The 230,686-nt window shown below is 47.1% G+C and carries 222 protein-coding genes and 1 tRNA gene (2 of these 223 running past the window's edge); 102 read left to right on the top strand and 121 right to left on the bottom strand.

The window, feature by feature from the left end:
• The 10 genes from ACZ5NB_RS06190 to ACZ5NB_RS06145 form a co-directional block, all read left to right on the top strand.
• Nucleotides 1–1,065, top strand: partial view of a hypothetical protein gene (locus tag ACZ5NB_RS06190; RefSeq protein WP_460236455.1) — the 3' portion only. Its footprint begins 216 nt before the window's first position; only the last 1,065 of its 1,281 coding nucleotides appear in the window; the start codon falls outside the window, past its left edge; the stop codon is at nt 1,063–1,065.
• Between the two features lie 181 nt (nt 1,066–1,246).
• Nucleotides 1,247–4,009: a valine--tRNA ligase gene (locus ACZ5NB_RS06185; protein ID WP_460232160.1), complete on the top strand. Its 2,763-nt coding sequence runs from the start codon at nt 1,247–1,249 to the stop codon at nt 4,007–4,009.
• Nucleotides 4,010–4,675: 666 nt separating this feature from the next.
• Entirely contained in the window at nt 4,676–5,080 is a 405-nt protein-coding gene (locus ACZ5NB_RS06180; protein WP_460232159.1) for a GFA family protein, read from the top strand.
• A 140-nt stretch (nt 5,081–5,220) separates the two neighbouring features.
• A complete protein-coding gene (locus ACZ5NB_RS06175) occupies nt 5,221–5,679 on the top strand; it encodes a Tse2 family ADP-ribosyltransferase toxin (protein ID WP_460232158.1) in 459 nt (152 codons plus the stop codon).
• On the top strand, nt 5,680–5,913 hold the full coding sequence (locus tag ACZ5NB_RS06170; protein ID WP_460232157.1) for a hypothetical protein: 234 nt from the start codon (nt 5,680–5,682) through the stop codon (nt 5,911–5,913).
• Nucleotides 5,914–6,001: 88 nt separating this feature from the next.
• The gene (locus ACZ5NB_RS06165) at nt 6,002–6,331 is read left to right on the top strand and encodes a hypothetical protein (protein ID WP_460232156.1); all 330 of its coding nucleotides are present in this window, start codon (nt 6,002–6,004) and stop codon (nt 6,329–6,331) included.
• 247 nt (nt 6,332–6,578) lie between these two features.
• Nucleotides 6,579–6,938, top strand: a complete 360-nt coding sequence (locus ACZ5NB_RS06160; RefSeq protein WP_460232155.1) for a hypothetical protein — start codon at nt 6,579–6,581, stop codon at nt 6,936–6,938.
• Nucleotides 6,939–7,017: 79 nt separating this feature from the next.
• A complete protein-coding gene (locus ACZ5NB_RS06155; RefSeq protein ID WP_460232154.1) occupies nt 7,018–7,494 on the top strand; it encodes an NUDIX hydrolase in 477 nt (158 codons plus the stop codon).
• A gap of 104 nt (nt 7,495–7,598) precedes the next feature.
• On the top strand, nt 7,599–7,793 hold the full coding sequence (locus tag ACZ5NB_RS06150) for a hypothetical protein (protein ID WP_460232153.1): 195 nt from the start codon (nt 7,599–7,601) through the stop codon (nt 7,791–7,793).
• Between the two features lie 164 nt (nt 7,794–7,957).
• Nucleotides 7,958–9,286: an MFS transporter gene (locus tag ACZ5NB_RS06145; protein WP_460232152.1), complete on the top strand. Its 1,329-nt coding sequence runs from the start codon at nt 7,958–7,960 to the stop codon at nt 9,284–9,286.
• 55 nt (nt 9,287–9,341) lie between these two features.
• Here the strand turns inward: ACZ5NB_RS06145 and ACZ5NB_RS06140 are convergent, their stop codons facing one another.
• The 17 genes from ACZ5NB_RS06140 to rpsB form a co-directional block, all read right to left on the bottom strand.
• On the bottom strand, nt 9,342–10,391 hold the full coding sequence (locus tag ACZ5NB_RS06140) for a hypothetical protein (protein WP_460232151.1): 1,050 nt from the start codon (nt 10,389–10,391) through the stop codon (nt 9,342–9,344).
• 291 nt (nt 10,392–10,682) lie between these two features.
• Nucleotides 10,683–11,834: a hypothetical protein gene (locus tag ACZ5NB_RS06135; protein WP_464107883.1), complete on the bottom strand. Its 1,152-nt coding sequence runs from the start codon at nt 11,832–11,834 to the stop codon at nt 10,683–10,685.
• Nucleotides 11,835–12,075: 241 nt separating this feature from the next.
• Nucleotides 12,076–12,702, bottom strand: coding sequence for a ribonuclease HII (gene rnhB, locus ACZ5NB_RS06130; protein WP_460236441.1), 627 nt, complete (start codon nt 12,700–12,702; stop codon nt 12,076–12,078).
• Nucleotides 12,689–13,846, bottom strand: a complete 1,158-nt coding sequence (lpxB, locus tag ACZ5NB_RS06125) for a lipid-A-disaccharide synthase (RefSeq protein WP_464107882.1) — start codon at nt 13,844–13,846, stop codon at nt 12,689–12,691. Before lpxB ends, rnhB begins: the two co-directional genes overlap by 14 nt.
• A 6-nt stretch (nt 13,847–13,852) precedes the next feature.
• Nucleotides 13,853–14,623, bottom strand: a complete 771-nt coding sequence (lpxA, locus tag ACZ5NB_RS06120) for an acyl-ACP--UDP-N-acetylglucosamine O-acyltransferase (protein ID WP_460236439.1) — start codon at nt 14,621–14,623, stop codon at nt 13,853–13,855.
• Nucleotides 14,624–14,733: 110 nt separating this feature from the next.
• Nucleotides 14,734–15,189, bottom strand: a complete 456-nt coding sequence (gene fabZ, locus ACZ5NB_RS06115; protein ID WP_460232146.1) for a 3-hydroxyacyl-ACP dehydratase FabZ — start codon at nt 15,187–15,189, stop codon at nt 14,734–14,736.
• A 144-nt stretch (nt 15,190–15,333) separates the two neighbouring features.
• The gene (gene lpxD, locus ACZ5NB_RS06110; protein WP_460236438.1) at nt 15,334–16,368 is read right to left on the bottom strand and encodes a UDP-3-O-(3-hydroxymyristoyl)glucosamine N-acyltransferase; all 1,035 of its coding nucleotides are present in this window, start codon (nt 16,366–16,368) and stop codon (nt 15,334–15,336) included.
• 53 nt (nt 16,369–16,421) lie between these two features.
• The gene (locus ACZ5NB_RS06105; RefSeq protein WP_460232144.1) at nt 16,422–16,931 is read right to left on the bottom strand and encodes an OmpH/Skp family outer membrane protein; all 510 of its coding nucleotides are present in this window, start codon (nt 16,929–16,931) and stop codon (nt 16,422–16,424) included.
• 54 nt (nt 16,932–16,985) lie between these two features.
• Nucleotides 16,986–19,577 (bottom strand): outer membrane protein assembly factor BamA, encoded by a 2,592-nt coding sequence (gene bamA, locus ACZ5NB_RS06100; protein WP_460236437.1) that lies wholly within the window; start codon nt 19,575–19,577, stop codon nt 16,986–16,988.
• A 210-nt stretch (nt 19,578–19,787) separates the two neighbouring features.
• The gene (rseP, locus tag ACZ5NB_RS06095) at nt 19,788–21,122 is read right to left on the bottom strand and encodes an RIP metalloprotease RseP (RefSeq protein ID WP_460236436.1); all 1,335 of its coding nucleotides are present in this window, start codon (nt 21,120–21,122) and stop codon (nt 19,788–19,790) included.
• 23 nt (nt 21,123–21,145) lie between these two features.
• Nucleotides 21,146–22,333, bottom strand: a complete 1,188-nt coding sequence (ispC, locus tag ACZ5NB_RS06090; RefSeq protein ID WP_460236435.1) for a 1-deoxy-D-xylulose-5-phosphate reductoisomerase — start codon at nt 22,331–22,333, stop codon at nt 21,146–21,148.
• Between the two features lie 3 nt (nt 22,334–22,336).
• Nucleotides 22,337–23,182, bottom strand: a complete 846-nt coding sequence (locus tag ACZ5NB_RS06085) for a phosphatidate cytidylyltransferase (RefSeq protein ID WP_460236434.1) — start codon at nt 23,180–23,182, stop codon at nt 22,337–22,339.
• A 34-nt stretch (nt 23,183–23,216) separates the two neighbouring features.
• A complete protein-coding gene (gene uppS, locus ACZ5NB_RS06080; RefSeq protein ID WP_460236433.1) occupies nt 23,217–23,951 on the bottom strand; it encodes a polyprenyl diphosphate synthase in 735 nt (244 codons plus the stop codon).
• Between the two features lie 69 nt (nt 23,952–24,020).
• Complete coding sequence (gene frr, locus ACZ5NB_RS06075; protein WP_460236432.1) at nt 24,021–24,578, bottom strand: ribosome recycling factor; 558 nt, start codon at nt 24,576–24,578, stop codon at nt 24,021–24,023.
• Nucleotides 24,571–25,311, bottom strand: coding sequence for a UMP kinase (gene pyrH, locus ACZ5NB_RS06070; RefSeq protein ID WP_460232137.1), 741 nt, complete (start codon nt 25,309–25,311; stop codon nt 24,571–24,573). The genes frr and pyrH overlap by 8 nt, the downstream gene beginning before the upstream one ends.
• 94 nt (nt 25,312–25,405) lie before the next feature.
• Nucleotides 25,406–26,278, bottom strand: a complete 873-nt coding sequence (gene tsf / locus ACZ5NB_RS06065) for a translation elongation factor Ts (RefSeq protein WP_460236431.1) — start codon at nt 26,276–26,278, stop codon at nt 25,406–25,408.
• An 89-nt stretch (nt 26,279–26,367) separates the two neighbouring features.
• The gene (gene rpsB / locus ACZ5NB_RS06060) at nt 26,368–27,123 is read right to left on the bottom strand and encodes a 30S ribosomal protein S2 (protein WP_460232135.1); all 756 of its coding nucleotides are present in this window, start codon (nt 27,121–27,123) and stop codon (nt 26,368–26,370) included.
• Between the two features lie 370 nt (nt 27,124–27,493).
• On the opposite strand from rpsB, the gene map reads away from it, so the two are divergent.
• Genes map through nth form a run of 4 tightly spaced genes read left to right on the top strand, consistent with a single transcriptional unit; the run spans nt 27,494 to nt 32,888 of the window.
• The gene (gene map / locus ACZ5NB_RS06055; RefSeq protein WP_460232134.1) at nt 27,494–28,270 is read left to right on the top strand and encodes a type I methionyl aminopeptidase; all 777 of its coding nucleotides are present in this window, start codon (nt 27,494–27,496) and stop codon (nt 28,268–28,270) included.
• A gap of 27 nt (nt 28,271–28,297) precedes the next feature.
• A complete protein-coding gene (locus ACZ5NB_RS06050) occupies nt 28,298–30,979 on the top strand; it encodes a [protein-PII] uridylyltransferase (protein ID WP_460236430.1) in 2,682 nt (893 codons plus the stop codon).
• 11 nt (nt 30,980–30,990) lie between these two features.
• The gene (dapC, locus tag ACZ5NB_RS06045; protein ID WP_464107881.1) at nt 30,991–32,199 is read left to right on the top strand and encodes a succinyldiaminopimelate transaminase; all 1,209 of its coding nucleotides are present in this window, start codon (nt 30,991–30,993) and stop codon (nt 32,197–32,199) included.
• A 2-nt stretch (nt 32,200–32,201) separates the two neighbouring features.
• Nucleotides 32,202–32,888 (top strand): endonuclease III, encoded by a 687-nt coding sequence (gene nth / locus ACZ5NB_RS06040; protein ID WP_460232131.1) that lies wholly within the window; start codon nt 32,202–32,204, stop codon nt 32,886–32,888.
• Nucleotides 32,889–32,960: 72 nt separating this feature from the next.
• On the opposite strand, the gene ACZ5NB_RS06035 is transcribed toward nth, so the two are convergent.
• A complete protein-coding gene (locus tag ACZ5NB_RS06035) occupies nt 32,961–33,338 on the bottom strand; it encodes a hypothetical protein (RefSeq protein WP_460232130.1) in 378 nt (125 codons plus the stop codon).
• A gap of 560 nt (nt 33,339–33,898) precedes the next feature.
• Between ACZ5NB_RS06035 and ACZ5NB_RS06030 the strand changes: the two genes are divergently transcribed.
• From ACZ5NB_RS06030 to moaE, 6 genes are all read left to right on the top strand, one after another.
• Nucleotides 33,899–34,252 (top strand): ArsC family reductase, encoded by a 354-nt coding sequence (locus ACZ5NB_RS06030; protein ID WP_464107880.1) that lies wholly within the window; start codon nt 33,899–33,901, stop codon nt 34,250–34,252.
• 71 nt (nt 34,253–34,323) lie between these two features.
• The gene (gene dapD, locus ACZ5NB_RS06025; protein WP_460236426.1) at nt 34,324–35,367 is read left to right on the top strand and encodes a 2,3,4,5-tetrahydropyridine-2,6-dicarboxylate N-succinyltransferase; all 1,044 of its coding nucleotides are present in this window, start codon (nt 34,324–34,326) and stop codon (nt 35,365–35,367) included.
• Between the two features lie 9 nt (nt 35,368–35,376).
• Entirely contained in the window at nt 35,377–36,522 is a 1,146-nt protein-coding gene (gene dapE / locus ACZ5NB_RS06020; RefSeq protein WP_460236425.1) for a succinyl-diaminopimelate desuccinylase, read from the top strand.
• A gap of 5 nt (nt 36,523–36,527) precedes the next feature.
• Entirely contained in the window at nt 36,528–37,022 is a 495-nt protein-coding gene (moaC, locus tag ACZ5NB_RS06015; RefSeq protein WP_460232126.1) for a cyclic pyranopterin monophosphate synthase MoaC, read from the top strand.
• A 33-nt stretch (nt 37,023–37,055) separates the two neighbouring features.
• Nucleotides 37,056–37,310, top strand: a complete 255-nt coding sequence (moaD, locus tag ACZ5NB_RS06010; RefSeq protein WP_460232125.1) for a molybdopterin converting factor subunit 1 — start codon at nt 37,056–37,058, stop codon at nt 37,308–37,310.
• Nucleotide 37,311: 1 nt separating this feature from the next.
• A complete protein-coding gene (gene moaE, locus ACZ5NB_RS06005; RefSeq protein WP_460232124.1) occupies nt 37,312–37,770 on the top strand; it encodes a molybdopterin synthase catalytic subunit MoaE in 459 nt (152 codons plus the stop codon).
• Nucleotides 37,771–37,834: 64 nt separating this feature from the next.
• On the opposite strand, the gene ACZ5NB_RS06000 is transcribed toward moaE, so the two are convergent.
• A complete protein-coding gene (locus tag ACZ5NB_RS06000; protein WP_460232123.1) occupies nt 37,835–38,446 on the bottom strand; it encodes a hemerythrin domain-containing protein in 612 nt (203 codons plus the stop codon).
• A 527-nt stretch (nt 38,447–38,973) separates the two neighbouring features.
• A complete protein-coding gene (locus ACZ5NB_RS05995; protein ID WP_460232122.1) occupies nt 38,974–39,771 on the bottom strand; it encodes a class I SAM-dependent methyltransferase in 798 nt (265 codons plus the stop codon).
• Between the two features lie 278 nt (nt 39,772–40,049).
• Between ACZ5NB_RS05995 and ACZ5NB_RS05990 the strand changes: the two genes are divergently transcribed.
• Nucleotides 40,050–40,706: a TetR/AcrR family transcriptional regulator gene (locus ACZ5NB_RS05990; protein WP_460232121.1), complete on the top strand. Its 657-nt coding sequence runs from the start codon at nt 40,050–40,052 to the stop codon at nt 40,704–40,706.
• A 32-nt stretch (nt 40,707–40,738) separates the two neighbouring features.
• Here ACZ5NB_RS05990 and ACZ5NB_RS05985 read toward each other — a convergent pair whose 3' ends face one another.
• Nucleotides 40,739–41,206, bottom strand: coding sequence for a hypothetical protein (locus tag ACZ5NB_RS05985; RefSeq protein WP_460232120.1), 468 nt, complete (start codon nt 41,204–41,206; stop codon nt 40,739–40,741).
• Nucleotides 41,207–41,355: 149 nt separating this feature from the next.
• On the opposite strand from ACZ5NB_RS05985, the gene ACZ5NB_RS05980 reads away from it, so the two are divergent.
• Entirely contained in the window at nt 41,356–41,826 is a 471-nt protein-coding gene (locus tag ACZ5NB_RS05980; protein ID WP_460232119.1) for a leucine-rich repeat domain-containing protein, read from the top strand.
• Nucleotides 41,827–41,859: 33 nt separating this feature from the next.
• On the opposite strand, the gene ACZ5NB_RS05975 is transcribed toward ACZ5NB_RS05980, so the two are convergent.
• The 6 genes from ACZ5NB_RS05975 to fabV form a co-directional block, all read right to left on the bottom strand.
• Complete coding sequence (locus tag ACZ5NB_RS05975) at nt 41,860–42,141, bottom strand: PilZ domain-containing protein (RefSeq protein ID WP_460232118.1); 282 nt, start codon at nt 42,139–42,141, stop codon at nt 41,860–41,862.
• A 207-nt stretch (nt 42,142–42,348) separates the two neighbouring features.
• On the bottom strand, nt 42,349–43,503 hold the full coding sequence (gene bamC / locus ACZ5NB_RS05970; RefSeq protein WP_460232117.1) for an outer membrane protein assembly factor BamC: 1,155 nt from the start codon (nt 43,501–43,503) through the stop codon (nt 42,349–42,351).
• Between the two features lie 101 nt (nt 43,504–43,604).
• A complete protein-coding gene (gene dapA / locus ACZ5NB_RS05965; RefSeq protein WP_460232116.1) occupies nt 43,605–44,480 on the bottom strand; it encodes a 4-hydroxy-tetrahydrodipicolinate synthase in 876 nt (291 codons plus the stop codon).
• A 155-nt stretch (nt 44,481–44,635) separates the two neighbouring features.
• The gene (gene lpxL, locus ACZ5NB_RS05960; RefSeq protein WP_460232115.1) at nt 44,636–45,580 is read right to left on the bottom strand and encodes an LpxL/LpxP family Kdo(2)-lipid IV(A) lauroyl/palmitoleoyl acyltransferase; all 945 of its coding nucleotides are present in this window, start codon (nt 45,578–45,580) and stop codon (nt 44,636–44,638) included.
• Between the two features lie 33 nt (nt 45,581–45,613).
• A complete protein-coding gene (locus ACZ5NB_RS05955) occupies nt 45,614–46,501 on the bottom strand; it encodes an MBL fold metallo-hydrolase (RefSeq protein ID WP_460232114.1) in 888 nt (295 codons plus the stop codon).
• A 22-nt stretch (nt 46,502–46,523) separates the two neighbouring features.
• Nucleotides 46,524–47,708 carry an enoyl-ACP reductase FabV gene (gene fabV, locus ACZ5NB_RS05950; RefSeq protein ID WP_460232113.1) on the bottom strand — a complete coding sequence of 395 codons (1,185 nt, stop codon included), beginning with the start codon at nt 47,706–47,708 and terminating at the stop codon, nt 46,524–46,526.
• A gap of 351 nt (nt 47,709–48,059) precedes the next feature.
• On the opposite strand from fabV, the gene ACZ5NB_RS05945 reads away from it, so the two are divergent.
• A complete protein-coding gene (locus ACZ5NB_RS05945; protein WP_460232112.1) occupies nt 48,060–48,512 on the top strand; it encodes a tellurite resistance TerB family protein in 453 nt (150 codons plus the stop codon).
• A 108-nt stretch (nt 48,513–48,620) separates the two neighbouring features.
• Here the strand turns inward: ACZ5NB_RS05945 and ACZ5NB_RS05940 are convergent, their stop codons facing one another.
• The 3 genes from ACZ5NB_RS05940 to ACZ5NB_RS05930 all read right to left on the bottom strand — a co-directional run bounded on the left by ACZ5NB_RS05940 (nt 48,621) and on the right by ACZ5NB_RS05930 (nt 49,958).
• Nucleotides 48,621–49,232: a hypothetical protein gene (locus ACZ5NB_RS05940; RefSeq protein WP_460232111.1), complete on the bottom strand. Its 612-nt coding sequence runs from the start codon at nt 49,230–49,232 to the stop codon at nt 48,621–48,623.
• Entirely contained in the window at nt 49,232–49,597 is a 366-nt protein-coding gene (locus ACZ5NB_RS05935; protein WP_460232110.1) for a response regulator, read from the bottom strand. Before ACZ5NB_RS05935 ends, ACZ5NB_RS05940 begins: the two co-directional genes overlap by 1 nt.
• Before the next feature lie 79 nt (nt 49,598–49,676).
• Nucleotides 49,677–49,958 carry an acylphosphatase gene (locus tag ACZ5NB_RS05930; protein ID WP_460232109.1) on the bottom strand — a complete coding sequence of 94 codons (282 nt, stop codon included), beginning with the start codon at nt 49,956–49,958 and terminating at the stop codon, nt 49,677–49,679.
• Between the two features lie 89 nt (nt 49,959–50,047).
• Here ACZ5NB_RS05930 and arsC point away from each other — a divergent pair, with 89 nt between their 5' ends.
• From arsC to sppA, 4 genes are read left to right on the top strand one after another with little or no spacing between them, the layout of a single operon-like run.
• Nucleotides 50,048–50,392 (top strand): arsenate reductase (glutaredoxin), encoded by a 345-nt coding sequence (arsC, locus tag ACZ5NB_RS05925; protein WP_460232108.1) that lies wholly within the window; start codon nt 50,048–50,050, stop codon nt 50,390–50,392.
• Between the two features lie 13 nt (nt 50,393–50,405).
• The gene (gene wrbA, locus ACZ5NB_RS05920) at nt 50,406–51,011 is read left to right on the top strand and encodes an NAD(P)H:quinone oxidoreductase (protein ID WP_460232107.1); all 606 of its coding nucleotides are present in this window, start codon (nt 50,406–50,408) and stop codon (nt 51,009–51,011) included.
• Nucleotides 51,011–51,448, top strand: a complete 438-nt coding sequence (locus ACZ5NB_RS05915) for a DUF2069 domain-containing protein (protein ID WP_460232106.1) — start codon at nt 51,011–51,013, stop codon at nt 51,446–51,448. The genes wrbA and ACZ5NB_RS05915 overlap by 1 nt, the downstream gene beginning before the upstream one ends.
• On the top strand, nt 51,441–53,309 hold the full coding sequence (sppA, locus tag ACZ5NB_RS05910) for a signal peptide peptidase SppA (RefSeq protein ID WP_460232105.1): 1,869 nt from the start codon (nt 51,441–51,443) through the stop codon (nt 53,307–53,309). Before ACZ5NB_RS05915 ends, sppA begins: the two co-directional genes overlap by 8 nt.
• A gap of 86 nt (nt 53,310–53,395) precedes the next feature.
• Here sppA and hda read toward each other — a convergent pair whose 3' ends face one another.
• Nucleotides 53,396–54,112, bottom strand: coding sequence for a DnaA regulatory inactivator Hda (gene hda / locus ACZ5NB_RS05905; RefSeq protein ID WP_460232104.1), 717 nt, complete (start codon nt 54,110–54,112; stop codon nt 53,396–53,398).
• A gap of 39 nt (nt 54,113–54,151) precedes the next feature.
• Nucleotides 54,152–55,243, bottom strand: coding sequence for a DUF2066 domain-containing protein (locus ACZ5NB_RS05900; RefSeq protein WP_460232103.1), 1,092 nt, complete (start codon nt 55,241–55,243; stop codon nt 54,152–54,154).
• A gap of 277 nt (nt 55,244–55,520) precedes the next feature.
• Here ACZ5NB_RS05900 and purM point away from each other — a divergent pair, with 277 nt between their 5' ends.
• The 9 genes from purM (at nt 55,521) to ACZ5NB_RS05855 (ending at nt 61,648) form a co-directional block, all read left to right on the top strand.
• On the top strand, nt 55,521–56,576 hold the full coding sequence (gene purM / locus ACZ5NB_RS05895) for a phosphoribosylformylglycinamidine cyclo-ligase (protein WP_460232102.1): 1,056 nt from the start codon (nt 55,521–55,523) through the stop codon (nt 56,574–56,576).
• Nucleotides 56,577–56,581: 5 nt separating this feature from the next.
• Nucleotides 56,582–57,259, top strand: a complete 678-nt coding sequence (purN, locus tag ACZ5NB_RS05890; protein WP_460232101.1) for a phosphoribosylglycinamide formyltransferase — start codon at nt 56,582–56,584, stop codon at nt 57,257–57,259.
• Nucleotides 57,260–57,306: 47 nt separating this feature from the next.
• A complete protein-coding gene (locus ACZ5NB_RS05885; RefSeq protein WP_460232100.1) occupies nt 57,307–58,020 on the top strand; it encodes a DUF3108 domain-containing protein in 714 nt (237 codons plus the stop codon).
• Between the two features lie 592 nt (nt 58,021–58,612).
• Nucleotides 58,613–58,897 (top strand): hypothetical protein, encoded by a 285-nt coding sequence (locus tag ACZ5NB_RS05880; protein ID WP_460232099.1) that lies wholly within the window; start codon nt 58,613–58,615, stop codon nt 58,895–58,897.
• 91 nt (nt 58,898–58,988) lie between these two features.
• On the top strand, nt 58,989–59,435 hold the full coding sequence (locus ACZ5NB_RS05875; protein ID WP_460232098.1) for a hypothetical protein: 447 nt from the start codon (nt 58,989–58,991) through the stop codon (nt 59,433–59,435).
• A gap of 98 nt (nt 59,436–59,533) precedes the next feature.
• The gene (locus tag ACZ5NB_RS05870; RefSeq protein WP_460232097.1) at nt 59,534–60,022 is read left to right on the top strand and encodes a hypothetical protein; all 489 of its coding nucleotides are present in this window, start codon (nt 59,534–59,536) and stop codon (nt 60,020–60,022) included.
• An 85-nt stretch (nt 60,023–60,107) separates the two neighbouring features.
• On the top strand, nt 60,108–60,563 hold the full coding sequence (locus ACZ5NB_RS05865) for a hypothetical protein (protein WP_460232096.1): 456 nt from the start codon (nt 60,108–60,110) through the stop codon (nt 60,561–60,563).
• A gap of 108 nt (nt 60,564–60,671) precedes the next feature.
• Complete coding sequence (locus tag ACZ5NB_RS05860; RefSeq protein WP_460232095.1) at nt 60,672–61,049, top strand: hypothetical protein; 378 nt, start codon at nt 60,672–60,674, stop codon at nt 61,047–61,049.
• 107 nt (nt 61,050–61,156) lie between these two features.
• Entirely contained in the window at nt 61,157–61,648 is a 492-nt protein-coding gene (locus ACZ5NB_RS05855) for a DUF6438 domain-containing protein (RefSeq protein ID WP_460232094.1), read from the top strand.
• A 424-nt stretch (nt 61,649–62,072) separates the two neighbouring features.
• Here ACZ5NB_RS05855 and ACZ5NB_RS05850 read toward each other — a convergent pair whose 3' ends face one another.
• Both ACZ5NB_RS05850 and ACZ5NB_RS05845 read right to left on the bottom strand, forming a co-directional pair.
• Entirely contained in the window at nt 62,073–63,227 is a 1,155-nt protein-coding gene (locus ACZ5NB_RS05850; protein WP_464107552.1) for an IS110 family RNA-guided transposase, read from the bottom strand.
• Between the two features lie 1,335 nt (nt 63,228–64,562).
• Nucleotides 64,563–65,717 (bottom strand): IS110 family RNA-guided transposase, encoded by a 1,155-nt coding sequence (locus ACZ5NB_RS05845; RefSeq protein ID WP_464107763.1) that lies wholly within the window; start codon nt 65,715–65,717, stop codon nt 64,563–64,565.
• Between the two features lie 124 nt (nt 65,718–65,841).
• On the opposite strand from ACZ5NB_RS05845, the gene ACZ5NB_RS05840 reads away from it, so the two are divergent.
• The 6 genes from ACZ5NB_RS05840 to ACZ5NB_RS05815 all read left to right on the top strand — a co-directional run bounded on the left by ACZ5NB_RS05840 (nt 65,842) and on the right by ACZ5NB_RS05815 (nt 68,713).
• Nucleotides 65,842–66,171, top strand: coding sequence for an EF-Tu C-terminal domain-related protein (locus ACZ5NB_RS05840; RefSeq protein ID WP_460235012.1), 330 nt, complete (start codon nt 65,842–65,844; stop codon nt 66,169–66,171).
• 94 nt (nt 66,172–66,265) lie between these two features.
• Nucleotides 66,266–66,670 carry a DUF4259 domain-containing protein gene (locus tag ACZ5NB_RS05835; RefSeq protein WP_460235007.1) on the top strand — a complete coding sequence of 135 codons (405 nt, stop codon included), beginning with the start codon at nt 66,266–66,268 and terminating at the stop codon, nt 66,668–66,670.
• Nucleotides 66,671–66,753: 83 nt separating this feature from the next.
• Complete coding sequence (locus tag ACZ5NB_RS05830; RefSeq protein ID WP_464107879.1) at nt 66,754–67,035, top strand: hypothetical protein; 282 nt, start codon at nt 66,754–66,756, stop codon at nt 67,033–67,035.
• A gap of 141 nt (nt 67,036–67,176) precedes the next feature.
• The gene (locus ACZ5NB_RS05825; protein ID WP_460235004.1) at nt 67,177–67,566 is read left to right on the top strand and encodes a hypothetical protein; all 390 of its coding nucleotides are present in this window, start codon (nt 67,177–67,179) and stop codon (nt 67,564–67,566) included.
• Nucleotides 67,567–67,675: 109 nt separating this feature from the next.
• The gene (locus ACZ5NB_RS05820) at nt 67,676–68,080 is read left to right on the top strand and encodes a DUF4259 domain-containing protein (protein WP_460235007.1); all 405 of its coding nucleotides are present in this window, start codon (nt 67,676–67,678) and stop codon (nt 68,078–68,080) included.
• A 72-nt stretch (nt 68,081–68,152) separates the two neighbouring features.
• The gene (locus ACZ5NB_RS05815) at nt 68,153–68,713 is read left to right on the top strand and encodes a WG repeat-containing protein (protein WP_464107878.1); all 561 of its coding nucleotides are present in this window, start codon (nt 68,153–68,155) and stop codon (nt 68,711–68,713) included.
• A 412-nt stretch (nt 68,714–69,125) separates the two neighbouring features.
• Here ACZ5NB_RS05815 and ACZ5NB_RS05810 read toward each other — a convergent pair whose 3' ends face one another.
• The gene (locus ACZ5NB_RS05810; protein ID WP_464107877.1) at nt 69,126–70,280 is read right to left on the bottom strand and encodes an IS110 family RNA-guided transposase; all 1,155 of its coding nucleotides are present in this window, start codon (nt 70,278–70,280) and stop codon (nt 69,126–69,128) included.
• A gap of 151 nt (nt 70,281–70,431) precedes the next feature.
• Between ACZ5NB_RS05810 and ACZ5NB_RS05805 the strand changes: the two genes are divergently transcribed.
• The 4 genes from ACZ5NB_RS05805 to yidD all read left to right on the top strand — a co-directional run bounded on the left by ACZ5NB_RS05805 (nt 70,432) and on the right by yidD (nt 72,438).
• Complete coding sequence (locus tag ACZ5NB_RS05805; RefSeq protein ID WP_460232093.1) at nt 70,432–70,629, top strand: hypothetical protein; 198 nt, start codon at nt 70,432–70,434, stop codon at nt 70,627–70,629.
• A 127-nt stretch (nt 70,630–70,756) separates the two neighbouring features.
• Nucleotides 70,757–71,128, top strand: a complete 372-nt coding sequence (locus tag ACZ5NB_RS05800) for a hypothetical protein (RefSeq protein ID WP_460232047.1) — start codon at nt 70,757–70,759, stop codon at nt 71,126–71,128.
• Nucleotides 71,129–71,599: 471 nt separating this feature from the next.
• Nucleotides 71,600–72,016, top strand: a complete 417-nt coding sequence (locus ACZ5NB_RS05795) for a hypothetical protein (protein WP_460232046.1) — start codon at nt 71,600–71,602, stop codon at nt 72,014–72,016.
• Between the two features lie 104 nt (nt 72,017–72,120).
• A complete protein-coding gene (yidD, locus tag ACZ5NB_RS05790) occupies nt 72,121–72,438 on the top strand; it encodes a membrane protein insertion efficiency factor YidD (RefSeq protein ID WP_460232045.1) in 318 nt (105 codons plus the stop codon).
• Between the two features lie 62 nt (nt 72,439–72,500).
• Here yidD and ACZ5NB_RS05785 read toward each other — a convergent pair whose 3' ends face one another.
• Nucleotides 72,501–73,427, bottom strand: coding sequence for a LysR substrate-binding domain-containing protein (locus tag ACZ5NB_RS05785; protein WP_460232044.1), 927 nt, complete (start codon nt 73,425–73,427; stop codon nt 72,501–72,503).
• A gap of 152 nt (nt 73,428–73,579) precedes the next feature.
• On the opposite strand from ACZ5NB_RS05785, the gene ACZ5NB_RS05780 reads away from it, so the two are divergent.
• On the top strand, nt 73,580–74,458 hold the full coding sequence (locus tag ACZ5NB_RS05780) for a pirin family protein (RefSeq protein ID WP_460232043.1): 879 nt from the start codon (nt 73,580–73,582) through the stop codon (nt 74,456–74,458).
• Nucleotides 74,459–74,519: 61 nt separating this feature from the next.
• On the top strand, nt 74,520–75,071 hold the full coding sequence (locus tag ACZ5NB_RS05775; protein ID WP_460232042.1) for an NADPH-dependent FMN reductase: 552 nt from the start codon (nt 74,520–74,522) through the stop codon (nt 75,069–75,071).
• Nucleotides 75,072–75,206: 135 nt separating this feature from the next.
• On the opposite strand, the gene ACZ5NB_RS05770 is transcribed toward ACZ5NB_RS05775, so the two are convergent.
• The 7 genes from ACZ5NB_RS05770 to apbC all read right to left on the bottom strand — a co-directional run bounded on the left by ACZ5NB_RS05770 (nt 75,207) and on the right by apbC (nt 84,870).
• Nucleotides 75,207–78,209, bottom strand: coding sequence for a porin family protein (locus ACZ5NB_RS05770; protein ID WP_460232041.1), 3,003 nt, complete (start codon nt 78,207–78,209; stop codon nt 75,207–75,209).
• An 849-nt stretch (nt 78,210–79,058) separates the two neighbouring features.
• Nucleotides 79,059–80,009: an alpha/beta hydrolase gene (locus ACZ5NB_RS05765; protein WP_460232040.1), complete on the bottom strand. Its 951-nt coding sequence runs from the start codon at nt 80,007–80,009 to the stop codon at nt 79,059–79,061.
• Between the two features lie 240 nt (nt 80,010–80,249).
• Nucleotides 80,250–81,428, bottom strand: coding sequence for a DUF3089 domain-containing protein (locus tag ACZ5NB_RS05760; RefSeq protein WP_460232039.1), 1,179 nt, complete (start codon nt 81,426–81,428; stop codon nt 80,250–80,252).
• A 220-nt stretch (nt 81,429–81,648) separates the two neighbouring features.
• Nucleotides 81,649–81,834: a hypothetical protein gene (locus ACZ5NB_RS05755; RefSeq protein WP_460232038.1), complete on the bottom strand. Its 186-nt coding sequence runs from the start codon at nt 81,832–81,834 to the stop codon at nt 81,649–81,651.
• 91 nt (nt 81,835–81,925) lie between these two features.
• Entirely contained in the window at nt 81,926–82,792 is an 867-nt protein-coding gene (locus tag ACZ5NB_RS05750; protein ID WP_460232037.1) for a M15 family metallopeptidase, read from the bottom strand.
• Between the two features lie 286 nt (nt 82,793–83,078).
• Nucleotides 83,079–83,648 carry a dCTP deaminase gene (gene dcd, locus ACZ5NB_RS05745; RefSeq protein WP_460232036.1) on the bottom strand — a complete coding sequence of 190 codons (570 nt, stop codon included), beginning with the start codon at nt 83,646–83,648 and terminating at the stop codon, nt 83,079–83,081.
• A gap of 115 nt (nt 83,649–83,763) precedes the next feature.
• On the bottom strand, nt 83,764–84,870 hold the full coding sequence (gene apbC / locus ACZ5NB_RS05740; protein ID WP_460232035.1) for an iron-sulfur cluster carrier protein ApbC: 1,107 nt from the start codon (nt 84,868–84,870) through the stop codon (nt 83,764–83,766).
• Nucleotides 84,871–85,169: 299 nt separating this feature from the next.
• Between apbC and metG the strand changes: the two genes are divergently transcribed.
• The 7 genes from metG to ACZ5NB_RS05705 are packed head-to-tail and all read left to right on the top strand — an operon-like array spanning nt 85,170 to nt 93,225.
• Nucleotides 85,170–87,191: a methionine--tRNA ligase gene (metG, locus tag ACZ5NB_RS05735; protein ID WP_460232034.1), complete on the top strand. Its 2,022-nt coding sequence runs from the start codon at nt 85,170–85,172 to the stop codon at nt 87,189–87,191.
• 16 nt (nt 87,192–87,207) lie between these two features.
• On the top strand, nt 87,208–87,783 hold the full coding sequence (gene rsxA / locus ACZ5NB_RS05730; protein WP_460232033.1) for an electron transport complex subunit RsxA: 576 nt from the start codon (nt 87,208–87,210) through the stop codon (nt 87,781–87,783).
• A gap of 3 nt (nt 87,784–87,786) precedes the next feature.
• On the top strand, nt 87,787–88,422 hold the full coding sequence (gene rsxB / locus ACZ5NB_RS05725; RefSeq protein WP_460232032.1) for an electron transport complex subunit RsxB: 636 nt from the start codon (nt 87,787–87,789) through the stop codon (nt 88,420–88,422).
• On the top strand, nt 88,419–90,758 hold the full coding sequence (gene rsxC / locus ACZ5NB_RS05720) for an electron transport complex subunit RsxC (protein WP_460232031.1): 2,340 nt from the start codon (nt 88,419–88,421) through the stop codon (nt 90,756–90,758). Before rsxB ends, rsxC begins: the two co-directional genes overlap by 4 nt.
• Before the next feature lie 14 nt (nt 90,759–90,772).
• Complete coding sequence (rsxD, locus tag ACZ5NB_RS05715; RefSeq protein ID WP_460232030.1) at nt 90,773–91,831, top strand: electron transport complex subunit RsxD; 1,059 nt, start codon at nt 90,773–90,775, stop codon at nt 91,829–91,831.
• 6 nt (nt 91,832–91,837) lie between these two features.
• A complete protein-coding gene (gene rsxG / locus ACZ5NB_RS05710; RefSeq protein WP_460232029.1) occupies nt 91,838–92,497 on the top strand; it encodes an electron transport complex subunit RsxG in 660 nt (219 codons plus the stop codon).
• Nucleotides 92,494–93,225: an electron transport complex subunit E gene (locus tag ACZ5NB_RS05705; protein ID WP_460232028.1), complete on the top strand. Its 732-nt coding sequence runs from the start codon at nt 92,494–92,496 to the stop codon at nt 93,223–93,225. The genes rsxG and ACZ5NB_RS05705 overlap by 4 nt, the downstream gene beginning before the upstream one ends.
• A 61-nt stretch (nt 93,226–93,286) precedes the next feature.
• Here ACZ5NB_RS05705 and der read toward each other — a convergent pair whose 3' ends face one another.
• The 18 genes from der to iscR all read right to left on the bottom strand — a co-directional run bounded on the left by der (nt 93,287) and on the right by iscR (nt 110,673).
• The gene (gene der, locus ACZ5NB_RS05700; protein WP_460232027.1) at nt 93,287–94,699 is read right to left on the bottom strand and encodes a ribosome biogenesis GTPase Der; all 1,413 of its coding nucleotides are present in this window, start codon (nt 94,697–94,699) and stop codon (nt 93,287–93,289) included.
• A 116-nt stretch (nt 94,700–94,815) separates the two neighbouring features.
• Nucleotides 94,816–95,955 carry an outer membrane protein assembly factor BamB gene (gene bamB, locus ACZ5NB_RS05695; RefSeq protein ID WP_460232026.1) on the bottom strand — a complete coding sequence of 380 codons (1,140 nt, stop codon included), beginning with the start codon at nt 95,953–95,955 and terminating at the stop codon, nt 94,816–94,818.
• Nucleotides 95,955–96,641: a YfgM family protein gene (locus ACZ5NB_RS05690; RefSeq protein WP_460232025.1), complete on the bottom strand. Its 687-nt coding sequence runs from the start codon at nt 96,639–96,641 to the stop codon at nt 95,955–95,957. Before ACZ5NB_RS05690 ends, bamB begins: the two co-directional genes overlap by 1 nt.
• Before the next feature lie 9 nt (nt 96,642–96,650).
• A complete protein-coding gene (gene hisS, locus ACZ5NB_RS05685; protein ID WP_460232024.1) occupies nt 96,651–97,919 on the bottom strand; it encodes a histidine--tRNA ligase in 1,269 nt (422 codons plus the stop codon).
• A gap of 47 nt (nt 97,920–97,966) precedes the next feature.
• Complete coding sequence (gene ispG / locus ACZ5NB_RS05680; protein WP_460232023.1) at nt 97,967–99,088, bottom strand: flavodoxin-dependent (E)-4-hydroxy-3-methylbut-2-enyl-diphosphate synthase; 1,122 nt, start codon at nt 99,086–99,088, stop codon at nt 97,967–97,969.
• 28 nt (nt 99,089–99,116) lie between these two features.
• Nucleotides 99,117–100,088 (bottom strand): RodZ domain-containing protein, encoded by a 972-nt coding sequence (locus tag ACZ5NB_RS05675; protein WP_460232022.1) that lies wholly within the window; start codon nt 100,086–100,088, stop codon nt 99,117–99,119.
• Complete coding sequence (gene pilW / locus ACZ5NB_RS05670; RefSeq protein ID WP_460232021.1) at nt 100,088–100,864, bottom strand: type IV pilus biogenesis/stability protein PilW; 777 nt, start codon at nt 100,862–100,864, stop codon at nt 100,088–100,090. The genes ACZ5NB_RS05675 and pilW overlap by 1 nt, the downstream gene beginning before the upstream one ends.
• Nucleotides 100,865–100,893: 29 nt before the next feature.
• Complete coding sequence (rlmN, locus tag ACZ5NB_RS05665; RefSeq protein ID WP_460232020.1) at nt 100,894–102,075, bottom strand: dual-specificity RNA methyltransferase RlmN; 1,182 nt, start codon at nt 102,073–102,075, stop codon at nt 100,894–100,896.
• A gap of 32 nt (nt 102,076–102,107) precedes the next feature.
• Nucleotides 102,108–102,533 (bottom strand): nucleoside-diphosphate kinase, encoded by a 426-nt coding sequence (gene ndk / locus ACZ5NB_RS05660; protein WP_460232019.1) that lies wholly within the window; start codon nt 102,531–102,533, stop codon nt 102,108–102,110.
• 270 nt (nt 102,534–102,803) lie between these two features.
• Nucleotides 102,804–103,214 carry a SufE family protein gene (locus ACZ5NB_RS05655; protein WP_460232018.1) on the bottom strand — a complete coding sequence of 137 codons (411 nt, stop codon included), beginning with the start codon at nt 103,212–103,214 and terminating at the stop codon, nt 102,804–102,806.
• A gap of 54 nt (nt 103,215–103,268) precedes the next feature.
• Nucleotides 103,269–103,802, bottom strand: coding sequence for a putative Fe-S cluster assembly protein SufT (gene sufT / locus ACZ5NB_RS05650; RefSeq protein WP_460232017.1), 534 nt, complete (start codon nt 103,800–103,802; stop codon nt 103,269–103,271).
• 17 nt (nt 103,803–103,819) lie between these two features.
• Nucleotides 103,820–104,182, bottom strand: coding sequence for a HesB/IscA family protein (locus tag ACZ5NB_RS05645; RefSeq protein ID WP_460232016.1), 363 nt, complete (start codon nt 104,180–104,182; stop codon nt 103,820–103,822).
• Between the two features lie 34 nt (nt 104,183–104,216).
• Complete coding sequence (locus ACZ5NB_RS05640) at nt 104,217–105,434, bottom strand: aminotransferase class V-fold PLP-dependent enzyme (RefSeq protein WP_460232015.1); 1,218 nt, start codon at nt 105,432–105,434, stop codon at nt 104,217–104,219.
• A gap of 9 nt (nt 105,435–105,443) precedes the next feature.
• Nucleotides 105,444–106,694: a Fe-S cluster assembly protein SufD gene (gene sufD / locus ACZ5NB_RS05635; RefSeq protein ID WP_460232014.1), complete on the bottom strand. Its 1,251-nt coding sequence runs from the start codon at nt 106,692–106,694 to the stop codon at nt 105,444–105,446.
• Nucleotides 106,694–107,467, bottom strand: coding sequence for a Fe-S cluster assembly ATPase SufC (gene sufC / locus ACZ5NB_RS05630; protein ID WP_460232091.1), 774 nt, complete (start codon nt 107,465–107,467; stop codon nt 106,694–106,696). The genes sufD and sufC overlap by 1 nt, the downstream gene beginning before the upstream one ends.
• 30 nt (nt 107,468–107,497) lie before the next feature.
• Nucleotides 107,498–108,934 carry a Fe-S cluster assembly protein SufB gene (gene sufB, locus ACZ5NB_RS05625; protein WP_460232013.1) on the bottom strand — a complete coding sequence of 479 codons (1,437 nt, stop codon included), beginning with the start codon at nt 108,932–108,934 and terminating at the stop codon, nt 107,498–107,500.
• 124 nt (nt 108,935–109,058) lie between these two features.
• On the bottom strand, nt 109,059–110,207 hold the full coding sequence (locus ACZ5NB_RS05620; protein ID WP_460232012.1) for an aminotransferase class V-fold PLP-dependent enzyme: 1,149 nt from the start codon (nt 110,205–110,207) through the stop codon (nt 109,059–109,061).
• A gap of 10 nt (nt 110,208–110,217) precedes the next feature.
• Nucleotides 110,218–110,673 (bottom strand): Fe-S cluster assembly transcriptional regulator IscR, encoded by a 456-nt coding sequence (gene iscR / locus ACZ5NB_RS05615; protein WP_460232011.1) that lies wholly within the window; start codon nt 110,671–110,673, stop codon nt 110,218–110,220.
• A 246-nt stretch (nt 110,674–110,919) separates the two neighbouring features.
• Here iscR and ACZ5NB_RS05610 point away from each other — a divergent pair, with 246 nt between their 5' ends.
• Complete coding sequence (locus tag ACZ5NB_RS05610) at nt 110,920–111,558, top strand: thioredoxin family protein (protein WP_460232010.1); 639 nt, start codon at nt 110,920–110,922, stop codon at nt 111,556–111,558.
• Nucleotides 111,545–112,075 carry a TlpA disulfide reductase family protein gene (locus ACZ5NB_RS05605; protein WP_460232009.1) on the top strand — a complete coding sequence of 177 codons (531 nt, stop codon included), beginning with the start codon at nt 111,545–111,547 and terminating at the stop codon, nt 112,073–112,075. The genes ACZ5NB_RS05610 and ACZ5NB_RS05605 overlap by 14 nt, the downstream gene beginning before the upstream one ends.
• A 2-nt stretch (nt 112,076–112,077) precedes the next feature.
• Here the strand turns inward: ACZ5NB_RS05605 and trmJ are convergent, their stop codons facing one another.
• Nucleotides 112,078–112,875, bottom strand: a complete 798-nt coding sequence (gene trmJ / locus ACZ5NB_RS05600; protein WP_460232008.1) for a tRNA (cytosine(32)/uridine(32)-2'-O)-methyltransferase TrmJ — start codon at nt 112,873–112,875, stop codon at nt 112,078–112,080.
• A 325-nt stretch (nt 112,876–113,200) separates the two neighbouring features.
• Between trmJ and ACZ5NB_RS05595 the strand changes: the two genes are divergently transcribed.
• Entirely contained in the window at nt 113,201–114,001 is an 801-nt protein-coding gene (locus ACZ5NB_RS05595; protein WP_460232007.1) for an inositol monophosphatase family protein, read from the top strand.
• Nucleotides 114,002–114,055: 54 nt separating this feature from the next.
• Here the strand turns inward: ACZ5NB_RS05595 and ACZ5NB_RS05590 are convergent, their stop codons facing one another.
• Nucleotides 114,056–116,095 carry a PAS domain-containing hybrid sensor histidine kinase/response regulator gene (locus tag ACZ5NB_RS05590; protein ID WP_460232006.1) on the bottom strand — a complete coding sequence of 680 codons (2,040 nt, stop codon included), beginning with the start codon at nt 116,093–116,095 and terminating at the stop codon, nt 114,056–114,058.
• Between the two features lie 205 nt (nt 116,096–116,300).
• Here ACZ5NB_RS05590 and ACZ5NB_RS05585 point away from each other — a divergent pair, with 205 nt between their 5' ends.
• The 3 genes from ACZ5NB_RS05585 (at nt 116,301) to ACZ5NB_RS05575 (ending at nt 122,202) form a co-directional block, all read left to right on the top strand.
• Nucleotides 116,301–116,495 (top strand): hypothetical protein, encoded by a 195-nt coding sequence (locus ACZ5NB_RS05585; protein ID WP_460232005.1) that lies wholly within the window; start codon nt 116,301–116,303, stop codon nt 116,493–116,495.
• A 332-nt stretch (nt 116,496–116,827) separates the two neighbouring features.
• Complete coding sequence (locus tag ACZ5NB_RS05580) at nt 116,828–117,703, top strand: ABC transporter substrate-binding protein (protein WP_460232004.1); 876 nt, start codon at nt 116,828–116,830, stop codon at nt 117,701–117,703.
• 8 nt (nt 117,704–117,711) lie between these two features.
• The gene (locus ACZ5NB_RS05575) at nt 117,712–122,202 is read left to right on the top strand and encodes an EAL domain-containing protein (protein ID WP_460232003.1); all 4,491 of its coding nucleotides are present in this window, start codon (nt 117,712–117,714) and stop codon (nt 122,200–122,202) included.
• A 21-nt stretch (nt 122,203–122,223) separates the two neighbouring features.
• On the opposite strand, the gene secF is transcribed toward ACZ5NB_RS05575, so the two are convergent.
• The 4 genes from secF to queA all read right to left on the bottom strand — a co-directional run bounded on the left by secF (nt 122,224) and on the right by queA (nt 127,713).
• Complete coding sequence (secF, locus tag ACZ5NB_RS05570; RefSeq protein WP_460232002.1) at nt 122,224–123,372, bottom strand: protein translocase subunit SecF; 1,149 nt, start codon at nt 123,370–123,372, stop codon at nt 122,224–122,226.
• Between the two features lie 50 nt (nt 123,373–123,422).
• A complete protein-coding gene (secD, locus tag ACZ5NB_RS05565; protein WP_460232001.1) occupies nt 123,423–125,273 on the bottom strand; it encodes a protein translocase subunit SecD in 1,851 nt (616 codons plus the stop codon).
• Nucleotides 125,274–125,511: 238 nt separating this feature from the next.
• The gene (gene tgt / locus ACZ5NB_RS05560) at nt 125,512–126,621 is read right to left on the bottom strand and encodes a tRNA guanosine(34) transglycosylase Tgt (protein ID WP_460232000.1); all 1,110 of its coding nucleotides are present in this window, start codon (nt 126,619–126,621) and stop codon (nt 125,512–125,514) included.
• Between the two features lie 36 nt (nt 126,622–126,657).
• A complete protein-coding gene (gene queA / locus ACZ5NB_RS05555; RefSeq protein WP_460231999.1) occupies nt 126,658–127,713 on the bottom strand; it encodes a tRNA preQ1(34) S-adenosylmethionine ribosyltransferase-isomerase QueA in 1,056 nt (351 codons plus the stop codon).
• A gap of 439 nt (nt 127,714–128,152) precedes the next feature.
• On the opposite strand from queA, the gene ACZ5NB_RS05550 reads away from it, so the two are divergent.
• On the top strand, nt 128,153–129,394 hold the full coding sequence (locus tag ACZ5NB_RS05550) for a tyrosine-type recombinase/integrase (RefSeq protein WP_464107876.1): 1,242 nt from the start codon (nt 128,153–128,155) through the stop codon (nt 129,392–129,394).
• A gap of 33 nt (nt 129,395–129,427) precedes the next feature.
• Here ACZ5NB_RS05550 and ACZ5NB_RS05545 read toward each other — a convergent pair whose 3' ends face one another.
• The 6 genes from ACZ5NB_RS05545 to ACZ5NB_RS05520 form a co-directional block, all read right to left on the bottom strand.
• Nucleotides 129,428–129,868 (bottom strand): hypothetical protein, encoded by a 441-nt coding sequence (locus tag ACZ5NB_RS05545; RefSeq protein WP_464107875.1) that lies wholly within the window; start codon nt 129,866–129,868, stop codon nt 129,428–129,430.
• The gene (locus tag ACZ5NB_RS05540; protein WP_464107874.1) at nt 129,861–130,253 is read right to left on the bottom strand and encodes a hypothetical protein; all 393 of its coding nucleotides are present in this window, start codon (nt 130,251–130,253) and stop codon (nt 129,861–129,863) included. Before ACZ5NB_RS05540 ends, ACZ5NB_RS05545 begins: the two co-directional genes overlap by 8 nt.
• On the bottom strand, nt 130,250–130,483 hold the full coding sequence (locus ACZ5NB_RS05535) for a hypothetical protein (protein ID WP_464107873.1): 234 nt from the start codon (nt 130,481–130,483) through the stop codon (nt 130,250–130,252). Before ACZ5NB_RS05535 ends, ACZ5NB_RS05540 begins: the two co-directional genes overlap by 4 nt.
• 204 nt (nt 130,484–130,687) lie before the next feature.
• Nucleotides 130,688–131,134 carry a hypothetical protein gene (locus ACZ5NB_RS05530; RefSeq protein ID WP_464107872.1) on the bottom strand — a complete coding sequence of 149 codons (447 nt, stop codon included), beginning with the start codon at nt 131,132–131,134 and terminating at the stop codon, nt 130,688–130,690.
• Between the two features lie 512 nt (nt 131,135–131,646).
• Nucleotides 131,647–131,907: a hypothetical protein gene (locus ACZ5NB_RS05525; protein WP_464107871.1), complete on the bottom strand. Its 261-nt coding sequence runs from the start codon at nt 131,905–131,907 to the stop codon at nt 131,647–131,649.
• 71 nt (nt 131,908–131,978) lie between these two features.
• On the bottom strand, nt 131,979–132,641 hold the full coding sequence (locus ACZ5NB_RS05520; RefSeq protein ID WP_464107870.1) for a tyrosine-type recombinase/integrase: 663 nt from the start codon (nt 132,639–132,641) through the stop codon (nt 131,979–131,981).
• 474 nt (nt 132,642–133,115) lie between these two features.
• On the opposite strand from ACZ5NB_RS05520, the gene ACZ5NB_RS05515 reads away from it, so the two are divergent.
• From ACZ5NB_RS05515 to ACZ5NB_RS05500, 4 genes are all read left to right on the top strand, one after another.
• Nucleotides 133,116–133,319: a hypothetical protein gene (locus ACZ5NB_RS05515; RefSeq protein WP_464107869.1), complete on the top strand. Its 204-nt coding sequence runs from the start codon at nt 133,116–133,118 to the stop codon at nt 133,317–133,319.
• Between the two features lie 426 nt (nt 133,320–133,745).
• Entirely contained in the window at nt 133,746–136,547 is a 2,802-nt protein-coding gene (locus tag ACZ5NB_RS05510; RefSeq protein ID WP_464107868.1) for a BT4734/BF3469 family protein, read from the top strand.
• A gap of 253 nt (nt 136,548–136,800) precedes the next feature.
• Nucleotides 136,801–137,076 (top strand): hypothetical protein, encoded by a 276-nt coding sequence (locus tag ACZ5NB_RS05505; protein ID WP_464107867.1) that lies wholly within the window; start codon nt 136,801–136,803, stop codon nt 137,074–137,076.
• Nucleotides 137,073–137,402: a hypothetical protein gene (locus tag ACZ5NB_RS05500; RefSeq protein WP_464107866.1), complete on the top strand. Its 330-nt coding sequence runs from the start codon at nt 137,073–137,075 to the stop codon at nt 137,400–137,402. The genes ACZ5NB_RS05505 and ACZ5NB_RS05500 overlap by 4 nt, the downstream gene beginning before the upstream one ends.
• Nucleotides 137,403–137,424: 22 nt before the next feature.
• Here ACZ5NB_RS05500 and ACZ5NB_RS05495 read toward each other — a convergent pair whose 3' ends face one another.
• From ACZ5NB_RS05495 to ACZ5NB_RS05485, 3 genes are read right to left on the bottom strand one after another with little or no spacing between them, the layout of a single operon-like run.
• Nucleotides 137,425–137,862, bottom strand: coding sequence for a hypothetical protein (locus tag ACZ5NB_RS05495; protein WP_464107865.1), 438 nt, complete (start codon nt 137,860–137,862; stop codon nt 137,425–137,427).
• Nucleotides 137,862–138,515, bottom strand: a complete 654-nt coding sequence (locus ACZ5NB_RS05490) for a hypothetical protein (RefSeq protein ID WP_464107864.1) — start codon at nt 138,513–138,515, stop codon at nt 137,862–137,864. The genes ACZ5NB_RS05495 and ACZ5NB_RS05490 overlap by 1 nt, the downstream gene beginning before the upstream one ends.
• A gap of 20 nt (nt 138,516–138,535) precedes the next feature.
• Nucleotides 138,536–138,970 (bottom strand): hypothetical protein, encoded by a 435-nt coding sequence (locus ACZ5NB_RS05485; RefSeq protein WP_464107863.1) that lies wholly within the window; start codon nt 138,968–138,970, stop codon nt 138,536–138,538.
• A 93-nt stretch (nt 138,971–139,063) separates the two neighbouring features.
• On the opposite strand from ACZ5NB_RS05485, the gene ACZ5NB_RS05480 reads away from it, so the two are divergent.
• Complete coding sequence (locus ACZ5NB_RS05480; protein ID WP_464107862.1) at nt 139,064–139,387, top strand: helix-turn-helix domain-containing protein; 324 nt, start codon at nt 139,064–139,066, stop codon at nt 139,385–139,387.
• A gap of 107 nt (nt 139,388–139,494) precedes the next feature.
• Nucleotides 139,495–139,815 carry a hypothetical protein gene (locus ACZ5NB_RS05475; RefSeq protein ID WP_464107861.1) on the top strand — a complete coding sequence of 107 codons (321 nt, stop codon included), beginning with the start codon at nt 139,495–139,497 and terminating at the stop codon, nt 139,813–139,815.
• Nucleotides 139,816–139,909: 94 nt separating this feature from the next.
• On the opposite strand, the gene ACZ5NB_RS05470 is transcribed toward ACZ5NB_RS05475, so the two are convergent.
• Complete coding sequence (locus ACZ5NB_RS05470) at nt 139,910–140,179, bottom strand: hypothetical protein (protein WP_464107860.1); 270 nt, start codon at nt 140,177–140,179, stop codon at nt 139,910–139,912.
• 9 nt (nt 140,180–140,188) lie between these two features.
• The gene (locus ACZ5NB_RS05465) at nt 140,189–140,557 is read right to left on the bottom strand and encodes a Tse2 family ADP-ribosyltransferase toxin (RefSeq protein WP_464107859.1); all 369 of its coding nucleotides are present in this window, start codon (nt 140,555–140,557) and stop codon (nt 140,189–140,191) included.
• 276 nt (nt 140,558–140,833) lie between these two features.
• Between ACZ5NB_RS05465 and ACZ5NB_RS05460 the strand changes: the two genes are divergently transcribed.
• Nucleotides 140,834–140,918: transfer RNA gene (locus ACZ5NB_RS05460), tRNA-Leu, on the top strand.
• Between the two features lie 556 nt (nt 140,919–141,474).
• Here ACZ5NB_RS05460 and ACZ5NB_RS05455 read toward each other — a convergent pair.
• The 3 genes from ACZ5NB_RS05455 to ACZ5NB_RS05445 all read right to left on the bottom strand — a co-directional run bounded on the left by ACZ5NB_RS05455 (nt 141,475) and on the right by ACZ5NB_RS05445 (nt 146,811).
• On the bottom strand, nt 141,475–144,636 hold the full coding sequence (locus ACZ5NB_RS05455) for an efflux RND transporter permease subunit (protein ID WP_460231998.1): 3,162 nt from the start codon (nt 144,634–144,636) through the stop codon (nt 141,475–141,477).
• Between the two features lie 29 nt (nt 144,637–144,665).
• Nucleotides 144,666–145,751 (bottom strand): efflux RND transporter periplasmic adaptor subunit, encoded by a 1,086-nt coding sequence (locus ACZ5NB_RS05450; protein ID WP_460237940.1) that lies wholly within the window; start codon nt 145,749–145,751, stop codon nt 144,666–144,668.
• A gap of 268 nt (nt 145,752–146,019) precedes the next feature.
• Nucleotides 146,020–146,811: an enoyl-CoA hydratase gene (locus ACZ5NB_RS05445; RefSeq protein ID WP_460237941.1), complete on the bottom strand. Its 792-nt coding sequence runs from the start codon at nt 146,809–146,811 to the stop codon at nt 146,020–146,022.
• A 188-nt stretch (nt 146,812–146,999) separates the two neighbouring features.
• On the opposite strand from ACZ5NB_RS05445, the gene argS reads away from it, so the two are divergent.
• Complete coding sequence (gene argS / locus ACZ5NB_RS05440) at nt 147,000–148,739, top strand: arginine--tRNA ligase (RefSeq protein ID WP_460231995.1); 1,740 nt, start codon at nt 147,000–147,002, stop codon at nt 148,737–148,739.
• Nucleotides 148,740–148,812: 73 nt separating this feature from the next.
• Here argS and ACZ5NB_RS05435 read toward each other — a convergent pair whose 3' ends face one another.
• From ACZ5NB_RS05435 to ACZ5NB_RS05425, 3 genes are all read right to left on the bottom strand, one after another.
• The gene (locus ACZ5NB_RS05435; RefSeq protein WP_460231994.1) at nt 148,813–149,214 is read right to left on the bottom strand and encodes a YchJ family protein; all 402 of its coding nucleotides are present in this window, start codon (nt 149,212–149,214) and stop codon (nt 148,813–148,815) included.
• 99 nt (nt 149,215–149,313) lie between these two features.
• Complete coding sequence (locus ACZ5NB_RS05430; RefSeq protein ID WP_460237942.1) at nt 149,314–150,789, bottom strand: diguanylate cyclase domain-containing protein; 1,476 nt, start codon at nt 150,787–150,789, stop codon at nt 149,314–149,316.
• Between the two features lie 143 nt (nt 150,790–150,932).
• On the bottom strand, nt 150,933–151,124 hold the full coding sequence (locus ACZ5NB_RS05425; RefSeq protein ID WP_460237944.1) for a PA1571 family protein: 192 nt from the start codon (nt 151,122–151,124) through the stop codon (nt 150,933–150,935).
• Nucleotides 151,125–151,353: 229 nt separating this feature from the next.
• Here ACZ5NB_RS05425 and ACZ5NB_RS05420 point away from each other — a divergent pair, with 229 nt between their 5' ends.
• The gene (locus tag ACZ5NB_RS05420; protein ID WP_460237946.1) at nt 151,354–151,701 is read left to right on the top strand and encodes a hypothetical protein; all 348 of its coding nucleotides are present in this window, start codon (nt 151,354–151,356) and stop codon (nt 151,699–151,701) included.
• A 107-nt stretch (nt 151,702–151,808) separates the two neighbouring features.
• Here ACZ5NB_RS05420 and ACZ5NB_RS05415 read toward each other — a convergent pair whose 3' ends face one another.
• Together ACZ5NB_RS05415 and ACZ5NB_RS05410 are read right to left on the bottom strand one after the other, a co-directional pair.
• Nucleotides 151,809–152,156: a HopJ type III effector protein gene (locus ACZ5NB_RS05415; protein ID WP_460237948.1), complete on the bottom strand. Its 348-nt coding sequence runs from the start codon at nt 152,154–152,156 to the stop codon at nt 151,809–151,811.
• Nucleotides 152,157–152,202: 46 nt separating this feature from the next.
• Nucleotides 152,203–153,324, bottom strand: coding sequence for a zinc-binding dehydrogenase (locus ACZ5NB_RS05410; protein ID WP_460231989.1), 1,122 nt, complete (start codon nt 153,322–153,324; stop codon nt 152,203–152,205).
• Between the two features lie 864 nt (nt 153,325–154,188).
• Here ACZ5NB_RS05410 and ACZ5NB_RS05405 point away from each other — a divergent pair.
• Nucleotides 154,189–155,331 (top strand): GGDEF domain-containing response regulator, encoded by a 1,143-nt coding sequence (locus tag ACZ5NB_RS05405; protein ID WP_460237949.1) that lies wholly within the window; start codon nt 154,189–154,191, stop codon nt 155,329–155,331.
• Between the two features lie 43 nt (nt 155,332–155,374).
• Here ACZ5NB_RS05405 and ACZ5NB_RS05400 read toward each other — a convergent pair whose 3' ends face one another.
• The 3 genes from ACZ5NB_RS05400 to ACZ5NB_RS05390 form a co-directional block, all read right to left on the bottom strand.
• Nucleotides 155,375–156,241: a crotonase/enoyl-CoA hydratase family protein gene (locus ACZ5NB_RS05400; RefSeq protein WP_464107858.1), complete on the bottom strand. Its 867-nt coding sequence runs from the start codon at nt 156,239–156,241 to the stop codon at nt 155,375–155,377.
• A 348-nt stretch (nt 156,242–156,589) separates the two neighbouring features.
• Nucleotides 156,590–157,210, bottom strand: a complete 621-nt coding sequence (locus tag ACZ5NB_RS05395) for a glutathione S-transferase family protein (protein ID WP_460231986.1) — start codon at nt 157,208–157,210, stop codon at nt 156,590–156,592.
• 153 nt (nt 157,211–157,363) lie between these two features.
• Nucleotides 157,364–159,127 carry an autotransporter outer membrane beta-barrel domain-containing protein gene (locus ACZ5NB_RS05390; protein WP_460231985.1) on the bottom strand — a complete coding sequence of 588 codons (1,764 nt, stop codon included), beginning with the start codon at nt 159,125–159,127 and terminating at the stop codon, nt 157,364–157,366.
• Between the two features lie 131 nt (nt 159,128–159,258).
• On the opposite strand from ACZ5NB_RS05390, the gene truC reads away from it, so the two are divergent.
• The gene (truC, locus tag ACZ5NB_RS05385; protein WP_460231984.1) at nt 159,259–160,077 is read left to right on the top strand and encodes a tRNA pseudouridine(65) synthase TruC; all 819 of its coding nucleotides are present in this window, start codon (nt 159,259–159,261) and stop codon (nt 160,075–160,077) included.
• 102 nt (nt 160,078–160,179) lie between these two features.
• Here the strand turns inward: truC and ACZ5NB_RS05380 are convergent, their stop codons facing one another.
• The 3 genes from ACZ5NB_RS05380 to ACZ5NB_RS05370 are packed head-to-tail and all read right to left on the bottom strand — an operon-like array spanning nt 160,180 to nt 161,609.
• Nucleotides 160,180–160,710: a YaeQ family protein gene (locus tag ACZ5NB_RS05380; RefSeq protein ID WP_460231983.1), complete on the bottom strand. Its 531-nt coding sequence runs from the start codon at nt 160,708–160,710 to the stop codon at nt 160,180–160,182.
• A 4-nt stretch (nt 160,711–160,714) separates the two neighbouring features.
• The gene (locus tag ACZ5NB_RS05375) at nt 160,715–161,125 is read right to left on the bottom strand and encodes a hypothetical protein (RefSeq protein ID WP_460231982.1); all 411 of its coding nucleotides are present in this window, start codon (nt 161,123–161,125) and stop codon (nt 160,715–160,717) included.
• 43 nt (nt 161,126–161,168) lie between these two features.
• A complete protein-coding gene (locus tag ACZ5NB_RS05370) occupies nt 161,169–161,609 on the bottom strand; it encodes a DUF6524 family protein (RefSeq protein ID WP_460231981.1) in 441 nt (146 codons plus the stop codon).
• A 98-nt stretch (nt 161,610–161,707) separates the two neighbouring features.
• Between ACZ5NB_RS05370 and ACZ5NB_RS05365 the strand changes: the two genes are divergently transcribed.
• Nucleotides 161,708–162,040, top strand: coding sequence for a DUF3301 domain-containing protein (locus tag ACZ5NB_RS05365; protein WP_460231980.1), 333 nt, complete (start codon nt 161,708–161,710; stop codon nt 162,038–162,040).
• Between the two features lie 27 nt (nt 162,041–162,067).
• Here the strand turns inward: ACZ5NB_RS05365 and ACZ5NB_RS05360 are convergent, their stop codons facing one another.
• Both ACZ5NB_RS05360 and ACZ5NB_RS05355 read right to left on the bottom strand, forming a co-directional pair.
• Complete coding sequence (locus tag ACZ5NB_RS05360; protein ID WP_460231979.1) at nt 162,068–163,597, bottom strand: class I adenylate-forming enzyme family protein; 1,530 nt, start codon at nt 163,595–163,597, stop codon at nt 162,068–162,070.
• A 250-nt stretch (nt 163,598–163,847) separates the two neighbouring features.
• Nucleotides 163,848–164,570, bottom strand: coding sequence for a YebC/PmpR family DNA-binding transcriptional regulator (locus ACZ5NB_RS05355; RefSeq protein ID WP_460231978.1), 723 nt, complete (start codon nt 164,568–164,570; stop codon nt 163,848–163,850).
• Between the two features lie 292 nt (nt 164,571–164,862).
• Between ACZ5NB_RS05355 and ACZ5NB_RS05350 the strand changes: the two genes are divergently transcribed.
• Together ACZ5NB_RS05350 and ACZ5NB_RS05345 are read left to right on the top strand one after the other, a co-directional pair.
• Nucleotides 164,863–165,357 (top strand): 3'-5' exonuclease, encoded by a 495-nt coding sequence (locus ACZ5NB_RS05350; protein WP_460231977.1) that lies wholly within the window; start codon nt 164,863–164,865, stop codon nt 165,355–165,357.
• Between the two features lie 24 nt (nt 165,358–165,381).
• On the top strand, nt 165,382–166,089 hold the full coding sequence (locus tag ACZ5NB_RS05345; RefSeq protein WP_460231976.1) for a phospholipase D-like domain-containing protein: 708 nt from the start codon (nt 165,382–165,384) through the stop codon (nt 166,087–166,089).
• A gap of 3 nt (nt 166,090–166,092) precedes the next feature.
• Here the strand turns inward: ACZ5NB_RS05345 and dinG are convergent, their stop codons facing one another.
• Together dinG and ACZ5NB_RS05335 are read right to left on the bottom strand one after the other, a co-directional pair.
• Nucleotides 166,093–168,213, bottom strand: coding sequence for an ATP-dependent DNA helicase DinG (gene dinG / locus ACZ5NB_RS05340; RefSeq protein WP_460231975.1), 2,121 nt, complete (start codon nt 168,211–168,213; stop codon nt 166,093–166,095).
• A gap of 53 nt (nt 168,214–168,266) precedes the next feature.
• Nucleotides 168,267–169,436 (bottom strand): 1-acyl-sn-glycerol-3-phosphate acyltransferase, encoded by a 1,170-nt coding sequence (locus ACZ5NB_RS05335; protein ID WP_460231974.1) that lies wholly within the window; start codon nt 169,434–169,436, stop codon nt 168,267–168,269.
• A gap of 255 nt (nt 169,437–169,691) precedes the next feature.
• On the opposite strand from ACZ5NB_RS05335, the gene ACZ5NB_RS05330 reads away from it, so the two are divergent.
• Nucleotides 169,692–170,972, top strand: a complete 1,281-nt coding sequence (locus ACZ5NB_RS05330; RefSeq protein ID WP_460231973.1) for a response regulator — start codon at nt 169,692–169,694, stop codon at nt 170,970–170,972.
• A gap of 39 nt (nt 170,973–171,011) precedes the next feature.
• On the opposite strand, the gene ACZ5NB_RS05325 is transcribed toward ACZ5NB_RS05330, so the two are convergent.
• Nucleotides 171,012–172,034, bottom strand: a complete 1,023-nt coding sequence (locus ACZ5NB_RS05325; protein ID WP_460231972.1) for an aspartate carbamoyltransferase — start codon at nt 172,032–172,034, stop codon at nt 171,012–171,014.
• A 285-nt stretch (nt 172,035–172,319) separates the two neighbouring features.
• Between ACZ5NB_RS05325 and ACZ5NB_RS05320 the strand changes: the two genes are divergently transcribed.
• Nucleotides 172,320–173,231 carry a hypothetical protein gene (locus ACZ5NB_RS05320; protein WP_460231971.1) on the top strand — a complete coding sequence of 304 codons (912 nt, stop codon included), beginning with the start codon at nt 172,320–172,322 and terminating at the stop codon, nt 173,229–173,231.
• A gap of 42 nt (nt 173,232–173,273) precedes the next feature.
• Here the strand turns inward: ACZ5NB_RS05320 and ACZ5NB_RS05315 are convergent, their stop codons facing one another.
• A complete protein-coding gene (locus ACZ5NB_RS05315; protein ID WP_460231970.1) occupies nt 173,274–174,260 on the bottom strand; it encodes a GlxA family transcriptional regulator in 987 nt (328 codons plus the stop codon).
• A 111-nt stretch (nt 174,261–174,371) separates the two neighbouring features.
• Between ACZ5NB_RS05315 and ACZ5NB_RS05310 the strand changes: the two genes are divergently transcribed.
• On the top strand, nt 174,372–175,124 hold the full coding sequence (locus ACZ5NB_RS05310) for a DJ-1/PfpI family protein (RefSeq protein WP_460231969.1): 753 nt from the start codon (nt 174,372–174,374) through the stop codon (nt 175,122–175,124).
• A gap of 32 nt (nt 175,125–175,156) precedes the next feature.
• Complete coding sequence (locus ACZ5NB_RS05305) at nt 175,157–175,465, top strand: DUF1272 domain-containing protein (protein WP_460231968.1); 309 nt, start codon at nt 175,157–175,159, stop codon at nt 175,463–175,465.
• Nucleotides 175,466–175,733: 268 nt separating this feature from the next.
• Here ACZ5NB_RS05305 and ACZ5NB_RS05300 read toward each other — a convergent pair whose 3' ends face one another.
• The 6 genes from ACZ5NB_RS05300 to ACZ5NB_RS05275 all read right to left on the bottom strand — a co-directional run bounded on the left by ACZ5NB_RS05300 (nt 175,734) and on the right by ACZ5NB_RS05275 (nt 184,467).
• Nucleotides 175,734–176,516: an FKBP-type peptidyl-prolyl cis-trans isomerase gene (locus ACZ5NB_RS05300; protein WP_460237953.1), complete on the bottom strand. Its 783-nt coding sequence runs from the start codon at nt 176,514–176,516 to the stop codon at nt 175,734–175,736.
• A gap of 210 nt (nt 176,517–176,726) precedes the next feature.
• A complete protein-coding gene (locus ACZ5NB_RS05295) occupies nt 176,727–177,428 on the bottom strand; it encodes a hypothetical protein (protein ID WP_460231966.1) in 702 nt (233 codons plus the stop codon).
• A 692-nt stretch (nt 177,429–178,120) separates the two neighbouring features.
• Nucleotides 178,121–178,966: a helix-turn-helix domain-containing protein gene (locus ACZ5NB_RS05290; protein WP_464107857.1), complete on the bottom strand. Its 846-nt coding sequence runs from the start codon at nt 178,964–178,966 to the stop codon at nt 178,121–178,123.
• 154 nt (nt 178,967–179,120) lie between these two features.
• Nucleotides 179,121–180,989: a sensor domain-containing diguanylate cyclase gene (locus ACZ5NB_RS05285; RefSeq protein ID WP_460231964.1), complete on the bottom strand. Its 1,869-nt coding sequence runs from the start codon at nt 180,987–180,989 to the stop codon at nt 179,121–179,123.
• 170 nt (nt 180,990–181,159) lie between these two features.
• Nucleotides 181,160–182,632: a glycerol kinase GlpK gene (gene glpK, locus ACZ5NB_RS05280; RefSeq protein WP_460231963.1), complete on the bottom strand. Its 1,473-nt coding sequence runs from the start codon at nt 182,630–182,632 to the stop codon at nt 181,160–181,162.
• Between the two features lie 152 nt (nt 182,633–182,784).
• Nucleotides 182,785–184,467 carry an FAD-dependent oxidoreductase gene (locus ACZ5NB_RS05275; RefSeq protein ID WP_460231962.1) on the bottom strand — a complete coding sequence of 561 codons (1,683 nt, stop codon included), beginning with the start codon at nt 184,465–184,467 and terminating at the stop codon, nt 182,785–182,787.
• A 469-nt stretch (nt 184,468–184,936) separates the two neighbouring features.
• Between ACZ5NB_RS05275 and ACZ5NB_RS05270 the strand changes: the two genes are divergently transcribed.
• Both ACZ5NB_RS05270 and ACZ5NB_RS05265 read left to right on the top strand, forming a co-directional pair.
• Nucleotides 184,937–187,108, top strand: coding sequence for a TonB-dependent receptor (locus tag ACZ5NB_RS05270; protein ID WP_460237957.1), 2,172 nt, complete (start codon nt 184,937–184,939; stop codon nt 187,106–187,108).
• 33 nt (nt 187,109–187,141) lie between these two features.
• The gene (locus tag ACZ5NB_RS05265; protein WP_460237959.1) at nt 187,142–188,887 is read left to right on the top strand and encodes an alpha/beta hydrolase family protein; all 1,746 of its coding nucleotides are present in this window, start codon (nt 187,142–187,144) and stop codon (nt 188,885–188,887) included.
• Nucleotides 188,888–188,955: 68 nt separating this feature from the next.
• On the opposite strand, the gene sbcB is transcribed toward ACZ5NB_RS05265, so the two are convergent.
• Nucleotides 188,956–190,404: an exodeoxyribonuclease I gene (gene sbcB, locus ACZ5NB_RS05260; RefSeq protein WP_464107856.1), complete on the bottom strand. Its 1,449-nt coding sequence runs from the start codon at nt 190,402–190,404 to the stop codon at nt 188,956–188,958.
• A gap of 99 nt (nt 190,405–190,503) precedes the next feature.
• Entirely contained in the window at nt 190,504–192,024 is a 1,521-nt protein-coding gene (locus ACZ5NB_RS05255) for a fumarate hydratase (protein WP_460231958.1), read from the bottom strand.
• 514 nt (nt 192,025–192,538) lie between these two features.
• Between ACZ5NB_RS05255 and ACZ5NB_RS05250 the strand changes: the two genes are divergently transcribed.
• Complete coding sequence (locus tag ACZ5NB_RS05250; RefSeq protein ID WP_460237965.1) at nt 192,539–192,853, top strand: Lar family restriction alleviation protein; 315 nt, start codon at nt 192,539–192,541, stop codon at nt 192,851–192,853.
• A 66-nt stretch (nt 192,854–192,919) separates the two neighbouring features.
• On the opposite strand, the gene ACZ5NB_RS05245 is transcribed toward ACZ5NB_RS05250, so the two are convergent.
• The 5 genes from ACZ5NB_RS05245 to ACZ5NB_RS05225 all read right to left on the bottom strand — a co-directional run bounded on the left by ACZ5NB_RS05245 (nt 192,920) and on the right by ACZ5NB_RS05225 (nt 197,455).
• On the bottom strand, nt 192,920–193,765 hold the full coding sequence (locus ACZ5NB_RS05245; protein WP_460237967.1) for a hypothetical protein: 846 nt from the start codon (nt 193,763–193,765) through the stop codon (nt 192,920–192,922).
• Between the two features lie 101 nt (nt 193,766–193,866).
• Nucleotides 193,867–194,448, bottom strand: coding sequence for a superoxide dismutase [Fe] (sodB, locus tag ACZ5NB_RS05240; RefSeq protein WP_460231955.1), 582 nt, complete (start codon nt 194,446–194,448; stop codon nt 193,867–193,869).
• 225 nt (nt 194,449–194,673) lie between these two features.
• Nucleotides 194,674–196,311, bottom strand: a complete 1,638-nt coding sequence (groL, locus tag ACZ5NB_RS05235) for a chaperonin GroEL (protein ID WP_460237969.1) — start codon at nt 196,309–196,311, stop codon at nt 194,674–194,676.
• 66 nt (nt 196,312–196,377) lie between these two features.
• Nucleotides 196,378–196,668, bottom strand: a complete 291-nt coding sequence (locus tag ACZ5NB_RS05230; RefSeq protein WP_460237971.1) for a co-chaperone GroES — start codon at nt 196,666–196,668, stop codon at nt 196,378–196,380.
• A gap of 331 nt (nt 196,669–196,999) precedes the next feature.
• Nucleotides 197,000–197,455 carry an FxsA family protein gene (locus ACZ5NB_RS05225; protein ID WP_460237972.1) on the bottom strand — a complete coding sequence of 152 codons (456 nt, stop codon included), beginning with the start codon at nt 197,453–197,455 and terminating at the stop codon, nt 197,000–197,002.
• Between the two features lie 84 nt (nt 197,456–197,539).
• Here ACZ5NB_RS05225 and ACZ5NB_RS05220 point away from each other — a divergent pair, with 84 nt between their 5' ends.
• From ACZ5NB_RS05220 to ACZ5NB_RS05190, 7 genes are read left to right on the top strand one after another with little or no spacing between them, the layout of a single operon-like run.
• Nucleotides 197,540–197,860 carry an MGMT family protein gene (locus tag ACZ5NB_RS05220; protein ID WP_460231951.1) on the top strand — a complete coding sequence of 107 codons (321 nt, stop codon included), beginning with the start codon at nt 197,540–197,542 and terminating at the stop codon, nt 197,858–197,860.
• 52 nt (nt 197,861–197,912) lie between these two features.
• Complete coding sequence (locus tag ACZ5NB_RS05215; RefSeq protein WP_460231950.1) at nt 197,913–199,172, top strand: AmpG family muropeptide MFS transporter; 1,260 nt, start codon at nt 197,913–197,915, stop codon at nt 199,170–199,172.
• 12 nt (nt 199,173–199,184) lie between these two features.
• The gene (locus ACZ5NB_RS05210) at nt 199,185–199,820 is read left to right on the top strand and encodes an arylesterase (RefSeq protein ID WP_464107855.1); all 636 of its coding nucleotides are present in this window, start codon (nt 199,185–199,187) and stop codon (nt 199,818–199,820) included.
• An 11-nt stretch (nt 199,821–199,831) separates the two neighbouring features.
• Nucleotides 199,832–201,475 (top strand): mucoidy inhibitor MuiA family protein, encoded by a 1,644-nt coding sequence (locus tag ACZ5NB_RS05205; RefSeq protein ID WP_460237976.1) that lies wholly within the window; start codon nt 199,832–199,834, stop codon nt 201,473–201,475.
• Nucleotides 201,450–202,268, top strand: a complete 819-nt coding sequence (locus ACZ5NB_RS05200; RefSeq protein ID WP_460237977.1) for a (Fe-S)-binding protein — start codon at nt 201,450–201,452, stop codon at nt 202,266–202,268. Before ACZ5NB_RS05205 ends, ACZ5NB_RS05200 begins: the two co-directional genes overlap by 26 nt.
• On the top strand, nt 202,265–203,668 hold the full coding sequence (locus ACZ5NB_RS05195; RefSeq protein ID WP_460237978.1) for a LutB/LldF family L-lactate oxidation iron-sulfur protein: 1,404 nt from the start codon (nt 202,265–202,267) through the stop codon (nt 203,666–203,668). The genes ACZ5NB_RS05200 and ACZ5NB_RS05195 overlap by 4 nt, the downstream gene beginning before the upstream one ends.
• An 18-nt stretch (nt 203,669–203,686) precedes the next feature.
• Nucleotides 203,687–204,316, top strand: a complete 630-nt coding sequence (locus tag ACZ5NB_RS05190) for a LutC/YkgG family protein (RefSeq protein ID WP_460237979.1) — start codon at nt 203,687–203,689, stop codon at nt 204,314–204,316.
• Between the two features lie 21 nt (nt 204,317–204,337).
• On the opposite strand, the gene ACZ5NB_RS05185 is transcribed toward ACZ5NB_RS05190, so the two are convergent.
• From ACZ5NB_RS05185 to ACZ5NB_RS05175, 3 genes are all read right to left on the bottom strand, one after another.
• Nucleotides 204,338–204,829, bottom strand: a complete 492-nt coding sequence (locus ACZ5NB_RS05185; RefSeq protein ID WP_460237980.1) for a DMT family transporter — start codon at nt 204,827–204,829, stop codon at nt 204,338–204,340.
• Entirely contained in the window at nt 204,804–205,007 is a 204-nt protein-coding gene (locus ACZ5NB_RS05180; RefSeq protein WP_460237981.1) for a 2-hydroxymuconate tautomerase family protein, read from the bottom strand. The genes ACZ5NB_RS05185 and ACZ5NB_RS05180 overlap by 26 nt, the downstream gene beginning before the upstream one ends.
• Before the next feature lie 129 nt (nt 205,008–205,136).
• The gene (locus ACZ5NB_RS05175) at nt 205,137–206,000 is read right to left on the bottom strand and encodes a phosphate/phosphite/phosphonate ABC transporter substrate-binding protein (RefSeq protein WP_460237982.1); all 864 of its coding nucleotides are present in this window, start codon (nt 205,998–206,000) and stop codon (nt 205,137–205,139) included.
• A gap of 330 nt (nt 206,001–206,330) precedes the next feature.
• On the opposite strand from ACZ5NB_RS05175, the gene ACZ5NB_RS05170 reads away from it, so the two are divergent.
• Nucleotides 206,331–207,728, top strand: a complete 1,398-nt coding sequence (locus ACZ5NB_RS05170; protein WP_460237983.1) for a response regulator — start codon at nt 206,331–206,333, stop codon at nt 207,726–207,728.
• A gap of 271 nt (nt 207,729–207,999) precedes the next feature.
• Nucleotides 208,000–210,759, top strand: a complete 2,760-nt coding sequence (locus tag ACZ5NB_RS05165) for a TonB-dependent receptor (RefSeq protein WP_460237984.1) — start codon at nt 208,000–208,002, stop codon at nt 210,757–210,759.
• Between the two features lie 90 nt (nt 210,760–210,849).
• Here ACZ5NB_RS05165 and ACZ5NB_RS05160 read toward each other — a convergent pair whose 3' ends face one another.
• From ACZ5NB_RS05160 to ACZ5NB_RS05150, 3 genes are all read right to left on the bottom strand, one after another.
• Nucleotides 210,850–211,848, bottom strand: a complete 999-nt coding sequence (locus ACZ5NB_RS05160; protein WP_460237985.1) for a metal-dependent hydrolase — start codon at nt 211,846–211,848, stop codon at nt 210,850–210,852.
• Between the two features lie 9 nt (nt 211,849–211,857).
• Complete coding sequence (locus ACZ5NB_RS05155) at nt 211,858–212,559, bottom strand: alpha/beta fold hydrolase (protein WP_460237986.1); 702 nt, start codon at nt 212,557–212,559, stop codon at nt 211,858–211,860.
• Between the two features lie 113 nt (nt 212,560–212,672).
• Nucleotides 212,673–213,458, bottom strand: a complete 786-nt coding sequence (locus tag ACZ5NB_RS05150; RefSeq protein WP_464107854.1) for a short-chain dehydrogenase/reductase — start codon at nt 213,456–213,458, stop codon at nt 212,673–212,675.
• Nucleotides 213,459–213,644: 186 nt separating this feature from the next.
• On the opposite strand from ACZ5NB_RS05150, the gene ACZ5NB_RS05145 reads away from it, so the two are divergent.
• Complete coding sequence (locus tag ACZ5NB_RS05145) at nt 213,645–215,081, top strand: sensor histidine kinase (RefSeq protein ID WP_460231936.1); 1,437 nt, start codon at nt 213,645–213,647, stop codon at nt 215,079–215,081.
• Here the strand turns inward: ACZ5NB_RS05145 and ACZ5NB_RS05140 are convergent.
• Entirely contained in the window at nt 215,056–215,586 is a 531-nt protein-coding gene (locus ACZ5NB_RS05140; protein ID WP_460231935.1) for an acyl-CoA thioesterase, read from the bottom strand. The two genes, ACZ5NB_RS05145 and ACZ5NB_RS05140, sit on opposite strands and share 26 nt — an antisense overlap.
• 409 nt (nt 215,587–215,995) lie before the next feature.
• Here ACZ5NB_RS05140 and ACZ5NB_RS05135 point away from each other — a divergent pair, with 409 nt between their 5' ends.
• From ACZ5NB_RS05135 to ACZ5NB_RS05120, 4 genes are all read left to right on the top strand, one after another.
• Complete coding sequence (locus ACZ5NB_RS05135) at nt 215,996–216,871, top strand: response regulator transcription factor (RefSeq protein ID WP_460231934.1); 876 nt, start codon at nt 215,996–215,998, stop codon at nt 216,869–216,871.
• Between the two features lie 328 nt (nt 216,872–217,199).
• On the top strand, nt 217,200–218,330 hold the full coding sequence (locus ACZ5NB_RS05130; protein ID WP_460231933.1) for a 6-bladed beta-propeller: 1,131 nt from the start codon (nt 217,200–217,202) through the stop codon (nt 218,328–218,330).
• A 230-nt stretch (nt 218,331–218,560) separates the two neighbouring features.
• The gene (locus ACZ5NB_RS05125; RefSeq protein ID WP_460231932.1) at nt 218,561–219,532 is read left to right on the top strand and encodes an NAD(P)H-dependent flavin oxidoreductase; all 972 of its coding nucleotides are present in this window, start codon (nt 218,561–218,563) and stop codon (nt 219,530–219,532) included.
• A 14-nt stretch (nt 219,533–219,546) separates the two neighbouring features.
• A complete protein-coding gene (locus tag ACZ5NB_RS05120) occupies nt 219,547–220,494 on the top strand; it encodes a hypothetical protein (protein WP_460231931.1) in 948 nt (315 codons plus the stop codon).
• 131 nt (nt 220,495–220,625) lie between these two features.
• On the opposite strand, the gene ACZ5NB_RS05115 is transcribed toward ACZ5NB_RS05120, so the two are convergent.
• Complete coding sequence (locus tag ACZ5NB_RS05115; RefSeq protein ID WP_460231930.1) at nt 220,626–221,666, bottom strand: AraC family transcriptional regulator; 1,041 nt, start codon at nt 221,664–221,666, stop codon at nt 220,626–220,628.
• A gap of 118 nt (nt 221,667–221,784) precedes the next feature.
• Here ACZ5NB_RS05115 and ACZ5NB_RS05110 point away from each other — a divergent pair, with 118 nt between their 5' ends.
• Genes ACZ5NB_RS05110 through ACZ5NB_RS05100 form a run of 3 tightly spaced genes read left to right on the top strand, consistent with a single transcriptional unit; the run spans nt 221,785 to nt 227,843 of the window.
• Nucleotides 221,785–225,687 (top strand): molybdopterin-dependent oxidoreductase, encoded by a 3,903-nt coding sequence (locus ACZ5NB_RS05110; protein WP_460231929.1) that lies wholly within the window; start codon nt 221,785–221,787, stop codon nt 225,685–225,687.
• A gap of 5 nt (nt 225,688–225,692) precedes the next feature.
• On the top strand, nt 225,693–226,673 hold the full coding sequence (locus ACZ5NB_RS05105) for an alpha/beta fold hydrolase (protein WP_460231928.1): 981 nt from the start codon (nt 225,693–225,695) through the stop codon (nt 226,671–226,673).
• 57 nt (nt 226,674–226,730) lie between these two features.
• Nucleotides 226,731–227,843 (top strand): glutathione S-transferase family protein, encoded by a 1,113-nt coding sequence (locus ACZ5NB_RS05100; RefSeq protein WP_460231927.1) that lies wholly within the window; start codon nt 226,731–226,733, stop codon nt 227,841–227,843.
• A gap of 71 nt (nt 227,844–227,914) precedes the next feature.
• Here ACZ5NB_RS05100 and ACZ5NB_RS05095 read toward each other — a convergent pair whose 3' ends face one another.
• The gene (locus ACZ5NB_RS05095; protein ID WP_460231926.1) at nt 227,915–228,733 is read right to left on the bottom strand and encodes an enoyl-CoA hydratase/isomerase family protein; all 819 of its coding nucleotides are present in this window, start codon (nt 228,731–228,733) and stop codon (nt 227,915–227,917) included.
• Between the two features lie 259 nt (nt 228,734–228,992).
• A complete protein-coding gene (locus ACZ5NB_RS05090; RefSeq protein WP_464107853.1) occupies nt 228,993–229,211 on the bottom strand; it encodes a hypothetical protein in 219 nt (72 codons plus the stop codon).
• A 251-nt stretch (nt 229,212–229,462) separates the two neighbouring features.
• Between ACZ5NB_RS05090 and ACZ5NB_RS05085 the strand changes: the two genes are divergently transcribed.
• On the top strand, nt 229,463–230,329 hold the full coding sequence (locus tag ACZ5NB_RS05085; RefSeq protein WP_460231924.1) for an acyl-CoA thioesterase: 867 nt from the start codon (nt 229,463–229,465) through the stop codon (nt 230,327–230,329).
• 47 nt (nt 230,330–230,376) lie between these two features.
• Nucleotides 230,377–230,686, top strand: the 5' portion of a protein-coding gene (locus ACZ5NB_RS05080; protein WP_460231923.1) for an ankyrin repeat domain-containing protein. The gene runs 74 nt beyond the window's last position; the window shows 310 of its 384 coding nt (coding positions 1–310); it begins with the start codon at nt 230,377–230,379; the stop codon falls past the right edge of the window.

Raw genomic sequence — 230,686 nt, 5'->3', positions numbered from 1 at the left:
AACACGCAACAAGACACGACTGGAGGTCTCAGCTCAGACTTTGATGATCTCGACATTCCAGTTTTATCACCGCTCGAAAGTGAAGATCATGCAGAAGATGACGCCACCGATATCCCTGTGCTTGAACCACTGACCGACGAATCACTGATCGACGACAACTCCCAGTTTCAGGATCTCGACCTCGACGACCTTAGCGAAGACATCCCCACACTCGGCCAAGCCGCGGCGGAGCAAACCGTCGAAGATAATGATGACCTCGTTGCTAGAGCATTAAAAAACCGAACGCAGAACGCTTCGACTCCGGCACCGACACCGACATCATCATCAACATCAAGCAATTCCTCCTCAAAAACAGAGACAACGGAAATCGCTAGCGACGAAGAGAGTGAAACGGTTAGCGACGTCGACATTATTCTCGAAGCGGATGATATCGATCAGCCGCTAGCAAACAACAACGGCGATCAAATCGCTGAATCCGCCATTGAGGAAGAGGTATTCGACCTCGAAGCACTAGGTAGTGATGAGATAAATGACTTGCTACCGCAGTTTGACGAGCTTACTCCTCACCAGCCCCCTCAAGAAACAACGCCAAGCCAGGATTCAGCAAAGCCCGCCGAACACCAACCCAGCTTATTTGATGCGCCTAAACCTGGGGCAGACAAAGCCAAGACCGATGAAAATAAAGCAAGTGCGACTACCAAAGCTCACGCACCACTGTCGGCGCGCCCAGTAAAAACGGACAACCCGTTCTTGCCCAAACACATTCGCGACCGCCTACATACCAACCGCACACTACAACAAGAAATTGAATCGACTCACTCAACGGCAGCGAACGCGCCCTCTTCCGGCGCGCTCTCTTCCAATCCGTCCTCGTCCAACCCGTCTTCTTCGAACCACAGCACTGGCAACCCAAGCGCTCCTGCCGCGTCAACGGCTATGGGAGCCGCCGATGACAAGCTGGTTGACGAAGTCATCAAATCCTTGATGCCAAAATTCGAGCAGACGTTGAGAGCCAAGGTCCGAGAACTCATCGCCGCTGAACGCAACAAAACCGACGACCAGTAAGCAAACTGCCAGCACCGCCTATTCGGGCTCCGGACTAGGAGCCCCGCCTCTGCCAAGGTATAATCCGCGGCTTATTTTTGATCGACCAAACGTCACCACATTCATTAGCGACGCCAGACCTGATTCCAGTGTTTCGGCCGTCCTAGCAACCAGATACATAGCAACCAGATAAGTTTTTCGCATGGATAAAACCTACACGCCCCAAAATATCGAAACCAAGTGGTACCAGACCTGGGAAGACAACGGCTACTTCGCGCCCTCCGGCGAAGGCGAGTCCTACTGCATCATGATCCCCCCGCCCAATGTCACCGGCAGTTTGCACATGGGGCACGGCTTCCAAGACTCGATCATGGATGCTCTGATTCGCTATCAACGCATGCAGGGAAAAAATACCTTGTGGCAAGTGGGTACCGACCACGCCGGTATCGCCACGCAAATGGTGGTCGAACGCCAACTCGATGCGCAAGGCGTATCCCGCCACGATTTGGGCCGCGAAAAATTCATCGAAAAAGTATGGGAATGGAAACAAGAATCCGGCGGTAACATCACTCGCCAATTACGTCGCCTGGGTGCGTCCACCGACTGGAGCCGTGAACGCTTCACCATGGACGACGGCTTCTACAAAGCAGTGCAAGAAGTCTTTATTCGCCTCTACGAAGACGACTTGATTTACCGCGGCGAACGCCTAGTGAACTGGGACCCGAAACTCCACACGGCCATATCCGATTTGGAAGTAGTGTCCGAAGAAGAACAAGGCAACATGTGGCACTTCCGCTACCCACTGGCTGATGGCAGCGGTCACTTGGTTGTTGCTACCACCCGCCCCGAAACCATGCTCGGCGATACGGCGGTAGCAGTTCACCCCGAAGACGAGCGCTACAAGGCACTGATCGGCAAATTCATTAAATTGCCATTAACCGAACGCGAAATTCCCATTATTGCCGACGACTATGTTGACAAAGATTTCGGTACCGGCTGCGTAAAAATCACCCCCGCCCACGACTTTAACGATTACGAGATGGGCCAGCGCCATAACTTGGCGATGATTAACATCTTCGATGCCGATGCCAACATCAACAACAATGCACCAGAAAAATACCGCGGCATGGAACGCTTTGCCGCGCGTAAGCAAATCGTTGAAGATCTGGATGCACTGGGTTTACTCGACAAAATCGAACCCCACACCTTAAAAATTCCACGCGGTGATCGCAGTGGCGTGGTGGTTGAACCTTACCTAACCCACCAATGGTATGTTAAAACCCAACCACTGGCCGAAGAAGCCATTAAAGCGGTGGAAGACGAACGCATTCAGTTCGTACCGAAAAATTACGAGAACATGTACTTCTCGTGGATGCGCGACATTCAAGACTGGTGTATCTCTCGTCAGCTTTGGTGGGGCCATCGCATTCCCGCGTGGTACGACAAAGCGGGCAACATTTATGTTGGTCGCAGTGAAGAAGACGTGCGCGAGAAACACAACCTCGGCGCAGACGTCGAACTCAATCAAGACGAAGACGTTTTAGATACGTGGTTCTCCTCTGGCTTGTGGACCTTCGGTACCTTGGGCTGGCCAGAAGAAACCGACGCACTGAAAACCTTCCACCCCAGTGATGTATTGGTGACAGGTTTCGATATCATTTTCTTCTGGGTCGCGCGCATGATTATGCTGACCCTGCACTTCCGCAAAGAAATTCCATTCCACACGGTTTACTGCACCGGCATGGTTCGCGACAGTCAAGGTCGCAAAATGTCGAAGTCGCAAGGTAACGTGCTCGACCCCATCGACATGATCGACGGTATCGATTTGGAATCGCTAGTATCGAAACGCACCGCCGGTATGCAAGTACCGCGCATGAAAGAAAAAATCGAAAAGCAAACCCGCAAAGAATTTGCCGACGGTATCGCCGCCTACGGTACCGATGCGCTTCGCTATACATTTTATTCGTTAGCGTCGCGCAGCCGAGATATTAATTTCGATGTCGGCCGTATCGAAGGCTTCCGCAACTTCTGTAACAAGATGTGGAATGCATCGTTGTTCACTTTAAGCAATTGCGAAGGCTACGACGCCAACGATAATTCCCCTGTTGAATTATCATTAGCAGACCGCTGGATTCATAGTGAATTACAACAAGCGATAAAAGCCGTGCGCGAAGGTATCGACACCTACCGCTTCGATATCGCCAGCCAAGCGCTGTACGATTTTGTCTGGAATGAATTCTGTAGCTGGTATTTGGAATTATCTAAACCGGTACTGAACAGTGAAGACAGCACGCCTGCACAAATTCGCGGCACCCAGCAAACGTTGATTAACACGCTGGAAACTATTATGCGTTTGGCGCACCCATTAATGCCATTCATTACCGAAGAGCTGTGGCAACGCATTAAGCCAGTAGCGGGTGTTGAAGGCGAGACAGTCATGAAAGCCGCTTACCCGTTATGTGATGAAAGCGCTGTGGATCAACAAGCCATTGCCGATATCCAATGGGTCAAAGAGTTTGTTACCGGCATTCGTAATATTCGCGGTGAAATGCAATTGTCGCCTGGCAAGTTGCTAACAGTGTTGTGTAAAGGCGCAAGTGAAGCCGATCAAGCGCGCGTGAATGGTAACCGTCAGTTTTTGAGTACGTTGGCGAATTTGGAGTCGATTGATTTCTTGGGTGCGGATGGTGAAGAGCCATTAGCAGCAACGGCGCTAGTCGGTGAGATGGAGCTGTTGGTGCCCATGGCTGGGTTAATCGATGTGGCGGCTGAGAGTGCGCGCCTGCAAAAGGAAATCGATAAGATTCAGAAGGAGCTGCACCGTATTGAAGGGAAGTTATCGAATAGTAAGTTTGTGGATAATGCGCCTGCGGAGGTTGTGGAGAAGGAGAAGGCTAAGGCACAGGACTATCGTAATTCGATGGAAAAGCTGTCGGCTCAATTAGAGAAGATGAAGGATCTTTAGTTTTTTTGAGGTTTGGGTTTATAGAAGAAGGTCAGCAATCGCTGGCCTTTTTTGTGTTTGCTTGTTTTTTTGGGTTTGGGCTCAGTGGGTGCTGAAAGATTGGTGTTCTTAATCCGTTGGGCGTACCGGTGGGCATTTCAAAAACGCAGTAAGCCATCCATTGGCAGATTTTTGTTCCCGAGGAAATCTGCACTTCCACCATCTTTGGCGGTCGCGCTCCCGAGAAACATTATTACCAGGACGGTATGTATGCAGGTATTGCAGGAGCAAATACCTGCCCTGTTTCGAGGGTTTCGACAAGCCCCACCGGTACGTCCACCTCACTCCCTGCCACGCTTTTTGGGGTGGGAGGTGGTGAGCGTTGCAGCGTATTAACTCTGTTAAACGCTGAACGCGATGAAGCACACCAAAGACGAGTTAGGTGCCAACCAATACGTTAATCGCAGTTAAGGCAAGACCAAACCGCCTTTTTGAGTGAGAAAAGCTTATAAATCAGATAAATTGGAAACCCTGTAACGATAAATCGTTTATCGTTACAGGGTTTAAATAACACACAACAGTGTGTAAGCTGTTGAAATTAAAGAATTAACGCGCGGGACTGCTGTAGATATCTCGTATATCCGTAACCCGCGCAACATAAATTGTTGTTAAGCATCAGGAGAGAACGTGACAATAACGGGTGAATGTTTTTGTGGAAGTATAAAGTACGAAATAGATGGCACTTTAAAAGATGCTCGGTCATGTCACTGTTCACGTTGCCGTAAAGCTTTTAGTTCTCAAGCGTCAGCGTATGCGGTTGTTGAGCCAGGCGAATTTAAATGGGTTAAGGGTGAAGAGCTGCTTACAAGCTATGAAACACAGCCTGGTTTCGGGTTAAGGTTTTGTAGTAAATGTGGGTCAACTTTGTGCGGTACCTATGAAGGGGCAGTTCATGGGGTTACTTTAGGCTGCGTAAATAGTGATCCCAAAGTTGAAATTGGGTATCACATTTATGTTGGTTCAAAAGCGGCATGGGAAGTAATTCCCGAGGGCGTAAAAACGTTTGAAGCCGGTTTGGTGGAGAATGCTTAACAATTGCATGCACAGGAAGCCAACTACGCGCCGCCAATTGTGGTGCGCTACGCGCACTTTACCACAATTGGCTCTGCTCCGTTGTCTCCTGTGATGCAGGCGTTACGGTAATCGCATTAAATTAACTAAGGAGAGAAATTATGTTAGAAGTTCTTAAGGATGTACTAATTAAAGCGGGAGATATTGACAGGTACTTTGAAGATGCACCCGTGAACCTTTGGCGAGCCAAAAAGAAGAGTGATTTAGGTTCACTCTTTGGTATGGTGGAATCGGATACGATTATGTCAAATGGCAAGCTGAGACCCGCAGATATAACCATCGAGGATCGTCAGGGCGTAAAATGGGTGAGTTGCAAACCGAGTCCACGCGGTTTAAGCACATTCGATGCGCCCAATACATTTAAGGGATCATCGTGGGAATATTACAAAATACCTAAAGGTACAAAACTCCCAGTGGGTCTTGCAATCGTGCGCGATAGGTTCAACCCCAGGGTTGGAGCTACACATTACACGATTGCACCTGCTTACGATATGCCCCTCGAAAACTTCAAACGATTGCTTAATCAGCTAGCAATTTTGGTCATAAAGGAAACCGCATAAATGTTAGATATATCTAAACCGCATTTATCCTTATTGGTGTCTGCTGTCAACGATGCGATTAAATACAATGAAAGGCTCCTCGAAAGCGAGACGATTCAAGATGTAAGCGATTACGAAGATCATCTGCTTTCTTTAGAAAACTTTCAAGGGTGGCTCGAAGACGAGTACAAAAAATTAGAATCTGCGAACCCAGATTTAATCCCTTACGATCGCATAGTAAGAAAAAAACCGTAACAAAGGCAGGCAGGCGACGCTAAAAAGCGTCGCGCCTGCTACCGGCGTTATGTGGGGCACACCAACGTGAAAAACCGAGGAGCAATAAATGAAGTTTGCAGTAACGATGTTGTTGGCAGTAAGTCTATTTGGTTGTGCTAGTGCAAAAATGGAAGCAGTTTTAAGAACTGATGTTATAGAACCCGGAAAAGCATTAGTAAATTTTATTAGGCCATCTGTATTTATCGGTGACGGGGTTACTTTCGAAATGTGGGATGGTGATATTTTTGTTGGTTTACTAAAGCCTGGAACAATGATTCAGCATCAAGTAAAACCCGGTAAGCATACTTTTATGGTTGATCTTAAAAATCAGCCATGGAGTCACGTAAAAGCAAACCTCCAAGCCGGTGAGTCGTATATTACATTAAGGCGAATATAGCTCCTTTTGCTGGGGTTTACCTTGGGGTCGCAGAGAAAAGTGATCCTCGCATATCTGAATGGAAAAGCAGTCTAAAGCCAGTAGCTGTGGCGGTTGATAGCAAACCACTTTCAGAAGCAGATTATGCTGAAGCTCGCGAAAAGCTGTCATCTTTTGGCGGTGTAGTTGGCGAGTAATCGTATAACAAGTCAAAGCACGTCAACACAGCAGAGCTGTGCTGGTGTTTGAAGCGTGATGCAATTTAACCATGAAATTACCTAATAGAAATCGAAATTGGCTGAAGGAAATTAAAGCCGCTTACGCGAAAGCCGAACGAGATGTCATTCGTGATGGCAAAGATCTCAATGATCTATACATTTATGCCGTAAAATACGTGGCTAAAAATCGTGGGATTAACAACAAAGATACTATTCGTGAAATCATACAGCATTCGTTTGATGCTATAAAAATAGACATCAAGAATGACCCGGAGTCAGCAAATCATCACGTTTTCCATTTTGTCTCTACCTACATATACAGCCATTGCTTTGCAGACCTTAAGGACGAGCTTGAATGCGATAAGATTATGGATTACGTCAACAATGAGTGGGATCTCTTTGAAAACTGATAACAGCCGAAGGTATATCGACAAATATTTTAATTCGTTTCGACCATACCCTCTCTGGAGATCACGTTAAACAAACCACATGATAAGTTTTGATACCAATGAAGGCCGCTTTAATTTAAGAAGTGCGGCAGTGGTCATCCACGATGAGTATGTTTTACTGCATCAAGCGGTTGGTGATGATTTTTGGGTGCTGCCGGGTGCTCGGGTAGAGTTTCTTGAAACGTCTAGAGAAACGGTTATTAGGGAACTTCGTGAGGAGCTTGGGCTTAGTTGTCGGGTCGTACGGCAGCTCTGGCATACTGAAAGCTTTTTTGAATATAACTCAGTCAAAGTCCATGAACTGGCCAATTACTTCTTAGTATCGCTGACTGACGTGCCTAAGATTGATTCCGAAGTGGATTTCAATGGTATTGAGGAATCGGTGGAGCTTGTGTTTCGTTGGCTTCCGCTAGATAACATTGGTGATTACAACCTTCTTCCCAGGTTTTTACTTGAAGGTCTTAACAACCTTCCGGACACACTGAAAACCATCGAGATAAACGATATATCGGCATAACTAAATAGTTTCCCGTTTAGCATTAACATTGACCCGATTACATTTCAATTTTATCTTTAACAGTCATTTATCTAATAATACGGCAACAAGCAAGGAGCGCAGGAATGAACAAGTTAAAAGCTTTATACACCGTTGGATTGGTTTTTCTTCTAAACGCGGTTGTTTTTATTATGCTTGATATCTCTATGGATCATGTTCACTTCCAAGGGATTTGGGCATCTCTTTTATCCGCAGGGCTGGCTTTGATTGTTGTAGCGAAAGTCAGTGCTAAAGGCAATGAAGACAACCATCTGAAGTAAGGATTGCTTTCACTATTCAGGTAGTGGATTTTTCGCTACGCGTTGCCGATAAACAGGTTTGTATTTGCAAACCACGTGAAATATTGCCAAAAACCTGATCCATATGTTTGGTCTATTCGTATTTACAGTCCTAGCGTTACTAAGAAGTAAAAAACACTCGACATATGGCTAGCCGAAACCGCACCTCCTTTATAGAAACCCTCTATGACTATGTCACCGGCGACGAGGATTCCCGTGTTTGCAAAGACATACCCGATGGGGCGTGCAATGATCAACCACGCAACTTTTTCAGTTATCTTGCTGCTAATTTGCTTGGCAAAGTTGCCGATGAAATTACGAGTGCGAAACTGACAATTCCTTGGTTGTTTGGTCTACTAGATGTACCTGCTATCTTCACTGGCTTTCTTGTTCCCATTCGAGAAGGCGGTGTGTTGTTGCCGCAATTGGTTGTTGCGGCAGTGATTCGACGTGTGTCGATTCGAAAAACAGTGTGGCTGGTCGGCTCAGCACTGGCAGCACTAAGCCTATTCGGTATGGCTTATATAGTTCTCAGTTTCGATGGCGCTGAAGCTGGCAGCGCGATTATTGCTATGCTTGTTTTGTTTAGCTTATCGCGCGGCATTTGCTCCGTTTCAGCCAAAGATGTATTGGGTAAAACCATTTCCAAAAGCCGGCGCGGCGCTCTAATGGGTTGGAGTGCCAGCCTATCAGGAGTCGTGATTTTAGCCATAGGGTTGTTGTTAGTTAAGGTTGATTTTTCTGAATACGGCGTACGCGTCTTCGCCGGGTTACTTGCCATAGGCGGCGTGTTATGGATTCTCGCTAGTGTTATTTTTGCCAGTATTCAGGAGCAGCCAGGTGAAACTGAAGGCGGCGGGAATGCATTTACGGTTGCCGTTCAGCACTTTCAAACCATTAAAACGGATATATGTTTCAGGTCATTTGTTATCGCACGAGGGCTACTACTCTCTGTTGGGCTCGCCCCGCCCTTTTATGCACTGATTGCCCAAGCGCATTCGGATAGTGGCTTGCTTGGGCTAAGCGCCTTGTTAATTGCCAATGGCATCGCAGGCGGTTTGTCGGCGCCGGTGTGGGGGTACATGGGAGATCAATCAAGCAAACGGGTGATGATGGTCGCGGCAACAGGTGCCGGTTTGCTAGGTATATTCACATTTTTCGCAGTCTCTAACGACATAAGCTGGGCAATTAGTGAGATTGGGTTAGCGTCGATGTTTTTGGTGTTAAACGTTATGCATGGCGGTGTTCGCCTGGGCAGAAAGGTCTATCTTGTGGATATGGCAACCGCCGATAATCGCGCCGCATACGTCGCTTTATCTAATACAATTATTGGCGTACTCATGTTGTTAGGTGGCTTGACTGGGTTAATTAGTGACTTGCTGGGCTCTCATGTCACGGTCGGCCTGCTTGGTTTGGTATCTCTAGCGGCCGTCTTTTACATTAAGTTTTTACCCAATGTTAGCGAACCGACTTAGTCAATGATCTATAGGCTACCGATATATCCAGTTAGTCTTAGCGAGATATCGCGCTCTAATTCCACTCTGCCACTTCGTTCCGCAACGCAATACATTCCTTCAAAAAGGAAGAATTCCACCTCTTTGAAATTCCGGTATCCAGTGCATCAAGAAGCTGGTGCGACTCTAGAATATCAGCGTCAACAAGTTGTTTAATATATCGTGTACGCGAAACCATATCGTGACTTACAATCCAACGATAAGCCTCCTTCTTTCCTAAAGCCTCGATGAACTCGTGCTTTAGATGAGGATATCGCTCAATAGCTCGCTCAGCTTGTTGGGCTAGAGCATGCCTCTCTGCTTCACTGTCTATTGGCTCGCAAGAGGCCAATATATACTCTGCCACGGTTTCTGCGTAATGCTTACCTTGATGAATCGTAATATAACCTAGTCGCTGCCACTCCAATGCAATAAAAAAATCTTGGGGGGTATTGGCTTTGCTGCCCCGCCATTTTTCGACGATTTTTGTAGTTTCCTTTTCACCCCGCGATGAAAAGGCCTCCCATAATCTATCGGGGATTTGTTGTTCGATAGGAAATTTGTTATCTAAATGCTCTGTCGCGAAGTTAGCGAACTCCTTAATCATTTTTACACTATTGAGCGCATAATCTCTGATGATACCTATCTGATGTAGCGTAAGCTGAGTAGCCAAATCGTCATCCTTTAGACGCAAGCCTCTTTTCATCTGAGCATCCAACACTCGCTGATAAGTTGCCTCTCGCTCGTTCGCTGGGATGCTCACGACCCAGTCCACAAATTCATCCGCACTGTCGAGTGGTATGTCGATGGTAGCTTCATTTGGTGATTCGAACGTTTCCAAGCCGCCGCCAAGATTGACTATTGTCATCAAAAACCCACTAGCTTCATTGTGGTCGTCGGTTTCTAATGCTATTTCCGCCAATTCCTTATTCAAAGTAACAATATCATTATGTTGCGCTTGGCGAAGCATTTCGCAAAACGTCTCACAAGACGCCAAGCTTTCACGAGAGTATTCGGCAAAGCTCGCATTCGCCAAGACTGATTCAAAGGCCTCGTCCAAATCTGGGGTGTCTTCAAAGTCAAACATGATATTTTCTCGGTTAAGAGGTTGCTAACATGGGAATAACCCTTTAGGCAGATACTAAATTCCACTTACTCTCATTTCAACTCACCTCGAGATCACCAGCATGATGAATATATGTTGTCAGGTCTCAATTGCGCGATAAGCAGCAAGACTGTAAACCTACTACCCAACAAGCCAGTGCGATACGCGTTGGAGATTACCCCGTTGAACCACACAGTAGAAGCACTAGACCCAGAAACAAACAAGCCAGCTAATAAGCTGGCTTGTTCACACGCTAACAATATGTCAATAAGTCTACAACTGAAATCCTGCCGAATGCCGATGAATGGAGTCCCTACGCCATACAAAGCTTTCAATGTAGTAATGAAACAAGCCGACAATAAACATAACTTGCATCCATATTTTCATATTGTACGGCAAACCGTTGGTTGCAGGCGGCGCATAAAATTCTCGAATAAAACACTCCGAATTAAAGGGCGCTGAAAATCCAAGTGCTGCATCCAGCATATAGACTCCACACTCCACCCCGTTTGCCAATACAATCGCTAACGGAAAACATAAAAACATCGGCGCAATGGGCAGAAACTTGAGAAAGCGATAAATACTATTGCGGTACTCATCTCGGTTGCGATTATCGTCATGCACACTGTAGATCATAAATGCGGTGACATCGTGAACAAACCTGGGGACCATGATGACAAACATCGGATAGTCGAGCACTAAAAAGGCATAGGTTGCAACAAACATTGCAACGTTGCTTGCGAGGTACATCGTGCCTAACTTCGTCTGGGAACGGCTTAGCAACCATAGCCCAGCGGCTACCGTTAGGGCCGTTAATACAGATACGGCGATTAATGCTAGACCATAACCGCTGTAGCCAAAACCACTCACTTCGGAGAGGACTCTCTCTCCAAAAATCATAATGTACATAAGCGACGCAGATAACACGGATAGCCAACGGAATGACTGAAAGATTCGGTCTCGTGCTGCCCTCATCATCATCCAACCGATACCGTACTGTTGTGACAATACATGGTACATGGTGTATACGGTATAAAAAATGAAGAAACCTTGGAACATGAGGTCAGATTGCCGTGGCGACAACAGCATGGGTGCAGCGACATTCACCAACACTACACCACCAACAATAACGAGAAGCCCTTTAACGAGTTTTTTCCCGTAGAAGTTTAAATACTCTTGATCCGCCAATGTCACAACACTGGAAACAATATGAGGAAAGTTGAAAATGACCGCCCATATTAATAGATCGGTTGGAGTGGTCGGCAACCACAGGTCGCGTAACTGATTATCGAAAATCACATAGTCAAACAGTACGACAAACAATAAAACCGGAATAATTGAATAAAGTAGTAGCAGCGAATTCCCTTTCACCATCTTAGGCGCAGCTGTGTCTCCTTCAGCCGCAGCATAGGTGATAGCACTCATTATTTAACCAGCCTTTAAAACAATCTTATTATATTTTTTTGTGCTTCATCGTTATGAAAGCGCTGGCACAATACAAAACAATGGCAGCTATATGCAAGGCTCATTATTGGTTGCACTAGCGTTTTTGTGACCAAAGCATAAATTAGGCGACACCTATTTGCGACCTCGCAGTCACCTCATCAAATAAGTTTGTGCTTTTTAGGAATTGAAGCCAGAAGGAACCAGGGACAGTAATCGCAGTTTAGGTTTTGTCGTTCACATCACGATCAAGTATTTTTCTAACGGGAGCGTAGCTTTTACGGTGCATCGGCAATACACCATAGTTATTGAGCGCCTCTAGATGCTGTTTTGATGGGTACCCCTTATGTTGGGCAAAGCCATAGTTGGGGTGAAGCGCATCTAGAGCAACCATTTCTCGATCCCGAACGACTTTAGCAAGAATAGACGCCGCACTTATCGCGGGAACTCGGCTATCCCCTTTAACGACAGCTTCTGCGGAATAATTCCATTTTGGAAGCTTATTACCATCAACTAATACATGCGCCGGCTGCACACGTAAACCTTCTACGGCTCTCTGCATAGCCAACAAACTGGCATGTAAAATATTTAGCTCATCAATTTCTTCGACTGAGGCTCGAGCAACACAGAAACTCAATGCGTATTCTTGAATAATAGGGAAAAGCTTTTCACGCTTTTTTTCAGATAGCTTTTTCGAGTCGTTTAGCTCGTCTATCGGCTTTCGCGGGTCGAGAATCACGGCGGCGGCGACGACATCACCGGCGAGAGGCCCTCGACCGACTTCATCTACTCCGGCAACCAGTTCACCGGTATAACAACTTACGAAAGGCTCCAACTCAATGACTGGCATTAATCAAACCTATGATAGCTGCCGCGGCCTTTTCATCAGCGTTTTGTTTTAAGGTTTTATGCATGGTTAGGAATTCACCTTGCAATGCCGCTACTCGAGCGCTGTCCGTAAAGTAAGCCAGTACTTCCTTCGCTAACCCATCTGCTGTCACAGCATCCTGCAATAGCTCGGGCACCAATTCTTTACCAGCGAGTATATTGGGCAACGATATATAAGGTATTTTGAGCAGGCGAGAGAGAATGGCGTAGCTCAATACCGGAAACCGATAAGCAACAACCATAGGTTTTTTAAGCAACATAGCTTCAAGCGTCGTTGTACCCGATGCCATCACGACAACATCTGCAGCGCACATGACATCGTGAGACTGCCCTTGTAGGAGAGTGACAGGTAACTCTGGATAGCTTTCTAGAGCTTGCTCTATTTGCTGGTAGCGCGCCGTCGTAGCAGCGGGAATAATAAAATGTACGTCAGGTAGTGTCACCGCGATTTGCTCCGCAGCGGAAAGAAAGTCTGCCGCTAATAATTTTACTTCACTACCTCGGCTACCGGGTAGGAGAGCAACCACCTTTTGCGCGGATGTCACTTGTGCCAACCCAAGTCGGTCACGGGCCGCTAGCGTGTCTGGATCCAAATCCATCGTGTCTGCAAGTGTGTGCCCCACAAAGCTCACGGGGACGTCGTGCTCGCGATAAAATTCGGCTTCGAAAGGAAAGAGCGTCAACATCAAATCCACGCATCGAGCAATTTTTTTTACTCGCCCCTGCCGCCATGCCCAGACCTGCGGGCTAACATAATGCACGGTTTTGATTCCCGCTTTACGAAGGTTTTTCTCTAAGCCTAAGTTAAATCCGGGTGAATCAATACCGATAAATGCAGCCGGTGGGTTATCAAGAAAATGATCTCTTACTTTTTTACGGATACCTAACAACTCAGGCAAGCGCTTTAGCGGCTCGACATAGCCCATCACCGCTAAGCGTTCTTGGTCAGCGAGACTTAGCATGCCTTCCGCCACCATTTGCGGGCCACCAATACCTTCAAACTGAACATCAGGAACGAGCTGCTTGATCGCCCGCATTAGACCCACACCAAGGTTGTCTCCGGAGAGTTCACCCACTACCAGGCCAATGCGAACGGGAGAAGACATAAGCAACTAGCGAACAATGCCGCGCGTTGAACTGCGCAATGAATCAATCAGTGCGTTAATTTCTGGGACGTCTGTTGCCATGTCTTGTAGCTGAAGGATTGCTTCTTCGAGGGTTAACCCTCGGCGGTACAATATTTTATAGGCTTTATTAATGGCAGTAATGGACTCTTTGCTAAAGCCGCGTCGACGTAGGCCTTCACTGTTAATGCTTTTTGCTTCAGCAGGATTGCCAGTAACAACAACATAAGCAGGAATATCTTTCCCGACTGCGGTACCCATTCCGGTAAAACTGTGAGCACCGATTTTGCAAAACTGGTGGACCAAGGTATAGCCACTTAACACCGCCCAATCACTCACAATGATATGACCCGCCAGCGCCGTATTATTAACCAAGACACAGTGATTACCCACCACACTGTCGTGACCAATGTGGACATAGGCCATAATCAGGTTATCGTTACCGATGGTCGTTTCCGAGCGATCTTGCACAGTACCACGATGCAACGTTACACCTTCACGAATAATGTTGTTGTCACCAATGACTAAGCGGGTGTCTTCACCTTGGTATTTTTTGTCTGCGGGGTCTTCGCCGATACTGGAAAATTGAAAGATGTGATTGCCGCTACCAATGTGTGTAGGGCCTTTGATAATGACATGGGATTCGATGCGCGTGCCGGAGCCAATCTCAACATTGGGTCCTATAGTTGTCCAAGGGCCAACTTCGACATCATCTGCAAGTTTGGCCTTTGGATCTATGATAGCGGTTGGGTGAATCAAAATGTTTCTCTCTACACGTCGTGGCTATCTTTTATTAAATAAATAACGCAGTAGTCATTCAGCGGATTTTGCCGTGTGATTTTTTACACTGCGCTAATCGCTGAAAATAATTATTTTGTGACCTTGCGATCGGCACACAGGATAGTCCCTTTAGCCGCTAACTGGCCGTCGACAGAGGCTGTACATTCAAACTTCCAGATGCCACGCTTTTCCGATACGACTTTAGCTTCCAACATTAATTGATCGCCCGGCACCACTTGTCGCTTAAAACGAACATCATCGGCACCCGCTAATACATACACCGAGCCATCTTCTGGAGTTTTGTCCAACGTTTTAAAACCCAAAATACCAGACGCCTGAGCCATTGCTTCAACAATTAACACTCCCGGAAAGATAGGTGCCTGAGGGAAATGGCCGTTAAATACCTCTTCGTTCACAGAGATATTTTTATAACAAACAATCGACTCACCTTTAACAAGGCTAACCACTCGGTCGACGAGTAAGAAGGGGTAACGATGAGGAAGATACTTGCGAATTTCCGTAACATCCATTTGCGAGTCTGACATAGTAATCTCTTTACTTTGAACTAATAGGCAACGATATTAAAAAGTGTATATGGGGCAAGCTGTGATCTTGCCAAGCTTTAGCTGCAGCGGTGCTGGCATGTTAGCGGCCGGTATTGTCCCACACAAATTGTGGATTGCACAGGCTCACTTTTTACTTTCTAACGCCCTAAGCCGTTGATAGATCTCATCTAATTGGCCAAATCGAACCGCGCTACGACGCCACTGCTGAGACTCCGTTAGAGGCGTACCTGATGAGTAACTACCTGCAGACTTAATTGATTTGGTCACTAAACTCATCGCCGTTACAGTCACACCATTGGCAATGGTGATATGGCCGACAATGCCGACGCCACCGGCAATCATGCAACGCTCGCCAATTTCAGCACTGCCAGCAATAGCCGTGCACCCGGCAATTACGGTCTGCGCGCCAATTTTAACCCCATGCGCTATCTGCACCATGTTGTCAGTTTTGACTCCATGCTCGATGACCGTATCAGACAGTGCACCTCTATCGACGCAGGTATTTGCCCCCAGCTCAACGTCATCACCAATCATCACACCAGCCAGGTGATGAATTTTCACCCAGCCACTGTCAGTTGGGGCAAAACCAAAGCCGTCAGCGCCAATCACGACGCCTGAGTGGAAAACACACCGCCGACCAATATTGATGCCACCATAAACCGTCACATTGGCGTAGAGGTGACTACTATCTCCTATCTTCGTACCCTCACCGACAAAACAGCCAGCGCCAATACTAACGCCATCACCAAGCTGCGCGCCCGACTCAATGACCGCGTTTGCGCCAATCACGACGCCCTGCCCGATCTCTGCTGAATCGGCGACAACCGCACTAGGGTGAACACATGATGCCCCTAGTTTCGCTTCTGTTTCGACAACGCCTGCAAATAAAGCCGTTAGCTTGGCATAGGCCGCATAAGGATTAGGCACTGATAAACAGTTACCTGAGAAGTGTTGCACTTCGCGCGGATCAAGAATGACAGCACCAGCCTGCGTAGAACTAAGGTACTTGCGATATTGAGGGTTGGCTAAAAAGCTAAGCTGGCTCGAGGTCGCCTCTTGCAGCGTAGAGATGCCAGAGATATGGAGGGTCCCATCACCGATAAGCTTTGCGCCGCTATATTCGGCCAGTTCGGTTAGGGTAAAGGTTCGATTATTCATGCTGTAAACACCGCCAGGTGTACGTGGGCTGGGAAAACCCAGCCCTAGCATAATTACATTTTGTTAAGACGTTCAGTCAATTTTGCGGTGATATCAAATGATGTGTCCGCATGAATAACAGCTTGCGGGCTCAACACAAGACCAATACCTTCTAATTTGATCAACTCTTTTAGGGCAGTATTTGGCTTCTCACCCAATTCACGCATGATGGTTTGTTGCACAGCGACTTGCTCAGCCTGGAAGCGCTCAGCCAAGTGCTTACGCTCTGCAAGTTGAGTTTCTTGACGCTTAGCCATCTCTGCTTTTTTAGCATCGTCCCAAGTCAGGCCGTCTTTTTCGGCTTCCTCTGCAATTTTTTTCAGTTCGCTTTGTACACGCTCTAACTTAGCTCGCATCTCGACAATTTCTGCTGATTCGTTTAGCTCTTTGAATTTATTGAGAGCAAACTCAGTACGCATAATTGCACCTTGAGCGTCTAGTACGGCGATGCGACCTTCTGCAAAGCTCAGAGCGCTAACCATACAGCAGCTCGCTGCGACCAATCCGATAAGTAACTTTTTCACGACAATCAACTCCAGTTTATTTGTTATCAGTTTAATTTGGTTTATTCGGCTCACTTAGAACGATGTGCCCAAAGTGAACTGGAAGAACTCAGTTTCATCATATAGCTGCTCCTGAATAGGTCGCGCTACGCTGAAACGCAATGGCCCAAACCCGGATATCCAGGTTAGCCCAACCCCATAGGAGGCACTCATGTTATCCCACGAGATACTCTCGAAACAGTTGAGCTGGTTTTCACCACACTCAGTATCAAACACATTGCCGACATCAATAAAGAATGCCGATTGTACACTGCGCTGATCCTTGATAAAGGGCAGAGGGAAAATAACTTCGGCACCGGCTTCGATCAGCAGGTTGCCTCCAATCGAGCGATCAAAGCGGCCTGTGACTTGCGCGCTAAGCTTATCATTCTGGTTAAAGCAGGTTCCACCGGTCTGATCACACAATACATAGTTCACATCGGCGATGCCATCACCATTAATATCAGCGCCTTGAACCAGATCGTAAGTCACAGAAGGCACGCCTTTGGGGCCTAGTGAATTGCGCTCAAAGCCGCGCACAGAGTCGAAACCGCCCGCATAAAAGTGCTCAAAAAATGGGACATCAGTGGTGTCGCCATAGGCCCCGGCATAACCAAGCTCAGTACGCAGTCGTAGCGTTAAGTTCTTAGTTAAAGGACGAAAGTATTGGCCCTCATAGCGCAACTTATAGTATTCAAGGTCACCACCCGGTAAAGCGAGCTGGAACGACAACTGTTGGCGATAACCTCGCGTCGCCAAGACACCGCGGTTCAAGGCGCTCTGCAACCACGCGAGATTTACACTGAATGTGTCGAATTCGTCGCCGTTCTTATCGATAAAGCCCTGTGGTATGGGTAAGACCATAGGATCGGTACTTGCGAATGGGAATGCGGCCAAGCCCCCACCCGAATTCAAATCACTCTGTCGAACGTAGTACTGCTCAATCAACGGAAATAACTCGGGACTCCCCTTAACTTCCTGATTTGAGAATTGACCAGGATCGATGACCAAATTTTCAACATTGAAGCCCATGGAAATACTGGAGATTTCGGAAAGCGGATAGCCGAATGTAAGGTTTGCACCTAAGCGGTCAATATTAAACGCCGAGATGTTGTACTCTTCGTAATCGGATTCGGAGTAGTAGACACCAAACCCCCGACTCACACCATCAACCGTAAAATAAGGATCGGTGTAATTAAAATTCACTGACGACTGATAACGGTTGTGGTTAATGCTGAACCCAACAGACTTCCCGGTCCCCATCCAGTTCGAGTTGCTAATGTTCGCCCCTACGACAGCACCATAGCCGTCGGAGTAACCCACTTGAAAACCAATTGACCCAGAAGGTTGCTCTTCAACATCAAAGTTCACGTCGATTTGATCCGATGAACCGGGCACTTCCACCGTATCGACGTTCACCTCTCTGAAGTATCCCAATCGTTCTAGACGCACTTTCGACTGCTCAATTTTTGCAGTCGACGCCGACGCGCCCTCCATTTGACGCATTTCACGTCGTAAGACTTCATCCGAAGTGCGCGAGTTACCGCGGAAGTTAATGCGTCGAACGTAGGCTCGCTGACCTGGATCGACGAAGAACGTAATATCAACCGTTTTCTTTTCAGTATCTGGCTGGGGAATGCCTTTAGTTTCGGCGAATGTGTAACCTTCGTTGCCGAGGCGCTGGGTAATGAAATCCGAGCTGGTTGTCATTAATAACTGTGAGAAGGTTTGCCCCGACTGGATGACAATATAATTGCGAATCTCTTCTTCCGACAAAATGGGGTCGCCGGCAAGCTTTACTTCATTAACGGAATAGACTTCGCCTTCCGACAAATTAATAGTGACGTAAATCGCTTCTTTATCTGGGCTAATTGAAACCGGGGCGGAGTCAATGGAGAAGTCGAGATATCCCCTATCAAGGTAAAAGGACTCAAGCCGCTCAATATCACCGGTCAACTTTTCTCGTGAGTATTTATCATTCCCGGACAACCAAGACCAAAAGCCTGTGGATTTAATTTCAAACAAATCCTTTAGGGTGTCTTCGGGAAAATCTCTGTTACCAACAATATTAATATGTTTGATGCGAGCCTCTTTGCCCTCATCAACCTCGATTTTAACCTTTACCTGATTGCGCGGTAATGGAATAACCTCGGTCACCACTGAGGCGCTATAGCGGCCTTGATTGACGTATTCGCGCTCTAAGCTTTGCGCCAACCCTTCGAGTGTTGCACGCTTAAAAATCTGCCCTTCAGACAATCCATTTTCAGATAGGCTTTTTAGTAGGTCTTCGGATTTAATCGCCTTGTTACCATCTAGCTCAATTTCACTAACGGCTGGTAACTCCTTCACACGAATAATTAACACATCCCCTTCACGTGCTATTTCCACATCGTCAAAATAGCCGGTGGTAAACAACTCGCGTACAGCGCTTTTAATCATTCTCTGACTGACAACATCGCCCACACGAATAGGGAAGGACGAGAAAATAACACCGCGTGAGACACGCTGGTGGCCGTCAATCAAGATATCGGATACACGGAAAGGTTGTGTAGGTTGTAGATCTTGCGCAAGAGCCGGCAGTGTTACCAGTAGCAAGGCAAAAAGAAATGTACGGCCAACTTGTTTCATAAATTACTTCTAATGGAACCCCTGCACGGATCGTGTCGATCGTGAAGCGGTTTTAATCCTGACTGAAAGTTCAATGTCTTAACGTTCGAGCGTTCGTTTAATTGATATTGTCTGTTGAATGACACACGCGCGAGGTAGTTCAGCTACCCGTTATTATCAAAAACCCCAATTTATTCTTTCTCGCTATCTCAACCAGTCGCTATGTCTACCTTAAAGGCGCAGAACATCGTTGTAGATCGCAAGCACCATTAAGCTAACAACCAGGAAAAGCCCCAGCTGATACCCAATAACCTGTACCTTCTCAGAAACTGGGCTGCCTTTGATAGCCTCCACCAAGTAGTACATTAAATGACCACCATCTAATACCGGTATTGGTAGCAGATTAAATACACCGAGGCTAACGCTCAGTAATGCCAAAAAGCCAAGAAAGCTCATCCAACCACTGGCGGCTGAAGAGCCCGCCACTTTAGCAATGGTGAGGGGTCCGCTCAAGTTTTTATGGGAGATCTCACCAAGAATTAGCTTCTTGACCGAAACAAAAACGAAGCTAACTGTGCGCATCGTTTCTTCAACTCCGGCGACGAATGCTTCGCCAACAGAATATTCGTAACGACGCACGTAAGACTGGTCGTACATCCCACCCAGGCGAACTCGGCCAACGGTTTTGCCTTCAACAACTTCCTCGACGGGCATAACCGTTAGATTGACAAGATCACCTGCACGCTTGACGACAACATCAATCGATTGCCCAGGCCGCGCACTAACGTATTCAGCCCAACCAGACCAGTCACTTAGGTTAACGCCATCGGCAGAGAGCACCCGATCACCCTCTTTGAAACCAGCTTCTTTACCTGGGCCATCCTCAATGAGGCCGACCACCACAGGGGGCTTTTCGAAGGTAATGCCGAGTTCAGCAATGGGGTTCGGATCCATTGAGTCTTTGAGCCATGCATCAAGCATCGCATCAGATGTATAGATTCTGTCCGAATCAGGGTACTTAACCGAGAAACTTAAGGGGCCCGACTCACCCATGTGGTTTATTAGTTCGCTTAACACATCCCGCTGTGTTGGGGTAAAAACACCATCTACCGCAACAATTTCTTGACCCACCTCAAGGCGTGCGCGCTCGGCAATTGAACCAGGTTGAATTTCTCCAATGATGGGCGCTAAGTCCGCGCGCCCCGGCAAGAATAGAATCCAAAAGAAAATGACCGCCAACAGAAGGTTAGCCGCTGGGCCAGCTGCCACTACAGCGATACGCTGCCAAACATTTTTTCGGTTGAAAGCATAAGGCAGGTCTTCGGCACTCACCTCCCCTTCCCGCTCATCCACCATTTTGACGTAGCCGCCGAGAGGAATTGCGGCGACCGCAAATTCAGTTCCTTTTTTATCGGTCCAGGACCACAAAGGATTACCGAAGCCCACAGAAAAGCGCAGCACTTTCACGCCACAAAGGCGAGCCACATAGAAATGACCCCACTCGTGAAACGTCACCAGGACGACAATCGCCACCAAAAACCATAGTAGAGTCTGCAACATTTCCATGAGTATTCTCGAGAAAGCCTGGGTTAGCGCTGAATAAAGTTCGGCAGCATTTCGGAGGCTAATCTACGCGCCTCTTGGTCCGCACCTATGACAGCATCGATTGAGCTCGGTTCAATCAGAGCCGACTTCTGCAGGGTACTATCGATCAATTCTGCGATCTGTAGAAAGCCTAGCTGGCCGGACAAAAAGGCGTCAACTGCAATCTCGTTGGCGGCATTAAGGACAACCTGGGCTGTTTTACCGGCCGAGACAGCATCCATCGCTAATTTCAAACAGGGGAAGCGCTTAAGGTCCGGCGCGAAGAAGTCCAAGCGGCCCTGCTGCACAAAATCCAAAGGAGACACCCCCGATTCAATACGCTCTGGCCATGCCAGCCCATGGGCAATGGGGGTTCGCATATCGGGATTACCCAATTGCGCCAATACTGAGCCATCGAGATATTCCACCATGGAGTGGATAACCTGTTGCGGGTGAACTACAACCTCAATCTTTTCAGGAGCAGCATCAAACAACCAACAGGCCTCGATAAACTCTAACCCCTTGTTCATCATAGTGGCAGAGTCTACAGATATCTTTCTCCCCATTGAGAAATTAGGGTGTTTGCACGCCTGTTCCGGAGTGATTGATCGCAGCTCTACGAGATCAGTATGTAAGAACGGACCACCGGAGCCCGTCAGCAGGATTCTCTTTAACCCGGCCGTTTCGAAATCTTGATAATCAATCGGCAGGCATTGGAAAATTGCGTTGTGCTCACTATCAATCGGCAGCAGTATTGTGCCACTGCGAGTGACCGCCTCCATAAAGAGTGCGCCGGCCATTACCAGGGACTCTTTGTTTGCAAGTAACATTCTCTTTCCGGCTGTCACAGCAGCCAACGTAGGCGCTAGGCCAGCAGCGCCTACAATCGCTGCCATGACCATATCAACAGCAGGGTCGGTGACTGCAGTATTCATACCTGCCTCACCTGACAAAACTTCGATTCCCGAACCCTCTTCCGCCAACCTAGTACGCAGGAGAGAAGCCGATACTTCGTCACGCATGACTGCCAATTGCGGTTGGCAGGCAAGACACTGTGCCAACATCTTGTCGACGCTGGTGTTTGCCACCAACGCAAATACTGCATAACGGTCTGGATGCTGGGCGATAACATCTAGCGTGCTTTCGCCAATCGACCCTGTGGAGCCGAGAATTGTTACCGTTTGAACTGCCATGAATTACCAACCCCAACCCGACAATAAATATCCGAGCGTAAAAATAGGTGCTGCAGCACTAATACTGTCCATACGATCTAATACACCGCCATGACCAGGAAGAATGCGCCCACTGTCTTTTATTCCGCGGGCACGCTTGAGCATGCTTTCTAATAAATCGCCTAATACAGACGCTAAGCTCGCAGGAACAATGACCAGCAACAAGCGCCAATCCAAGGGCTTCGCACCGAATTCCGACAAAGCAAACATCAGGATCAGCGCAAACAGAGCGCTACAGGCAAAACCACCGTAGAAGCCCTCCATCGACTTTCCAGGGCTAACAGCGGGTGCCAATTTCCGCTTACCAAATTTACGACCCACGAAGTAAGCGCCAATATCGGCGCAAGCGACGCACACCACCATTATGACAATTAGCCACGCGCCGTTCGGTTCGGAACGCAATAACACCATCGCGGCTAGCGTTGGGAAAATCACCAAAATGCCAATGACTGTTTGCAGAACGGGATTATTCCAAAGCGAGGATAATGCGGGATAGTTTTTTACCAAGACAGCGGCAATGACCCACCAAACGGCGGCAATAGAAACAACAATTTGAACGTTGCTTGAATCAATGCGGCCACTTAATAAGCCTAGCCAATGCAGCATCGCCGCCATACCCGCTGACATCACTAGCGTGTAGAGTGAACGCGTAAAGACGCTATCGCAATGGGCCAGTCTCGACCACTCCCAAGCAGCCGCCACAAAAAATACCGACATCACGGCGGTAAACCATTGCAGCTCCAGACCAAACACGGATCCCAGTAAAATGGCTGCAAGAATTATTGCGGTGATAACACGCTGCTTGAGCATAAATTGTCCTTACTGCCGATCTATTTTCAACGACCTAGGCTTTTGATGAGCTAGCGATTTGATCGCCAGTCAGCCCAAAACGTCGCTGCCGTCGGTTAAATTCGGCGATCGCCGCCGTTAAATCTGCCGAGGTAAAATCTGGCCAAAGCTGGTCAGAAAAATACAGCTCAGCGTAAGCGGCCTGCCACATTAAGAAGTTGCTGATGCGCTCTTCTCCACCGGTACGGATCAATAAGTCCAACGGCGGCAGTTCGGCGGTAGACATATAACTGTCCATCAACTCTTCTGAAACATCATCGGCTGACAAGCGACCGGCGGCCACTTCAATTGCAATTTTTTTCGCAGCGCTTGTGATGTCCCATTTACCACCATAGTCAGCAGCAATCACGAGGTCTGTCGTCCCCTCGCGTGTAATATCTTCTGCTTTTTCAATTGCCGCTAAAACTTTGCTACTAAACCGGTCTCGACCACCGATGACACGCAAGCGCACACCTTCGTCGCGCAACTGGGGGGATTCGTTGGTGAGGTAGTTGTGAAACAGACGCATCAGCGCGTCCACTTCTCGCTTGGGGCGATTCCAGTTTTCGCTGCTAAAGGCAAATAGAGTTAATGCTTGAACGTCATTATCGCGACACGTATTTAACATGTCGCGAATGCGTTCGACGCCGGCCTTGTGGCCGTTGATGTTCAGCAACCCACGTTTTTTGGCCCAGCGATTATTGCCGTCCATGATAATCGCGATATGCCGTAAACAATTTCCTGTGGACACTAAACCAACCTTGAAAATAATAAGTGGCGGATTTAAATAATGAACAATGGAAAATAGCCAATCCGGCTATTAGATTTCCATCAAGTCCGCTTCTTTCAACTTTAAGCTTTCGTCCACTTTGGCGATATACTTGTCAGTGATTTTTTGCACTTCGTCCTGTGCGCGACGCTCGTCGTCTTCACTGATTTCTTTTTCTTTTTGTAAATCTTTCAATTGAGCAATCGCGTCACGGCGCACGTTGCGCACAGACACGCGCGCACTTTCTGCTTCGGAGCGAGCTTGTTTGATAAACCCTTTACGGGTTTCTTCTGTTAACGCAGGCATTGGCACGCGGATCACTTCACCCGCAGTCGCCGGGTTTAAGCCCAAGTCTGATTTCATGATGGCCTTTTCAATATCAGGCACCAATTGCTTTTCCCAAGGCGTAATACTCAGGGTGCGTGCGTCTTCAACGTTAACGTTAGCCACTTGCGACAACGGGGTATCACTGCCGTAGTAAGACACCATAATGCCGTCAAGAATGCTAGGGTGTGCGCGACCTGTACGAATTTTATTGAAGTGAGTCGCTAACGCGTCTAGCGCTTTCTGCATTCTTGTTTCAGCTTCTTGTTTAATGTCATTAATCATTGCACGCACCTTCTTCTATCAAAGTACCTTCATCGGCACCCACGACTATATTCAATAACGCGCCCGCTTTGTCCATCTTGAACACACGAACGGGCATATTGTGTTCACTCACTAAGCAAATTGCAGTTAAGTCCATTACACCTAGCTTTTTCTCTAATACTTCGTCGTAACTTAAACGATCATATTTTATAGCCGAACTATCTTTCATTGGGTCAGCAGAATAAACCCCATCGACTTTGGTCGCTTTTAAAACGATATCAGCTTCGACTTCGATGCCACGCAAACAGGCAGCAGAGTCTGTAGTAAAGAATGGGTTACCAGTCCCTGCAGAAAAGATAACAACTTCACCACTACTTAAGCAGCGAATTGCTTGACGACGATCGTAGTGCTCAACGACACCACTCATTGGAATAGCCGACATAACTCGTGAGGAAATATTAGAACGTTCTAACGCATCGCGCATCGCGAGAGCATTCATCACGGTCGCAAGCATGCCCATGTGATCGCCAGTTACGCGATCAAGGCCTGCAGCATTAAGCGCAGCGCCGCGGAATAAATTACCACCACCGATCACCAAACCAACTTGGACACCAATACCCACAAGCTGGCCGATTTCTAATGCCATTTTATCGAGGACTTTGGGGTCAATACCAAAGCCTTCGGAGCCCATTAACTCCTCGCCACTCAACTTCAACAAAATTCGTTTATATTTTTTATCGCGAGTGTTCGGCATCGACTGGTCTCCAAAGAATTGAAAAGCGTTTTATTGCGCGTCCGTGCGCCTATTCTCATTCCATAAACCCGGCATACAATGCCGGGGTCAGCAATTACTTGCTTGCTTCGACTTGCGCAGCAACTTCCGCGGCGAAATCAACTTCTTCTTTCTCGATACCTTCACCCACTCCGTAGCGAACGAAAGCAACGATTTCCGCACCTGCATCTTTTGCTAATTTACCAACGCTAACATCTGGGTTTTTAACAAAAGGCTGCTCGGTCAAGCTGTTTTCTTTCAAGTACTTGGCGATACGACCTTGCATCATTTTCTCAACGATATTTTCAGGCTTGCCCGCCATGTCTGGTTGCGCTTTGATGATGTCTTCTTCGCGCTTAACATCAGCTTCTGGCATATCACTTGGGTTCACAACCGCTGGGTTCACAGCAGCAACGTGCATAGCAATGTCTTTGGCCAAATCAGCGTCGCCGCCTTTCAATTGAACCAACACCGCGATACGGTTGTTTGAGTGAACATAACCACCAACAACACCGCCTTCGGCAGTTTGTGAAGCGATGCGACGTACGCCGATGTTTTCACCAATTTTTTGAACCAACTTTTCGCGTTGATCTTCAAGATCGCCAGCCATCAAAGCAGCAACGTCTTCTTGCTTATCAGCGAACGCTTTGTCAACCACAGTATTAACAAAGCCAAGGAAGTTTTCATCGCGTGCAACGAAATCAGTTTCACTGTTGACTTCAACCAATATACCGTAGCTAGCATCGTCAGCTAATTTAATAGCAACAACGCCGTCAGCCGCTGTCCGGTCAGCTTTTTTAGCTGCTTTCAAACCACTGGCTTTACGGAGGTTGTCGATTGCTACCTCGATATCACCATCAGCTTCTACTAGTGCGCCTTTGCACTCCATCATTCCGAGCCCAGTACGCTCGCGTAATTCTTTTACCATCGAAGCAGAAATTGCTGCCATGATCGTATCCTCACTATTCGGTTTAAATCTTGGTTAAATTGAAAAAAGGGGGCCGCTGCCCCCTTTTCAAAATGGACTAGCTTTCGCTATTAGCCTGCGTTGCTTTCCGCCGCATCACCAGCGTCATCCACCTCAACAAACTCACTCTTTGCTGGAGCTGCCTGAGAAGAAGCACCTTCTAAACATGCGTCTGCCATAGCCGTCATGTACAATTTGATTGCACGGATAGAGTCGTCGTTACCAGGGATTACGTAGTCAACGCCTTCAGGATCACTGTTAGTATCAACGATACCAATAACAGGAATGCCGAGTTTGTTTGCTTCTTTGATCGCGATACGCTCGTGTTCAACATCAATCACGAACAATGCATCTGGCAAACCGCCAATGTCTTTAATACCACCGATAGAACGCTCAAGCTTTTCCATCATGCGAGTACGCATCAACGCTTCTTTTTTAGTTAGAAGGTCAAAAGTACCGTCTTGGCTCTGAGTTTCTAGTTCGCGGAAACGTCGAACAGAAGCGCGGATCGTTTTGTAGTTGGTCAACATACCACCCAACCAGCGGTGGCTCACGAATGGCTGACCAGCGCGCTCAGCTTGCTCTTTGGTGATTTTTTGAGCCGCTCGCTTGGTACCAACGAACAACACTTTTTTCTTTTGAGACGCTAACTTGCGCACGAATTCCAAAGCGTCGTTGAACGCTGGGACTGTGTGCTCGAGGTTAACGATGTGGATTTTGTTGCGAGCGCCAAAGATGAATTTGCCCATCTTTGGGTTCCAGTAACGAGTCTGGTGCCCAAAGTGAACGCCAGCTTGCAACATGTCGCGCATGCTTACTGATGCCATGATATTTTCCTTTCGGGTTAGGCCTCCATACACCCCATGTATCAACCCTGAAATCGCCCTATAAAGCGCATTTTTCAAGGCACCCAGACACATGTGCCGGTATATGTGTGACTTTGATTAAGTTAATAGTTTGCCTACTTTGATTTCGGCGCGCGCTTTATACCACAAAGCCAACCCACAATAAAGGCTAAAATCGATCTGACCAACACCTCCCGCTAGGAGACATTTCACACAAAACCCCTTGTAAATCAAGGGGTTCTATAAAAAATTCTCTCCTCAAACGCACCAATTGCATCTTTCTGAACCATACTGGTTTACAATAGCGCCGATTTCCAACCCTCAATTCATCACAATCGCGAACCAAGGTGTAATGTCAGTTTCAATCAAGACCCCAGAAGATATCGAGAAAATGCGCGTTGCCGGCCGAATGGCAGCCAAAGTGCTAGAGCAAATTGGGGAGCATGTTCAGCCCGGCGTATCAACTGCCAGGATAGACGAACTGTGCAATGAAATGATCCTCGCGCAAGGGGCGGTATCCGCCTGCATTGGCTATCGCGGCTTCCCTAAGGCGGTATGCACATCGGTCAATCAGGTTGTCTGCCATGGGATTCCATCAGAAAAGAAAATTCTTAAGAACGGCGATATCATCAATATTGATGTTACCGTCATATACGACGGGTTCCATGGAGATACCAGTGCAATGTTTTGCGTTGGCAAAGTTGCACCTCACGCCGAGCGACTCATTCAGATTACCCAAGAATGCTTATATAAAGGTATTGAGACGGTTAAACCCGGAGCTACGCTCGGTGATATAGGCCATGTCATCCAACAACACGCCGAAGGCAACTACTACTCTGTGGTTCGTGACTATTGCGGCCACGGTATAGGTCGAGTCTTCCATGAAGACCCTCAAGTAATGCATTACGGCAAGCCTGGTCAAGGGATGGTTTTAAAAGAAGGGATGACCTTCACCATCGAGCCAATGATCAACGCTGGAAAGCATCAAACTAAACTCAAACCAGATGGCTGGACAGTTGAAACCCGTGATGGACGACTATCTGCCCAATGGGAACACACCATGGCAGTGACTAAAGATGGTGTTGAGATCTTAACTGCGCGCGTGGGCGAGCCCTTCTACAAACCTTAAGCATCCACAAAGGTTACCAACCACTGTATGTCCCTACCTTATTTCGAGAAACCACTCGTATTCTTCGAGCAAGGCCGGTTCCGCAGCAGCCTCGAGAGCGGGAATAAGATCGCTACGTTTAAAGATGCGATCGCGGCAGCGGACCTACAATTCAACAATCGCTTTATCGAAGGTGAAGATATTCGCAAGCTCGTTCGCGAGCGAGCACTCTTTATCGATTGCATTTTGCACTACGCATGGCATCAATTTGAGTGGCCATCAGATTCAAAACAGTCGGTGTGCCTCGCCGCCGTGGGGGGGTATGGTCGAGGAGAACTGCACCCTCACTCCGATATCGACCTTTTACTGCTATTGCGAGATGACGAAGTCGATGGGGTGAAACAAAGCATCGAAGGCTTCATCACGCTACTGTGGGATATAGGGCTCGAAATTGGCCAAAGTGTCCGCACAGTGTCCCAATGTCTGTCGATCGCGAAAAACGACATCAGCGTCGCCACCAATCTTATGGAATGCCGCACATTGCTGGGTGACGACAGCCTTCGCGCTGAACTCGCGCAAAAAACCGCGCCTCAATTTATGTGGCCCGCCGACGACTTCTTCCGCGCAAAGTGGGATGAACAAATCAAGCGACACGAAAAACATAACAACACAGAATATAATTTAGAGCCCAATGTTAAAAATGCACCCGGTGGATTGCGTGATATCCAGATTATCAGTTGGGTTGCAAAACGATTTTTTGGTGTTGAATCACTACACGAACTTGAAGGCCGCGACTTTTTGACCGAGGAAGAGTTTGCCATTCTGCGCTCTGGAGAAGAATTTTTATGGAAGGTTCGTTATGGCCTTCACATGATTGCAGGCAGACCTGAAGAGCGACTACTGTTCGAATACCAACGAGAGTTGGCCAAACTATTCGGCTATCAGGACACAGAACAGCGCCTCGCTGTCGAGCAATTTATGCATTGGTACTACCGCATAGTATTAACGCTCGGCGAATTGAACGATGTGCTGCTCCAGTTTTTGGATGAAGCGATTCTTCAGAAAGGCAAGAACACAGCCATCACACCGGTCAATGAACGCTTTCAATTGCTGGATGGATATATCGAAGCAACGCATGCAGAGGTCTTCGAACAAACACCAAGCGCACTGTTAGAAATATTCGTGCTCATGGGGAATGACCCCGATATTCGAGGCGTCCGCGCTAGCACCATTCGCCTCATTCGTGCAAGCCGAGAACTAATAGACGAAGACTTTCGAGCACAAGAAGAAAACCGTAAGCTATTTATGGCACTTCTGGGCTGTCAGCATGGTTTGTTTACGCAACTAAAGCGAATGAAACGCTATGGCGTACTCGGACGCTACCTCCCAGAATTCGGACGCGTTACCGGACAAATGCAGCACGACCTGTTCCACATCTATACGGTTGATGCCCACACGCTTTTGGTCGTAAAAAATATGCGTCAATTTAATCGGCCAGATGCATCGGAAGAGTTTCCCGTTGCGGCGCATGCCATGAAGCGTCTACCCAAAAAGGAATTACTTTATATCGCCGGTTTGTATCATGATATCGCCAAGGGCCGGGGCGGTGATCACTCGACGTTAGGTGCAGAAGATGCCACTCGTTTTTGCCAGGATCATGGACTCACACCGCGCGAAACCCGACTTGTTTGTTGGCTAGTAGAAAAGCACCTACTGATGTCTTCTGTGTCACAAAAACAAGACATCATGGACCCAGATGTCATTCATAATTTTGCATTGGAAATCGGCGACCAATTACACCTTGATTACCTCTATTGCTTGACCGTCGCCGATATGAACGCGACCAACCCAGACATTTGGAATAGTTGGCGCGCCAGCTTAATGCGACAGCTATACCTAGAAACCAAGCGCGCTTTGCGACGCGGCTTAGAAAATACCATTGACCAACAAGAGGTTATTGAAGAAACCCAAGCTGCCGCATTGCATAAGCTAACCCGAAAGGGGTTTTCGGAAACACAAATTCGCGAACTCTGGGCAGACATGGGCGAGGATTACTTTCTACGCGAAACCTATCTCGACATTGTTTGGCACATGCAAGCCATCGCGAAAGCCCCAGATGCAGCAACACTTATCTTGATTGATAAGACAACAACGGTCATGCATGAGGGCGCGACGCAAATTTTTATTCGTGCCAAAGATCAACTCAATGTATTTGCGGCTGCAGCAACCTGTCTCGACCAACTCAATTTGAGCATTCAAGATGCGCGCATATACCACACCAAATCCGGCTACACGGTCGATACCTTTTACGTGCTAGACCAATTTGGTGAGCCTATCAGCGAAGATAAAGATCGCGTAGCTCGCATCAAGAAAGCGCTCAGCGAAGAACTCAGCCTTACCGCCGATTACAAAAGCGTTATCAGCCGCCACACTCCGCGGCAGCTCAAACAGTTTGCTATGCCGACTCGAACCAGTATTAACACCGACATCAATAGTGGCCATACGGTTCTCGAAGTCATCAGCCCAGATCGCCCTGGCCTACTGGCAAGAATTGGTCGCATTTTTATCGAGTTTAATATTCAATTACAAAATGCAAAAATTTCGACACTAGGCGAACGTGTCGAAGACATATTTTTTATCACCGACAACAATGGGCAACCGCTTAGCGACCCCAGTTTATGCCAGCGCTTGCAAAAGGAAATTTGTCAGCAACTGGACCAGCATGTATAAGACAGCAAACCATGAATCCCGATTTAGCAAAACTACAGGCTTACCCCTTCGAAAAACTTGCTGCATTAAAAGCAGCAACAAGCGAGCCCTCCTCGGCTAGTAACCACATCGCATTTTCAATTGGGGAACCTAAACACCAACCACCATCCTTAGTGATGGACACACTTCGCCAATCACTCAACAAAATTTCAGCTTACCCAGCCACGAAAGGGATTCCGGAGTTGCGCCAAGCAATTTCTCGCTGGCTGGAAATGCGCTTTAAGATCCCAACCAATAGCGTCGATTCAGAAACTCAGGTATTGCCCGTCAATGGAACACGCGAGGCGCTATTCGCCTTTGCCCAGGCAGTAATTGATCGTTCCAAACCTGATGCCTTAGTGGTTTCGCCAAATCCGTTTTATCAAATCTATGAAGGCGCCACCTATTTATCTGGCGCTGATATTTTTTATCTCAATTGCACGGCAGATAATAATTACCTCCCTGATTTTGATGATGTCGATGCGTCTGTTTGGCAACGTTGTCAGCTGATCTATCTTTGCAGCCCTGGCAACCCTTCGGGTGCGGTAATCGGCCAGCAACAAATGCAAAAACTCATTGAGCTTGCAGACCAGTACGACTTTATTATCGCGAGCGATGAGTGTTATTCAGAATTATACTTCGATGAAGACGCACCTCCGACTGGCCTGCTTGAAGTATGTTCGTCTATGGGACGAAGCGACTTCTCACGATGCGTTGTGTTTCATAGCTTATCTAAGCGCTCCAACTTACCTGGCCTACGATCAGGGTTTATTGCGGGTGACGCCGATATACTACGCCAGTTTCTTCTTTATCGAACGTATCACGGTTGCGCGATGAGCCTACCGTTCCAGCTCGCAAGCGCTACTGCCTGGCAAGATGAGCAACACGTTATTGAGAATCGCAAACTCTATAAGCAAAAGTTCAACGATGTCATTGATATCTTATCGCCTGTTATCGACGTTAAATGGCCGCAAGCCAGTTTTTATCTGTGGCTTGCAACGCCGATGGACGATCAACTATTCGCGCAACAACTCTATAGCCAGGAGAATGTAACTGTTCTTCCTGGAAGTTACATCGCACGGGACACCGCAACAGGGAACCCAGGGAAAAACCATGTACGCATTGCGCTCGTAGCGACACGTGAGGAGTGTATCGAAGGTGCGCAACGTATTCGCCATTTCCTTGAAGGTCTAAAAAATTAAGCATGGCGTCCACCAGTATTGAGTTGAAACCAAACCCAACGAAACTGCAGCGCGCGGATATCGTGCTGAAACGTTTGCAAACACTCTATCCAAAGCCACCTATTCCACTCGACCACAAAGACCCTTACACACTGCTTGTTGCTGTATTGCTATCAGCGCAATGTACGGACGAGCGAGTCAATCAAGTGACGCCAGCTTTGTTCGCTCTTGCAGATCACCCGAAGGATATGGCGAAACAACCGGTGGAGAAAATTCAAGCGATTATTCGCCCTTGCGGTTTGTCACCTCAAAAGTCGAAAGCCATCGCAAAATTGTCACAAATACTCATAGATGAACACGGCGGTGAAGTCCCCAATGATATGGATGCTCTGGAAAAGCTACCGGGTGTCGGGCATAAAACAGCGGGCGTTGTAATGGCTCAAGCGTTCGACGTACCGAGCTTTCCCGTCGATACTCACATCCACCGCCTTGCTCAGCGCTGGGGATTGACCAATGGTAAAAATGTTGCGCAAACAGAAAAAGACCTAAAACGACTGTTCCCCCAAAACTATTGGAACAAATTGCATCTGCAAATTATTTATTATGGCCGTGAATACTGTTCGGCTAGAGGGTGTGATGGCACGATCTGTGAGCTTTGTAGAACTTGCTACCCTAACCGCAAACGTGCAAAAAAAACCAAAAAAGCCTAGCTCTTCGGCAGTGGACAGACATAAAAAAACCGGCTGCTTGCCGGTTTTTTTATGTGGAACGCCTAACGACAATTAATCTTCGTTTTTTGGCGCAAGCGATAAGGTACTCATATCGACGTCGTTTTCAAGAAAGCTGACGGTATGACGAGTCATTACTTCATCATTGCCGAAATAATTTTTCATCTCGCTTTCCATTCGGCATACCGCCCCTACATCTTGGATGGCTTTGATATATCGGTGCGCCTCGGCAAGCGGCAAACTATGCTTGAGCGTGATGACCTTTCCGGAGAATAAACGCTCTAGTTGACGACGGCTGTTGATTTTAAAACGGCTCGCAAAGTTACGTACGACCAAATCACGATCATAGCCGCGCGCGGTTTCCCCCCAAAAAACTACCCGATAGGTAGCTTGGGCGTTAATACTACTATTTTCTGATACTAATGCTGACACAAGTCGACTCCGATCCTTTAGTCTTCATAGGGCTTTCCCCCGCAGCAACGGCTGCAGCGCCCCCAATTACATCCGAATATAAGCTGCACAAAACGAATTATCTGCGCATTCAAGAAAGGTACTTCCTAGAGATCTTACCTTGAGACACCATCACGCCTGTCTCATAGCGTTGATAGACGAAGCATTATGTTAAGTGGAACGACTTTAACTGACTTTCTTAAAAGACTAATGCTTAAGGGGTCAATACTTAATAAGTGATTCTGCTTAGCGCCCGCCCATCAAGGCTAACTTTTTAATTCTAATCCTTGCGTCACTTTGATGTCTAGGCCATTTTCAAGTTCCAAAGCACGATAATGGCTGATGATGTGACCTTATAGCCATTTATTTTAATAGTGATTTGCTGTTATTGCCGAACCTGTAGGTCGCTGCACTTCATAAAGCACTCTCCCACCAATCAAGACGCCATTCGGGTTCGAACATCCCACCTGGAATCTGGTATCCTTACCGCCCTTTTCGAACTGGCAACAACCGCCAAGGTCTCAATCAGCAACGAAGGCACTATGAGCAAACCAACGATTTTCGGCATCCCCAACTGCGATACAGTTAAAAAGGCCCGTAAGTGGCTTGAGAGTCAGGGAGTTGACTATGAATTCCATGATTTTCGCAAAGATGGTCTATCTAAAAGCCAAGTCGCAGACTGGCTCAAAACCATCGATGCCGGTAAGTTGGTAAACAAACGCAGCACCACTTGGAAGCAGCTGCCCGAGAAACAAAAGGAAAACCTCGACGCTAAGATTATTCCATCTTTGCTGGTTGAAAACCCAACTTTGATTAAAAGACCTCTTCTCGAAATTGATGGCCAAGCGATATCGGTTGGCTTCAGTGAGAAGGACTACCAACAACTACTCAAATAAACACGCGCTTTGGCAGCAGCCAATGGGCCGCTGCGCCTCTTTCAATTATTTAATAGTATAGGAATCACACCATGTCTCAGTTGTATAGCTTCGGCCTCGGCATCGGCACTCACAACAGCAAGCAAGAATGGCTCGAAGTATTTTATGCACAGCCACTGCTAAACCCTAGCGAATCTCTCACCACCGCCATTGGCAGCGCAATTGGCTACAACGGTGGCAATCAAGCAATCGACCTCGACAACGCAAAACTACAAGCAATCGTAGCTGCTTGCAGCGCACAAGGTTCCGATGAAGGGAAAGCGATTGCCGAACTCGCCGGCAAAATGCAAGACAGCAAAGCGCCTTGTGTTGCCACTTTGCTTGAAACCGACAGCGCACCAAGCTCTGTTCCCGAAGGCTACCTTAAACTACAGTTGATTTCTCACCGGTTGGTTAAACCACACGGGACCGACCTCACCGGCATTTTTGGTGCACTGCCCAATGTCGCTTGGACAAACCAGGGGGCCATTGATATCGCAGAGCTACCAGAACGCCAGCTTCAAGCTCGCTTAAAAGGCGAAGTACTGGAAGTTGCTTGCGTCGATAAATTCCCGAAAATGACTAATTATGTTGTACCTGGAGGTGTTCGCATCGCACATACTGCACGCGTGCGTCTCGGCGCCCACTTAGGTGAAGGAACAACTATCATGCACGAAGGCTTCGTGAACTTTAACGCGGGCACGGAAGGACCAGGGATGATCGAGGGGCGTATTTCAGCAGGCGTAATGATCGGATCAGGCTCTGACCTAGGCGGTAGCAGTTCGACTATGGGCACACTGTCTGGAGGCGGCAAGCTAGTCAACGGCGTTGGCAAAGAATGTTTGATTGGCGCCAATGCGGGGATTGGTATTCCTCTGGGAGACCGCTGCATTGTTGAGGCCGGCTTGTATGTCACGGCAGGTACAAAAGTCGCAATGCTCGACCAAGAAGGTAAAGTATCGTCTTATGCGAAGGCCCATGAGCTGGCTGGAAAAAGCGATCTACTATTCTGGCGCAACTCGCAAACAGGCGCAGTGGAATGCAAAACCAATAAAACCGCTTTCGAGCTTAACGAAGAGCTTCACAAAAACAACTGAGGCAACTTCATGAGCCATTCACCTACCGTTGACTTGGCGTGCGAATTAATTCGCCGCCAATCGGTTACGCCCGAAGATGCTGAGTGCTTAACACTCATTGGCGACCGCCTGAGTGCTATTGGCTTTACGCTCACGCCCCTGCCCTTTGATGAAGTCAGTAATCTCTGGGCAGTACGCGGAGATTCTGGGCCTTTGCTGGTTTTTGCGGGGCATACCGATGTCGTACCGACCGGCCCCTTAGAGCAGTGGGACACACCACCCTTTGAGCCGACGATTAAAAACGACTTAATATATGGTCGCGGCGCGGCCGATATGAAAGGCAGCATTGCCGCCATGATCACAGCCTGTGAGCGGTTCGTGGAAACCAATCCTCATCACGCAGGACGCATTGGGTTTCTATTAACCAGCGATGAGGAAGGCCCAGCAATCAACGGCACCGTGAAAGTTGTCGACTGGCTACAAAGCAACAATGAGCAGATTGATTGGTGCATCATTGGAGAACCCACAAGCAGCAACAAGCTAGGCGACATTATCAAGAATGGTCGACGTGGTTCACTCAACTTCAATTTGACCATCAACGGCCAACAAGGTCACATCGCCTACCCGCAGTTAGCAGAAAACCCTATCCATCGACTAGCGCCAGCGCTAGATGCCCTGGTAAATGAAGTGTGGGATGAAGGTAATGAATACTTTCCTGCAACAAGCTTTCAGATCTCAAACATTAATGCCGGTACCGGCGCGACAAACGTTATCCCAGGTAGCGTCAACCTGTTAGGAAACTTTCGTTTTTCTACCGAGGTGACTGATCAAGCATTGCGTCATCGTACCGAGACAATATTGAACGCTCACAAACTTAACTACGACATAGAATGGAATCTCAGCGGGCAACCCTTTATAACCCCTGTTGGCACACTCGTTACTGCCGTGCAATCCGCCATTTCAAAAGTCACTGGCTATGACACAAAGCTTTCTACCAGCGGCGGCACATCAGATGGACGATTCATTGCACCAACTGGCGCACAAGTTATTGAGTTGGGCCCTCTCAATGACACCATTCACAAGGTGAATGAATGCGTAAGCGCAACGGATCTCGACACACTATCGTCGGTGTATTATGAATGCCTGCAAAACATCTTGACCAATACAAGCGTATAACCAGCATGTCGAAACTTACCCACTTAGATAGTCAAGGCCACGCCCATATGGTGGACGTCGGACAAAAAGACGTAACCGAGCGAAGCGCGACCGCACAGGCGATCGTCAGTATGAAATCGGAAACACTGACGATGATTACTGATGGTGGTCACAAGAAAGGCGACGTTCTGGCTGTTGCTCGGATTGCCGGCATCCAAGCGGCAAAAAAAACTCACGACTTAATTCCACTTTGCCACCCATTGCTTTTGACCTCAATAAAAGTCGAGCTTACACCCAACTCAATCGACAATTGCATTGAAATTAAAGCCACCTGCAAACTCGCAGGAAAAACCGGTGTCGAAATGGAAGCGCTAACCGCAGCGTCTGTCGCCGCTTTAACCATATACGACATGTGCAAAGCGGTCGACCGAGGTATCGTCATATCCAATATCCTCCTGGTCGAGAAAAAAGGTGGCAAGTCAGGTCACTGGCAGAGCAAACCAGAAGATACAAACGCTTAACACATACTATTGTCAGTTCGAGGCGAGTAAACAATGCAGGTAAAGATTTTGTTTTTTGCGCATTTCCGCGAGACGCTAGATTGTGACGAAATCACGATAGACCTCAGCGATCATTCGCCGACTGTAGATGATGTAATCAATGAGCTAACTCTTAAAGGTGATAACTGGGCTGATATTTTAGGACAAGAGCAGCTCCTTATAGCGGTCAATCACGCCGTCAGCACACGTGCACAAATTCTTTCAGATGGGGACGAAGTCGCATTCTTCCCCCCCGTCACTGGCGGCTAACATGATTAGTATTCAACACGCAGACTTCGATGTGAGTAGCGAATACCGCTGGCTCCGAGAACAATCGAATTCACCGGGAGCTATTGTCACTTTTAGCGGCTTAGTCCGTGAGATATATCAGGACCAAGACATCGTCGCGTTAGAGCTTGAGCACTACCCTGGTATGACCGAAAAAACGCTGCAACAAATCATTGATACGGCCAACCAACGTTGGCCAATTGATTGCGTCAAAGTTATTCATCGAGTGGGCCGCATTGAAGCAAATGAACAGATAGTATTCGTCGGTGTCAGTAGCGCTCACCGCCATGCAGCGTTTTCGGCGTGCGAGTTCATAATGGACTTTTTAAAAAACGACGCCCCGTTTTGGAAAAAAGAAATTACACCAACCCAAACCTACTGGGTCGAAAAAAAAGCTAGTGACGAAAGCGCAGCTGCGAAATGGCAACCTGCCAAGCCCTAAGTTAATAGTTCTTATATCTATCTGCACAATTCAACAGCAGGCAAAACCGGTCGCACAGCGGCCTTTATTGAGACACTCGCTCCAACCGCGAAAATCCTCTAGCATGGACACTTCTCCCCTCGGCTTGCCCCGTTTGGATGATTGAACGATACAACGATGCAAACTCGCCTTTCACTGCAGCGGAAAACACTGGATCGCTAGCACCCTCTATTCTTGAAGTCATATTGTCCCAGTCCTTGTCCATAACGAACCTTTCGAATAATGGATAGACCTCCATGTTTTCAAAGTGGATATGCTCAATCTGTCGCTCAGTATACTCTCGCCCAGCAGTCACCAGATCATCAATACTAACAACGGTATCATTCGCAACGGCATTGAATACATTTTCAGCTCGCTGAGACAATTTTTCGAGCTGGTGATGCTCAGCTCTCATTCGCCAGAGCTTCTCTGACTGAGGAAGGTTTTTTTTGAGAAGAGATTCAATCGCGAGATCCTCAAGAGGGTGATGATACCCCTCAGGATAAACACGAAAGCACTCGATAATATCAAGAATCAACGGCAAGCGCGCGTGCTCGGAGTGAGCCTCCTCGTAACGAGTTACCTCAGCGTCGAGACATTGCAGCAACCGAATGAAGTTAAAGTGGTCAGCATAAAGTTGCGAAAGGGCTGGATGCATAAATCACCTCGCAAAGGGTTGTGAAGGCACGTCGAGCTGTCGCCATTAGCTTTCCTAGACTAACCAATGGTCTCGCCATCAAAAATAAACGCTATCACAAGTTAATTACAAATCTCTTGATTTGCTTCAACCGAGTTCACAGTTTTGTTATTCGCGCCGCTCTTACCACTATTGAGAATATAAATATAAATTTTTAAGCACGATAGCAACTAACAAAGCACGCTATAGACAGCTAAACTATAGAGCAGTCACCCAACGAGATCTTTTGAACGCATGGCATCTTCAGGCCCACTGTCTTCGCGACCGAGCATTCAGGCACAACGGTCGCGAGAAAATAGAATCTTCCGCAATTTCAGGCTAGGGCTTTCAACGTTCTTTACGAGCATGGCTATTCTCTACCTAATCAAAACTCAATTAGAGCCATCGCTTTATCAAGAAGTTTGTGTGGCAATATGTGTACTAATAATGACTTTCGGTTTTTTTCTAGCGATAGCGGCGGAGTTGCAATTTATCTGGTCTCGCCTGAGCTATTTTGTACGATCTAAATGAGTCGGCATCTTTGCTTTGACATAGACATCAAAGCGAATGGTTTTCCCCTTTATCGAAAAGCTTGGCGCTTTCCCAGCGAGCACAGGCGCCGTCAAGGGTCGCTTCACCACAACTCGATAACGAGCATTATCGATTGCAGGTAATAAAAGCATATCAGCATCGACATCATTACCCACTAAGTGATGAAAAATTTGCATGCCCTTTTTAACTTTTGCACTTTTTTTACGCGCAGGGAACATAGGGTCTAAATAAATAACATCAGGAATTTCTTCAACATCACTACACGAATGCTCAGAAAGAATCATTTTCTCCACGAGGCATTTAAGTGAATCATCTTTTTCACCAACGTCACTCGCCCTCTTCAAACCATCGTTTAACAATGCTTTGACAACACCGTGCCTCTCAAACATTCGCACCTTACCCGCATACTGAGCAATAACAAAAGCATCCTGGCCAAGCCCTGCGGTTTGATCCCACACCAGCGGTTTTATACCACCTTGAATCCCGAGCGCTTTAATAATGTCGGGCTTAGCTTCTTGTTGCCGTCTCCGAAACCCCAGCTTGCCTTCCACAAAATCGACTCGTAGTGCACCACCAATTTTGCCGCCTACCTCTACCAGCATTAATCCAAGCTCAGTAAACGATAAATAGTAGCCCTCCGTAATCGCTCCCGGTAACTCTGACAAAACGGACAAAGATAATTCAGTCGCGCTCTCGGTAATATGACGCGGCAAGTCGGCTATCACGACACGGGTTACTAAATAGGGTACAAACATTAAATTTTTTCTCGATGTAAAATTTATTTAACCGTGTTCACATTTTACAACATACTTGGATAAATTTATGACGACACAATCTGATATAAAGGACGATACGTGATAGCTTTATGTTATACGTTTAGTTAACGTATGCTGTTGGCTTCAAGTGGTGCGACATTGGTCATACAAAAACATTTACGCGGAGCCAATACACCAGATGTACTTATTGCCACCCATAAAACGCACAGCTGAGCATAATAAGCGTGAAGGCGTGGAAAGAATACAAGGCTGTTCACATGTCAGAAATAAGCGATGTAGCTGAAATCACTCGCCCTTACCATCACGGCGACCTAAAACAAACCTTAATTGATGCCGCCTGCAGACATATCGCCAGCGGCGGTACAGAGAAGTTGAGTTTGCGAGCGCTTGCGCGCGAGGCTGGCGTTTCACCAACGGCCCCTTATCGCCATTTCTCAACCAAAAATAGCTTGCTCGCCTCTATTGCATACGAGGGTTTTTCAGAGTTACAGAAATGCCTAGATACCATTAGCGAGCAAAAAATCTCTGATCCCTATGAACGCTTAGTCAAACTAGGTGTGGCTTACGTTAACTACGCTGTTGAAAACCCGGTTAAATACCATTTAATGTTCGGCGACGTGTTAGCCGACTTTACTGCATACGAGAATCTGCAAAAATCCGTCGAAACCGTTTTCGCACTGGTCGCTAGAGAATTAAACCAAGCCAAAGAAGAAGGGTTTGTCTCTGAAGCGCCCTTTGAAGAATTAGCCGCGTATGTTTGGTCTTGCCTGCATGGCTTAGCAAATTTAATCGTTAACAAACGACGACGCTTAGAGTTTCCCGATAAAACCCTAGGTATTTCCGTCATTCATTACCTAACCCAAAACGTCGAGAAGATCATGAAGCGCGTTATTCAAGGTCTGTCGATGGCGTAAGGACGGGTCGGCTGCCTCGCGCGGCCCTCGGTTTATCTAGAAGATATTTTAGGCAACACTTTAACGTCCATCCCTAGTCGATTGATCACCTTCTGTAGAGCCTCACCAGCCACCATATCTTCACACGAAAGCACTCGGTGTCGGCCTTCATAGTCCAGCACGCCAAACGCAATTAACTGCTGATCAAGCCCAAGACGGCGATGGCACTGTGACAACGCGACATCAAAGATAACCTGATCGCCGAGCGCACCCTTCCATTGATGCATCACATTCGCGGTGTAGCGATAGCCATCAATGACAACTCGTTCATTCCCTTTGCTCATAGAGGCATTGACTAAACTCCGCGATGAAGCGACCTGTATCCATCCAACCCACTGCGCTCGCTGAACACGGTTCTGCCAATCCGAATGGGAATCGGCGACTACGCTTTCGTCAGCGGAAGAGACCGGTGGCAAACAAACCACGGTAGTCAGTAGAATTGTCAGAAATCGATATCTCATGGAGCGTTGCATTACCGCGTCAGGCCCACCAGGGCACCATTGAACCTGCCAGTTAATCCTATCTATCTCAAGCCCTGGCTAACGAGTCGGCGCCTAGCATACACTTACGCTTTGACAGGTTCCACCTTAGCCACTTTCAAGGGCCTCCCATGATAAGCTCGAATTTCCGCCTACTGTCCATTGCCGCCTTCACTGCACTAGTCAGCGGCTGCAGTCGCTATAGCTTTACCCTGAACGATCAACCGATCTCGTCAGTCAAACCAATTTCAACTGTCGAAAATATTCCCGATAAGCACTTATACGCGTGTGTAAACCAACACCTGCATGACAACCGCTTCCAACACCCAGAGGAGTTAACCACCCTCAACTGCAGCTTTAATCGTATAAGTTCTCTCGAAGGGATCCAGCAGCTGACAAACATCCGCCAACTATCTTTGAAAGATAACCAGTTGATCGCTATAGCGATCCTTTCTCAGCTGCCTCAACTGTCTTGGCTGGATGTCTCCCTCAATCCCGAGTTGGACTGTAGGCATCTCGATCTCATAGCGAAAACCCTCGGCGAGGGACTTGAAGTGATTGCACCCGCGCACTGCGAGCACAACAATAAAAAAAGGATTTAAATAAACTAGCGATAAATGACGCGGGCTTGCTATCTAAGGTGAGGGTAAGTGAGGGGTAAACATTAAGCCAACGACGTTACGATGCTGGTGCATCACTTTCATCACGACGGGCTCTTCATTGATGGTGCCCACCATTTTTCGAAAAACGACTTTTACTACGGTTCCGACCGGAGGGTTTGGCTGGTTTTCAATCTTAACAGAAGCCCCTCCATCAGAGATATCCTGAGTAAAACCCACAATTGTGCCAAACGCGGGGTGAGTAATCTCGACCCGAATCGTGGTGGACATCCGTTCAAAACGCCGGCGCTCGTCCAATGCTCAGTCTCCTAAAGATAAATATCATGGTTGTGTCGAGAGCACTTGCCTATAAAGAAGCTTGCAACGCCATCGACCTATATAACTAATAGTTCAAAAATAGCACTTTGTCCCATCCAAACGCAAAGCTCTATCCGTAAAACGCGACCAATTGCCAAATGTCAGTTCCAGAGGGTGCACTCACAGCGCACCAACTAAGATCGTTGATTAGATTAAGTTGCGCTTAATGATACCGAGAAGCTCTCGCGCATCGCGCGCAACCAAAGGCCTACCGTAGGCATCCCTTACATAAACCTCTATCGAATCACTATGCTCAACAACCAATAAAAGATAACCGGGTAAATCAGCTAATGACTTGGCATCTGTAAATGCTGCGGGTGGAAATAATGTCCTATTCTGCGGTGTATCCTGAATATTTAAGTGCTCGATTATCTCAGTTAAGGAATACTCGACCTCGTCTTCTTCATCGCTAAACCAGCCGCTAAAAAAGCCTTCACTTTCATCAGGACTGGTGTAAGTGACGTAAACGATATTAGATTTTCGATCCAACTCTATTAAGCGCAAACCCTCTTGCTTGACGGCATAAGTCAAAGTCGCCCAAGCACGTTCAGGCACGAGCTCAAGTCGCAATATTGGCTCTTTGTTTTTGGTATCAAAAAATACTTTCTCATCACCACCGATCGTTTGCGCCAATAGCGATGCCGATGCGGAGTTCACCTCACTAGCCAAGGTCGCAGCCAGTTCGTCGACTAACCATGCCTCGCGTTCAGGGCTACTTGAGACATCCGGCCATAGAATGTCCGCAGGTAACTCATCTGCACGAGGAAGTTGTATGTGTAATACATGAATCTCCGAGCTTTCGGGCTGCACACCTTGCTCTACACGTATTTGGTAGCGATCTCGGTGATCCGGATCATCTTTAAAACTCAGCCAGGATGTTTCAATTAAACCAACTTCTGGGTTAGTTCGAGACACCTGAAGATTGTTGTTTGCAAGAAAACTACGCACGCGCGGCCATAGCTCTGCGGGTGGTGTATTGATAGCAATCCAACGCTTGTTTGATAAGCTTTGGATTTTCACCTTCTCAGAAAAAACGTTGGCCGACAGCGGTTGTGGCCGAGGCACTCTGAAAGAGTCAGGATATTCCCAATCAGCGTTATTCAGAGCGGGCACTTCGTATAACTGAGTAAATCGCTCTTGATCAGCGTCTTCAGGCAACTTCATTGGCGGAATAGACTCCGCATCCAAATAGTCATCACTCTTATCTGGAAACAAACCGTCATCGCCAAATAACACACCACACCCCGACAAGCTCAATACTAACCAGGTTACTCCGACGGTCTTCGGTACAAGATACTTCATTATTATGTCTTCACTTCGCTTTGAGATCACTTTCAGTATGTTGGGCTGCTGATCAACCTATAGGACATCAACCCCGCTGAAAGGATCCTTAGCGTCTTATTTTAGAGCAGTCCAGCGTGCTGCAAGCTTGCGCGCACCTGGTCGTGATATTGTTCTGCCAATGGCGTTAAAGGCAAGCGAATACCGCTATCAATTTTGTTCATTTGCTGTAGCGCCCACTTCACAGGAATTGGATTCGCCTCTAAAAACAACGCGCTGTTCAGCGGCGCCAAGCGCGCATCGATCTCTTCTGCAGCCGCTCTATTTCCCGCAATGGCGTGAGCACACAATTGAGAGACTTGATCCGGCGCAACATTCGCAGTAACGCTGATGTTGCCTTTACCACCCATCAACATCAACTCCATTGCCGTCGCGTCATCTCCTGAAAAAACAGTGAAATCACTCGGCACAGCGTCTATTAGCTTTTTAGCTCTCTCGAGATCACCTGTCGCTTCTTTAATGGCGACAATGTTGTCCACTTCGCTTAAAGCTATCACTGTATCGTGAAGCAAATCGACTGCCGTTCGACCAGGGACGTTATAGAGAATCTGAGGAATGTCTACGGCTTCTGCTATGGCTCGATAATGCTGGAACAAGCCATTCTGAGATGGCTTGTTGTAGTATGGTGTCACTAAGAGACAGGCGTCCACGCCGATATCTTTGGCCAACTGCGTTAACTCAATTGCCTCCTCCGTCGAGTTCGCGCCAGTACCAGCAATGACCGGAATCCGACCCTGAGCTTTATCCACCACCGCTTTGACTACCTTCATGTGATCGGGCACGGTTAACGTAGGCGATTCGCCGGTCGTACCCATCGCAACAATGGCATTGGTGCCTTGCTCGATATGCCATTCCACTAGACGGTCTAGAGCGGGCCAATCAAGCTGATTATCGGCAGTCATTGGGGTTACCAAGGCAACCATACTACCCTGCAACATGGTGATCTCCATAAGGTAAAACAATTGGTGGTCGGCAAAGCGCTATCGCTCTTGCCTAAAAAAGGGGGCCAATCTTACTGCCCTTGGACTGCCTCGGCAACATAGAGGCAGCGGCGCATTCTAACGCGGATTGAGTTTGCCTGTCTCGAAAGACTTTATCGGTCGGTTTTACGATACAGATCGCCCTCTCCCTCGGGGCGGGTTTTAAAGCGGCGGTGTACCCACAGATACTGATCAGGTTGCATTCGCACGCACTTTTCCACATGGGCATTTAAATACGTGGCATTCTCGACATCGTCAGCAGAGGGATAGTTTTCCCACGCTGGCATGACCCACGCTTTATAGCCTTCGATACCAGGCTTTCGAGCACACATGACCGGAATGACAGGCACCTTCGCCATTTTTGCCATACGCGCCATCGCCGTCACTGTGGCAGCCTGCACGCCAAAAAAGGGGGCAAATACGCTATGATTTTTGCCGTAATCTTGATCGGGGAAGTACGCCACAAAGCGGCCCTGTTTCAACTTTTTCACCATCGACCGCACATCCCCTGCCGCGACAACATCTGAGCTGTCGGCGCGCCCGCGCGCACGATGCTGCAAGTAATCGTAGACTTTGTTGCGATGGGGACGATAGGTCATATCTAACTTGTCGACGTTACTGGAAAATGTAGCCCCCCAGATTTCTAATGTCGTGAAGTGCAAACTCAATATAATCGCACCCTGCCCAGTAGCCTGGTGCTCGCGCAAAATTTCCAGCCCCTCCACCTGCACCAAACCTTGAATACGTGCACGCGGCCAAAACCATGCCATACCCGATTCAAACACAGCCATAGCCGTTGAATAAAAATTCGCTTTTAAGAGCTGTTCCCGCTCAAACTCACTGAGCTCTGGAAAACACAGCTCAAGGTTTCTCTCGGCAACCCTGCGTCGCGAGGGGGCGACATAATAAAATACTACCGACAACACTGCAGCCAGCACCCTATGGACAGCATAGGGCAACTGAGAGATGGCAAACCACAGCAAGAATAAGAGCCAGGTAACCCAATAACGAGGATGAAACAACGCGAGAGAAAAGCGTGGTTGTGATTTTGTATCCAATTGATAAGGTCGCTATATAAAGAGGTTTATTCGCTAGTCGCCAGTGTAGAGCCACAACTCATCGTCATACAACCAATGCTGTTCAGCATGTTTACGCGCGCGACCTTCTTTTTCTAGTTTTAGCAGGTGAGCCCATAAGGAAAGCTTGGCAATGCGGTATAGCCGTTCATCAACATCGGCATACACCTCGCGCATTAAGGTATCGAGGGATGAGTCTGGGGATCGTTTTAATCCCGTAATGACTTTGACTTCACGCGACAGGCGATGATCAATAATCTGCTGTACGACCTCGTGGGCAGAAGCCATCAAATGGCCATGCGCGGGAGCCAACAGCTCGATATCGTACTCGAGTAGAAGTTTGAGGGACGCAATATAATCAGCCATATCGCCGCTGGGCGGAATGATTACGACGGTAGCTCCTTGCATAATATGATCGCCCGTAAACACCATACGATCATCAGCCAGGTAGAAACAAAAATGATTGCCGACATGCCCAGGCGTATGCAAAGCACTTAGCTGATATTCATCGCTAGGAATTTGTTGCAGATGCGTCAACGTTACATCGGGAACAAAACTCTTGTCTTGGTGCGCATCATCGGCCAGAAGAGAGCCAAACAATTGCGCACCTGTTTTTTCTTTCAAAAGCTTTGCCGCGGGAGAGTGATCGGCGTGAGTATGAGTGACGACAATTTTATTCAGCTTTCCGTCGCACGCCTCAATAATTGCATCGATATGAGAGTCGATCGCAGGCCCTGGATCCAATACCGTTACGTCGTCATCTCCGATCAAAAAGGTATTGGTTCCGGGCCCCGTCATAGGCCCCGCGTTCGGTGCAGTGATACGCCTGACCTTAGGGCTTACCTGAATGGCACTCCCCACGGTAATCGTTTTTTCAACCACACTGGTATGCAAATCTGCCATTATGATTAGATCTCAGGAGTGATTAAAACTCCGCTGGCACCTCGGTACTAACATCAGCGTCGTAATCAACACCATCAACACCAAAGCCAAATAGCTTCAAGAACTCATCGCGATATCCCTGAAAATCGGTAAGATCACGTAAGTTCTCTGTCGTCACTTGTTCCCATATTTCATTCACCTTGCCTTGCACAGCAGGATCGAGCTCTTTCTCATCAACACGGAAACGATTCGCGTCGTCCAGGCGGGGAGAGTCGGAGTACAAACACTCAGTATACAAACGATACAATTGCTCGATAGGCCCTTCATGGGATCCGTTTTCTTTCATGACTTTAAATAGAATCGACATGTACAGCGGCATGATAGGAATAGCAGCACTCGCCTGACTCATAATAGCTTTAAGAACCGCAACGTTGGCTTGTCCGCTCACGGCCGATAGTGTGCTATTCACTTCGACAACAGCGCGATCCAAATCTTCTTTCGCTTTACCAATTGCCGCCTTACCGTAGATCGGCCAAGTAATCGAGTCGCCGATGTAACTCAAGGCAATTGTTTTACATCCATCTGCTAATAGACCGTTTTTATTGAGAACATCCATCCAGATTTCCCAGTCTTCACCACCCATCACCTTAATAGTGCCAGCAATTTCTTCATCGGTGGCTTTTTCAATCGTTACGTCACTGATTTCTTCTTTGTCAGTATTCAAACTTTTACAGGTTACGTCGCTACCAATGGGCTTAAGAAAGCTGCTGTAGACTTCGCCGGAATCAGGATCCGTGCGCCGTGGAGAAGCGAGACTATAAACCACTAAATCAACTGGCCCCATGCCCGACTTTAATAAATCAACTACCTGTTGTTTAACTTCATGACTAAATGCATCACCATTAATGCTGGCAGAATAACGTCCCGCTTCTTTCGCGGCTGTCTCAAACGCCGCCGAGTTGTAAAACCCAGCAGAACCCGTTTTGCGATCAGTTGCTGGCTTTTCGAAAAACACCCCCACGGTATCGGCCTCACAACCAAACGCTGCGGTAATTCTCGCGGCCAAACCGAAGCCCGTCGATGACCCGATGACTAGAACCTTTTTAGGACCACCGCTAATAGGCCCTTGAGCTTTGATGTAGTCAATTTGCTCTTGTACATGAGCTGCACAGCCAACTGGATGAGCATTGGTACAAATAAAGCCACGGTATTTTGGTTTGATAATCATTCAATCACCTTTTCAATAGGTTCTACGTTTTACAACCAACGACCAGTAAGGTTTTGCATCAGCTTGGCAAACCTGGCCATTCGCTTTAGGCTACCCAGAACCCAATGGGTCTGAGATGAAAGCGGCCATTATAGACTGAGACTCGTGCTAATGGCACATATCCAGGCGCCGCAAAAAAGATTTGTTGGTGAGATATTGAACGATAAACGGTTAAAGTTATCTCACTTTTAAGATGCCAGCGATGCGCTTGTTGAACAGACAGCTATGGCCGATTAAATATCAACCAGCCTTACCACTCCACATTGAGCCGACATCGCCGTAAATACATAGTAAGCAATACGGATAATCAGAATGTTATCACTTGTTCAAAAGTTGATCCGCGACGTCTCCGATCAACAACAACCTACCAGCCAACCCAAACACCACCGGCAGCTCGCCTGCGCCGCTTTACTCATTGAGGTTGCTTACGCCGACAACGACTGCAGTGACACAGAGCAACGCGCTCTACATGACATGCTTGCCAGTAAATTCGAGCTGTCGACAGCAGAACTTGATGAACTTATTCGTAGTGCACAGCAAAGCCAGCAAAGTGCCACGTCACTTTACGAATTCACACAACAAATTAACAACCACTACAACAGCGAAGAGAAATTCCAGCTAGTCGAGAGTATGTGGTCGATGGCTTTTGCGGATGGCGTCATCGACAAATACGAAGAACATTTGATAAGGCGAGTTGCTGAACTTATTTATGTCTCTCACTCAGATTTTATTCGCGCGAAGCTTAGTGCCAAACCGGAGCGCTAGCCCGGCCGATTAGTCGGGTCAAGAGCAAACATTAACGCGGTTTTATCGGCGGAGGGCAGGAACAGTTAGTCAACCGAGAGATTTCGACAGGCTGGAGTTGCAGCAGTGTTAGTCATTCAGCAAAGATTCTAGCGCTTCAACTAGCGCCTCAACGACTTCATCAGGCAAGAGCAACAGCAAATCGCAATTGAATGGGTGATCCTCGAGATGGTAATTGATTTCTACGGAGACGACATGATCCCAAGAGGCGATATCGGTAAACGCCAGCTGTTCTAGGGGAACATGAAGAGACAACAAGTCCGGCTCGCACACTTCGATGCTGGACTCCATCAGTTCCGCTAGCTGGGGCAAACAGGTGTTGTTAATGCACAAGGTCAAATCCAGAAGCAGTTGCTTTCGAGCCTCATCATTGACCAACTCCCGCCCTGTCGTTGAGGCTAAATCTTCGAAGCTTGGGTCGGTAATGACGACCATGGAATAACCGCCATGCTCACCCATGCTAAAAAATTGCGCCGCACTCGATACGCGATCAACGCCATGCAGACTCGATAATGCCTCTGATATTTGCGATGGTTGAATATAGCGGATCTTAGGAATAGACAGGTTAACAAATACTTTCGCGAAATCGGCAAGAGACTCTCCTGCCGCGCCCATGGCCACGTTACAAAGCTCTTGCAAGCAGTCGCGGTGCTCTTCACTAAACGGTAGCGCCCCACTCATTACATCAACCCGTAGGTTTGCAGAACAGCAGATAGCTTATCTTTACTGATGGGCTTCTTAATAAAGTCCAGTGCTCCCAAGCCCAACACACGCTCTCGCGCCTCGGGCTGAATATCACCAGAGATGACAATCACCATGCTCTTAAGTTGTTCATCTTTAATGGCTTTAAGCACCTCATAACCGTCCATTTCCGGCATGGTGAGATCCAAAAACACCATCTCACCCTTGCCGCTGCGGATGGCCTCAATACCTTCGGCGCCATTAGAAGCGTATTCGATATCCACATCCCACCCTTCCGGTAAGGAGCGGAACACTTGCTTGCGAGCCATACTTGAGTCGTCGCAGATTAGTACGGGAATACCCATGGAGAGCCAACTTTCCTTTGCTGTTTCCTATCAGTATAGACAGCATATTCGACCTTGCAGCCGCTAAATAACCATCAAATTAACCCGTTTTAAATCCATCCAATGGCCCACACTCGACAACCTGCCACTCAAGGTGCTCAACAAAACTGCCTGGCGGGCCTGAACTTAATCGTGACTTGAGCTTTTGTAGCGCATCGCTGGGTCCTTGCATTAATACTTCCACACCGCCATCGCTCAGGTTTTTCGCATAGCCGGAAACCCCTAGCTCAATAGCGTGGTTGCGAACAAAGTTGCGAAAGCCAACGCCCTGCACACGCCCTTCTACCAGCGCTTTTGCACTTACGCATTTTTGATCCTGCATATATCCCTCCTGTTTCTGCCCAGCCCGACTACCATTAGGGTACAATAGCGCGCTTTGCCGACTGATTTTTGACTGATAGGCCAACAACCATGACTACCATTTACCATAACCCTCGCTGCTCAAAATCGCGCCAGACTCTGGCCCTTTTGGAAGAACAAGGTATCAAGCCCACCATTGTCGAATATTTGGAAACACCACCGAACGAAAGTGAGATCAAAACCCTCGTCAGCCAGTTGGGCATCACCCCGCGAGAACTATTACGCAAAGGCGAAGACGCCTACAAGGATAACAATTTAAAAAATCCTGATCTGAGCGACGATGACATTATTGCCTTCATGGCCAAGTACCCAAAACTTATCGAGCGTCCCATTGTGGTCAAAGGCAAAAAAGCAGCGCTTGGGCGACCACCTGAAAACGTATTAACCATCCTTTAATGGCAACAGCAACATGAGTTCTCCTTATATTTTAGTGCTCTATTACAGCCGCAGCGGTAGCACTCGAGAAATGGCAATGCAGATTGCCCGCGGCGTCTCGCAAGTCAGTGGCATGGAAGCGCTGCTGCGCACCGTACCTGCGGTATCCGCAACCAGTGAAGCCGTAGAGCCCTCCGTTCCTGACGAAGGTGCTGTCTATTGCACCGAGGAAGAATTAAAAAATTGCGCAGGACTCATCGTCGGCAGCCCAACACGATTTGGCAACATGGCCTCGGCGATGAAATATTTTTGGGACAACACTAGCAGTAGCTGGCTGAGCGGTAATTTAATCGGCAAACCTGCGGCGGTATTTACCTCATCCGCCAGCTTGCATGGCGGACAGGAATCCACGCTACTATCCATGCTACTGCCGCTACTACACCAGGGCATGTTGATCACCGGTATTCCCTACAGCGAACAAGCCCTCAATGACACCGAAGCAGGCGGCACACCTTATGGGGCCAGTCATTGGGCAGGCGCCGATGGTAAGCGCCCCTTTACCGACGACGAAAAAACCTTGTGCCAAGCGCTTGGCAAACGGGTTGCACAGATCGCCACATCATTAAGAACGAGTCACTAATGTCCCAACAAATTTTTCGGCGCAACCTTATCATCGCCCTTTTCATTAACGCTGCGGCGTTCATCACGACTATCGCGGTGATTAGCTACGCCAACCTAACCCAAGACACCGGTTCATGGATTCGATGGACGGTTCAGTGCTTTGCACTTTTGTTGGTTTTGCCAGGCATGCTGCGATTAAAATTCCGCGCCTACAGCTGGCAAGGGTTTATTGCGATGCTGTATTTTATTCCGGCGGTACTCAAGTTTATGTCGCCGCAAGGCGATACTGGCGACACTATATTACTTATTGCCACGCCCTCCTTGGCAATTTCCGCTGGCTATTGCAGCCGCTGGTTACAACGCCTAACCGCAGATTCTGAATCTGACGTTGCTGAGCCAACCTATTCTAAAACAGACAACACCAACACATTGAGCGAGAGAGACAACAATGAGTGATGCCCGCCCCGGTCTGGTGAAACAAATTTTTTCGGGTATTGGAAAAACTATTTCGTGGACGCGTGTTATCGTCATTAACTCAGTGTTCCTGATTCTTCTTATCGTCATTGCGTCAAGCCTATTCGGCCCAGGGCTGAAACCGCTACCCGAAAGAGCACCACTGAGAATTAATATCAGTGGGTTTTTAGTGGATCAAAAAAGTTACATCGACCCAATAACGCAATTGATGGGGCAAGGACAAGGCCCAGCCGAAACACTCGTACGTGATGTCACACGAAGTATTCACGCCGCGACCAATGATCCCCGTGTTAGCAAATTAATTATCGATCTCCAATATTTTGCTGGCGGCGGAATAAGTAAGCTCGAGGAAATTGGTCAAGCGCTCGACAAGTTCAAAACATCTGGGAAGGAAGTTATTGCGGTTAGTGATTTCTACACCCAAAACCATTACTACCTCGCCAGTTATGCCGACCAAGTCTACCTTCACCCAATGGGTTCGGTGATGCTAACCGGTTACGGTAGTTATCGAAATTACTATAAAGACGCACTCGATAAGCTTAGCGTTAACATGCATGTGTTCCGGGTTGGCGAATACAAAGACGCGGTTGAACCGTTCCTACGCAGCGACATGTCAGAAGAGTCTCGCGAACATAATAGCCAGTGGATCAATCAACTCTGGTCTGTATACACCAGTCGCGTTGAGTCATTGCGTCAGCTACCTGCGGGGGCAATTAACGATTACATCAATAATTTTACCGAACACCTAAAAAGTGTCGACGGGGACGCTGCACAACTTGCTCTAAACACGCGCTTAGTAGACCAACTCGCCAGCCGCGCGGAGCTTCGCCGTAAATTTATTCAAGAGTTTGGCGAAGGCGACGATGATGATTACCTCGCCATCGACTTTCAACACTACGTTGCTCACTTAAACAGAGAAACCATTAAAGCACCAGACCGTGTGGGTTTGATAGTTGCCAGCGGCACAATTTACGACGGCCAACAACCTCCCGGAAGCATTGGCGGCGATTCACTCGCTGATTTATTCCGTCAAGCACGCGATGACGACAGCATTAAAGCCGTCGTGTTGCGTATTGATAGCGGCGGCGGTAGCGCCTTTGCATCGGAAGTTATTCGCAATGAAATTGTCGCCACCCAGGCCGCAGGAAAGCCCATTGTGGTCTCAATGGGTAGCGTCGCCGCTTCAGGCGGTTATTGGATTGCTGCAAACGCCGATGAAATATGGGCAACACCTACAACAATCACTGGCTCCATCGGTGTGTTCGCTATCTTTCCTACGCTGGAAACCAGCTTAGAAAAAATTGGCGTCACCACAGACGGCATTGGCACCACTGAGTTATCCGGGGCAATGCGTATCGACATGCCCGTCTCACCGGCCGCTGCTGGCGTACTGCAGGCCCAAGTGGACAACATTTATCGCCGCTTTATCAATTTAGTGGCCGAAGGCCGCAACACCCACCCAGACTTAATCCATCCTATCGCGCAAGGGCGAGTATGGAGCGGTAGCAGCGCGCAGGATTTTGGATTGGTCGATCAACTTGGCTACCTAGATGATGCCATCGCATCCGCCGCGAAGCGTGCCAACCTCGATTCATTCACTATCGAATTAATCGACGTTAAGCTCTCGCCATTTGAACAACTGATTCAAGACATGTCTGCCAATACGTCAGCCATTATGTCCAAAGTAGGTGTCGGGTACCGAGACAGAAGTGGCGCACAGCTGCTTCGCACTGTGGCCGAAAATCAATACAAGGCCGTGACAGATTTTTCCAATCTAATCACGACGATGCGTAATCCGCACGATGCGCTTGCGCACTGCACGCACTGTTTGGTCCCCCAGTAAATAGACGATAATACTTAAAAACAAAAACGCCGGCGCTTTCTGCTCCGGCGTTTTTATGAGGAGAGTACTTTTAATCGAAAGTACTTTTAGAGCTTTAAAACCTGTTTGATAAATGGAATTGTCAGCTTACGCTGCTCTTGCAGGGACGCCTCGTCAAGCTGATCGAGCAAATAAAATAAGTCGTTCATATCCCGTGGCGCGCGGTTAAGAATAAACTGACCAACTTCTTCGCTCATCACCATGCCGCGCCCTTTCGCACGCGAACGCAATGCCGCGACCTTCTCGACGTCATCCAGAGGCACAACTTGATAGGTCTCCCCCCAGGTCAAGCGTGAACGCAAGTCTGCTAATGACACACTAATCTGCGAGGGAGGATAAATCGACGCAAACAGCATTTTTTTATTCAGATCGCGAAGCTGATTAAAGCAATTAAATAACGCCTCATCCCACTGAGGATTTCCGGCAACAGATTCTATGCTGTCAAAACACACTAGATCAAAATGCGCCATCCCTTCCAATAACGCCGCCGGGTCAAAGCCAGCTAATTCACCCAAAGGCAAATACTGGGCACTGATGTTCTGACGCTCAGCTTCGTGGCAACTCGCTTGCAACAAGTGTGTCAAGCCCGCACCGGACGCTCCCCAAAGGTAAACGACACTGGCATCTGAAGTTTCTAACTGTTTAAGCAGTGCAGAAACAACCTGAGCATTTCCCGAGTCGGGAGGAATGAAAAAATTATCAAATGTAGCGGTATCGTGAAGCGATACACCTAACGACATTTGTTGTGGAAAGTCACTCACCATGTTTGTTTCTAACCATTAATTATTACGATGGACCCACATTTAATTTTGCCATACGTACTTCAATGGGTTTTCCGGCTGCCCCGGTGGAACAGTCGCAACCGCTTGAACCGGTTCTGGCAACATACGGCTATCCAGTGCAATGGCATCCTGTAACAGTTTTACATCAGCTTCAGTCTCAACACTCAATAGCAAGTAGTTGCCAAGCGCGACAGACACATCAACACCGCGAACGATCGCCAAGCCGCGCAAGTAATTTAAGAGTGATACATAATCTTGAAAATGACGAACATCCGCTACCTGCATAATAACCCGCTCGCTTGCATTCCCTGAGGGTTGATAGCCGTATAATGAGAAAAAATAATCTGCGGTTTGGTTAACTCCGGCACCAATAATCTCTAGGATATCCTCGCTATTGATGTCGAACACATCAAATCCGTCACGATGCTTCAGTTGCCACGCTGAACGCCAATCGCCCCGTGACGTTTGTGTCAGGCGCCCCACTAAAATGCTGTCTGCCTGGTAGCGCTCAGACGCTCGAGCAATGGCGTCTTCATCAAGCTGCCAAGCACTTTGCGCGGACAGTGCCACCTGATCTTCCAAATCCATGAGCGGCAGCACGATAGGTACACCACGCTGCACCGCAGATTCAGTGATGACATCAAATAAGGCTGGCTGAGAAGCCGAGCTGGCAATCAACGGCCCACGACCGTCGTCCATCACCAACCACACCAACACACTTGGGCGGTTAGCCGGCCAGATTGAGAGCTGACGATCACGCAACAGCTTGGTAACAGACTCTTGTGAAAACTTAAGTATCAAGCGCCAAGCAGGCGTAGGCTTACCATCAACATCCAGAGTCTCATCGGTAGCTTCATAGCGAAACTCCAGTAAGTAACGGGATGGGCTGCTCAATGCCCCAAGAATGGAGGGGTCCTGTAACACCGCTAGTTGACCGGAAGCACGCAAAATAACCTCGGCCAAACCGTCGCGTGTAGCTTGGTTACGCTCGCTACGGTCTTGGGTAACGACTAATGTCTGATAATCATACAGGTTGACTATTTCAGCTGACGTATGCGATGCAAATTGAACCACCAGTAAAACCAGTAACCCAATAACGAATAGTTTTTTCAATCGTGTGACCCTCAACCCTGTTCCTGTAACACAGTCGCTCTAGACCCTGCTGGCCGGCTATTGTAACAGCGCGCCGCCAGACAAAAAGCCTAGGAGACCTCTATTTTCACGTAGCGCTTTCTCAATTCCACTATTTGTTCATAGAGAACACATTCTGTTCTACATCAACGTCGATTAGCTGTTAAAATGGCGCCCCATTTTGACCAGCCGCCTAATTTTCCAGCGCCGCTATCAGTGACCAGCAACCAACGACGCACAGAGCGAATACATACCGATTATGAGCGATTCATCTACCCCAAGCGACACTCAATCCCTTAGCTACAAGGATGCCGGCGTTGATATCGATGCCGGCAATGCACTCGTCGACAATATTAAGTCTGTTGCCAAGCGCACCCATCGCCCTGGCGTATTAGGCGGCCTTGGCGGGTTTGGTGGACTGTTCGAAATGCCTGCAGGCTATAAACAGCCGGTGCTGGTGTCTGGTACAGATGGCGTAGGAACAAAATTGCGATTGGCTATCGACGCCAACTTCCACAGCACCATCGGGATCGACTTGGTCGCCATGTGCGTCAACGACATTATCGTTACAGGCGCTGAACCACTATTCTTCCTCGATTACTACGCTACAGGCAAGCTAGACGTCGAGGTCGCCACCGACGTAGTCAAAAGCATTGGTGCTGGCTGTGAGCTTACCGGCTGTGCCCTAGTCGGTGGTGAAACCGCAGAAATGCCCGGTATGTACGAAGCAGGTGATTATGACCTCGCAGGCTTCGCCGTCGGCGTTGTTGAAAAGTCAGAGATTATAGACGGCAGCCAAGTCAAAGCTGGGGATGTACTGTTAGGCCTTTCATCAAGCGGCCCACACTCTAACGGCTATTCCCTAGTGCGCAAAATTTTGGAGCGCAGCGGCCAGTCTCTAGACGACCAACTTGACGGTAAAACCCTAAAAGAATGGCTGCTTGCGCCGACACGTATTTACGTCAAACAACTGCTCGATTTAATGAAGACAGTGCCGGTTCACGCACTCTCTCACATAACCGGTGGCGGCCTGCTCGAAAATATTCCACGCGTTCTCCCAGCCAACACCAAAGCAGTAATCGACAGCAAAAGCTGGCAACCTTCCGCCATATTTAACTGGTTACAAGAACACGGGAATGTTGAAGCCAAGGAAATGTACCGCACCTTCAATTGCGGCATTGGTATGGTCGTCGTGGTTGCAAAGGAAAATGCTGACGCAGCGGTGAAGCACCTAACCGACGCAGGCGAAACTGTCGCCATTATCGGTGAAATTGCTCAGGATCAAAATGACGAGCCATTTGTAGAGATCAATTAAACCGTATGAAAACCCTCAATGTCGTCGTACTGATTTCTGGCAGCGGCACCAACCTTCAAGCGTTAATCGACGGTCAACAAGACGGATCGCTGCCCATTAACATAAAAGCGGTAGTCAGCAACCGACCAGACGTTAAAGGTTTGGAGCGGGCACGCCAGGCTGGAATTGATGCTATCACCCTCGATCATAAACGTTTTGAAAGCCGTGAAGCGTTTGATCAAGCACTGATCAAAGCAATAGACAATTACCGGCCAGAGCTCATTGTCCTCGCTGGTTTCATGCGAATTCTTACGCCCGAATTCACCCATCATTATCTAGGGCGGATGATGAACATCCACCCCTCCCTTCTACCTAAATACCCTGGCCTACACACGCATCAGCGCGCGCTAGAGGCTGGCGATAGCTGCCACGGAGTCACAGTGCATTTTGTGACTGAAGAGTTAGATGGTGGGCCACCGATTGTACAAGCCAAAGTCCCCATCATTGAAGGTGACGATGCAGACAGCCTTGCCAAACGCGTGCAAGCGCAAGAACACGTCATTTACCCATTGGCCGTCGATTGGTTTGCGACCGGGCGGTTGCAACTGCACAATGGTAAAAGTATGTTAGATGAGAAACTTTTGCCGGCATCCGGCCATCTAATCGATACAACAGCAGACACAGTGCACAATTCAACACACTAGCGGTCGTCAGGCGCGATCGCTTCCGGACATATAAAGCGGACGCGAGCATGCGCCAAACAGTTTCACAGATCGTCGTATTCTTTGCCCTTCTCACTATTGGGGTATCCACGAGTGCCACCCCTCTTGCAGACTTCGAAGCTACTTATAAAGCAAAATTTCGTGGCTTTGGTATCACCGCGATCCGCAAATTAGAAACTCATCCCGACGGCACGCAAACCCTATCGTTCATCGCCGACAGCCTATTAGCCTCCATGAGCGAAACCAGCCGTTTTCGCTGGAATAACGAACAACATATTGTGCCCCTCAACTATACCTACAAACGCGGCGGCTTAGGCCGCAACCGCACAGCGCACCTAGAGTTTTTGTGGGATCAGCACAAGGTGATAAACAACGTACAAGACAAACCCTGGAAGATGACCATTCCCGACAATGTATTGGATAAATTAAATTATCAATTACAAATCCGCGCTGACATGCTCTCCAAAGGCACACCAGGCGATTACGAAATTGCTGATGGCGGGCGACTCAAAGAGTATAAATTTGAAATACTCGGGGACGAGCTAGTAGACACACCCGCAGGAAAATTTAATGCTACTAAAGTTAAACGCGTTCGTGAAAATGAAGAGCGCCACACTATATTTTGGTTAGCAAAAGACTGGGACTACCTGGTGGTGCGACTACAGCAAAGAGATGACGACAAAAGCTATGAAATTGATTTACATAACGCCATGTTAGACGGCAAGCCAGTGACAGGTTTGTAGTTTTTCTATCAGCGCATATAGCGGCATTACGTTTCCATACTCTTTTACATCCAGCCTCACCTCCCAAGACACACATTACGCAATCCATGCAGCTCTCTTCGCGTTGTTTCACTGACGGTCTGTGTTCAGGTAAAGCATGAGCAATTACCTCGGAAAGACTTAGGAAATCGCGCGACTTGGAGAGACTCGCAACATCGCAATCCCTTGCTGGTAGCGCGCCCCAAGTGTTGCAGCATACCGACATGCTGAACGCTAAACACGGTCATAACACCACACCATCAATGCCCCCCACCCCGTAATTCCCTTTATCCATCGCAACCCCTCCAAACTCTGCAGACTTGGCTGCGAAACACGGATGATATTTTTTAACCAGCTGTTTTCATTGAATTTTTTGTTCTTCTTTTCCCGGCTGCGAAACCAGATATCGACAGACAAGTCTGCTTTTTATCTTGGCGCGATTATCCACATTATCTATAAGTGTTTGTTTTTACGAGAAATTAAGGTTTAAATAGCCACTTTAAAAAATAAATTCGCAGAACCGAGATATGAAGAATAGGTCTGCAGAATAAAACTGTTAAGCATTCAAACCAATATGCCTAGAGAAAAAAGTAAATCTGAAAAATTAGCTGGGAAGTTGATTTCCACAATACAAAAAGTATGGGGAGAGCAAACTGGCGAGCCTGAAGCTGACGAGTCAGAAAAAGTTATGGGGCTAGGTCACGAACTCTTGCAAGCTCGCAGTGTGGACTCCATGAAAGCAATACTTAACGGTCGCTCGGTAGCACAATATATTGGAGACATTTGGCTGCAAAAGAACCCCAGTGTAAAGCCTGTTGTCATCGAGCTAAATAATGAAATATATGGCAACAATGCTTAACAAGGCGTGGTTGGCGCCTTCGGCTGGGACTGCTTCGCTTACGCTCCGCAGCCCCAACACTTGGCGTTATGATTTTTAGCGAGCAGAACTTATGAAGGATCAATTAACCAAAGGCCTGTTATGGGGAGTTGGGTTTTGTAGTGCGGTATTTGGATTCGTACTAGCACTTATAATTATTAACTGGGTGTATCAAGAATTTACAACTCGAAACAATGAACTCCCTGATCCAGTTAAGGTCGCAGATTTTTCAATAGTGAAGTCTAGCTATCGTTTTGTACCAAGTTCTGACGAATTTAGAGGTGGTCTAGTTCTGTCAGGTCAATTAAGTCTGCCTAGCAGGAATAAGTACGGACGCGTAAAAGTTAAAGCCAATGTTTTTAACAACGATGGTGTGTACATCGATACCTGCTATGAGTGGGAAATTTTGGAAACTCGACAGCCTGATGTTTACTTTTTTAAAATTAGTTGCCCACAAGTAACGGATCAATCCCAGTATTCGGATTATGAGTTCGAGGTCTTTGCCTATGAGTTGGAATAATCATAACAAACACGCGCAGCGTGCCGCAAAAAGCGCGGCGGGACTGCCTACACTTCGTTTCGGCAGCCCCTGGCGTGGGCGTTAGTTGTACACGTAGCATGAAAGTAAAATTTGAGAATATACGGCATGGGTGGGTTGACTTCACAATTAGCGACGGTGAAGAAAACATTGTTTCTGATAGCTTTTCTTATACACCATATGACAGTTTCGATGACCTTATAAGCGCGATCGATTCTTTTCGAAAAGAGTATCAGTCAAACGAAGAACGAATAGTTATTCTACACGTAGAACCATACGAGTATGAACTCATCTTTAATGGTACAAATGAAAACGTAAATTTAACTATCACAGGCTATCCCGATTACAAACGAGGTGAAAATAGAGGGCAAGAAATCTATGAGATCTCCGGTAATTTTGAAGAAATTTGCGTTCCATTTTGGCGCGGGCTCAGGTCCTTACAAGGTTTACACTCTGCTAAAGAGCTAGATGAGTTATGGCATAGAGGGTTCCCATCAAGCGCCTTAGATATTCTAAGCTCTAAAATACAAAACCATGAACGGAAAAAAACAACTAACAAAGCAATCTAGCGGACCCAGGCAAGCAATGGCCTTGAAAAGCAGGCCATTAAACGCTTGCCGGGTCCGCTAATTGCGGCGTTAGGTGCTCATCACAATGAAATGGCAGCTACTAATACTAATTCTACTATTTGCTGGTGCGGCTGTGCGAAGCCTATTTACCATCAAATCAGTGCCTGAACGCGTACAGAACCAGTATTCGTTCTCAGTTATCTATCATGCTGTTATTTTGGTAATCTCTGCTTGTATAGCTGTAACTGTACATTTGCTAACTGAATTTAATTTGGGGGCTGTATACATATTTGTGGTGGCGGTACTGTTGCTAATTATCAGTATTGGCCCGTTACCGAAAATTTGGTTTATTTTGGTGTGTGCAGCAGTGGCACCCGCTACCTATAAAGGATATTCCACAATAGAAATTGCAGTGGTGCTATCTGTTTTACTTACATCAATCGTTCTTGGAAGGTACGTAGGCGCGGTTGTCTTTGGAGCTATCTATAAAAAGAATATTGGTGCTGTTGCTACCCAACAAATTACCAGTCGGTGGTTATAGTTATGCACCTAACAAACACGCGCAGCGTGCCGCAAAAAAACGCGGCGGGACTGCCTACACTTCGTTTCGGCAGCCCCTGGCGTGGGCGTTAGGTGTCTAGGTATCACAATGAAGCAATTCGCAATAAGAAGGTTGTATAGCTACTTTGAAGTCTCATCCGAAGAGATTGAAAGTGGTGCTTTTGATGAAAAACTAGAGGCACTTGATGATGAACTAAGAACACTACTTGAAAAGTATGGACTGACTCATCTAGGCCAAGATACTAGATTTATTCCTCAGCAAAAAATGTCCGCTCGCAAATGTGAAAATTGCGAAAATCTCATGATTAATCGAGATAAAAATCCAGCTCGATTTGATAAGGAAGAGCTGTGGATTGATTTAGACACGGATTTTAATGGATTCCTACTGGATGGCGGCACACACGAAGGGAAAGAGTTATGCATGGAATGCTTACCTATTGAACACCGCTGGGGATATTTTTCGTGAGAAATAAGTCAGCACCTAACAAACAGGGGCAGTTTGCCGTAAAAAACACGGCAGGACAGCTTACACTTCGTTTCAGCTGCCTCTGCCCTGGGCGTTAGGGGGCATATGTGAAATTCCGAGTACTAATCGTTTTTGCTCTTTCTGTAGTCTTTCTACCATCCTGCTCAAACGACGCTGGTTTTAGTGACGACATATTAGTGAGCTTGGAGCGAAGTGCTTGTTATGGAGAATGCCCCGTTTACAACTTAAAAGTACTTAAGAGTGGGATAGTTGAATACGACGGTTTTGTAAACGTCGCGATAGAGGGTCGAAAAATATCAAGTATAACGCCTGAACAAATTAATACAATTGAAACAAAATTAGATGGCGTGAAGTTCTTTCGGCTGAAATCGTCGCTGAAGCCAGATAGTTGGGGATGTTCAGATTACTGGTCTGATCACAGTAGTATTACTATCCAAGGCTCCATAGGGACACGGAAAAAGGAAGTTTATACTTATCTGGGTTGTGAATCTAAGCAGGTTGCGAAAGTAATTGAACTTGCTGATTTCATAGATGAAGTCGCAGGTGCTTCTAAGTGGATAAAAGATACTAATGAGTAAAGCCCCTAACAAACGGCTGTTGAGTGCCGCAAAAAGCGCGGCAGGACGGCTTACACTTCGTTTCAGCCGCCCCAAAGCCGGGCGTTGATATGACACCCCCTGTCAATTAAAAACGTAGAAAATCCTACTCAAAAATCGAGAGCATATATTTCAATTAGATTGAGTTAATGCAGAGAGATGGAGTCAGTATCTCGTCGGTTTGATTGCTGATATCCGTGGGTTATCAATAAATACATATTGACCTATCCAACCTTACTTTTTCCGTCGAGGTGCCTGTCTTCTACTCTATGCTCGTGGATCAATAGGCTTACGCCTACTGCCTACCTAACGCCGTCGTGTATTACACCTCCACCGGGACTCGATCACTGACTGCATTAACTCAAAACTGTTTATCACGTGTGTTGCCGCTTACTGCTGTGCTGTTTTACACACGTGGCATTCTGACTAACCGGGTTTTAACATCAACCGGCGTGAGGACGACTTCGTTGGCAATGACCCAGATATAGGCCACCATTTCTCGCGCAATGGCTGATACCACCAAGTTGTAATGTTTTCCGCGTTTCATTAATCGTTGATAGCGTCGGCATAAGCGTACTTGCGCTTTCCACGCAATATCGACAATGTCTTTTGGCAAACCCTCTTGTCGCTTTTGTAATTCAGTCGAGATGTTCGCTGCGTAGCGATAACTGTGCGCACCTTCCGTCAGCAAACGCCTTGCGCGGGTATTTCCGGTTTTAGTGAGACTGCCCACTGTTCTCTTTCCGCCGGTTGAATGTTCGCTCGGCACTAAGCCAATGTAGGCCATCAGCTTACGGGGGTGATCAAAGCGAGAGAGATCACCGAGTTCAGCAATCAACCCAGTGGCGACTAGCAAGCGTACACCACGCATCGCCTGAATGGCTTTAACGACAGGATAGTAGCGCCATTGCTTCACTTGATAAGCTAACTCCTCATCAAGGCGCTTTAATCGCGACATACGTTCGGTGATAGTTTGAATCATTTCCTGTAATACGAATTGCTGTGCAGGATGAGGGAGAATTAACTCCGTTAGCCAGCGTAAGTGTTTGAGTGACCAATTAGCCGTGCCACCATATTGAATATGATTGCGTAATAGAAAGGCTTTGAGTTGATACTTCGCATCGTTCAAATCCCGCATGGCACGTTCACGTGCGCGGGATAAATCACGAATGGATTCATCTTCTGGCTCAGGGACATAGATGGACTTCACATCGCCTGACTTAAGATGTTGAGCCAACATCATGGCGTCGCGGCGATCGGTCTTAATCCGCACGCCAGGCTTTTTAGGTACCAGCGATGGGGCGACCACAAAGCATTGATGGCCTAGCTGTGTTAGCAGTCGATAAATCCAGTAGCCGCAAGGGCCTGCTTCGTAGCAAAAGATGAGTGATGCGCCAGGGAATTTAGACTGCATTTGCCGTGCAAACTTTGTTACCCCTTCCTTGGTGGTTCTAATGCGCCCAATAGGCGATGGTTGAGCCTTAAAGCCGTCCTCAACATACGCCGCTTCTGAGTGTTCTTTAGCTGTGTCTAAGCCTATAAAAATTATGGTATTGTTCATATCGCTAGCCTCCAGTGTTTATATGATTCCAACATATAGTATGGCTCTGGCTATCTAGCTAACCCACGATAACTGGAGGCTAGCACCCTAGGGGGTGTCATAATGTCTATGTGTCTAGGGGATTCAAGTGCACCTGAAAATAATATTAATCTGTCTTGCTGTGAGCTTGGTCGCAACCCCTATTTCCGACATATTATTTATGGAGTTGTACCTGACAACGGAAATGGCGGCTGAGTACAAAATAAATGGTCCTGTCGAGGATGGGTACGTAATTGCGAAGGGTGTGGATTTAACAAAATACTATATATCTAGGCCGCTTTTTTACTTTACACAAAATTTTGGTTCAATATGTACAGTTTTTATAGCTGCACTTATATCTGTATATTCGGCCTTGGCAATAGGTAATAAAAATCGTGAAAACACATAACAAAGTGGCCAAGAATGCTACGGCCGCAAAAAGCACGGCCTGCGCGGGACACGCTTTGCTTCGCGCCGCGTGCCCCTTGCCACGGCGTTAAATATACCTATGCCAGATTACGAGTGGAATTGTCAGTCGTGTGAATACACAAACAATGCTGGTTTGAATAATTGTTCTAGATGCGGATGCCCATCAACAGTCTCAGCCGAAGAGGTCGATCGTTGGAACCCAACCAAGGGTTATTTTGATCCTGATCCAAATTTTCAAGGCAGGTACATTGATCCCAATGGCCTTGTGTTCAGGTTTTTTGGTATTGGCAATTGTGCTGTTTGTAATAAGGAAATATCTCTCAAAGAAAAAGAGTGCTTACATTGTGGTCACGTGTTTACTGAAAACGAAATTATCGATATGCGGGTTGAGTATAGAGTTAACATGCTTAAAGGCGTTACTCTAGGCCTGATTGTTTTTCCTTGTTTAATAGCACTCTTTTTATATTGGAAATGAAAATGGTATTTAACAAATCAGGGTTGTCGCCGTTGGCTGGGACGCTCCTGGCGTCGCGCCCCAACCTGAGGCGTTGATATGACACCCCCTGTCAATTAAAAACGTAGAAAATCCTACTCAAAAATCCAGAGCATATATTTACATTAGATTGAGTTAATGCAGAGAGATGGAGTCAGTATCTCGTCGGTTTGCTTGCTGATATCCGTGGGTTATCAATAAATACATATTAACCTATCCAACCTTACTTTTTCCGTCGAGGTGCCTGTCTTCTACTCTATGCTCGTGGATCAATAGGCTTACGCCTACTGCCTACCTAACGCCGTCGTGTGTTACACCTCCACCGGGACTCGACCTGCCACTGCATTAACTCAAAACTGTTTATCACGTGTGTTGCCGCTTACTGCTGTGCTGTTTTACACACGTGGCATTCTGACTAACCGGGTTTTAACATCAACCGGCGTGAGGACGACTTCGTTGGCAATGACCCAGATATAGGCCACCATTTCTCGCGCAATGGCTGATACCACCAAGTTGTAATGTTTTCCACGTTTCATTAATCCTTGATAGCGCCGGCACAAGCGTACTTGCGCTTTCCACGCAATATCGACAATGTCTTTTGGCAAACCTTCTTGCCGTTTTTGTAATTCCGTCGAGACATTGGCCGCGTAGCGATAACTGTGCGCACCTTCCGTCAGCAAACGCCTTGCGCGGGTATTTCCGGTTTTAGTGAGACTGCCCACTGTTCTCTTTCCGCCGGTTGAATGTTCACTCGGCACTAAGCCAATGTAGGCCATCAGCTTACGGGGATGATCAAAGCGCGATAGGTCACCTAATTCTGCAATTAACCCAGTGGCCACTAATAAACGTACGCCACGCATCGCCTGAATGGCTTTAACGACAGGATAGTAGCGCCATTGCTTCACTTGATAAGCTAACTCCTCATCAAGGCGCTTTAATCGCGACATACGTTCGGTGATAGTTTGAATCATTTCCTGCAATACAAATTGTTGTGCAGGATGCGGGAGAATTAACTCTGTTAGCCAGCGTAAGTGTTTGAGTGACCAATTAGCCGTGCCACCGTATTGAATGTGATTGCGTAATAGAAACGCTTTAAGCTGATACTTGGCATCGTTCAGATCACGCATAGCACGCTCGCGCGTCCGGGATAAATCACGAATGGATTCATCTTCTGGCTCAGGCACATAGATGGACTTCACATCGCCTGACTTAAGATGTTGAGCCAACATCATGGCGTCGCGGCGATCGGTCTTAATCCGCACGCCAGGCTTTTTAGGTACCAGCGATGGGGCGACCACAAAGCATTGATGGCCTAGCTGTGTTAGCAGTCGATAAATCCAGTAGCCGCAAGGGCCTGCTTCGTAGCAAAAGATGAGTGATGCGCCAGGGAATTTAGACTGCATTTGCCGTGCAAACTTTGTTACCCCTTCCTTGGTGGTTCTAATGCGCCCAATAGGCGATGGTTGAGCCTTAAAGCCGTCCTCAACATACGCCGCTTCTGAGTGTTCTTTAGCTGTGTCTAAGCCTATAAAAATTATGGTATTGTTCATATCGCTAGCCTCCAGTGTTTATATGATTCCAACATATAGTATGGCTCTGGCTTTCTAGCTAACCCACGATAACTGGAGGCTAGCACCCTAGGGGTTGTCATAATGTCTATGTGGCTGGAGAACTATGCCAGTACCTAGAGATATAGAAGCAGAAATTTACTTCCTCACAAAAGAGGAAGGTGGTCGCTCATCTCCAGCGTTTACTGGATACAGGCCACAATTTTATTACAACAACCAAGATTGGGATGCTTCACATATCTACCCTGATGTAGAGGTTGCTAATCCCGGAGAAACAGTTCGAGCTTATCTGGGTTTTCTTAGCCCTAAAGAGCATTTCGGAAAGGTGTACGTCGGTATGGAGTTTCTTATTAGAGAAGGTGCTCGTACGGTCGGCAAAGGTGTCGTAACTAAAATTTTAGAATTAGAGCAGTCAGCAAGCCGTGCCAATCAATAAACCACATAACAAGCGCAAGCAGGCAGGGACAAATTTTTCGCTCGCGCTACAAATTTGCCCCTGTTGCGGGCGTTAGCTTTACGGAGATTTGAACTTGGGTGCATGGGGTGAAGGTTCATTTGAAAATGACGATGCTGGAGACTGGGCTTACGAACTTTGTGAGTCTAACGATTTGCTAGTTTTATCAAATGGACTAAGAAGAAGTATATTTGAATACCTATTTCTCCAGGCACCCAAAGCATCGGTAATAGTTGCAGCTGCTGAAACAATAGCCTCTGCGAAAACCGGTGACTACACTAGGCTGCCGAATGATGTTCAAGCCTGGGTTAGGCAAAATAATTCTCTAAACTTTGCAGAATTGAAGAAACCTGCTCTAAGTGCCCTGCGCGCAGTAATGCGAATTAACTGTGAGCTCAGAATGCTATGGTATGAAGATAAGGAAATGGGCGATCAATGGGCCTCAAACATAAGCGGTTTAATCAAACAGCTGGAAAGCTAACAAGTGCAAGCTGTACGGACAAACTTTCCGCTACGCTACAAGTTATCCGCAGTTGCAGGCGTTAGTTGTACAAGGAGAGTGTAGTGAAAATAAATAAAAGTAGTTTACGGAAAGATATTAATTCTGAAGAAAAAACCTCTACTAAGTATGCCTTAAGTATAGCGTTAGGGTTATCGCTTGGGTGTGCTATCGGAATATCTCTCGGTGTAGCAATGGGTAATATCGGCGCCGGCTTAGCAGTAGGTATAGGGGTTGGTGTGGCGCTTGGCATAGCATTTGGTTTTGCTTTCAAATCGGAAAGCGAGGCACAAAAAAGCAAAAAGCGCTTCTCTCTCAAAAATAAGCATTTTTCAAGTGACAACTAACAAGGCGTGGTTGTCGCCTTCGGCTGGGACTGCTGCGCTTACGCTCCGCAGCCCCAACACTTGGCGTTAGAGTGCTAAGGTCTGAAAGTGCTGAATTATAAAATCTTGTTTAGGAAAGGCTCTGAAGAGAACGGTTGCATAGTGCACGAAAGTCACTCATGTGATTTTACAATTAACAATCAATCCCTTTTGGATTTAATTGTGCAGGTTGCTGGTGGTCATAAAGACTTTCTAGGATGCTTCGCTAGAGGCTGGGATTACCTCAATAAGCAAAGCATTCAGCAGTTATTACTTGAAAGTGAACCCGAAACTGAATCAGGCAGGTGTCTAATTTATGTGTGTCCTGAATGCGCGGATATAGGTTGTGGTGCGTATGCATGCAAAATTACCAAAAGCGGCAATTCTTATATGTGGAGTGATTTTGCATATGAAAATGGTTACGAGGAACCACGGCCTGTTAATGGAGTTGGGCCATTCGAATTTAATGCGGAAAATTATATTTCGGTAATAAAGGCTGCGTATGCACTCTAACAAGGCGCCCAAGTTTACTCCGGCCACAAAAAGCGTGGCCTCCGCGGGACGTGCTACACGTTGTTTCGCACGCCCCTTGGCTTTGCGTTAGCTTTACGGAGATTTGAACTTGGGTGCATGGGGTGAAGGTTCATTTGAAAATGACGATGCTGGAGACTGGGCTTACGAACTTTGTGAGTCTAACGATTTGCTAGTTTTATCAAATGGACTAAGAAGAAGTATATTTGAATACCTATTTCTCCAGGCACCCAAAGCATCGGTAATAGTTGCAGCTGCTGAAACAATAGCCTCTGCGAAAACCGGTGACTACACTAGGCTGCCGAATGATGTTCAAGCCTGGGTTAGGCAAAATAATTCTCTAAACTTTGCAGAATTGAAGAAACCTGCTCTAAGTGCCCTGCGCGCAGTAATGCGAATTAACTGTGAGCTCAGAATGCTATGGTATGAAGATAAGGAAATGGGCGATCAATGGGCCTCAAACATAAGCGGTTTAATCAAACAGCTGGAAAGCTAACAAGTGCAAGCTGTACGGACAAACTTTCCGCTACGCTACAAGTTATCCGCAGTTGCAGGCGTTAGAAGTCCTATGAGTCGATACATCGTAATATTCATCACGATTTTTATTGGTGCTGTGCACGCAGAAGACTTTGGCTCTTGTGGCTATATACCCAAGAAGACTGAGCAGTATCAATTTCCTGAATGGGAAGTCTTCGATAGCTGTGCATCTTATAAAAATGGTGTGCTGCGCATATCACAGGAACATATACACAGGCTCAATTTTGGAACAGAGGGTTTGGCTAGCCTCTTCGCCTCTGGACAGTATTTCTACGTAAAACCTGATGGTAGATTTCTCCCTGTCATATTTTACGATAACGGCGCCGACTATTTCAGAGAGGGATTAACTCGCTCACAGAAAAATGGAAAAATCGAATTTTATAACAAGGATTTTGAGCTTGTGCTTTCACCTGGCTATGATTGGGCGTGGCCATTCCACGAAGGTCAATCTCTAGTCTGTAAAGGTTGTGTTCTTACTCCGGTTGAGGATGGTCATAAAGCATTGGAAGGTGGCCTATGGGGCTACATAAACAAGGAGGGCAAAGAAGTTGTGCCGGTCAAATACAAGGCTTCTGATGTTCCTAGCAAGTAAAACTTCTAACAAGCGCAAGCAGGCAGGGACAAACTTTCCGCTGGCGCTCCAATTTTGCCCCTGTTGCGGGCGTTGATATGACACCCCCTGTCAATTAAAAACGTAGAAAATCCTACTCAAAAATCCAGAGCATCTATTTCAATTAGATTGAGTTAATGCAGAGAGATGGAGTCAGTATCTCGTCGGTTTGCTTGCTGATATCCGTGGGTTATCAATAAATACATATTGACCTATCCAACCTTACTTTTTCCGTCGAGGTGCCTGTCTTCTACTCTATGCTCGTGGATCAATAGGCTTACGCCTACTGCCTACCTAACGCCGTCGTGTGTTACACCTCCACCGGGACTCGACCTGCCACTGCATTAACTCAAAACTGTTTATCACGTGTGTTGCCGCTTACTGCTGTGCTGTTTTACACACGTGGCATTCTGACTAACCGGGTTTTAACATCAACCGGCGTGAGGACGACTTCGTTGGCAATGACCCAGATATAGGCCACCATTTCTCGCGCAATGGCTGATACCACCAAGTTGTAATGTTTTCCGCGTTTCATTAATCGTTGATAGCGTCGGCATAAGCGTACTTGCGCTTTCCACGCAATATCGACAATGTCTTTTGGCAAACCCTCTTGTCGCTTTTGTAATTCAGTCGAGATGTTCGCTGCGTAGCGATAACTGTGCGCACCTTCCGTCAGCAAACGCCTTGCGCGGGTATTTCCGGTTTTAGTGAGACTGCCCACTGTTCTCTTTCCGCCGGTTGAATGTTCACTCGGCACTAAGCCAATGTAGGCCATCAGCTTACGGGGATGATCAAAGCGCGATAGGTCACCTAATTCTGCAATTAACCCAGTGGCCACTAATAAACGTACGCCACGCATCGCCTGAATGGCTTTAACGACAGGATAGTAGCGCCATTGCTTCACTTGATAAGCTAACTCCTCATCAAAGCGCTTTAATCGCGACATACGTTCGGTGATAGTTTGAATCATTTCCTGCAATACAAATTGTTGTGCAGGATGCGGGAGAATTAACTCTGTTAGCCAGCGTAAGTGTTTGAGTGACCAATTAGCCGTGCCACCGTATTGAATGTGATTGCGTAATAGAAACGCTTTAAGCTGATACTTGGCATCGTTCAGATCACGCATAGCACGCTCGCGCGTCCGGGATAAATCACGAATGGATTCATCTTCTGGCTCAGGCACATAGATGGACTTCACATCGCCTGACTTAAGATGTTGAGCCAACATCATGGCGTCGCGGCGATCGGTCTTAATCCGCACGCCAGGCTTTTTAGGTACCAGCGATGGGGCGACCACAAAGCATTGATGGCCTAGCTGTGTTAGCAGTCGATAAATCCAGTAGCCGCAAGGGCCTGCTTCGTAGCAAAAGATGAGTGATGCGCCAGGGAATTTAGACTGCATTTGCCGTGCAAACTTTGTTACCCCTTCCTTGGTGGTTCTAATGCGCCCAATAGGCGATGGTTGAGCCTTAAAGCCGTCCTCAACATACGCCGCTTCTGAGTGTTCTTTAGCTGTGTCTAAGCCTATAAAAATTATGGTATTGTTCATATCGCTAGCCTCCAGTGTTTATATGATTCCAACATATAGTATGGCTCTGGCTTTCTAGCTAACCCACGATAACTGGAGGCTAGCACCCTAGGGGGTGTCATAATGTCTATGTAACTCTAAGGCGTAGCGGAATATTATTGTCGAGCTGAATATGGATAAGCTAAATGAATCAGAGTTTAGGGAACTAGCCATTCTACTCAAGCGTTTCGTGAGTACAGAGTTAGATCAATGGGATCATTGGAGTGTAGATACTCCATTCGGCAAAGTGTTCATTGATATATCAAGGAAGTCCACTGGGCTCGAAAGCGATTATTTTCCGCTAGAGCAAGCAATTGAAAAGAATAGCTAAAATGAAATCCAAGTATTGTAGGCAATATAAGTTACATAACAAGGCGTGCTTATCGCCGCAAAACGCGCGGCTGGGACGCTCACTGCGTTCGCGCCCCAACACTCGGCGTTAAAACTACGAGTAAGAGATGGGATTAATACTGATAATATGGTGTGGCTTCGTCGGAATTGCTTCATTAGCAATTACTGGATTTATTGGCGTCTTTGGGTTCCACATGTTTAAACGATCAGAACCAAACTGGCTTATTTGGCTAATTTACGTTGCTCTAATTGCACTAATTACTTCAGCAATCCTATTTATTTTATTTAATTTATCTTTTCCAGCGGTGGGTGGAGGCAATGATTACGGCATTATGTTCCGGGTGTGGTCTACTAAAACTGCCATAGCTATAGGCGCACCCGGCACAGCAGCATTTCTGGCTGGTTTCGTGATTTACCTCGCCACTATCTCCCGTAGAGAAAAAGCAGAAGTTTTAACAAGGCGGGGTTATCGCCGCTGAAAGTCGCGGCGGGGACGCTCACTGCGTTCGCGCCCCAACCCTTGGCGTTAGTTGGCCTGCGAAAAAAGAGAGCACCACATTGAGGGATTTTTAGGATAACCCATATAGCTGTATAAACAAACAGCATAAGCGTTATCTTTATGTGAGCGCAAAAGATCTAGAAGGGAGATTGACGAGAGCGCATTTGGTTTTTACAGTAAGAGCACCCCCGTGCGGCTTAGAAACACGCTTTGAGTGTTGTCCAAGTCCGCGGGGGTGCTCTTACTAAAAGCGTATCTCGCCATCTTCATTTCCTTTCTATTTTCTCGCACGCAGATGACCGCGGGGGCTGGATGTCAAACACGCTTGTTGTTCTTCCGAACAAGTCGCTAAGTTTGGCACTATCGTCGTCGCAACTAACAATCCGTTTCAGTTGATCAAGCAAACAACGCATGACAACTGAACTATATTCGTTAGCTGCACAAGGAGTACATGAAAATTGTGAATTATTGGTTAGTGGGTGCTACTTGGGGAGGATATGAAGATGTCCTTCCGCAGTTCATAAAACGTGGGTATTGGTATTGTTGGGATGCCAACGAATTTGAGGGTGAAGAGTCAGGAGTTGGAAACACAATTAAGAATCAGCAGGAACGTTTCCAACTGGTCAAACCGGGCGATCGAATAGCCGTAAAAAGACTGCTCGGCAAAGGCTCTTCTGAAATGGCAATTCTTGCTATAGGAGTGATCAAAGACATCGATCTTGAAGAATGGCGCATTTATGTAGACTGGGTTTCATCAAATATACAAGATAGAAAGGTTCCCCTTAAAGGATGTGCAGCTTCAATTCATGGACCCTTTTCAAAAGCTGGTGGTGATGCCGAATGGGTCAATCAAGTATTCTGCCTCTAAAAGCAGCTAACAAAGTGGCCAAGTACACTCGGGACCTAACCCGCTAATGCACACACCTCCACATACCTATGCAGGTGCCCCATAGTACCAAAACGAGATCGAGTATGGATCGGCTTTTTATATATCTAATCAATATCTACAAACGTCGAATATCCCCGCACAAAGGTTTTTCTTGTGCGCACCGAATTTTGTATGGCCAAGATTCTTGTTCAAGTTATGTAAAACGCGCCATTACGATTTATGGCTGGCGAAAAGCTATTAGTCTCATTCCAATAAGAGCTAAAGCATGCTCGCACGCTGCAAACATATTGGAAGAAAACAATGGCAAGCCTAAGCGTCGCAAACGAGACGACGAATCTTGGTATGCTTACTGTTTAGGTGAGGTGATCGGCAATGCAGCGTGTTGCTTTCTATTCAACTAGCTTGAACTATTCAGGGTTGTGCCTTGGGGTTCGCTAGTCAATACTAGTCGTCTCTGACATTTTTAACTATTGGTTGGCAATACCCCTCCCTCAATATAATTCTTCGCATGCGCTAAAAGGTATTTGTTTAACGCTTGAACGCTTGGTGCTACACCTTGTCGTGATGGCATGAGCAAACTCAGCCTAGCAATACCTGCTGTCCAATTTGGTAATACCCTAACCAATTTCCCGCTGTTGATCTCATCTCTACACGTGTATTCGGGAAGAGAGACAATACCCAGGCCATTCATTGCGGCTTCTTTTAGTGTGGTCATATCATCGCTACAAAACTGCGAGGTGAAAGGCACGCTAGCTTTTACGCCAGTGGAACTTTCCAACTCCCAGTGCCCCGAAGCAGATTGCCATCCAACTTTCAAACAACGTTGGTTAAATAAATCATAAGGCGATGAAGGTGAGCCGATTTTTGCAAGAAAAGAGCGCTCGGCATATAAGTGCCACGGTACCGTCGCCAGATGACGCTGTATCAAGCTGGAGTCCGGTAGATCAAGCATGTGCCCTCTTACGGCAAGATCGATACCGTCACCAATCAGGTCCACCTGTTGATTAGTGACTTGCTGCATTATTTCAACATTGGGGTTTGCAGCAAGAAAATGCACGAGTAATTCTTTGAGGGCGTACTGTGCAACGCCCACCGAACAACTGAGGTTTATTCTCCCGGACAAATCGTTGAGAGAGCGCTGAACAGCGGATTCCGCCTCTTCCATTTCATCCAGTAATGCGCGCGCATGGCGATAGAATGTCTGACCGACGTCGGTCACATGAAATCGGCGGGAGGTCCGCTGAATAAGCCGAGCCCCTAAGCGCTGTTCGAGTCTATTCACATGACGACTCAACCGAGATTTGGGCATATCCAGTGCTTTGGCTGCTTGAGAAAACCCCTGTTTTTCAACCACGTGCACAAAGTAGTAGTAGTCATTTAGATCAATCACACATTATCTCTTTCTATCGACATACGCCTGCCATAGGAACCCATTGTTCTAATTTTAGAACGATCGGTTCATTTTTTGAATCTTTTAGCAGTGATTGTTCCATTGTTAATATTACACCCATCAATTAGCCACCAATATGAAGGTCACCAGCTATGCAGCCCTCAAGACAGCCATCTTCCGCAAACCCCACTTCAGCTATTGTTGAAGGCACACCATTCACAGTTGGTTCGGGCTTCACAGCAGACACCTATCGCGCGCCCCACTTCAATGAATTAATGGACCCTCTAGTAATGGTCGATCACTACACCATGACGACCCCCACCTTTGGAGCCCATCCTCATGCCGGGCTATCCGCCGTGTCTATTTTATTCGAGGAGAGCGAAGGCCAATTCCACAACCGAGACTCCCAAGGTAACGACCTTGATCTAAACCCTGGCGATTTGTATTGGCTCAAAGCGGGATGCGGCGCCGTACACGATGAATCACCCCGTGCAGGCTCAACAATTCGGGGACTACAAGTGTTTGTCAACTTACCTAACCAACAGCGCCATGACGCACCAGAATCGATATTAGTTCGCGCTGAAAGTATGCCACTGATTAAAAATGATGGGTTTAGAGCACGATTGGTCTTAGGCACCAGCAACGGCAAAGAAAGTGCTAGCGCACCTGATCGCGCTATGACTATTGTTGATGGCTATGTAAAACACAACGCAACGTTTTCCCACCAGCGCAGCGATTCGGAAAGCAGTTGGATTATTGCCATTGATGGCGACATTGAATTAGCGCTTGCAGAACATACTGTGCTGCTTAAAAAGGGACAAGCGATAGCCATAGGCGCAAGCAAGTCAGTGCCTCAACAAAGTATTTGTATAACAGGTCGATCAATTGGTGAGGCGCATTTCGTTTTGTTTTGCGGCACACCTATACAAGAAGACTATATTCAGGAGGGCCCATTTATCATGGGAAGCAAAGAGGAAATGAAGCAGGCTAGAGCCAATTTTACGGCAGGTAAATTTGGCTCAATCAGTTAAGCGCCGAATAGTAAGCATCCATATTTCACTATATAAACCGCAACCACTAAGGGGAATGTCCATGAAAATACTTGCCTTTGCAGCCAGTAACAGTAAACAATCGATCAACAAGCAGCTCTTACAGTATGCGACAACTCTTCTCAGTGACGCAGAGATCGAGCTACTCGATATTAACGATTACGCCATGCCCATTTATGGTGAAGACCTAGAGGCAGAATGCGGCATTCCCGCGGCCGCCCAACAGTTTCTCGATAAAATTGCGTCCGCCGACGCGCTAATGATTTCCTATGCTGAACACAATGGCGGGTATGCAGTTGCCTATAAAAATTTATTTGACTGGGCGACGAGAATTAACCAGAAGGTTTATCAAGGCAAACCGATCGTCATGCTATCCACTTCGCCGGGTGGCGCAGGTGCCTCTAACGTACTGAATATGGCAGTCACATCTGCAGAATATTTTGATGGACGTGTTGTATCGCATTTCTCGCTACCCAGCTTCTACGATAATTTCGACCAAGAACAGGGCTTGATCACTAACTTACCGCTTAGACAACAATATGAAACAGCCTTGGCGAGAGTAACCGAGACATCTAACATGGTGAAATCAGCGTAAGAGTGGCGTCAACACACAGTGATCAGCAGCCATTTAAGTGTTGACGTTGGATCAGAGACAACGTTTAAGGCGCAGCAGTATGTATTGCTAAAAACTACTGCGCCTTCAGTTGTTCGCTAAGGCTCGAGAAATGAGTTAGTTGACAACCGTTATTCCTTTCATTCGATCATCTACAGACTTTCCTGAACGATCACTATTTCGAACGAGTACCCGCACTACATTTTTGCTTCCAACATAGCCCGATGTATTCCAGTCGTAACTATCACTGGACGACCATGGTTGCACCGTGTCACCGTTCACTTGAAATTTATATTGGTAGTCACCTGTACCACCAGTCGCACTTACCGTAAACGAGACGATCTCACCTTCAAAGTATGGCACCATATTGCGGGCGGTTATCTGTACATTGCCAAGCGGGCCATTCTCGTCAACTTGCTCGTCAACCTGTTCCACTACCGGCTCTAGAACCGACAACCCTTTCATCCAATGATCTTCATTACTACCAGAACCATCACTATTTCTCACCAGTACTCGAAGCACACTTTCAGTATCAGCATACCCGGAAGTATCCCAGTTAAATGAACGGCTCGATGACCAGGACTGTACTGTTTCGCCATTGAGCTGAAACTTATATTGATAATCACCGGTTCCACCCGTTGCACTTGCCACGAACGATACTACTTCGCCATCGTAGTATGGGGGTAAATGATGGGGGACAAGCTCGACATTCCCAAGCACACCCGCCTCAGAAATAACATCAATGCTTGATGTATCCTCCGCAGATTCATTTTCAAGAGAACCGTCTACGGTATCTACAACGTCACTACTGCTAGGTTCATCGTTTACCTCTGCAACATTGACAACGATTTCGTCTATGATCATCACGTTATCGCTATCTATGGTTTCCGCTACGATCGTATGCCTTCCAGAAGACAGTTGAATATTAAACTCCAGCCCATCTCCCAACCTGCCATCAATATTCGAATTCCAACTTATTTGCTTAGCCACGTCTTCTATATCTCCTGCGATATACTGCGCTTTAAGCTCAATCAAATCGGAACTTAGAAATACGCTTTCATTTGTCGGAGAAAGAATCTCTAGGCTAGCGGGCGCCAAATTTTCGGATTCTAACACCACAACACCACTGACACTCACGTGATCACTACTGGACATATTCTTGATGTCTCTTACCTCAACAGTAATCAGGTTATTCGATCCAGCAAATCCTGTAGTATTCCATAAGTATCGGTTACTGCCCGACCAGGATTGAACTACCGCACCGTTAATTGTGAACCGATACTCCAAAGTGCCATAAACCCCGGTTGCTTTTGCTATGTACTCAACAATATCTCCCTCATCAAATGGGGCTACCGAGGATGAGGATAAATCGATCGCAAGAGGAATATATTGCATCATCTCTTGATGTGCGCCAGCGTTATTACCACCCGTCTCGGTCCAGACATTTCCATTTATATCTTTACGTATATCCAAACCGTATAAAGACATGAAGGTCGCATAAGCAGAGTTCATATTGCGCACAGCACCAATGGCGGGAGACGACGACTGGAGCTGATAAGATCCAGATGCAAACTCGATACTTTTATTCATAATGTTAGCCGTTAAGACGTCGTATCTAGCATCCGCCAAATCAATATCGCCGCCAGCGTCTCTGTAATGAACATTCTGTGTATGAATTAAAAATAATGGATCGTCAGAGAATGACTCCCATCCGTGTGGTGTGCCGCGCGATGTATCAACACAGTTATAAAAAATATTACCGTCAATTTCCACGCGTTGATTGCTATTTGTAGGGTTCTGTACATTAGTAATCGCGGAAGCCGACAAACCACAATCAACGGTATTTTGGGCAAACGTCAAACCTTTGGGGCATGTCATTCCAGCACTACCATTACTGTAGCAACGCTGGGTGAACGCTAGGGCCGTCTTGCTAATATTGGAAACCTCATTTCCCAAGATATAAACGTATGCATCGCTTGTGGTCGCTTTCGAACCAAAAGCGGTACCAGTATTCTCAATTTTGTTATTAATAAACCACGTATATAAGCCGCCAATATCGCTCTCGCTATCCTGTTCTGTAATAATTGCCGTTGAGTTTGCCGGCTTCTCAGCGTTATAAAAACCATGAACATAGTTTTCTGAAAACACTACGTGATAACACCCCTTTTGATCATAAGCATTTTCATAGTTTTCATAAAACTCATTCCCACCGATGTAGATATAGTGGGGCCTCGATGCATAGTCATAATCGAACCAGTTCGAGTTAGCACATTGAATCGAGTCACCCTGGACATGTGAAATTTCGCTATTCAAAATCCACACATAGCGAGTCCATCTTCCTAGCTGAATCCCGTGAATATCTACGGACGTTCTGCGGTCGTCTTGCCATCGACCTAGACCGTGAATATTGGATTCATAAAATACAACAAATTCAAGCGGGTTCGCTTCACTCGAACCCAACATAAAACACCGCCCACCCTGAGACGAATCGACTCCATTTGAGCCTGAACATTCAACTCGGCGAAAGGTGAAGTACTTCGTAGGACCAACGGCTTCGTCCCAACGCATAATGAAGCGATTATTTGGGGAGTGAAAATGAACAGAATCAAAAAATACGTGACGAGCTTTACCCCAGCGAAACTTTCTAAATAGCATTTTTGGCGCTACTTCGCCGACACCAATTATCCATATTGGAGCATCAGCCGTGCCTTCCATATTGACCGAATACAGGTCATTTTCACTTCCGTAGCTGGCTCCATCGCCCGCAATAAACACTTGCGCGCCAACATTTAATGTCCATGACGAGCTACCTAGCCCAGGAATTGAGCAAAGCGGTCTTTCGGGGCTTCCGCGCCCATTATTTGAACTGTCATTACAAACTGAGGACGACTTGTCGACATAAAATTGGTTGGCTCCGCCAACCCACGCAGGCGTAGGGGTGCTAATTGGGTCGTATGGAAACGCTGACTTTTGATCTGAAACCTCGGGAATGGAAGGCATTATTGCAGTCGGGACAGATCCAGATGGATCGGGAATACCCAGCGGGATATTAGATGCGATAGTTCCACTTGCAAACGCAAACGACACCACAAAAATATTAATCAATGGAAATTTATACATCTCGATTACTCTCTACAACATTTTGGAGCGTCGCTGCCAAATGAATTAAATGACGCTGAAACAATCCTAGGCACACAGATGTGTAACAGCCAGAATAGTTTCTATAAAAAATCATTCTTGTGATGAGCATCAAAACCACATTTGCAATTTGATCGCATAAAACAAATTTAACTACAGCCCATAAAAAATGGTTTAACAAATGAAAACTTGAAATTTAGATAAGGTTTCCTTCCACCATAACTGGAAACACATCAAGTTGAATAGATTCACATTTTTAATTATTAAAAGTATTTCAAAATCTATTTTTTCGACGAGATCACATAACACAAAAACAAACAAACAATAACCAAGAAAAACATTTAGAATCCCGCGCTGCCTAACATCGGGATATGCACGCTCAACATATAGAACACCCATAAAGACAAACAATAATGAGCAAATAGATAACTCGAACCATACTTTTTATATCGACTTAAAGGACTCGTAACGCATGAATAAAACACAAACCAAGACGCCGACACATCTTGAAGCTGAAATTATTCTGGCCGCCAAATGATGTCCTGTTCATATTCTTGCACAGAGCTTTGAGCATGCGGCTAAAGTTTTAAATCATGGCAGACTTAAACTTTTGAACTATTGACTAAAGAAGTGACCACACGACATTTACGCGTAAAATGGTTTCGTTGAAAGGCTAAAGATTTTAGAGAGCTTGCTAGCAATTAAGTGCTTATTACATCACACCCTTGCTCACTATGGCCGGGGGAACTGGAAGCGAGCAGAAAAGCGTAGAATTTTATTCGATAAGAAAGGGGGCGAGAAAAACGCCCCGATAGATTATGACCACAGGCCTTATAGTGTAATGCCCAACCCTTTTTTTAGAGCCTGTAGCATTTCGTGAAACTGCCTTTTACTCACTGCAACTGGGAACATCGCAGAGCCGTGAAAAGTACCAGGATAAGAATGCAGCTCTACTGACACACCGTCTTTCATTAATTGAGAAGCATAAGCGATGCCTTCATCACGCAGCGGATCAAATTCCATTACGCAAATATAAGCAGGTGGCAATCCAGTTAAGTCCTTCGCACGTGCAGGAGCAGCCGTAGGCGGCACATCATCGCTCCCTCTTTCGAGGTCACCTAAATGATACGTCCAGCTCACTTTCGCTTTTGGTCTATTCCAAATCGGCGTATTGACAAACTGAGTCGCACTCGGTGTTTGTAATCGATCATCCACTTCTGGAATATTGAGTAACTGAAAGCACAATGGATCATCATCGCGTTCACGCATAAACAGCGTTAAAGCAGACGCTAACCCACCACCTGCACTGACGCCGTTAATCGCAATTCGCGTCGGATCAATATACGATTCAGTGGCGCAACTACGCATCCATAACATCGCCGCATAACAATCGTGTAATGGCGCTGGGTATGGATTCTCCGGTGCTAACCGATACTCCACCGACACCACCACACAGTTTAATGCGCGCGCAAAGCTCGCCGCAGTAGCATGATCAGCGTCGATACTACCAATGACAAAACCGCCGCCATGAATATGCAACAACGCAGGCCCAGGTTGTTCAAGAGCAACCTGCGGTTTATAAACCCGAACGGTTACTGGCGGCGCTCCATCAAACCCAGGCACGCTATGATCTTCAACGAGTAGTCCTTCGACGTTCGCCGGAGGGACATTAGCTTTAATCATCGCCTCAAACGTTACGCGTGCCTCAACAGGATCATCCATTGGATTATCTTTTATCCCTTTAACATAGGGGAGCAATTCTGGATCATAGTTATACGTCATTTAAAATCTCTACACTTGTGATTATATTTGCGCGAAGCAGTCTACTAAAATAAACCGCAATTATCTCTTACCTTACGGCGTTCAGTATCCCAGAAGGTTATGCTGCAAACCCGAGATCAATCACCCCCAAACTTGATTAGCGCCACGCCCCCAATCAGCCACTCCAAATACTCTACCTAAAACAAAAAAAGCCCAGCCATTCGACAATAGCTGGGCTTTTTGCAAAAGTTCACTGAAAAATTATTTAGCCAAATACGCTTCGCTCTGCTGACGCGCTAAGCTAATCAAATTTCCCATCGCTATATTCATGTCAACAAGATGCAAACCCCAACTCGCATTCACTGAGCCGTCTGCATTCATCACATCACCCGAAATATCATCCGTTCGTGGATCTTTGGGATCGCCATGCACCGTCATTTCAAAATAGCCTCCACGCTCATTGGCAACACACTTACCGGTTAGTAAACCCGGCACACTTGCAAACGGTGTTTCCAGTTGGGGAGTATTTTTAGTCCATGACAACGGAGAAACGCTGGAAGACGATACGCCTTGTTGTGTATTTAAGTACGCATGAAGTGCGGTGGTGTTGTCAGCCAGTTTTGCTGGGCTTGTACAGGCGGAGACTGAATCCTTGCCGTTTTTACCAAACATGCCCTGCTCGGGTGGAGGCACATCAGAACGGAACGACGCGTAGGTGACAATACACTCATTTTGAGTGGCCGACTCACACAATGGCATATGCTCAAACGTCGCGCCGACTGTTTGACCTGCAGGAACTTGCACCCGTGTACCAATCAACATGGCAGAAATGATTTTTTTCTGAATTGCTTTGCCTTCAATTTCTTTTTTGATGAGCTGAGTTAACACTCCAGAACCCTGTGAGTGGCCCACTAAGATGACTCCACGCCCATCATTGTAGTTTTCTAAATAATTATTCCACGCGGCGACTACATCACCGTAGTTCATCGTCCTATCTACGCCAGCCGCGCCTCCAGTTCTACTGATTCCAGCACGCAATGCGGTTAATGTCACTTGGCGATACAATGGAGCGAACGTTCTGCACACAGAGCCATATCGGGCAAATTGCTGTTTCACCACGGAATACTCTTCAGGCCCAGCAACCATGTCGCTATTGCCTGTTTTATCAAGAGAAACGGTAGGGTATACATAGAAGCAATCGACTTTGGCGTCATCAGTTTTGGAAAACTTTTCAACACTCATCGAGCCATCTGCATTAACAATAGTCGTCGTCATGTCGACGTCACATGCGCCTAAATCCTTGTCAGCACCACGGCATAACCAAGACTCGGGCTTTGAATAATCCGCTGGAAGCGTTTCAGCACAGACAGACACGCCAAACGCCAAAGAACTGAGCAGTAAAGACGCTGACATACTGCGCGAAAGTTTTGTTGATAACATTGAAGACCCCCTAATGCTAGCCTTCCAACATTGGAGACTAGTCAGATATTTTTACGTTATTAGTGAGATGTGTTCGATAACAGAACGGTCCGAAGAATTATCGTGTAATCCACTAGGTGCTGGCTACACAGTACCGGCGTACTTTTATTTTCTTTACTCGCAACATTCTAAAATGTGCCAATTCATGCAAACACTGAGCGGGGATAAGCCCAAGAATGGCTTAATGCGCTTTGGTTTTTCGCTCCCCACAGCGGGTGCATTCGTACACTGTGACCAGCTTGCCTTGTTTAGTATCAAATTGATTGTCTTTAATGACTTTCCATTTATGGAAGCCATCGCGGCACAGGCTCTTACCTTTAAACTTCTCGGAGAGTTTTTTCTTTTTGAAAGGAATGACCTCACCCATAATGCACCTCGTTTTTTATGGTGCATAGCATATCTCAGTAAGGAAGTAACAAGAATGTTTTGGCTAGACCAAAAGACTAAAACGTTGCCTATTAGACAACCTTAATATGCCATGGCTCAAATCGGACGCCGAGCTGGTTGTCTTCTGTATACCGAATTTGCACATACCCAAGTTCCTGCATTTTTTGAAACTCGATTGTTTGCGCAAATTTGCTGGTGAAATTGTCTGCCCCCCACCCCCGACGACCCACATCAAAATCGCCGATACCGTGGAAGGAGTGCCCTGGAGGAGCGAGTGAGCGAGAGGCTTTTGATAAGTTTCCATTAGACTTGGCGCATTTGGCCAAGAACAAGTGCATTTGCTTGACGACTGAGCGAATACCAGAGGTCAGCACAATCTGCGAGCCCACATCGTTGACGAGCTTATCGTAGTACGCCAAGGACTCTCCACGAAATACATAGTGCCCGGTGTATGGCACACGAAAGGTATCCCGCTCCGGGACAACCGCCGTCATTTGATCCGTGACTTTTTCGCCATAAAAACCATAGCTTTGAGCCTCAGTGAAAAAGATTTTTTCCATAAAGTCGAGCTCAGTCGGGCTGAACTCTCCAATAGATTCGTAGCGTTTGGCGTATCGCAAAAGGTCATCAAAACCAAGTAAGTTAAAATTACCGTGGCCGATCACTCTTTGCGCATTGTCCAAGCGGTGCAGGACGGAGGTCAGCAATGTGAATTCATCCTGGGCGAGATAGATATCATCGATAAATTCATTTTCGAAAAATTTTACTTTGTCTAAGTCAGGCGCTAACTCTTTCGCTGTCACTGGTTCCGAGACCGTTAATGCCTCATCTCCGAAATTTTGAGGAGTCGCTTGCTGGGCCATGCGCCACAACATGCCATTTCCCGCAGAAAAAGCACCACCTGCAAAAATTCCTGTTAGTAAGTCTCGTCGCTTCACACGCTTGCCTTCGCTTCTTAAGAGCCAATCCCGTAGTCACCTAGTTCAACTCTTACCAGATTCCAATGGGCCTATAAAAACGATAGCAAGGGATCTAAAGGATCGCCAAAATTCTCTTAAAATACAAACACTTAGCGCCATTAAGTTGACGCTAGCAACAGATAGATAGGCGCTCAATAGGCGCAACTGGGTAAAACGTCAAAGCGCTGACGGAGATAGCCAATAAAAAAGCCGATAACCCCGCTTGAGGGTTATCGGCTTTGAATGACGCCTAATAATTTTACGATTAAGTTTTGGGTAGCGTAACGCCACGCTGGCCCTGATATTTACCACCGCGGTCTTTGTAGGAGGTTTCGCACACTTCATCAGACTCAAAGAATAACATCTGTGCAACGCCTTCATTCGCGTAGATTTTTGCCGGTAACGGTGTGGTGTTAGAGAATTCCAAGGTCACATGCCCTTCCCACTCAGGTTCGAGTGGCGTGACATTGACGATAATACCGCAGCGTGCGTACGTGGACTTACCCAAGCAAACTGTCAACACATTGCGCGGAATACGAAAATACTCAACCGTACGGGCCAGCGCAAACGAGTTAGGCGGAATAATACAGACATCGCTAGTCATATCGACAAAGCTATCATCATCGAAGTTTTTCGGGTCAACAATCGCAGAGTGAACGTTGGTAAATACTTTAAACTCACGAGCACAGCGCACATCATACCCGTAGCTGGACGTACCATAGGAGACGATGCGATGGTCCTCGCTATCGTAGCGCACCTGACCTGGTTCAAAAGGCTCGATCATGCCTTCTTGCTCGGCCATGCGCTTGATCCATTTGTCTGACTTAATACTCATAATGCCCCACTGCTGTACGTTTAAGTGATCGAAGAAAGCGCGATTCAAGGTCGCGCATAATACGTTTTTTTAAACCATGGCAAAAGGTGTGGTTACCCCAGCCAGTGAATTCGGATCAATCTTCCGAGATTTCGATCGTCGGCGTTGCTCGCGCCTGGTTAACACTCCACAACTGCGCCCCAACCCGCCGCGCAATCTCCTTATACATCTCACTCACCTTCGATGTTGGATTTGCAACAACAGACGGCTTGCCACCATCCGCGTCCTCGCGAATATCTAACGCCAAAGGCAGCGAGCCTAGCAAGGCGGTTTGGTACTGTTTCGCCATCCGTTCACCACCACCTTGGCCAAATATGTGTTCTTCGTGCCCGCACTGGCTGCAGACATGAATCGCCATATTTTCAACAATACCCAACACCGGAACGTTAACCTTATGAAACATCTCAACACCCTTTTTGGCATCAAGTAATGCTATATCTTGCGGCGTTGTCACGATCACTGCACCACTTAGCGGTACGCTTTGAGAGAGCGTCAACTGAATATCGCCTGTTCCGGGTGGCATATCGATCAATAAGTAGTCCAACTCACCCCACTGGGTTTGGTTAACCATCTGTTGGAGAGCGCCACTGGCCATCGGCCCACGCCAGACCATGGGTGTTTGCTCATTAACCAAGTACCCCATGGAATTTGACTTAATCCCGTGTGCCTCTATCGGGACCATGAATTTGTTATCGATAATTTGCGGTTCTTTTTTACCGACACCCAGCATCTGGGGCTGGCTAGGGCCATAGATGTCAGCATCCAGTAGACCAACCTTCGCCCCTTCCGAGGCTAACGCTAATGCCAGGTTCACCGATGTGGTGGACTTGCCTACCCCACCTTTGCCGGACCCCACCGCGACAATGTTCTTTACCCCCGAAAGCGACTCTAGATCGCCGGGCGTTGAGCCAACCACCTCGCTGCGAAGCTCTACATTGACTGAATTCACCCCGAGTGCCGACTTGAGCTGTTCGGCAATGTGACCTTGCCATTGAGCTTGCTGACTAGCGAAGGGGTAACCAAGAGTTAGCACCACATTCAAATCGGCCCCGTTGCCAGTGACCTCGCACAGCGCACCAAGGCTTGCCAAATCTTTGCCGAGAATGGGGTCACTGACCTTAGTCAGCGCCTGTAAAACACCGTCGGCATTCACTTTCCCCTTGGAAAACCCTTTAAAAAACATAGTCTTTCTCACTATTACCGCTCTGATCTTGAGGGCGCTAAGGGTACTCCGTTTGGAGTCCCGACCCAAGCGGCTAAGCGCTGATTTATAAAGAAATAAATGCTATAGTTGCCGACCTTTTTCTGGGCCGGACGCTTCACCTGTACTTGCCATCGAAAGTACCTACAAACCAAGCACCGGCAAACTAAACGACGTCTTCTCGGCTACCGCAGCTATGACTTGCTAGCTGGGATAGGTATCGTTTGCTTAAGCACAATTTAGTTTAACGAGGATAGAACCTCACGGAGTTCATAGAGCCCATGCCTGATCGTCGCGACATTTTGGTCACTAACGCCCTACCCTACGCCAATGGCCCAATCCATCTTGGGCATTTGGTTGGCTATATCCAAGCCGACATTTGGGTGCGATTTCAGCGCATGCGTGGCAATCACGTGACCTACGTGTGTGCCGACGACGCCCACGGGACCGCTATCATGCTCAAAGCTGAGCAACTTGGTATCACGCCGGAGGAGCAAATCGCTCGTATTAAAGAAGAGCACGAGAAAGATTTTTCCGATTTTCGCGTAGCGTTCGATAACTTCCACACGACCCACTCGGATGAAAACCGCGAGTTAGCCGGATTATTTTACGAGCGTCTGCTGGCTAATGGCCATATTAGCGAGCGAGTTATCACACAAGCCTATGATGAAGAGAAAAACATCTTCCTCTCGGACCGCTATATCAAAGGAACCTGCCCGCGTTGTAAAGCGGAAGACCAATACGGCGATAACTGCGAAGTCTGCAGCGCAACTTATACACCCGATGAGCTTATCGACCCACGTTCGGTATTGTCGGGTAGCACGCCGGTAAAAAAAGAGTCGACGCATTTTTTCCTGACCCTGGGTGAATTTACCGATTATCTAAAAGACTGGACTCGCGCCGGACACCTTCCCAGTGAAGTTGCCAACAAGCTTGCCGAATGGTTAGAGGAAGGGTTGCAGGAATGGGATATTTCCCGCGATGCACCTTACTTTGGCTTCGAAATTCCCGGCCAGCCTGGAAAGTATTTTTATGTTTGGCTCGATGCCCCCATTGGCTACATTGCTAGTTACAAGAATTACTGCGACCGCAACAACATTGATTGGCAGGAAGCGTGGAAACCCGGTTCAAAAACTGAACTCTTTCATTTTATTGGCAAGGACATCATCAATTTCCACGCCTTATTCTGGCCATGCATGTTGACCTCTGCCGGGTTCCGCACACCAGACACCATCGCTGTAAACGGTTTCCTTACAGTGAATGGCGCCAAAATGTCGAAGTCCCGCGGGACATTTATTGACGCACGAACCTATTTAAATCATCTCGACCCAGAGTATCTGCGTTACTACTATGCCGCGAAACTCTCAAACGGTGTAGATGATCTCGATCTCAACCTTGACGATTTCACACAGCGCGTTAATTCCGACTTGGTTAACAAGGTCATCAATATTGCGAGCCGTTCTGCGAAGTTTGTTGAAAAAACCGGCGGCAAATTATCGACTGAAATCGAAGATCCCGAACTTTGGGCAAAGTTCACTGAAGCCAGCGAACGTATTGCTGCGCTTTATGATAGTCGCGACTTCAGTAAAGCCATGCGCGAAATTATGACCCTCGCTGATTTGGCCAACGAGTACGTCTCGCGTAAAGAGCCATGGGCGATGATTAAAACAGAAGGTAGCGAAGCAGACGTTAATGCGGTCTGTTCATTGGCGGTTAACATGTTCCGTGTGTTAGTGACCTATCTCAAGCCAGTGTTGCCGACATTGGCAGAAAAGTCAGAAGCCTTCCTTGGTTGTGAGCTAACCTGGCAAGAAGCGCCTATTTACATTGGCGACGAAGAGATCAATAAGTTCAAACCATTGATGTCTAGAATCGACAAAGAGAAAGTTGAAAAAATGGTAGAAGACAGCAAAGAAACCATCGCAGCGGCGACAGCGCCGAAAGTCACCGGCCCGCTAGCCGATGAACCTCTCGCCGATGAGATCACTTTTAACGATTTCGCCAAGGTGGATTTGCGCGTAGCGAAAATTGCCAAGGCTGAGCATGTCGAAGGGGCGGATAAATTGTTACGCCTCACCTTGGATTTGGGTGGCGAGCAACGTAACGTGTTTGCCGGGATTAAAAGCGCCTATAAACCCGAAGACCTAGAAGGAAAACTAACGGTAATGGTTGCCAACCTAGCGCCACGTAAAATGAAGTTTGGTATGTCCGAAGGCATGGTGCTGGCAGCGGGGCCGGGTGGAAAAGAAATTTATATTCTCAATCCTGATGACGGTGCGCAGCCCGGCATGCGCATCATGTAACGGCGAGAAGTAATTAATGACTGATTTTGCAATCATCCTCATTGGCGCCATCCTAGTGAACAACTTTGTGCTAGTTCAGTTCCTAGGTTTATGCCCATTCATGGGGGTATCGAATAAGCTGGAAAGTGCCATTGGTATGGCCGCTGCCACAACGTTTGTTCTTACACTCGCTTCCATTTGTAGCTGGATTGTACGGGCCTGGGTATTAGTCCCACTCGATATTGAATACCTGCGCACCATTTCTTTTATATTGGTTATCGCCGTGGTTGTACAGTTCACAAAAATGTTTATCGATAAAACCAGCCCGCTACTGGCCCGAGTCCTGGGTGTATTTTTACCCTTAATCACAACAAACTGTGCAGTGCTCGGCGTCGCGTTGCAAAATACGACCAAGTCCCATACGTTTATCGAATCGACGTTCTATGGGCTTGGTGCTGGCGTCGGCTTTTCACTAGTATTGATTTTATTTTCCGCAATGCGTGAACGTCTCGCTTTCGCTGACGTCCCCGCACCATTCAAGGGTGCGGCCATCGGTATGATCACCGCAGGTTTAATGTCACTCGCATTTATGGGTTTTGGTGGTTTGATTTAAACGATGGACTGGTTATCTGAATTTATTCTTCAACGTTCTGTTGCTGAGGCCGTGTTAGCTTTGGTGGGCCTCGCGTTATTGTTTGGTGCAATTTTGGGTTACGCTGCTGTCGCATTTAAAGTCGAAGCGGATCCAATCGTCGACCAAATCGACGCCATTTTACCGCAAACACAGTGCGGGCAATGCGGCCATCCTGGCTGCCGCCCCTATGCTGAAGCCATCGCAGGTGGCGAAGCCATTAATAAATGCCCTCCTGGCGGACAAGGTACAATTAATTCCCTTGCGCAATTATTGGGAGTCGAAGCACCGTCTCTCGATGAAGAGCACGGCGAAGAGTCAGATACTCGTAAAGTCGCTTTTATTCGCGAAGATGAGTGCATCGGCTGTACCAAGTGTATTCAGGCCTGCCCAGTTGACGCCATCCTCGGTGCCGCCCAACAAATGCACACAGTAATCGCCGATGAATGCACTGGCTGCGACTTGTGCGTCGAGCCGTGTCCTGTTGACTGCATCGATATGTTGCCAGTGGATTCCGGTGTAGCCGACTGGCATTGGCAGCTCCCCTCGCAAAATCATCTCGGTTCCCGAGACAATATTATTGCAACTGACGCCTCTGAAAAGTCGGAGGCTGCGGCATGAGACAAATTTGGCCTACACCGGGTGGCGTTCACCCGCCCGAAAATAAAACTCAATCACTTGGTTTACCCATCGCCCAGTGTCCTCTGCCACCGCAGGTTATTTTGCCGGTTTCGCAGCATTTAGGTGCACCCGCCGACCCTATCGTATCCGTTGGCGACAAAGTACTAAAAGGCCAACTGGTCGCCGAAGCGCCACAACAAGTCAGTGCCAACATCCACGCATCGACCAGTGGCACGGTGGTCGCTATTGAAGAACGACCTCTGCCTCACCCGTCAGGCCTTTCGGGCTTATCTATCGTCATTGAAGCGGATGGCAAAGACGAGTGGTGCGAATTACAACCGATTGAAGATTATTCCCGCAGTGGTCCGACTGAGTTAATACAAAAAATTCAAGCCGCTGGTGTCGTAGGTATGGGAGGGGCAGGTTTTCCCGCCGCGGTGAAACTTGCATCACGAACCCCGATTACGACGCTCATTATCAACGGCACCGAGTGCGAGCCCTATATCACCTCGGATGATATTTTGATGCGCACCTACGCCGAAGAATTAGTCGAGGCAATTCGCTTACTCGACTATTTATTAAATGGCCCGCAGGAAGTTCTTATTGCCATAGAAAGCAATAAGCCAGAAGCCATTGAAAAAATGACCGCGGCGATTGCTACTCTTAATGATCCGCGTTACGAAGTAGTCACCCTTCCCGCTAAATATCCCAACGGCGGAGAAAAACAGCTGGTACAAATGCTAACGGGTAAAGAGGTGCCCAGTGGTAAAATTCCGGCCGCGCTGGGCGTTGTATGCCAAAATGTGGCGACCGCTCTCGCGGCCTACCGCGCGGTCACTAAGGGCGAACCGTTAATATCACGAATAACCACCATCACAGGGAATGCTTTTTCCGAACAACGCAACCTTGAAGTGCTAGTCGGCACGCCGATTAGTTTTATTCTTCAGCAACAAGGTTATAGCAAGGACACAGCATCGCGCCTTGTCATGGGCGGCCCAATGATGGGCTTTACGCTACTCAGCGAAGAATGCCCGGTTATTAAAACCACTAACTGTTTACTGGCACCAACACAGGAAGAAGCACCGGCTAATGGACCAGAGCAAGCCTGCATTCGGTGTGGCATGTGTGCGGAAGCTTGTCCCGCGAGCTTGCTACCACAACAACTGTATTGGTATTCACGGGCGCAAGACGAAGACAAGCTCAAAGCATACAACCTGTTTGACTGTATTGAGTGCGGCGCCTGCTCCTATGTGTGCCCCAGTCAGATTCCGCTTGTGCAGTACTATCGCGCGGCGAAAGGGGAAATTCGTCAACACGAAATAGAAAAGAAGCATTCAGAAAAGGCGCGAGAGCGCTTTGAGTTTCATAAAGAACGCATCGAGGCTGAAAAAGCGGCGCGAGCAAAAGCCCGCGAAGAAGCAGCGGCAAAAGCCAAACTCCGTGCAGAAGAGAAGAAAAAAGCGGAAGAAGCAAAGCTTGCACAAGCAAACTCGCAAGCCACAGACAGTGACACGACACCAAGCGAAGCAGAAGCCAAGAAAAATCTAGTGGCCGATATCATTGCTGGCGCAAAGAAAGCGCAAGATGACCCTGCTCGTTTGGCTCGCAATATTACGAGCACCGAAGACCGCTTGAAAAAGCTACAAGCCAAGGTTGAGGAACTCGAGCAATCAGCACCAGACCAGGCTGAAGCTATTCGGGCTCGAATAAAAGAAACCGAAGTTAAATTAAAGTCGTTACAAGATAAACAAGCCACATTAGGCAATAGCGAAGAAAAACAAGTTGATGCGACTCTCCAAGCTGAGAGCAATAGTCAGTCCGATATTACTCTCCAGGCAGAAAAAGCCGTTGAAAAAATGGAGATGTCTGCCAACCAAAAGGTACAGCGCGAGTTAGACACGCTAAAGAGAAAGTTAGCCAAAATAACCGAGCAACTCGCTAGCACAGATGAGGCGGATAGTGACACGCGCAGCGCGCTCGAGCTATCGGAAAAGATGTTGAAAGAGAAGTTGCGTAAAGCCGAAGCGGCCGCCAACAGCCCGGCCTCAAGCAAAGCGGACGCAAAGCGAACGTTGAGTGGCGATGAACAATCTGCTGTAGGCGATGCAATCACCCGTTCGATGGAACGGGCAATGCAGAAACAATCTGTCGATGTCGAAGAATTGCGACAAAAAATACAGACCCTCGAAGCAAGAATTGAAGCAACACAAGAACGCATCGCTGCAACCGATGATGCAACCACCAAGGATGCGCTCCGAAAAGGCTTAGTCAGTATGCAGACTAAATTGGAAAAAACGCAGGCGCTGTATGATATGGCCGAGCAATCGTCGGAATAGTGAGCGAAAAAAACATGAGTTTACCGCAAATAACATCGCCCCATTCGCACAGCCAAAATTCGACAAGCAACGTCATGCGTACTGTGTTGATAGCAACAATACCCGGTATCGTCGCGCTTACCCATTTCTTTGGCCCCGGCACACTCTATAACCTTATCATTGCGTGCAGCACCGCCCTTGCCTGTGAAGCGGCGATCTTGCACTTACGTAACCGCCCAATTGCATTTTACCTCAACGATTTTAGTGCGCTTGTTACAGCCGTTTTATTGGGCATCGCCTTACCACCCTACTGCCCTTGGTGGCTTGTCGTAGTCGGCACCGGCAGCGCTATCATACTGGCGAAACATTTATATGGCGGTATGGGGTTCAACCCTTTTAATCCAGCCATGGTCGGTTACGTAATTGTCATTATTAGTTTCCCAGTTGAAATGACCACTTGGGCAACCCCACGAGGAATATTGGCTGAAGGGCAAGAATTATTGGGGCCACTGAGTGCACTCGGCCATATTTTTTCGGATGCCTCAATCGACGCTTATAGCGGCGCTACACCTCTCGACCTGTTCAAACACCAAGACGGTTTAACGCTACAACAGATTTACAGCGAACAACCCATTTTCGCCGAGGCGCGCTGGGCTGCGGTTGGCTGGGAATGGGTAAACCTCGGTTTTCTGGTTGGTGGGGCATATTTGCTCTATAGAAAAATATTTACTTGGCATGCTCCGGTAAGCATGCTGGTTGCTTTAGCGGTTATGGCCATTTTATTTTATGATAATGGCAGTTCCCAAAGCGGCGGCTCTCCCATTTTTCATTTGTTGTCCGGCGGCACAATGCTCGGCGCTTTCTTTATTGTCACAGACCCAGTCACGGGTGCCACAAGTCGCTTAGGAAAAATTATTTTTGGTGCAGGAACCGGTATCGTCATTTATGTCATCCGCACCTGGGGCAATTACCCGGATGCAGTGGCATTTGCCGTGTTGTTGATGAACTTTGCAGCCCCCTTCCTTGACTACTACACCACGCCTCGTAGCTATGGCCATGAAAAACGCCGCGTCATCATCAAGGACTCGGAGTAATTCATAATGCTAAAAAATTCTATCGGTTTTAATAGCGTACTCTTGGCGATTTTTGCTTTCGTCACCGCGGGTGTTGTGGCAGTGACCTATCAATCCACTAAAGATCGTATCAGTGATGCGAAATTAAGGGCCGCTCAAGCCGCTCTTTTTGAAATCATTCCTAAAGAAGATCACGACAACGATTTGTTCAGCGATACGGTCCCGATCCCTGAAGACTACCGAGAGTTTATGGGCCTCACCGCCAGTGAAGATCTGGATAAACAAATGCATATCGCTCGGCGCCAAGGCGAACCCTTTGCCGCTATTATTCCAACAGTGGCACCCGATGGGTATAGCGGGCCAATAAAGATGATTATTGGTGTGTATAAGGATGGCTCTATCGCTGGCGTTCGCGTTACCGATCACAATGAAACGCCAGGACTTGGTGACTACGTCGATGTTCGAAAAAGTAATTGGGTACTCTCCTTTAATGGGAAAACACTCGGTTCGCGCTTTGACGAAAAAACAAACATTAAGCATCCAGATGGGTCAGAAGAAGAGTTTGACCAATTAACCGGCGCAACCATTACTCGCACCGCCGTGACACGACAGATTAAAAAGACCTTGTCGTTTTTTAATATCGCAGACCCACTAACCCCCAAAGAACATAATGAGGTGACTCCATGAGTGAAGAGACTATGGACACCAGCGTCGACTATAAAGAAATAAGCCTCAATGGCCTCTGGAACAACAATCCGGCATTAACCCAGTTGCTGGGCCTGTGTCCTCTTTTAGCCGTCACAGGCTCGGTGGTTAACGCGCTGGGTTTAGGCATCGCCACGATGGCTGTCTTAGTAGGCTCTAACCTTGCTGTTTCTTTGATTCGTCATCGTGTCAGTGACGCTGTGCGCTTACCGGCATTTGTCATGATTATCGCGAGCTTCACCACCTGTACAGAATTATTGATGCAAGCTTTCACATACGAGCTCTATCAAATTTTGGGGATTTTTATCCCTCTCATCGTTACCAACTGTGCGATTCTTGGTCGTGCCGACGCTTTTGCAAGCCGCAATCCGGTCATTCCTTCGATCGTCGATGGATTCATGATGGGGTTAGGGTTTTGCGTGGTACTTGTCGCGATTGGCGCAATACGTGAGATCCTTGGCGCGGGGACTTTATTTTCCAATATGCGTTTATTGTTCGGCGATGTTGCCACCAACTGGAAATTCACACTGGTGGATGACTATCGAGGGTTTTTAGTGGCCGTCCTACCTCCCGGCGCATTTCTAGCGGCCGGTTTTTTAATCGCTGGCAAGAATTGGATAGATTCTGAGATAAAACGTAAAGCCGAGTTACAAAAGCAACCCGTTGTAAAAGGCAGCAAACGTGTTAAAACCACATCGGTGATTGGATAAAAGCAAAAAAAGAGAGCGTCTAAACGCTCTCTTTTCAAACTAACCTGTACTGCTAAGGGTTTTATTTCTTCTTGGCACGTTTGCTCGACTTCTTCACGTGCTGCATCAAACGTTTTTTCTTAGCCTGTTGACGGGCGGTTAACTGATTCTTTCTTCCCGCATAGGGGTTTTCCGACGACTTAAACTGTACTCGAATAGGTGTGCCGTGCAATTGTAACGCACGACGAAACGTTTTTTCTAGATAACGCACGTAGTGGTCTGGCACTTCCTCGGTCTGGTTACCGTGAATGACAATAATCGGTGGATTGTGACCACCGACGTGGGCGTAGCGTAGTTTGATACGGCGACCACGCACCATCGGTGGCTGATGGGAGGCTACAGCATCTTCAAGAATTTTCGTGAGCTGGTTGGTATTTAGCTGATGTGTTGCAGAACGATACGCATGCTTTATTGATTTATACAGATGCCCAACACCCGTACCGTGTAAAGCCGATATAAAGTGTATGTCAGCAAAATCAACAAATCTCAGGCGACGATCTAGTTCTCGACGAATATCATTTTTTTGATCTTCTTCTAAACCATCCCATTTATTAATTGCCACAACTAACGCGCGACCGGCATCAATAACACTACCCATCAAGTGCAGATCTTGTTCCACCAAGCCTTCGCTGGCATCAATCAACAAAATAACAACGTTAGCGTCTTCAATGGCTTGCAAGGTTTTGACAATTGAAAACTTCTCTACGGTCAGCTTTACATTTTTTCGCTTACGAATACCGGCCGTGTCAATAATCGTATACGGCTCACCGTGACGTTCATAATTGATGTAAACACTGTCGCGTGTGGTGCCAGGCATATCGTATACCACCACGCGATCTTCCCCCAACATGCGATTGACCAGCGTCGATTTACCAACATTCGGTCGACCGACTACGGCAATTTTGATTCCCGTTGGCTCATCAGTAACGTCTTCCTCCTCACTTTCCGGTAGCGAATCCACTACCTCTTGCAACATGGTTTTTACACCACGACCGTGTGTTGCAGTAATTGGGTAAACCTCACCCAACCCTAACTCATAGAACGGTGCCACCGCCAAGTCGTGATTAAGGCCATCCATTTTATTGGCAATGAGAAAGGTTTTCTTGCCTTGAACGCGGAGATGATTGGCAATAATTTCATCAGCAGCGGTCAATCCATCTCGGCAATCCACTAAAAACAAAACAATATCGGCTTCGTCGATTGCGGCTTTGGATTGGCCAGCCATCAGCTCATCAATCCCTTCCTCATCACCACTAATACCTCCGGTATCAATCGCGATAAAGCGGTGGCCGTGAGCTTCCACTTCGCCATACTTGCGATCGCGCGTTAAGCCGGCGTAATTTGCCACCAAGGCATCGCGTGTTTTGGTTAATCGATTAAACAGCGTTGATTTACCTACGTTAGGTCGGCCAACCAAAGCGATGACAGGAAGCATGTGAAGATCTCTATTTATCCAAACAGCTGTTTACTAACGTAACTATCTGGAAGATAAAACTAAGAATACTCACAGCCGCTGACGGCAGCTGCGAGCACAATGAAATGAAGATTAATTTACTCTAACGTTTCAATCGTCAACGCTAGCAATTTACCCGAGTTCGAAAGCACATAGAGCGTGTCCCCTCTAGCTACCAATGGCGAACGTACACCACTACCATTGATTTTTTTTCGTGCTACCAGTGAACCATTCTCACTATCAAGTACATGCAAGTACCCGTCGATCTCATCAGCAACAGCCACATAACCGGACCAAGCCATTGGGCCAGTCAGCTTGCGACGTAACAATTCAACGTTATTCCATGCCTGACTACCATTACCCATCTTGAATGCTTTGACACTACTTTGAGCATCGGTCGCATACACTACGCCAGCCGACGCAGACAGTGGCATGAAGGTGGATATTTCTTCCGCCCACAATGGCCGACCCGTACTTTTGCTCAACGCCATTAATTGACCTTGATAGCTCGCAACCATCAAGATTTCACCAACGACTAGCGGCGAGCCATCAATATCAACCAGTTTTTCAAAGTCACTACGACCTTTGGGAATCGCAACTCGTTGTTCCCATACAACAACACCATCTTCCGCTTGAATAGCAACAATTTTGCCGGTAGCGAATGCCGCATAAACAATACCATTCTCGATAACGGGTGCACTATGGCCACGCAAGGTCAACAATGGTGGCTTAACCTCATAGCTCCAGAGCTCTTTTCCATCATCGAAATCCAAACCAACCAAACGACCATCGAACGATTGCACCGCAACAAAACGGCCATCGGCAGCGGGCACGTTGAGCACTTCAGAAGACACCCTGGTACGCCATTTTTCAGATCCATTGGCTGCATCCAATGCGATGACATCCGCGTTGTATGTCCCCACTAGTAGCGTATTAGCAACCACCGTTATTGCGGCAGAGATTGGCTCGCGCGTTTTCACTTTCCAATTAACCGAACCTGTTTCGCGGTCAATGGAATATACGCGCCCTTCGACATCGGCCGCGAAAATTTCATTGCCACGGATAGCAGGAACGAACTGCGTATAACGAACATCCTGCCCATCACCGATTGTTCGTGACCACACTTTGTGGATTTCTGCACGCGGTTCAAAGTCCTCGAGCTTCATTGGCTCAAGCGACTCATCGGTTGAGGCACATCCCACCAGTAGCGCGGCAAGCGCAACCCAAAAATACTTCATTAGCCTTCTGCCTCAGTACTCGCCTTCGCAACAGCCGGTGCTGCCAAATCATCCATTTTCATTTGAATAAAGTTACGGCGTTGTGACATGCCTTCAGTGAGTCCGTCTAGCGCTGCCTGGTAGGAAGACGCCGCGTTGTCACTTTCACCTTGAGCGACATAAATATCACCTCGAAGCTCATCGAACAAAGGCGCATAGGTGTTCGCTTCAACGTTTAAGCTCGCCAATGCAGCATCGTATTCAGCTTGACCGTATTGCAGCTCGGCTAAACGCAATCGAGCAGTGAGACTTAATGCCTGATCCCCGCTGTTATCGATAGCCCATTGCAATTGCGCTTTTGCGTTCTCTACATCACCCTCGTTGACGTATATTTTTGCCAACATCAACGCCGCATTACTGGCGTAGGCGCTGTTGTAATCAGTTTTCAATTGTTCAGCAATATCAACAATCTTGAGGCGATTAGCTTCGGTCAACTCTTCACCCGGTGTAACCGCTGCGGCGGTTAGTAGGTCTTCAAACATCAATGATGCCGCTTCATTCGCACTTTGCTGCTGGCTCTGCCAGGTTTGCCAGCCAAAATAACCGATGACGGCTACACTCACGCCAATCACCAAGGACTTACCGTTTTCATTCCACCAGCGCTTAAACGCTTCAATTTGTTCTTCTTCTGTAATGTGATCCGCCACAATTCACTCCTATAGAGATTGTAATAATTTTAATAATTCTGATGTCGCCACTGTCTGTTGCGGTTTATCTTCTCTCAACCACTTAACCGTCACACTGCTATTGGCCTGTTCGGTTTCACCGATTAATAGCGCAACGGCTGCGCCACTCTTGTCAGCCTTTTTCATTTGGCTTTTGAACGAACCGCCACCGAAGTGGGTTTGTATACGTAAATCACCCAGCTGTTCTCGTAAATTCTCAGCCAGCAGCATTGCACCTTGCAAACATTCCAACTCGTAGGCGATAAAAACATCCACTTGTTGGTTAACACTATCTGGTACTAGATTTAATTCTTGCAGCAACAACACCAAACGCTCTTCACCCATAGCAAAACCGACGCCAGGGGTCGCTCGTCCACCCAGTTGTTGCACCAGACCGTCGTAGCGTCCGCCGGCACAGACAGCGCCTTGCGCGCCCAGGGCTTCAGTCACCCATTCAAATACTGTTTTACCGTAGTAGTCGAGACCACGTACTAAGCGTGAATTCACTTGGTAGTGAATACCGGCTGCGTCTAATAAGGCACGCAATTGTGCAAAGTGTTCCGCAGATTCTTCATCGAGATGATCGAGAAGGTCTGGTGCATCAGCTAACAACGCTTGTGTTTTTTTATCTTTGCTATCGAGTACGCGCAGAGGATTAGAATCGATGCGACGCTGGCTATCTTCATCGAGCTGATCGCGAATTCCGTTGAGGAATTCAACCAACTTCGCTTTATAAGCATTACGCGCTTCTAAGGTGCCTAAACTATTGAGCTGTAATGTCACCACATCGCTAAGGCCCAGCTCTTTCCATAAGCGCGCCGTCATCATAATAATTTCAGCATCAATATCCGGCCCTTGAAAACCAAAGATTTCAACACCCATTTGATGGAACTGGCGCTGCCGTCCTTTCTGCGGCTTTTCATAGCGAAACATGGGGCCGTGGTACCACACTTTTTGTGTTTGGTTGTGCAACAAGCCGTGTTGTTGGCACGCGCGCACGACGCACGCAGTTCCCTCGGGCCGTAAAGTAATGCTTTCATCGCTCAAGTCTTTAAAGGTGTACATTTCCTTTTCGACAATATCAGTCACCTCGCCGATGGAGCGCTTAAACAAGTCTGTGCTTTCAACCAGCGGCACCCGTATTTCACGGTAACCATAGCGCGCAAATAATCGCGACACAGTACTTTCTAGGTATTGCCAAACTGGCGTATCCGTCGGTAAACAATCATTCATACCACGGAGCGATTGAAACTTACTCAAAAGAATTCCTTATTACTCTAAAGCAAAGAGATCGAAACAAAGAGATCTCAACCATTGAGATCAGATGCGATGAGCTGATCAAGTTCAGCTTGCTTCGTTTTAGCCTTCTCGCGAATAGCCGATTCGAATTGATCCAACACATCACTGCTAGGAATGCGCTGTTTGGTATCCCCATCGACAAAAATCATGCTATTTGGTGTCCCGCCAGTGAGGCCAATATCCGCCACCTTGGCTTCCCCGGGACCATTAACGATACAGCCAATAACCGCCACATCCATTGGGGTGGTAATGTCTTCTAGGCGGTTCTCTAGCTCGTTCATGGTTTTGATGACATCAAAGTTCTGACGCGAGCAACTTGGGCAGGCAATAAAGTTAATACCTTTACTACGCAGTTTTAAACTCTTGAGCATATCCCACGCAACTTTGACCTCTTCCACAGGGTCAGCTGCAAGTGACACCCGAATAGTGTCACCAATACCATCCATCAACAACGCGCCTAAACCAATTGACGATTTAACAGTGCCATTACGCAGCCCACCAGCTTCAGTAATACCTAGGTGCAGCGGTTGCTCAATCAATTTAGCCAGCTCTCGATAGGCATCTACTGCCATAAAAATATCCGATGCTTTTACGCTGACTTTAAAATTATCAAAGTTATGCTTTGCCAAAATCTCGACATGGCGCAAAGCTGATTCGACGAGGGCTTGCGGGGTAGGCTCGCCATACTTGCGCTGTATGTCTTTTTCGAGAGAACCCGCATTGACGCCAATCCTAATTGGAATATTGTTGTCACGGGCCTTTTCAATTACGGCGCGAATTTTTTCTTCCTTGCCGATGTTGCCTGGGTTAATACGCAAACAATCGACACCCAACTCAGCAACGCGTAACGCAATGGTATGATCGAAATGAATGTCGGCGACCAACGGAATTGCAACGCGTTTTTTTATTTCACCAAATGCTTCCGCGGCGTCTAACGTCGGCACGGACACACGAACGATATCGGCACCTGCATCTTCGATGCGCTTGATTTGAGCCACCGTGGCTTCGACGTCTGTGGTCTCGGTGTTAGTCATACTCTGCACACTGATAGGGGCGTCACCACCTACCGGTACATTACCGACCATGATCTGCCGAGATTTCCGTCGTTTTATAGGGCAATGATTATGCATACTCAACTACAGCAATTCACACAATGAATTATTCGATAACAAACTTAATCGTATCTCGGCCTGGCAGCGGGTTTATGGCAAATGGCTCGCCAGCCACATCGAGACTCACAACACGTGCATTACCCAACATGATCTGGGTTGGCACAATAGATTCTAGGACAAGGTTCGAACCAGCCGTTTGAAGCTGCGCATGGAGCACTTCTCCGGTACCGTCTGTCACTTTTAACCAGCAGTCTTCCGAAAAAGAAAAACTCAGCTGCTTTCTCACCAAATCAAATGACCCGTCGCCGGTTGACACTGGCTCGGGGGTTGTTGTTTCTTCGCTAGCAGGCGTAGAAGTGGCAACATTGTTGGTAACAACCTGCGCACTAGGAGCGACATTTTCCATCGCCGACACTTCTGCTTCAGTAAGCGCTGACGGCACTGTACCCACTGGACTTAAAATTTCATTGGCAACCGAATTAGTATTTTCCGTAGCGCCCGCCATCTCGGAATCACTATCTGGCTGCTCACGTATCTCATCTGATGTTTCAGACTGTTTCACCGGAACAGGCAGCTGCTCCTCTGAATTGTCCGAAGAGAAGGTGAATACTCCGATCAAGATAATGAGTGCTGCACCAAATACCACAGCAGGCATCATGAGCTGGGGCTTAACACCGTTGGAGATGGATGAAGACGGTTCTGGCACTTCTTCTTCACTGCTTTCAATCTGCGGCTTGGTTAGCTGATTAAAGCGTGCAGCAATTTGGTTTTCATCTACAGCCAAAATCTTAGCGCATCGCTTAATATACCCTAAAGCAAACACATGAGATGCTAGCTTATCGTATTCATCAGCTTCTATCGCGCGCAGCTTATCCACGGTTAAATTCAATTCGGCAGCAATCGATTCAAGAGAGCGTCCTGATTGTTCTCGCGCCTGCCTGAGCATATTTCCCGGAGTATTTTCTGGCAGCGCGCTGTCGGTTGACGTTGTCACGATTGTGTCATTTTCGTCAGACATTACTGGATAGCACCTTCAGTTGTTCGCTTATACTCAAGATACTCTTTCGAGTAAGGGTGAAGACTCTTCAACTGCAACGCATAGCTCGCTTCTTTATCACGGTTACCAAACGTGCGCTCAATCCGAATACCTAGCCATAAGGTGCGCGGAGAGTGGCGAGTAACCTTGCCATACTGGTCAATCAATTTTTTTGCTTCACTATAGTTGCGGTTTTTATAGGTAATATCAGCCAACTCTACAAGCGCGATAGGCAATTTAGAATTGAGACTCAAGGCGTGACGAAATGCCGCTTCAGCCCGCTCTTCATTCCCCATGGCTGCGGCTGTTCGCCCCAAGTTTGTTAGGGCGTAAGGTCTCTGTGCGTAACTTAGATCTTTACTGGCTTCTTCAAACTGCTCGTAGGCCTCATCGTAACGGTCGTGCTCATAGAGAAAGCTGCCATAGTTGTTTCGAGCACGTGAGTTGTCAGAATCATAACGGATCGCTTTTTTGAAGTAGTCTTCAGCGACTTCTTTCTCACCTTCCAATTGATAAAGTAAAGCCATGCCTTCATTGGCGGGACTGGAACGCTTATCTAATTCCAATGCTTTTTGTAAACTACGCCGAGCAGAATCCCGGTTACCCACGCGAATATAATTTAAACCAAGGTCAACGTAGGACTGAATCGCTTTCTTTTCATCAACCTCTAATGTGCCACCATCCTCCATCACTGTGACACAGGCAGCCAAGTGAAGCGTCGTTAAAGCAATTATTATTTTTACGAACAGATTACGCATTGATCATTTACTCCAATGGTCTCTCGCTATTAACGTACAGGTGGTCGCCCTACTTCGCGATCCGATGAAATAATATTTTTATCCAATGGCATTTGCTGTCGATAACGTTCACTTCGGCGTGTTTTATCGTTTACTTCGCCAGCGAGCTGACCACATGCAGCGTCAATATCATCACCGCGCGTCGTTCGAATCGTGGTGGTATATCCCGCTTTGATCAAAATATCTTGAAACTGCTTCAATGCTTTTGGCTTCACCCGTTTGTAATCGGATAGAGCGAATGGATTGAACGGGATCAAATTAATTTTTACTGGAATATTCTTCAGCAGATGCACCAATTCGCGAGCATGATGCGGGCGATCATTAACCTGATCAATCAAGGTGTATTCAATTGTAATTTTGCGTCGGTTATCAGGAAGCGCCTCAATGTAACGCTTTGCCGAATCCAACAACATGGCTATGGGGTATTTTTTGTTGATGGGTACCAGCTGATTTCGTAACTCATCATTCGGAGCGTGTAAGGAAATCGCCAGGCAAGCATCCGTTAAACCAATCAGCTTATCCAACTGAGGAACAACGCCCGATGTACTGAGTGTCACGCGACGTTTGGAAATACCATAGCAAAAGTCTGACATCATGATGTGCATTGCTGCCACCACATTGTCGAAATTCAATAGCGGCTCGCCCATTCCCATCAGCACCACATTGGTGACTCGACGGCGGCGCTCGCCTTCAAATTGGCCCAGCGATTTCGCGGCCAACCACACTTGGGCAATAATTTCCGATGCTGTCAGATCTCTCTGGAAGCCTTGCTTGCCGGTCGCGCAAAAACTGCAATCTAAAGAGCAACCCACTTGCGAAGACACACATAAGGTCCCACGGTCGCCTTCAGGAATAAATACCGTCTCTACGGAACTACCGCCCGAGACTTTCATTAAAAACTTTCGAGTACCGTCGCTGGAATCCCATTCGCGAATGACTTCAGGAAAACTTATATCAGCAACGTCTACTAACTTTTCACGCAGAGGTTTACTGATGTTGGTCATCTCTGCAAAATCGGTAACACCCAGCTGATGAATCCACTTCATCAGCTGCGACGCACGAAACGGCTTCTCACCCAAAGACCGAAAAAAGTCCTCGAGCTGCGGCTGTGACATCCCGAGGATATTCACCTTACCTTCCACCGGTTGATTGATTTCTACTGCTTGCGTCATGGTGTTACTCAATGTTGTTTAGCTCACGCTAATTAACGAGGGCAGATTTCTTCAGCGTTGAAGAAGTAAGCCACTTCACGCTCTGCAGAAGCAGAGCTATCTGAACCGTGTACCGCATTGGCGTCGATTGAAGAAGCGAAATCCGCTCGGATAGTGCCGGCCGCCGCTTCTTGTGGGTTAGTAGCACCCATCAAGTCACGGTTTTTAGCAATCGCGCCTTCACCTTCCAACACTTGAACGGTAACAGGGCCAGAAGTCATGAAAGCAACCAAATCTTTAAAAAATGGGCGCTCTTTGTGCTCAGCGTAAAAGCCTTCAGCTTGTTCTTGAGACAAATGAAGCATTTTTGCAGCAACGATTTGTAGGCCAGCGTCTTCGAAACGGCTGTAAATTTTGCCAATTACATTCTTTGCAACTGCATCTGGCTTCACGATAGATAGGGTGCGTTCAATCGCCATTGAGGGTCTCCACGATAGGGTCAAGTTGGTGGCCTGCATACCATTTTGCAAACCATTGATAATTAAGGTTTTTTCTCCGCCACCGAGCAAAATATCGCACTTTGAGCTGACGCCCGCGCAGACGCTCATTTGGCTAGTCAAAAACCCGCCAATTTTATAGAGTTGGCCCCGCTACAGCAACCGCTGCAACCAGGACTGAGGGAGATATAAGGTATTGATTTTACAAATAGATGTCAGGCTGAGAGCAGAGTTCCTCAGGCCTAGTCGAGACTATAGAGCGGCATTTGCTATCGATTGAATTCTAGCCACCATCGCTCGCAACCCATTACCTCGAGTCGGACTGAGATGACGCTCCAGGTCCAGCGACCCAAAATAGCCGTCAATATCAAATGCCAGAATGTCGCGAGGCGATTTGTCTTGATACGCGGCCATCACCAACGCCAGTAAACCACGCACGATAACCGCATCGCTATCAACCAGAAAACTTAAGCGATCACCATCCCCGATCACTTCAATCCATACATTACTTTGGCAACCTTTAACCAATCGCTCTGGTGTATGCAGATCTTCAGGCATTGGCGTGAGCGCCTTACCTAGATCGATGATGTATTTGTAGCGCTCTTCCCAGTCATCAAAGAATTCGAGATCTTCAAGAATGGTTTCTGTGGACGGTATAGACATAGCAAAAATTCGCTTGAGGGGGACAATGGAGGCGCGAGATTACAGAAAGATGAACTAAAAATACAACCCTGCTTCAAGTTGAGCCTCTTCGCTCATCATATCGCGGGTCCAGGGCGGGTCAAACACCAGCTCTACTTTCACACCCCCTACGTTCGGCACCTTCTGCACGCGGTATTGCACATCTGACACCAGCACAGGCCCCATACCACAAGTGGGAGCCGTTAGCGTCATTTCAACAGTAACTCGTTTTTCTACTTGGTCTATTAAGACCTTATAGACCAAACCAAGACTGACAATACTGATCGGGATCTCGGGGTCAAAAATAGTATCCAATGCCTGCCAAACTTGATCTTCTTGAATCAATTCGCCGCCGTGATCAGCAAATTCAAGCTGCTCAGGCTGTTGGCCTATAGCATCACCATCAGTACCATCAATACGCAACATATTGCCTTGCCAAGTGACGGTGTAATTACCTCCCAACGCTTGCTTTATCGAGAGAAACTCACCAGCCGGAATAGCTACAGGCTCGCCAGACGGAACGCGCCGCGCAGGGCATTCTCGCTGAGTTACCACCATAGATTGCTGCATCTAGCCAACCCCTACAACTAATTAACGCTAAAGCTTTCGCCGCAACCGCACTCGGCTACGACATTGGGGTTATTAAATTTCACAACGCGGTTTACACCTTCGGTGACAAGATCTATTTCTGTGCCCCGCAGCATATCAATGGCATCACCTGCAACCGCCAACGTAATCGTATCACTGGATTCAATGAGGACATCGTTCTCCTCTGCCTCAGAAACCATATCGAGAACATACGCATAGCCCGTACAGCCGCTTTCTTCGGTACTCAAACGCAAAAGCTTCTTATCGTCACCCCCGGCCGCTAATTTCTTTTCAAAATGCGTCAACGCGGACTCTGTGATATGAATCGCGGGAGCGGCAGGGTCAAAAGTTGTAACTGTCATTCAATATCCTTTCAGTCATTAAAGGAAACTATATTCATTCAAGCATCGCACTGACTTTTTTTAGCGCGACGAAAAACTGCTCGACTTCGTCAAGCGTGTTATAAATCGAAAACGAAGCCCGCGCAGTACCGGGAACACCCAATCGCTGCATCAACGGTTCAGCACAGTGATGCCCGGTGCGAATTGCTATTCCCTGGCGATCAAGAAGAAAACCGATATCCGCAGGGTGCCCAGCGGCCATGACAAAACTCAAAACGCCAACCTTTTCTTTGGCTTCACCGACTACTCGTAAACCAGAGAAGTCCGTCGCTAGCTCAGAGGCCCTCGCTAACAATGCCTCTTCGTGTTGCTGAACATCGGACAATGGTAGCGTTTGAAACCACTCAATCGCGCGAGCCATCGCTATGGCACCTGCGATATTAGGCGTCCCGGCTTCAAAGCGATAAGGTAAGACATTCCAAGTGGAAGATTGATAGGTCACTGTTTCAATCATCTCACCGCCCACTTGCCACACTGGCCAATCTTTTAAGACGTCTTCGCGGCCCCACAATGCACCAATACCCGTCGGGCCAAATAATTTGTGCCCCGAAAACGCATAAAAGTCACAATTGATGGACTGAACATCTACAGCAAAATGCGCAATTCCTTGCGCCCCATCCACTAAAACCATTGCACCAACATCTTTCGCTTCACGGCACAAATCGGCGATGGGGTTTACTGTACCCAACGCATTGGACACATGAGGAAATGCAACGAGGCGCGTTTTAGTGGACAGCAGCGAACGATAAGCTTCCCGGTCCAGCTCACCACTGTCTGAAATCGGAGCTACTTTAAGCTCTGCCCCACTGCGCAATGCAGCCTGTTGCCACGTCACCAAATTAGCATGATGCTCCATTTCCGTGACCACAATTTCATCCCCGGGTTTGAGGATTTGCGCTGCGCCATTGGCAACAATATTGATTGCTTCAGTGGTGCCCTTTGTCCAAATAATCTCGCGGCTTGACTTAGCATTCATAAACCGCGCAACAACTTCGCGCGCTTGTTCAAACATTTGTGTTGCTTCATCAGCCAACCGGTGCGCGCCGCGATGCACGTTGCTGTTGTGGTGTGTGTAATAGTCAACAATTGAGTCAATAACAGACAGCGGTTTTTGCGTAGTCGCGGCATTGTCAAAATAAATAAGCGGCTTGCCATCGATAGCGCGGTTGAGAATAGGGAATTCTTTGCGCAGCGCTTGAACATCAAAACTCACTGCCACCCCCTATTTATTCAACTCGTCAGAGACCATGTCCACAAACAGTTCACGTAATTGGGGCTGCAACCACTCGGCCAATTCACCATGCGGCATTTGCTCTACCAATTCGTTGATGAAACCAAAGTTCAGCATAATCTTCGCCTGCTGAACACTAACTCCTCGCGACTGCATGTAATACAACGCTTTTTTATCCAACTCAGCAACCGTTGCGCCATGCGCGCAGCGCACATCGTCGGCGTAGATTTCTAATTCCGGCTTGGTGTCTACTTCGGCGGTATTAGACAGCAATAGATTACGGTTATTTAGCTCAGCTAAGGTTTTTTGCGCATCGCGATGTATGTGGATGCGACCGTTAAAGACCGCTCGACTTTTATCGGCAACAATACCGCGCACGTTTTCTTCCGTCGTACAATTTGGTACGGCGTGCTCGATAGTACTATGCAAATCAAACAACTCTGAACCTTGCAGCAGGTAAATAACATTGAGCTTCGCATTGGCGTGTTCGCCTCGGTGATCGACATCAACATTAACGCGGGATAAATCACTACCGAGACCAACAATAGTCGACTGCAGGTTTGCGCCAGTGCCGAGCCTAAAATGACTACCCGCTAACGCAATCGCTCGAGCGCGCTGCAAACCAAAACGGTAGTGCACCAACTCCGCTCGGGCATCTAAGGCATACTCTGCAACCGTTGTGTGCAGACTTAATGCATCCCCAGAAAACTGTTCAATAATCGTGGCTTTGGCACCCTCACCAATGCGCACTAAAACACGCGCATGATGCTCTTGCTGCTGACTCAACGCTCGAATAAGTCGAATCGGCTGTTCAATTACCGCACCAGGCGCGATATCAATGACCACCCCTTCGGTCGCCAATACATCATTGACTAAACCAAAGATATGCCGCACGGGCTTGATGGAGCCAAAAAGCTCGCTCGCCCAAGCTTCACACGAATCATTGATCGGTGAAATAGTGACACCATGAGGCAGATCGTTGATAGCTGATGGATTTTGTAAAGACACATCGATGCATTCCAAGCCCGCGATGGACGTCGGCAGTTCCGAAGGAATCTCGACTTCCTGCAATTGTCCTGTGGCTGCTTCTATGGCTTTTACCGACGTATATTTCCAATCTTCAACTTTGCGGCTAGGCCACTGACGTTCACGCAACAACTGAAGCGACTGCTGTCGGCGTGGTGACAGCCAGTCCTGTATTGATTCAGCGCGATCGATCGCACTTTCTAACCATGCACTCACTACGAAGACTCCTTAGCTTCAAGCTGTGCTTGTTCTTCTTTCCGTTCTGCCAGCCAAGCATAACCCTGCTCCTCAAGCTCGAGGGCTAAGCTAGCATCACCACTACGGGCAATTTTTCCATCTGCTAACACATGCACATAGTCAGGTTTAATGAAATCTAACAAACGCTGGTAATGCGTTACAACAATAAACGCGCGGTCCTCAGAGCGCTGACTATTTACGCCATCGGCAACGACTTTTAGGGCATCAATATCCAGCCCTGAATCCGTCTCATCAAGGACACAAATTTTGGGTTGCAGCAAAAGCATTTGCATAATTTCATTACGCTTTTTCTCACCGCCGGAAAAGCCCTCATTCACGCCACGCTTCAAAAAACTCAACGGCAAATTAACTTGTGCACAGGCAGCTTTGGCCATTTTCAAAAAATCAGGTGAGCTAATTGCCTCTTCGCCACGCGAAAGTCGCTGAGCATCTACTGCCGCTTTCATAAATTCCATGTTGCTCACACCGGGAATTTCCACCGGGTATTGAAACGCTAGAAACAACCCCTCGCGGGCACGCTCTTCGGTCTCTAGATCTAGCAAATCTTTACCGTCTAAGGTAACTGCCCCGCCATTTACTTCATAGCCTTCACGACCAGAAAGCACGTAACCCAAGGTACTTTTACCTGCGCCGTTGGGCCCCATAATGGCATGAACTTCGCCGGGTTTTATCTCAAGATTAATCCCTTTGAGAATCTGTTTGTCTTCTACTTTCGCTTGTAAATTCTTAATCGATAACATGATATTTCCTGTCGCTAGCCGCTAGCCAACTGAACCTTCTAAACTGATTTCCAATAATTTGCCGGCCTCAACCGCAAATTCCATTGGCAACTCTTTAAAGACCTCTTTACAGAAGCCATTCACAATCATCGAGACCGCTTTTTCTGTATCAATTCCACGCTGTTGGCATAAAAACAATTGGTCATCACTAACCTTGGATGTAGTCGCTTCGTGCTCCACGATGGCCGATGCGTTGCGACTCTCGACATACGGGAAAGTATGCGCACCGCACTGATCACCGATTAAAAGTGAATCACATTGTGTATAGTTGCGCGCACCTTCAGCACTTGGCGCCATTCGCACCAAGCCTCTGTAGGCATTATTGCTGTGCCCAGCGGATATTCCTTTAGAAATAATTGTGGATCGCGTATTTTTACCGAGATGAATCATCTTCGTGCCGGTATCCGCTTGTTGTGCTGCGCGGGTCAAAGCGACCGAATAAAATTCCCCTACACTATTCTCACCTCGCAAAATACAACTTGGGTATTTCCAGGTAATCGCTGAACCCGTTTCTACTTGTGTCCAAGAAATTTTTGCATTGGCATGACATTCACCTCGTTTGGTGACAAAGTTGTAGATCCCACCGCGACCTTGCTCATCACCCGGATACCAGTTTTGTACCGTAGAATATTTAATCTCGGCTCCATCCAACGCGACCAGCTCAACGACAGCAGCATGCAATTGATTTTCATCTCGCTGTGGCGCTGTACAGCCTTCCAAATAACTGACGTAACTGCCTTCGTCTGCGACAATTAATGTGCGTTCGAATTGCCCTGTGTTTTGCTCATTAATGCGAAAATAGGTGGATAATTCCATTGGGCAACGGGTGCCTTTAGGGATATAAACAAATGAACCATCCGTAAAGACTGCGCTATTCAGCGCCGCAAAATAGTTATCACGTTGCGGCACCACACTGCCCAGATATTTTTTTACCAGCTCCGGATACTCTTGAAGTGCCTCAGAAATTGAGCAAAAAATCACACCCGCTTCGGCAAGTTTTTCACGAAAAGTGGTGACAACTGATACAGAGTCAAAAACCGCATCAACAGCAACGCCGGCAAGCATTTGTTGCTCAACCAACGGAATACCGAGCTTTTCATAGGTAGCCAATAATTCAGGATCGACCTCGTCTAACGACTTAGGACGATCTTTCATACTCTTCGGTGCGGAGTGATAAGAGATACTTTGGTAATCAACTGGCGTGTACTTAACATGCGCCCACGTTGGCTCTTCCATTTCCTGCCAAATGCGAAACGCCTTTAGTCGCCACTCCAACATCCACTCAGGCTCACCCTTAAGTGCGGAAATGCGACGAACGACATCCTCATCTAAGCCCGGCTCAAAGGTTTCAGATTCAATATCAGAAACGAAACCGGCTTCATATTCTTTCTTGAGCGCTTCATTAATTTGCTCAGTCATAACATTCTTAACTCAATTGGTTTGGCAACTCGAAAATGAGTCACGTTCAGAACCTGCTGGCCGCGGAGTGTATTACAGCGTGACTGCAACAGTACGACGACACAGACAGACTACTTGCAGCTGGCTAAGACGCCTCCTGCAACTGCAATACGGTTTGTCGTATGTGCTGAATGGTTTGATCAATATCCTCGGCCGTCGTATACCGGCCCAGTGAGATCCGAATCGAGCTCAACGCCGACTCGTCTTGCACCCCCATGGCCTTGAGTACGTAAGACGGTGCCATGCTTGCAGACGTACATGCTGAGCCACTAGAGACGGCCAATTGGCGTAAAGAGAGCATTAAGTTCTCGCCTTCAATACCCCCAAAACACACGTTAAGGTGCGCAGGGCCAACCTCAACCTGACTGCCATTTCGAGTAATTGATGGCAAATCTTCAATACCGTGCCACAACCTATCTCTTAGAAGGGACAAACGCTGCGCCTCTGACTGCCAATGCTCACACAACATCGCGGCCTTTCCCATGCCGACTAATTGGTGAGTCGCTAGGGTACCCGAACGCATGCCACGCTCGTGCCCCCCGCCATGCATTTGCGGAGCGACATCGCGCTGAATTGCCCTCTTAACGTAGAGAGCTCCGACCCCTTTTGGACCGTAAAACTTATGCGCCGACAAACTCAGCAAATCAACACCAAGCACACCGACATCAAGCAACTGCTTACCCGCCGCCTGCGCCGCATCGACATGTAACAATACCGAGCGTTGTGCGCAAATAGTGGCAATGTCACGAATGGGATTAACGCTTCCCACTTCGTTGTTTACATACATTAGGCTGACGAGCTTGGTTTCCGGCGTCATTGCTGCTGCGACTTTATCCGCAGCAATAATGCCGTCGCTATCCGGCATCAAGTAGGTCACAGCAACGCCGCGCCCCTCTAACCACTTAGCGGTGTCCAAAATAGCCTTGTGCTCAATCGCTGAGGTAACAAGGTGCCCACTAAAGTCGAGCTTTTCAAAGATTCCTTTCAGGGCAAGGTTATTTGCCTCAGTCGCCCCACTAGTCCAAACAATTTCTCGAGGATCACAATTCAGTAAACCCGCCACTTCAGCTCGGGCGATCTCAACACGCTCCTCCGCCTGCCAACCATAAACATGAGAGCGGCTGGCGGGGTTCGCAAAAATACCATCCCGGGTGAGGCATTCGACCATAGCATCGGCAACGCGCGGATCAACCGGTGTGGTGGCGGCATAATCAAGATAAATAGGCTTACTCATAGCGCGGGCATTATATAAGCTCTAAGCTCGCCTCACCATGCTGTCTTTCATTCACGGCCTGAACTTCGCTGCGCTCAACCAGTGACGCCAAACTAATGCCACTGAGAAACCCGTGAATCTGTTCACTGAGTTCGCACCACAAGTGGTGCGTGAGGCAGACTTGCCCTTTACTGCAGTCGCCGCGCCCACCACAATTTGTCGCATCAATGGATTCGTTGACCGCATCAATAATCTGAGCAACAAAAATAGTGCTGCCGTCCCGACTCAGGCGATAACCACCGCCGGGGCCACGGACGCTACTCACTAGCTCATTTTTTCGCAGCTTGGAAAACAACTGTTCGAGATAAGACAGCGATATCTCTTGCCGTTTGGATATGTCCGCTAGACTGACCGGCCCTTTCTCTGCGTTCAGCGCCAAATCCAACATTGCGGTGACCGCATAACGGCCTTTGGTGGTTAATCGCATAACCTTTCCCTCTGCATAACATCGTGTATGCCGCCCATTATGCAATAACCAACTAAATTGGTAAACTATTAAACCAAGTATTTTTGTCGGTTATTATTCCAAGCAGACGAAACAGATTCGTTAATATTTGTTTAAGCTAACTGATTGATATTCAGAGGTTTTGTACAATCACGGTATAAATCCAATAATCTGGGAGTCCGACAAGTACGGTCATTCCACACAGGTATAGAAGATAGGCATAGATCGATGAAACGCTTTCTCCAACTGATTCTCTTGAGCAGCCTATCATTCGCCGTAGCAGTTTCCGCTGGGCAGTTTAATAAAGTCATCAATATTGGCGATCCATTACCTGAATTTTCTTCCCTTCCCGATACGGCTGGCAACTTCTTTTCTTCAAGCGACTTCAAAGGCAAAGTATTAGTCATCGTCAGCCTTTCGAACATGTGCCCTTTTTCAAAAGGGATAGAATCGGACCTCAAACAGCTGGTCTCCGACTATAGTGACAAGCCCGTCAACTTTGTAGGGATAAACTTCAACGCTAATCGAGGTGACGACCTGAATAGCATGAAGACCAGAGCAAAAGCGGAGCGTTTCAACTTCACCTATTTACGCGATGAAGATCAGCACCTAGGTAGACAGCTGGGCACAAGTGTCACACCAGAGTTTTTCGTCTTCGGACCAGACCGGACCTTGGCATACACGGGCCTGCTCCATAATTCTCCAGCAATGGAGCGCTCTCCTGGCAACGTTGTCCATCTAAAAGGCCCGCCTGCGGTATTTTACGTTAGAGACTCCATCAACGCGTTACTCTCAGGCCAGCCTGCACCACTCACCGAAACACAACCCTATGGCTGCAGCGTGGAGTACCGCCGTGAAGCTAAGTAAGCTGCCAATTCTCGCGCTATGGATTAGCCTGATAGCGCTAGTCGCCGCCTGCGGTAATGACACCAACACCGACTCAACAACCGAAATATCGATTAAGCCTACGAATTTTAAACAGTGGGAAAAGCAGGTCCGTCGTTACCAACCGAATATTGTGGTGGTGGATCTGTGGGCGATGTGGTGTACATCCTGTATCAAACGCTTCCCTCACATGGTCGCCATGAGCGAATCCTATCGTGATAAAGGCGTGCGATTTATTTCCATGAATTTAGATGACCACAACGATAGCCAAGCTCTTAGGCAGGCCAATACGTTTGTCAAAGAGATGAACGCTCGCTTTGATCACTTTCATATGGACGAAAACTTAATTGATGCGTTTGAATACTTCCGTCTTATTGGCATTCCCGCCGTGCTCGTGTTCGATGGCGATGGAAATGAACGTTTTCGACTGACTGGCGACAACCCCAATGCACAATTCACCGAGGTGGATATAGAGCGTGCAGTACTAGACTTGCTGTAAGGCTAATCTTCTGCCTCGTCACTTGCCGACTCTTGAAGCGATTGAATTTTATTTTCTGTGTGGAAAATGTAGTTCTGAGTTGCCGTCAACATACCGCGCAGAATACTAAGTTCCATTTCATCTAGTCGGGTTCGATTGTACAGACGACGTAAACGAGTCATGGTCTGCCGGGGATTATCAGGCTCTAAAAAACCAAGCTTTTCTAGCGTCTCTTGCAGATGACTAAAGTAATACTCCAAATCTTTATTTTTGGCGGGGGGCATATCCCAGTCGTCATAATGCGGCGCCTCGCCGTTGAGGGCGGTCAAAAATGAAATACGAATTTCATAACAAATCACCTGTACCGCCGCGGCAATATTTAATGCACTGTACTCAGGATTTGTCGGAATATGCACGTGGTAATTGCACTGGTGTAGCTCTTCATTGGTAAGGCCTCGGTCTTCGCGACCAAATACAATCGCCACTGGGTGTGTTGCTGACTCGGCCCAGCTGCGATCACCGCACTCTCTAGCGGTCATTAACGGCCAAGGGATGCGACGCTCGCGCGCGCTCGTTCCAACCACAAGACCACAATCGGCTACGGCTTCCTCAAGGGTTTCTACAACCTCTACTTTGTCCAGGACATCCAGCGCATTGGCTGCACGCCATACAGCCTTCGGAGACGGAAACTCTTTTGGAGACACCACAACCAAACGTGACAGCCCCATATTTTTCATCGCGCGAGCAGCCGCACCGATATTGCCGGGATGCGATGTTTCCACCATAACTATTTTGATGTTCTCGAAACTCGACTCGCTCATAAATAACTCTTGTTAATTGCTGGTCCGCAAATGGTTCTGCGCGGGCACAGAAAAAGACCGATGAAAAAGGGCGCAAAGTTTAGCAAATTCAGCGACTGCTAAGAAACCTTGAATCCTTCAAAAGTCCAAAGGTTTTGAACATTGGGGCACCTGATGTATCTTGAGGACAATGACCGCCTCAAATAGCGAGCATATGCCTTGTGCTGGGGAGACGATGTCGCCTTGGAGTTCATCATCGCTTCCTATATACTTCGCGCCGGCACAGTCGCTGCCTCCGCTCTTTTACTTCTCTGGCCTCATCCCCATTAAATAGGTGAATACAACTATGGAACCGATGTTAACCGTCGCCCTAAACGCTGCCCGCAAAGCAGCCGTCCTTATCGAACGTGCTAGTGAACGCCTGGATGTGGTCACCGTAGAGAATAAATCGAAGAACGATTTTGTCACCGAGGTCGATCGAGCCGCGGAAAAAGAAATACTTTACCACCTAAAAAAAGCCTACCCGCAGCACAATTTTCTAGCTGAAGAATCTGGTGATCACCAAGGCTCAGAAAATGACTACCAATGGATCATCGACCCCCTCGACGGCACCACAAACTTTATTCACGGTATACCGCAATACGCAGTGTCCATCGCCTGCGTTCACAAAGGCCGTATAGAGCACGCTGTCATTGTCGACCCCATTAAGCGCGAAGAATATACCGCAAGCCGCGGCAAAGGTGCCCAACTAAATGGCCGACGTATTCGCGTATCTGCCCCTCCAAACCTTGATGCCACATTAATAGGGACTGGCATTCCATTTAGTGGTTTTGCGTTAGAAAACATGGACGCCTACTTAAAGGCGATGGCCGAAATTGCCGGGCAAACAGCAGGTATCCGCCGAGCGGGCGCCGCGGCCCTTGACCTTGCCTATGTTGCGGCAGGACGCCTAGACGGTTTTTTTGAAATGAACTTAAAACCTTGGGATATTGCGGCCGGAGTACTATTAGTCAAGGAAGCAGGTGGAATGGTGTCGGATTTTAAAGGTGCCGACAACCATATGAAAACCGGCCATGTTGTTGCCGCACCGCCAAAAGTATTTAAGCAGTTACTCCCTATTACGCAAAAACACTTGGGTTACCTCTAGGTTATCGGCAGCTCCAGCAATCTGCCCAATAAAGTCTCAACAAACGAGCAGCTATTAGTCGACTTCGACCTGAAGCTGCTCGCTCTCATTGAGGATCAAGTTGAGCGTATCGATTAGCTCTCTGAACACAAGAGGTTTAGTCAGATAAGATCGGAAGCCCGCTTTTAACCCGCGATCAATATCATGGGCCATCGCATTTGCCGAAAGTGCAATCACGGGGATCCCAATCGTTGAAGGGTCTTGTTGAAGGACCTTAAGCGCCTCATAGCCATCAAGCCCAGGCAAGTTGATATCAAGAATAATGATATCTGGCTGTTCCGTTCGCGCCATAAACAAACCACTAAACGCTTCGTTTGCTGTGAGCAATTCGATTTGCTCAAAACGATCCAACAACTGTTCCATCAAACGTAAATTGGACGCGTTGTCCTCAATATACAGCACACGTTTATTAATCTGGCTGCTGAATTCAATATCGCCTTGCGGTTCCACTGTTTGACTAGCCGATTTCGATTTGTCAGCCGTCCACTCTTCCGAGCGCACCAGGGTCACGCCAAAACAAGTCCCCTCTCCGAGGCGGCTACAAAAATCCAACTCGCCCCCCATCATTTCGACAAGTTGTTTAGTAATGACTAGCCCGACACCCGATCCCTCGGTGGTACTATCTTCCGCCCCTAAACGATTAAACGGTTCAAATACTGCTTCTTTTTGCGAATCAGGAATACCATACCCGGTATCTTGAACTTGGATAATAAGTGTGTGATCGTCATTGGCTAAAAATGATATATCTACTGAGCCTTGATCACGATTGTATTTGATACCGTTACTAATAAGGTTGAGTAATACTTGTTTCAACCGCACCGCATCTGCATGGATGTAGATAGTTTCTAGCCCTGCTGTATTCACATTGAGCTCAATTCCGCGTTCATCAGCCTGAGGCTGCATTAACACAACACACTCTTCAACCACTCGAATGGGTAAGACAGGTTCAAGTGATAACGTTATATTCCCAGACTCAATTTTAGCAAGATCCAATACATCATTGATCAGCTGCAACAAATGCTGACCTGCCTTGCGAATCTCACGAATATTTTCCCGCTGCCCATGGGTTATGTTTTGCTCGAAGTCGAACAGCTGTGAAAAGCCCAAGATAGCATTCAGCGGGGTGCGTAGCTCGTGACTCATACTGGATAAAAATTCTGACTTAGCCTGGTTCGCTCGCTCGGCAGCCTCTTTAGCTTTTAACATCCCGGCCTCGGCATTTTTCAGCGCTGTGATATCCATATTGGTGCCGGAAAAGGCCAGCATATTCCCTTCGTCGTCAAAGGTTGCTTGTCCTCTAGCGCGAATCCAATATTGCTTGCCGCCCCCTCCCATAACTCGATACTCGACATCAAAGGGCTCTTCGTTTCGGGCGTGCTTTTTCAACGCATCACGAAACATATTGATATCTTCAGGGTGAATCTGATTTTGGAAGCTCTTAAAGTAGTCGACCCCTTTGTGCATATCGCCTTCATTGACAGGCAAACCGATCTGTTCAAAGCAGCGTTTAGAGAAAAAGAAATTATTATCTTCCGACGACCACTCCCAAATACCATCGTTTGAAGAGTTAATTATTCGCCACTGCCTAGCTTCACTTCGCCGAGCCAGGTCTTCCGCATTCTTAAGGCGGGTCACATCAAAGTTAATACCAGATAGAAAAACTACCCGCCCGCGTTCATCCCGGACAGAATCTGCCAGACATTGCGTCCATAGATAGCTTCCATCCTTTGCTTTTACCCGCCACGTGCCATCAATTTTTGCTTTGGTTTTCATGTGACGAACGACGCCCGCTTTTGCTTCCTCCAGATCGTCCGGGTGGATCAATTCACTAATTTGATCGGCGTGTGTAATATTGGGGGCGTCGTCTTCACCATAGCCGAGCAGATCCCAAAACTCTCCGCTCCAATCGAAATCATTGTTACGTAAATCCCACTCCCAAAAGCCGTAACCACTACTGGAATTAAAAATTCGTAAGTGGCGCGCTACCATCGCCTTTAACTCGTCGATACCCAATGAATCGAGTTCTTCGTCGGACATCCAAATTCGTTTAGCCATTGTGTTTATTTTCCGGTCATTCAATATTGCGCTAGTCGCGAGGACGAGCCCCACGATACAGCTTAACGTTTTTCAGCCGCGCCCTTTAGTTAATACGCCTTTCCAACTTAGTTAATACACCTTTCCAACCTAACAACTCGGTGACTTGTGCCTATACTCAAAATAAAGGTCCTGAATAAGGACCATATTGGAATGGAGAAAACGCATGCTATCAACAATAGGCCAAGTCTTCATTACGCTTGCTGAGAATTTGATCCCATTTGATATTGATTCAAACCACCCGACCGCACTATCTACTGATAGAAAAATCAGCACACACATCCCACAAAACGATTTTAGCGCCACGCCTGGTGACGAGAAAGTCCTTAACCCACCAGCTTCTTCACAGCAACTTCACTAACGCTACCCATTCGCTCGTACAACATTCGAAAATCAATAGGGCATATCCAATAATTGAAAGGTTTTCGTATCTGTGTGTGGCAAGCCAATAGCTCATGACTACACTTAAATGAGCATACTTCACAATATGGGGCCGCTAACCATCCCCTAATTGAGATATACCAGCACTCGATGTATAGGATAACGAGCATTAACAGGGAACGCACCTCTCACGCCAACCAGAGAAATCATGTTGCCGTCAAGCTTCGCCTGCCATATGAGCCCAGGCAACGTCGCAGTGGAGCAATCGCGCGCTCAGCGTTTGCTACCCTTGCGGCGTGCTGTGCGATGCTGATGAGTTCTCTGGCCTTGAGTGAAAACCGGCTCACCGTGCTCTATCCAGAAATTCGAGACCCTTACCGACAAATTTTCATGCACATGATAGAGGGAATCGAAGAAGCCTCCTCTATTCCTGTCATCGCACATGAACTCGCCCGAGGCGAAACTGAACAAACTGTTGGAGAATTGATTTCTCAAGGGTCCAACGCAGGCGTTATTGCCCTAGGGAAACGCAGCATTGATGCGCTTGGCAAGCAACAGAGCATCCCTATCATTATGGGTGCAGCCATCCTAAAGCCCGACACCAGTCACTACATCGGCATCACCTTGAACCCCGACCCATCCCAGGTCTTTGGTCTAGCTGTAGAGTTGCAACCTAACCTCAAAAACATTTACGTCGTTTACAACCCCAGCTTAAGCGACTGGACGATCCAACAAGCCGCCAAACAAGCTAAAGCGCTAGGGTTAACGCTTCACACCTACCCAGTCGACAGTATGCAAGATGCCGCCATGGCCTATCGAACGATCCAAGAAAGCATGAATTCGGACACCGACGGTCTGTGGCTTCCAATTGGCGCACCTTCGAGGGATAAATCGATTTTACAGCGAATTCTTGAAACTGCCTGGGCCAAAAACCAAATGGTATTTTCGAGCAACTTGTCTGACGTGAAGCGCGGCGCACTGTTTGCGCTATATCCCAACAATTTTGGCATGGGTAAAGATCTCGTCCGCTTACTTGAAACTGCCTCAACGAGCGAGATCGAGAAAAACCATATTGCGTTTTCGACGTCACTTAACAAAGCCGTAAATCGGCGCGCGGCCGAACACCTGGGCATTCGTTTAACCAAGAATGATCTAGAAGCTTATGAATTTGTATATCCATCTAAATAGTGGTGCTGATGACTAACCCATTTCAGCAATTACAAGCGAAGATGAGTTTTCGCCAACTAATAATCCTAGTCATTACACTAGGCATTATTTGCTTGGCTATTGCCTCTTCAATCATTATTTCGACGATTACAGAACGAAAACTCAACAACCTACTTCAAGAAGAAGGCACAACGATAGCCGAAAATTTCGCTACCCAAAGTACCCTTGCCTTGTTATACCAAAGTAGCGAAACCGCCGCTGACGCCGTATCGAATTTACTGGCATTTCCAAGTGTTAGTGGGGGAAGCATTATTACAGCCAGTGGAGAAATATTGTTTCAACAGGGGGATAAATCAAGCAACCATATTCCCAACGATAGCTTCGAAACAATTGTCGAAACTGAAAACGCGTGGTATTTCCGTAAGCCGGTATACGCAGGCAATGATTCATTGAATGACGATTCAGCGGCCCTTGTTGACCTGAATAACCTTGAAAGCGAGCAAGAACTTGCTGGGTTTGTCGAAATTGTTATTAGTAAGGACGCAATGCGTGCATTAAGCACGAGCCTTTCGAAAAACAACTTAATCGTGTCAGCGATCGCTGCCAGCCTTCTGCTTATTGCTCTATACGGTATAACTAATCTAGTAACCAAACCAATTCGCGCTCTTTCTCAAGAAATGAACCGAGCCGAGCGAGGTGACTCAGGTATCCGAGCTACGCTCGCAGGCTCGAAAGATATCATCGCGATGGAAGTTGCCTTCAACACAATGATGGAAACATTGGAATCGCGTGAAGACGAGCTAAAAAGAGCCCGCGATACCGCGTTAGCTTCCGCCCGAGTGAAGGGTGAATTCGCCACGACGGTTAGTCATGAGCTACGTACGCCGATGAATGGCGTCATGGGTATGCTGGAGCTGTTAAATGCAATGGATCTAACAGAGGAACAAAAGGAGTACATCAATATTGCTCGCACTTCGGGTGAAGAGCTACTGGTACTTATTGATGACATCCTCGACTTCTCGAAAATTGAATCTGGGAAACTTAAACTTCACAGCAGTTTATTCGACCCCATTGAGATGGTTAGAGGTATCACTGAACTTCTTTCACCTCAAGCTCAGCAGAAAAAATTGTCGATCAATTATCAAATCGACGAAAGTGTTCCTAAGTCACTGTTCGCAGACTCAGGAAGAATAAGACAAGTACTGATCAACCTGGTCGGCAATGCAATTAAGTTTACACATCAGGGTAATATTGAAATCAGGCTATCGACCACCGAACAAAGCACCTCAAAAACTAGCCATCAAGACAGCAGCCACTCGCAGACATTACTCAAAGTAGAAGTTGAAGACAGCGGCATAGGTATCCACAAGGATGCTCAAGAAAAAATCTTCGAAGCCTTTTCTCAAGCGGATGGCTCAACCACACGCGAATTTGGAGGCACAGGGCTCGGCTTAGCCATTTGCAGTCAGCTCATAAAGTTAATCGGCGGAAAGATAGGTGTTGTTTCAGAACCCAATAAAGGTAGCTGCTTCTGGTTTACAATCCCGATTGCCGATGGAAGTGATATGACCCCGAGCACGTCCATTCCGGACGAACTCACTGGGATGCGGGTTCTCATTGTCAGCCGTAGCACAGATAGCTGCCACTCTCTGATTAACACTTTTGTAGGATGGGAAGCTGCTCAGCGCACCACATCCCATTCTAAAGAGGCACTAACTCTACTGGATTATGCTGCCACTGCGGGAAAACCCTATGATGTGGTTGTTATTGACACTCCACTGCCCGGAGGAGACGAAATACAACTGATTCTACGTATTGCGGCTTCGCCAAAATTGTCCAACATTCACGTGTTACTATTATCGCACACGCCGCAGGATAACCTTCCAGATAACACCACCTGCATGCCGAAATCCCCTAGCACCGCACAGCTCGAGAAAACATTAATCGCATTACTGGGAAATGACAAACGTACCACTGAAAAAGTAGCTGCCACGGCTAAAAACCTATCAGGCAGCAAAGTTTTGGTCGTTGAAGATAACAAAACAAATCAAAAAGTTGCTCAAGGTTTATTAAACAAACTAGGGATCAAGTCTGCAATTAGTGAAAACGGTGCTGAAGCATTAATCGAACTGTCGAAAAATGCATATGACCTAGTTTTAATGGATTGCAACATGCCACAAATGAATGGCTATACAGCCAGTCAAATCATTCGTGGCAAAGCCTCAGAGTTTCAGAACATACCGATTATTGCACTAACTGCACAAGCTGGACCACTTGATGTCAACCGGTGCCTAACGGCAGGGATGAATGACTATCTATCTAAACCCATTTTTCTCGACGCGCTACGCGAGAAACTGGAACAGTGGTTGGTCGGCAAACATAGCGGCATATCGGAAAGCGGCTCTACGCACAGCAAAGATAGTAGTTCCGGTGAGATTATCGACGATGAAGATCTAGACCCTGACGCTTTAGATAACTTGCGAGAGCAACTGGGAAGTCAATTTAACGTCTACATCAAGACGTACCTAGAAGACACACCCCGCTATATCGATAATTTAGCTGCAGCGTTGGCCAACACTGACGATAAACAGGCAAAATACTTTGCGCAGATTATCAAGGGAAGCGCCAGCAACCTGGGCGCGAGAAGCCTGGAAAAATTATGCTCACACATAACCGGGAATATTAGCCGCTACAGTAAACTAGATATCGACCACCTAGTTGATGAAATACATGCGACTTTTGATAAGGTACACAGATCGGTTCTCGAATATGCTTCCGGAATTGATGGCGCCATACCAACAAAGGATGACAAACCTCGTATAATGATTGTGGATGATGATACAAGTTCACGTATTATCATGCAGAGTGTTCTGGAAAAAGACGGCTATATCGTTACAGAAGTCAATAATGGCGCTGAAGCGATTCTCGCATGCCAAGAATCCATGCCCGATCTAATCATCATGGATGCCATGATGCCAGTGATGGATGGTTTTACTGCAAGTGAGAGAATCTTGTCTATCAATAGTGACTCACTACCGTCTATATTAATGATTACTTCTCTAAACGACGAAGGGACATTAGAGCGCGCCTTTAACGCTGGAGCGACGGACTTCATCTTGAAGCCCATCAATATGACCATTTTGCGACAACGTGTATCTCGATTAACACACACAGGCCATATTGATAGACACATTCACCAGCTAGCCTATTACGATAATCTAACCTCCTTGCCCAACAGAACATTTTTTGTCGAACGCAGTAAAAACTTGCTGGAAAAAGCAATACAGGAACAGGCAATGGTTGCTGTCATGTTCCTGGACTTAGATCGATTCAAATTAATTAACGAATCAAAAGGGCATGAAGCTGGGGACGTACTTCTCAAAAACTTTTCTAAGCGATTAGAAGGTTGTGTTCGCTCTGCTGACATTGTTGCGAGATTAGGCGGCGATGAGTTTACGGTAGTCCTTAGCAACATTAATGATAGAACAGACGCTATCCGTGTAGCCGATAAAATTCTTGAAGAACTTAAAGAGCCAATTGCTTTTCTAGAACATAAAACATTAGTTTCTAGTAGCATCGGGATCGCCACCTTCCCAGAAGATGGCGACACCATCAATGAACTAATGAAGCACGCCGACACAGCCATGTTTCATGCGAAAGCTAAAGGTGGAAAATGCTCCATGCTATATTCGAAAAGCATGGAATCCGATATCAACAAGCAAATCGAGCTGGAAGTAGAAATACGCGACGCCATCGAACACAATCAATTTGAACTCTATTATCAGCCTCAAATCGATGCTCGCACAGGCGCGCTGTCAGGCATGGAAGCCTTAATACGATGGAATCATCCCGAGCGAGGATTTATACCACCTTTAGAGTTCATACCTTTTGCTGAACAAAGTGACCTAATCACACGCATTGGCGAGTGGGTTTTAAACGCCGCTTGCAATCAGCAAAGCCGTTGGCTAAAGCAAGGCTTTAATCCGGTACCGATTGCAGTGAATGTTTCAGGGCGCGAGCTAAACGGTTCTGTTTTATTCAATCGAGTCAAAAGCGCACTAGAGAGAACCGAAATTCCACCCTCGCTTATTAAGCTGGAAATCACGGAAGATACACTGGCCGAATGCGACGAGAACACTAGTCAACACTTACGCGAGTTAAAAAACCTAGGGACTCACCTAGCGATTGATGACTTTGGAACCGGGTATTCATCCCTCAGTTATCTAAAGATGTTTCCTGTCGACACATTAAAAATTGACCGCAGTTTCGTCCAGGATCTACCCCAAGATGCGAATAGTATTGCCATTATCTCCGGCATCATCGCCCTGGGGCATAGCTTAAATTTAACAATCGTCGCGGAGGGGGTAGAGACAGAAGAGCAGCTCAACTGCTTGAGCGAAAATGGATGCGATGTCATCCAGGGCTATTACATGAGCAAGCCATTACCGGCGCAAGATTTAGAACAATGGATTATCGACAAGAATGTTCACCCCGGCTACGCGAATGGTAACCGAGGCTGACGTAAAGACCTAAGTGATTAACTAGGGTATTTCCTCGAACTCCGCACCCTCTTTCACTGGCACAATCATATCTTCTTTTTGAATATGCAATGCTACAAGCGTATTGGCTGAAACATAGATAGAAGAATACGTCCCCACAACAATACCGACAATTAGCGCCAGCGCGAAACCACTAATCGCTTCGCCACCAAAAATAAACAACGCGCCCAGAACCAATAACGTCGTCAGTGATGTCACCAATGTACGACCAAGGGTCTGAGTAAGGGATGTATTAATAATGTCCATCGGCTCCATCTGGCGAATCTTACGAAAATTTTCTCGAATTCTATCGGACACAACAATTGTGTCGTTTAGTGAATAGCCGATCACGGCAAGAATCGCAGCAAATACTGTTAGATCGAAATCAAAATGAAAAAACGAGAAAACACCCAACGTAATAATGACATCATGAATTAGCGCCGCCACCGCACCAAAGGAAAACTTATACTGAAAACGAAAGGCGACGTAGATCATCACGATCAACAGCGAGACTAACATGCCCATCATGGCATTTTCGAACATCTCTGCACCGACTTGCGAATCAACACTTTCACTATAATTCAGCGTCACTTCTTGAGCAGCTGCTTGAGCCAAGGTATCAACCAACATTGCCGTCATCGCATCGCCAAAAGTTTTCGAGAAATAGACGTTCGTCACACCCTCTTCTTGCTTAACTTCCACTGCATCAAAAAATTTTGACGGGAACAGCTCACCAACAACCTGCTTGAGGTTATTCGCATCACTCAGCGCCAGCTTAACTTCGTAACCCTGAGTTCGCTTTTCGATTTCATTAATGGTTGCGCCAGGTATTAAGGTATTTAAACGCGATGAAATTCCCTCAAGCGCAACATCTTCTAAGGTTCCATGGAAGCGAATCATTACTTCGGTTTCGGCGCCAAAGTACACGACGGTCGCATCCCTAAAGCCCGCTTCAGTAATTGAGGAGCGTGCCTTATCCAGGTCGGCAGGACTAGAGTATGTAACTTCGACCTGTGTTCCGCCTAAGAAGTCCAACCCTAAATTAAGCCCTCGAAATGCCAGCGAAGCAATCGACGCCAAAACCAAAGCTATTGACAAAAAAGCGGCTAGCTTTCGCTGCCCCATAAAGTTAATAATCTTTGCGTCACTCATATTATTCTCATCAAAAATTCGTTGTAGATTGCGATTAAAGATAACGCTAATCAGATTGATAGTTTCTCTACTCGGCGACCGCCGTACATTAAGTTAACAATGGCTCTAGTCACCATAATGGCTGTGAACATCGAGGTCACAATGCCAATGGATAGGGTAATAGCGAACCCTTTTACAGGCCCAGTACCAATACCCCACAAGATGAAGGCTACAATTAGTGTGGTTAAGTTAGCATCAAGAATAGTCACGACCGCGCGTTCAAAACCCGCATTAATGGCTTGCTGAGGGGAGGCGCGATCAGCTAGCTCTTCTCTTATACGGGAAAAGATAAGTACATTAGCGTCCACGGCCATCCCCACAGTGAGCACAATACCGGCAATACCCGGTAGTGTCAGCGTCGCGCCGAAGATCGACATGACCGCCACCATCAACATCAGGTTTACCGTCAAGGCAATATTGGCTGCAATACCAAATACACGGTAATACGCCAACATAAAAATAAGCACTAAACCGAAGCCCAGCACGACCGATTTCATTCCCACTGCAATATTTTCCGCACCCAAGGATGGGCCGATGGTACGTTCACGTACGAAATACATCGGCGCCGCTAGAGCACCAGAGCGTAAAAGTAATGCAAGTTCAGAGGCTTCTGTGGCGCTATCTAGGCCGGTAATTTCGAATTGCACACCAAGGGCAGATCGAACGGTTGCCAAGCTAATCAGATCTTTCTCTGCTGTTTGGCGGTAGAATGTTTCATCTTCACCATCGATGTTTTTGCGCACCAAACGTTCCGAGCGATATTCGATAAGTAGAATACCCATACGACGACCAACATTATCGCGCGTGGCGTAATTCATCTTTGTTCCGCCTTGGGCGTCGAGCGTCAAATTCACCTTCGGCTGCCCCGTCTGAGCATCGAACCCAGAAGATGCTGTAGACACTGAATCACCTGTGATGATGATGTCTTTTTCTAACCATATATTGCCGTACATGGTTTGACGGAATTGTTCCTTGCTGGAAACCAAACCACCTGGCTCGGCTTCCATACGAAATTCTAAGTTCGCTGTCTTACCAATAATTTTCTTCGCGTTTGCCGTGTCTTGTACGCCGGGTAATTCCACTACGATACGGTTGCGGCCTTGGCGTTGAACGACAGGTTCGGAAACACCTAATTCGTTTACACGATTACGTAGCGCAACCAAGTTTTGACTAATCGCGTAATTTTCGATTTCCTGTATCGCCGCTTCAGACATACTTAATACAACGGTGTATTCACCGTCTGCGTCACTAACGACTTGGTCAAAATTTGGAAAGGTATTGCGTGCGATAGAACGCGCTTCGCTAAGGTCATCCGCATCACGGAAACTTGCTTCGATAGTGTCCCGCTTTATTTCCACTGAGCGATAACGAATGCGCTCCTTTCGCAATAAGCTTCTGAATTCGGAGTTCGAGGTTTCCAAACGTTTTGACACCGCTGCATTGGTATCCACCTCAAGCAAGAAGTGCACACCGCCTGCCAAGTCCAAGCCCTTTTTCATTGGCTGACCACCCAGACCAGCCAGCCACTCTGGTGTGGTCGGTACTCGGTTGAGCGCCACAACATATTGATGGCTTAACGCTTCTTCGATTAATTGCTTCGCGGGAAGCTGATCATCATCTTGCGTTAATCGAATCAAGCCGAGGCCATTGGTGGCTTCCGCACTTTGTACTTCGATACCTTGGCTCTTAAGGGCTTGGGTAGCTTGATCGAGAATGGACTGGGGCACTTCGGTGCCCGCTTCCTGGCTGGTTATCTGCACCGCCGGATCTTCAGGGTAGATGTTGGGTAGCGCGTAGAGCGCCCCTAAACAAACAATACACAGAATGAGTACGTTCTTCCAAAGTGGGTACTTATTTAACATAGAAAATCCCAACTGCCTGGGCAGTTGCCTTGTCTCAAATTATCGTTCACTGGAGAGCGAAGAGCTTTCTAGCGCGGGGCCAAGCGGCACCCATGATGTTCACTTATCGTTGTTGTTATGCGGTAGCTGGTATGTGCGCAACCACCTATGACCAAAGGCGCAAGATTATACAGGCCTGCCAACGGGGTGGCGACGCCTCAGCCAGTTATGGAGGCATTATGCGCCGAAATCAACCCCACTATAACGCTTGCCGTGCGTAAAACTCTTTAACGTACTGATCCAGGCAATCGTTTTCGATGGCTTCACGCAGCTCTGCCATGATGGTTTGATAAAAATGCAGGTTGTGAATGGTATGCAATTGAGCCGCGAGAATCTCGCCACACTTGTCTAGATGGTGCAAATAGGAGCGACTAAAATTTGTACACGTGTAGCAGCTGCAACTGGGATCCAGTGGGCCGGTATCGTGGCGATGCTTGGCATTGCGGATCTTAATCACACCTTCGCGAATAAAGAGATGGCCATTGCGGGCGTTGCGCGTCGGCATAACGCAATCAAACATATCAATACCACGGCAAACCGCTTCGACGATATCGGCGGGCTTACCGACGCCCATTAGATAGCGAGGCTTATCTTGCGGCATTTGCGGTGCGGTATGGGTGAGGATGCGCAGCATATCGTCTTTCGGCTCGCCCACCGACAAGCCGCCGATGGCGTAGCCGTCAAAGCCAATATCCACTAGCCCCTCGAGTGATACATCGCGCAGGTTCTCGTACATCCCCCCCTGAACAATCCCAAATAATGCAGCGGGATTGTCCGCGTGAGCTTGCTTACTTCGCGCGGCCCAGCGCAACGACAACTCCATCGACACTTGTGCTTCTTTTTCCGTCGCAGGATACGGTGTGCACTCGTCAAATATCATCACGATATCAGCGCCTAGATCACGCTGCACTTTCATGGAACGCTCGGGATCTAGGAAGACTTCGCTACCATCAATTGGCGAGCGAAACTTAACGCCCTCTTCCGTAACTTTGCGCAATTTGCCCAAACTGAACACCTGGAAACCGCCAGAGTCGGTCAATATCGGACCCTGCCACTGCATGAAATCGTGCAGGTCACCGTGGGCTTTAATCACTTCAGTGCCAGGGCGCAGCATTAAATGGAAAGTATTACCTAACACAATCTCGGCACCGATCGCATCGAGATCGCGAGGCAACATGCCTTTCACCGTACCGTAGGTGCCCACCGGCATAAATGCCGGGGTTTGCACCTTACCGCGAGGGAATTGCATTTCGCCTCGGCGAGCTTGGCCCGACGTAGCGGAAACTTTAAAAGAAAACGACTCGCTCACTAAACAACCTTCTTAATACTGACGATTTTAGAATACTCACTCGTCACCGCTGGGTAACGATGGATTGGGGTTGCGGGTAATAAACATGGCATCACCATAACTAAAGAAGCGGTACTTCTCCGCCACCGCCTCTTGGTACGCTGCCATGGTTTCGCGGTAACCGGCAAAGGCCGATACCAACATAATTAACGTGGATTCGGGTAAATGGAAGTTCGTTACCAACGCATCCACCACACGAAATTGGTAGGACGGAAAAATAAAGATATTGGTTTCACCCTGGTACGGCTGAATCTCACCTTCGCGAGCCGCCGTTTCCAAGCAGCGCACACTGGTAGTACCGACGGCGATGACACGATTGCCCGCCGCCTTGGTTTGCCGCACGAGCTCGCACACCTCGGCCGACACTTCCATAATTTCGGTATGCATCGCGTGCTGATGAATATCGTCAACACGCACTGGCTGGAAGGTTCCGGCACCGACATGCAGCGTGACAAACCCTGTTCGAACGCCCTTGTCGGTCAACTGCGCAAGCAATCGATCATCAAAGTGCAAACCCGCCGTCGGCGCTGCTACTGCACCGGCATTCTTAGCGTAAACGGTTTGGTAGCGTTCACTGTCATCGTCTTCTGCAGCGCGCTCTATGTAGGGAGGCAGCGGAATACTGCCCTCTTTTTCCAATACTTGGATAACCGTTTTATCAGCGGGAAAGCCCAACTTGAACAGCGCATCTTCGCGATCAAGCACAGCGATTTCGGTTCCGTCTTCGAGAAATAATGAACTGCCCGGCTTAGGTGATTTGCTCGCTCGCACATGGGCCAACACTGCCTGCTCATCCAACAGGCGCTCAACCAAAATCTCCACCTTACCGCCCGACGCCTTCTGCCCAAACAATCGCGCCGGAATCACACGCGTATCGTTGAAGATCATCAGATCCCCAGGCTCCACCCAGTTCAGCAAATCCGCAAAGCCACCATGCTGCATGCCACCATTATCGCCATCGAGGTAAAGCAAACGGCTATCCCGCCGCTCCGGCATCGGCCGCTCAGCAATCAACTCGGGGGGCAAATCGTAGTGGAAATCTTGGCGCTTCATAGGTCAATCAGTGATCTAATCGAGGGTAGGTGCGGGCACCGTCAAGGGCGCACAGGGTAGCGGAAATCCCTCCATAACGCCATGCACAAAGCCGCTCTTCAGAATCCAGTTGACGAAGCAAAAGCCACTGTTATAATCACGCCCCTCGCTGACTAGGTACCTTGGATAGATCGCCTAGCCAGACACAGAATTAAAGCCAGAGTGGTGGTCGGTTTTCGCTCCTGCAAAACCAACATTCCCGCCATCCCTGGCGGTCAAATTGGTTAATCCAATTACTTTTTTTAAGCCAGAGTGGTGAAATTGGTAGACACAGGGGATTCAAAACGCACTAAATTATGTTTAAATACAGTAACTTAGTTAATTTATAGTAACTGCACACCACTACACACTTTTCAGCTATACTACACATCGTATTGGCAGCAACATAGACGATGAACCCATGGCTGAAACGAAAATCCCACACCCCAATATCAAGAAGCTTCACCTGATCAAACGGGATAGAAGCCGCTTCTTTTACGCTCGGTTTTTCCATAAGGGCGAACGCCAACAAATCAGCACCGAATGCGATAACCAGAAAGAAGCCGAAAAGGTTGCTGAAGCTTGGTATCTCGAACAACAAGCCAGAATCATCAATGGCACCCTGCCTACCCGCGAAACCAAAGAAGCCGAACAGAAGCCCACTATTAAAGACGCTTCCATCATTGCTATTAAAGACCTTCGCCTAAGTGTTAGACGAGAAGAACACAGCGCCGAATACTTGCGCGGTGTCATTATGGTGATGAACAAGCACATCCTTACTCACCACTGGCAAGACGTGCCTTGCGAAGAAGTCACCAATGCCATGTGGAAACGCTACCTACGGGAAGCACAGGCTGAACGTGCCAAAAACGACGAAAAGCCCATAGCCCGTAGAACCTTCCACCAAATCCGAAACGCTTTGAGAATGTGCCTTAAAGTGGCTGAATCCATGGAGTGGATAACCAAGGTTCCAGACTTCACCGCCGACAGGGGAAGTCATCAAGAAACAGCCGGTAGAGCATGGTTTGAACCGAAGGAACAGCGCACCCTACTAAAAGCCCTTGACGAAAATATTAAAGACCTTGAGAAAACCCGGCACCATGAAAGCGCCAAAGAATTACGCGACTATGTAGAGTTCTTGATGTATACCGGGCTACGTGTAAGCGAGTCGAAGAACGTTAGATTTAAAGATATTCAAGTAGCCTATACCGACGATGAAAAACGGCAGTCTACACTGATTATTAAGAACATTAAGGGTAAGCGCGGGGTTGCCTATGAATCCATTAGTCGCCCCGAAGCAGTAGCCACATTCGAGGGGATAAAAAAACGCCGGGGCATTAAGAACCATGGCAATTGTGATGAGCTGCTTTTTCTGGAACACCACCGCACTGGATTCAATGCCCTACTCACTCGGTTAGGCATGAAATATGATGACCGAAAAAGAAAGCGGGACTTTGTGAGCCTTCGGCATACCTACATTTGCAACATGATCAGAAATCAGGTTAGCGTCTATCTGATTGCCACCAATTGTCGCACCAGTGTAGATATTATTGAAAAGCACTATGCCAAACCTATGAACGTTTCACTGAACGCCGGTGAGCTGATAAAAGATGTTAAAAACAGCCTGTTAATCGAAGAAAGCAAGGTTAATAGACTGTTTTAATGCGGGGCACACTTGGTGCCCCAATACCCACCATTAACCCCAGATAGATTTAACCTTGTTGATCAGTCCAGAAGTTGGGGCTTCGGTTTCTACCTTGGTCTTTTTCTGACGCTTCAATTCGGCAATCTGTAAATCAATAGCCCGGTTTTCCTTCCACCGATTCATGGCGCGAAGTGATTTAGCCACTGCCGCCCGGTGTATTTCCTTTCGCCGTTCTACTACACCCGCACGAGTGGTCTTAATTAGTACTTCGAGAATTTCACGTTCAAATGGGGTTATCATATGCTCACGGCAAAGAACGTCCAAGCGTGGGCTTACCGGGTCCTGTGATAACAATTCATAAATGGCTTCAATTTCACTCCATGTGATTAGCGTGAAATACTGGTTGTAGTCGTTTTCCTTCGATAGAGAATCAATCATAAGCTGAAATTCTTTCGGCTCTTCGGTCTTGAATTTCTGAAATTCCTTAATCATCGTTATCACCTTTAAGTTTTGATTTTATTCGTGCAAGGGCTGTAGTGTGGCGGTTTACTACTCGTTTAACACGGTTCACATTCGTATGGTGTTCAGCCTCGATTTTTTCTAATTCGTTTTGGTCACTGGTCAAAAGTGCCTTTTTAATGCGAAATAGAAAATCCAATTCAACCTTGTTAAATCGCTCAAGGAACATAGAAACATAGGTTCCACTTTCTCTTGAAAGGTCTGAACTCATGTCAATCAAATAGGTTGAATAGGCTTTAATTTGTGACCACGAATACCGACAGGGAATGAATTCACCGGTTGCGGTCAGTCGGTTCAACTCTTTGATAACCACCGTTTCGGTCTCGGTTCCACGAATCTCTTGTAGGTGACGAATCATTTTAGAACCCCCTTTGGAACTGAAACCGACTTTTGACGCTCCCATTGCCTGTAGCGCATTTTTAAGCACTGGTAACAGTGGTTGAAGGTTTGCCGGTCAGTAGCTTTATAATCTGGATTAGTAGACATGCGGCTGATGAGTCTTAACACTGATTGCCATTTCTCGTGAGAATCCGGCTTATGTTCAGCAACAATCTCAGCCGCTAAAACTTCTGATTTATCGTCAAGCATTGAATCCGTCCTTTAGTAGTTGAATGCAACGAAGGTTTACACCCTTGTCAAAGTTGCTTCTAAAAGTTCCGTAGCTTTGAACTCTGAGCTTTTCCATTACCCATTGGCGGGAATAGTCAGAAAGCAATTCTTCGAGGTAAAGCCTTGCAGCAGAGTCCACACGTTTTCGTTCCGCTTCTCGCATATCAAGATAAGACTTCATAATCAAAGCCCATCAATAACAGTCTGAACCGCCTGAGCCTGTTCTGGCGTTAATGCCAGACTGAGAAGCGCATTGGTCAACACTTGAACGAGGCGTTCGTTCTGTTGGTCTGAATGTTCGTCGAATGCCGTGAGGTCTGTTAGCAGGTCGAGACTGACCGTAGCGGTCGCAGTCGCATCGCCATTGCCAGAACCGGAACAATCAACGGTTGCCACCGAATACCCGCTACCAGCATTTGTAATAGTGATTGTGTCGATAACCCCACCGGTTTCGGATGCAACTTCAGCAGTCGCGCCTTGACCGTCACCATTGATAACCACAGGATCACCAACTGAGTAAGAGGAACCACCATCAGTCACGGTGATTGAATCAACCACTGAGTTTTTAAATTGCGTGAGAATGTTTTGGCTATAACGCTCGACCAGTCGAGAATTTAAGTTGCGTTGCATTGGGTAATACTCCTATTGAGTTATTTGTGTATTACCTTTATTTAGCCCTTTTCGATTTTGTCTTAACCGAAAAGCGCACAGCATGAAAAAGGCTGAAATGGTGGGAATCTTTGAATAATTCAGAATTCGAGGTTTTCACACCGAAAAATCACACGGGGCTTTAAAATTGGCAGTATGTGAACCCATATTGAATTGAGTCTTTTCAATAAATGCGGGATTTTGAGAAAAAATTCACACGGTTTTTGCAATTTAGGGGCTGAATCGTGGTGATTTTTTGGTATGGTGCGGGAATTTGGCTATTGTGAGGTTTGTTTTTCACATGAACTTTTTAGGTTAACGGAAAATCATTATTTTTCGATTTTGGAAATCATACCGGTTCATGGTGGTTGAATAGTGCTTTTTGCCGTTGTGTTGAAGGCTTTCGATTGGACTATCTGGAAGGTAAGACGATTCCAGCCGGTTCAACATCGTTTCCCATAATGCAAGACCGTCAACCACTATCAAGTCTGTTGTTAAATGTTGTCCGGGTAAGGCTCTTGAAGTTGATAACCTTGGTGAGCGTCATTCAGCTTGTTGATTGCCGCAAATGTTGCATCAAGTTCAGTTTCACCAATGGATGCTTCGTTATGTAATTCAGTGCGGGGGCTTGTGAGGTATTTCATAATTGCCACCGCTTCACCATCATTAGACATGTTGGTTCTATTGATATACGAACTAATTTGAACCTTTATAAAATCACCTGAAGAGTTTTTATATACTGCCGTGTATTCCATGAGGCGCACCAGTGGTTGAAGTCTTCACTCATCATAGACCACCATCGCGAACAGTGGCGGCATAGCGGCACTCAATCAAAATCAATAGCGCGAAACCTCGAACTATTTTCACTCAGGTACACAGTGGTGTTCTGTAGGTTGCGGTGCCCCATGAAGTGCTGAATGGTGTGAATGTGAATATTCTGGTCTATCAAGTCGGTGGCGGTTGCGTGTCTGAGAGCATGAAAATTCCATTTAATGCCAAGTGCTTTTTCACTATAGGCGCTGAACATTGCACCCAGTCCCTTCACACTAAGCACCGTTCCTCGCTCTGTATTGAACACATAGCCGGTTTTGGGCTTACCCTGTTCACGGTGTAGCTTATTGAGCAAAGTGATTTCCTTGCGGCTTACAATCGGATGAGTGTTTGAAATCCCGTTCTTTTTGCGGTTTACCTGCACCTGTCTGGCTTTGAGGTCTATGTGCTGCCACTGAAGCCCCACAAGCTCACTTGCACGTAGACCATGGTGATATGCCATGCGAACGGCTAATTCATCCCTGAGCGGGTAGCGAGAGCCTGAGCGAATGGCTTTGCATGTGCTTTCAATCTCATAGGCGTGAAGCTGTTTGCGTCCCCGTGTGGTGTCATTGGCAGACCGCGAACAGTTACCAGTATTGCCAACTTTTGACATTACAGTGATTTTTGACCGGGCTTTAGATTGCTGTAGAGGCTGTTTTTCGGGCTTGGAAGGCATAATACTTTTAACCTTATGGACTGAAAGGTAAAAAGTATATCAGGTATGGTTAGGGGTGGCTCGATCCCTGAGCCGGTCAACCTATCGAATGAGCAATCGACCGCCTACTGTAGGCTTTAGGAACCAAACGGCTGATATGCTCATTCAATATTTATCATTCACCGTGCTGGTAAATTTAAGCCCGGTTGAACCCGGTCATGTTTAGTTGACTCAATTCAACTATAAGTCATTGATATAAAAGACATTTGTTGTTGACAGGTTTCAGAAACCAATGCTACCCTAAAACCACAGTGCCGCCACCGTTGAATATTAATCTCCCTGATATTGGCACTATATTCACCACCTTAAACGGTTAAATCTATCAATGGTCAATTATTGATAGAAAATATCAATAATAAATTTTCAATTTCACCCCTCTTGCCCTTATACATACATACTGGTAGCACTAACAAAAACCAGAAACAGGGGCACCCCATGAATAAGCGTAAACGCAACATAACTCTTTCACCTGAAAATAATGAACAGCTCGAAAGGCTGTCAGCCATGACCGAATTCAGCGTCAGTTCAATTATTGATTCAGCTATAACCGAATTTCTTTCACGTGATCGCGAAGAACTTGTATTGACCGGCGATTGCATCAGGAAGGTTTACCGGTTCCCGAATAATCAGACCACATAAAAGAAAACCCGCGCCGGGTGACTAAGCCGGTGCGGGTTTCTGAGCTTCATTACTAACAACAATAAGAACAACTTTGAAGACTATTTTCATCATGCCACTGATAAAAACCGCGTTGCTCAATGCAACCGATACAAAAAGGAAAGCTTTCGTGTACCAGCACCAATATATAGCCCGATTCTCAAACCGCCTTTTTAGACTTCCCCCGGTTGAAATTCCCCTTTATTTGCTTTTGTCCGCTTCGCGGGGCTGCGCCTTTACCCTTTGGAAATCCCAAAAGTGCGGCAAATCGCTACGCTTTTCTTATTATAAAAACTATAAGAAAGGTGTAGCGATTTGCCGCAATAGGAATAGATTTTTTTACATTCATTCCCCAAAGAGGGACGCGCCCCCCGGCGCACCCGCGAAGCGGTCAACGGGGTGTGAACAATGATTACAGTCACCCACCTTGACCACCCCGGCGACAATTACCCGGTACACAAGCCGCTATCTGAAATAATTGACCAGATTAAAGGCGACAGGTTGAAACAACTGGTAGAACAGATTCAACAAGCTGAAACCAATGCAGCCGAATTGAAAGCACAATTGCCGGTCATGGTTCCTACACTGTGTTTCTACGGTGAAAACCGATTCACCGACAAAGCGCAAATTACCGGCATTGTTCAATTTGATGTTGATACCAAGGATAACCCCGGCATTGATATTGACCACGTTCAACGGTTGGTGATTGCCAAGCCGGAAACGGTCTATTGTTTCAAATCACCACGGCAAGGGCTTAAATTCGGTATTTTGACTGACTTCACCAACAATGAAGGCGACAGCGTACACACCACTAAACAGCGGTACAAAGCCGCCTATGCGCTTGTATGCGACTGGTTAAAATTGCCGGTAGTGTTTGATGATCGAATGCAGCACATTAAATACAATTGCTTTCTGTCTCATGATCCACAAGCCTATTGCAACGATAACGCGCAACCATTGGCAGTCAATAGCCAATGCAGCTACACACAGCCGGAAATCATCGTCACTGATAACACGGTCAGCCCTGAATTCATTCACCAGCTTTTAGAGTTCATTCCCGATTCACTGAACTGGGGTGAACGGCTACCGGTAAACCTTGCGGTACTGCAACACCTTGGCTGTGAAGGTATTCAAACATTAAAAGCACATTGGCAAGTTGAAGATGCTGAAAAGCTTGACCGTGATTTGCACTCACAGGACAGGTCAATCACAGCCGGAAACGTTCGCGGACACATTGGAACATTGGTCAACATCGCCAAGGAACATGGCTACACAGCGACTACAGGACGCGCCAGACAGAAACTAAAGCCAAAACCATGCAGCCACCAATTTGAAGCCATGGTGAGCCACAGTGAAGGCATGAAGCGATTAAAAACACTTGTTTCAGAATTCTTTAATACAGGTGAAAGCCGGTTTATTAATGTATCTACCGGGGCAGGTAAAACCACTGAAGTGTTAAAAGCAATTCGCAACCTACCAGCACCGGAACTTAAACCACGACAACAAGCATTAGGTAAGAACAGAAAACCCCGTGTATTGATTTTGGTTCAGGATCATGAATTAGCCGAACAGTACAAGCGTGAATATGGTTCCGGTATTCACCACATCAAAGGGCGTGACCACGTTTGCGAGAATCCGAAAAACCTAAAATTCTTCAACCGTGAAAAAGTGCCGGTGCCTTCAAACGTTTGTAGCCGGTCAATGTGCCACATGTACGACACTTGCGCCTATATTCGCCAGTTCAAGCAGTTTCATAGCTCAATAAGAATCATGACGCACGACGAATTATTCAATGAGCCATCGCGGTTTATTCGTGACCAAAAGAAAGCCGGTTCACCCCACCGTCACGGAATATGGAAGCCGGATTACATCATAGTAGATGAAAATTGCTTGAAGCTTTGCGAAGGCGCGGAAAGCCTCGAATCAGACTATGATAGTGTACGCAATGTTTTGAATGATGTTCTGAACGGTGTAGACCTTGAAACAGCCACACTTCAACACCGGGCGCTTGTTATCCGCGATCATTCAGCTATGAGTACAGCCAATAAAAACCGGTCTGGTGTTCAAGCAGTTAAAAGCCGTTATGAATATGTTAAAGCAATCACTGATATGGCGGACAACTGCCAGAATAGTGAAGTGCTTGAACAGCTTTTCCAGTATGCCATGACCGGCAATGATGACCACCTGAAAAGCCTGTATATACAAAATAAGCAAATCTGTTTTAGCAAGGTCAAGACCGTTCACAGTCGCTACCAGAAAACCCCGAAACTGTTTTTAGATGCAACGGCGCGTGAATCGGTAATCACTAAAACCCTTAGTGTTCCTTTTCATAGAATTCAGATTGAACAAAATTCTGATATTGGTGTGTACCAGTGTGAAACCACCGTGACCAAAAATAAACTTGGTGACGAACAGTTCAGAGCCGCTTTTGTTCAGTCATTAAAAGCCATGTGTGCCAAGTACAAAAATGTTGGCATTATCAGCTATAAATCGGTTGAAGGTGTTGGGCAATTCCCGCAATGGTTAGCCGGTGAAATTGGGGCTTGTACATATTCCCACTTTGGCGCACTTCGCGGAATGAACAACTTCAATGACTGTGATTGTATTCTGGTAGTAGGTCGCCAACTGATACAGGAAGCAGACATACAGGCATTGTCTGTAGCGGTGTTTGGCGAAAGCAGCAATGATAAAGAATACTTTGATTTGCCGGTTAGGGTGTCTGGTGGTCAAGCCATGAGTGTGAATAATCGTGCATTCACCTCTGTTTCAATGCGGGAAGTTAAACACCATTTTAGTGATAGCGAAACAATTCAAGCCATTGGGCGCGGTCGCTTGATTCATGGTAAAGCCAAAGACATTTATTTGTTTAGTCATGAGTCATTGGGCGGTGACGTTGCGGTGAATGGGTTCTTTGATCTGAAAATTGAACCACCAAAGTTCAGCGAACAGAAAACGGCTCTTCAGGAAAAGGGCTTTTGTAAGAATGTGCCAACAGAATTAAATAAACTTGGGTTTACTAAAAGCGCGATAAACAAAGACCGAAATTCAATAACAAATGAGCTGTTGAGCGTGTTCGGAATATACAACGTTAAATTTGTAGATAAGTACAGAAAGAAAAAGAGCGTTGAATATTTCATCCACGATGAGCCTAAATTGATCGAACACTTGGAAAGCGTTGACGCTAAGCAGATTACGATAACACCTGTATAAAAATAAAGCCCTCAGTCACTCGGAAACAAAAGGAAAAACCGGGTGATGAGGGCTTCACCGAGACATACACAACTTCGCGGAAGGCACGTCTCAACCAATGAGTGCAAACCGTGGGAACGAGGAACCCAAACACTCACCGGGTGCAACCACCGGGACCGGCAAGAACACAGTGGTTGCAATTTTATTTATGCATTTTAAAAATCGGGAAAATTTGCTCACCTAAATATCAGTACAAACAAACGAGGTGAACACCATGTCAAACGAAATATTCCCAGCGGAAGCAATCGAAGCTAAAAAAACCAAATTCATAGACGCCGCTAAACAATCAATCCTTGCCCGGTTGCGTCCTATCATTGAATACCATGTCCGTTCAGCGGTAGCGCCCGGAACAATCACCGACGAAAAAGAGTTAAATCAATACTACGTAGACGAAGCAGTGAGCGAACATCAAGCCAGTGGTAAATCTCATGGGTTCAAAAGCTTTCAACAGTTCGCCACTGAACAACGTTCAAGTGGTGGTTCGCAATGAGCTACCCTGATCCACCACTTACAAAAAATTTGACCATTACAAAATTGTCGCCTCAGCTTCGTTCACTTTGGGACACCTTCGTTGAAATTGAAGCCGTAGACCCCAAAACCTTGTTTGAAGGTATGCTTTACGATTGGGCGCAAAAGTTTATGGAATCAAGGGCTAAAGAAATCGACGTGGACCCCGAGATTTTTGAAGCCCTCGAAGAGGGTATAGAGCAGTGCTTCAGGTCTACGGTCTTACACCGCTGTCTCTACAAGCCGATTGATTCAGTACCTGAGAACGAGCGTGAGCAAGTTTTAGCCAAGATGGTGAGGGAAAAATAAGGGGGCATACAGCCCCTTGAAATCACTTGGTGTTCAGTTTGCCTCGAACAAACTCAACCACCTTTTCAAACCGCTGCAAAGGTTCCTTGGGCTTCTCTGCAATCGTATCCAGCACCCAAAACACACCGAGTAAACCAAGCCCAAAGCCAAACGGTATGCCGATAATGCAGACAGTCCACCAGAATTTACTTGATGGGTATTCAATGGCAGACCATATTTCTACACCGTCATCGACTTTGGCGACATTGAGCCAGACCTCGACCTTTCGACCGCGTTCAACACCATCAGCGAAAACTTTAATCGCACTATCTTCACGCTCGATTCTGTCTGACTCTGTTTCAGGATTGGGGAGCGGGTAGTCAGTCCAATATTTTTGCACCAGTGCGTAGACAGTCATCAAGTCTGCATCAGTGGATACCAGTTCTGAATTTTCGAGTTTTATCCTATCGAGAAACGCCATTATCGTATTTCAGCCTTGACCGGTTTTTTCTTAGTTTTATATGAGGGCGCATATATTGATAGTTCTTTCATCAAACCACCATCCTGTGAGCATCCAACCATTAAGCTAACGTTGTCTTTTTTGTTTCGAGAGTCGTACCAATAATATGAGTTCGCGTAATGGTCTGTATATTTCACCGATGACATACTACGCTTATCAAATGTATCAGAATATTTGCCCGACATTTTCACCAAACCAGCTATATATTCAGAGACTATTTTTTTGCATGATTCATAATCGTCGGCAACCTTTGCGGTATAGTCATGGCGTATCATATACAATTCGCCTTTATCATTAAAAACCGATTTGAATTTCTCATCTCTAAGAAAAGAATTGGTTTCTTTACTCTTCTCGTAGTAACTTCCAGTGCAGGAATATTTTCCAACTTCAATTTTTCCACATGTGAATTTGTCGTAGTTGTAGGGAAAAATTGAATTTGGATTATCCGCTTCTTTGGTTTCTTGGTCCGGTATCAGTGGAGCGATTTTTGATTCAACAGCTTCAACACTGTCACCCACTTTAATTCCAAGAACCTCGAAAGATTCTATTTCAAATGCCAGACAGGGCATTGTCGAAAATCCAAGCACGACCGCCAATAGTAGTGATTTATTCATGGTTTATCCTTCTGCGTAATTTATGATTGTGAGCTACAGCAATCGAGGCTACCCGCTCGAAGGCAATGCAGTATTTTTCCTTCCACCAAGTCAGAAATTTGAATAGCGCCAAGCTGGTCTACTTGTTCAGCATTTTTAAAAACATCAGAATCCTTTTTATATTCAATCATCATGGCTTTGACGTTTTCGGGTACATCCCCACCAGCGTATGCCATCAGGTCAGCGGTGCATTGCACAGCATATTCACCTAATTCCAAGCCTGTTTGGGCTTTGGTTAACGCCACCCAGCTTAGAAACATGCCATCTTTTTCAGTATCTACGGTTTCCTGAATACCTTGGGCGATCAATGCACCGTATTCACGATCAAAGCTTGATGCTGAAGATACACCGCCATCAGTACAAGCGGTGATGGTGGCAACCACAATAAGAGTGGTCAAATATCGAACAATTTTCAAGGCTTTACCTCCTTTTCAGCTAAGAACCCCTTAGTTTAGGCTAAGGATTCCTTAGTATCCAGCTTTGACGTAAACTAAGAAAATCTTAGCTTCATGAACAATTTTGGAGCTGAGTCAATCAATACCTTTACACGGCGACTAAAGCAGGTGCGTATGTCCAGAGACATTAGTCAGAAAGAACTCGGTATCAAAGCCGGTTTTGATGAATCTGGTGCCAGTGCTCGAATGAATCAATATGAGACCGGTAAACATCGCCCCGATATGAGTACGGTAAAGAAGCTGTGCGCTGTCTTGGATGTACCCGTGCCTTATTTGTATTGTGATGACGATGATTTGGCTAAGGTCATTGATGGTTTTGTGAGGCTGAGTGAAGCCGATAAAAACAAGATTTTGAAGATTATTGAGAAGGCAAAGTGATTGAATGTTTATGCCGTGAAATGGGAGGTTGTGACATTCGGTTTTGGCGAGTGCTGTTTTTATAAGCTACCCTTACAGCTTTAGCACCACAACTTACTGGAGAAATCATGGACAACTTCGATAGTTTTCGTAAAAAATATACAGGCTTAAAGTCAATCGAAGATATTAATAAACAGTTTGATTACAAAGATGAGCATCCACAGGGTAAAGGAGACAAGAAAAAAGTAGCCTGTGGTCAGTGTGGTGATTATAACGAACTTCAAGAAATATACGATGAAAAACTGGCAGAGCATGTTGATGCTGGAAAAATATCTGAATCAGATGCACTTTATGCTCTTTCCTATGCCTGTCACAAACTGCCAAACCCAAGGGACCGAAAGGAATACTATAAATTGCTTGGAAGCGCACTTAAAATTAAAGTGGATTAACTCGCCGTTCAAAAAATAACAGCTTTACGGGTTGCATGTATTGGGGATCATCCGTGATGAATCTGTAAGCATCACGGATGACTGTAGATTGCTATCAGTTTTTTACCACATGCATAGCGCCAACTTCCATCTGTATATCTTCGAGAATAAATGCATTCTTATCTGAAAACACCTTTTCAGCCTGTTCCTTGAGTTCATCAATATAAAGGCGTAATGCCACAATATCGTTTAGTGCGTCTGCACCCTCGTCAGAATCATCACCAAAATTCTCGACTATGCTTAGCAATTCTTTTTCTCTGGCATGGAGTGAACGCCAAATCAGGTTGAATGAACCTTGGTCAAGCGATAAATTTAAGCTTTCCATAATTGACACCTATACAGCCTTTTTAAATACTTTTTGACAGTGGATAGCCATTTGTTCAAGTAGGCTAATGTATTGAGACAAGGGCATAGTCTTAACAGGCACCAACATGTGATGACCTTTCGAGCCTTTTTGAACCAGCCTTAGACCTTGCGGAATTGCGGTTCTACTTTTGATTTCCCATACCCAGCCCGTTAAAGGACTGCGCCTCATTCCTTCCTCATTGAACAGGCTTACACCCTTATCATTTGCAATGATCATCGTGATGCCGTTCTGTTCCGTTGTATTGATTTCGCCAACCCTGACACGATTAATGCGGCTGGAAGTGGCGTTACCGAACCGATACAAATCTTCTTGGGTAAGATATAGCTTCTCGTTCATGTGGTTATTCCATTATTTAAGATTTTACGTGCAACCGCCGGATTGTAAACCAGTGTGACGAACATCACAGGAATTGCTTCACAGGTTGATTTTGCAGTGACGCCGATAACGTCATTTGAATGATCAGGGGGAGGCTTATGGACTACTGGGTGAGCGAACAATCGGTCAAAAAACAACCTCTTTCAAAACCACTGTATATACACTTAGTGTTCTTGTAGGAAAATCTTCGTAGAAGTATTGTCAAATTCAAGCCTCACCTGTATTATGCGCGGCTCTGGCGATATGGCGGAATTGGTAGACGCACGGCATTCAAAATGCCGCGCCTTCGGGCATCCCGGTTCGACTCCGGGTATCGCTACCAAATTTGAAAACCGGTTCTTAGTAACCGGTTTTTTTGTATACGCGAACTGTGTAGACTGCACACCAAAACTACACACAAGCTTTAACCTATTGATTTTAGTGAATTTTTACGGGATTCAAAATCCCCCGCCCTTAAAAGCGTGCCGGTTCGAGTCCGGCCTCTGGTACCAAAAACAAATGCCCGCACTATGCGGGCATTTTTTTTGGCACCAGGGGTTGGCGAGAACCGGCATACCGGTTCGACAAGATACGACGAATAGGAGTATTTTGGAACGAGCCGCGTTTTTCAGCGGCGAAGCCCTAAGGGTCAAAATCGCCACAAGCGATATTGATTCAATCCGGCCTCTGTCGCGCAGCCCCCCACCATGTGAATTCAATTTCTTAAGAACCGAGCTTTGCTTAGTACCAGAGGCCGGCGACAAATTCGTCTGGAACGAATTTGGGCGCGGGAGCTTAGCGACGGCGGGCGCAGCCCAAAACGCAGAACGAGTTTTGTCACTACCGGCATACCGGTTCGACTAATTTATGAAACACATTCTTGTGTTTCACCCTTAGAGCTAAGGCAGGTCAATCCCGTCACTACTGTGCGGGTTGAGCGACTCTTGCGTAGTACGCACCCAGGCTTTTTTCTTGTCTTCTTCTAGTTCATCGTTCAAACGTTGTTCAACGGCCGCTGGCGACTGTGTGCGTTTTGCCCACATCTGATAAGCGGTGGGCACGACAAACAGTGTTAGAAGCGTCGTGAGTGAGACACCCGATATCACCACTAAGCCGATAACAAATCGAGATTCAGAGCCGGCACCAGTCGCAATGACTAGGGGAATAGAGCCCGCAATAGTCGTCACCGCTGTCATCAAGATAGGTCGCAAGCGTTGAACAGACGCCACCATGATTGATTCGACAAACTCGACGCCTTCATCACGCAGCTGGTTGGAAAACTCGACGATTAAAATACCGTTTTTCGCGGCTAAGCCAACCAGCATAATAATGCCGATTTGACTGTAAATATTTAGGCTCTGACCGAAGAAGTACAACCCTAGCAACGCACCACCCACAGCAAGCGGTACCGTCAACATAATAATGACGGGCTGCACAAAACTTTCAAACTGCGCCGCCAGTACTAAGAACACAACAATGAGCGCCAACGCAAAAACAAAATAAATAGAACCACTCGATTCTTTGTACAAAAGTGACTCACCTTTGTAATCAAAGGCCGCATATGGCGGCAGCTCGGCTTTCGCTGTATTTTCTAGGTACGTCAAAGCCTCTCCCAAACTGTAACCATCGGCGAGACTGCCACTTAAGGTTATTGAGCGTTTTCGGTTGTATCGATTTAGTCGATCCGGCCCAGCAAATTCCTCAAGCGTGACTAAGTTTGCCAATTTCACTAATTGGTTTGTCGCCGATGAATGAACATAGATATTCCTCAAATCCAATTTACTCGCGTTGTCGCTGCGCATCCCTTCCACAATGACATCTCGCTCCTCACCGTTGTACATAAACGTTGTAACGAGTCTCGACCCCAACATGGTTTCTAAGGTTCGACCGATTGTGGTCACGGAGACACCTAGCGCAGCTGCGCGGTCGCGATTTATTTCAATGCGAATTTGCGGTTTGGTTTCTTTGAAGTCGTCGTCTAAACCGCGAATACCGGGGTTTTCTTGTGCTTTTTCCAGCATAATGTCCCGCCACTCAGCGAGCTCTTCATAAGTACTACCCTGCAAAACGAACTGCACAGGATTGCCACCGCCACCACCAAATGCTTGGGGAGTCACTGTAAAAATTCTCGCGCCGGCTACATCGGCAGTACGCCGCCTAACGTCATTGATAATTTCCCAAATAGAGCGACGCTGCCCCCAGTCTTCCAGCACCAAAATCGCACGCGCATTGTTAAAACTACTTCCAGACCCAGATCCAGGAACGCGCAGCAGCAAGCGCTTAATTTCACCAGCCTCAACAAGCGGCATCAAACGCTCCTCAATCTGGAGTACCGTTTTCATCGTATCTTCGTAAGACCCACCCTCAGGACCGGATACGATTTGCATCGCTAAGCCACGATCTTCTCGAGGCGCGAACTCGGACGGGATCTTCATCAGCAGAAAACCCACAAGAACCAGCAACAAGACGTAGATGACATTGATAGGTAACGGAAACTTAACGACCGCAAGTAACGCGCGTCTGTATAATTCTTCTACGTTTTTAAACCAGCTATTTTCTCGTTTTTCTTTTTCCTCGGGCGTCTCTGCTTTAAGCACTAACGTACATACAACGGGCGATAAGGTGAGTGCAATCAGGCTCGAAAAGGCTACCGCTGCAGCCATGGTGATCGAGAACTCGCTAAACAACCGGCCAATCTCGCCTTCCATAAACGTAATGGGAACAAACACCGCGATCAGCACTAACGTCGTCGCGATAATAGCAAAACCAACTTGACCAGCACCGCGATAGGCAGCCACCATCGGAGACTCGCCCAAACGAATCCTGCGGTGAATATTTTCTAGGACGACGATACCATCGTCGACCACTAGACCAATAGCCAGTACTAGAGCAAGAAGCGTTAGCAGATTTACAGAAAAACCTAAGACATATAAAACAATAAAGGTGGCGATAAGTGAGACTGGCAGAGTTACCGCAGGAACCAGCATGGCGCGGTGATCGCCAAGGAAGATATAAATAACAAATACAACCAGCGCTGCGGCAATAAATAGCGTTTTGTACACTTCATTAACGGCGTATTCTACAAACACCGTCATATCACTACTGGACTCTAGATCCATACCTTCCGGCAAGTTCTGAGCTAGCCGTTCCGCTTCCGCTTTGACCGCACGAGCCATCGATAGCGTATTGGCAGTGCTTTGCTGCACAATGCCAATGCCCACCATATTGACGCCGTTACCTCGGAAAGTCGCCCGCTCTTCTTCCGCGCCGAGCTCGATTCGCGCGACGTCACCCAAACGAATCAAATAACCATCGTCACCACGGCGTAAGACGAGATTCCGAAAATCTTCTTCATCCATGTAACTGCGCTGCATACGCACAGCGAAATCTCGAGACTCCGACTTCACGCTTCCGGCTGGAAGCTCAACGTTTTCAGCGCGTAGTGCGCTTTCAACGTTGCTAACCGTCACGCCACGCGCGGCCATTTCTTTGCGATCGAGCCATATGCGCATGGCATAGGTTTTACCACCGGAAATATTAACTCTTGCTACACCATCTACAACACTCAGTGGGTCAACGAGAAATTGTTCCGCATAATCCGTTAACTCTAATGTATTGAGGCGATCAGACTGCAAATTGAACCAGATAATGGGTCGGCCATCCGATTCTGATTTTCGAACTGATGGAGGGCTAGCTTCTTCGGGGAGCGCACGTAACACACTCGACACCCTGTCACGCACATCATTAGTCGCTGATTCTAAGTCACGGTCGAGTGTAAATTCGATATTGATGCGTGATACACCGTCGGAGCTAGACGAGTTGACCGACTTAATCCCTTCGATACCGGAGATCCGATCTTCAATGACTTGCGTAATGCGTGTTTCAACTACCGAAGCCGAGGCACCTCGGTAGGCCGTAGTAATAGAAACCAGGGGCGCGTCTGTCATGGGGTATTCGCGCAATGCCAATCGCTCAAACGATACCAGACCAAAAAGAATCAGCACCAGACTAATGACAGTAGCAAAAACTGGGCGGCGTATAGATAAATCGGAAAGAAACATGTGTAAGGCGTCCGTCTAATAGTAACGTGTTAGCTAGCTGGCTGTTCCGGTTCTTGGTTGACTATGCGGACTGGCCTTCCCTCTCGCACTGTATTTGTTCCTCGACTAATGATGTGTTGCCCTTCGGTAAGGCCACTGAGTATTTCGACCTGGCCAGGCTTACGCACACCAATCTCAACCACCTGTCTTTTAGCAACTTTCTTTTCTTCACCTTCAATCACATAGACATAGTGTTTGTCTTGCTCCTGCACAATGGAAGACTCAGGAACGACGATGGTATCGCGCACATCTAACACCATTTCTATATGCAACAACATACCCGGCCGTAGCAACATATCCGGATTGGGGATCACCGCGCGTAGCTTCAAAGAGCGATCGATTTCGTTGATGCGGGAATCGATGGTCGCAATCTTTCCAGCAAAGACTTTATCGGGGAACGCTGGTGATACGGCAGAGACATCCAAGTTTGGTTTTAGGTACCCTAAATAGATTGCTGGAATTGAGAAATCGAGCTTGATCGTTTCAATATCATCCAAAGTCGTAATCACTCGCCCTGGGGAAACATAAGAACCAATGCTAACCTCTCGCAAACCCAGCACCCCAGAAAAGGGGGCTTTAATGTAGCGATCCTTTAAGCGTGCTTCTACGGCTGCGAGACGGTACTTGGCGGTTTCTTGTGCGGTCAATCGCTCATCCAATAAGCTTTGAGATACCGATTTACTCTGCACTAAGCCAGATAGTCTTTTGACTTCGCGGGTTTGCTCGGCAAGGTTCGCCTTCGACACCTGCAATTCAGCATCTTCTTCATTGTGGTTTAACACCACGAGAACGCTACCGGCTTCAACCCGCTGACCGTCTTCAAAGTGGACAGATTTGACGGTGTCACTGACATTTGAGGTGATTTCAACTGATTCATTGGCATAAGCTGTGCCCACAGCTTCCGCAGTTACTGTCCACGAGACTCGTTCAACCACCGTCGACTCAACAGCTACCGAGAACCCTCCACGCATCATTGCCGCACGATCACCGGGATCAGGCGCACTAGCTTCCTTGATGAGAATGCCACCTGCAACGATGACGACGCCTGCGGCGGCAACTAAAACCATTTTATTCATAAACGTGAATGCCTAGATAATGTGAAGTAAAAACAACAAACAGAGACCAGATAACTACGTGAACGTTCCAGTGTTTTGGATGTGCAACATACGGATTGAAAACTCTCTCTAGTTTAGCGGATAACGGAGCGGAATCGACAGAGAATCTCGTAAATTTTGGTTAGAAGTGTGGACTTAACTTAACCTTGGAAGAAGAAACAAGAAAAAGGGAAAACCAACGGCTAGAAAGATTGTCCAGCCGCGGTTAAAGAAAGCGCTGCGAAGGCCGTTAGGAAAATTGCTTAAAGTTCGGTGCGCGCTTTTCACTAAACGCCGTTACCGCTTCGGTAAACTCCGGTGATTGCAGCCCCTGACGAAAATGCACCTGCTCTCGATCCATAATCTTTTGCGCTTCCTCTCTAATGTCATGCTTCAAAAGCTGCTTTGTCGCACGTAGCGCGGAAGCGGGCTGCTCGCTCAATTGAAGGCAACGCGCTTTAGCTTCATCGAGCAGGGCCTCATCGCTAAATACTTTATTGACGATACCTAGCTTTTCCGCCTCTTCTGGAGACGCTGAGGCACCGAAGTAAAACAGTTCAGCCGCTTTCGGGTGCCCCATCATACGAGGCAATATCGCGCTAGATGCGAATTCAGGACATACACCCAGGCTTGCAAATGGCAATTTAAAATACGCGCTCTCACCGGCATACACTAAATCACAATGCAGTAATAACGTTGTACCAATCCCCACCGCAGGCCCCTGTACGGCAGCGACAACAGGTTTGTCGCAAAACAGCAGGGCTCGCATAAACTTAGGCGTTGGGTTTATCTCCGGATCGATGTCACCTTTGTGGCTCATAAAATCCGCTAAATCATTGCCACTGGTAAAACTTCCACCTGCGCCACTGATCAATACCGCTCGCACTTCAGGGTTATCGTTGGCTGCCGCCACCGAACCTGCTAGCTTTTTATACATCGCAAGCGATAGAGCATTTTTAGCCTCAGGACGGTTTAGCAGGATATGCATAACCCCTTGTTCAATAGAGACTTGTACCTTATCCGTATTCTCTTCGATTATCATCACTTCACCTCTTAGCGCTTCGTGTGGCAAGCTCACCCCCATCAAGGGTCAATGGAGTCGCGCGAGCAAAAGAACGTCAGTATAATTAACGGTTTTAAGCAATGGAAGCAAGGCGCGCGAACACTCGGTCGCTCAGCGACCGCAACATAAACGCCCCATTGAACACCCACCGAGAGTAATTAAACACAATGAATATCCGCACCCTGCTTGAAACCCATGTGAAGGCCGCCATGACTGCCGCCGGCGTTCCGGAGGAATGCAATCCGGTTATTGCGCTAAGCAAAAAACCCGAGTTCGGGGACTATCAAGCAAATGGCGCAATGGGCGCCGCAAAGACCATGGGCAAAAAGCCTAGAGATATTGCGCAAGATATCGTCAACAACCTTGCACTCGACGGTATCGCGTCAAAAGTAGATATTGCCGGGCCCGGCTTCATTAACATTCACCTCAGCCCAACGTGGCTCAGCAGCCAAAGTAACGCGGCGCTTGCATCCGATCGGCTGTCAATTGCAACAGCCCATGAGCAACACAACGTCGTTATCGATTACTCTTCGCCTAACTTAGCCAAAGAAATGCACGTGGGCCACATACGCTCGACCATCATTGGCGACACATTGGCGAGGCTACTTGAGTTCCTTGGGCACAGAGTTATTCGTCAAAACCATGTGGGCGACTGGGGCACACAATTCGGCATGCTCATCGGTGAGCTGGAGCAACAGATGCAGGCAGGCGAGCAGGCAACTCTTGCACTCAAGGACTTAGAAACCTTCTATCAGCAAGCCAAAATACATTTCGACGCCGATCCAGAGTTCGCTAATACCGCTCGCCAATATGTTGTGCGACTTCAATCAGGTGATGAGCAAATTCTCGCACTGTGGGAAAAGTTTCGTGAGATTTCGCTACAGCACGCGCAAGACGCTTATCAAAAACTGAATATTACATTAACGCCTTCGGATGTTCGTGGGGAGAGCTTTTATAACGATGACCTGCCAAAAGTTATTGAAGACCTCAAAGCCTGCGGCTTAGCTAAGGAAGACCAAGGTGCCCAAGTTGTCTTCCTTGAAGAGCTAGCCGACAAAGAAGGAAACCCCAGTGTTGCTATTGTGCAAAAGAAAGATGGTGGCTATTTATATTCAACATCAGATCTTGCAGCGATTCGATATCGCGTCGAAACACTGCAAGCCGATCGCGTCATGGTGATCGTTGATAGCCGTCAATCTTTGCATTTACAACAAGTATTTATTATCGCGAAAAAAGCAGGTTTCGCACCGGAATCTGTTCGCCTCGAGCATCACGCGTTTGGCACCATGCTAGGACAAGATGGCAAGCCCTTTAAAACACGCAGCGGCGGCACAGTTAAGTTAATTGAATTGGTCGATGAAGCTATAGACCGAGCGGAAAAAATTATCGCTGAAAAAGATCCAGCCTTAAGCAATGAGGAACGACTGTCTGTTGCACAAAAGGTAGGGATTGGTGCGATTAAATATGCCGATTTATGTAAAACACGTACGAACGATTACGTGTTTAATTGGGACACGATGCTGTCTTTCGAAGGCAACACAGCCCCTTATCTTCAGTATGCTTACACCCGCATTCAAAGCATTTTCCGTAAAGCGGCAATGACTCCTGATAACTTAACTGGAGACGTGTCGATTGCTTCGGCTGAAGAGCACGCATTGGCGAAACAGTGCTTACAGCTGGAGGAGGTGCTGGAACTCGTCGCTGCCGATGCGTACCCACATCACTTGTGTAACTATTTATACGAGTTAGCCAGTCTATTTATGCGTTTCTATGAAGCATGCCCCATACTCAAAGACGAGGTAACGGCAGAACAACGTCAGTCTCGATTGCAACTTTGCCATTTAACGGCACGCTCGATTCATTTGGGGTTAGACATTCTCGGTATCGAGACAATGGACAAGATGTAACGGCATAGATTTCAAGCGAGCTAAATAGCGTAGCTAGCGTTTGTTATTTAGCTCGCTTGAAAGAATGACCTGTTTAAGCACTACTGGACGACACCACTTTTCCAACGTATAGCCAGCGGCCTGCGATGCGCTGGAACTCTGATACTTCATGCATTGTTTCAAGCTGGTCTGCATGCTCGGGTAAAAAATACGCGTTAAACTCGACAGTTCCGTGGTCACCGTGTTGCGCTTTGTTGACCACCTCTAAGCGCTGCCAATTGATTGTACGTTGGGACAACTCAGCGGCATCCAATCCCTGAGCGGTTGCGGGAAACCAAGTTTTTAAAAGATACTCTCCATATCCTCCAAGCGCGTAGGCTACATAGCGTGAACGCATCAATTGAACAGGGGTTTTGGCGACCTGTGATTCATTGAGATAAGGCTCACAGCATTCGGCAAACACTTTCCCGGAATCGCACAAACAGTTCCGCAACATACATCTACTCTCCATACTCTTAACAAGCCCTTGGTCTTAAAGAAAGGCGGCTTGCGGTTTGCGGTTTGCTTTCAGCTATGTGTCAGTGAAGCAATTAATTTAGTGTTTTGAGACATCAGGCGCTAGCTCACAACCCACGCCCTGCTTTTTTGCTCTGTACATAGCCGCATCGGACGATCTTTGGACATCACCAAGTCCATTACCGTCATCTGGGTAATAGCTAACACCAATACTCGCGGAAATACTTACCAGCCCATCGGGCGTGTCGACAGGAACCTGAGCCGCACGCAGTAAATGCGCGCAGACTTGAGCCACTTTATGGGATGCTTCTTCATCACGGGGGAGCCTGGTCAACAACACAAGAAACTCGTCCCCCCCAAGCCTCGCCACAAGATCCTCAGCCCGCACACAACCTCTAAACTGACTAGCAATCTCTTTAAGCAGTCGATCACCAACGGCGTGCCCATACCGATCATTAACGGACTTGAACCCATTAAGGTCTATGGTAAGGACTGCGACTTTCTCTTTGTATCGGCTCGCTTCAGAAAAGGCTTCGTGGGCGCGTTGCTCGAATGCTAATCGATTGGATAGTCCGGTTAAAATATCGTGGTGCGCTATGTGACGCCATTTTTCTTTCGATCGCTGGTACTCAGTAAGATCAGAAATGCTTAATACTTTGACCACATCACCAGAGAAATTCAAATTAACCATTTCATAGCGAGCAACAAACTGAGTGCCATCTGTGCGCACGGCCCGCGGCTCGGCAGTGTGTTCAATCACTAGCTCATCCAGCGTAAGGTTTCTCAATGCGCCAGCTTTCGCTCTAAATAACTCTTCAGCCGCTTTATTGGTGTAACTGACACGGTCACGCTCGTCAAATACGAGAATTGCGCTCCCTACTGAGTTAATCAAGCGCCGTAACATACGATTATTATGAGTGAGCGACCGGTAGCGCGATCGAATTTGCCACAAGATCAACAAGAAATGTGCAAGCACAATAACAACGGCTACGGCCTGGTAACGCCGCAGAGTAGCGGCCTGTTCCCGCGCCCCCAAATCAATACCCGTGGTGACCTGGTTCATCAAGGTGTAGAGGATCTCAAAATTCGAGTAATCGCCGCTTGCTGCACGCTGTCCATTGAGAACCTCGTCAATGTGCCGACGGTACACGGCCCATTCGCTAAGACCGTTGCGCAGTAACTCTCTCACCCGCTCGGCTTCGCGAGCTCTTAGGTAAGCTGGCGCTCCTGCGCTATCTACTACCTCACCACCCGAGTGCAGCGCGGTCAGCGTGCTATCAAAGAGATATATTGCACGGTCTAGTTCCGATAGCAGCGTAACTCGTTCTCGTTGGTCACCGCCCTGCTTCTGGGAGTCCATTGCCAAAAGAAGATATTCCATACGCTGCGTTAGCATGCGTTGACGACCTGCTAGATTGATCGCCAAACTGGACTCATCAATTTGACGTGCAGTGTGCATATTGAGCAATAGAATCGATAAAACTAACGCTATAAACGTTGCGATGGAAAGAACAATCGCTATATCCGGGCGAAAAATACGCCTAATAGACGACATGAAAGGCCTCTTAATACGAGCTAATTAGATCTCAGACGCTCAATTGGAGTGCTTGCGCGCTATGCAACGGCGTGACGGAATCGGGACTACGATGGGCGATCAGGGACTTACGGATAGAACAGGAAAGGGTTGAGTAGTATCGATCAGCCTTTGCTTTTCTCCAGCATGTCGTCGGTAATCACCTTGTGATAACCCGTGTGTGTGCCAATTGATTGGAGCTTCACATCCCGCATCGAACGCTGCACCATCTCATCGGTGATAGGAATTTCTTCGCCTTTGTCGTTAATAACAAAGGCTTGTGATATTTCTTTCTCGGGTGAGGGTTTTCGCTCCATGTTTCCATTCTCCATTGCGGCAACAAACGAGTTTATGAAACCCGATGACGGCACACATTGCAAGGCCTGGAAGGTAAAGTAAGTGACAAAACTATGGGCTGAGCCCACGATTGCACGGGAAATGATAAGCGTTAACTGTGCACACGAAGAGAACTGTGACTCCTAACGTATACAAGGTCTTTAAAGTACAATACTGTGCTCAGCATTATTTAACTCATGGAAAAAGACTATGAAATGTACTACTCCAAGGAAAATACAGTTAACGTCTCTAACCACCATTGTCCTAGCTTGCTTTTTAACTGCCTGCACTAGCCAGCAAATGAATGACTCGGTTAACGCTATGAGTCAAAAAGCATTCGAATACAAACTGGCAGAACTCACTGGAGAGGCTTCGGAAGCACCAGACTATAAAGCCATTCCGATAGAAACCGCCGCCGACCAAAACTGGTTTATCGATCTAGCTTACCGTTATTACAGTAAAGACATTAGCCAGGGCCAGTTTATTCAAGAAGGGCTTCGGCGCTTTCCGGGCTATGGCGAATCCTTTGCGATTCTCGCGGGCCTTTTGGTCGAATAGCCCCTCACCCTGTCACCGGCAAATAAGCACTTAAAGAAGTCAGAATTAAAAAAGGCCCGCACCAAACAACTGCAGGCCTTTTTGACGCTATCACAACAATAAAACCGTCACACTATAGGCGTTAAAGCCTCACCCTCAAAACGGATACCCAACCAACCGTCCAATATAAAATTGCGAATATTGCCGTGATCATCACCGCCGGGGTTACCCATTACATCATCACGATAATAATGGCCAAACAGCGCCAAGGTTTCCATTTCGCTGAGATTATTGAGTTGCGCAAAATAAAAAATTTTACAGGAACCCTCATTCGTTCCCGCATCATTTAGCAACTCTCCATTGTGAAAGCTAGTGGGTGTGTAGCTGTAATTATTCTCAATCACATCCATCACTTGCGTAAATTCAACACTTTCCGGCTTTGAGCGCACGGTGTTCAGTAAATCATCTATCGTCATTCTTTTTCCTAACTATAATGCATTGTTACTATTGAACTTAAGGGTACTAACTGTGTGGGCATATAAGGTACTTTTCGCCAGTCGCTTGTTTCGCATAGGCACGCAGAACATCCTCTGACAAAGCCTCTTCTAAAGAGATTTCTTGCGTGTAATGGCTTGCGAATGTGGTATCAATTTCATCAGCGACACGCTGCCTCAGACGCTGAACATCCTCACCGTTCAAGCGAGCCAAGAAAGGTGTCAACAACCAACCTCCCACACTCCAAGCCATACCAAAACCACGATTCAAAATTGTTGCACTTCGATCTAGGCCACCATAGATATAAACCTGTTTATGCTCAGCAGAACCGTAGCGGCTATACTCAGTGGCACGTTTATTAATTGATGTTTCCATTGCCGTTAGAATCTGCCCGGCTAACTTGCCACCACCAATAGCATCAAAAGCAATCGTCGCACCGGTTGCATCCAGTGCAGCCACCAAGTCTTCTTTAAAACTCGGCAGGCTCGAATCACAAACGTGTTCCGCACCCAAACTTTTTAGAAGCTCAACCTGTTCTGGCTTACGGACGATATTAACCAAAGGCACGTTATCCGCTTGGCAAATTTTTACTAGCATTTGCCCAAGGTTAGATGCCGCCGCCGTATGAACCAGCCCTTTACGACCTTCGAGACGCATATTTTCAACCATACTTTGCGAGGTCATCGGGTTAACAAAGCATGATGCCGCCTGTTTTGAGGTAGTGCCTTCATTCATCACGATACAAGCTGCTGCGGGAACACAGCGATATTGACTATACATTTCACCACCAACTGCGCCCACGACCTTACCCATCAAATGAGCACAATCTTTGCCGGCGGCGATGACGACGCCACCGCCTTCATTACCGACAGGTAGCGACTGATCCAATCTAGCCGTCAGCGCCTTTAGAAAGTTTGGGGAAATATCCATTGTGACAATAGGGTCGCGGGAGGATCCAGACACTTGGATAGTCTCTACATCTGCTGGCCCCAACAGCAAGCCTAAGTCAGACGGATTAATGGGAGAGGCCTCTACCTTGATCACAACTTCATGATCTCTTGGCTCCGGAACCGGAACGGTAGCGATACTCAACTTGAGCTTACCATCGCTAGTGACTTCTGAACGAATTTGCTTTTGTTCTTGCGACATAAACAGACCTCATTTTCCACAATTTTAATACGGCGTCGTTAACTACGACTCGCAAAGTGCGGCAATCCTCGCACGCTGAAACAGCGAAAGCAACTGCAACTCACGGCAGGCCGCGCCAGCTTTAGGGTCGTAACACACCGGATCTTCGATTAGCGCCAAGATCACTCAGCACAATAGCTCAAGCCACTCATTTCGAAGTCTATTTTTAACTAGCGCTGAAAAAGATTGGCCCTAAGAAACTATTTATATGCAAAACGGCAAACTTGTTAAATGTGAGAATCCATCTACGCGGTTTCGGAAATTTGGTGTCCTGTTTTAAATAGATCAATGAAAAATATTCAATGTGTCATTTTTTCTACGTGTAGCATGGTTCACTAAAACGTTGTTGTTTAAATGGATGTACAAACAACACGGTAAATAGCCAATGACAACCGCGCTTATATACCTTTGTATTTAAGTGTCTAAAAGAAACTAACATAGTAACTACTCTACTCTCACACATGCCACCACTCACCTAGCCTAGCGGCGCCTTTTTAGTCGTATGTAAGAAAAACTATCGTTAATAACAATCGCTCGCGTGCATCAGATTACATGCGGAGCGGCCCCTAAAGAACTCACTAGGTAACTGGCTAAAGACATGGCCTCTGACATCGCAAGCCTGTGAACAACAAGTCATGAAATGGCGTCGACGTAATAGCTCTCCGATATCGAAACCAGCTCCGTCGAGCTAGTCATTTTCATCACCACTGGGAACCCCAAGCCAGCCATTGGGACTGTTTGTCGGTTGGATATTGTGGCCTGCCTCACAATCCTGGGTATACTCTTTTCCTTTAAATCCGATCAAGAATCCAAGAGCAATGCGTCATGGCCGACTCGTCACCATCAGAATCTAACGACCACACGCAGGCGGGCAACCCCGCTGAAGCAAAAAAAGCCAAAGTGCTCGTGGCAGACGATTCAAAGTTAGTCCGCAAAACCGCTACTAAGATTTTAGGTACGCAATTCGACTTATTGCTCGCTGAAGATGGCGAAGATGCCTGGCAGCAACTCACGACCGACGACACCGTTCAAGTTCTTTTTACTGACCTCGGAATGCCCAACCTTGATGGCTATGGCCTGATCCAGCGCATTCGACAGTCGGACAATGATCGCTTAAGGGGCTTACCTGTTATTGTCATCACCGGCGCCGCGGAAGAGGAATCTGTTAAACGCGAAGTGTTTGAAATTGGTGCGACGGATTTTATAGGCAAGCCTTTCAAATCTACCGAAATTATTGCTCGGGCAGACGCCCACGCTAACTACTATAAAGACAAAGAACAGTTACAGAAGAGTGTTGAGATAGACCTGCTTACCAACACGCTCAATCGTAAAGGCATTGACGACAAGCTAGCTAAAGACATTTCCTTTATTAATCGTCACAAACAAAATCTCGCCGTCGTTGTTTTTGAGCTCGACAACTTCCGCGACCTTGCACCCAAGATAAGTAAACAAACCGGCGAAAAAATTATTCAGCATGTCGCCAAGACATTGTCTAAAGCTATTCGTCGCGAGGACAGCTTCGGCCGTTACCAATTTGCAAAATTTGTGACCATTTTGCCGATGGCAAAAACAGAGGGCGTCGTACAGCTGGCAAAACGACTCTGTCAACATATTCGCGCCGGCAAGCTCACCCTCGGCGACCAGACCGTGGAACTGACTTTGTCGGTCGGCATTGCAGCCGTCGCCAAGGGAGTGCAGTCCACCCCAGAGGCCGTGCTTCAAACAGCAGAGAAAGCACTTGAGAATGCCAAGAACATTGGTCGTGGTGAAGTTCAACTACTTAAACTACAAAATGTCTCGTCGACGAAAAAACCGATTACTGATATTTCAGTGGATGAATTATTGAAAAAAATCGTACAAAACGACGACACGATAGATACACAACTCATTCAAGCAGGCATAAAAAAGATTTTGCCGCTCATAGGCATGCTCTCTGAAGAACAGCGCCGCTCATTGTTAAAACTTTAAAAATACAGCGAATAACTATTGCTGTTATTCGCTGTAATCCTTATTAGAATTCAGGTTCTTGCCACCACGGGAAATAATCTGGTAGATCCTGACTTACCTTGCCGGGGAAATTTGGCTTACGCTTCTCAACGAATGCCGTTATACCTTCTTTCGCATCCGGCGAGACACCTAGAATATCAATTCCTTTAGTATCCAACCGGTGAGCCTCTATAGGGTCGCTAGCGCCGAGCATTCTCCACAACATATGACGCAACACAGTGCAGGAAATAGGCGAGCTGTTCTCCGTCATTTCTTTCGCTAGCGAGCGCGCAGCTGGAATCAGATCTTCAGGCTCATGGAGGCTTCGAACCAAACCCGCCTCTAGGGCTTCTTCTGATTTGAATACGCGCCCAGAGTAACACCACTCTAAAGCCTTACTGATGCCAACCAAGCGTGGTAAAAACCACGATGAACACGCCTCAGGGACAATACCGCGCCCCGAAAAAACAAAGCCCATTTTGATGTCCTTTGCTGCCATGCGAATATCGGCAGCGCAGGGGAACGTCAAGCCGACGCCAACTGCAGGACCATTGAACGCGACGATAACAGGCTTCAAGCTGCGGTATATACGGCGCGACAACTCACCACCCTCATCGCCCCGTTTTTCTGCTGCAATATTTGCCGCATGCCCCTCAAAGGTTTCGGAGCCTTTTGAAAGGTCTGCGCCAGCGCAAAAACCTTTTCCTGCTCCGGTAATAATGACTGCGCGAACATCGTCATCAGCATCAGAACGATCAAAGGCATCTACCAATTCGCGGTACATCTGCAAGTTCCAGGCATTGAGGCGGTCTGGCCGATGAAGCGTAATCGTCAGAATATTTTCTTCTACCGAGTAGAGTATTGTGTCGTAATTAGATTCCGGGGCAGACATTTATCACCTCTATTTATGGTTATGTATAGAAATTGCTAGCGTTTAGAACGAGACAGTTAAGCATCCCATAGCTTACAAAAACTTATCTCATGCGCCCAGATATTTTAGAAAATATTTTTAAGGTTTAATTTTCCAGCGAGACATTTAAAGCCCATATGCACGCTCGCGGTTTGTTTTGACACTAAACGGAATACAACACCCTCTTCGCATAATCGCCGCCGCCATGAGGACTGGGATCTCTAGCATCCATTACCTCAATCGCAGTCAATTCAGACAATGAGTGACCAAGAGTGAAGACTTTCGTCTTAAGGTGCGACCGGTGTTAGGGGCCAACTGATTACGTTGACTCTAACTTTTTTGCGAAGCCGCAATAGCTTTCGCCGAGTCACGCTGTGACAATAAATCAGCCAGTGACTTAGCCTTCGGAAAGTCACCCAGAAGACTAAAGCCAAGCGCTTTTCGACTGCACACAGAGGCCAAATTAACAGAATACATAAACATAATATCGGCATAGGTCAGCGAATCACCGGCCACAAACGGATCAAAAGCACCGTTGCGCTCTAGACAGCGAACACCTTTAACCAACTTGGCCTTTGCACTGTCCTTCACCTCTTGGCTTACCGATCCACCAAAAAACACTTCGGGATACAACGTTCTGGCAGGTAGTTCAATGTATAGCTCAATTTCTTTTATCAACTCCCTCACTTTAGCGCGCTGGTAATTGTCAGCGGGATACAATGCTGTGCCTTGGCCAAGCTCTTCCAAGTATTCAAAAATCACAGATGTCTCACTGATAAAGCCCTGGTCGGTTTCGATAAAAGGGACTTTTCCCATTGGGCTCTTAGCCAAAAAGTCGGCTTCCTGACTTGGTTTCACCAACACCTCTTCAAACTCTAGGCCTTTTTCTAGCAAGGCGACTTTCACCATGTTGTAATAGTTACTGAGAGGAAACCCATAAATTTTTAGCATATAAAGCACCTTGATAAGAATAGATAAACACTGGTCAGAAAAAGAAGGGTAATGAGCATAGCCCAAAGTGAAGGCTAAACTACCATGACTTTGCCCAACAAAAAAGCCAAGCACTATTGCTTGGCTTCTGGTTTACGGGTGGGATAAAGATAGTTAAAAATTATACTCCGCACCAACAAAGTAAAGGGTCGCGCTCGTATCATCACGACCACTAACAGACCGCACTCCGGCATTCAGTGCGATGGATTTGCCAAGACTGAAAGCACCACCAAATTCTGCCGTCAGATACTGATCATCAGCAATATAAAGCGCACTTCGATAACTAATGGGCGCGCCATTAGGCGTTACTGAAATCCGACGCTCATCATCTTTTAACTCATTGTTAAGCTGTAAATCTGCATAGAGTTGAAAACTGTCCGTGAAAAGCGCTTGCACACTCATACCCAACTGCACATTAAGGCTTTTCAGCTTTTGACTGCCAAAGGTAGCGCCCGTAGACAAGCTATCACTTTCACTATAACCATCAATGTCAATAGACTGAAAATCTAAGCCAATGCGAGGAACAAAAAACCAAGTCGAGCCAAGGCCCAACTCATACCCTGCATGAGCACTGAGTCCGAAAACACTCGCCTCAGTATCGCCAACGTGTTGCCGAATCACAGGGCCAAGTTGCACACTGCGCGTCAAATCCTCGTAGTTAGCAACACCGTATAAAAGCTCCGCGCCTAACGCGAGGTTGTTGTTGCGACCATTCACATAAAACATTGTCGAAAAGCTGTCGACGTTATAGTCACCACGATTATTAGTAAATTCACCATCGCCATCGCTTAAGCCAATCGCCACCCCAGCATGAGTATCTGCAGCCAGCAAATAATCTACTCCGGCACTCAACAACACGCTGTCCTCTTCCAGCGACGTCACCTGTAATGTATTGCCATTATCAAATTGGTGATTACCCACGTTGATAAACACTGCGGTATCTTGAGCACTTCGATACGACGCGCGACGAATTTGAGATCGATTCAATTGACTTTGACTCTGGAACAACGATTGCGCCGCATAACTTAGTTGGCCAATTTGTTCGGGCGAAATCATAAGGCTTGCGATTGCTTGCCCCTGAATACGTTGCGTTTTGCCCGCAGGGTGAACATCGTCTGCTTGAATGTGCGTTTCGTTCGCATCGGGAGTTACATAATCCGCAGGCCCACAATCAAGAGAGTCAACAGCGCCACAAGCTGGGTCGAGGATATTGGTATATCCGAATGCCGCCGCATCGATTACCAACTCATTGAAAAGCGCATCCGTATCAAAAAATAGAGCGTTAACTTGGTTTGCCACTAAACGATCTTTATATACCTGATTGAACCCTTGGAACACCGCTGCGCCACCACTCTGAATTGCCAATGTCACAATGCGCTTTGCCCCCGCATCTTGCAACCTAGCAACTTGGTCCGCCAACTCGACTGCCGCCGTCGAGACAATAGTTGGATCTACCCCGCCACCAGCGGCAAACGCAAAAACATCATTCCCCCCACCTTGTATATAGACAACATCGTTGTCACCAAACTGGCCACCGTTGGCTATAAAGCCATCGATTTGCGACGTAATCGGCACCGCAATAGCATTTGGCAACGTTACCCGCGCGCCACCTATCGCAAAGTTTGTACCACCCTCTCCATACACTGGGGCTAAGGGTAAGCCCAACTGAGCAGCAAATACCTCAGGGGCAACAGGGTCAGGGTTAGTCGTAAAACTTTGCCCGGCAGGATAGGGCAAAATAGCAGAATAGAAACCGCCGTCGGATAAGCTATCGCCGAATACAATGACGCGAGATGGATCAGTATCAGCCGTGTGACCCAGTTGTGCTGCAAGCATTCCGCTGGCAACAATCAGCTTCTTAATATTTGAAATGAACATGACGAATCTCCCCTTCATTAACATTATTTTTATATGCGCAGACTCAAAACTCAGATTGTTTCTCTAACTACGGCTAGCTAGAGAAAACATGTTACAGTGCGGCACTATAATTGGCCATACTGGCACAGGGCATGATTGGCCATACTGGCGCAGGGCGCATTCATAAACTGGCACATAACCTTCGAGAGTTTACTTTCCATTCAATGACTAACTTGGAAATAATTTATCAAGACGATGCGTTAGTTGCGGTGAACAAGCCAAGCGGACTACTGGTTCACCGAAGCATGATCGACCGCCACGAAACGGAGTTTGCTCTACAAAAAGTTAGGGATCAAATTGGACAACGTGTTTATCCGGTCCACCGCTTAGACAAACCCACATCAGGTGTTCTTGTGTTCGCCCTGTCGCCTGAAACGGCCCGAAAGCTATCAAGTCAGTTCGCCGAAAATCGAGTATTCAAACGCTACATTGCAGTCGTAAGGGGTTACACGCCAGACTATGGAGTCATAGATCATCCACTTAAAGAAGAACTCGATAAAATTGCCGACAAGCGTGCCCAAAAAGATAAACCGCCTCAAGATGCCATCACTGAATATAAGACCCTCGCGACCGTAGAGATTCCAGAGTTTGTCGAGCGCTATCCGCAGACTCGCTATTCCTTAGTAGAATGTTTGCCGAAGACGGGACGAAAACACCAAATCCGCCGCCATATGAAACACATCGCGCACCCAATCATTGGCGATGCAAAACACGGCAAAGGGGTACACAATCGATTTTTTCAATCCCGTTATGATTCTCACCGCCTATTACTCACCTGTGTAGAAATGAAATGTAAACACCCTATATCAGGAGTCGAGCTGATTTTAACCGCATCGCTAGATGAGCAATTTCTTCGAGTCATTAACAGTCTTGGGTTAAGCAACTCTATTCGTTTCTTACATCAAGGCTAGCTTCTACGAGACGCAAACCTGAAGAATTAAGAGCGCTTGGAGGTCAACATTCAAGCGGAATCACTCTTGCACCCCAACCGCCCAACAACGATGCGGATGAATTTAGAGCAACTTAACTAACGCGAGTGATACCTGGTGATTTTTAGATGAGATGTAGATAGTTCTTTCCGTGACTGTCACAGCAAAATCCATGGTTCGCTCGACCATCTCCGCTAGTTTTTTTACCTCGCCCCATTGCAGTTGCCACACATCCACATCGAGTGCAGAGAAGTCCTTTTTATTTTGATTCCACCAGACATCGGACTTGGAGTTGAAGGTGTATATTTTCACCGATGTCGCAACACGAGTGGCTTTTTTAATTCGCTCTGGAAGCGGCTCGCCAACATCGATCCACAATGTCATTAAACCATCATTGGCCTTTAACCAAATATCCGGCTCATCGGGTGTGCTCAAGCCCTTTGTAAATTGCAAACCATCGTGTGCATTTAAACAATATGCAATAACACGCACCATCATTCGCTCAATCGTTTCGGATGGATGTTGTGCAAGCGTTAGATTAAACGAATTGTAGACTTCCCGATCCATATCGGATAAGTCAATATGGGTTTTGTAAATTGTGGGTTTAAGAGCCAATGGTCTACCTACTGTTTATTTTAGCCAATAAGCCACCCGCTAAAATAGAAGGAGGAAAAATTACGATAACTGCAATGTTGTACCAATTCGGTAAATTATCCCAATAGACAAACAGGTGATTATAGAGGGCAAACAATGACAATAGGCCGACCACAACCCACACGGGTAACGAGTGTTTAGCAATTAATGCCGTCAACCAACCGGCTGCTACATTAACCCACAACCACATTAGCAAAAAGATGATAAGCATCGTCAAGGTAAACTGGCTGTAGTCACCGCTAGATTGTGCCGCTTTCCCAACGTCGCCAAGTTCTGGCCAACCAATCGCCAGCAATGCGAGCGAAGCGAAGTTAACTATCCCCCAAATCAGTATACCGCTGACTACAGCAAGACTGTTTTTCGCGACTGTATTCATCGACGTGCCTTTTTCTTATGCTTGATGGCTTTCGAATTATTGACTAGCCCTCAACTTCATCGACGGTAACTTGCCCAGTAATCTTTCTCCAAATGTGTGCCCAACACATGCCAATCGCCAGGGTTATTGCCAAGCATATGAGAATAATCCACGATACTGCCGAAAAGGTTTTTGCGGTAACCAAACCTATATCAACGAGCACCCAAACAATAGCTCCTAAGGCGAGAGTGACTAGCACAGTGCCGAAACGATCGAGGGCTCGCCATGTTGCTACCACCACTACAGACCAGCCGCCGAGCGCTATCACCCCGCAGAGTGCTTGCCATGGGCCGAATTCACTTGCTTTGATGCTGTTATAGATCCAATGAACCAATGAGTAACCGGTAGGGTTATAGGAAAGTAACACCAACACAAAGCAGAAAAGTAGTCGCCAGCCAAAGCCTTTTAGCGTTAGCTCTCCTCGAGCTCGAAGGGAAGAAGTCATAGTCGAAGTCCGATTATTCAATGTTAAACCGTACGGCACCGGTACTAATTGCGCCTAAAAATTGTTATAAAGCTCATCCTACTAGATAGTGAGCCAATATGCTTTCAGAAATTCTTCTTGTTCTGGTGATTGCCGGTGTAGTCTGGGTATGGATGCATGCCTTAGCCGTGAAAGACCTAGCCAATGCCGCCGCCAAACGACATTGCCAGCAAATGGGTGTGCAATTTTTAGATGGCACCGTCGCCCTGGGCGGAGCTAAGCCAACGTGGTCTGGGGGCAACGGATTACGCCTTGCCCAGCGATTCACATTCGAGTTTACCGTGACCGGGGAAAAACGTTATCACGGTGAAGTGCAGTTTATTGGTAAACGCCAGATACATTTATTTTTAGAACCGCATGTCATCGATGATAGCGATACAAGCATTCATTAGGCGGTATTCAGAATAAAACGCTCAACACTATAACCTTGCCTCTAATTCATGCCGCTGAATTTTACCCGTGGTCGAGCGGGGAATATCATCATCGCTAATGAAATAGATTTCTTTCGGACGCTTGTATCGGGACAACTCTTTTTCACATAGGGATAAAATATCTGTGTCTGTTAGGCTTTCGTCTCTGCGCACAATGAACATAACCGGAATTTCGCCCCACTTCTCATCTAGCTTACGCACAACAATCGCTGTTTCTATACGTTCGTCTAAGGTCATGACCGATTCTATTTCTGCGGGATAAATATTCTCCCCTCCAGATTTGATCATGTATTTAACGCGATCGACATACTCTAACGTACCATCGGCGTTACGACGCATGACGTCTCCCATATGGAAACGCCCACCCCGAAAATCACTTTCATTGGCTTCGTTGTTGTTCCAATACCCACTAAATAAGGTAGGGCCGGCAATGGACACCTCGCCAGGCGTGCCCACAGGCACCTCATTGTCACTCCCGTCCACCAAGCGAATATCAGCAAAAGTTGATTGACGTTTGGGAAGACGTTCTGGCGCTTCACCAATTGCGACATAGTTGCCGGTAGCTGGCGCCAAACCGGTTTCTGTCGCACCAAATGAATTCACAAACGGAGCATCAAAAAACTCAGTAGCAGCAGCGATCTCTGCTCTCGGAATAAGATCTGCCATAGCACCAATACAACCAACTCCTTTAGGTTTTATATTGAGTTTTTTTAGATGACCGATACACAAACCGACCATCCCTGGCACCATGACGAACCAACTCATCGAATGGTGTTGTAAAATCTCGACTAGTTTCGGCAGCTGAAAGCCATCCACAACATAAATTGTGCTGCCAACCAATAAGTGAGCCAAACCTTGATCAACCGCAACCATGTGATAAAGCGGTGTCCACGCTACGAAGGTATCGCCATCAGGAATATTTAAGAACGAACTGAACTGCAAACCTCTAGCAATCATCGCTCGGTGACTAATCAATGCACCTTTAGGCAAGCCGGTAGTCCCGCTGGTATAGAGAATTACCAGCCCTGCTTCTGGATCAATGTGCAAATCCGGAAATACTGCATCACTTGCGCCTAATTGTGCTTCATAATCGCCACCAATAATGAGGGTAGACGGTGCACCCGCGTCTATGCGATCTATGTTGCTAGCAAGATCCTCGCTGGTAATGATTAATGACGGCTCGACTAGAGAGACACAATGATTCAATTCTCTATCACCCAAGCGCCAATTTAATGCGGCAACAATCACGCCGACTTTCGCCGCGGCAAGAAACACTTCGTAACACTCAGAACAATTGTTTGCCAAAAGTGCTACTCGATCTTGAGAGCGTAATCCCTTGGATAAAAAGTAATTAGCGAGACGATTACTTCGCTCGTCCAGCTCGCCATAGGTGTAACGTTTTTCGCCATCCACCAATGCTATTCGCTGTCGGTTTGATTGCGCACTTGCGTAAAACAATGCGCCAATATTGGATTGACCTGACTGAGTTACTTGAGGAATCGGTGTATAACCAGACATGCTCTGCTCCTTCAAAAAAGGTGGAAGGCTTCGCGGTGGAAATGTTCATACGTCTTTTCGACGTTAGCGCGAACTTTATAGAGAGTCAATCACGTTCGATGCCAACATAATGGCACGCTTAGATCTAGTGCAAAACCAACGATTAGATTCAAGACTGCACTATTATGTGACAGCGAATAGGCAAAAGAAGCAGGCAAAAAAAGCGCTGTGTTTCAAGACAGCGCTTTCTTCGAAGATTATCAATCAAAAATTATTCGACATTGTGATAGACATTTTGAACGTCATCTAAAAAGTTGAGTGCATCAACAAATTTTTCAAACATCTCCACATCTTCGCCCTCAAGCGAGGTAGATGTTTGCGGAATAAATTGAATAGCATCGACTTCAAACTCCATGTCGCCGTCATTTCCGAACACCTCTATCAGCGCTTGCTTGGCCTTATTGTATTCGGTATGCGGTGCAAAGACGGTAATCATACCCTCTTCGTTTTCGATATCAGTGACATCAACATCTGCTTCCATTAGAGCTTCTAATGCACCCTCTTCATCTTCACTTTTGAATGCGAGGATCGCACAGTGATCAAACATATGCGCGACACTGCCCTGGGCGCCAATTTTCGCTTTAGCTTTATTAAAGCAGGTGCGCACATCGCCGAAGGTACGATTGGGGTTATCGGTCAAACAATCGACAATCACCATGCAATTCCCTGGGCCAAATCCTTCGTAACGCGCTAAAGCAAAATCTTCACCGCCACCACCTTTGGCTTTATCGATAGCCTTATCGATAACGTGGGTGGGAACTTGATCCTTCTTCGCCCGGTCAATTAGGTTGCGGAGGGCAAGGTTACCGTCCGGTTCAACACCGCCGGATTTTGCACACATGTATATTTCACGGCCGTATTTACTGTATACCTTAGCCTTCATGTCTGAAGTTTTGGCCATTGAGTCTTTACGGTTCTGATAAGCGCGGCCCATGGATCATTCCTATTCTTGTTGAAAATACCGGTTTCAATGTATCAGCGAACACGCTGATACCAAAGGGCGATGATTTTACACGCAAACGAGAAGTCAAAAAACCGTATTTTTACTCAACTTGACGACCCCATGCTAGACCATCGCAACCCAGCAGTAGTACTCTTGCGCCCGCACGTGAGGTGGCCTCAATCCCCCTTGAACGGTAAGAAAGGCCCTTTAATACCTCCTGCCATAGAAATATCATCTAAGTGGGCCATACTTAAAGGAATGAGTTCCAACGGACAGTAGTTTAATGAGTAGTATCAAGATCATCGACGTCGAAGCCAGTGGTTTACACCCAGATTCATACCCAATAGAAATCGGCGTTCTCATTGATGGAGAGGTTCACTGTTGGCTAATTAAGCCATCAGAGTCTTGGACATTCTGGGACGATCATGCCGAAGAAATCCACGGGATTTCGCGCAATCAACTTCAGGAAGAAGGCCTTGATGCATACCAAGTTGCCAATGAACTCAATGGTGTCATGGATGGCACCGACGGGATACTCTACAGCGACGCAGCAAGCTGGGACTACGGCTGGCTACAAACCCTGTTTCAAAGCACCGGCGTTCATCAAACCTTTCATATCCATCCGCTGTCTGAAGTCATCCCAGAAGATAAAGTCCGCGATTACAATATCCACTTTGAGCGACTCGTGCATTCTGACGAATACAATCATCACCGAGCTGAAGATGATGTACAAATGATCTATCAAGCATATTGCGATACGATGGAGCCACAACAATAATTCTCGTCATCATTGGGAACTGACTTGACCAAGTTACAAGCAATCAACGAGCAGCTACACAGTGTGCTAGCCGACGCCAACCTCAGTAATCCCGAAAAAAGTGAACTCCAAGCGTTAGCCCAACAACTGGATAATGAAAAACTCAGTTTTCTACGTAACCGCGCTTTTGATGTTGCCCGCACTCAACTATTACAGGCTACTCGACAACAAAGTGATACGGATTGCTTAGCAACACTACGCTGGCTGGAACAATTGATGAAGATTGTCACTCAGGCACAAACCAACGGGGAGTTGATCCGCAGTGCTCATTTCAGCCCAGGGGAGAGCTGCCGCAACAAATTACTCGACCTTATCCATCAAGCGCAGCTTCACATCGACATCTGTGTTTTCACCATTTCCGACAACATTCTAAGCGAATCGATTATTAAAGCTCATTCGCGTGGGGTGAACATTCGCATTTTGACAGACAACGACAAATCCGAAGACATGGGAAGTGACATCGAGGAACTAACCGCCGCAGGTATTAAGCTGGCGAAGGATGACTCGTCGAATCACATGCATCACAAGTTTGCCATTTTTGATAACACTTGGTTAGCAACGGGTAGCTTTAATTGGACCCGCAGTGCGACGAAAAACAATGAAGAAAATATTTTGGTGATTAATGACTCGCTATTAATCAAAGAATATCAATCAGAGTTTGAAAAACTTTGGGACAGCTACTTCAAGCATTGAAGGTCATCGCTCGCCACGCCGAAAAGGCGGTAGCGAGTTTAAGATGGCACTACCGTAACGCTTGGTCAGCAGACGTTGATCGAAAATCGTAATCGTACCACTATCTGATTCTGAACGAATCAAGCGCCCGCATGCCTGAATAAGTTTCAGCGACGCATCGGGAACAGCAATTTCCATAAATGGGTTGCCTCCACGGTCTTTGATCCATTCCGATAACGCCTCTTCAATAGGATCATTTGGAACAGAGAATGGTATTTTTGCTACGACAACATGCTGGCAATAGCGGCCGGGCAAATCAACACCTTCAGCAAAGCTTGCCAAACCAAAAATAACACTGCCCTCACCTTCGTCTATTCGACGTTTATGTTCAGAGATAGTTTGCTGCTTAGAGCGATCATCTTGCAACAAAATCCGTTGCCTCCACTCCGTTGGCAAGTTATCAAATACTTCCAACATTTGACGGCGCGATGAAAATAAAACCAATGAACCTTCACTAGGGTTCAACAATTCTGGAAGCTCATCAATTAACGCATCGGTATGCACCTGTGCTTGACCCGCATCAGCCGCATTGGAAGGAATTTGTAATAGCGCATTATTGTAGTCAAATGGACTATGCACGATTTCATAATGACTATCCGCTGGAGTACCACTACGCATTTGCAGACGATCAAATTTCCCGAGTGCAGTTAAAGTCGCCGATGTCACAACAGCACCACAGCATCGCGACCAGAGTAGGTCTTCCAAGGTTGCTGATGCCAAAATGGGGCTTGAAGAAATGGCGATGTCGTTGACAACGGAAGATTCAATTTTTTCGATCCAGCGCGCTTCAGGCACATCACCAATATCATTATTGGCATAGCTCAGCCACAGTGCGAGGTTCGCCTCAGCGCGTGCTAGCCATGTGCCTATAACTTGAAACCAACTCTCCAAGTCGACAACCGGCACGGGACCCATACGGTCTTCGATATCATCCGATACAAGATTTGATAAATTATTCAGTTGATCGACCAGTCGCCCAAATGTCTGAGACGTATCTGCCGCCAGCTCGCTAATGGTGGTGGGAATAATGCCGTGCGCAAATCGAAAGCGCCGAACATCACCGTCTTCTGGCTCGGACTCTAAGCAATCGATTAACAGTGGCTCCAAGTCGGTTAAACTTAGTTTACAGGCCTGCAACGTCTCCGGTAGCTGCTCTAGGCAACGGCTAACTCCGCTGGCCTCGCCTATTTGTTGGTGCGCCAAATCTAAACTTTGTTGAATTTCGTCCAACCACTTTCTCGTGGCTTCTAAGCGACTATATTGAGAAAAATGGTTCAAAGCCTTGTCCGCAAGATGATGGCCTTCATCAAAAATGTAGATGGTATCTTCCGGTGGAGGAAGAATTGCCCCACCGCCGAGGGCAAGATCTGACAGCACAAGATCATGATTGGTGACAATGCAGTCCACACCACTAATAAGCTCTCGCGATTTAAAAAAACTGCATTGCGAAACAAATGAGCAACGACGACCCGTACACTGACGATGATTAGTTGTTACCGGACGCCATTGATTTTCATCCAGCACCTCGTGCCAGTTGTCTCTATCGCCGTCCCATTCATTTTTTGCCAGCGCATCCATCATGGAATGGTAAATTTGAACCGTTTGTTCGTCGCCTCGGGCTTGCTCTTCCGTAGGAATGCCCAACGGCAAGCCCTCCGGGCCCTCAAATTCATTTAGCTGCCGATCGAGCTTTGCTAGGCATACGTAGCGCCCTCGCCCTTTAGCCAGGGCAATTGAAAAATCCAACCCGGCTGCGTCGCGAAGATCTGGAATATCTTTATAGACAATTTGTTCTTGCAGTGCGACCGTCGCCGTAGAGACAACCAAGTGCTTTTTCATTGCTTTTGCAATGGGAGTCGCGGCTAGAAAATAGCCGACCGTTTTACCAGTGCCCGTACCAGCTTCGATCACACACACATGACCACCGGAGGTACGTTGACCTTCATCATCAAGTTCAATACCACCAAGGGTTTTTGCGATTTCGGCTATCATTTTTTTTTGGCCGAGTCGCGCTTTCAAATCGCGAGTTTGCAAAAACTGCGTATAGGCGGCTTGAATAGTCTGCTTGAGTTCTGGGGCCAGCATGAAAGAAAACCTGTTCGGTTTAAACGGGACAACTCGGCCCCTGGGTTAAGGTGCTAATTTGAATCACCAACCTCTTGATACTCTAACATGCTTACAACTGGGTTAGCATACATCTGTCTAACAATGTGGCGCAATTTGGGATCCATAGCGCGTAGTCTTTCACTGAAAATATGCGCATCAGTTTTGTAATCATCTGCATTGTATGGCCGTCGGTTTGTCCCGACTAGCACATCAGGATCACGACCATAGATCGAACGGTAAGCAATACAATTTGTCGGCTGCAACACATAATTAGTAATAATCTGTCTATCAAGCTCCGCCGCGAATGCGTCGGCATCATCGAATTCGCCAGACATTTCTTCTCCAAAGGTGACGTGAACATGCCCTTTGGTGCCGTCGATGCCGCGCGCGATATTCATGACATCCTCGTGCTCACCTTTTTGATAACTGCACTCATTTTGCTGAGTAAACAGCTCCAATGCTTTTGCTTCATCCAGAGGGTCCCATTCATAAGATATCGATACGGGAACAATATGCAGTTCACGGATATACTCCGCAAATGTCTGCGCTTTGGGTTTATTCATCGCAAACATTTTTATGACGGCAGCTTCCGTTCGATCAAGACCATCTTTAGCCCGACCTTGTCGCTGAGCAATCCAACAGCTCGAATGCTCTTCACATATGGAATGATGTAAGTATGCAGACAGGTGCTTTAAAGCACGAAACTTTTCTTTATTACCAGTGGCAGAACGATTCACGATAAAACTTTTATTCAAGCGCATTAAGTCTGAGGCGTATTCCATCGTCAACAGATTATCGCCAATCGCCAGCCGCGGGGTATCATGTCCACTATGGTGCAACGCCCACTGAACGAAACCGGGGTCCATTGCAATATCGCGGTGGTTACTAACGAACAAGTACGACTTGTTTGTATCGAGCTTTTCCAAACCAGAGCAACTAAACCCCTTCATGGTGCGGTCCATCATGCGTTGCATATGAGATTTGACCACCATTTGCATACCGTGAATATCATTCACGTCTTTCAATTGGCGTTTCACAAACCACATCACAACGGGTCGCACCAGAAACGGGATCACTTGGGAAAGTTTTGGGAAAGTCAGCCGTGTAATGGCATTTCGAAAATTGGGGTTGGATAGCAAGCGCGACACCGTAGGACGCACTTCTTCATCATAATAAGGACGAATATCGTCAAATTGACTCATGAGATATTTGGGCCTCAATCGAGCACCAGGAGATGCCCTGGCAGATCAAAAATTGGTTTAGTTTTCTTAATGTTGGCGAGCGCCCCATTCCGCCTCCTAAAGGCTTGACAGGGGGCTCCAGCAGCCCGCCAAGATACAGAATTCCGCAAAAAAATACCACTTAATGCAACTCTTCGCCGCTAGCGTCTACACTTAAAGATGATGAGATAAATTAATCTCGCCATAGAACACATTGACCCGGTTCAGCCATTATCGATGAAGATTCTTTTAGTAGAAGACAGCGCCAGCCTTCGCCTCACATTAGCCAATTATATTAAGCACTCTGGGTTTCAATCCGTAGAAGCCGAAAGTGGCGAGCAGGCGATAGACATCGTCCAGCAGGAAGACGTTGACCTAATCATTATGGACGTGGAAATGCCCGGCCTAAATGGGTTTGAAACCACTCAACGTTTAAGACAAATCATGGGGGATCGATGGGTCCCCATCATCTTTCTAACGGGCATCACCAGTGATGAGTCCTACGCCGAGGGCATTGATGCGGGTGGCGACGACTATCTCACTAAGCCCATCAGCCAAGTAATCTTAAATGCCAAACTGCGCGCCTTTGGCCGCATTTGTGATATGCAAAACCAACTAGCTAGGCTCAACCATGAACTCCAGCTGCTGAGTTCTTATGACAGCCTGACGGAGCTATTCAACCGCCGAGCTTTTGAGGAGTACGCCTCTCGACAATGGGAGATTTGCTCTCGCAACAAAGAGCCTTTGGCGCTGCTAATGATAGATGTGGACATGTTCAAACCCTATAACGACCATTACGGTCATCAACAGGGGGATGAATGTCTCAAGCTTGTCGCTAAAGCGCTCGACGGCGCGCTCAGCCGCCCAGGGGATGTGGTTGCTCGATATGGAGGCGAAGAGTTTGTTGCCATCTTACCGAGCACAGATGTTGACGGAGCAACCAACGTTGCAGAAACATTGTGCGCAGCGGTCGAGGCCTTGCAAATCACCCATGAAAAATCAGACGCGTTTGGGGTTGTTACGGCGAGCATCGGGGGTGTTAGCGCACCTAAACTTGCCAGCATCACACTAGAAACCCTGATTGAAGAAGCCGACAAACTGCTCTACGAGTCCAAACACAATGGGCGAAACCGCCAATCCGTCGAGCAAATAGAGATGCCTAAAACCGTGCTGGTTGCCGATGATAATGAAGACACGCTCCGTCTCGTCGAAGCACAACTTGAAGGGCTATACCATGTGGCATCCACTAACTCAGGCGAGGACTGCATCGACATCGCCCACAACACTCACCCAGATATCATTCTGCTAGACATCCATATGCCCGATATGAGCGGCATCGACGTGTGCCGCGCATTAAAGCTTAACCCTCGTACAGCGCCCATCCCAGTCATTTTTATTTCAGGTGAAGACCGCCAGACGCAATTGGCATTAGGTAAGGATGTAAAGGCCAACGGGTGTTTAGAGAAACCCCTAGACCAGATCGCTGTGATAGAAAAAGTGCAAAGTTTTATCGGCTAACGTCACACCTACGGCAGCAAACAGCGCTCGTTCAGTCATCTATAACAGCACAGAGCGACTCGCGTGGTACCAGCTAACGGGCTTGGAGTGTTTGTCGACTTGATCGACAACATTTAATACCAGCGCAAACAACGCCATTCTCACCAGCACCCCGTTATCAGTTTGTCGGAAAATCGCAAGGTTGGGGTTTTGATTTAGGTCGTTATCTAGCTCATTCGCGTCCGCCCGTGAATCTCTAGGAAGTGGATGCATAATGACGGTATTGGGCTCACAGTACTTGGTATAGACCGACTGGTTGAGACGAAAGCGTCCCCGGTACATGTCAGCCTCTTCCTGCGATTGGAAGCGTTCTTCTTGAATACGAGTAGAGTAGGCGATATCGACGTGACTAATGCCGTCGGTAAGCTGGTCAGAGATCACCACCTCATGCCCTGCTTCGCGGAGTTTTTCGACGATTGGCTCAGGCATGGCAAGCTCGCCAGGCGATACCAACGTTATGTGGACGTTCTTATACAAGGCTAGCAGCGCTGACAGCGAATGTACGGTCCGGCCATGCTTGAGATCACCGATCATGGCGATTCGCATACCATCAATGGTCCGACCCTTCGCACCTAATTCATTGGCAATCGTATAGAGGTCTAAAAGTGCTTGGCTGGGGTGCTCGTTTGCACCATCACCACCATTAATGACAGGCACTCTGCTTGCTGCGGCAAATTCAGCGACTGACCCTTCTTCCGGGTGTCGCATACAGATCACGTCACTGTAACCAGACAACACCCGCGCTGTATCGTAGAGGGACTCCCCTTTAGCGAGAGCCGACACTTGAATACCTGTTGTTTCGCGAACATTGCCTCCAAGCAGATTAAAAGCGCTGCCGAAGCTAACCCGGGTACGGGTGCTCGCCTCGAAAAACATATTACCGAGAATTGCCCCCTCAAGGACACGAGTCACCCGCTCCCGATGAGCATAGGGCTTCATTTGGTCGGCGACCTGGAAAACACGCTCAATGTCGCCGCGTTCGAATTGGTCAATCGATAAAATATGCTTTCCCGTAAAATCCACTGAGACCCCCTAGCGCGCCCAACTTTCAGTGCCAAATTGGAGGGCGATGCTACCCTATCTCCCTCGGATTGGAAATGATTCAAATAGCGATTTACTCGACTGTTTATCGTCACGAAAGTTAGGCGCGAAAGTTGAAGAAATGGTGATTCGTTGCTAATAACTATAAGAGGCAAAACGTTTTTCAGCTTATGCCTCATCGACCCATGCGCCATTGGTTGACTGTCGCAGCACTCAGCATATTAGACACAGGCCCGGTCGCGCCATACTTCAAAGCAAGGACACATTGTGGCTAACACCTCAGGCGTACTTTTCAAATATTGTCCCATCGAGGAGGCCAAAGCACTGCTAGAGGGCCGCAGCCTGCGCTGGCGCGCGTCTCACCTAATCGACAACCCGTTTGAGATGACAATTTCGACACCACTGCGCTTTAATCAAGAGCAGCTACTCAACTCCGCAATCAAAACCGCAACCAATTTTATTTTCACCAAAGAAGCACCAAAAGGCGGCTCTCCATTGATGGCGGCGATACGACGCTGGCGGGATGAAGAGCGATTCGGTTCCCCGGAAGAAGCCGAAGGTGTATTGCGCGATTTAATGATGCAAATGATTGAGCAACGCAAGGAAGCGCTAGACAAGACCATGGCAGAATGGAAACTACTGGCACGTCGAGTGCGCGTCTGCGACTTTACAGCCAAAGGAGACAACTTCTATGCTTGGAGCCAACTAGCAGAAGAACATAGAGGGGTTATCCTACGCTTTCAATCCGATGGCTCAGAGATGTTTGGCAAAGCAGAGCCTATTCATTACAGCGACTTGCGACCGGAAATTACGCCTTTGAAAGATCAACTAGCGGCGATCCTCAACGGCGATAAGGTAGAGCCTAAATTACAATTCCTCGACAAATATTACATCAAGCCTACGGCGTTAAAATTTCAGCAAGGGATCCGCTGCCTTTTCCAGCAGAATGATAAGGAAACGCCCATTGATGATGCGCCCGCAAACTGGTTCATCGATCGTGAGTGGGGAGAAGACGATCTCACCGGTGTCCAGTTTGGCTTTGCCACACCGCTCGCGGAGAAACAGTCGATCTGGGATCAGGTAAAACAGAACTTCACCGGCGTTAAGCTTTTCGAGACCAAGCTTCTACCCGGTAAGTTCGAGCTTGAGGTTGAACGTATCACCGAAAAGCCTGCCTGACCGCCCCATTTCCTGCTTTAGATTACAATACTATGCAAGCGCTTACTTACCCTGCCTGGTTGATGTCCTGAGTGCTTGAGGAGACATGCCGAGTGTTCTCTGAAACGCCCGACGCATTCGTTCAGCGTCTCCGTAGCCGACACGTTGTGCAACTCGCCCTAGCGCCAAATCGCTGTCTTCAACGAGCCGCTGAGCGACTTCTAAACGAATTTGTTCAATGGCCTTTGCGGGAGTCAGCCCCACCACTCGACGAAATTGACGGGCAAAATTACGCGGGCTCATCGCAACCTGTTCAGCAAGCCCCACAACACTTAGAGGCTGATCAAGGTTTTCACGGATCCATCCCAACAACCCACTAAAGCGATGACCACTGCCAGCCACTTCGGCAACGGTCGAAAACTGAGATTGCCCTCCCGGCCGTTGATAGTAAATTACCATCTCGCGTGCAGCCTGTTGAGCCACCTCCTCGCCGTAATCTTGCTTCAACATGGCCAAGGCCAAATCAATGCCCGCAGAGATACCAGCGGAGCTCCAATACTTGCCATCATTCACGAAGATCTTGTCTGGCACACACTTTACTTTGGGAAATTGCTCGGCAAAGAGACGGCTACGACGCCAATGGGTGGTTGCTTGCCTGCCGTCCAACAAGCCCGCTGTTGCTAACACAAATGCACCGCTGCACACGCTTGCGGTTCGCCGCACCTGCGCATCCATCTGCTGAACGTACACCGGCACACGGGAATCAAAGTCAGTTTGGTGAATACCATCGCCTCCCACAACAACCAACGTATCGAACTGATCAGATTTAGAAAACGCCTTGGTAGGCAGTGCAACACCGACTGAACTTTCTACCAAGCCACCAAACACCGACAGCAACTCTATTTGATAACCGCCGCTTTCTGCACGTAAACCTCGATCGCAAAGGTACTCGACAATTCGCCCGCCCACCTCAAATACAGCAATAGGCCCTGTGGCATCTAATAGCTGAAACCCAGGAAAAAGGACAAAACCAATACGCTTTATCGACACAGAAACCCCCTAAAAATGTCTTTTTATGCAGTTTACATGACATTTAAGCCACCCAAAAGGAGGGTAATCTCTTACTGGTCACATTGAGCAATCACAAACGAGGAAGTAAACATGACGCAAAAAATCATCCAAAGCCAAGTCTACAACACCAAAAATCAAACTAAACAGACTGGTCTAGATGTGGTCATCGCGCTCTATCCCGGCGTCACTCAACTAGATTTTACTGGGCCTCACCAGGTGTTTATGCGCGCACCAGAGTCTACTGTCCGTGTTGCCGCCATGGAGTCCGCCTTAGAACTCGACGGACTCCACTTCGCCAATCTCGTGTCATTGCGCGACATTCCCTCCTGCGATTTACTTTGCATACCTGGCGGATTTGGTGCAGCAGATGCCATTCACAACCCCGCATTTATGGCCGAAATCAAGCGTCTCGCTAGCACAGCCAACACCCTTTGTTCGGTCTGTACGGGTTCGCTGATTTTTGCAGCCGCCGGGTTACTCCGCGGCAGAAAAGCGACCTGTCATTGGTCTTGGTTAGAATATCTGGCTCAATTTCCTGAAGTAGACGTGGTGGGTGACCGAGTGGTACAAGACACAAACAACCAACAAACCCTGCTTACTGGCGGGGGTGTAACTGCGGGTATTGATATGGCGTTAACGGCCGTGGGAGAGCTTTTTGGCCAAGCAACCGCAGAGCGGATTCAACTAATACTAGAGTACAACCCCAGACCTCCCTTCAACGCGGGGCACCCAAGCACAGCGTCGGCAGATACGGTCTCTGCTTTAAAAACAGTGCTCGCGCCATATATGGAGGGCCCGAGAGAAAAAATTTTGGCATTCCTTGAGAATGAAGTTTCCGCCTAAAAATGTTTCAGTGAAATCAAAAAGGAAATACAGTGTTAGCTCTGCGACCCAATTGTGAAATTTGCGATAAAGACTTACCTGCACACTCGACCGAAGCAATGATATGTAGTTACGAATGCACCTATTGCAAAGACTGTGTTGAGCAATATCTCCACAATGTCTGCACAAATTGTGGCGGAAGTTTAGCCCCTCGTCCTATTCGACCACGACAATCCTACAGGCCCGGTGTAGGGCTAGAGTTTCAACCGGCTCAAGACCAGCGAGTACATACTCGCTGGTCGATGGAAGAGATAAAAAAATTCACAGCGCAACTTATTGCTATCGCACCAGAGTTACGATAGATCGCAAGTCAAAAAATGTTACAAAAATGAGGCCTGGGGATAAAACCTTTGTATAGGCACGCTTAAAAAAGCCCTCCCGAAACCGGGAGGGCAGTTGAGTACAGACGACATACTCAAGAACTAAAAATTTATACCGTAGATCAGTCTTTATTATTACAGACAGTCGCTATACAACTAGCGGGAAAGGCTGCTGCGTTTGCCGTCGCGTTCTTGCCAACAAAAATACATAGCTATAGCCCTGTAGGCATTATCCGCTCGCAAAGTAATCTTACTCAACGTCTTCATCGTCCGGAATAGGCGGCTCATTTTTTTCAATTTTTAATAATTCCACCCTAAAGATGAGCGCTTGATTTGGACCAATAAAATCATCGACACCTTCTTCACCGTAAGCAAGTTCTGCGGGGATATACAGTTCCCATACCGCCCCTTCAGTCATCATTTGCAATGCTTCCACCCAACCCGGCATCAAGCTTCCCACCCTAACGTCCCAGGGTTCGTTTTTTTTGTAGGAGCTATCGAATTCTGTACCATCTACGAAAGTGCCTCGGTAGTGTATGAAGACATAATCATTGTAGCGGGGCTTGAAGTCGCCAGTTCCTTTGTTGATGACTTTGTACTGCAATCCGCTTTCCAAAACTACCACACCATCTTTTTTGGCGTTTTCGCCTAAAAACACTTCACTGATTTTTTTGTTAAGAACGCCCCGAGCCGCTCTTTTTTCCGCTACAGCCTCTTGATGTTTTGCACGAAAAGCTTCTATCGTCGCCACCACCTCATCATCGGACATTAAAATATCACCATCCTCGAACACAGTACGCATAGCTTTTTCAACTATCGATACATCGAGCTCAAGACCTTGCCCCTTAAAAATTTTTGCCACATGAACACCGTAGGCGTAGCTATGCCGTTCGTCTAATGTGGTATATCCATGGCCCGCGGCGTCTACAGTTTCATCGGCAAATACATTTGCCATAAGCGGCAAATTCAGCACACAAGCCGCCATCGATAAGTAAACGAGCCTCACGACGACAGCACATACTTTCTTCTTCATATCACTTCTCACTACTCTCTTTGCGGAGCCTAAAATTAATAGAAGTCCATTCAGACTTTAATAAGCTAATTGCTACAATATGCTTTCATTTTTAACACCCTACAGTAGACGTAGGTTACTTATGCTCTTCCACTGTTTTAAACAGCACCTCAGACGACAAAAACCCCAACCCGCCAGGGCCGAGGTTTTCGATCAACCTGTGTTGGAAATTTACTTCATCCAACGATTGATGTAGTCACGCATTTCACGACCAAGAGCACCGCCAGTGCCAGAATAAGGCAGAGTATGACCACCAGATACAGTTTCTTGAACATATGTACCAGTGGCTGCACGTCGGCAGTTAGGACCATTTGAGTAAGCGGGCGCTATAGAATCGCTAGAACCAAAGATACAGACCAGATTGGTACTACGAGATAGAGAGTTACTGCTGACACTTGAAGTAAATACGGTATCTGGTTGAAGCGCGATAACGCAATCCGCAGCAGAGCCTAAACGAGCGCCAGCGTTGATAGAACCGCCACCACCTTGTGAGTGACCAGAAGTACAAATGGTATCATTTGCGATACTGCGGTAACGACTACGCGCGGCGTTAACAGAGTCGGCAATTTGACGACCACTACCAGAAGATGAAGTCGTAGCAGCCGCTACAATTACGCACTCTTCAGCAGCCGCTTCTAAAAGACCATCATACTGACTAACAGTGTTAGTTGTACCGTTACCCCAACCTAAAATTGGAAAAGGCCCGTTACCGCTAGGAACAAAGTAGATAGTGCCGCTAGTACGGACTTCACTTACTCGGCAATCACCACCGCCAGAATCACCACCACTCGCGAGAGCGCCAGCAGAAAGTACAAGACCAGAAACGAGAGCTGCGGAAGTAGCAGCTAATTTTAGAGTTTTATTTATATTCATAATAGACCTCTGTTTTTATGATTATTTAGCGTAAATTCTAGGAAAAGACAAAAAACACCAACAAACCTTACTGCAAGTTTTGAATATTTTTTGCAATTCAAACATCTAACTTAAATAGGCCTTTAGAGACCGGCGGCAACGTTAATAATGGCAAATTTATTTCTCAATAAAATACATACGTTTTACCTCAAAGTGAGTCGATCCATATAACTGTTTTCACCAAACAGAATAAAAAAGGCGAACAACAAATCAAAAAACAACAATTAATGCCATATAAAATCAGCACTCTTACCCTGACAACAGCAAAGTCATAATAAAAATACTAGACCTACCACGACAACAAACACTTAGAAACGACACATGAATCTAGAGTTCTATCTTTTCAATACCATTGTCGTTTATCACTCTTAAACAAAAAAAGCCCCGCCCTAGTATTTAGGCGAGGCTCCAAGTCCAAAGTATCGACTCTACGAGTCACTCTATGAAAACGTAACCAAATTGATTTAACCAAATCACAGGTAAAGATAAAGTAAGGCGAAATAAAATAATTCCATGAATCGATACTTTTTGTAATGAGTAAAGATTAAGGAAAAGCCGATTTCAAGACGACGGAAAACTCCCCATCCCGAGCAAAGGGGTACAGAGAGCAGCAGGAATAGTTGTCCGTTATTCGCCTAGGCTAGGCAAATGACCTAAGCCGATGATTCGACACAATCGTGAGGATCAGGGATGGTAATAGATTTATCAATGCGCACATCCAAGAAAGGCGGCTTTAATAGCATAGCAGAAGGGTGAATACCGAAAACCGCCCTGAAGCAAGTGGAAAAGTGTGCCGTGCTTGCGAAACCTGCAGCCATAGCCGCATCCGTAATACTCGCTCCACCACTAGCATAAATAACAGCTGTCATCAGTCGGCAGCCGAGACGATATCGAGTAATAGGTACGCCAATTTGCTCCTTGAAGAGTTTACGCAAGCGAGACTCAGAAACATGCACTGCGTCAGCTAACTCTTTAACACTCCTATTTTCTGTTATGTTGTCCCTAACCAAATGCATGACTTTAATAATTCTGGGGTCATACTGACTCTCACCACTGGGAGCCTCACCTTCAGGCACAAGCATGGTTTTAAAGTAACGCTCTACCTCTTCTGGCGTTAAATTCTGCTCTCTCAACCACAAACAGGTTTCAATTAGCGCATTTTCTTCAGGGTGATTGTAATAAAAATCATTCGTGCTCTTAGTCATCTTCCCTTGCAAATGACTAAATTCATAGCCAAGTGGGTCGAGATAAAAAATGGCAATAACGGCGGTACTGGCATCAACCGTTGCCATATCAATGGTTGCGCCGGCGCGTATGAGAATACTGTGGACAACAACCTCTTCACCATTTTCTTTCTTCTTTATGATCTCGCCTTCTATTACCAACAGTAGTTGGTCAGCAGTTACAGAGTGGGTGGAAAGAGGAACAAAAGTGGTACCAAGAAAAAGTCCGTAGTTCTGCCAGATATAGAGCTTAGGTGTTTTATTATTTGTATTCATAGCACTCTAACTATTTTTTAAGGATTATTATATATCACCCGGATCGGCTGTCAATAATCGAATAGACAGATTAGTACTGTGAATAGATCTACCTAAAAGCTACTAATGCACAACCGTTTCCGCAGGACCACTAGGTAAGCTGCCAGACAAACCGTTAGCTCGCGATTCTTCCTATCTCAACTCGATTTCGCCCCTTTTCCTTGGCCACATAGAGAGCTTGGTCAGCTGCCTTAATCAACCTGTCTGGAGACATCCCTTGGGGCATTGCACGACCTGCGTAACCGACACTCACTGTGAGAGGAATTTTTTCTCCCTCTGATATGAATGCTAAGCCTTCAACAGATTTTCTTACGCGCTCAGCAATATCACGAGCGGCGCTTTCCGGAGTGTCAGGCAATATTGCCGCGAACTCTTCTCCGCCGTAGCGTGCTACAAGATCCGTCGCCCGCGTAACTGTATTTGAGATGGTACTTGCCACCAGCTTTAAACATTTATCTCCCACAAGATGGCCATAGTTATCATTAATTGATTTAAAGTGATCGATATCGATGAGTAACATGGACAGGGGCGACCCGTTTCTACTAGAGCGGCACATTTCGTTTTTGACCATGTAATCAAAGTGCGCCCGATTATAGATTTGCGTTAAGCCATCCAGTCGATTAGCCGCTGCTAGCTCTTCGTTAGCCCTTTCTAAATCGGCTGCCACAGCGGCTAGTTCGAGAGTCCTCTTGCGAACGTTCTCTTCCAGCTCGTTATTTGCTTGTTCTTGCATCTCAATCATTTCAAGTTGACGGCTGAGAGCAAGTTGCTGCGCTGTTTCTTTTTCTTTCCTTTGACTATTGATGCGATCGGCTAACGCCATGGATAGCAGAATTACCTCGAGGGTAAAAGACCCTGGTTGCAGGAAGTCCGTATAAGGCGCATAGGAAATCGCCCCAAACATCACACAGATTACGATGAAGGTGCTGTACCAGACACCCGACCACGAAATGACGAAATACTTGGCCTGCCGGTCTCCTTTGAGCCAAAGATAAATAGAACCAACCAAGCCAGCCAAAATAGTCGCTATGCCTAATGGTGCCGTAGACGCAAAAGACAATCCTCTGAACGGCGTTACGCTCATCACAAGCGCAATCGACCAGCAGACGAGCAAAATATTATTACCATACAGCAGCCAATTTTTGTAATGCCATAACTTGAGAAACCATCGAAAGAAATAGGTTGCAGAAAGGAAAGACCATACCGTAAATAGCACATGACCGCTCTCTTTAAACCATTCGGACTCCCCCCACACATATAGACGGCCATAGCCGCTAACCGCTAGCAGGTAGATGAGTAAGCTCAGCACTACATTGACGTAAAAAAGATAGGTTCTGTCTTGAGTAAAAATAAATAGTGAGCAATTGTATATGCTCATCACAAGCATCATCCCCGCGATAACGCTAAAGAATATCAAAACATTATTAGTATGGATGTGGTATTCCTGCTCCGGCCAAATCATAACAGGGGAGAAAACAAATCGCTGTTTGGGATAGAGTAAATAAATCCACGCACTTTCTCCCGCCTCTAGCTCGAATGCAAACGATACGTTTTTATCCTTTAATTGACTGGCCGCAAGCGGCACATCCAGGCCGGCCTCGATTTTATCCCCAAACTCATCGCCTTCTCGCTTTGCAATAACAACGTGTTCAATAAGAGGCCAACGTAGTTCCGCAATAAAGTCCCCCTTTCTTTGGGAGTAGTTCACCACATTGAAACGCACCCAAATATGCTGATCAACGGCAACGCTGTTTATTGAATTCGACGTGGGAGCCTGCCATTTCTTACCGGCTTGATAGGAAAGAATATTGTCAAATGTTACATCCGCGGATGTATGCATAACCTCTAGATGCTCAACTTGCAAAAGGTCGGCGTGTCGACCATTAGGGAACAGTTCAAGAGGATCAACATCAGCATGCCCAAAGCGGGTAAAAAACAAAATCAAAGCCGCCAGGCACAATTGAAAAACCAATGTCGTTTGCAAAATAATATCCTTATAGAACCTTATTCTCTTAACCTTGCTCTTAGTATAGTTCTGCTCACTTTGACGCGTGAACTATCGCCAAAAGCTTTTGAAATAAATTTTGCCAAGTAACTAACGACCAGCGATAAACATCAACATTGGTTTTAACTGGAAGATTAATAGCGGTCAGCTCATTCCGTTCTGACGCGACGAACCTTATCCAGCCAAAGCTCGTATCGTTCATCACGCTTTAACTTACGCCAGCATGGAGAAAATTGCCTATCACATCGCCATCGCGATGAAATATCCTCCAAGCCATTAAAGACCCCAACTTGCAAGCCAGCCAAATACATAGCGCCCAACGCCGTAGTCTCAATGACGGTTGGCCTATCAACCTTAGCACCAAGAATGTCCGAAAGACGTTGCAACACCCAATTGTTAGCAACCATACCACCGTCAACGCGTAGGTTTGTGGGTCTTACTCCATCTGCCTCCATCGCCCGCTGCAAATCTTTTGTTTGAAAACAGACAGCCTCTAAAGCGGCAGTTATAATTTCGTTTACTCCGGTATCTCTTGCCAAACCAAAGATTGCGCCCCGCGCATTAGGATCCCAATAAGGAGCACCCAGACCGGTGAAAGCAGGAACGAAATATACGCCATGATCATCGTTCACACTTTCCGCTCGGGATTCAGTTTCACTGGCCGAATCAATCAGACCTACACCATCACGCAACCACTGGACAACGGCACCAGCCACAAAAATGCTGCCCTCTAACGCGTAGGTGACCTCTCCATTGATACGGTACCCAACCGTGGTTAATAATTGGTGCGTTGAGCTTAGCGCTTGGGCACCCGTGTTGAGGATTAAGAAGCAACCGGTACCGTAGGTACTCTTTGCCATACCAGACTCAAAACAGGCCTGCCCCACTAGCGCTGCTTGCTGATCTCCTACCATAGATCTAATTGGAATCGACTCGCCAAACAAAGTCGTAACACCAAAATCATCCGCAGAATCACATACCTGAGGTAGAAGTGAACGAGGGATATCGAATAGTTCCAGCAACTCCTCATCCCACGCTTGGTTATGTATGTTAAATAAAGCCGTCCGACTAGCGTTAGTTGCATCAGTCTTGTGTTGCTCGCCGCAAGTCAGTCGCCACAGTAAAAAAGTATCGACTGTTCCAAACGCTAGCTCCCCTCTCTCCGCTCGAGCCCTTGTCCCAGGGATGTTATCGAGTAACCATCTAATTTTACTTGCCGAAAAATAGGGATCTAACAACAGGCCTGTTTTTGCTCTGACAACATCTTCCAAACCCTTTTGTTTTAACGATTGACAATAGCTTGTAGTACGCCTGTCTTGCCACACAATGGCATTGTAAATTGGCTCACCGGTGGCACGATCCCAGAGAATAGTAGTTTCCCGTTGGTTTGTAATACCTATTGCTGCAATCGAATGCCCAGCTTTCATCGCATCGAGTACAACTTCCTCACAACAGCGTCTAGTCGTTTCCCAGATCTCTCGGGGATCGTGCTCCACCCAACCATCTTGCGGATAATACTGTGAGAACTCTTCCTGTGCTATTGCGTAACTATCGCTTTCTGAATCAAATAGAATAGCCCTGGATGAGGTTGTGCCCTGATCGAGAGCAAGTAGGTGTGCCATAGCACCTCCATTGTTATTATTAATATTCGCGATGACTCAAGTCGCATGACAGAATTAGCTCAATATCGATAGACTGACTGCCAAGGTGCTAAAACCTCTTCAAAGATCCATTCTTTTAGCACAGAGCCAGTATGAGAAAGGCTCTATGACCTTCAACAGCCCACCACTTTTTTTGCTATGCGCCGATTAGCTTGTGCTTTCGATTTCGTATCCCGACTCACCAAGCCATGTCTATATTCTTCTAGCTTTGTCGCCCCCTGCTCTCCAAATACCAACGTAGAAATTGACAGCATAGCCGGGTGACTAAGCAAGATGCTTTGGGCTTGCGTTAACTCTATATTTGTTCGCCTGCGGAGCAAATCCTCTAAGTTTTGTATCCTCTCGTATTTTGCCATCAAAACAAACTCGCATTGACTGTAAGGGCAGCCCGGCAAAGGTCTCTGCATCAAGTAGGGGTTTTCGTTCACTGCCTGTAACAACTCGAATGCCCTTTCTCCATAAAGTCTCCACCAACGTGTCGCAATAGACTCAGATGAATCCCTTTCAATTCCATTTAGCCCTGACTTTGAAGCCAAACGATAAAATCGGTCGCGTTCTTCTCTAGGTGGCTCTCCGTACCACTTTTCCATTCCTTCATCGTTCAACAATCCGTGTGCAATACAGATCGTCAGAATCTCTTCACCAACATTAATACAATCCGTTAATTTTCCGCCATAGATACACACGTAGTTTTTTTTATCGCATGAATGTATCTCATGCTTCCTAGATAACTTGAACCAGTCACCGGATTGCTCACTGCCCTGCTTTACGACTAAGGGTCGAACACCACAGCGCTCGGATATAATGTCATCTTTTGTCAGTGGCTGCTCAAGCTGAAGCAACTCATTGGCATTTTTTAAAATAAAATCACGGTCTTCTTCTGACACTCTTACTTCGGGTGACTCAACGATAGTATCAGTTGTGCCAATACAGGTTCTCCCCCCGAAAGGAATCATGAAAAACAAACGCCCATCGCTAGCAAAAAAAGTAAGTATTTTTTCTTCTTCAAGCAAACGAGGAACGATGAGGTGCACACCTTTTGATAGTTTGTGCTTGTACTGTGTTTCCAAACCAAGCACGCTGTTAAATAAATCAACTTGAGGCCCACAAGCATTAATCAACAAGCGAGAGCGAACGGTCACTGTTCGCTTAAGAAGGCTATCGCGAATAGATGTTTCCCAAAGCCCAGCGACTTCATTCTTATTAGACGTCAAAGCCTCTACATAGTTAGCTACCACAGCATTGTTATTTACCGCACTATTAACGAAACCAAATACAAATCTGGCGTCACCATCTGGCAAGTAGCAATCGGAGTATTCAACACCTCCCACCACCTTTCCTGCATCAACAATAGGTTGCTCTTTTACGATATTGCTTTTGAAGAGTAAGCGCGGAAATCGTGTGTAACCAGAACCCATTAACCAGTACAACACACTTCCTAAGTATATGAACCAGGAGGGCCACCGAAATTTTTTTTGTATACTGGTATAAAATCTAACCTCTTTAACCTGAGATGGGAAATTATCAACCAAACGATTACGGCTTTTGCACAGCCGCCTAACAAGTCGATACTCATTCGATTCGAGATACTTAATACCTCCCCAAGCTAAGCCGGATGAATTTGAACTACACTGTGCTCCAAAATCATTACGATCTATCAGCGCCACTTTTAACCCCTGACGCGACAGTGCGGAAGCCGCCACGGCACCATTAACACCTGCACCAACAACCAGCACATCAAAAGTGACGCCACCGAGGGCATCCAACACCTCGTTTCGATTTACATCATTAAACATAGAAAATTACAAGCCGATGAATAAAGTTTTCCATTCTGTACATTTTTTCAATCAAATCAATATCAATTTTCAATTTAGTTTTTAGCAGCCTTTTGCAATTATAAAACCAAATATATTAATTCCATGAATCGCTTATATTTAGTAGAAAAGCCGAAAATCATGGCCACCTTCAGCCACAGCAATAACATATAATTACAAACGTAATGTTTTTTATTGCGCCAGCTTCAATATCATCTATTAATTCTTTTAATTACAACATCTTATAACGCTCCACCTCCCATCCCAACCAATAAGCTTATCCCACCACCTTAATAAAACGTCGATCGCAACACATTGAAAGAGATGAGAAATAGAATTGGCTATTCATATGATTCATTTTTCCATGTATGGTAGCGCCAAAAATAACAATTGAATCATCACCAAGTCACCTCTATGAATAATTTATCTTTCAAATAATAATGGGGGCATCATGAACGCACCAAAAATAGTAGGGACTTTACTGTCCCTTAGCACATTGTTATCTATCAATGTATCAGCAAAGGATAATCAGGAAATTGACGAGGTGATTGTCACCGCCAATAAACGCGAGCAAAGCTTACAAGACGTCGCAGTTGCAGTTAGTGTTATTGGCGGCGAAGCAGTTCAGAACGCGCAGATGGAGAACGGCACAGACATTGCGCGGCTAGCGCCCAATGTAAACGTGTCGTATTTTGGTTTACCAGACCAACCTAAATTCGCATTACGTGGAGCAGCAACGACCGACTTTGCACTAAACACATCATCGGCGACTGGAATTGTTGTAGACGAAGTTAACTTGGCTGCATCTTATTTTGGTGGACCTCTTATGTTTGATGTGGAACGAATCGAAGCTCTACGTGGACCACAAGGAACCCTCTTCGGCAAGAACACAACAGGTGGTGCTATTCACTTTATCACTCGAGTTCCTAGTTTTGATCAAGGAGGCTATATCGCTGGTTCAGCGGGCAATTATGGTTATCAACACATCAATGGCGCGCTCGAAACGCCTCTTATTGAAGATAAGCTCGCTACGCGATTGGCGTTTACTTATTCTAAAAGCGACGGATTTTGGGAGAACAATTATCCTGGCGGCAAGGATCTTGGCAATATCGATAACTATGCGGCGCGCTTATCGTTTGTCTATCAAGGAGACACATGGGATAGCGTTCTGCGCCTATTTTCGTCGAGAAGCACCCCCAAAGCCGCAGGAATTATTTCAGAAGGCTTTCTTCCTGGCGGCGTGAACGTCAATGGTATCAACCCTCGCGAAGGGCATGCCAACTGCGCAGCCGAAAGCTACGATAGTTGGCAAGGCTGTTGGGACCGCTCTGGTGATATCGAAGTCGAAACTGATGGCGCCTACCTAACACTTAATAAAGACTTAGATAATTTCACCTTTACGTCTATCACATCGCTAATCAAAGGCTCCTTCTACAACACCGTCGACGCCGATGGCACTGCGGATGTAGCAAGTTTGTTGCATATCGATTTCTACGCAGAGTCTGATGAAATTCAACAGGAATTTCGTCTAACATCGAATTTCGGAGGCAACTTCGATTTTATTACCGGTGTTTTCTATTTCGATGAGCAGTCCTACGTACCAACGGTAACGCGATTAGGCGGCGGCACCGTCAATATCGCAACCGAATATAATCAACGCCGTGAATCCATTGCTGCGTACTTCAACGGTCGTTATCGGATGACAGATAGTTTGGCATTAAACCTCGGTGCGCGCTGGACGAGAGACAATGGCGATTTCACTGATTTTTCTTCGGTGTTAAACGATACGACTGTCTTTGTTCCTGAAGATCCTGCCAATGATATGGACTATCGAGATTCCGCCCCCACTGGCGAGATAGCGCTTGAGTACACCACGGTGGGCGACTCATTGATCTACGGTAAATTAAGTCGCGGCTATCGAAGCAGTACATTTGATGGATCAGCCTTGACCAGTGCTAACAGCTTAAGCACGGCCGACCCGGAGTACATCAATTCATTTGAATTAGGCTATAAAACTCAACTAGCCGGTAATCGTATTCGACTCAATTCTGCGCTGTTTTTCAGCGATTACAATGATATGCAACTACTCAATGCCACTGGGCCAAACGAGTCAGAGATTATTAACATTGACGCGGAGATGTACGGTTTAGAAGTTGAATTGACAGCGCTAATCAGTGAAAGCTTGCTCTTTACGGCTGGCCTAGGTTACTTACAAGGAGAGTATACCAACGGCATCGCGAACGATTCCGCCGCCGGGTTTGCAGCGGTAGACATCTCAGGAAATGATCTTATTGAAGCACCAGATTTCAATGTCAGCTTGGCTTTCGATTACGATATACCAGTAGGCAACGATCTGATCGAATTCCACATTGATACCAACTATGTTGATGATCAGTTCTTCGATGTATTTAATAATGATTATGTAGCAACCGATAGCTACTTGCAGACAAATGCTCGTATTAGTTGGACACTTCAGTCTAGTTTTAGCCTCGCACTTTGGGGTAAAAACCTAACAGAAAACGACGAATACGTTGGACGCATCCGTACTACCAGCTTAGCATCCACATTTGGTGTCGCACCTCAACCAAGGCGGTTTGGTATCGAAGCGCGATACGAGTTTTAGTCTTTTATTACCCATGCGAGAAACACACGCACAATGCGAAAAGAAGCCATACACAAACAGCTAAAACTAATGATCTTAGCGTTCGCACTAATATTTATTGGTAGCGGAATCGCCGCCTATGTACAAACTAGTGGCGGCGCCGTTAAAGTTTCAGATATTCGGATTGAAGCAAAAGATGGCAGTCAATTAAGTGCCCTACTTTACAAACCGAAATCAGCTAGCGACGCGAATCCTGCTCCGGGAGTACTGGCTACACACGGGTATATCAATTCACGCGAAACCCAAAGCGGTTTCGCAATTGAATTGTCCAAGCGAGGGTACGTCGTTTTAGCCATTGACCAACGCGGTCATGGTTATAGCGACGCACCTACGTTTGCTAACGGATTCGGTGCACCTACCGGATTAACCTATCTACGTAGTTTACCTTTTGTCGATAAAACACGTATTGGCTTAGAAGGCCATTCAATGGGAGGCTGGGCGAGCAGAGCCGCCACTTTAATGCTACCCAATGACTATCGGAGTATTGTTTTGGTCGGCTCAAGCACAGCGAAATTGCCCTTCGGTGATTTTCGTGGTTCACCAACGGACCCCAAAAATATTGCTATCGTGTTTAGTACATACGATGAGTTCGCCCCCTTAATGTGGCGAACACTGCCGCAAGACATGGCAAAATCTGAAGACCTTAAAACACTCTTCGGCACAGAGGAAACCGTCGAAACTGAAAAACTCTACGGCGACATAAGCCAAGGTACCGCACGAAAGCTCTACCAACCTGCGACCACTCACCCTGGGGATCATATTTCGCCAGAGGCAATCTTGAATGCGGTCGAATGGCTAGACCTCACCTTAGATAACGCCAGTGGTATTGCTCCTGATAGCCATACATTTTTATGGAAAGAGATAGGCACCCTCATTGCATTTATCGGCATTGTGCTATTGCTGTTTCCAGTCACAAAGATTTTGCTAAATACATCGCTATTTCGCACATCACTGATAAAGCATGCGGAAGCTTTTCAACCACAAAAATTGTGGCCGCTTCATGCCACGCTAGCTACATTAATTCCTGTGGCGACCTATTTTCTCTTTTACAACATTGGCACGGTGATTTTCCCTGGAAGTCCTACTTGGCCGCAAAACATCACCAACGGCATCGCTATCTGGGCCTTGGGTAATGGGTTAATCACGATTATTTTAGGCGCCCTCACGTGGTTTACCGCTAAAATTTCTGGCTCCGCGTTTACCTACTTTGGCCTTTCAATGAAGCCTTTGGAAATTTTGAAAACATTAATCTTGTCGATTATCGTAGTAGGCCTACTAATCATACTATCGCATATCATCCAGAGTATTTTCTTGGTCGACTTCCGATATTGGGTTGTTGCGTTAAAGCCACCATCATTAGCACAACTCAAAATGATTTTTGTTTATTGGCCGGTGTTTGCAATTTTCTTTTTGCTGTTATCTGCCAACTTCGCAGGGTTACTTCGCAACAATGACAATAACCTCATGAAAGCGTGTGGAATCAATAGCATCATTTGTGCACTGGGTTTTCCTGGGTTGCTCGTCATCCAATACACTTCACTCTTTGCAACCGGCGCATTATTAATAAATGAAGCACTGATGACTATTGTCGCATTGCAGTTTGTACCACTATTGCTAATCGTCGCGTGTATCACCACCGCGTGTTATCAATGGACAGGCAGAGCTTACTTAGGTGGGTTTGTGAGTAGCTTGTTTATTACTTGGTATATAGTTGCTGGCCAGGCCACGCACGTCGCCTAAACTCCATAGGCTCTATTCAAAAAACCTGACTAAAGACTCGATTAAATAGTCCTGCTCTTACGGGCTCTTTAATCGAGCTTAACACCAAGCACCTCGCAACGCTCGTGAACGAATGCTTTCAATTGCTCTAGCACGGGCTTTCTTTCTTCTGCGCAGTCCGCATCACCCAATAGTTCATCAATTTGCTGTAATACTTCGCTAGCCGTCATCGCCGTATCACTATCGGAAGATTGAAACTTTTCAGCGCAATAGTCCTGCCATTGTTTAGCTTCCTCCTCCGTAAGCGAGGATGGGAAATTACGTGCCTTGTAGCGAAACAGCAACTCGGGCATACGCTTGTCATAAAAGCTATAAGTCGTGTTTGCGAGTGTTTTTGCATCTGCTTGACGTACTTCATTCAATGTTGCTTTGTCTTGATCATTCAAGAAGTCTTGATAGAGGCGCTGCTCCGGATCAGTAGGCTCTGCAAATTCGGTCATTGAGAATACATCGTGTAACTTCTTGGTGATGTCGTATTGACGTAACAACTGCCAGTGTTGATCACATTGTTGTTTATCAATAGATAGCCGCTCTTCTGCTTTAGCATCCACCATTTTAGGCGTTACTAGCATTGGTGATTTATTGAAGTGAACAACCTTTAATGGAACACGTTCAGCGCCCTCTTCCAAATCTTCGCGCTTGGCAAACAATCGCTTAGCAATTTCTTCGGCTGATAGGTCTAGCAACATCTGTGGATCAGCCGACAAGTCAAACACAATGACACCATTTTGATTAACCGGGTGTTTTGCCAGCGGCATTACCAACGCTGCGCAACCTTGCGTTGCGGGATATTTTGAAGAGATATGAAGCAGCGGTTTAAAACTGTGCAAATCAATCAATTTCGCCACTTCGCGCTTTGAACGCATACGGTAAGCATAATCAAATAGATTTGGCTGCTTATCCTTAATTAGCTTCGCCAGTGCAATCGTCGCGTATACATCCGATAAGGCATCGTGCGCAGACTCGTGGGCTAGTCCGTTTGCGGCACTCAGCAATTCCAATTTAAAACTTGGCGCACCGGTTTCTTCATTAATCGGCCACTCGATACCTTCAGGGCGTAGTGCATAGGTTAGGCGCACCATGTCGATAATATCCCAACGCGAGTTTCCGTTACGCCACTCACGCTCGTAGGGATCATAAAAATTTCTAAACAAACCGTTGCGCGTCACTTCATCGTCAAAACGAATGGAGTTGTAGCCGACACCACAGGTACCCGGTTGTGATAATTCGCGGTGAATTGCTGCCATAAATTGATAATCGGGCAAGCCTTCCGCCAATGCTTTTTGGGGCGTAATGCCTGTCACCAAACAGGCCATGGGTTTCGGCAAACAATCTTCCGGTGGCTGACAATAGATACATAAAGGCTCACCAACGACGTTAAGCGCTTCATCGGTTCGCACCCCTGCAAACTGGGAAGGTTTATCCTGGTTCGGAACTTCGCCCCAAGTTTCGTAGTCGTGCCAATAGAGTGTTCCCACAAAGTGTCCCCGTTATTTTTATCTTTACTCGATAATAGAAACAAAAAAAGGCAAAACACTCAATGTTTTGCCTTTTAAAATCCTACATCAAATTATCGATTATTTAACTTCAATCGCGTGTTCTTCAATTTTGGCTTTCCAAATTTTCGGACCTGTTTGATGTACGGATTCGCCATTGGTATCCACTGCAACAGTCACCGGCATATCTTTAACTTCAAACTCGTAAATGGCTTCCATTCCCAACTCTGGGAAGCCTAGCACTTTGGCAGATTTAATCGCTTGCGATACTAAGTACGCCGCGCCGCCTACAGCCATTAGGTAAACCGATTTGTTATCACGGATGGCTTCGATAGCCGTTGGGCCACGCTCTGCTTTACCAATCATGCCAAGTAAGCCAGTTTTTTCTAGCATGGTGCGGGTAAATTTATCCATACGGGTCGCGGTTGTTGGACCTGCTGGGCCAACCACTTCATCGCGTACTGGATCTACCGGGCCAACGTAATAAATAAAGCGGCCTGTCATATCAACCGGAAGCTCTTCACCTTTCTCGATGAGATCAACCATCTTTTTATGCGCGGCATCACGACCGGTTAACATTTTGCCAGATAGCAAAACGGTATCACCTGGCTGCCACTCGAGAATATCCTCTTTGGTAACAGTATCAAGGTTGACGCGGCGAACTGAATCACCCACCTCCCAACTGACTTCTGGCCACTCGTCGATGCTGGGTGGCGTTTGCAACGCGGCACCTGAACCATCTAGTGTGAAGTGCGCATGACGCGTTGCAGCACAGTTTGGAATTAGCGCGACGGGTTTGTTTGCAGCATGCGTTGGGTAATCAGCAACTTTGATATCGAGCACTGTCGTTAAACCGCCAAGGCCTTGTGCACCGATACCCAAATTATTTACTTTTTCAAATAATTCTAAACGCAATTCTTCTGCATGATTATTGGGGCCGCGCTTAATCAAGTCTTGAATATCGACTGGCTCAAGCAACGCTTCTTTCGCTAATATCATGGCCTTTTCTGCGGTGCCACCAATACCTAACCCCAGCATGCCCGGCGGGCACCAACCAGCTCCCATTTCAGGCACCACTTTTAACACCCAATCAACAATCGAATCGGATGGATTGAGCATGGCGAATTTACTTTTCGCTTCACTTCCGCCGCCTTTCGCTGCGACATGTACTTCTACTTTGTTACCGGGAACGAGTTCGTAGTGAATGATGGCTGGCGTGTTATCGCCAGTGTTTTTACGCGCACCATCAGGATCTGCCAAAATAGACGCTCGTAGTACATTATCTGGGTTGTTATAGGCGCGGCGGACGCCTTCGTTAACCATATCAGTCACGCTCATTTTAGCGTCCCACTGAATCTCCATGCCGACTTTCAGGAACACGGTGACGATTCCAGTGTCTTGGCAAATTGGACGGTGTCCCATCGCACACAAGCGTGAGTTGATGAGGATTTGCGCCATCGCATCTTTTGCCGCTGGATTAGCTTCGCGCTCGTAAGCCTCATTCATCGCCTGAATGAAATCAGTCGGATGGTAATAGGAGATGAATTGCAGGGCATCTGCCACGCTATCGATCAGGTCGTCTTGTTTGATTACGGTCGCCATGAAAATTAACTCTATTGTCTGTTTACTGAAAGGGCCAATCGTTAAGGAGCCTTAAATTTAGGAGGGATATTTTACACAAGCTTGCGTGGAATAGCTCTAGACATACCCTTAATTTCCGCTGCGACTACCTCTCAAATCTTGAAATCAGCGCGTTAGCCGCTCGAAGAGCGAGTAGCGGGATAGGTCGATGCAAGAACTTGCGTTTTCATCATTCTGTCATACACTTCTATCGTGTGCCTTGGACGACCGGAGCACTTTTGAAGAACACCGCTTACCACTATCAGCGATTATTCGATCGCAGTCCACCAGATGCCCACCATCTGAGACTGCCCCAGCTAGACTACCCCTTTAAAAACACGCCTAATCCATACCGCTCTACTCTCACAACGCACCCTACTTTCACCTTCAACAGCACTTTTTACTACACCTTCAACAACACCGTTTACACCGATTTTCCGCACACTATCGACCACATACAACGGCCTTACCAGAAACCATTAAGGAGGTTCTGCTTATGGGAACCAAAATAGCCGCTTGCCCTTTTTGCAACAGCCATCGTATTCACGTCGCACATTGCCTGCTGAGCTATTCAGTCAGCTGCGAGACCTGCAAGTGTCGCGGCCCTCACAAGAGAGAGCTTTCTAACGCAATTGAGGAGTGGAATCAGATATCCAACAAAGTACATCACGCTACAATCATGGAAGAACCCATATTGCAGAGCCATTTAGTCAACCTTGAGCACGCAGTTCGCAACCTGACCGGCGCGCTAAGGCATGAGGCGCTAAACCCTACGACTCATCAATCACCAGTAGCCGCTCACAACCACTGATATAAAAAAAGCCAATGTGGTTACCCACATTGGCTTTTTTCGGTATACACAGGAAAGAAGCTACTTCTAGGGAGCAGCCAGGCGCTGTTTTAACTGCTGAATATCGGCGTTCGCAGACCGTCGAAAAGCGTCTATCGCCGCGATGGCTTCTTCATTGGTGACAATTCGCTCCTGCAAACCACTAACAGTTTTACCCGCAGCTTCTAGTTCCTTAGCCACCTTTCGGAGGTCACTGAGCTGGGTTTGTGCCGCTGCAATATCGTCCGACAATTGAGTTAAAACCAGTTGCTGCTCATTGGTTAAGGCTTTCACAGCATTAAGCGATGTTTGCTGACTCGCCACGGATTTCGCGGTGCCACCGCTTTCTTTGACTACTTTCTGGAGCTGCTTATTGGCTTCGGCCAAACCATCACGATGTTTACGATAGTTGGCCCACAGCAAATCGTACTGCTCTTCGGCTTTGGTCACGCGCTCCAAAATCCGAGTCACCGACTGATCTGATTCCGAGTTTGTGAGATTTAGCCTCGCTTCGAGCTCTGCTATACGGTCATCAGAGGCACTTAAAGCTGCCTGCGTTTGCTGAAGCTGCCAAACTGCAAACCCCGCAATACCAACTGCGACGACGCCGATGATTAATCCTAAGACTCCGCTTGCTGATGATCTCGGCTTTAGCGGCTTCGCAACAGGGCTAGCAGCACCCGCACCAGGTCTGTTGGGTGTGGTGGGGCGAGACTTGGTGTTACCACCCCGTGATTGATGGCGAGCAATCTCATCGCGCTCAGGACGAATGGACGACGAAATAGTCGGTTCTTTACGGTCTTGCACCATGTAAAAATCCTCATTGGCACGCTTACTATGGGTGTCATTGTAACCAAACCCGGCATCCACACCAATCTCGCTATGGTGAATCACCCGATATCCCATACAGCAATCAACAAAAAAGGGGCACAAGCCCCTTTTTGATAACCTGCGACCTGAATATTACCTCAGACGCGCAGCGTGATGTTTCATCATTAAGCAAAGTTTTCGTTAACAAAGTCCCAGTTAACCAATGCCCAAAACGCTTCCATGTACTTAGGACGCGCATTGCGGTAATCGATGTAATAAGCGTGCTCCCACAAATCGACGGTCAAGATTGGGGTTACGCTATCGTCAGTCAAAGGCGTTGCTGCATTTGAGGTGTTAACGATGGCAACACTGCCGTCTGCTTTCTTCACCAACCAAGTCCAGCTTGAGCCGAAATTGTTGATCGCAGAGTTAGTGAACTCTTCTTTGAACTTGTCGAAAGAACCGAACGCTTTGTTGATCGCTTCTGCAACCGCACCAGTGGCTTCACCGCCGCCGTTAGGGCTTAAGCAATTCCAGTAAAAACTGTGGTTCCAGATTTGTGCAGCGTTGTTGAACACACCACCAGAAGACGCTTTAACGATTTCTTCGAGGCTTTTGCCTTCAAACTCTGAACCAGGAATCAGGCCATTTAGTTTATCAACATAGGTTTGATGATGCTTGCCGTAGTGGAATTCCAACGTCTCTTCGGAAATGTGAGGAGCCAATGCATCTTTTGCATAAGGGAGGGCAGGTAATTCAATAGCCATAATCGTAATTTCCTTACAGTTAAGGGGTTTTAAATTCTGGTCGTGAAACCTTACGTTTCAATAACGCTAAGTACTGTTGGACTATAGTAGCAATAAAATTTACTCGAGTAATATCACTCAGCAGAACTTTTTGATATCAGCTTATTCGCAAACAATACGCGTCACTTTTTGGTGCTCTATTACAAAAACGGCCCCAAGTAGGGGCCGTTTTAGCAAAGGCGATGATTACATCATGCCGCCCATGCCACCCATGCCGCTCATATCAGGCATAGCTGGGCCAGACTCAGTAGGCTTATCGGCTACCATTGCTTCGGTAGTGATCATCAAACCAGCGATAGAACCCGCTGCTTGCAGTGCAGTACGGCTAACTTTTGCTGGATCAAGGATACCCATTTCCAACATATCACCATATACACCAGTCGCCGCGTTGTAACCGAAGCTACCTTCGCCCTGACGAACTTTATCAGCAACAACAGATGCTTCTTCACCTGCGTTAGTAACGATTTGACGGAGAGGTGCTTCAAGCGCGCGACGAGCCAATGCGATACCCGCAGTTTGCTCTTCGTTGTCGCCTTCAAGACCTTCAACCGCTGCCGCAGCACGCATTAATGCAGTACCACCGCCAGGCACAACGCCTTCTTCAACTGCAGCGCGAGTTGCGTGTAACGCGTCTTCAACACGTGCTTTTTTCTCTTTCATTTCAACTTCAGTCGCTGCACCCACTTTAATCACAGCAACACCACCAGCTAATTTAGCAACGCGCTCTTGAAGTTTTTCTTTATCGTAATCTGAAGTCGCTTCTTCGATTTGAGTGCGGATTTGACCAACACGCGCTTCGATATCAGCGGCTTGACCAGCGCCATCAACGATCACAGTGTTCTCTTTGCTCATAGTCACGCGCTTGGCTTGACCTAAGTGCTCAAGGGTCGCTGACTCTAGATCCAAACCAACTTCTTCGCTGATTACGGTACCGCCAGTGAGGATTGCAATATCTTGCAACATTGCTTTACGGCGATCTCCGAAACCAGGCGCTTTACAAGCTGCAACTTTAACGATACCGCGCATGTTGTTAACAACCAGGGTTGCCAGCGCTTCACCTTCAACATCTTCAGCAACGATGACTAATGGCTTGCCCGCTTTAGCAACGGCTTCTAAGAGAGGAAGCAATTCGCGGATGTTAGAGATTTTTTTGTCAACCAAAAGAAGGAAAGGCGCTTCCATTTCAGCACTCATGCTGTCTTGGTTGTTGATGAAGTAAGGAGACAGGTAACCGCGGTCGAACTGCATACCTTCTACCACGTCGAGTTCATTCTCTAAACCAGATCCTTCTTCAACAGTAATAACACCTTCTTTACCCACTTTGTCCATTGCTTCAGCAATGATTTGGCCAACAGACTCATCACTGTTCGCAGAGATAGTACCTACTTGGGCAATAGCTTTTGAATCGGCACAAGGTTGTGCAATTGAGTGAATGTGCTCAACTGCAGCTTTGATCGCTTTATCAATACCGCGCTTAAGATCCATTGGGTTCATACCCGCAGCAACTGACTTCAAACCTTCGTTGACGATAGCTTGAGCCAATACAGTTGCAGTGGTGGTACCGTCACCGGCTTCATCAGACGCTTTAGAGGCAACTTCTTTTGCCATTTGCGCGCCCATGTTCTCGAACTTATCTTCTAGTTCGATTTCTTTCGCTACAGAAACACCATCTTTAGTAACGGTCGGCGCACCGAAAGATTTGTCTAAAACAACGTTACGGCCTTTAGGGCCTAGAGTAGTTTTAACGGCATCAGCAAGAATGTTGATACCGGCTAGCATACGCTGACGAGCGTCATCACCAAATTTTACGTCTTTAGCTGCCATGATAATTTTTCCTCAATAATGATCTTGTTAGGAATTCTGTTAGTGTTAAAGCGATGAGTGAGTGGCTTACTCTACGATCGCTTTAATGTCGCTTTCGCTTAAGATGATGAGCTCTTCGCCATCAACTTCGATAGTGTCGCTACCAGCATATTTGCCGAATACAACAACGTCGCCCACTTTAACGTCAACTGGACGCACTTCGCCGTTGTCTAGAACACGGCCACTACCGACGGCAACAACCTCACCTTCGTTTGGCTTTTCTTTCGCTGAGCCTGGCAACAAGATGCCCCCGGCACTTGTTTCTTGCTCTTCCTTGCGGCGAACCACAACACGGTCGTGTAAAGGACGGATTTTCATGGACTTGATCTCCAATAAATTACCAAGATTAGAATTATCTTCCTGGAATAATCCCAGGAATCAGGTTTTTCGAAGCCGGTCTATTGACCAGGTTTTCGACAATTAGCGGTGGGTAGTTTGTTCTACCCACCTCGCCGGAGGGAGGCGTTTCCACGACCCAACCAGGCTTATTCACTAAGTGCAGAGGATGATGGGGGTCAAAGAGCAGAATTCAATAGCTCAATTTAAAAAAGTTTTGTTATTTATACTTCTACCCTGCGAGCCGCTGATTTTCCTTTTCGAGGTAACCGACTTTTGACTCTGTACTAGCAGCGCAAATAGAGCGTTAGCGCTAATCTTCTCGGCGATACTCTCCGTCAATTGTATTAATGCCATCTTGGCGAGCATCTCGGTGCCGTGCTCGCCCGCTAAACCCTTGATATTGTTGCATTTGTATCACTTGAACTCGCTTAATCAGCTGCCCAAGCAATCGCTGGCGCAACCCCGGAATCAAACAGGCGAAGCCGAAGGCATCGGTAAAAAAACCTGGCGTTAGTAACAAGGCACCGCCAACAGCAAGAAACAACCCATCGACCATTTCTTGCGCAGGAATCTGACCGTCGTTCATCTTCCGATTAGCACGTGCCAAGGTGGAAAACCCCTGCTGGCGCAGCATAGCCAGCCCAATCATAGCGGTGAGGAGCACCAAGGCAATGGTCGGCAGCGCACCAATCACACCGCCAACCTTAATTAGCAGCCACATTTCGATAATGGGCACGAGAACAAAAAGAATAAATAAAAAGCGCATTGGAAGCCTGTGTTTGCTTAATGTATTGGTTATATGGGGCCAACAGGGTAAATTGCAACACGGCCCCACCAAAGGATGCTCGATATGCCCGCCGACCTACCGCCCAACCACAACCAGGAGCGTATTTTCCAGGTGATTTCTCAGATCCCTGAGGGACGTGTTGCCACCTATGGTCAGGTTGCGGAACTCGCCGGCATACCACGAGCGGCGAGACTGGTTGGCTCGACACTCAAAAAGCTACCTAAGGGCTCGAAACTTCCGTGGTTCAGAGTGATCAATGCTGCTGGAAAGATTTCCTTACCGATGAACGGAAACGGCAGAATTCAGAAATCGAGACTGGAATCAGAAGACGTTGTACTAATCAACAACACAGTGAATTTGAAACTCTTTGGCTGGCAGCCGTGACTGCTTTTGAGTAAGGTGTCTGGCTACAGTATCAATATAAGTATTTATCTCCATGGAATATCAATCGCTAATTAAAGCGATGCTCAACCGCCGGATGGTTTATTGCCTCTTCGGCGGCTTTGTATCAGGGCTCCCCTACTACATTCTTGTCCAACTTGTTCCCGCTTGGTTACGGACTGAAGGTGTCGGCTTAAAAGAAATCGGGCTTTTTACCCTCATTGGCTTGCCTTATACCTGGAAGTTTTTCTGGGCGCCCTTGATGGATCGATTTGAGTTACCTTTCCTAGGCCTTCGACGCGGCTGGATGCTGATTTCACAGATTGGCGTATTGATATTCGTCTGTCTTATACCTTTTGCCAACTTAGAATCGTCCTTATGGATGGTTGCGAGCCTGGCCGTGGCCGTCGCTTTTTTCAGTGCCAGCCAAGATATTGTGCTGGATGCCTATCGTCGAGAGGTGCTACCCGAAGAGGAGCTGGGTTTTGGCACATCGGTGTTTGTCAACACTTGGAGAACTGCCGGGTTTATTCCAGGCGCACTTTCTCTAATATTGGCAGATCATTTTGATTGGGGCACAGTTTTCTTCATCACCGCGCTTTTTATGTTCGTTGGGATCATCTTGACGCTTTTCATCAGCGAACCAGAACATAAACACAAACCACACAACATGAAAGAAGCCGTCATTGATGCCTATTCAGAATTCTTTACACGCGTCGGAATTAAACACGCGTGCCTAATGTTGCTATTTATCTTTCTGTACAAACTAGGTGACAACTTAGCCACCGCGTTATCCAGCCCATTTTATATCGACCTTGGCTTTAGCCTCACGGAAATTGGAGTAATAGCCAAAAATGCTGGCTTCTGGCCGATGTTGGCAGGCAGCCTAATAGGCGGCATAGCCATGATTAAAATTGGGATTAACAAAGCCTTGTGGATATTCGGCGTCGTACAGATCATTTCTATATTAGGGTTTGCTGCACTCGCACATGTCGGCAACAACATTTGGATGCTTGGTTTCGCCATCGCATTTGAATACTTGGGAGTTGGCCTCGGCGCAGCAGCCATGGTGGCGTTTATTGCTCGGTCGACCAATCCAAAGCATGCTGCAACGCAAATGGCGTTGCTAACGGCGTTCGCCGTCCTGCCCCGTAGCGCTGCCAACGCCAGCACCGGGTTTATCGTTGAAGCCTTGGGGTGGGAAACTTTTTTTTACGTTTGCACATTGGCCGCCATGCCAGGCATGCTTTTGTTACCCATTGTTGCGCCGTGGAACGCGCCAATAAATAAAGAGTACATTCCTCAAGACGCTTAACGAGATCAAACTATGGCTTTGAGTAATATAATATTCCTTAGACAGCTATGTCTTGGGTTGCTGATTGCTTTGACTACCCTCGCGGCCAGCGGAACAACTTATGCCAAAACCGTACTAGTGATCGGCGATAGCATCAGTGCGGGCTACGGCGTTGAACTCAAAGACGGCTGGGTCAATTTGTTAAGAGAACGTTTAAACCAGCAAGGTGAATACACCGTCATTAATGCCAGCATTTCTGGCAACACCACTTCGATGGGTTTAGCACGCACGCCCGGACTGCTTAGGAAACATCAACCTGATATTGTTATTATCGAACTTGGCGGCAACGATGGCTTACAAGGCCACCCACTGAAAGTACTTCACAAAAACCTCAGCAAAATAACTGAACTATCTCAAGCTGCTGGCGCCGATGTACTACTCGTTGGCATTCAGATACCACCCAACTACGGCAGTCGCTATACCGAAGAATTTTTCGGCACATTCCCCAAAGTAGCCGAAGAGCACCAAGTTCCGTTAGTCCCCTTCATTCTGGACGAGGTAGCCATTTATCCCGAGTTGATGCAGCGCGACGGGATACACCCCACGACTGAAGCGCAGCCACAACTTTTAGAAAATATTTGGCCATATTTTGAGCCATTAATAAAATAAAAGGACGTACTATGAAACACGCTTTGCTTCTAACAACAACGGCACTTGGATTCATGTCACTAAGCTGCCTCAGCATTGCAGAAGTTATCTCGGTTGAGCTACCCGTCACGGCAGTTAAAGTTCACCCGAGCTCCGCCGTTATCACGCGCGAAAAGTCGATTCGATTCCCAGCAGGTGAGCATCAATTGGAGATTAAAGGGCTACCTAAAGGAATTCAACCGAGCCAATTACGCTTATCAATTCAGAGTGATCGAATCACACTTGGAAGCATCGATATTGCTCAATCACACAAGGGGGATTTGATCAACGATAAAGAGCGAAGGTTGCTCAACGAACGGCGTGCACTAGAAGACAAGAAACAAGAGCTTAATGATGCCAAGGCAACGGCACAAGCAAAATTAGATCTAATCCAGTCGCTATCTAAAGGCGGCAATAATTCAACGATGAAACCCAGTATTAATGGTTCTGAATTCACGACACTACTATCGTCGGTTGAAAGCGGCAGCCGATCCGCCAGAGAGGCCATCCGAGATGCCAACATTGCCATTCGCAGCCTAAATCAAGATCTCGCCCAGAATCAATACGCACTCAACCAGGTAAAAACTGAACAAGTTGTTACTAGCACAGCGACTGCCAACCTCCGCATTAGTGAAGAAACCACCACTTCCACAGCGCTTGTTTATAGCCACAAAAACGCTTATTGGGAGTGGTTATACGAGGCTCGTTTAGATACCGACTCTAAAACCATATCACTCTTTCGTCAGGCAAATGTCGTTCAGAACACAGGTGAAGACTGGGAAGGTATCAACCTAATGCTGACAACTGCCAATTCACAAGTTGAGAATACAACACCCGAACTAAATTCACTCTACGTTGATTTCGACGGCGCAAACTACTCGTACGAGAGAGAAAAGAAAGGGGCGATTGCTGTCGCAAATGACACAATAGAAGAGGTTGTCGTTACAGGCTCATATATTAAAACTGACCCAGCAGAGGTTATCGCATCTCAATATTTAGTAGAGTTTAAAATTCCAGGAGCAACTACAATATATTCTGGAGGACGAGATAAAATCCTTCCTATTGATGAACAGAACTTTGGCATCGATTTAATTGCTAGAACCGTTCCTGATGAGGACCCCAGCGCTTTTCTTGAAGCACGTTTCACCTACGCAAGAGAACTACCCGTTCAACAAGCTGAAATGCAATTATACAGAGACAACGCGTTTATCGGTGAAACCGAGTTAGCCGCAATGCTCCCTGGGGATGATATACGTATTCCGTTTGGTGTTGACGAACGTATTCGCGTTGAAAAACGGACCGGACAAGAAAACTCTCGCGATGGTGGCGTGATTCGACGCAGCAACATCAGAGAGAACAAAACGCGTTACGAAATCACGAGTTTTCACGATAAAAATGTGCCAATTGAGGTTGTATCAAGAGTCCCCGTTTCAAAAAATAGTAAGATCGAGGTTGATATATTAGATGACGCCACTCCACCAACAGAAAACAGTCTTAACGGGAAATCTGGCATACTCATGTGGGCAAGAGATCTAAAACCACAACAGAAAGAAATCATTCAACACTACTTTTCTGTCACCTATCCCAAGGACGCCGAACTAGAGTTTTCTAATGGCGAATATTGGTATGACGACTAGCCAAATGAATAAACCTAGTGTCGGCTTATTCGTTACCTGCTTGGTCGATACATTTCGACCATCCGTAGGCTTTGCATCGATAAAGTTATTGGAAGACGCGGGTTGCCAGGTGACTATTCCAGAACAACAAACTTGCTGCGGGCAACCTGGGTACAACCCCGGTGATTACGAGTCGGCAGCGAAGGTTGCCAAGCACACCATCCCGTTGTTTTTGGATTTCGACTATTTGGTTGCGCCGTCGGGGTCATGTGCTGGGATGATAAAACATCACTATCCCAAGCTTTTAAAAGATGAACCTGAGTGGTACGACAAAGCTAAGAAACTGTCAGAAAAAACCTTTGAACTAACATCATTTTTACATGATGTACTCCAGGTTAAGCCCAAATCCACTGACACAGTATCTTCTGAGACATACACCTTTCACGATAGCTGCGCTGGTCTGCGTGAGCTGAACATCAAAGATCAGCCTCGTTCACTGCTCAAATCATTTAACAACATTGAGATCGAGGAGTTACAAAATACTGACGAGTGTTGCGGTTTCGGCGGCACTTTTTGCGCGAAAATGCCGCATATTTCAGACGCAATGGTTACTGACAAACTACTAGCAGCCGAAGCAACCGGAGCGACGACTTTACTAGGCGGCGACATGGGCTGCTTGCTCAACATCGCAGGCAAGGCAAGTCGTCAAAAAAGCAATTTAAAAGTGAGACATGTCGCTGAAGTGCTTGCCGATCAATTAAATGCACCTGCAATGGGTTGCGCAAACCCCGCAACGAAGGAACCGAGTCAATGAGCAAGGTTAATTTCGTTGCGCGCGCAGACATTGGTTTAAGCGACGCCCCACTTCAAAAAAACCTATCTATCTTTAGAAATTTTTCGCCCCTTGCACGAGCCAAGACGCTTGCCCGAATGGATAACGTTGAACAGTTGCGCGCCTGGACTAAAGAGCGTAAAAATTTCGCGCTCGACAATCTCGCTGATCTGTTAGAACAATTTGAAGCAGAAGTAACCAAACTTGGTGGCCAGGTTCACTGGGCTGAAACCACGGACGATCTCAACCAGATAGTGATTGATATCTGTAAACAACGGCAGGCCGAGAAAATCGTCAAAGGCAAGTCTATGGTGTCGGAGGAGGCGCAATTAACTCACGCGCTAATTGATGCCGGATTCGACACGTTAGAAACTGATCTTGGCGAGTACATCATTCAATTAGCCGAGGAACCACCCAGCCACATTATCGGCCCGGCCATTCACAAAACCTTTGAACAGGTTGTTGAGCTATTTGAGCAACACCACCCTTTGGGTGAGCGTGATTTACCCGACGCAAAAGCCGTGATGTTTGAAGCCCGACAACTGTTACGCGAAAAGTTTCTCGAAGCAGATATTGGCATCACCGGCGCGAATTATTTAATTGCAGAAAGCGGCACTGTAGGATTAGTGACGAATGAAGGCAACGGCGATTTGTGTAGCAGCCTTCCCAAAACACACATTGTCGTTACCTCTATCGACAAGATTGTGCCCGACTTCGACACTGCGATGGCAGTGCAACGGTTACTAGTACCGAGCGCCACAGCACAAGATATTACCTGCTACACGTCATTTTATACGGGTCCGAAACGGACTGACGATGCTGACGGCCCCGAAAACTTTCACGTCGTGCTGCTCGACAACAAACGTAGCGATATACTGCAATCTAAATATAAGGATATATTACGCTGCATTCGCTGCTCAGCATGCCTTAACCATTGCCCTATTTATACACGCACCGGCGGCCACGCATACGGTGATGTTTATCCCGGGCCGATGGGTTCTGTCTGGACACCTTTGTTAAACGGCTTAGAGAACAGCCACGATTTACCCAACGCCTGCACAACGTGCAACCGTTGTGCTGAAGTGTGTCCAATGGAAATTCCTCTGCCGGACATGCTGCGAGACTTACGCCGGGATGAACAACAAGCGGGGCTACAACCCAAGCGTTGGACACTTGGAATGAAAATCGCGATGTGGCTCTTTCGACAACCGACGCTTTTTCGTTGGACAACAAAATTGACAGCGCGCTTCTTAAAACATCGAGCCATGAACACTAACGCTGTTAAGCACCTACCTGTTAACAATGGTTGGATGGAAGTACGTGACTTTCCCGCCCCCGAAGGTGATACCTTTTTTGAGCGCCTCAAGAAACAGCGTAAATAAACAACGAGGTCAACAAGAATGACGTCGCAACAATCTCGATACAACATACTGGCTAAGCTGAGATCAGCCTTGCATCAGCATCAAGCCGAACAACTACATACCGAACCAGACTATCAAACGCCAAGGTTCAACCACCCTATAGAACAGTTTACCCGTGTACTGAAAGCACACCATACACAATGGGAAATAATTCCGGACTGGCGAGAACTTCCGTTACAGGTTGCAGGCCGACTTCAAACGACGACACAAAATACGTTGCATGCCACAAAAGACAAGAGACTTACTCAGCTCGACTGGCAAAGCCATCAAATCACGCTGGATCACACACCATTCAGTGACGACCACCAAACCGTCATTAGCATAGCGGACGTAGGCATCGCAGAAACGGGAACATTGGTGGTTACGTCTGATAAAAACACGGCAACGACTCATTCTTTTTTGGCCGAGCATCACATTATCGTGATAGAGAAAAACAGCTTGGTAGATAACAGCGAAACGGCATGGAAAAAGCTGAACACTATGTTTAAGCCACTGCCGCGCGCGGTTAATTTTATTTCCGGGCCATCAAGCTCGGCGGATGTTGGACTTAAACTAGAATACGGAGCGCATGGGCCAAGAACATTATGCGTTTATATTGTCGACCACTAGGCACTAACCCATAAAAATGCCTCAATAACGTCGACTCAGATAAATCCCTCCAATGATCATCGCAACACCAATGATTCGTGGCAAGCTAATTTCTCGGACCGCCACCCCCAACCAACCAAAATGGTCAATTATTACGGCTGCAAATATTTGCCCTGCGACAACAAAAATGATTGCATTCACAGCACCCATTTTCGGCACAAGTAACGTGATTGTTAACACGTAACTGGCGACAACAATACCGCCAATATAGGCCCAAGATGGCGCCGACGTAAACTGACCAATCGCAGGTACAGCAGTTTTTGTCAGTATGATTAAACTCAACAAATACGCCGTACCAACAAGAAACAGCACGAAACCGACCCAGAGAAGCTTGCCAACGTGCTGAAACAACACTGCGTTGGTAGACGCCTGAATCGCAATGCTAGCGCCACTCACCAACCCGAGTGATGCCAACAAAAGAAAATTGCCACTCCCCATAAACGAAGCCCTACCGCCCTTGCTTACGTCTTTCACTAACACTGATCCCACCGATACCCCAGTCATCCGTGTCGACTTCGTCGATAACGACGACAGTCGTCTCAGGGTTTTTGTTTAGCGTGTCACGCAATAAGTTTGTTACACCCTCGATCAATTGCCGCTTCTTTTCCGCAGTAACATTCTCGTTAGTAATTTTAATATTAACGTACGGCATATTCCCTCCTTGCGAAATGACAGAATATCAGTTGTCAGATCTGTAACCATTGAGAAATCAAAAGATGGGAAAGAGCCTACGCCTGAAAAAATGGACTGACAATCGGCGAAGTGTGATTATCACTATTCTTCAATCAAATAGAGATTGATTAGACTTATAAATCGAATCTATTTTTTCAAAATCCGAATGAATCACTTCAACAAAATCCATAGGGAATCCGCTCCCAAGAGTGAGCTTAAATTCCCGACCTTTGTTCAGCGATCGTAAGTAACCCGCTAAGGCTTCTCGCTTGTGCGCCAACTCTTTTTTAACAAGAATTATGGGTTGAGGGACAATTCGAGAACTCGCTAAGACTCGATAACTGATCTTGCGCTCCGCAAAAAAATTCTTGGCGCCAAGTTGATACGTTACACAAGCATCGACGTCATCTTCGAGCATTCGTTGAAGACAGATATCAAAACTAGGGAACGTTAATTGACGATAATCGCTGTCACTCAGCCCCGCATCAACGAGTAATAACTTCCCTAAAATCGTTGTCGGAGATGACGCAGAGCCAAAGCCGACACGCTTACCTCGAAGATCTCGGGCAGACGAGACTTCGCCAGATGCCGCAACAATATTAATAATTTGGTAACCGATAAACCGAGCTACTGGCAAATATCGAGTGTCATTCTTTACGTGCAAATAATCGAATGCACTTAGAATTACCACATCAAAATGATCTTGCGATACGGACTGCCTGAATCCGTCATAATCGTCGGCAAAAGAAAAGTTTGCACCTTGCACAAAAAAGCCTTCGAGCTGCTGCCTTAAAGGCTCAAAATTTGTCTCTAGCTGAGAGCGCTCCAGGTAAGGGGGAATTCCTAGCCGAATAGGCGCTGAATCATTGGCGATGACTGGAGACGAAGAGATTAAAACCAGTAGGCACGCTGATTTCAGCATCCCCACTAGCTCATTCTTTCCTCTCACAAAACGCCCGACTACCCTACTCATAACGCCCTCATCCCTATCAACTCCTTTTGATAGCTGATTCCAACTGAACCTGTTTAGTACAATATATATCACTCCAGAAACCACAATCAATATAATGTTATCAACACTCACTTTGGTGCGATTCCTTCCCGCCTAATCTCCCGGCACCGCGACTTTACGGTCACTCCGGGCACACCAGAATGTGAGCCGATTCATGTTAATCCAGTGGTGTTGAACTTATTGTTACCGCTAATCCCTCGCTGTGACCAGAACATTAAAGACCTGGCCCCTGCATCCGGGATAATCTCTCAGAAGTATCACTCTTATAACAATTCCAACACTGAGATACCCATGAACATCCGCTATGCGCTAATTGTCGATGACTCCAAAACCGCCCAACTACGCCTCAAGCGCATGCTCGAAGCCTATACACTTGAAATTGATACGGTTTCCTCTGCCGAAGAAGCGTTAGCATACCTTAGCTATAGAACCCCCGAAGTCATATTCCTGGATCAAAGCATGAAAGGAATGGACGGTATCGAGGCGCTAAAGACCATAAAAGCCAACCCGACCACCGCCACTATCCCGGTCATCATGTACACATCCGAAAAGGGTGAAGTCTTTACTGGGCAAGCTAGAGCCTTAGGGGCACTGGACATTCTGTATAAAAGTACGCTGAAGCCCGATAGCCTTGAAAAGGTTTTGCGCACCTTAAAGCTGGATAAGCGAGACAAACGACTCGACGCTAACCAGGCATCAACCTCAGACTCTGATAGCCCTACGCCATTAAACTCAACTACCGATCAAGCCGATACGTCTTCCCCCGCGACAATGGCAGACCTTGAGGAGATCCGTGGGCAAATCGCACGCTTGTTCGAAATCCACATTGCTGATGTTGGCAGGCAAATCGCGAAAAGCACGCAATTTATTACTAAACGGGTGTCAGCTCAAAAAGACCAAACAAACAAACAACCCACCGAAATTGTCATCGGTGACGTGCCACTCAATGTCATTAATGAAGAGGTCTCTCGAGAGCGGCAACGTGTCAGCCTAATCGCAAATACTCTGTTGTCCGCCTTACTCGTCGGTTTGGCTCTCTTAGGTGTGATACTAGTAAACCTTTACCACCGTTTAGATTCGATGAGTAATCAATATCAAACCACGTCAGATATTACAGAGTTAAATACTGCTCACATTAATCAGCTGTCACAGCAACTATTCGAGCAGCAATCCGCCCCGCTTCAAAGCCGTAGCCTTCTCCAAAATCAACAACTATTGGATACATTAAGCTGGGCGATGACCGCTAATTTACAGTTCGATTTGAACCAACCACCGCTTCATGAATCCTTGTTGACCACGTTTCAACATCTACTATACCAACTGCACTCTCTGGATTATCAGGGTTTGATAGAGCTCTCCATCAATTTTGGAAATGTTTGCTTAGCACCAAACGATTCAGGAGAGCTGACACTGGCCCCCTCCGATACGCCCATTTCTCAGTGTCAATTCCGTCAAGATCTGAACGAAGACTTTATTGCCAGCGACTTCCTGACAGTTCAGTACCTGCAATTAGAGCAACTCGCACAGCCGATACGCGAAGGCTCAATACTTATGTCGGTCGTAGCAAACGGCTTTAACCAGCCACGTGTTGACTACCCTCCCGCGGACAGCCTGATCACAGCAGGCGCGTGGAATAACGTTGCCCTCCAAAACAATTACGTTAGGCTTAATTTCTATTCATTAGACTAATCCCAGCAAAACCAACACGGCATATCACATCAATATTCGGTCCGTGACCTCACGCCCTGATAGGCGCTGTAGACTGATTCAGTCACGCAGCCTCAGTGGTGTGTACTCGTAAGTATTCCTCTCGTTAGGTTAACTAATGTCAGCTTAACCAAACTATGATTGACGGAAAATAATTACACTCATAGACTTTCCTCCGTTTCCTTGGGCGGCAACCCAACAATAATAAGGCCGCCCGACAAAACACCACAATAAATCCAACGGGGAATTTATAATGATAAAACCAAGTCGTTTATCGCGTTCCGTTCTTTATTTGGCGATGAGTGCAGGCCTAGCGCCACTCGCAGTCGCTCAAAACGGACCGATTATTGAAGAAATTATTGTTACCGCGCAGCGTAAGGCTGAATCCATTCAAGATGTACCAGTAGCGGTGAGCGCATTTAGTGCAAACGATCTAACGGAGCGCCGCCTTGATGATGGCCGGGACCTGCAAACTGCAGTCCCTAACCTTACCTACACCGGAACTGGTGCAGGCGGCGGCGAAGGCTTCCAAATTCGCGGTGTGGGCAATTCAGTTGGCGGCACGACAGGTGATGTGGGTGTGGGAATCCACCACAATAACGCGCCACAGGTACAAAGTCGTATCGCGACGGCCGAGTCCTATGATATGGAGCGAATCGAAATTCTACGCGGCCCTCAAGGTACTCTTTACGGACGAAACTCTACTGGTGGTGTAATCAATTACATTACGGCTAAACCCGTGTTTGAAGAATTTGACGTATCGCTGACTGGCGAGGTTGGCAGCTACAACACTCAAAAAGTGAAAGGCATGGTGAATATCCCCATGGGTGATACGGCAGCGCTTCGCATCGCAGGCACATCGTTAGAGCGCGACGGCTTCACCGATAACATCACCACCGGCAACGATGTAGACAACCGAGATATTTGGTCAGCCCGCGCCACTTTAGCGATTGAACCCACCGAATGGTTAAGCGCTTGGTTTCTTTACGAAAGGTTTGGTGAAGATGACTCGCGTGGTAGTGGTCGCACACTTTGTATTAAAGATGAGGGCCCAACTCAGATTGGCAGCACTCCAGTCAATGCAGAAACACAGAACTTCCTCAGCCAGGGCTGCGCCGCGGGATCCATCTATAGTGATGAAGCGTTTGGCAATCCACACAGCGTCGGAACCTTTGGTGGTCGATTCGCAAACTACCTGAACTACTTGGGGTCACCCGCGTTAGCCGCAATCGTTCCGATTGGTGATTTATACGCAGCACAAACCCTCCCTAACGACCTCCGAACCACATCGGCTTATCGCGACCCGTCGTATGATGTGGAACAAGAAATTATAGAGTTTGAAATCAATGCCGATATCACTGACAGCCTAACGTTGAGTTTCTTAGGTCACTCCTCTGAAGACATTAGCTATACCCAAGCGGGCAGCTACGAAGGAACTATTAATTTTGGGAACTCGTTCGTTACTCCCGGGGGTGTGTATACCGATTTCCAACAAGGTGCTGCAACGGGAATGCGTACGTTAAGCATTAACGATTACCAAACGGAACAAACGTCTTTAGAACTCAGGCTTCAATCTGCACTTGACGGGCCAATTAATTTCAATCTGGGGTTCTTGGATTTCCAGGTCGATAGAGAAACGCATACATGGGTTTCAACAAATACAACCACAATTTTCGTTACTGCTACCCAATGCCCTGGTGGCGTTGTCTCCGCTGCTTGTGCTCTCTATTACGATCAAAACGCAACACCCGATTACTCTGGCCACCAATATTTTGATACCTACACGCCCTACGAGCTAGATTCTCAAGCACTGTTTGGCGAGCTGTACTGGGATATTACTGATACAGTTAAATTCACTGCAGGTCTTCGTTACACGGATGACGACAAGCGGCGAATAGCTTACACCCCAGCGCTTCTTAACCCTCAAGGTGCTGACCTGGACAATGATGGGATTGGGGATGATGGCGCTCCGGGATATGCACCTGAAAATACTAGAAACGACCAAGTCGATTTCCAGGCGACAACAGGGCGATTTGTTTTAGATTGGATGCCTGAAACTAGCTTCACCGATAGCACCTTGGTCTACGGTTCATTTTCCCGTGGATACAAGTCAGGTGGCTTCAACTCTCCAGACGTAGGGCAAACCACTAACGGCCAATATGATCCAGAATATGTGGATGCTTACGAGTTCGGTACAAAAAACACCTTCGCCGGTGGTCGCGCAATCCTCAACGCGTCGTTGTTCTATTACGACTATCAAGACTACCAAATCTCAAAACTGGAAGGCTTCTCATCTCGCAATGAAAATATTGACGCCGAAGTTTATGGTCTGGAGTTAGAAGGTAGCTTTGAGTTCTTCGATAGCTTCGAAATTGGCGGTACGTTAGGTTGGCTGGAAACCAAGATCAAAAGCGGTGAGTCCATCGACCCCATTGACCGTACAAATGGAGATAGCACATTTACAGTCTTACAGGGCTACCAAATTGGCTGTATTGCACCAACCGCCCAAGTAGAAGCCGCTGTTGCCGCTGTAAACCTTGGCGTACCGCCAACTATCTTCTTTAACAGCTGTGACCTTGCAGGCTCGCTTGCGACGGGTATCGCTCCTTTCTTCGGCCCAATTGATATCACACCCGGTATTGCTAAAGACCTGACGGGCAATCAACTTCCAAATGCTCCTTCTTTGTCTGCGGGGTTAAACCTTCGCTATCGCTGGGAAATGGCGGGCTGGAACTCGAGTGCCATTCTAGATTACAGCTGGAAAGATGATGCATATACCTCGGTATTTAATTCAGAAAGCTATGAACTCGAATCGTGGGACAACGCGAACTTTAGTTTGAACTTTGCTAACTATGATGTTGGCCTAACTGTCCAAGCATACGTCAAAAATATTTTCGACGACGATACGATTGTTAACTACGCTGTTGGTTCAGATGGCGTTGGTTTAACACGAGGCATTTCACTCCTCGATCCACGCACTTACGGCCTAGCCGTGACATACAACTTTGACTAATTGCTATTGAGACGGTCTTGCTTCCGTTTCCGTTATGCTTGGCCGCACTTTGTGCGGCCTTTTTTTACCTTTATGAATCTGAATACACGCTTATTCAAAAATCATCGATAGAAGCTTCCTCAAAGCCGTATCTGAATCACCGCGCGATGTAAAATATTCCACGTGCTCGTCTTGGTGCGCATTGGGTTTTATCCGGATACCCCATAGGGGGTCAATATCTTGCGGTAACATCGAATACCTTACGTCAACAATTTGATGTGGATCTTCGGGTGCTAACGCTGTAAAGCCTGCGGAGAACCAATCGAAACGCGCGATATCTTTCTGCTGCTGCGAATCAGCACCAAGCCAGGCAAAGTCTTCCGCTTTTAGCTTTTCAATAGAATCACCAGGCCAAATAGAGGGTGAAGAAAAACCCGGTTTAACGGCATCAATATAAAATCGGTCGCCATGCTCATACACAGTTTTCCAGACAACAAGGTTTCCGAAACTGGGTTTAGCCTCAACCCTTGCTGGCTCGTGCCCTCGCTGCAGAGCTATGCCTTCACCAATGGTGACCGCACGATGATGTTGAACCGCGCCGAGGCCGAGGTAAAAACCACACCAAACTAACGAGGTGATCAGCGCGAACCGCTTGGCAGTTTTGATGGAAATTAACACACCTGCGAGTAACGGCAACGTAAACAGCGGATCCACAACGGAAATAATATCCCACGAATAACGTGTGTTACTAAGAGGCCAAAAAAGTTGCGTCCCATAGGAGGTGCAACCGTCCAGCAACGCGTGAGTCGAGTAACCCAGTGCAGACCAAATTAATACCGCGCGGAACTGCAAGCCCCAACGACGCCCCAGCGACCAGTAAAAAACACTCGCACAGATTAATGCCGCAAATGGGATAAACAATAAGGAATGGGTGAAGTGTCGATGAAACTGCAACGCCAACAGAGGGTCGGTGCTTGAACGTATGAGTACGTCTAAGTCAGCGGCCATACCACTGGCGGCGCCCAATAGCGCCGCTATAGATAATTTTGCGTTTGGGCCTTTTAATTGCGCAAAAGCTGCTCCAAGAGCACCTTGGGTCACTGGATCCATATCACATCTCTAGAAAACAAATTTAAAAGGCAGGACATCGTCGCTTAGCCAGTTTTGCCACAGCGTAGTCCAAGTAGGCCAGTCATGTCCGCCTCGGATAGCTTGAGTGTGGTCATCTGGGATAAGTGATGCAAGAATCGCATTGTCATCAGCAAATGAATCTTGCAAACCATACGCGAGATAGATTTTTTCCAACAACTGGCCATTAGTATTGGAAGTATCAAATAGCCAGGGCCATAGATTACCCGCGTCGCTCACCGCGCCGCCCTGTTGCTGCGAACGTAAAAAATCCACATAGTGCTCATTTTCCCCCATATACGGCGCCAGTACTATCACGCTGTCAACCATTTCGGGGTGCTCACGGAGAAAGAGTAATGCTCCGAACCCACCGAGGGAAATCCCACCTAGATGAATCTTTTTATACCCCTTCTGCTTTGCGGGCAGAATAATGTCCTCGTGTAAGCGCTTTAGAAACGTTTTGTTTTGGTAATATTTGAAATGCGCATTCACCGATATAACGTCTATCTCACGTCCGCTTTGATGAAGCATGTCAATAAATCCACGCTTGCGGTACGCACTTGCGTAATCACCTATACCGGGCAGTAAAATCAGCAGATCGTCACTCTGCGTATTTGGCGATGACGGTTCAAACTCATAGGGAATGGGGTCAACCGGGGACTGTAAATAATAACAGCCACTGAGCGAACTCATTCCGATGCATATACCTATTAACCAATAAAGACTTCTTCGGAACTTAAATCGTATATTTTTAATTATCATTACATTACCTTGCCAATGCATAGACCGGTGAGTGTGTTGCCTTCTTAAGACGCTTGCGGCCGCGCAGAGCTTCCACCGTCAATAGTCACGATAGTACCCGTAGTGTAACTCGACCTTTCCGACAGCAGAAATGCCGTCATGTCCGCGATAACGCTTGGCTCTGCCGGAGGTCGCTTAGCGTCGATAAGCTCCTCCCAACGCTCCGGCTGTTGCCACTTTTTATTGGCGGCGCGCTTCAGTTGCGTTTCTAAACGCGCGGTACGAATCAATCCAGGGTTAATACCCACCACCCGCACACCGTAACGAAGACTGTCAGCACCTAGAGCCCGCGTCATAGCCATCAGTGCCGCATTACCGCCCGCACCTGCAATATAATGTTGCGTGGGGCGTTCGCCGCCTGCACCAATGATGTTGATGATTACGCCTGCTTTGTCTTCGTTCCGCTGACGCATGTGCCGGAGCATTGCCTGCATGCAATTGATATAGCCAAATACTTTTAAGTCCCATGCTTCTCGCAATGTCTGCTCATCAATTTCATCAATAGAGCCTCTTGGAATAGCGCCAGCGTTATTCACCAGAAAGTCGATATCGTTATTTTTTTCCACTAGCGCGCGGGCATTATCACCAACGCTCAAATCTATGGCGAAAACATCAACACAAACAGCAAACTTTTTCCTCAGCTCTATCGCCAGAGCATCTAACGCTCCCCGATCACGCGCAGCTAATCTCAGGTGACAACCTTCTGCCGCTAGCTGGATGGCTATGGCTCGGCCAATACCTTGCGAGGCGCCTGTAATCAACGCGGTTTTATCCGCCAACCGTAAATCCATACTCTACCCTTACAAAATGATTGACGTATACTCGATTCACACGAAATACGCTGATTTATTTCTGCCAACTGAATTGTGGCCTACAATGAACTATGATTATGAACGTCTAGTATACGTTCTGTCTGCCACTACACGACTGTGGTAAGCTTACTACTCTCGTCACATAGAATAAATTCATCGAGCAACATGTATTCCATCCTACCCGCCTTTGTCGCCATTCTATTTTTGTTTTTCGGCCTTTATGTACTCCATGAGAAAGGGCTGACAAAGATAAGCTCGGCATTTCTAATCCTATGCTTGACGACTTTTTTCTGGCAAGCGGCGTGGGCGGTACTATTCCAGGTCGAGAATGCGCAAGTGGCGATTCCAGTCATCAAGGTGGGGTGGTTCCTGATTCTCTTTTTGCCCACCAGTCTTTACCATTTCCTTGTTCAAATAACACGGCAAGACGGTGACCAGCGATGGGTCAGCGTTTCTTACGTTATATCTGGGATTCTTGCGGTATTGCTGATTAGCACCCATTGGGTCATCGATGGGTATTATGAATTCTTTTGGGGCTTTTACCCCAAAGCAGGGCCACTACACTCTGTTCACGTATTACAAACGACTGTTGTAGTTTTAAGAGGTTTGTATATTACATACAAGAAGCAACAGGTAGTACAAGCGGGCGAAAAGACAAAGCTGCAATTTTGCATTATTAGTATTTTAATTTATTTCTTTGCTGCTCTGGATTACCTCTGTAATTACGGCTACGAGTTTTATCCACCAGGGGTCCTCTTTACCACTGTTTCACTCGGCCTTATTGCCATTGCCACGGCAAAATTCCATGTCCTCGATGATTCAAAAGCGTTAGCCGCAAGCATCGCCCACGAAATGCGAACGCCGCTCGCTACACTAGGCCTTCAAATCGAAATACTATCACGCCATATTCCGGACTTAGTACGGGGGTACAACCGGGCCGTTGATGAGAAATTAATTGAACCGACTATACCAGTCAATGTTCAACAAGAGATTTTGAAAATATCTGGTTCAATGGCTTCGCAGGTAGTACACACTAATTACTCGATTGATTCTCTAATGACGATGACATCGGATTATCAACTCGATAAAAAAGACTTTTCTCCAATCTTAATTCGAGATTGTATTACAAATGCTATTTCACGGATGCCTAACCAGCCCCAACTGGCTAAATTGATTGATCTCCAACTGTCCGACAACTTTACCATCCATGGTTCAATGGACTTTTTGGGCTTTGTATTCATCAACCTAATCAAAAATGGTATCGACGCGACGAAGGCCGAGTCATCCCCCAAAATTACAATACGAACATATAGCCGAGGCAAAGCGCATTTTGTCGAATGCGAGGATAATGGCAGCGGAATCGATGAAAATATACTCCCCCATATCTTCGATACTTTTTTCACCACCAAGGTCCGCGGTAGAAATAGCGGCATCGGCCTAAGCTTTTGCCGCAACGTCATGCGTGCGTCTGGTGGAGATATCAAGTGTCATTCAATCAAGGGGGAGTTCACCCGCTTTACGCTAATATTTCGAGCCACCCCCCCAAGTAAGCCGGCCTCCAAGTCGCAGTCATCGACTACACCTGATTCAAGTCTTCTATAATTTCGTATTCTCGCACTTTGCTCAGCACCTCAAGTGGTAGCTTACTAATTTTCTTCTCGTGATTAGCGAATACAATTTGTTGATAGCCGTGCGAAATCAATTCGTCACCCTCGTAAAAACGGAACGATAGATAAAACGAACAACGTTGCACATTGAAAGCATTGAGTTCACAGCGAATCGTCTGAAAAGGAAACGACTCTCTCACATAGTCATTGTGCGCTTGCTTAGTGATGAACACCCCGAGATCTTGCAACATGCCAGGGTCAATACACTCAAAGAACCAGCGTTCACGCACAGCACCTTGCCAATCAAAGTAATTCGAAAAGTAAACGTTCTGTGTCGCATTGGAATGTTTCAATGTTGTGTCAAATTGATACTCGAAGGTTTTAATTGGCGCTGGTTCAGCCGTAGGTTGTTTGGTTTGCTCAACGGCTGGGTCCATTAAAGTGAGTTTAGAATTTTCGAGCTTATTATTATCTTGAAGCGTGTTCATTTGGGTTTGCATAGTAAGATCCTCTATCGATTAAAAAAGCGATTGACGCAACGATTAATGCGCAAAGCTAAATTAGAGGAATAATGTGCCGCGTGTAAATGCCGTTTAGGTGCCTTTTGAGCTATCGTCAAACTATTTCACAAAATTTTGTCGCGGCAATTTTCTTTTTTTACAAATAAGGATTTTACCGCCACCCACTTTTCCGAAAATCGTTTTACTCACCGCTGTCACAAAATGTTGACCAACCATCCATTCTCTGTCACCTCAAAGCCCCTTAAGCATTGACTTGAGAGCTAAAAGGGCCAACAATGAAATCATCTAACTTGCTTCTCGACCGTATTGGTCTTTGTCAGTCACTTTAAAGATCCTTGTTTGATCTGCTTGGAGCCCGATTTTGGGTCATCGCTGTAGGTAGTTAATTGTGTACAAACCTGAAATAAACTTGTTTCATTATCCAACGACAAATCTATACATCGACGATAGCGATGATTTTTTGTTTAGCGTGGCCTTGGGTGTTGACCGGTTGCCCTATCGCTCCTTTACTCAGCCTGATGAAGGGCGGCTATATGCTGACAAATCTTCACACCTGTACGAAGCCAACTACCTGCAACTGCAAGCCCCCGAACCTAACCAGTCATTAAGTACAGTCCAGCGACTAGAACTGATTGGCAAACTGCGGCGCCAGAACTTGCAACGTTACTCAGAGCCTGCGGTGATGATTATCGATTACAGCATGCCAAGCATTAACGGCCTCGACCTATGCTCACAAATGCACAATCCCAACATTAAGAAGGTGTTATTAACCGGGGTTGCTGACGAAAAAATTGCTGTAGATGCACTGAACATCCAACTGATTGACTCTTACGTCAACAAAAATGAGGCGTCTCTTGCTCGCCGGCTTCGTTTAGTCATCAATCAGCTCGAAAAGAGATACTTCCAAGACATTCTTGGCTGGGCTAAGAACTCCGAAGTTCGCAACCAATACCTATATGCGTTCGATAGTCATTTTGCCGACTATTTTGAAGAAATTTGCGAAAAGCACTCAATCATCGAACACTACCCTGTCGACGAAGGTTCGGCTTTACTCCTCTTTGATCGTTACGGCAACGGTTATACCCTGCATATCCAAATAGGCGAAGAAGCAGCTAAACCGCACCCCCAAGGTGTTGCGATCAACGGACATCAGCGATATCACTGCTGGTTACAAGATGGTGTGGGTGCCGAGCACGCGCTTGTGGGCTGCTATGATGAATACCTGATGGCCCCCCCACAATTAAGAGCATCAACCGCCGGTTAAGGGTTCTTATTGCAGAACCCTTTTTTGATACATTAAGTCAATCTGCTATCCTATTTTCCGACACTCACCCTAGCGTTAGCTGGGTTTAGACATCCCCAAGGCATTGGTGACCTCACCCTTCATCTATTGCAGTGATTCCATTGGCCACATAAGCCCCCTTTACCAAAACTAACTAACCTACCTGGAAAGTGATTCCCTATACTAACGCTCGACAACAAGGGGCGATTTGACGGAGTTGATAGATGGCAAATATCTCCTTACTCCGGCTGCAAAGCCGCAAAAGACGCACCGAATACGAAATTATCTGTTGCATTAACCACGGTATAAAATGATCAAATCAATAAAGCTATGTACTTTTCTTTGCTTTAGTTTTTTATCTCCTTCTCTTCTATCTCAGTCCTGGCAAGACCTCTACCCACCAACGGCGAATCATGGGGACTCTCCCTACAACCCAGTTAGCGAATGGTTGAAGCCTTTTGCGGAAGAAGGGTTCGTGTGGGGTTCACATCCTGGTCTGGTTGTAGAATCAGCTGAGCGCATCTTTGTCATTCAACGTGGCGAGCTACATGTTCCAGACCCTAAACCCCCTGGATTTACTCACTACTACGGCTCTGCAGAGGGTATTAACGCCTTGCGGGTTCGCCCTGAACAGAGAATCATGCGCAACGTAATTTTTGTGGTCAACAGTGAAGGAAAATTACTGGAAGTATGGAACCAATGGGACTATTTATTTGCTAATACCGCCGGGCCACACAAGATTGCCATTAGCCCTCACGACCCAGAAAGAAAAGTGTGGGTAGTCAACGATGCTCGCCATCAAATCCATGCTTTCTCAAACGATGGAAAAAAATTATTAATGTCCCTCGGCACTTGGAATGAATCGGCTGAAGATGAAACGCACCTCGGTCGCCCTCAAGATATTGCCTTCCTGAGCAACGGCGACATCATTGTGGCAGACGGCATTGAAAACTCCCGTGTTGTGCATTTCGATAAAAAGGGGAAATTTATCAACTCCTGGGGATCCAAAGGATCTAAACCAGGGCAATTTAATGTTGTACACGCGGTAGCCGTCGACAAGCAAGATCGCATTTACGTCGCTGACCGGAGTAACGACCGTATCCAAGTATTCGATAAACACGGCAAGTTACTCAATATTTGGAACGAGCTTAATTTTCCCAATCACATTTTGATAACCGAGAATCAAGATGTTTGGGTAGCTGATAACCAGCCGGTACGATTAATTAAGTTTGACACCGAAGGGAACCGACTATTTTCTTGGGATGCACACGGTAGAGGGGCGGGAGAATTTGAAGAGCTACACGAATTCAGCGTTGATAACCTGGGCAACTGGTACGGAGCAGACAACCTACTTGGCCGCTCGCAAAAGTTCGTGCCGAAAGCCAGCGCACACCCAAAGCAACTTATTCAGGCCCCGGTACCTTATTCAAAACCCGAGTAAACGGTTCACGTAGCGGTTATCAATTTCAGTTAGTGCATAACATTAATGAAATTAGTAACCGCGTAAATTGATTAATGTTATGCCCCACCTCTTGTTCACCCGAAACGAATAAATTACGATGCTTGCGCGAAAATTTAAGCGGGTAAGTATTTTCTAGCCCTATAGATGCCAATAACTCTCTACTATTTTATGGCAATTCCTCCTCTCTAAACTTAAAACAGAGCAGCTCTATGAAAACTCGAATTACAGAATTGTTTGGTATTAAACACCCGATTATTCAAGGCGGCATGCACCATGTTGGCTTAGCGGAATTAGCCTCTGCCGTATCCAATGCTGGCGGGCTAGGCATTATCACCGGCCTGACTCAGCCAACTGCAGAAGACTTGGCAAACGAGATCGAACGCTGCAAAGCAATGACCGACAAGCCTTTTGGGGTCAACCTCACTTTCTTGCCAGGCATCAATGTTCCTGACTACCCCGGTTACATCAAAGCGATTATCGAAGGCGGTGTAAAAATTGTTGAAACTGCCGGGCGCTCACCCGAAAAATACATGGACGCGCTAAAAGGCGCCGATATTAAGGTCATTCATAAATGCACATCAGTACGTCACTCGCTTAAAGCGCAAAAAATCGGCTGTGATGCGGTGAGTGTCGATGGGTTTGAATGTGGAGGACATCCCGGCGAAGATGATATTCCTAACATGATTCTGTTACCGAGAGCAGCAGAAGAATTGACGATTCCTTTTGTAGCATCTGGAGGCATGGGAACCGCGTCGCAACTGGTCGCAGCGCTGGCACTGGGTGCCGACGGAATAAATATGGGCACACGCTTTGTGGCCACTCAAGATGCCCCTGTTCATCAAAATGTTAAGGACGCAATTGTCGCGGCATCGGAACTAGACACACGTTTAATCATGCGTCAGTTACGCAACACCGAACGCGTTTTAACCAACCCTGCCGTTGAAGAAATGATTGCGGTGGAAGCGTCCAGGGGGTCTGAATTAGAGTTCAACGATATCGTGCAATATGTCGGTGGCGTTTATCCTAAAGTAATGAAAAACGGAGAAACGGATGTTGGTGCGTGGAGCTGCGGAATGGTCTCAGGTTTGATTCACGATGTGCCAACGGTTCAAGAACTGATTGACGGTATCATGTCTGGTGCAGAAGACATTATCGCAAACCGATTAAAAAACATTCTTTAAGAGGAGCCACACTTGTGAGTGCTTTTGAAACACCGATTACAATTTGTGGCCCATTTCGCCACCCCAGACAAATGTTGCAAGAACAAACTTACGAAGGCCACGTGTCCATTCACGATGACAGCATGGCCAACGACCTAGGTTTTTCCGGCGCGCCAATTGAAGGGCCAACTCACTTCAGTCAGTTCGATCCACTGCTCTTCGAACTGTTTGGACAAGCATGGTTTGAGACCGGGTGTATTAGCTCACACTACCAAAACATGGTGGTCGAAGGTGAAGAAGTACGCGCATTTGCCAAATTAAATGAAGATAAACAAAGTGCAGCTATTTGGGCTGAGAAAAAAGACGGTACTCCAGTGTTAACGGGTTCTGCGAGTATTGGCCCAGATCATCCTCCCACCACATTGGATCTTCGTCGGGCAAAACTCCGTCCATCCGAGCAGTTGGTCATTTTGGCAGAGCAATCTGTAGGCATGAAAGGAAAACAGCCGGAACATGCGATTATGGATTTCGATCAACATATGGGTGACCTCTACCCATTTTCGTTAAAACAAAAGACCGACAAAATTACCGAGCCATCTCCTTGGTACACAGCAGAAGGCGGCAGCAGTTCACCATGGGGCAAAGCGATTATTCCGTTCGAAATGATCAGCGTATTAACGGAATATACTTCCCGTGAAGCTGGATTCCCACGCAAAGGCCCAGCGGTCGGTTTGTTCGCCGATCAAGAAATTAAATTGATCAAAGGGCCTCTCTTCGTAAACCACCCTTATCGTTTAGAACGTGAAATTTGCGAACTCAGCGAAAGCCGTCGCGTAGAGTCTAGCTGGACACTAACGAAAGTATACGACGAAGAAACCAACGAGTTGGTCGCGGAATGTATTTTGAATCATTCCATTGTGAAAGCTTCCTACAAACACTATGAAGCGGACGCGAAAGTCCTGGGTAAAAACCTAGAAACTTAAAGCCGTAGAAACGTAAAAGACTAGAGTCATTGACACTAGAGCCCTCAAAAGCCATGAGTCCAGCACCATCAAAAACGATTCTCTGCACACCTGGAGAATCGTTTTGCTTCCCCTTACTGCAGCAACCTTACCTATTTTTTTGCTTGTATTGTCGCGCGATAATCCCCAGGCGTAACGCTCGTCCATACCTTAAACGCGCGAATAAACGAGCTCTGTTCGGAATAGCCCAACAAAAAACTAACGTCAGATTGAGACAAATTGGGGTCTGCTAAATACTGCTTCGCTAATCGTAAACGAATATCTGCTAATACAGATCGAAAGCTATGACCGTTTTCACTCAAGCGCCGGTAGAACGAGCGAAGAGGAATCCCCATACCTTTAGCCACTGCTTCAGCCGATAATTCACCATCCTTCATAGAAGAGACGATGTGAGTTTGTAGAGCATCAAAAAACTCTCCAAAGTCATCCGTTGAACTATCAGGCGACTGCAACATAGCTGACGCTTGTGTTTCGAGCAATTGCCGTAAATGCGGATCACTCGTAGCGATTCGCATCGCCATCATGCGAGCGGGCACTTCAATGAAAAGCGATGGACAACTGAATACCACGGGGCAACCGACAACAGTATCGTAAAGACAGCCATTAACACCGTCGGAGATATCCGGTTTATCAAATGGCAAGCCAACCCTTGATGGAGAAAACTGCCGGCCAACCAGCGCTCGACACAAACTAATAAAAACCCCCGCACTGTATTCCAGCGCTATTGGGGTATTCGCACTCTGTTGCGACCAATGAATACGCAGCACACTTCCCTCTGTTTCCACCCAGGAGCGCAATCCACCCTGCAACAACTGCTGAAAGCGTCTGTAACGGCCCAACGCCTGCCCTACGTTGCCACAAGAAAGCACTAGGTACCCGACGATACCAAAATCTCTAGGTTCCGCCATAAGGCCCAACTTAAGCCCCAGCGCAACACTATCATCAACACTCTGCACTCTATCCAATAATTCACAATACTCGGCAGCTCCGAGGGATGGCACACCCCTAATCGATAACAGCTCTCCCGTTAAAGAGTCGGTGACGTCAGACTTTTCTCGCCAATCAAGCGATCGCAAATAGCGGATCATTGGCTCAATGAAAGTAGAGGGGATGTAATCGGGCTGCTTAACCATAACCGAACTATTTGCCACTTGGCACAAAATGTCAATCCATAACGAAAACTGCCAAGACCCTACAATTCCCGAGCGGTACGATGATGGGCTTTTTCTGATCGAGTCGTAGGGAATTCAAATGGCGTATGTAGTCACTCAGGCCTGTATTGGCAATAAACACACCAGCTGCGTTGACGTCTGTCCCGTTGAGGCCTTTCGAGAAGACGAAGAGATGCTCTTTATCGACCCCACTGTTTGCATCGACTGTAATGCCTGCATCAGCGAATGCCCCGAGCAAGCGATTTACCCTCAAAGTGCCGTGCCACAAGAGCACATTCGTTTCATTGAACTGAATGCGACAGAATCACAAGTCCACCCGGTGATTCGGGAGAGCTTTGAACGACAAGCCAGCCGTCAATCGCTGCAACAAGTCGGTGGTAATTTTGCGATTGTTGGCTCAGGTCCATCCGGCTTTTACACTGCTGAAGCTATACTCAAAGAACGTCCCACCGCAAAGATTGATATCTTCGAACGCCTCCCAACGCCATTTGGGTTAGTCCGTTATGGTGTAGCGCCTGATCATCCCCGCATTAAATCGGTCACTGCCAGTTTTGAGCGCATTGCACAATCACCACAGGTACGGTTTTTCGGCAACGTCAGAGTCGGAAGCGATATCACTCGTGAACAACTGCTCGATCACTATCACAGCGTGGTCTACGCCACTGGCGGTTCAAGCAGCCGCCCACTAAACATCCCTGGCGCAAGACATAAAAACATTTTTGGGTCATCAGAGTTTGTTGGCTGGTATAACGGACACCCAGATCAACAACAATTACCGGTAGATTTATCCGGCGATTCCGCTGCCGTTATCGGTATCGGGAATGTCGCACTCGATATCGCACGCATGTTAATTCTTCCCGCTGAAGAACTCGCAAAAACCGATACGGCTGACATCGCGCTTGACGCTTTCAAAAATAGCAACGTTGATGAAGTCTTTTTATTAGCCCGCCGCGGCCCCGCGCAAGCTTCGTTTACGCCGAAAGAATTGGAACAGCTGATGGCCATTCCGAATCTCGATTTAGTCGTTGATAAAAAAGATTTAGAACTCGACCAAGAAACGCAGGCCAAATTAGAGCAACCTGAATTCAGCGAAGTCAAACAGAATATCACCTTACTCAAACAGATCGCCGAGAGGGAAAAACGCTACGGCAAACGTATCCGCTTTATGTTCTACAGCAGCCCGACACGTATTGAACTGGATCGCAATCGCACTAAATCGTTAACCGTCGCTCGCAATGACATGCAGCAAGATGAAAATGGTCGCTGGGTGGCCGTGGCGACCGATCAACTCATGGGGTTGCAAACCGGATTGATTGTTCATGCGATTGGTTATCAAGGTGAAGCTATTGCTGACATTCCTTTTGATGATTATCGTGGCGTTATCAGCAACGACCAGGGTATTGTGCTGGCAGAAGATGGAAACAAACAAGAATACGCCGCCGGTTGGATAAAACGTGGGGCTAGTGGCGTTATCGGTAGCAATAAACAATGTGCTAATCAAACAGTGCGTGCACTGCTAGCCAATGTCGGCGAGTCACTCGATGACAAAAATGATATACAGCCGCTCTTGCTTAGCCGTAACGTACCGTTTATCAGCTATGCCGATTGGCAATTGCTGGATAAATATGAGCAGGAAACGGGTCGCAGCGAAGGGCGACCTCGCAAAAAAGTCACCGATGTTAACTCGATGCTTTATGTCATTGCTCAACAAAAAACTGAGCGTAAACGGCAAGAAGCTGAACAACAATCTCAACCTATCACAACGCATTTCCGTAGCTGCGTGCTGTGTGAAGCGATGTGCGGTATCAAAATCGATGTCCAAGGCGATCAAATTATTAATATTGCCGGGGATGAAAACGACCCTCACAGCGAAGGTCATATCTGCCCGAAAGGCTATGCGCTGCAGGATTTACACAACGACCCTGATCGTATCAAAACGCCTCTGGAAAAAGTGGATGGTGAATGGCTGCCCATTAGCTGGGAAGACGCCTACAAAAAAGTCGCCCAACAGATTTATGATATTCAGCAAAAACACGGTGACGATGCAATCTCCGGTTATTGGGGCAACCCTGGTTCGCACAACTTCGGTTTGATGATGGGGTCCGCCTCGCTGAAACGACTGATTGGGTCACGCAACATGCACTCGGCGGCGTCTCTTGATCAAATGCCGCATCAGCTAGTGTCCTATTTGATGTTTGGCCACAGTAATTTGTTTACCATTCCCGATGTTGATCGCACCGACTATATGATTATGTTAGGGGCTAATCCCGCAGCGTCTAATGGTAGCTTGATGACGGGCGGTGATATTCTAAAACGTCTCGAATCGATTCAAAAGCGCGGTGGTAAGACCGTGCTGATCGATCCACGTCGGAATGAAACTGCACGTTATGTATCGGAGCATCACTTTATTCGCCCTGCTAGCGATCCGTTTTTTCTCGTGGGCATGATCCAGCACATTGTCAACAACAAGCTCTACAACGTCGGCCGCCTGGAAGAGTACATCGACGACCTGGACAAAGTGTTAAACGTCTTCTCTGAATTCTCTCGTGAGCTTTCACTCAATAAAATAAGCGATATTTGTGGCATTCCGGCAACGACGATAACGGAGCTTGCTGAAGAGTTTGCGAAAGCCGAACGCGCAGTCTTTTACGGGCGCATGGGCATGTCGGCACAACGCTACGGTGCGCTCAACCATTGGTTAATTGTTTTGTTGAATATGCTAACTGGCAATTTGGATCGCGCTGGTGGGACCATGTTTACGACCCCCGCATTTAACAAAGCTTTGCAGCGACCGATGGGAAGTTTTAACACCTACCAAAGTCGTGTACGCGGGCTACCCGAGTGTGATCGTCAACTACCCGCAGCCGTCATGGCAGAAGAAATGTTGCAACCAGGTGAAGGCCAAGTAAAAGGCTTTATTTGTGCTGCGGGCAACCCAGTGCTATCGGTGCCCAACGGCACCAAATTAGATCAAGCCCTGGAGGGTTTGGACTTCATGGTATCAATTGATTTTTATATCAACGAGACCTCTCGCCATGCCGATATTATTTTGCCGCCTACCGGTCCATTCGAACACGAGCAGTACGATATCGTATTTAATTTATTAGCTGTTCGGAACTTAGCGAAGTTTTCCGAGCCACTTTTTGAAGCTGCACCAGGGACTCAATCTGATTGGGATATTGTGAACGGCATTAACAAAGAACTGTTAGCTCTCAAAAACCCTGAGAAAACTGCTCAAATGGCAGGAAAATCCATAACGCCTCACGAAATTCTAGACGGCGCATTGCGTACTGGGCCCTACGGTAAGGGTTTTAGTGAGTACAACCGGAAAAATAATGATGAAGTCGTTGCCACTTTCGATGAACCTCTGAGTCTCGAGGTATTAAAACGCTACCCAAGTGGCCTCGATCTCGGCCCCATGCAATCAAATTTCCCACAGTATTTATTCACTGAAGACAAAAAAATTAAAGCCTCACCAAAACCCTTGGTGACCGAGCTTAAATATTTACAAGAAGATTATCTAGAGCTCACCAAAGACAACGCGCTAATGTTGATTGGCCGACGCGACTTGCGGACCAACAATTCCTGGATGCACAACAGTCAACGCCTAGTGAAAGGGAAAAATCGCTGTGCTCTCTTTATTCATCCGCACGATGCCGCCGCGTTGTCGCTGACGGATAGCAGTAGAGCACGAGTACAATCGCGCGTCGGTGCACTCGATGTCGACGTAAAAATCACCGACGACATTATGCCGGGTGTTGTCAGCCTCCCTCACGGCTGGGGTCACAACCGTGAAGGCGTAAAACTACGCGTAGCGGCCACTAATCCTGGTATCAGCATGAATGATCTCACCGATGATCAAGTTGTCGATGGGTTTTCAGGCAATGCCGTACTTAATGGTATACCTGTTTCTGTAGTATCCTTAGAGCCCAGCGCCAATCATAAAAAAGCCCACGGGGGTTTAAAACAAGCTGAGGCCTAAGCACTATGAACAACCAGCCCTATTGCGAAACGGATATTACCCTTAACGAGTACCACATAGCAGGATTAAAAACGCGTATCGCCGAGATAGGCAGCGGGCCTGCCGTGTTGCTGTTACATGGCTGGCCGGAATGCTGGTATTCCTGGCGCTCACAAATGGTCGCCCTAGCAAATGCTGGATACCGCGCGATAGCGCCTGACATGCCAGGTTTTGCAGGCACGGATGATTTCCCCCGTTGCGAAGACTACAACATCGAAACAATCAGCGTTTTTATTCTCAATATCATCGATACTCTTGCCGAGTCACCCGTTCTAATGGTAGCTCATGATTGGGGTGCAGCCATTGCGTGGCACTTTACATTGCGCCACCCCAACGCGGTGTCAAAGCTAATAACTATGAGCGTACCGTTGCGACCCCACGGAGATACTCCACCAACCCAAAAATTTATACAACAATTTGGAGACCGTTTTTTCTATCAGCTGTATTTTCAAACGCCACCTCATGCCGAAAATGAATTTGACGCGAATCCCTACGGTATCTTAAGCCGATTGTATTGCGCACCCGATACCCCAAGAGAAAAGCCCTTACTAAGCAATAGGAGCTACGTTGGCGGCGGTTGGATTGATCGCTTAGGTAGACCGACTCAAACACCCGACTGGATCAGCGAAAGTGAATTACAATATTATGTTTCACAATATAAGCAACGTGGGTTTCATGGTGGGATTTGTTACTACCGCAATATCGACCGCAATTGGGAGATGATGGCAGATTACTCGGAGCTCACCCTGCACTGCCCGGTACTATTCATTGCCGGTAGCGCCGACAATTCCATTGCTCGTGCTAGTGAAGAAGAGCTCTATCAATCAATGCAAACACGCGTTCCGAATATTAAAATCGCACTTTTGCCAAATTACGGGCACTGGATTCAACGTGAGGCGGCCGAGCAGGTCAATACACTCATGCTATCGTTCCTGAAAACATCATAGAATAAATTATTAATACCATACCTATGTGGTACAACCCTCTAGAAATTTTGAGTTACTATGCCTAACAATCAACTCCTTGGCTCACCCGTTTCTTATTACACTGGGAAAGCACGCGCCTACTTAAATTACAAACAAATTCCTTACGAGGAGATACTCACCTCAACCGACGTTTTTAAAAACAGTTTGGTCCCTCGCGTCGGCTTTCCCATCATTCCTGTTGTCATCACGGAAGATGACACAACGCTTCAAGATACAACAGAGATTATCGATTACTTCGAAGAGAAGTATCCGCAACCCAGTATCTACCCCAGCACGCCGCTTCAAAAGTTGGTTGCATTATTACTTGAGGTGTATGGTGATGAGTGGCTAGTCATCCCAGCGATGCACTATCGCTGGAATTACCCAGAGAATATTGAGTTCGCCAAGCATGAATTTGGAGCAACCGCTGCGCCAGATGCAGAGCCTGAAGTACAGTATAAAATTGGCTCTGAACGTTCAGAAAAATTTTCTGGCATGGTGCCAAGGCTTGGCGTTACAAAGGAAAACAGCTCCGCCATCGAAGCAAGTTATTTACAACTATTGCATGACCTCGATACCCACTTCAAAGAATACCCTTTCTTACTTGGGACTCGCCCCTCAATCGGCGACTACGGACTGATAGGGCCTTTGTACGCGCATTTATATCGTGACCCAGCCTCAGGCCGCATCATGGATGAACGAGCCCCCAACGTCGTGCAGTGGATTCACCGCGTCCATAGGCCAACCGAGCATGGTGGCGAGTTTCTGCCTGATGACCAAATACCCGAAACGTTGCTCCCCATCTTAGCCAGAATGTTTAAAGAACATTTACCGGTACTTTTAAATACCATTAACGCCGTAGCAAAATGGGCGAAGGAAAACCCCGGCGACCGAAAAATTCCAAGAGGCATTGGGATGCACGATTTTTGTGTAGAGGGCGTAACGGCCGAACGATATATCGCACCGGCAAACTTGTGGATGTGGCAACGACCGGTGGATTTTTATAAGACGTTACAACCCCAAGACCAGGAAAAAGTTGCTGAACTATTTGCAGATTACCCTGCAGCCATCGCAGCTCTAGAAACACCAATCAAACAACGCATTGTTCGAGAAAACTTTCGCTTTATATTAGAAGTGGACAGCGTACTGTAAAACGTTATCGAGGCAGCTGGAGCAAAATTTTAACGCAGAGATAGCAACGCAGATAGTTTTTCAGTAGGCTGCTAACGCCCCTTAAATTTAGGCTCTCTTTTTTCGTTAAACGCTAACAACGCCTCTTGAAAATCTTCAGTTGCTGTGAGCGCTTTGAAATGCATCATCAAGTGATCAACAGTGGTCGGGAAGGTTTCCTCCATCCCCATACGCATCATACGTTTGGTTGTTTGAACCGCCAGCGGACCATTCGCAGCGATTTCTTCCGCCCACTGTCTCGCCTTCGCCATGACTTCGTCCGGCTCAACCACTTCATTTGCCAAATTCAATGTAAGACATTCATCGGCCAAAAGAACTTTCCCGCGATAGAATATCTCCGCTGCTTTGCCCCAGCCAACTAATCGAGGTAACAACCACGTTCCTCCACTCTCCGGCACCACGTTGCGTTTGACCATCGTTGCAGCCAGCTTAGCGGTATTGCTCATGATCCGCATATCAGCGAGCAACGCCATATCCATACCGAAACCTGCTGCCGCACCGTTAATGGCAGCGATAACGGGTTTGTCCATCTGCCACAGCGCCGATATAGGACTGTTTTCAACACTGAATAAACGCTGAGCATTTTGCGTCATGCCGATACCTTTTCCTTCGGACATGTTGCGCTGCGTGTCTTTTAGATCTAAGCCAGAGCAAAACCCCTTGCCAGCCCCCGTGATTATTACCACGCGCACGTCGGAATCCAGGTTTGCTTCTTTAAGTTTAGCGGCGAGCTCATCAAGCATAGGCCCACTGATTGCGTTCAACCGATCTGGACGATTGAGGGTAATAGTAAGAACATGATTATCTTCCGATAACAGAATATCGTTAGTCGACGCGGGAGTAAGAGGCATAGCAAATTCTCAAGTGACATTAGGTATTAAGAACAAACATGGTACTTGAAAGCGCTGAGGCTGGAAATTATCTCGGATTGATGTTTCGGTATTAAAGTGACTGATGTACTTCACATGAGTTCAATTGATATGGACATACAAGGCTTGTAGCCACTTGTTTTCATCGTCATCATCAGCCATGATTTTTGTGGTATCGCGAGCAGTGCGACTAACTTCGGTGGCACGATCCGCAACTATTTCGCCAAGCTCTTTGCCGACCTTACCTAACTGACGAAGCAGCTTCCGTTGCTGTGCCGCCGATTTTCTTGCCCACCTCTTTAAAGCATTGAGGCGCATCTTTCGAGACCTGCTTAAAATTTTTAGTCGTTGGTTCTGCTTTGTCTTCAACAGCAAGGCTCTGCACACCCACTCTGGTTAGCTCAAGCAAAGGCAAGCCCTGAATCAACATCAACATAAACTTCACTTTTGATTGCAACACTCCACCTCTGATGTCATCGGTGATACTTTATCTCAATATTAACAGCACATTAGCGCAGGCAATAATGTCGGCAAAATGAACAACCGTGAACTCGTCTTCGATCAAAAAAGCGCCGAAATCAGTTACTAGCGCCACGGCGTCGGGAATTGCATGCTAGAATATGGGGTATCTTACACACGTCCTATTTTCTCAGCGGGCCTATTTCCTTAAGGCGAATAGGCGCTATCCACCGCGCCGTATCTTGGTGAATTATGACTGAAAAAAATCCATTTTCCCTTCTCGATTTACTTGATGTTGATCCGTTAGAAGACAACATGTTTCTAGGCCATCGTGTCGATATGCCCGGACCCCGCGTTTTTGGCGGTCAAGTATTGGGTCAGGCATTAATGGCCGCTTCAAAAACTGTAGCGCCTGAAAAGCTCGTGCACTCTTCGCACAACTACTTTATTCGGCCTGGAGACAATGCACTACCGATTCATTATCAGGTCTGGCTGGATTTGGATGGAAGAAGCTTTAGTAACCGACGAGTCGTTGCTTCGCAAAACGGCAAGCCTATCCTCAATTTGACGGCATCGTTTCAAGCGCCAGAAGGTGGCCTACATCATCAATTAGATGCCCCTGAGATTGATGGCCCAGATGGACTACTCAATGAGAATGAACTCGGCGAAAAATATAGAGGCTCTTTACCAGACGCAGTCTACGAACACCTCAATCACTATCGTCCAATTGAGGTCCGGCCCGTTGACGAAGCCGTTCACTTTCTCACTATTGAACCTACAACAAAACAGGCCATGTGGTTTCGAGCAAAAGAGTCTGCGGGTAACAACCTTGCGTTGCAGCGATCCATCCTTGCTTACGCCACGGATCTCGCACTGCTGAGCACCTGTGGCCGCCCACACGAAGTGACCTGGACCCAAGGCAATGTCCGTACCGCTAGCATCGACCACGCCTTATGGATACACACAGCGGATGTTCGCACCGAAGAATGGCTGCTGTACCTTATGGATTCACCTTGGTCAGGTAGTGCTCGCGGCTTAAATCGTGGCAGCATTTATACCCAATCTGGCGAACTGGTCGCATCCGTTGCACAGGAAGGGTTGATGCGAATTGTTGAGTAGCAAAGTCAGCTATTATGAAAGAGTACTAAGCCAATTAGGAATCTCAAATGGCTAAACTCAGAACACGCCTTGCTAAACAGGCTGCTGTTTTTTTCGCGTCGTTTATGATTACCCTTGCTGCATGCGACACACACCTCCAAGGGGAACCTCCGCTGCACAAAGCGGCGTATAAAGGAGATGTCGAAGCCTTGGAAAAGCTCATCGAGCAAGGCGCCGATCTAGATGCAAGAAATTCAGAAGGAGCAACGGCGCTGCATTGGGCTGCTTTTAAAGGTCATGCGGATTCAGCGGAGTTACTGATTAAATCCGGTGCCAATGTGAATGCCGTAACAACAAAAGGGTCGACGCCCTTGCGGC

The sequence above is a fragment of the Aurantivibrio plasticivorans genome, from assembly GCF_055392955.1.
This window is presented reverse-complemented; position numbering and strand designations above follow the sequence as displayed.

Bases quoted from the DNA above. Each gene is read 5' to 3' on its own strand.
- ACZ5NB_RS06185 (WP_460232160.1), top strand. From the start codon at position 1,247: ATGGATAAAACCTACACGCCCCAAAATATCGAAACCAAGTGGTACCAG.
- ACZ5NB_RS06175 (WP_460232158.1), top strand. From the start codon at position 5,221: ATGTTAGAAGTTCTTAAGGATGTACTAATTAAAGCGGGAGATATTGAC.
- ACZ5NB_RS06170 (WP_460232157.1), top strand. From the start codon at position 5,680: ATGTTAGATATATCTAAACCGCATTTATCCTTATTGGTGTCTGCTGTC.
- ACZ5NB_RS06165 (WP_460232156.1), top strand. From the start codon at position 6,002: ATGAAGTTTGCAGTAACGATGTTGTTGGCAGTAAGTCTATTTGGTTGT.
- ACZ5NB_RS06160 (WP_460232155.1), top strand. From the start codon at position 6,579: ATGAAATTACCTAATAGAAATCGAAATTGGCTGAAGGAAATTAAAGCC.
- ACZ5NB_RS06155 (WP_460232154.1), top strand. From the start codon at position 7,018: ATGATAAGTTTTGATACCAATGAAGGCCGCTTTAATTTAAGAAGTGCG.
- ACZ5NB_RS06150 (WP_460232153.1), top strand. From the start codon at position 7,599: ATGAACAAGTTAAAAGCTTTATACACCGTTGGATTGGTTTTTCTTCTA.
- ACZ5NB_RS06145 (WP_460232152.1), top strand. From the start codon at position 7,958: ATGGCTAGCCGAAACCGCACCTCCTTTATAGAAACCCTCTATGACTAT.
- ACZ5NB_RS06140 (WP_460232151.1), bottom strand. From the start codon at position 10,391: ATGTTTGACTTTGAAGACACCCCAGATTTGGACGAGGCCTTTGAATCA.
- ACZ5NB_RS06135 (WP_464107883.1), bottom strand. From the start codon at position 11,834: ATGAGTGCTATCACCTATGCTGCGGCTGAAGGAGACACAGCTGCGCCT.
- rnhB (WP_460236441.1), bottom strand. From the start codon at position 12,702: ATGCCAGTCATTGAGTTGGAGCCTTTCGTAAGTTGTTATACCGGTGAA.
- lpxB (WP_464107882.1), bottom strand. From the start codon at position 13,846: ATGTCTTCTCCCGTTCGCATTGGCCTGGTAGTGGGTGAACTCTCCGGA.
- fabZ (WP_460232146.1), bottom strand. From the start codon at position 15,189: ATGTCAGACTCGCAAATGGATGTTACGGAAATTCGCAAGTATCTTCCT.
- lpxD (WP_460236438.1), bottom strand. From the start codon at position 16,368: ATGAATAATCGAACCTTTACCCTAACCGAACTGGCCGAATATAGCGGC.
- bamA (WP_460236437.1), bottom strand. From the start codon at position 19,577: ATGAAACAAGTTGGCCGTACATTTCTTTTTGCCTTGCTACTGGTAACA.
- rseP (WP_460236436.1), bottom strand. From the start codon at position 21,122: ATGGAAATGTTGCAGACTCTACTATGGTTTTTGGTGGCGATTGTCGTC.
- ispC (WP_460236435.1), bottom strand. From the start codon at position 22,333: ATGGCAGTTCAAACGGTAACAATTCTCGGCTCCACAGGGTCGATTGGC.
- ACZ5NB_RS06085 (WP_460236434.1), bottom strand. From the start codon at position 23,182: ATGCTCAAGCAGCGTGTTATCACCGCAATAATTCTTGCAGCCATTTTA.
- frr (WP_460236432.1), bottom strand. From the start codon at position 24,578: ATGATTAATGACATTAAACAAGAAGCTGAAACAAGAATGCAGAAAGCG.
- pyrH (WP_460232137.1), bottom strand. From the start codon at position 25,311: ATGCCGAACACTCGCGATAAAAAATATAAACGAATTTTGTTGAAGTTG.
- tsf (WP_460236431.1), bottom strand. From the start codon at position 26,278: ATGGCAGCAATTTCTGCTTCGATGGTAAAAGAATTACGCGAGCGTACT.
- rpsB (WP_460232135.1), bottom strand. From the start codon at position 27,123: ATGGCATCAGTAAGCATGCGCGACATGTTGCAAGCTGGCGTTCACTTT.
- map (WP_460232134.1), top strand. From the start codon at position 27,494: ATGTCAGTTTCAATCAAGACCCCAGAAGATATCGAGAAAATGCGCGTT.
- ACZ5NB_RS06050 (WP_460236430.1), top strand. From the start codon at position 28,298: ATGTCCCTACCTTATTTCGAGAAACCACTCGTATTCTTCGAGCAAGGC.
- dapC (WP_464107881.1), top strand. From the start codon at position 30,991: ATGAATCCCGATTTAGCAAAACTACAGGCTTACCCCTTCGAAAAACTT.
- nth (WP_460232131.1), top strand. From the start codon at position 32,202: ATGGCGTCCACCAGTATTGAGTTGAAACCAAACCCAACGAAACTGCAG.
- ACZ5NB_RS06030 (WP_464107880.1), top strand. From the start codon at position 33,899: ATGAGCAAACCAACGATTTTCGGCATCCCCAACTGCGATACAGTTAAA.
- dapD (WP_460236426.1), top strand. From the start codon at position 34,324: ATGTCTCAGTTGTATAGCTTCGGCCTCGGCATCGGCACTCACAACAGC.
- dapE (WP_460236425.1), top strand. From the start codon at position 35,377: ATGAGCCATTCACCTACCGTTGACTTGGCGTGCGAATTAATTCGCCGC.
- moaC (WP_460232126.1), top strand. From the start codon at position 36,528: ATGTCGAAACTTACCCACTTAGATAGTCAAGGCCACGCCCATATGGTG.
- moaD (WP_460232125.1), top strand. From the start codon at position 37,056: ATGCAGGTAAAGATTTTGTTTTTTGCGCATTTCCGCGAGACGCTAGAT.
- moaE (WP_460232124.1), top strand. From the start codon at position 37,312: ATGATTAGTATTCAACACGCAGACTTCGATGTGAGTAGCGAATACCGC.
- ACZ5NB_RS06000 (WP_460232123.1), bottom strand. From the start codon at position 38,446: ATGCATCCAGCCCTTTCGCAACTTTATGCTGACCACTTTAACTTCATT.
- ACZ5NB_RS05995 (WP_460232122.1), bottom strand. From the start codon at position 39,771: ATGTTTGTACCCTATTTAGTAACCCGTGTCGTGATAGCCGACTTGCCG.
- ACZ5NB_RS05990 (WP_460232121.1), top strand. From the start codon at position 40,050: ATGTCAGAAATAAGCGATGTAGCTGAAATCACTCGCCCTTACCATCAC.
- ACZ5NB_RS05985 (WP_460232120.1), bottom strand. From the start codon at position 41,206: ATGAGATATCGATTTCTGACAATTCTACTGACTACCGTGGTTTGTTTG.
- ACZ5NB_RS05980 (WP_460232119.1), top strand. From the start codon at position 41,356: ATGATAAGCTCGAATTTCCGCCTACTGTCCATTGCCGCCTTCACTGCA.
- bamC (WP_460232117.1), bottom strand. From the start codon at position 43,503: ATGAAGTATCTTGTACCGAAGACCGTCGGAGTAACCTGGTTAGTATTG.
- dapA (WP_460232116.1), bottom strand. From the start codon at position 44,480: ATGTTGCAGGGTAGTATGGTTGCCTTGGTAACCCCAATGACTGCCGAT.
- ACZ5NB_RS05955 (WP_460232114.1), bottom strand. From the start codon at position 46,501: ATGGCAGATTTGCATACCAGTGTGGTTGAAAAAACGATTACCGTGGGG.
- fabV (WP_460232113.1), bottom strand. From the start codon at position 47,708: ATGATTATCAAACCAAAATACCGTGGCTTTATTTGTACCAATGCTCAT.
- ACZ5NB_RS05945 (WP_460232112.1), top strand. From the start codon at position 48,060: ATGTTATCACTTGTTCAAAAGTTGATCCGCGACGTCTCCGATCAACAA.
- ACZ5NB_RS05940 (WP_460232111.1), bottom strand. From the start codon at position 49,232: ATGAGTGGGGCGCTACCGTTTAGTGAAGAGCACCGCGACTGCTTGCAA.
- ACZ5NB_RS05935 (WP_460232110.1), bottom strand. From the start codon at position 49,597: ATGGGTATTCCCGTACTAATCTGCGACGACTCAAGTATGGCTCGCAAG.
- ACZ5NB_RS05930 (WP_460232109.1), bottom strand. From the start codon at position 49,958: ATGCAGGATCAAAAATGCGTAAGTGCAAAAGCGCTGGTAGAAGGGCGT.
- arsC (WP_460232108.1), top strand. From the start codon at position 50,048: ATGACTACCATTTACCATAACCCTCGCTGCTCAAAATCGCGCCAGACT.
- wrbA (WP_460232107.1), top strand. From the start codon at position 50,406: ATGAGTTCTCCTTATATTTTAGTGCTCTATTACAGCCGCAGCGGTAGC.
- ACZ5NB_RS05915 (WP_460232106.1), top strand. From the start codon at position 51,011: ATGTCCCAACAAATTTTTCGGCGCAACCTTATCATCGCCCTTTTCATT.
- sppA (WP_460232105.1), top strand. From the start codon at position 51,441: ATGAGTGATGCCCGCCCCGGTCTGGTGAAACAAATTTTTTCGGGTATT.
- hda (WP_460232104.1), bottom strand. From the start codon at position 54,112: ATGGTGAGTGACTTTCCACAACAAATGTCGTTAGGTGTATCGCTTCAC.
- purM (WP_460232102.1), top strand. From the start codon at position 55,521: ATGAGCGATTCATCTACCCCAAGCGACACTCAATCCCTTAGCTACAAG.
- purN (WP_460232101.1), top strand. From the start codon at position 56,582: ATGAAAACCCTCAATGTCGTCGTACTGATTTCTGGCAGCGGCACCAAC.
- ACZ5NB_RS05885 (WP_460232100.1), top strand. From the start codon at position 57,307: ATGCGCCAAACAGTTTCACAGATCGTCGTATTCTTTGCCCTTCTCACT.
- ACZ5NB_RS05880 (WP_460232099.1), top strand. From the start codon at position 58,613: ATGCCTAGAGAAAAAAGTAAATCTGAAAAATTAGCTGGGAAGTTGATT.
- ACZ5NB_RS05875 (WP_460232098.1), top strand. From the start codon at position 58,989: ATGAAGGATCAATTAACCAAAGGCCTGTTATGGGGAGTTGGGTTTTGT.
- ACZ5NB_RS05870 (WP_460232097.1), top strand. From the start codon at position 59,534: ATGAAAGTAAAATTTGAGAATATACGGCATGGGTGGGTTGACTTCACA.
- ACZ5NB_RS05865 (WP_460232096.1), top strand. From the start codon at position 60,108: ATGAAATGGCAGCTACTAATACTAATTCTACTATTTGCTGGTGCGGCT.
- ACZ5NB_RS05860 (WP_460232095.1), top strand. From the start codon at position 60,672: ATGAAGCAATTCGCAATAAGAAGGTTGTATAGCTACTTTGAAGTCTCA.
- ACZ5NB_RS05850 (WP_464107552.1), bottom strand. From the start codon at position 63,227: ATGAACAATACCATAATTTTTATAGGCTTAGACACAGCTAAAGAACAC.
- ACZ5NB_RS05845 (WP_464107763.1), bottom strand. From the start codon at position 65,717: ATGAACAATACCATAATTTTTATAGGCTTAGACACAGCTAAAGAACAC.
- ACZ5NB_RS05840 (WP_460235012.1), top strand. From the start codon at position 65,842: ATGCCAGTACCTAGAGATATAGAAGCAGAAATTTACTTCCTCACAAAA.
- ACZ5NB_RS05815 (WP_464107878.1), top strand. From the start codon at position 68,153: ATGAGTCGATACATCGTAATATTCATCACGATTTTTATTGGTGCTGTG.
- ACZ5NB_RS05810 (WP_464107877.1), bottom strand. From the start codon at position 70,280: ATGAACAATACCATAATTTTTATAGGCTTAGACACAGCTAAAGAACAC.
- ACZ5NB_RS05805 (WP_460232093.1), top strand. From the start codon at position 70,432: ATGGATAAGCTAAATGAATCAGAGTTTAGGGAACTAGCCATTCTACTC.
- ACZ5NB_RS05800 (WP_460232047.1), top strand. From the start codon at position 70,757: ATGGGATTAATACTGATAATATGGTGTGGCTTCGTCGGAATTGCTTCA.
- ACZ5NB_RS05795 (WP_460232046.1), top strand. From the start codon at position 71,600: ATGAAAATTGTGAATTATTGGTTAGTGGGTGCTACTTGGGGAGGATAT.
- yidD (WP_460232045.1), top strand. From the start codon at position 72,121: ATGGATCGGCTTTTTATATATCTAATCAATATCTACAAACGTCGAATA.
- ACZ5NB_RS05780 (WP_460232043.1), top strand. From the start codon at position 73,580: ATGCAGCCCTCAAGACAGCCATCTTCCGCAAACCCCACTTCAGCTATT.
- ACZ5NB_RS05775 (WP_460232042.1), top strand. From the start codon at position 74,520: ATGAAAATACTTGCCTTTGCAGCCAGTAACAGTAAACAATCGATCAAC.
- ACZ5NB_RS05770 (WP_460232041.1), bottom strand. From the start codon at position 78,209: ATGTATAAATTTCCATTGATTAATATTTTTGTGGTGTCGTTTGCGTTT.
- ACZ5NB_RS05765 (WP_460232040.1), bottom strand. From the start codon at position 80,009: ATGACGTATAACTATGATCCAGAATTGCTCCCCTATGTTAAAGGGATA.
- ACZ5NB_RS05760 (WP_460232039.1), bottom strand. From the start codon at position 81,428: ATGTTATCAACAAAACTTTCGCGCAGTATGTCAGCGTCTTTACTGCTC.
- ACZ5NB_RS05755 (WP_460232038.1), bottom strand. From the start codon at position 81,834: ATGGGTGAGGTCATTCCTTTCAAAAAGAAAAAACTCTCCGAGAAGTTT.
- dcd (WP_460232036.1), bottom strand. From the start codon at position 83,648: ATGAGTATTAAGTCAGACAAATGGATCAAGCGCATGGCCGAGCAAGAA.
- apbC (WP_460232035.1), bottom strand. From the start codon at position 84,870: ATGTTTTTTAAAGGGTTTTCCAAGGGGAAAGTGAATGCCGACGGTGTT.
- metG (WP_460232034.1), top strand. From the start codon at position 85,170: ATGCCTGATCGTCGCGACATTTTGGTCACTAACGCCCTACCCTACGCC.
- rsxA (WP_460232033.1), top strand. From the start codon at position 87,208: ATGACTGATTTTGCAATCATCCTCATTGGCGCCATCCTAGTGAACAAC.
- rsxB (WP_460232032.1), top strand. From the start codon at position 87,787: ATGGACTGGTTATCTGAATTTATTCTTCAACGTTCTGTTGCTGAGGCC.
- rsxC (WP_460232031.1), top strand. From the start codon at position 88,419: ATGAGACAAATTTGGCCTACACCGGGTGGCGTTCACCCGCCCGAAAAT.
- rsxD (WP_460232030.1), top strand. From the start codon at position 90,773: ATGAGTTTACCGCAAATAACATCGCCCCATTCGCACAGCCAAAATTCG.
- rsxG (WP_460232029.1), top strand. From the start codon at position 91,838: ATGCTAAAAAATTCTATCGGTTTTAATAGCGTACTCTTGGCGATTTTT.
- ACZ5NB_RS05705 (WP_460232028.1), top strand. From the start codon at position 92,494: ATGAGTGAAGAGACTATGGACACCAGCGTCGACTATAAAGAAATAAGC.
- der (WP_460232027.1), bottom strand. From the start codon at position 94,699: ATGCTTCCTGTCATCGCTTTGGTTGGCCGACCTAACGTAGGTAAATCA.
- bamB (WP_460232026.1), bottom strand. From the start codon at position 95,955: ATGAAGTATTTTTGGGTTGCGCTTGCCGCGCTACTGGTGGGATGTGCC.
- ispG (WP_460232023.1), bottom strand. From the start codon at position 99,088: ATGCATAATCATTGCCCTATAAAACGACGGAAATCTCGGCAGATCATG.
- ACZ5NB_RS05675 (WP_460232022.1), bottom strand. From the start codon at position 100,088: ATGTCTGACGAAAATGACACAATCGTGACAACGTCAACCGACAGCGCG.
- pilW (WP_460232021.1), bottom strand. From the start codon at position 100,864: ATGCGTAATCTGTTCGTAAAAATAATAATTGCTTTAACGACGCTTCAC.
- rlmN (WP_460232020.1), bottom strand. From the start codon at position 102,075: ATGACGCAAGCAGTAGAAATCAATCAACCGGTGGAAGGTAAGGTGAAT.
- ndk (WP_460232019.1), bottom strand. From the start codon at position 102,533: ATGGCGATTGAACGCACCCTATCTATCGTGAAGCCAGATGCAGTTGCA.
- ACZ5NB_RS05655 (WP_460232018.1), bottom strand. From the start codon at position 103,214: ATGTCTATACCGTCCACAGAAACCATTCTTGAAGATCTCGAATTCTTT.
- sufT (WP_460232017.1), bottom strand. From the start codon at position 103,802: ATGCAGCAATCTATGGTGGTAACTCAGCGAGAATGCCCTGCGCGGCGC.
- ACZ5NB_RS05645 (WP_460232016.1), bottom strand. From the start codon at position 104,182: ATGACAGTTACAACTTTTGACCCTGCCGCTCCCGCGATTCATATCACA.
- sufB (WP_460232013.1), bottom strand. From the start codon at position 108,934: ATGACTGAGCAAATTAATGAAGCGCTCAAGAAAGAATATGAAGCCGGT.
- ACZ5NB_RS05620 (WP_460232012.1), bottom strand. From the start codon at position 110,207: ATGAGTAAGCCTATTTATCTTGATTATGCCGCCACCACACCGGTTGAT.
- iscR (WP_460232011.1), bottom strand. From the start codon at position 110,673: ATGCGATTAACCACCAAAGGCCGTTATGCGGTCACCGCAATGTTGGAT.
- ACZ5NB_RS05610 (WP_460232010.1), top strand. From the start codon at position 110,920: ATGAAACGCTTTCTCCAACTGATTCTCTTGAGCAGCCTATCATTCGCC.
- trmJ (WP_460232008.1), bottom strand. From the start codon at position 112,875: ATGAGCGAGTCGAGTTTCGAGAACATCAAAATAGTTATGGTGGAAACA.
- ACZ5NB_RS05595 (WP_460232007.1), top strand. From the start codon at position 113,201: ATGGAACCGATGTTAACCGTCGCCCTAAACGCTGCCCGCAAAGCAGCC.
- ACZ5NB_RS05590 (WP_460232006.1), bottom strand. From the start codon at position 116,095: ATGGCTAAACGAATTTGGATGTCCGACGAAGAACTCGATTCATTGGGT.
- ACZ5NB_RS05585 (WP_460232005.1), top strand. From the start codon at position 116,301: ATGCTATCAACAATAGGCCAAGTCTTCATTACGCTTGCTGAGAATTTG.
- ACZ5NB_RS05580 (WP_460232004.1), top strand. From the start codon at position 116,828: ATGAGTTCTCTGGCCTTGAGTGAAAACCGGCTCACCGTGCTCTATCCA.
- ACZ5NB_RS05575 (WP_460232003.1), top strand. From the start codon at position 117,712: ATGACTAACCCATTTCAGCAATTACAAGCGAAGATGAGTTTTCGCCAA.
- secF (WP_460232002.1), bottom strand. From the start codon at position 123,372: ATGAGTGACGCAAAGATTATTAACTTTATGGGGCAGCGAAAGCTAGCC.
- secD (WP_460232001.1), bottom strand. From the start codon at position 125,273: ATGTTAAATAAGTACCCACTTTGGAAGAACGTACTCATTCTGTGTATT.
- queA (WP_460231999.1), bottom strand. From the start codon at position 127,713: ATGAAGCGCCAAGATTTCCACTACGATTTGCCCCCCGAGTTGATTGCT.
- ACZ5NB_RS05550 (WP_464107876.1), top strand. From the start codon at position 128,153: ATGGCTGAAACGAAAATCCCACACCCCAATATCAAGAAGCTTCACCTG.
- ACZ5NB_RS05545 (WP_464107875.1), bottom strand. From the start codon at position 129,868: ATGATTAAGGAATTTCAGAAATTCAAGACCGAAGAGCCGAAAGAATTT.
- ACZ5NB_RS05540 (WP_464107874.1), bottom strand. From the start codon at position 130,253: ATGATTCGTCACCTACAAGAGATTCGTGGAACCGAGACCGAAACGGTG.
- ACZ5NB_RS05535 (WP_464107873.1), bottom strand. From the start codon at position 130,483: ATGCTTGACGATAAATCAGAAGTTTTAGCGGCTGAGATTGTTGCTGAA.
- ACZ5NB_RS05530 (WP_464107872.1), bottom strand. From the start codon at position 131,134: ATGCAACGCAACTTAAATTCTCGACTGGTCGAGCGTTATAGCCAAAAC.
- ACZ5NB_RS05525 (WP_464107871.1), bottom strand. From the start codon at position 131,907: ATGGAATACACGGCAGTATATAAAAACTCTTCAGGTGATTTTATAAAG.
- ACZ5NB_RS05520 (WP_464107870.1), bottom strand. From the start codon at position 132,641: ATGCCTTCCAAGCCCGAAAAACAGCCTCTACAGCAATCTAAAGCCCGG.
- ACZ5NB_RS05515 (WP_464107869.1), top strand. From the start codon at position 133,116: ATGAATAAGCGTAAACGCAACATAACTCTTTCACCTGAAAATAATGAA.
- ACZ5NB_RS05510 (WP_464107868.1), top strand. From the start codon at position 133,746: ATGATTACAGTCACCCACCTTGACCACCCCGGCGACAATTACCCGGTA.
- ACZ5NB_RS05505 (WP_464107867.1), top strand. From the start codon at position 136,801: ATGTCAAACGAAATATTCCCAGCGGAAGCAATCGAAGCTAAAAAAACC.
- ACZ5NB_RS05500 (WP_464107866.1), top strand. From the start codon at position 137,073: ATGAGCTACCCTGATCCACCACTTACAAAAAATTTGACCATTACAAAA.
- ACZ5NB_RS05495 (WP_464107865.1), bottom strand. From the start codon at position 137,862: ATGGCGTTTCTCGATAGGATAAAACTCGAAAATTCAGAACTGGTATCC.
- ACZ5NB_RS05490 (WP_464107864.1), bottom strand. From the start codon at position 138,515: ATGAATAAATCACTACTATTGGCGGTCGTGCTTGGATTTTCGACAATG.
- ACZ5NB_RS05480 (WP_464107862.1), top strand. From the start codon at position 139,064: ATGAACAATTTTGGAGCTGAGTCAATCAATACCTTTACACGGCGACTA.
- ACZ5NB_RS05475 (WP_464107861.1), top strand. From the start codon at position 139,495: ATGGACAACTTCGATAGTTTTCGTAAAAAATATACAGGCTTAAAGTCA.
- ACZ5NB_RS05470 (WP_464107860.1), bottom strand. From the start codon at position 140,179: ATGGAAAGCTTAAATTTATCGCTTGACCAAGGTTCATTCAACCTGATT.
- ACZ5NB_RS05465 (WP_464107859.1), bottom strand. From the start codon at position 140,557: ATGAACGAGAAGCTATATCTTACCCAAGAAGATTTGTATCGGTTCGGT.
- ACZ5NB_RS05455 (WP_460231998.1), bottom strand. From the start codon at position 144,636: ATGTTTCTTTCCGATTTATCTATACGCCGCCCAGTTTTTGCTACTGTC.
- ACZ5NB_RS05450 (WP_460237940.1), bottom strand. From the start codon at position 145,751: ATGAATAAAATGGTTTTAGTTGCCGCCGCAGGCGTCGTCATCGTTGCA.
- ACZ5NB_RS05445 (WP_460237941.1), bottom strand. From the start codon at position 146,811: ATGATAATCGAAGAGAATACGGATAAGGTACAAGTCTCTATTGAACAA.
- argS (WP_460231995.1), top strand. From the start codon at position 147,000: ATGAATATCCGCACCCTGCTTGAAACCCATGTGAAGGCCGCCATGACT.
- ACZ5NB_RS05435 (WP_460231994.1), bottom strand. From the start codon at position 149,214: ATGTTGCGGAACTGTTTGTGCGATTCCGGGAAAGTGTTTGCCGAATGC.
- ACZ5NB_RS05430 (WP_460237942.1), bottom strand. From the start codon at position 150,789: ATGTCGTCTATTAGGCGTATTTTTCGCCCGGATATAGCGATTGTTCTT.
- ACZ5NB_RS05425 (WP_460237944.1), bottom strand. From the start codon at position 151,124: ATGGAGCGAAAACCCTCACCCGAGAAAGAAATATCACAAGCCTTTGTT.
- ACZ5NB_RS05420 (WP_460237946.1), top strand. From the start codon at position 151,354: ATGAAATGTACTACTCCAAGGAAAATACAGTTAACGTCTCTAACCACC.
- ACZ5NB_RS05415 (WP_460237948.1), bottom strand. From the start codon at position 152,156: ATGACGATAGATGATTTACTGAACACCGTGCGCTCAAAGCCGGAAAGT.
- ACZ5NB_RS05410 (WP_460231989.1), bottom strand. From the start codon at position 153,324: ATGTCGCAAGAACAAAAGCAAATTCGTTCAGAAGTCACTAGCGATGGT.
- ACZ5NB_RS05405 (WP_460237949.1), top strand. From the start codon at position 154,189: ATGGCCGACTCGTCACCATCAGAATCTAACGACCACACGCAGGCGGGC.
- ACZ5NB_RS05400 (WP_464107858.1), bottom strand. From the start codon at position 156,241: ATGTCTGCCCCGGAATCTAATTACGACACAATACTCTACTCGGTAGAA.
- ACZ5NB_RS05395 (WP_460231986.1), bottom strand. From the start codon at position 157,210: ATGCTAAAAATTTATGGGTTTCCTCTCAGTAACTATTACAACATGGTG.
- ACZ5NB_RS05390 (WP_460231985.1), bottom strand. From the start codon at position 159,127: ATGTTCATTTCAAATATTAAGAAGCTGATTGTTGCCAGCGGAATGCTT.
- truC (WP_460231984.1), top strand. From the start codon at position 159,259: ATGATTGGCCATACTGGCGCAGGGCGCATTCATAAACTGGCACATAAC.
- ACZ5NB_RS05375 (WP_460231982.1), bottom strand. From the start codon at position 161,125: ATGAATACAGTCGCGAAAAACAGTCTTGCTGTAGTCAGCGGTATACTG.
- ACZ5NB_RS05370 (WP_460231981.1), bottom strand. From the start codon at position 161,609: ATGACTTCTTCCCTTCGAGCTCGAGGAGAGCTAACGCTAAAAGGCTTT.
- ACZ5NB_RS05365 (WP_460231980.1), top strand. From the start codon at position 161,708: ATGCTTTCAGAAATTCTTCTTGTTCTGGTGATTGCCGGTGTAGTCTGG.
- ACZ5NB_RS05360 (WP_460231979.1), bottom strand. From the start codon at position 163,597: ATGTCTGGTTATACACCGATTCCTCAAGTAACTCAGTCAGGTCAATCC.
- ACZ5NB_RS05355 (WP_460231978.1), bottom strand. From the start codon at position 164,570: ATGGGCCGCGCTTATCAGAACCGTAAAGACTCAATGGCCAAAACTTCA.
- ACZ5NB_RS05350 (WP_460231977.1), top strand. From the start codon at position 164,863: ATGAGTAGTATCAAGATCATCGACGTCGAAGCCAGTGGTTTACACCCA.
- dinG (WP_460231975.1), bottom strand. From the start codon at position 168,213: ATGCTGGCCCCAGAACTCAAGCAGACTATTCAAGCCGCCTATACGCAG.
- ACZ5NB_RS05335 (WP_460231974.1), bottom strand. From the start codon at position 169,436: ATGAGTCAATTTGACGATATTCGTCCTTATTATGATGAAGAAGTGCGT.
- ACZ5NB_RS05330 (WP_460231973.1), top strand. From the start codon at position 169,692: ATGAAGATTCTTTTAGTAGAAGACAGCGCCAGCCTTCGCCTCACATTA.
- ACZ5NB_RS05310 (WP_460231969.1), top strand. From the start codon at position 174,372: ATGACGCAAAAAATCATCCAAAGCCAAGTCTACAACACCAAAAATCAA.
- ACZ5NB_RS05300 (WP_460237953.1), bottom strand. From the start codon at position 176,516: ATGAAGAAGAAAGTATGTGCTGTCGTCGTGAGGCTCGTTTACTTATCG.
- ACZ5NB_RS05295 (WP_460231966.1), bottom strand. From the start codon at position 177,428: ATGAATATAAATAAAACTCTAAAATTAGCTGCTACTTCCGCAGCTCTC.
- ACZ5NB_RS05290 (WP_464107857.1), bottom strand. From the start codon at position 178,966: ATGAATACAAATAATAAAACACCTAAGCTCTATATCTGGCAGAACTAC.
- glpK (WP_460231963.1), bottom strand. From the start codon at position 182,632: ATGGCACACCTACTTGCTCTCGATCAGGGCACAACCTCATCCAGGGCT.
- ACZ5NB_RS05275 (WP_460231962.1), bottom strand. From the start codon at position 184,467: ATGTTTAATGATGTAAATCGAAACGAGGTGTTGGATGCCCTCGGTGGC.
- ACZ5NB_RS05270 (WP_460237957.1), top strand. From the start codon at position 184,937: ATGAACGCACCAAAAATAGTAGGGACTTTACTGTCCCTTAGCACATTG.
- ACZ5NB_RS05265 (WP_460237959.1), top strand. From the start codon at position 187,142: ATGCGAAAAGAAGCCATACACAAACAGCTAAAACTAATGATCTTAGCG.
- ACZ5NB_RS05255 (WP_460231958.1), bottom strand. From the start codon at position 192,024: ATGGCGACCGTAATCAAACAAGACGACCTGATCGATAGCGTGGCAGAT.
- ACZ5NB_RS05250 (WP_460237965.1), top strand. From the start codon at position 192,539: ATGGGAACCAAAATAGCCGCTTGCCCTTTTTGCAACAGCCATCGTATT.
- sodB (WP_460231955.1), bottom strand. From the start codon at position 194,448: ATGGCTATTGAATTACCTGCCCTCCCTTATGCAAAAGATGCATTGGCT.
- groL (WP_460237969.1), bottom strand. From the start codon at position 196,311: ATGGCAGCTAAAGACGTAAAATTTGGTGATGACGCTCGTCAGCGTATG.
- ACZ5NB_RS05230 (WP_460237971.1), bottom strand. From the start codon at position 196,668: ATGAAAATCCGTCCTTTACACGACCGTGTTGTGGTTCGCCGCAAGGAA.
- ACZ5NB_RS05225 (WP_460237972.1), bottom strand. From the start codon at position 197,455: ATGCGCTTTTTATTTATTCTTTTTGTTCTCGTGCCCATTATCGAAATG.
- ACZ5NB_RS05220 (WP_460231951.1), top strand. From the start codon at position 197,540: ATGCCCGCCGACCTACCGCCCAACCACAACCAGGAGCGTATTTTCCAG.
- ACZ5NB_RS05215 (WP_460231950.1), top strand. From the start codon at position 197,913: ATGGAATATCAATCGCTAATTAAAGCGATGCTCAACCGCCGGATGGTT.
- ACZ5NB_RS05210 (WP_464107855.1), top strand. From the start codon at position 199,185: ATGGCTTTGAGTAATATAATATTCCTTAGACAGCTATGTCTTGGGTTG.
- ACZ5NB_RS05205 (WP_460237976.1), top strand. From the start codon at position 199,832: ATGAAACACGCTTTGCTTCTAACAACAACGGCACTTGGATTCATGTCA.
- ACZ5NB_RS05200 (WP_460237977.1), top strand. From the start codon at position 201,450: ATGGCGAATATTGGTATGACGACTAGCCAAATGAATAAACCTAGTGTC.
- ACZ5NB_RS05195 (WP_460237978.1), top strand. From the start codon at position 202,265: ATGAGCAAGGTTAATTTCGTTGCGCGCGCAGACATTGGTTTAAGCGAC.
- ACZ5NB_RS05190 (WP_460237979.1), top strand. From the start codon at position 203,687: ATGACGTCGCAACAATCTCGATACAACATACTGGCTAAGCTGAGATCA.
- ACZ5NB_RS05180 (WP_460237981.1), bottom strand. From the start codon at position 205,007: ATGCCGTACGTTAATATTAAAATTACTAACGAGAATGTTACTGCGGAA.
- ACZ5NB_RS05175 (WP_460237982.1), bottom strand. From the start codon at position 206,000: ATGAGTAGGGTAGTCGGGCGTTTTGTGAGAGGAAAGAATGAGCTAGTG.
- ACZ5NB_RS05170 (WP_460237983.1), top strand. From the start codon at position 206,331: ATGAACATCCGCTATGCGCTAATTGTCGATGACTCCAAAACCGCCCAA.
- ACZ5NB_RS05165 (WP_460237984.1), top strand. From the start codon at position 208,000: ATGATAAAACCAAGTCGTTTATCGCGTTCCGTTCTTTATTTGGCGATG.
- ACZ5NB_RS05160 (WP_460237985.1), bottom strand. From the start codon at position 211,848: ATGGATCCAGTGACCCAAGGTGCTCTTGGAGCAGCTTTTGCGCAATTA.
- ACZ5NB_RS05155 (WP_460237986.1), bottom strand. From the start codon at position 212,559: ATGAGTTCGCTCAGTGGCTGTTATTATTTACAGTCCCCGGTTGACCCC.
- ACZ5NB_RS05150 (WP_464107854.1), bottom strand. From the start codon at position 213,458: ATGGATTTACGGTTGGCGGATAAAACCGCGTTGATTACAGGCGCCTCG.
- ACZ5NB_RS05145 (WP_460231936.1), top strand. From the start codon at position 213,645: ATGTATTCCATCCTACCCGCCTTTGTCGCCATTCTATTTTTGTTTTTC.
- ACZ5NB_RS05140 (WP_460231935.1), bottom strand. From the start codon at position 215,586: ATGCAAACCCAAATGAACACGCTTCAAGATAATAATAAGCTCGAAAAT.
- ACZ5NB_RS05130 (WP_460231933.1), top strand. From the start codon at position 217,200: ATGATCAAATCAATAAAGCTATGTACTTTTCTTTGCTTTAGTTTTTTA.
- ACZ5NB_RS05125 (WP_460231932.1), top strand. From the start codon at position 218,561: ATGAAAACTCGAATTACAGAATTGTTTGGTATTAAACACCCGATTATT.
- ACZ5NB_RS05115 (WP_460231930.1), bottom strand. From the start codon at position 221,666: ATGGTTAAGCAGCCCGATTACATCCCCTCTACTTTCATTGAGCCAATG.
- ACZ5NB_RS05110 (WP_460231929.1), top strand. From the start codon at position 221,785: ATGGCGTATGTAGTCACTCAGGCCTGTATTGGCAATAAACACACCAGC.
- ACZ5NB_RS05105 (WP_460231928.1), top strand. From the start codon at position 225,693: ATGAACAACCAGCCCTATTGCGAAACGGATATTACCCTTAACGAGTAC.
- ACZ5NB_RS05100 (WP_460231927.1), top strand. From the start codon at position 226,731: ATGCCTAACAATCAACTCCTTGGCTCACCCGTTTCTTATTACACTGGG.
- ACZ5NB_RS05095 (WP_460231926.1), bottom strand. From the start codon at position 228,733: ATGCCTCTTACTCCCGCGTCGACTAACGATATTCTGTTATCGGAAGAT.
- ACZ5NB_RS05085 (WP_460231924.1), top strand. From the start codon at position 229,463: ATGACTGAAAAAAATCCATTTTCCCTTCTCGATTTACTTGATGTTGAT.